181 protein-coding genes, 6 tRNA genes and 2 pseudogenes (2 of these 189 running past the window's edge) are annotated in these 230,686 nt (G+C 41.7%); 140 read left to right on the top strand and 49 right to left on the bottom strand.

Annotated features, from left to right (window positions below):
- Together fadJ and GUY17_RS14270 are read left to right on the top strand one after the other, a co-directional pair.
- Positions 1–1,930, top strand: partial view of a fatty acid oxidation complex subunit alpha FadJ gene (gene fadJ / locus GUY17_RS14275; RefSeq protein WP_101087200.1) — the 3' portion only. Its footprint begins 197 nt before the window's first position; the window shows 1,930 of its 2,127 coding nt (coding positions 198–2,127); its start codon lies off the left edge, out of view; it ends in the stop codon at positions 1,928–1,930.
- A 316-nt stretch (positions 1,931–2,246) separates the two neighbouring features.
- Positions 2,247–2,459 (top strand): hypothetical protein, encoded by a 213-nt coding sequence (locus GUY17_RS14270; protein ID WP_101086592.1) that lies wholly within the window; start codon positions 2,247–2,249, stop codon positions 2,457–2,459.
- Between the two features lie 236 nt (positions 2,460–2,695).
- Here the strand turns inward: GUY17_RS14270 and GUY17_RS14265 are convergent, their stop codons facing one another.
- From GUY17_RS14265 to GUY17_RS14255, 3 genes are all read right to left on the bottom strand, one after another.
- On the bottom strand, positions 2,696–3,256 hold the full coding sequence (locus tag GUY17_RS14265) for a hypothetical protein (RefSeq protein WP_162023533.1): 561 nt from the start codon (positions 3,254–3,256) through the stop codon (positions 2,696–2,698).
- A gap of 105 nt (positions 3,257–3,361) precedes the next feature.
- Positions 3,362–7,708: an EAL domain-containing protein gene (locus GUY17_RS14260; protein WP_162023532.1), complete on the bottom strand. Its 4,347-nt coding sequence runs from the start codon at positions 7,706–7,708 to the stop codon at positions 3,362–3,364.
- Between the two features lie 247 nt (positions 7,709–7,955).
- Positions 7,956–10,745 (bottom strand): insulinase family protein, encoded by a 2,790-nt coding sequence (locus GUY17_RS14255; protein WP_162023531.1) that lies wholly within the window; start codon positions 10,743–10,745, stop codon positions 7,956–7,958.
- Positions 10,746–10,933: 188 nt separating this feature from the next.
- Between GUY17_RS14255 and sixA the strand changes: the two genes are divergently transcribed.
- Positions 10,934–11,407 carry a phosphohistidine phosphatase SixA gene (sixA, locus tag GUY17_RS14250; RefSeq protein WP_162023530.1) on the top strand — a complete coding sequence of 158 codons (474 nt, stop codon included), beginning with the start codon at positions 10,934–10,936 and terminating at the stop codon, positions 11,405–11,407.
- An 84-nt stretch (positions 11,408–11,491) separates the two neighbouring features.
- Here sixA and smrB read toward each other — a convergent pair whose 3' ends face one another.
- Positions 11,492–12,019 carry an endonuclease SmrB gene (gene smrB / locus GUY17_RS14245; protein WP_162023529.1) on the bottom strand — a complete coding sequence of 176 codons (528 nt, stop codon included), beginning with the start codon at positions 12,017–12,019 and terminating at the stop codon, positions 11,492–11,494.
- Between the two features lie 79 nt (positions 12,020–12,098).
- On the opposite strand from smrB, the gene prmB reads away from it, so the two are divergent.
- The 7 genes from prmB (at position 12,099) to GUY17_RS14210 (ending at position 18,262) form a co-directional block, all read left to right on the top strand.
- Positions 12,099–13,043 (top strand): 50S ribosomal protein L3 N(5)-glutamine methyltransferase, encoded by a 945-nt coding sequence (prmB, locus tag GUY17_RS14240; RefSeq protein ID WP_101086598.1) that lies wholly within the window; start codon positions 12,099–12,101, stop codon positions 13,041–13,043.
- Positions 13,044–13,099: 56 nt separating this feature from the next.
- Positions 13,100–14,194: a chorismate synthase gene (gene aroC / locus GUY17_RS14235; RefSeq protein ID WP_162023528.1), complete on the top strand. Its 1,095-nt coding sequence runs from the start codon at positions 13,100–13,102 to the stop codon at positions 14,192–14,194.
- Positions 14,194–15,366, top strand: a complete 1,173-nt coding sequence (locus GUY17_RS14230; protein WP_162023527.1) for an MFS transporter — start codon at positions 14,194–14,196, stop codon at positions 15,364–15,366. Before aroC ends, GUY17_RS14230 begins: the two co-directional genes overlap by 1 nt.
- Before the next feature lie 71 nt (positions 15,367–15,437).
- Positions 15,438–16,592, top strand: a complete 1,155-nt coding sequence (locus GUY17_RS14225) for an ATP-NAD kinase family protein (RefSeq protein ID WP_162023526.1) — start codon at positions 15,438–15,440, stop codon at positions 16,590–16,592.
- 3 nt (positions 16,593–16,595) lie between these two features.
- Positions 16,596–16,874, top strand: coding sequence for a YfcL family protein (locus GUY17_RS14220; protein WP_059744468.1), 279 nt, complete (start codon positions 16,596–16,598; stop codon positions 16,872–16,874).
- Between the two features lie 23 nt (positions 16,875–16,897).
- Complete coding sequence (locus GUY17_RS14215; RefSeq protein WP_162023525.1) at positions 16,898–17,446, top strand: RNA methyltransferase; 549 nt, start codon at positions 16,898–16,900, stop codon at positions 17,444–17,446.
- A gap of 453 nt (positions 17,447–17,899) precedes the next feature.
- Positions 17,900–18,262 (top strand): rhodanese-like domain-containing protein, encoded by a 363-nt coding sequence (locus GUY17_RS14210; RefSeq protein ID WP_162023524.1) that lies wholly within the window; start codon positions 17,900–17,902, stop codon positions 18,260–18,262.
- Between the two features lie 258 nt (positions 18,263–18,520).
- On the opposite strand, the gene GUY17_RS14205 is transcribed toward GUY17_RS14210, so the two are convergent.
- The 5 genes from GUY17_RS14205 to GUY17_RS14185 form a co-directional block, all read right to left on the bottom strand.
- A tRNA-Met gene (locus GUY17_RS14205) sits at positions 18,521–18,596 on the bottom strand.
- A gap of 328 nt (positions 18,597–18,924) precedes the next feature.
- Positions 18,925–19,000, bottom strand: a tRNA-Met gene (locus GUY17_RS14200).
- A 45-nt stretch (positions 19,001–19,045) separates the two neighbouring features.
- Positions 19,046–19,121: transfer RNA gene (locus GUY17_RS14195), tRNA-Met, on the bottom strand.
- A 45-nt stretch (positions 19,122–19,166) separates the two neighbouring features.
- Positions 19,167–19,242: transfer RNA gene (locus GUY17_RS14190), tRNA-Met, on the bottom strand.
- Positions 19,243–19,287: 45 nt separating this feature from the next.
- Positions 19,288–19,363 (bottom strand) — tRNA-Met (locus tag GUY17_RS14185).
- A gap of 295 nt (positions 19,364–19,658) precedes the next feature.
- Between GUY17_RS14185 and rlmKL the strand changes: the two genes are divergently transcribed.
- From rlmKL to rmf, 5 genes are all read left to right on the top strand, one after another.
- Positions 19,659–21,797 carry a bifunctional 23S rRNA (guanine(2069)-N(7))-methyltransferase RlmK/23S rRNA (guanine(2445)-N(2))-methyltransferase RlmL gene (gene rlmKL / locus GUY17_RS14180; protein WP_162023523.1) on the top strand — a complete coding sequence of 713 codons (2,139 nt, stop codon included), beginning with the start codon at positions 19,659–19,661 and terminating at the stop codon, positions 21,795–21,797.
- Positions 21,784–22,020: a glutaredoxin family protein gene (locus GUY17_RS14175; protein ID WP_059744475.1), complete on the top strand. Its 237-nt coding sequence runs from the start codon at positions 21,784–21,786 to the stop codon at positions 22,018–22,020. The genes rlmKL and GUY17_RS14175 overlap by 14 nt, the downstream gene beginning before the upstream one ends.
- Before the next feature lies 1 nt (position 22,021).
- A complete protein-coding gene (locus GUY17_RS14170) occupies positions 22,022–23,938 on the top strand; it encodes an ABC transporter ATP-binding protein (RefSeq protein ID WP_101086605.1) in 1,917 nt (638 codons plus the stop codon).
- Positions 23,939–23,963: 25 nt separating this feature from the next.
- The gene (locus GUY17_RS14165) at positions 23,964–25,853 is read left to right on the top strand and encodes a DUF3466 family protein (RefSeq protein WP_101086606.1); all 1,890 of its coding nucleotides are present in this window, start codon (positions 23,964–23,966) and stop codon (positions 25,851–25,853) included.
- Positions 25,854–26,106: 253 nt separating this feature from the next.
- Positions 26,107–26,283 (top strand): ribosome modulation factor, encoded by a 177-nt coding sequence (gene rmf, locus GUY17_RS14160; RefSeq protein ID WP_011638106.1) that lies wholly within the window; start codon positions 26,107–26,109, stop codon positions 26,281–26,283.
- 96 nt (positions 26,284–26,379) lie between these two features.
- Here rmf and fabA read toward each other — a convergent pair whose 3' ends face one another.
- Positions 26,380–26,895, bottom strand: coding sequence for a bifunctional 3-hydroxydecanoyl-ACP dehydratase/trans-2-decenoyl-ACP isomerase (gene fabA, locus GUY17_RS14155; RefSeq protein WP_011638105.1), 516 nt, complete (start codon positions 26,893–26,895; stop codon positions 26,380–26,382).
- 75 nt (positions 26,896–26,970) lie between these two features.
- Entirely contained in the window at positions 26,971–28,710 is a 1,740-nt protein-coding gene (locus GUY17_RS14150) for an AAA family ATPase (RefSeq protein WP_162024375.1), read from the bottom strand.
- Positions 28,711–28,985: 275 nt separating this feature from the next.
- On the opposite strand from GUY17_RS14150, the gene GUY17_RS14145 reads away from it, so the two are divergent.
- Both GUY17_RS14145 and GUY17_RS14140 read left to right on the top strand, forming a co-directional pair.
- A tRNA-Ser gene (locus GUY17_RS14145) sits at positions 28,986–29,075 on the top strand.
- A gap of 711 nt (positions 29,076–29,786) precedes the next feature.
- On the top strand, positions 29,787–31,931 hold the full coding sequence (locus GUY17_RS14140; RefSeq protein WP_101086609.1) for a bifunctional diguanylate cyclase/phosphodiesterase: 2,145 nt from the start codon (positions 29,787–29,789) through the stop codon (positions 31,929–31,931).
- A 200-nt stretch (positions 31,932–32,131) separates the two neighbouring features.
- Here the strand turns inward: GUY17_RS14140 and yidZ are convergent, their stop codons facing one another.
- Together yidZ and GUY17_RS14130 are read right to left on the bottom strand one after the other, a co-directional pair.
- A complete protein-coding gene (yidZ, locus tag GUY17_RS14135) occupies positions 32,132–33,106 on the bottom strand; it encodes an HTH-type transcriptional regulator YidZ (protein ID WP_162023522.1) in 975 nt (324 codons plus the stop codon).
- The gene (locus tag GUY17_RS14130; protein WP_162023521.1) at positions 33,081–34,331 is read right to left on the bottom strand and encodes an MFS transporter; all 1,251 of its coding nucleotides are present in this window, start codon (positions 34,329–34,331) and stop codon (positions 33,081–33,083) included. Before GUY17_RS14130 ends, yidZ begins: the two co-directional genes overlap by 26 nt.
- 526 nt (positions 34,332–34,857) lie before the next feature.
- On the opposite strand from GUY17_RS14130, the gene GUY17_RS14125 reads away from it, so the two are divergent.
- Complete coding sequence (locus GUY17_RS14125; protein WP_162023520.1) at positions 34,858–36,489, top strand: methyl-accepting chemotaxis protein; 1,632 nt, start codon at positions 34,858–34,860, stop codon at positions 36,487–36,489.
- 148 nt (positions 36,490–36,637) lie between these two features.
- Here GUY17_RS14125 and GUY17_RS14120 read toward each other — a convergent pair whose 3' ends face one another.
- Entirely contained in the window at positions 36,638–38,104 is a 1,467-nt protein-coding gene (locus GUY17_RS14120) for a DASS family sodium-coupled anion symporter (protein WP_162023519.1), read from the bottom strand.
- Between the two features lie 400 nt (positions 38,105–38,504).
- On the opposite strand from GUY17_RS14120, the gene GUY17_RS14115 reads away from it, so the two are divergent.
- Positions 38,505–38,855 carry a hypothetical protein gene (locus GUY17_RS14115; protein ID WP_162023518.1) on the top strand — a complete coding sequence of 117 codons (351 nt, stop codon included), beginning with the start codon at positions 38,505–38,507 and terminating at the stop codon, positions 38,853–38,855.
- 186 nt (positions 38,856–39,041) lie between these two features.
- Here the strand turns inward: GUY17_RS14115 and GUY17_RS14110 are convergent, their stop codons facing one another.
- A complete protein-coding gene (locus tag GUY17_RS14110; protein ID WP_162023517.1) occupies positions 39,042–39,953 on the bottom strand; it encodes a LysR substrate-binding domain-containing protein in 912 nt (303 codons plus the stop codon).
- A 106-nt stretch (positions 39,954–40,059) separates the two neighbouring features.
- On the opposite strand from GUY17_RS14110, the gene GUY17_RS14105 reads away from it, so the two are divergent.
- The 7 genes from GUY17_RS14105 to GUY17_RS14075 all read left to right on the top strand — a co-directional run bounded on the left by GUY17_RS14105 (position 40,060) and on the right by GUY17_RS14075 (position 51,305).
- Positions 40,060–40,497, top strand: coding sequence for a CidA/LrgA family protein (locus GUY17_RS14105; protein ID WP_162023516.1), 438 nt, complete (start codon positions 40,060–40,062; stop codon positions 40,495–40,497).
- Positions 40,498–40,521: 24 nt separating this feature from the next.
- On the top strand, positions 40,522–41,211 hold the full coding sequence (locus GUY17_RS14100) for an LrgB family protein (protein ID WP_101086616.1): 690 nt from the start codon (positions 40,522–40,524) through the stop codon (positions 41,209–41,211).
- A 734-nt stretch (positions 41,212–41,945) separates the two neighbouring features.
- Positions 41,946–43,241: a carbohydrate porin gene (locus tag GUY17_RS14095; RefSeq protein ID WP_162023515.1), complete on the top strand. Its 1,296-nt coding sequence runs from the start codon at positions 41,946–41,948 to the stop codon at positions 43,239–43,241.
- A 497-nt stretch (positions 43,242–43,738) separates the two neighbouring features.
- A complete protein-coding gene (gene ptsP / locus GUY17_RS14090; RefSeq protein WP_217351054.1) occupies positions 43,739–46,330 on the top strand; it encodes a phosphoenolpyruvate--protein phosphotransferase in 2,592 nt (863 codons plus the stop codon).
- A gap of 37 nt (positions 46,331–46,367) precedes the next feature.
- Complete coding sequence (gene ptsG, locus GUY17_RS14085; RefSeq protein WP_162023514.1) at positions 46,368–48,119, top strand: PTS glucose transporter subunit IIBC; 1,752 nt, start codon at positions 46,368–46,370, stop codon at positions 48,117–48,119.
- 569 nt (positions 48,120–48,688) lie between these two features.
- Entirely contained in the window at positions 48,689–49,735 is a 1,047-nt protein-coding gene (locus GUY17_RS14080; protein ID WP_162023513.1) for an oxidoreductase, read from the top strand.
- An 862-nt stretch (positions 49,736–50,597) separates the two neighbouring features.
- Positions 50,598–51,305, top strand: coding sequence for a hypothetical protein (locus GUY17_RS14075; protein ID WP_101086620.1), 708 nt, complete (start codon positions 50,598–50,600; stop codon positions 51,303–51,305).
- A gap of 83 nt (positions 51,306–51,388) precedes the next feature.
- On the opposite strand, the gene GUY17_RS14070 is transcribed toward GUY17_RS14075, so the two are convergent.
- Together GUY17_RS14070 and GUY17_RS14065 are read right to left on the bottom strand one after the other, a co-directional pair.
- Positions 51,389–51,775 carry a DUF3301 domain-containing protein gene (locus tag GUY17_RS14070; RefSeq protein WP_101086621.1) on the bottom strand — a complete coding sequence of 129 codons (387 nt, stop codon included), beginning with the start codon at positions 51,773–51,775 and terminating at the stop codon, positions 51,389–51,391.
- Entirely contained in the window at positions 51,772–52,785 is a 1,014-nt protein-coding gene (locus tag GUY17_RS14065) for a DUF3549 family protein (RefSeq protein WP_162023512.1), read from the bottom strand. The genes GUY17_RS14070 and GUY17_RS14065 overlap by 4 nt, the downstream gene beginning before the upstream one ends.
- A 48-nt stretch (positions 52,786–52,833) precedes the next feature.
- Between GUY17_RS14065 and GUY17_RS14060 the strand changes: the two genes are divergently transcribed.
- The 6 genes from GUY17_RS14060 (at position 52,834) to GUY17_RS14035 (ending at position 59,524) form a co-directional block, all read left to right on the top strand.
- On the top strand, positions 52,834–53,196 hold the full coding sequence (locus GUY17_RS14060; RefSeq protein WP_101086623.1) for a YqcC family protein: 363 nt from the start codon (positions 52,834–52,836) through the stop codon (positions 53,194–53,196).
- A 160-nt stretch (positions 53,197–53,356) separates the two neighbouring features.
- The gene (gene truC / locus GUY17_RS14055) at positions 53,357–54,163 is read left to right on the top strand and encodes a tRNA pseudouridine(65) synthase TruC (protein WP_162024372.1); all 807 of its coding nucleotides are present in this window, start codon (positions 53,357–53,359) and stop codon (positions 54,161–54,163) included.
- Between the two features lie 326 nt (positions 54,164–54,489).
- On the top strand, positions 54,490–54,954 hold the full coding sequence (locus tag GUY17_RS14050; RefSeq protein ID WP_101086625.1) for a flavodoxin: 465 nt from the start codon (positions 54,490–54,492) through the stop codon (positions 54,952–54,954).
- Positions 54,906–56,384, top strand: coding sequence for a PTS transporter subunit EIIC (locus tag GUY17_RS14045; protein ID WP_162023511.1), 1,479 nt, complete (start codon positions 54,906–54,908; stop codon positions 56,382–56,384). Before GUY17_RS14050 ends, GUY17_RS14045 begins: the two co-directional genes overlap by 49 nt.
- Before the next feature lie 179 nt (positions 56,385–56,563).
- A complete protein-coding gene (gene purU, locus GUY17_RS14040; RefSeq protein WP_174839644.1) occupies positions 56,564–57,436 on the top strand; it encodes a formyltetrahydrofolate deformylase in 873 nt (290 codons plus the stop codon).
- Positions 57,437–57,610: 174 nt separating this feature from the next.
- Positions 57,611–59,524, top strand: a complete 1,914-nt coding sequence (locus GUY17_RS14035) for an HD domain-containing phosphohydrolase (RefSeq protein WP_162023510.1) — start codon at positions 57,611–57,613, stop codon at positions 59,522–59,524.
- Between the two features lie 123 nt (positions 59,525–59,647).
- On the opposite strand, the gene dapD is transcribed toward GUY17_RS14035, so the two are convergent.
- Genes dapD through map form a run of 3 tightly spaced genes read right to left on the bottom strand, consistent with a single transcriptional unit; the run spans position 59,648 to position 63,917 of the window.
- Positions 59,648–60,472 carry a 2,3,4,5-tetrahydropyridine-2,6-dicarboxylate N-succinyltransferase gene (dapD, locus tag GUY17_RS14030; protein WP_101086629.1) on the bottom strand — a complete coding sequence of 275 codons (825 nt, stop codon included), beginning with the start codon at positions 60,470–60,472 and terminating at the stop codon, positions 59,648–59,650.
- A 49-nt stretch (positions 60,473–60,521) separates the two neighbouring features.
- The gene (glnD, locus tag GUY17_RS14025; protein WP_162023509.1) at positions 60,522–63,095 is read right to left on the bottom strand and encodes a bifunctional uridylyltransferase/uridylyl-removing protein GlnD; all 2,574 of its coding nucleotides are present in this window, start codon (positions 63,093–63,095) and stop codon (positions 60,522–60,524) included.
- Between the two features lie 24 nt (positions 63,096–63,119).
- Positions 63,120–63,917: a type I methionyl aminopeptidase gene (gene map, locus GUY17_RS14020; protein WP_101086631.1), complete on the bottom strand. Its 798-nt coding sequence runs from the start codon at positions 63,915–63,917 to the stop codon at positions 63,120–63,122.
- 352 nt (positions 63,918–64,269) lie between these two features.
- Here map and rpsB point away from each other — a divergent pair, with 352 nt between their 5' ends.
- The 17 genes from rpsB (at position 64,270) to tilS (ending at position 84,061) form a co-directional block, all read left to right on the top strand.
- The gene (rpsB, locus tag GUY17_RS14015) at positions 64,270–64,998 is read left to right on the top strand and encodes a 30S ribosomal protein S2 (protein WP_011636744.1); all 729 of its coding nucleotides are present in this window, start codon (positions 64,270–64,272) and stop codon (positions 64,996–64,998) included.
- A 117-nt stretch (positions 64,999–65,115) separates the two neighbouring features.
- Positions 65,116–65,967 carry a translation elongation factor Ts gene (gene tsf, locus GUY17_RS14010; protein WP_162023508.1) on the top strand — a complete coding sequence of 284 codons (852 nt, stop codon included), beginning with the start codon at positions 65,116–65,118 and terminating at the stop codon, positions 65,965–65,967.
- Positions 65,968–66,035: 68 nt separating this feature from the next.
- Positions 66,036–66,773: a UMP kinase gene (pyrH, locus tag GUY17_RS14005; protein ID WP_011636746.1), complete on the top strand. Its 738-nt coding sequence runs from the start codon at positions 66,036–66,038 to the stop codon at positions 66,771–66,773.
- 119 nt (positions 66,774–66,892) lie between these two features.
- Positions 66,893–67,450 (top strand): ribosome recycling factor, encoded by a 558-nt coding sequence (frr, locus tag GUY17_RS14000; protein WP_162023507.1) that lies wholly within the window; start codon positions 66,893–66,895, stop codon positions 67,448–67,450.
- Positions 67,451–67,531: 81 nt separating this feature from the next.
- A complete protein-coding gene (uppS, locus tag GUY17_RS13995; RefSeq protein ID WP_011636748.1) occupies positions 67,532–68,356 on the top strand; it encodes a polyprenyl diphosphate synthase in 825 nt (274 codons plus the stop codon).
- Between the two features lie 19 nt (positions 68,357–68,375).
- Positions 68,376–69,233 carry a phosphatidate cytidylyltransferase gene (locus tag GUY17_RS13990; RefSeq protein WP_101086633.1) on the top strand — a complete coding sequence of 286 codons (858 nt, stop codon included), beginning with the start codon at positions 68,376–68,378 and terminating at the stop codon, positions 69,231–69,233.
- A 5-nt stretch (positions 69,234–69,238) separates the two neighbouring features.
- Positions 69,239–70,429: a 1-deoxy-D-xylulose-5-phosphate reductoisomerase gene (gene ispC, locus GUY17_RS13985; protein ID WP_162024370.1), complete on the top strand. Its 1,191-nt coding sequence runs from the start codon at positions 69,239–69,241 to the stop codon at positions 70,427–70,429.
- Positions 70,430–70,441: 12 nt separating this feature from the next.
- Positions 70,442–71,812 carry a sigma E protease regulator RseP gene (gene rseP, locus GUY17_RS13980; RefSeq protein ID WP_101086634.1) on the top strand — a complete coding sequence of 457 codons (1,371 nt, stop codon included), beginning with the start codon at positions 70,442–70,444 and terminating at the stop codon, positions 71,810–71,812.
- Positions 71,813–71,843: 31 nt separating this feature from the next.
- Positions 71,844–74,327, top strand: coding sequence for an outer membrane protein assembly factor BamA (gene bamA, locus GUY17_RS13975; RefSeq protein WP_101086635.1), 2,484 nt, complete (start codon positions 71,844–71,846; stop codon positions 74,325–74,327).
- A 65-nt stretch (positions 74,328–74,392) separates the two neighbouring features.
- On the top strand, positions 74,393–74,890 hold the full coding sequence (locus tag GUY17_RS13970; protein ID WP_011636753.1) for an OmpH family outer membrane protein: 498 nt from the start codon (positions 74,393–74,395) through the stop codon (positions 74,888–74,890).
- A 5-nt stretch (positions 74,891–74,895) separates the two neighbouring features.
- Complete coding sequence (gene lpxD / locus GUY17_RS13965; protein WP_162023506.1) at positions 74,896–75,921, top strand: UDP-3-O-(3-hydroxymyristoyl)glucosamine N-acyltransferase; 1,026 nt, start codon at positions 74,896–74,898, stop codon at positions 75,919–75,921.
- Between the two features lie 31 nt (positions 75,922–75,952).
- On the top strand, positions 75,953–76,414 hold the full coding sequence (gene fabZ, locus GUY17_RS13960) for a 3-hydroxyacyl-ACP dehydratase FabZ (protein ID WP_011636755.1): 462 nt from the start codon (positions 75,953–75,955) through the stop codon (positions 76,412–76,414).
- On the top strand, positions 76,411–77,181 hold the full coding sequence (gene lpxA / locus GUY17_RS13955) for an acyl-ACP--UDP-N-acetylglucosamine O-acyltransferase (protein ID WP_101086637.1): 771 nt from the start codon (positions 76,411–76,413) through the stop codon (positions 77,179–77,181). Before fabZ ends, lpxA begins: the two co-directional genes overlap by 4 nt.
- Before the next feature lie 9 nt (positions 77,182–77,190).
- Complete coding sequence (lpxB, locus tag GUY17_RS13950) at positions 77,191–78,339, top strand: lipid-A-disaccharide synthase (protein ID WP_101086638.1); 1,149 nt, start codon at positions 77,191–77,193, stop codon at positions 78,337–78,339.
- A 20-nt stretch (positions 78,340–78,359) separates the two neighbouring features.
- Positions 78,360–78,998, top strand: coding sequence for a ribonuclease HII (gene rnhB, locus GUY17_RS13945; RefSeq protein ID WP_162023505.1), 639 nt, complete (start codon positions 78,360–78,362; stop codon positions 78,996–78,998).
- Between the two features lie 110 nt (positions 78,999–79,108).
- On the top strand, positions 79,109–82,585 hold the full coding sequence (dnaE, locus tag GUY17_RS13940; RefSeq protein ID WP_162023504.1) for a DNA polymerase III subunit alpha: 3,477 nt from the start codon (positions 79,109–79,111) through the stop codon (positions 82,583–82,585).
- 9 nt (positions 82,586–82,594) lie between these two features.
- A complete protein-coding gene (tilS, locus tag GUY17_RS13935) occupies positions 82,595–84,061 on the top strand; it encodes a tRNA lysidine(34) synthetase TilS (RefSeq protein ID WP_162023503.1) in 1,467 nt (488 codons plus the stop codon).
- Positions 84,062–84,329: 268 nt separating this feature from the next.
- On the opposite strand, the gene GUY17_RS13930 is transcribed toward tilS, so the two are convergent.
- Complete coding sequence (locus GUY17_RS13930) at positions 84,330–84,668, bottom strand: hypothetical protein (RefSeq protein ID WP_162023502.1); 339 nt, start codon at positions 84,666–84,668, stop codon at positions 84,330–84,332.
- Positions 84,669–84,989: 321 nt separating this feature from the next.
- Here GUY17_RS13930 and GUY17_RS13925 point away from each other — a divergent pair, with 321 nt between their 5' ends.
- The 6 genes and pseudogenes from GUY17_RS13925 (at position 84,990) to GUY17_RS13900 (ending at position 90,854) form a co-directional block, all read left to right on the top strand.
- Positions 84,990–86,579, top strand: a complete 1,590-nt coding sequence (locus GUY17_RS13925; protein WP_162024369.1) for a M28 family metallopeptidase — start codon at positions 84,990–84,992, stop codon at positions 86,577–86,579.
- A gap of 789 nt (positions 86,580–87,368) precedes the next feature.
- Positions 87,369–87,581 (top strand): hypothetical protein, encoded by a 213-nt coding sequence (locus GUY17_RS13920; protein WP_162023501.1) that lies wholly within the window; start codon positions 87,369–87,371, stop codon positions 87,579–87,581.
- 168 nt (positions 87,582–87,749) lie between these two features.
- A pseudogene (locus GUY17_RS13915) lies at positions 87,750–88,025 on the top strand (transposase); the annotation flags it as partial.
- Between the two features lie 418 nt (positions 88,026–88,443).
- Positions 88,444–88,848 (top strand): hypothetical protein, encoded by a 405-nt coding sequence (locus GUY17_RS13910; RefSeq protein ID WP_162023500.1) that lies wholly within the window; start codon positions 88,444–88,446, stop codon positions 88,846–88,848.
- Positions 88,849–89,064: 216 nt separating this feature from the next.
- Positions 89,065–90,372 carry a P-loop NTPase fold protein gene (locus GUY17_RS13905; RefSeq protein WP_162023499.1) on the top strand — a complete coding sequence of 436 codons (1,308 nt, stop codon included), beginning with the start codon at positions 89,065–89,067 and terminating at the stop codon, positions 90,370–90,372.
- Between the two features lie 212 nt (positions 90,373–90,584).
- Positions 90,585–90,854, top strand: coding sequence for a hypothetical protein (locus GUY17_RS13900; protein ID WP_162023498.1), 270 nt, complete (start codon positions 90,585–90,587; stop codon positions 90,852–90,854).
- Between the two features lie 139 nt (positions 90,855–90,993).
- Here the strand turns inward: GUY17_RS13900 and GUY17_RS13895 are convergent, their stop codons facing one another.
- On the bottom strand, positions 90,994–92,088 hold the full coding sequence (locus tag GUY17_RS13895; protein ID WP_162023497.1) for a GNAT family N-acetyltransferase/peptidase C39 family protein: 1,095 nt from the start codon (positions 92,086–92,088) through the stop codon (positions 90,994–90,996).
- 75 nt (positions 92,089–92,163) lie between these two features.
- Between GUY17_RS13895 and GUY17_RS13890 the strand changes: the two genes are divergently transcribed.
- On the top strand, positions 92,164–93,615 hold the full coding sequence (locus GUY17_RS13890; RefSeq protein WP_162023496.1) for a RimK family protein: 1,452 nt from the start codon (positions 92,164–92,166) through the stop codon (positions 93,613–93,615).
- Between the two features lie 86 nt (positions 93,616–93,701).
- Here the strand turns inward: GUY17_RS13890 and GUY17_RS13885 are convergent, their stop codons facing one another.
- On the bottom strand, positions 93,702–94,583 hold the full coding sequence (locus GUY17_RS13885; RefSeq protein ID WP_101086648.1) for a GGDEF domain-containing protein: 882 nt from the start codon (positions 94,581–94,583) through the stop codon (positions 93,702–93,704).
- 162 nt (positions 94,584–94,745) lie between these two features.
- On the opposite strand from GUY17_RS13885, the gene GUY17_RS13880 reads away from it, so the two are divergent.
- From GUY17_RS13880 to mdoH, 11 genes are all read left to right on the top strand, one after another.
- Positions 94,746–96,695, top strand: a complete 1,950-nt coding sequence (locus GUY17_RS13880) for a monovalent cation:proton antiporter family protein (protein ID WP_162023495.1) — start codon at positions 94,746–94,748, stop codon at positions 96,693–96,695.
- Positions 96,696–96,902: 207 nt separating this feature from the next.
- Positions 96,903–97,439: a sigma-70 family RNA polymerase sigma factor gene (locus tag GUY17_RS13875; protein WP_011636768.1), complete on the top strand. Its 537-nt coding sequence runs from the start codon at positions 96,903–96,905 to the stop codon at positions 97,437–97,439.
- Complete coding sequence (locus GUY17_RS13870) at positions 97,436–98,149, top strand: anti-sigma factor (RefSeq protein WP_162023494.1); 714 nt, start codon at positions 97,436–97,438, stop codon at positions 98,147–98,149. The genes GUY17_RS13875 and GUY17_RS13870 overlap by 4 nt, the downstream gene beginning before the upstream one ends.
- Before the next feature lie 418 nt (positions 98,150–98,567).
- A complete protein-coding gene (locus tag GUY17_RS13865) occupies positions 98,568–100,154 on the top strand; it encodes a DUF4331 domain-containing protein (protein WP_162023493.1) in 1,587 nt (528 codons plus the stop codon).
- 10 nt (positions 100,155–100,164) lie between these two features.
- Positions 100,165–100,707, top strand: coding sequence for an Ig-like domain-containing protein (locus GUY17_RS13860; protein WP_162023492.1), 543 nt, complete (start codon positions 100,165–100,167; stop codon positions 100,705–100,707).
- Between the two features lie 144 nt (positions 100,708–100,851).
- Complete coding sequence (locus GUY17_RS13855) at positions 100,852–102,018, top strand: lipopolysaccharide assembly protein LapB (RefSeq protein ID WP_162023491.1); 1,167 nt, start codon at positions 100,852–100,854, stop codon at positions 102,016–102,018.
- Between the two features lie 10 nt (positions 102,019–102,028).
- Positions 102,029–103,153, top strand: coding sequence for a HupE/UreJ family protein (locus tag GUY17_RS13850; protein WP_162023490.1), 1,125 nt, complete (start codon positions 102,029–102,031; stop codon positions 103,151–103,153).
- A gap of 480 nt (positions 103,154–103,633) precedes the next feature.
- Entirely contained in the window at positions 103,634–106,846 is a 3,213-nt protein-coding gene (locus GUY17_RS13845) for a DEAD/DEAH box helicase (RefSeq protein WP_162023489.1), read from the top strand.
- Positions 106,847–107,156: 310 nt separating this feature from the next.
- Complete coding sequence (locus GUY17_RS13840) at positions 107,157–107,495, top strand: hypothetical protein (protein WP_242445150.1); 339 nt, start codon at positions 107,157–107,159, stop codon at positions 107,493–107,495.
- Positions 107,496–108,251: 756 nt separating this feature from the next.
- Complete coding sequence (locus GUY17_RS13835; RefSeq protein WP_254439826.1) at positions 108,252–109,826, top strand: glucan biosynthesis protein G; 1,575 nt, start codon at positions 108,252–108,254, stop codon at positions 109,824–109,826.
- Complete coding sequence (gene mdoH / locus GUY17_RS13830; protein WP_162023487.1) at positions 109,823–111,961, top strand: glucans biosynthesis glucosyltransferase MdoH; 2,139 nt, start codon at positions 109,823–109,825, stop codon at positions 111,959–111,961. Before GUY17_RS13835 ends, mdoH begins: the two co-directional genes overlap by 4 nt.
- Positions 111,962–112,111: 150 nt before the next feature.
- On the opposite strand, the gene GUY17_RS13825 is transcribed toward mdoH, so the two are convergent.
- Positions 112,112–113,116 carry an NADH:flavin oxidoreductase gene (locus GUY17_RS13825; protein WP_162023486.1) on the bottom strand — a complete coding sequence of 335 codons (1,005 nt, stop codon included), beginning with the start codon at positions 113,114–113,116 and terminating at the stop codon, positions 112,112–112,114.
- 9 nt (positions 113,117–113,125) lie between these two features.
- Positions 113,126–113,740 (bottom strand): LysE family translocator, encoded by a 615-nt coding sequence (locus GUY17_RS13820; RefSeq protein ID WP_162023485.1) that lies wholly within the window; start codon positions 113,738–113,740, stop codon positions 113,126–113,128.
- Between the two features lie 242 nt (positions 113,741–113,982).
- On the opposite strand from GUY17_RS13820, the gene GUY17_RS13815 reads away from it, so the two are divergent.
- A complete protein-coding gene (locus GUY17_RS13815; protein WP_162023484.1) occupies positions 113,983–114,453 on the top strand; it encodes a DTW domain-containing protein in 471 nt (156 codons plus the stop codon).
- A 75-nt stretch (positions 114,454–114,528) separates the two neighbouring features.
- On the opposite strand, the gene GUY17_RS13810 is transcribed toward GUY17_RS13815, so the two are convergent.
- The 10 genes from GUY17_RS13810 to GUY17_RS13765 form a co-directional block, all read right to left on the bottom strand.
- Positions 114,529–117,192, bottom strand: a complete 2,664-nt coding sequence (locus GUY17_RS13810; RefSeq protein ID WP_162023483.1) for a glycoside hydrolase family 3 C-terminal domain-containing protein — start codon at positions 117,190–117,192, stop codon at positions 114,529–114,531.
- Positions 117,193–117,207: 15 nt separating this feature from the next.
- Positions 117,208–117,969 carry a DUF6445 family protein gene (locus GUY17_RS13805; protein ID WP_162023482.1) on the bottom strand — a complete coding sequence of 254 codons (762 nt, stop codon included), beginning with the start codon at positions 117,967–117,969 and terminating at the stop codon, positions 117,208–117,210.
- Positions 117,970–117,978: 9 nt separating this feature from the next.
- On the bottom strand, positions 117,979–119,466 hold the full coding sequence (locus GUY17_RS13800; protein WP_101086661.1) for a tryptophan halogenase family protein: 1,488 nt from the start codon (positions 119,464–119,466) through the stop codon (positions 117,979–117,981).
- Positions 119,467–119,508: 42 nt separating this feature from the next.
- Positions 119,509–120,531, bottom strand: a complete 1,023-nt coding sequence (locus tag GUY17_RS13795; RefSeq protein ID WP_162023481.1) for a cupin-like domain-containing protein — start codon at positions 120,529–120,531, stop codon at positions 119,509–119,511.
- A 5-nt stretch (positions 120,532–120,536) separates the two neighbouring features.
- Positions 120,537–121,259, bottom strand: coding sequence for a SapC family protein (locus tag GUY17_RS13790; RefSeq protein ID WP_162023480.1), 723 nt, complete (start codon positions 121,257–121,259; stop codon positions 120,537–120,539).
- 110 nt (positions 121,260–121,369) lie between these two features.
- Positions 121,370–122,947 (bottom strand): tryptophan halogenase family protein, encoded by a 1,578-nt coding sequence (locus GUY17_RS13785; protein ID WP_162023479.1) that lies wholly within the window; start codon positions 122,945–122,947, stop codon positions 121,370–121,372.
- Positions 122,948–123,262: 315 nt separating this feature from the next.
- Positions 123,263–126,199 (bottom strand): TonB-dependent receptor, encoded by a 2,937-nt coding sequence (locus GUY17_RS13780; protein ID WP_162023478.1) that lies wholly within the window; start codon positions 126,197–126,199, stop codon positions 123,263–123,265.
- Positions 126,200–127,073: 874 nt separating this feature from the next.
- Positions 127,074–128,087, bottom strand: coding sequence for a LacI family DNA-binding transcriptional regulator (locus GUY17_RS13775; protein ID WP_162023477.1), 1,014 nt, complete (start codon positions 128,085–128,087; stop codon positions 127,074–127,076).
- 55 nt (positions 128,088–128,142) lie between these two features.
- Positions 128,143–129,471 (bottom strand): glycoside-pentoside-hexuronide (GPH):cation symporter, encoded by a 1,329-nt coding sequence (locus GUY17_RS13770; RefSeq protein ID WP_162023476.1) that lies wholly within the window; start codon positions 129,469–129,471, stop codon positions 128,143–128,145.
- A 91-nt stretch (positions 129,472–129,562) separates the two neighbouring features.
- Complete coding sequence (locus GUY17_RS13765) at positions 129,563–130,894, bottom strand: GH1 family beta-glucosidase (protein ID WP_101086668.1); 1,332 nt, start codon at positions 130,892–130,894, stop codon at positions 129,563–129,565.
- Between the two features lie 382 nt (positions 130,895–131,276).
- Between GUY17_RS13765 and fucP the strand changes: the two genes are divergently transcribed.
- The 8 genes and pseudogenes from fucP to GUY17_RS13725 all read left to right on the top strand — a co-directional run bounded on the left by fucP (position 131,277) and on the right by GUY17_RS13725 (position 140,712).
- Entirely contained in the window at positions 131,277–132,584 is a 1,308-nt protein-coding gene (gene fucP / locus GUY17_RS13760; protein WP_101086669.1) for an L-fucose:H+ symporter permease, read from the top strand.
- A 9-nt stretch (positions 132,585–132,593) separates the two neighbouring features.
- Positions 132,594–135,236, top strand: coding sequence for an exo 1,3/1,4-beta-D-glucan glucohydrolase (locus tag GUY17_RS13755; protein ID WP_162023475.1), 2,643 nt, complete (start codon positions 132,594–132,596; stop codon positions 135,234–135,236).
- 136 nt (positions 135,237–135,372) lie between these two features.
- Positions 135,373–136,464: a family 16 glycosylhydrolase gene (locus tag GUY17_RS13750; RefSeq protein WP_101086671.1), complete on the top strand. Its 1,092-nt coding sequence runs from the start codon at positions 135,373–135,375 to the stop codon at positions 136,462–136,464.
- A gap of 345 nt (positions 136,465–136,809) precedes the next feature.
- Positions 136,810–137,610 (top strand): 3'(2'),5'-bisphosphate nucleotidase CysQ, encoded by an 801-nt coding sequence (cysQ, locus tag GUY17_RS13745; protein WP_162023474.1) that lies wholly within the window; start codon positions 136,810–136,812, stop codon positions 137,608–137,610.
- Positions 137,611–137,683: 73 nt separating this feature from the next.
- Positions 137,684–138,589: a fructokinase gene (gene mak, locus GUY17_RS13740; protein WP_162023473.1), complete on the top strand. Its 906-nt coding sequence runs from the start codon at positions 137,684–137,686 to the stop codon at positions 138,587–138,589.
- Positions 138,590–138,731: 142 nt separating this feature from the next.
- Positions 138,732–139,490 (top strand): ElyC/SanA/YdcF family protein, encoded by a 759-nt coding sequence (locus GUY17_RS13735; RefSeq protein WP_162023472.1) that lies wholly within the window; start codon positions 138,732–138,734, stop codon positions 139,488–139,490.
- A 70-nt stretch (positions 139,491–139,560) separates the two neighbouring features.
- On the top strand, positions 139,561–140,268 hold the full coding sequence (locus tag GUY17_RS13730) for a DUF2982 domain-containing protein (protein ID WP_162023471.1): 708 nt from the start codon (positions 139,561–139,563) through the stop codon (positions 140,266–140,268).
- Positions 140,269–140,299: 31 nt separating this feature from the next.
- Positions 140,300–140,712, top strand: a pseudogene (locus GUY17_RS13725) (GFA family protein).
- Here GUY17_RS13725 and GUY17_RS13720 read toward each other — a convergent pair.
- From GUY17_RS13720 to galE, 3 genes are all read right to left on the bottom strand, one after another.
- Entirely contained in the window at positions 140,709–141,068 is a 360-nt protein-coding gene (locus GUY17_RS13720; protein WP_101086677.1) for a polymer-forming cytoskeletal protein, read from the bottom strand. The pseudogene GUY17_RS13725 and the gene GUY17_RS13720 sit on opposite strands and share 4 nt — an antisense overlap.
- 111 nt (positions 141,069–141,179) lie before the next feature.
- Complete coding sequence (gene napF / locus GUY17_RS13715; protein ID WP_162023470.1) at positions 141,180–141,665, bottom strand: ferredoxin-type protein NapF; 486 nt, start codon at positions 141,663–141,665, stop codon at positions 141,180–141,182.
- A gap of 460 nt (positions 141,666–142,125) precedes the next feature.
- On the bottom strand, positions 142,126–143,151 hold the full coding sequence (gene galE / locus GUY17_RS13710) for a UDP-glucose 4-epimerase GalE (RefSeq protein WP_162023469.1): 1,026 nt from the start codon (positions 143,149–143,151) through the stop codon (positions 142,126–142,128).
- Positions 143,152–143,504: 353 nt separating this feature from the next.
- Between galE and phhA the strand changes: the two genes are divergently transcribed.
- The 7 genes from phhA (at position 143,505) to ompW (ending at position 149,945) form a co-directional block, all read left to right on the top strand.
- Complete coding sequence (gene phhA / locus GUY17_RS13705) at positions 143,505–144,302, top strand: phenylalanine 4-monooxygenase (protein WP_101086680.1); 798 nt, start codon at positions 143,505–143,507, stop codon at positions 144,300–144,302.
- A gap of 82 nt (positions 144,303–144,384) precedes the next feature.
- Positions 144,385–144,723, top strand: coding sequence for a 4a-hydroxytetrahydrobiopterin dehydratase (locus GUY17_RS13700; protein ID WP_059747329.1), 339 nt, complete (start codon positions 144,385–144,387; stop codon positions 144,721–144,723).
- A 164-nt stretch (positions 144,724–144,887) separates the two neighbouring features.
- On the top strand, positions 144,888–146,426 hold the full coding sequence (gene tyrR, locus GUY17_RS13695; protein WP_101086681.1) for a transcriptional regulator TyrR: 1,539 nt from the start codon (positions 144,888–144,890) through the stop codon (positions 146,424–146,426).
- Positions 146,427–146,663: 237 nt separating this feature from the next.
- On the top strand, positions 146,664–147,650 hold the full coding sequence (locus GUY17_RS13690) for a fumarylacetoacetate hydrolase family protein (protein ID WP_162023468.1): 987 nt from the start codon (positions 146,664–146,666) through the stop codon (positions 147,648–147,650).
- Between the two features lie 98 nt (positions 147,651–147,748).
- Entirely contained in the window at positions 147,749–148,399 is a 651-nt protein-coding gene (gene maiA / locus GUY17_RS13685; protein ID WP_162023467.1) for a maleylacetoacetate isomerase, read from the top strand.
- Complete coding sequence (locus GUY17_RS13680) at positions 148,386–149,051, top strand: nucleotidyltransferase family protein (protein WP_162023466.1); 666 nt, start codon at positions 148,386–148,388, stop codon at positions 149,049–149,051. Before maiA ends, GUY17_RS13680 begins: the two co-directional genes overlap by 14 nt.
- 246 nt (positions 149,052–149,297) lie before the next feature.
- Complete coding sequence (ompW, locus tag GUY17_RS13675) at positions 149,298–149,945, top strand: outer membrane protein OmpW (protein ID WP_101086685.1); 648 nt, start codon at positions 149,298–149,300, stop codon at positions 149,943–149,945.
- 76 nt (positions 149,946–150,021) lie between these two features.
- On the opposite strand, the gene GUY17_RS13670 is transcribed toward ompW, so the two are convergent.
- Positions 150,022–150,765 carry an SDR family oxidoreductase gene (locus GUY17_RS13670; RefSeq protein WP_101086686.1) on the bottom strand — a complete coding sequence of 248 codons (744 nt, stop codon included), beginning with the start codon at positions 150,763–150,765 and terminating at the stop codon, positions 150,022–150,024.
- Between the two features lie 361 nt (positions 150,766–151,126).
- Here GUY17_RS13670 and metA point away from each other — a divergent pair, with 361 nt between their 5' ends.
- From metA to GUY17_RS13585, 17 genes are all read left to right on the top strand, one after another.
- A complete protein-coding gene (metA, locus tag GUY17_RS13665) occupies positions 151,127–152,071 on the top strand; it encodes a homoserine O-succinyltransferase (RefSeq protein ID WP_162023465.1) in 945 nt (314 codons plus the stop codon).
- 95 nt (positions 152,072–152,166) lie between these two features.
- Complete coding sequence (locus GUY17_RS13660) at positions 152,167–154,158, top strand: diguanylate cyclase (RefSeq protein ID WP_162023464.1); 1,992 nt, start codon at positions 152,167–152,169, stop codon at positions 154,156–154,158.
- Between the two features lie 311 nt (positions 154,159–154,469).
- On the top strand, positions 154,470–155,660 hold the full coding sequence (locus GUY17_RS13655) for an acetyl-CoA C-acyltransferase (RefSeq protein ID WP_162023463.1): 1,191 nt from the start codon (positions 154,470–154,472) through the stop codon (positions 155,658–155,660).
- 166 nt (positions 155,661–155,826) lie between these two features.
- Positions 155,827–157,320, top strand: coding sequence for a CoA-acylating methylmalonate-semialdehyde dehydrogenase (locus tag GUY17_RS13650; RefSeq protein WP_162023462.1), 1,494 nt, complete (start codon positions 155,827–155,829; stop codon positions 157,318–157,320).
- A 165-nt stretch (positions 157,321–157,485) separates the two neighbouring features.
- Positions 157,486–158,643: an acyl-CoA dehydrogenase family protein gene (locus GUY17_RS13645; RefSeq protein WP_162023461.1), complete on the top strand. Its 1,158-nt coding sequence runs from the start codon at positions 157,486–157,488 to the stop codon at positions 158,641–158,643.
- Between the two features lie 50 nt (positions 158,644–158,693).
- Positions 158,694–159,476, top strand: a complete 783-nt coding sequence (locus GUY17_RS13640; protein ID WP_162023460.1) for an enoyl-CoA hydratase — start codon at positions 158,694–158,696, stop codon at positions 159,474–159,476.
- Complete coding sequence (locus GUY17_RS13635; RefSeq protein ID WP_162023459.1) at positions 159,476–160,594, top strand: enoyl-CoA hydratase/isomerase family protein; 1,119 nt, start codon at positions 159,476–159,478, stop codon at positions 160,592–160,594. Before GUY17_RS13640 ends, GUY17_RS13635 begins: the two co-directional genes overlap by 1 nt.
- A 14-nt stretch (positions 160,595–160,608) precedes the next feature.
- The gene (gene mmsB / locus GUY17_RS13630) at positions 160,609–161,508 is read left to right on the top strand and encodes a 3-hydroxyisobutyrate dehydrogenase (RefSeq protein ID WP_162023458.1); all 900 of its coding nucleotides are present in this window, start codon (positions 160,609–160,611) and stop codon (positions 161,506–161,508) included.
- Between the two features lie 12 nt (positions 161,509–161,520).
- Positions 161,521–162,279 carry an SDR family oxidoreductase gene (locus tag GUY17_RS13625; protein WP_011636818.1) on the top strand — a complete coding sequence of 253 codons (759 nt, stop codon included), beginning with the start codon at positions 161,521–161,523 and terminating at the stop codon, positions 162,277–162,279.
- Positions 162,280–162,482: 203 nt separating this feature from the next.
- Positions 162,483–162,689 (top strand): hypothetical protein, encoded by a 207-nt coding sequence (locus GUY17_RS13620; RefSeq protein WP_162024368.1) that lies wholly within the window; start codon positions 162,483–162,485, stop codon positions 162,687–162,689.
- A 7-nt stretch (positions 162,690–162,696) separates the two neighbouring features.
- Positions 162,697–163,662 (top strand): DMT family transporter, encoded by a 966-nt coding sequence (locus GUY17_RS13615; RefSeq protein WP_162023457.1) that lies wholly within the window; start codon positions 162,697–162,699, stop codon positions 163,660–163,662.
- Positions 163,663–163,739: 77 nt separating this feature from the next.
- On the top strand, positions 163,740–164,660 hold the full coding sequence (locus tag GUY17_RS13610) for a M14 family metallocarboxypeptidase (RefSeq protein WP_162023456.1): 921 nt from the start codon (positions 163,740–163,742) through the stop codon (positions 164,658–164,660).
- Between the two features lie 185 nt (positions 164,661–164,845).
- Positions 164,846–165,796 carry a hypothetical protein gene (locus GUY17_RS13605; RefSeq protein WP_162023455.1) on the top strand — a complete coding sequence of 317 codons (951 nt, stop codon included), beginning with the start codon at positions 164,846–164,848 and terminating at the stop codon, positions 165,794–165,796.
- Positions 165,797–166,151: 355 nt separating this feature from the next.
- Positions 166,152–167,744, top strand: a complete 1,593-nt coding sequence (locus tag GUY17_RS13600; RefSeq protein WP_101086698.1) for an ABC-F family ATPase — start codon at positions 166,152–166,154, stop codon at positions 167,742–167,744.
- A 175-nt stretch (positions 167,745–167,919) separates the two neighbouring features.
- Positions 167,920–168,285: a hypothetical protein gene (locus GUY17_RS13595; RefSeq protein WP_162023454.1), complete on the top strand. Its 366-nt coding sequence runs from the start codon at positions 167,920–167,922 to the stop codon at positions 168,283–168,285.
- Between the two features lie 25 nt (positions 168,286–168,310).
- Positions 168,311–169,117, top strand: coding sequence for an alpha/beta fold hydrolase (locus GUY17_RS13590; RefSeq protein ID WP_162023453.1), 807 nt, complete (start codon positions 168,311–168,313; stop codon positions 169,115–169,117).
- A 296-nt stretch (positions 169,118–169,413) separates the two neighbouring features.
- A complete protein-coding gene (locus tag GUY17_RS13585) occupies positions 169,414–171,414 on the top strand; it encodes a methyl-accepting chemotaxis protein (RefSeq protein ID WP_162023452.1) in 2,001 nt (666 codons plus the stop codon).
- Between the two features lie 862 nt (positions 171,415–172,276).
- On the opposite strand, the gene GUY17_RS13580 is transcribed toward GUY17_RS13585, so the two are convergent.
- The 4 genes from GUY17_RS13580 to GUY17_RS13565 all read right to left on the bottom strand — a co-directional run bounded on the left by GUY17_RS13580 (position 172,277) and on the right by GUY17_RS13565 (position 175,178).
- Positions 172,277–172,819, bottom strand: a complete 543-nt coding sequence (locus GUY17_RS13580) for a DUF1415 domain-containing protein (protein WP_101086702.1) — start codon at positions 172,817–172,819, stop codon at positions 172,277–172,279.
- A 29-nt stretch (positions 172,820–172,848) separates the two neighbouring features.
- Positions 172,849–173,454: a LysE family translocator gene (locus GUY17_RS13575; protein ID WP_101086703.1), complete on the bottom strand. Its 606-nt coding sequence runs from the start codon at positions 173,452–173,454 to the stop codon at positions 172,849–172,851.
- A 304-nt stretch (positions 173,455–173,758) separates the two neighbouring features.
- The gene (locus GUY17_RS13570) at positions 173,759–174,577 is read right to left on the bottom strand and encodes a DUF2797 domain-containing protein (protein WP_101086704.1); all 819 of its coding nucleotides are present in this window, start codon (positions 174,575–174,577) and stop codon (positions 173,759–173,761) included.
- Between the two features lie 94 nt (positions 174,578–174,671).
- On the bottom strand, positions 174,672–175,178 hold the full coding sequence (locus GUY17_RS13565) for a glycine cleavage system protein R (protein WP_011636830.1): 507 nt from the start codon (positions 175,176–175,178) through the stop codon (positions 174,672–174,674).
- A 196-nt stretch (positions 175,179–175,374) separates the two neighbouring features.
- Here GUY17_RS13565 and GUY17_RS13560 point away from each other — a divergent pair, with 196 nt between their 5' ends.
- The 6 genes from GUY17_RS13560 to GUY17_RS13535 all read left to right on the top strand — a co-directional run bounded on the left by GUY17_RS13560 (position 175,375) and on the right by GUY17_RS13535 (position 182,849).
- Positions 175,375–177,630: an ABC transporter permease subunit gene (locus tag GUY17_RS13560; protein ID WP_101086705.1), complete on the top strand. Its 2,256-nt coding sequence runs from the start codon at positions 175,375–175,377 to the stop codon at positions 177,628–177,630.
- 58 nt (positions 177,631–177,688) lie between these two features.
- On the top strand, positions 177,689–179,350 hold the full coding sequence (gene pstA / locus GUY17_RS13555; RefSeq protein WP_162023451.1) for a phosphate ABC transporter permease PstA: 1,662 nt from the start codon (positions 177,689–177,691) through the stop codon (positions 179,348–179,350).
- Positions 179,351–179,376: 26 nt separating this feature from the next.
- Positions 179,377–180,195 carry a phosphate ABC transporter ATP-binding protein PstB gene (pstB, locus tag GUY17_RS13550; protein WP_101086707.1) on the top strand — a complete coding sequence of 273 codons (819 nt, stop codon included), beginning with the start codon at positions 179,377–179,379 and terminating at the stop codon, positions 180,193–180,195.
- Between the two features lie 48 nt (positions 180,196–180,243).
- A complete protein-coding gene (phoU, locus tag GUY17_RS13545; RefSeq protein ID WP_041412865.1) occupies positions 180,244–180,948 on the top strand; it encodes a phosphate signaling complex protein PhoU in 705 nt (234 codons plus the stop codon).
- Between the two features lie 139 nt (positions 180,949–181,087).
- The gene (locus GUY17_RS13540; RefSeq protein ID WP_162023450.1) at positions 181,088–181,669 is read left to right on the top strand and encodes a DUF502 domain-containing protein; all 582 of its coding nucleotides are present in this window, start codon (positions 181,088–181,090) and stop codon (positions 181,667–181,669) included.
- Positions 181,670–182,492: 823 nt separating this feature from the next.
- The gene (locus tag GUY17_RS13535; protein WP_041413485.1) at positions 182,493–182,849 is read left to right on the top strand and encodes a YajD family HNH nuclease; all 357 of its coding nucleotides are present in this window, start codon (positions 182,493–182,495) and stop codon (positions 182,847–182,849) included.
- A 507-nt stretch (positions 182,850–183,356) separates the two neighbouring features.
- Here the strand turns inward: GUY17_RS13535 and GUY17_RS13530 are convergent.
- Positions 183,357–183,584, bottom strand: coding sequence for a DUF1289 domain-containing protein (locus GUY17_RS13530; RefSeq protein WP_101086709.1), 228 nt, complete (start codon positions 183,582–183,584; stop codon positions 183,357–183,359).
- 79 nt (positions 183,585–183,663) lie between these two features.
- Between GUY17_RS13530 and GUY17_RS13525 the strand changes: the two genes are divergently transcribed.
- The 6 genes from GUY17_RS13525 to megL all read left to right on the top strand — a co-directional run bounded on the left by GUY17_RS13525 (position 183,664) and on the right by megL (position 191,618).
- Positions 183,664–184,980 (top strand): methyltransferase, encoded by a 1,317-nt coding sequence (locus GUY17_RS13525; protein ID WP_101086710.1) that lies wholly within the window; start codon positions 183,664–183,666, stop codon positions 184,978–184,980.
- Between the two features lie 255 nt (positions 184,981–185,235).
- Positions 185,236–186,285: a 3-oxoacyl-ACP synthase III gene (locus GUY17_RS13520; protein WP_101086711.1), complete on the top strand. Its 1,050-nt coding sequence runs from the start codon at positions 185,236–185,238 to the stop codon at positions 186,283–186,285.
- Between the two features lie 58 nt (positions 186,286–186,343).
- Complete coding sequence (locus GUY17_RS13515) at positions 186,344–187,219, top strand: alpha/beta fold hydrolase (RefSeq protein WP_162023449.1); 876 nt, start codon at positions 186,344–186,346, stop codon at positions 187,217–187,219.
- Between the two features lie 121 nt (positions 187,220–187,340).
- Positions 187,341–189,035, top strand: a complete 1,695-nt coding sequence (oleC, locus tag GUY17_RS13510; protein ID WP_162023448.1) for an olefin beta-lactone synthetase — start codon at positions 187,341–187,343, stop codon at positions 189,033–189,035.
- 125 nt (positions 189,036–189,160) lie between these two features.
- The gene (gene oleD / locus GUY17_RS13505) at positions 189,161–190,210 is read left to right on the top strand and encodes a 2-alkyl-3-oxoalkanoate reductase (RefSeq protein ID WP_162023447.1); all 1,050 of its coding nucleotides are present in this window, start codon (positions 189,161–189,163) and stop codon (positions 190,208–190,210) included.
- 223 nt (positions 190,211–190,433) lie between these two features.
- Positions 190,434–191,618 carry a methionine gamma-lyase gene (gene megL, locus GUY17_RS13500; RefSeq protein WP_101086715.1) on the top strand — a complete coding sequence of 395 codons (1,185 nt, stop codon included), beginning with the start codon at positions 190,434–190,436 and terminating at the stop codon, positions 191,616–191,618.
- A gap of 198 nt (positions 191,619–191,816) precedes the next feature.
- Here the strand turns inward: megL and mnmC are convergent, their stop codons facing one another.
- Positions 191,817–193,910: an FAD-dependent 5-carboxymethylaminomethyl-2-thiouridine(34) oxidoreductase MnmC gene (mnmC, locus tag GUY17_RS13495; protein ID WP_254439825.1), complete on the bottom strand. Its 2,094-nt coding sequence runs from the start codon at positions 193,908–193,910 to the stop codon at positions 191,817–191,819.
- 132 nt (positions 193,911–194,042) lie between these two features.
- Between mnmC and fabB the strand changes: the two genes are divergently transcribed.
- From fabB to purF, 9 genes are all read left to right on the top strand, one after another.
- Entirely contained in the window at positions 194,043–195,257 is a 1,215-nt protein-coding gene (gene fabB / locus GUY17_RS13490; RefSeq protein ID WP_162024366.1) for a beta-ketoacyl-ACP synthase I, read from the top strand.
- A 428-nt stretch (positions 195,258–195,685) separates the two neighbouring features.
- Entirely contained in the window at positions 195,686–196,822 is a 1,137-nt protein-coding gene (locus GUY17_RS13485) for a 4-phosphoerythronate dehydrogenase (RefSeq protein ID WP_162023446.1), read from the top strand.
- A 189-nt stretch (positions 196,823–197,011) separates the two neighbouring features.
- The gene (locus GUY17_RS13480; RefSeq protein ID WP_011636866.1) at positions 197,012–198,028 is read left to right on the top strand and encodes an aspartate-semialdehyde dehydrogenase; all 1,017 of its coding nucleotides are present in this window, start codon (positions 197,012–197,014) and stop codon (positions 198,026–198,028) included.
- A 290-nt stretch (positions 198,029–198,318) separates the two neighbouring features.
- Positions 198,319–202,344: a FimV/HubP family polar landmark protein gene (locus tag GUY17_RS13475; RefSeq protein WP_162023445.1), complete on the top strand. Its 4,026-nt coding sequence runs from the start codon at positions 198,319–198,321 to the stop codon at positions 202,342–202,344.
- A gap of 129 nt (positions 202,345–202,473) precedes the next feature.
- The gene (gene truA, locus GUY17_RS13470) at positions 202,474–203,259 is read left to right on the top strand and encodes a tRNA pseudouridine(38-40) synthase TruA (protein WP_162023444.1); all 786 of its coding nucleotides are present in this window, start codon (positions 202,474–202,476) and stop codon (positions 203,257–203,259) included.
- Between the two features lie 117 nt (positions 203,260–203,376).
- Positions 203,377–204,654: a bifunctional tetrahydrofolate synthase/dihydrofolate synthase gene (folC, locus tag GUY17_RS13465; protein WP_162023443.1), complete on the top strand. Its 1,278-nt coding sequence runs from the start codon at positions 203,377–203,379 to the stop codon at positions 204,652–204,654.
- Between the two features lie 71 nt (positions 204,655–204,725).
- On the top strand, positions 204,726–205,364 hold the full coding sequence (locus GUY17_RS13460; RefSeq protein WP_162023442.1) for an SPOR domain-containing protein: 639 nt from the start codon (positions 204,726–204,728) through the stop codon (positions 205,362–205,364).
- A 152-nt stretch (positions 205,365–205,516) separates the two neighbouring features.
- Positions 205,517–206,005, top strand: coding sequence for a CvpA family protein (locus GUY17_RS13455; protein WP_101086721.1), 489 nt, complete (start codon positions 205,517–205,519; stop codon positions 206,003–206,005).
- A gap of 33 nt (positions 206,006–206,038) precedes the next feature.
- Positions 206,039–207,553, top strand: a complete 1,515-nt coding sequence (purF, locus tag GUY17_RS13450; RefSeq protein ID WP_011636872.1) for an amidophosphoribosyltransferase — start codon at positions 206,039–206,041, stop codon at positions 207,551–207,553.
- Between the two features lie 270 nt (positions 207,554–207,823).
- Here the strand turns inward: purF and GUY17_RS13445 are convergent, their stop codons facing one another.
- Complete coding sequence (locus GUY17_RS13445; protein ID WP_162023441.1) at positions 207,824–208,321, bottom strand: LuxR C-terminal-related transcriptional regulator; 498 nt, start codon at positions 208,319–208,321, stop codon at positions 207,824–207,826.
- Between the two features lie 187 nt (positions 208,322–208,508).
- Here GUY17_RS13445 and GUY17_RS13440 point away from each other — a divergent pair, with 187 nt between their 5' ends.
- The 5 genes from GUY17_RS13440 to GUY17_RS13420 all read left to right on the top strand — a co-directional run bounded on the left by GUY17_RS13440 (position 208,509) and on the right by GUY17_RS13420 (position 214,652).
- Complete coding sequence (locus GUY17_RS13440) at positions 208,509–209,750, top strand: metal transporter (protein ID WP_162023440.1); 1,242 nt, start codon at positions 208,509–208,511, stop codon at positions 209,748–209,750.
- Positions 209,747–210,778, top strand: a complete 1,032-nt coding sequence (locus GUY17_RS13435; protein ID WP_162023439.1) for a membrane fusion-like protein — start codon at positions 209,747–209,749, stop codon at positions 210,776–210,778. Before GUY17_RS13440 ends, GUY17_RS13435 begins: the two co-directional genes overlap by 4 nt.
- Position 210,779: 1 nt before the next feature.
- Complete coding sequence (locus tag GUY17_RS13430) at positions 210,780–213,833, top strand: efflux RND transporter permease subunit (protein WP_162023438.1); 3,054 nt, start codon at positions 210,780–210,782, stop codon at positions 213,831–213,833.
- Positions 213,830–214,135, top strand: a complete 306-nt coding sequence (locus tag GUY17_RS13425; RefSeq protein ID WP_101086726.1) for a DUF3240 family protein — start codon at positions 213,830–213,832, stop codon at positions 214,133–214,135. Before GUY17_RS13430 ends, GUY17_RS13425 begins: the two co-directional genes overlap by 4 nt.
- Before the next feature lie 97 nt (positions 214,136–214,232).
- Positions 214,233–214,652 carry a copper resistance protein CopC gene (locus GUY17_RS13420; protein ID WP_162023437.1) on the top strand — a complete coding sequence of 140 codons (420 nt, stop codon included), beginning with the start codon at positions 214,233–214,235 and terminating at the stop codon, positions 214,650–214,652.
- 150 nt (positions 214,653–214,802) lie between these two features.
- Here the strand turns inward: GUY17_RS13420 and GUY17_RS13415 are convergent, their stop codons facing one another.
- Positions 214,803–215,510, bottom strand: coding sequence for a tRNA (adenine(22)-N(1))-methyltransferase TrmK (locus GUY17_RS13415; RefSeq protein ID WP_162023436.1), 708 nt, complete (start codon positions 215,508–215,510; stop codon positions 214,803–214,805).
- A 171-nt stretch (positions 215,511–215,681) separates the two neighbouring features.
- Here GUY17_RS13415 and GUY17_RS13410 point away from each other — a divergent pair, with 171 nt between their 5' ends.
- The 4 genes from GUY17_RS13410 to GUY17_RS13395 all read left to right on the top strand — a co-directional run bounded on the left by GUY17_RS13410 (position 215,682) and on the right by GUY17_RS13395 (position 219,890).
- Positions 215,682–217,646 carry a DNA topoisomerase III gene (locus GUY17_RS13410; protein WP_162023435.1) on the top strand — a complete coding sequence of 655 codons (1,965 nt, stop codon included), beginning with the start codon at positions 215,682–215,684 and terminating at the stop codon, positions 217,644–217,646.
- An 85-nt stretch (positions 217,647–217,731) separates the two neighbouring features.
- The gene (locus tag GUY17_RS13405; protein ID WP_162023434.1) at positions 217,732–218,880 is read left to right on the top strand and encodes a hypothetical protein; all 1,149 of its coding nucleotides are present in this window, start codon (positions 217,732–217,734) and stop codon (positions 218,878–218,880) included.
- Between the two features lie 167 nt (positions 218,881–219,047).
- On the top strand, positions 219,048–219,641 hold the full coding sequence (msrA, locus tag GUY17_RS13400) for a peptide-methionine (S)-S-oxide reductase MsrA (RefSeq protein WP_162023433.1): 594 nt from the start codon (positions 219,048–219,050) through the stop codon (positions 219,639–219,641).
- A 9-nt stretch (positions 219,642–219,650) separates the two neighbouring features.
- Positions 219,651–219,890, top strand: coding sequence for a hypothetical protein (locus GUY17_RS13395; RefSeq protein ID WP_162021953.1), 240 nt, complete (start codon positions 219,651–219,653; stop codon positions 219,888–219,890).
- Positions 219,891–220,002: 112 nt separating this feature from the next.
- On the opposite strand, the gene GUY17_RS13390 is transcribed toward GUY17_RS13395, so the two are convergent.
- A complete protein-coding gene (locus GUY17_RS13390; RefSeq protein WP_162023432.1) occupies positions 220,003–220,938 on the bottom strand; it encodes a LysR family transcriptional regulator in 936 nt (311 codons plus the stop codon).
- A gap of 122 nt (positions 220,939–221,060) precedes the next feature.
- Between GUY17_RS13390 and GUY17_RS13385 the strand changes: the two genes are divergently transcribed.
- The 5 genes from GUY17_RS13385 (at position 221,061) to GUY17_RS13365 (ending at position 225,802) form a co-directional block, all read left to right on the top strand.
- On the top strand, positions 221,061–222,086 hold the full coding sequence (locus tag GUY17_RS13385; RefSeq protein WP_162023431.1) for a zinc-binding alcohol dehydrogenase family protein: 1,026 nt from the start codon (positions 221,061–221,063) through the stop codon (positions 222,084–222,086).
- Positions 222,087–222,165: 79 nt separating this feature from the next.
- Positions 222,166–222,456: a putative quinol monooxygenase gene (locus tag GUY17_RS13380; RefSeq protein ID WP_162023430.1), complete on the top strand. Its 291-nt coding sequence runs from the start codon at positions 222,166–222,168 to the stop codon at positions 222,454–222,456.
- Positions 222,457–222,614: 158 nt separating this feature from the next.
- Positions 222,615–224,084: an ATP-binding cassette domain-containing protein gene (locus GUY17_RS13375; protein WP_162023429.1), complete on the top strand. Its 1,470-nt coding sequence runs from the start codon at positions 222,615–222,617 to the stop codon at positions 224,082–224,084.
- A gap of 222 nt (positions 224,085–224,306) precedes the next feature.
- Positions 224,307–224,852: a thioredoxin family protein gene (locus GUY17_RS13370; protein ID WP_162023428.1), complete on the top strand. Its 546-nt coding sequence runs from the start codon at positions 224,307–224,309 to the stop codon at positions 224,850–224,852.
- Positions 224,853–225,145: 293 nt separating this feature from the next.
- Positions 225,146–225,802: a nitroreductase family protein gene (locus GUY17_RS13365; RefSeq protein WP_162023427.1), complete on the top strand. Its 657-nt coding sequence runs from the start codon at positions 225,146–225,148 to the stop codon at positions 225,800–225,802.
- Positions 225,803–225,915: 113 nt separating this feature from the next.
- On the opposite strand, the gene GUY17_RS13360 is transcribed toward GUY17_RS13365, so the two are convergent.
- Positions 225,916–227,205, bottom strand: a complete 1,290-nt coding sequence (locus tag GUY17_RS13360; RefSeq protein ID WP_101086737.1) for an alpha/beta fold hydrolase — start codon at positions 227,203–227,205, stop codon at positions 225,916–225,918.
- A 276-nt stretch (positions 227,206–227,481) separates the two neighbouring features.
- Here GUY17_RS13360 and GUY17_RS13355 point away from each other — a divergent pair, with 276 nt between their 5' ends.
- The 5 genes from GUY17_RS13355 to GUY17_RS13335 all read left to right on the top strand — a co-directional run.
- Positions 227,482–228,126 carry an MBL fold metallo-hydrolase gene (locus GUY17_RS13355; protein ID WP_162023426.1) on the top strand — a complete coding sequence of 215 codons (645 nt, stop codon included), beginning with the start codon at positions 227,482–227,484 and terminating at the stop codon, positions 228,124–228,126.
- 123 nt (positions 228,127–228,249) lie between these two features.
- A complete protein-coding gene (locus GUY17_RS13350; RefSeq protein ID WP_162023425.1) occupies positions 228,250–229,272 on the top strand; it encodes an XdhC family protein in 1,023 nt (340 codons plus the stop codon).
- Between the two features lie 21 nt (positions 229,273–229,293).
- Positions 229,294–229,902, top strand: a complete 609-nt coding sequence (locus tag GUY17_RS13345) for a nucleotidyltransferase family protein (RefSeq protein WP_162023424.1) — start codon at positions 229,294–229,296, stop codon at positions 229,900–229,902.
- A 2-nt stretch (positions 229,903–229,904) separates the two neighbouring features.
- Entirely contained in the window at positions 229,905–230,357 is a 453-nt protein-coding gene (locus tag GUY17_RS13340) for a (2Fe-2S)-binding protein (RefSeq protein WP_101086741.1), read from the top strand.
- Between the two features lie 2 nt (positions 230,358–230,359).
- Positions 230,360–230,686, top strand: partial view of a molybdopterin cofactor-binding domain-containing protein gene (locus GUY17_RS13335; protein WP_162023423.1) — the start only. Its footprint extends 1,917 nt past the window's final position; the window shows 327 of its 2,244 coding nt (coding positions 1–327); it begins with the start codon at positions 230,360–230,362; the stop codon falls past the right edge of the window.

Raw genomic sequence — 230,686 nt, 5'->3', positions numbered from 1 at the left:
TGCCGATATCACCATGTTAGCAGCTTGCAAGAGTGAAGCTGATGCTAAGGCATTGTCACAACAAGGTCATGTGGTTTTTTCTGAGCTTGAAGGATTATCAATTCCTGTTGTTGCTGCTATCAATGGTGCTTGTTTAGGTGGTGGCTTAGAATTAGCGCTAGCGTGTCATTTACGCGTATGCAGTGACGATAAAAAAACCATGCTAGGGGTGCCTGAAGTGCAACTGGGTTTGTTGCCCGGCGGCGGCGGTACTCAGCGTTTACCTCGACTAGTCGGAATTGCAACTGCGTTAGATATGATGCTTACTGGCAAGCAAATTCGTCCTAAACAAGCATTAAAAATGGGGTTAGTGAATGATGTTGTGCCTAACTCTATTTTGCTTGAAACCGCGATAGAGCTAGCAAAAAAAAGTAAACAAGCTGCAAAACCTGTGGTGCAATCTAAAATTAATCAGTTTTTAGAATCATCTTCATTTACTCGCGATATTATGTTTGATCAAGCTCGCAAACAGGTAATGAAAAAAACTCAGGGGAATTATCCTGCGCCAGCTAAAATCATCGATTGTGTTCGTCAAGGTATGAATAAAGGCATGGTGAAAGGGCTTGAGGTTGAAGCAACTCATTTTGCTAATTTAGTGATGTCGAAAGAGTCGGCAGCATTACGTAGCTTGTTCTTTGCCACCACTGAAATGAAAAAAGAAACTGGTGCTGAAGGTGCTGTGCCACGCAAAGTTAAAAAAGTAATGGTATTAGGCGGTGGGTTAATGGGCGGTGGTATTGCGTCTGTAACAACCACTAAAGCTAAAATTCCAGCGCGTGTCAAAGACATTTCAGAGCAGGGATTAAGTAACGCACTATCATATGCTTACAAACTGCTAGATAAAGGCGTTAAGCGTCGTCATATGACACCTATAGCGCGTGACAATATCATGGCATTAATGACAACGACGACTGAATATACAGGTATTAAAGATGCCGATATCGTTGTTGAAGCGGTATTTGAAGATTTAGCACTTAAACATAAAATGGTTCAAGACGTTGAGCGTGAATGTGGTGAAAACACCATTTTTGCTTCTAATACGTCTTCATTACCGATTGGTCAGATTGCCGCAGCGGCAAGTCGTCCTGAAAATGTGATTGGCCTACATTACTTTTCTCCGGTAGAAAAAATGCCGTTAGTTGAGGTGATTGCCCATAAAACCACATCGCCAGAAACGATTGCAACTACAGTGGCGTTTGCACGCAAGCAAGGAAAGACACCTATTGTGGTTCAAGACGGCGCAGGTTTTTATGTAAACCGTATTCTAGCCCTGTATATGAACGAAGCTGCGCAGTTATTACTTGAAGGTCAACGTGTTGAACACCTAGATCGCGCATTAGTGAAGTTTGGTTTCCCTGTGGGACCGATGACTTTGCTTGATGAAGTGGGCATTGACGTAGGTGCTAAAATTTCGCCAATTTTAGAAAAAGAGCTCGGCGATCGCTTTAAAGCACCTGCAGCATTTGACAAGTTATTAGCCGATGACCGTAAGGGTCGTAAAAATGGTAAAGGTTTCTATCAATACGGACCTAAAGCTAAAAAAGCCAAATTGGTTGATGAATCCGTTTACAAAGTGCTCGATATCTTAATCGCTTCGGATAAAGAAGCAAAAGATGTGGCAGAGCGTTGTACTATTCAAATGCTCAATGAAGCTGTTCGTTGTCTTGAAGAAGGGATTATTGCCTCTGCAAGAGATGGTGACATCGGTGCTATATTCGGTATTGGCTTCCCGCCATTCTTGGGCGGCCCGTTCCGTTATATCGACACCTTAGGTGCAAGTAATTTAGTGGCAACTTTACAAGGTTATCAATCACTGTACGGTGACCGTTTCGCACCGTGTGATACGTTAGTAAAAATGGCTAGTGATGGCAGCCAATTTTATAAAAAGTAAACCGAGTGATTGTTATTGATAATATTTAGTTATCAAATTGTAAAAAAGCGGCAGTGAATTGCCGCTTTTTTATGTAACAAAGGCATACCTTTGCCTTATTTTTAATCAATCAGATACTTCTTTACGGTATAATGCCCGTTATTTAGTATGATAAGTCAAGGATGATAGCGTAAACGATCATACGAATGATATTTCGCCATTAAGCTGTAATCACCTCGATATAATGGCGTTAACATGATTGCTTGCGAGTCAAAGATGAATCGTAATGTTGTATAAGTAGGGATTAAGTTAACTGAGTTATTTGGAGTCAGCGATAATGCAGTTTAGTTGGTTATTCATGCTTATTTTAGTGAGTATTAGTAGTGGTTTTTTATTTGGTTTTGCAGCTTATCAGCATGGTTTAGCCGTAAAGCGATGGGGATGTGTAGGTTGTATATTAGGGCCACTCACTTACCCATTGTTTAGCACCCACAAACGCTTGGCTGATATGAAGGTTTGGCGACATGGCCGCTATAGAATAGAAGGTTAAACTCATTTTAGTTTGCTATATAAAAATTCAAATTCAAATTCAAAACAACAAAAAAGGAGCTTATGCTCCTTTTTTTATGGCTGATGGTTAATCATCAGTATCTCAATAATTACTTCCACCAAGCTCTAGCTTGGATGACTTCAAGGTGATTTAAACCTTCAGGCAATTTTACTTTTTTACGAGCTGGTTTTGCTAAACCAAGTGCTATTTTTAGAGAAGTAAACATAGGGTTCTCCTTAAGCTGTTTGGGTGTTAAGCAGTTTAACGCCCGGGATTTTAGCTGTTTGAGAGTTAAGCAGTTTAACACCTGGGATTTTAGCTGTTTGAGAGTTAAGCAGTTTAACGCCCGGGATTTTAGCTGTTTGAGAGTTAAGCAGTTTAACGCCCGGGATTTTAGCTGTTTGAGAGTTAAGCAGTTTAACGCCCGGGATTTTAGCTGTTTGGGTGTTAAGCAGTTTAACGCCCGGGATTTTAGCTGTTTGAGAGTTAAGCAGTTTAACGCCCGGGATTTTAGCTGTTTGGGTGTTAAGCAGTTTAACGCCCGGGATTTTAGCTGTTTGAGAGTTAAGCAGTTTAACGCCCGGGATTTTAACTGTTTGAGTGTTAAGCAGTTTAACGCCCGGGATTTTAGCTGTTTGGGAGTTAAGCAATTTAACACCCGGGATTTTAGCTGTTCGAGTGTCTAACATGCTAACATTGCAAGTATTTGCTGCTTCGGTCATAGGACTATTTACCATTGAATAGCCATTGAATGATAATGCCGATAAAACCGCAACTGTAATTATTCCTTTAATCATTTTAATCTCTCTTATATTTTGTAATTGAAGCTCAGGGTTAAATAACAATATTATTTTGACAACTGAACTTGCATTTGCATTTGTTATGCCAAATATAAGAGGTAGTTATTTATTTTTCTTTAATGTACCGTTTAATGCTTCAAATTTAAGTTTGTCTGCATTCAACATAAGCTCAAAGTCAGCTTCTTTAATAGGCTTACTATAGATATAGCCTTGAATCTCTTCGCAATTAAGTGCTTTTAATATATTGAGTTGTGCGGTTTGTTCAACCCCTTCACCTACCACGGTCAGTCCCATATTGTGGGCAATAGTAATAATTGAATCGACCATCTTGAGGTCTCGGTCAGATTTATCTATGTCATCAACAAAGGTTTTATCGATCTTTAAGCAATTAATAGGAAATCGCTTTAGATAAGACAAAGAGGAATAACCTGTCCCAAAGTCGTCAAGAGCAAGGCTGACACCCATTTTAGCCAATTGCTGCATCACTTTAATCGCTTGTTCGGGATCTTTAATGACAGTTCCTTCAGTGATTTCAAGCTCTAAGTGTTTAGCTGGTAACTTTGTGAGTCGTAAAATTGACTCTATTCGTTGCTGTAAATCGGGCAGAGCAAATTGTCTTGACGATAAATTGACAGCAACACGACCACTAAATAATCCTAGTTCGAGCCATTTCTGCGCAGCAAAACACGCTTTTCGCAAGACGACATCACCAATTTCAACGATTAAACCATTTTCTTCGGCAAGGGGGATAAATTCATTCGGTCCAATCAGGCCTAATTTAGGATGATTTAATCTCACTAATGCTTCCATTCCGTTAAGACGATCTTTCTTCACATCGATTTTGGGTTGGTAATATACTTCAAACAAATCGTCTTTGAGTGCTTCTCTGATTAAACTTTCGATTTCAAGCTGACGTAAAGCATTTTGATTTAATGACTCAGAATAGAATTGATAGCGGTTGCCACCACCAGACTTAGCGTGATACATGGCGATATCGGCTTTACGTAACAATGCTTGCTCGTTTTGCTCGTCTTCAGGATAAAGCACAATTCCGATACTAATGCCTAGTACCAGTGAGTCATTATTAAGAGTGAAAGCTGGCTTTAGACAATTTATCACTTGCGTTGCAATGGCGGCACATGATCCGATATCAGGGTGTTGATCGACGAGTAAGGCAAATTCATCGCCGCCTAGACGGTATAAGCTGGCATGTTTTGGGATGGCTAACTTTATACGCTCAGCAACACCAATTAATAAGTCATCACCAATTTGATGGCCTAATGAGTCATTAATACGTTTAAAATTATCTAAATCAAGCACCATTAGGGTGTGATGAACATCCTTTTTAACTAGGTTGCTGAGTGTCACTTGCAAACTAGACCGATTGGGTAAACCGGTAAGTAAGTCATTATTGGTTAGTTTTCTGAGTTCTTCTTCTTGTTGTTTACGGCGAGTTATATCGGAAAACACGCCAACATAATGACTTGTGTCACCTTGTTCATTGTATATAGCGTCAATAGTCAGTTCCATTAAGAAATAATTGTCTTTACCTTTACTCGCTTCAACTTCGCCGCTCCAACGACCTTGCTGTTTTAGTAAGTTTCTTATTTGTTCTGAATAACTGGCTGGATAACGAGTGAAATTGAGTATTTCATGAGTAAATTTTTCCTTTGTCGAAGCTGCCAGTTCACAACAGGCATTATTGACTTCAACAAATTGATATTTTTCATTGAGAATAAACATCCCTTCAGAAATATTTTCAATTGCTCTAGCGAATAAACGAAGTTGCTCTTCTGCTTGCTTAATATTATTGATGTCTTTAATGGTGCCAGTCATTCGAAGGGGTACATCTTTCTGATCACGTTCAACTATCTTGGCTCTGTCTAAAATCCAGATCCACTCTTGGTTGCGCGCTTTAACGCGATAAGCAATTTCGAAGTGATCGGTTAGGGCATTGAAATGATCATTTAGCGCCCTTGTCACACGATCTCTATCGAGAGGGTGGATATTACTTTCTTCATCAGGATTACCCGAGCGACGACCGTCTTGAGGGAAGTCTAAAGAGCCCCATATATTAGAACGGTAGATTTTGCCACTTTCAATATCCCAGTCCCACATTTCATCGCCACTGCCCCATAATGATAATTTTAAACGTTCTTCACTCTGGGCTATTTTCTTTTGGATTTTTCTACGATGTATTGCTGATTTAATAATTAAAGTAATGATAATTATAATGATGGCAACATAAATTCCTATCGCTAGATTTGATAACCACCATGGTGGAGTTACTAATATCTTAATATTTCTTTCATTAGTCTCTTTTCCGGAAGAACGATTTTTTGCATAAATTTTAAAATTATATTTTCCAGGAGATAAATTAGTATAAGTTACGGAATTATTACCTTCAGTTGATAACCATGTTTTTTCCAGATCTTCTAAATAATAAAAAAATTCAAAATCTTTATTGCTTTCCCCTAAGATATTAAATTTTATAGTGAATGGGTAGTCCGAATAGCGTAATGAGATTTTTTCAATATAATTAAGTGGTTCTTTCAATTTTTCCGAACCTACCTCTACCGGAGAATTAAATAGTAAAAGTTCTTCAAAGTTTATTTTGTTGCTTGGTTCTTTTTCTAGTGTTGATATGATCTCAATTGGATTAATTAGAAGCATACCATCAGGGCTTCCAAGTATTATTTCTTGACCCATACTAAGTGTTGCTTGTGTATTATAATCGTCAAAAGAACCATTTTCAGTATTCAAAATGTATTTTTTATTTTTATTAAGATCTAATAATATTACTTCTCTACTTGAAGCAATTGTAAGAGTATCTTCAATGCTTGTTATTGAATAAATTATCTTCTTTCTATCTATTATTTTTTTTATATTTTCATTTTTTAATACATAAACTGAATTTTTTGTTCCAAAAAATATACTATTTTTATTTTTTGTTAGGTTGAATACGAAATCTTGATTGAATATGTTTGTAAATACACCATTGTTATACTTTATCAAGCCGCTTTGTGATGCTATCCATAAAGTTTGTTTATCGAGTAAGGTGTCATATATAGGGAATCCCGTTTTTGTGTCTAAAAGGGTGATTATTTCTCCTTTAAAATTAAGCTTGTAAATTTTTCCATCAAAAGTAGAAGCAAAAAGGAAATTACCGTGTTTTTTAATATTGAAAATAATATCAGAAAGTAATTTTTTTTCTTCTTTTGTCGTATTATTTTTTAGTGTTAGACCGTCAGATGAGCCAATGAATAAGGTATCACCAATAGATATTATCGATTTAGGCCCATGATTAAGGTTGTTGACTTCAACAGTATTTGATATTGATTTGTTATATCGATAAATATTGCTTTTATTGTTAGCGATAAGTAATCCAGTATCAATGTTAGTCATAGACCAAATGTTTTTTTCTGGAGTATTTATCCTTTTTAGATAATTTTTATTTTGTGATATATCAAAATAACCATCAACATAGTTTGAAATGTAAATATGCTTTTTGTTTTGTGAAATAATAATGTTATTTAATCTTTCTTTTTTTAAATCTATAGTCCCGATCTTTTTTGTTTCTAATTTTTTGTTGATTAAATTTAGCTCGTATAGATGATTTTCAGACAATCCAAGTGTATGTTGTGAGTAAAAATTAGCCGATGAACTTAAGGCCTTAAATTTAAGCTTTGATAATAATAATACGCCGTGATTGATAATATAGATACCGTCATTAGTTACAGCTATTAAGCTATCTTCCATAGTTACTATATCATTAGTACCGCTTAATATTTTTGTAACACTTTGATTTTTAAATTCGAAAACATCACCATCAAAATTCCTAATAAATAATGATTCTTTGCTTTTTATTATTTTTTTGATCTCTTTAAATTTATTTTCATTAATGTCTAATATTATGTTTCTAGTCGCATTGGAATAAGTGATTATTCTATTTTCTAGACCAATGATCACACCTTCTTTCTGTTTCGAAAGTGACCAAATTGTTTGTTTACCAATTAAGTCTGATATTTCATTTTTAACAAATCTCTCTGTATTTTTGTTATACGATACAAGGCCTTTATCTGTCCCGACTAATAATGTGCCATTGTCATCGATAAGTAAATTACGAATAAAAGAACTGGGTAGAGAATTTTCATTTTCTTCTGCATAGAATTGCTTAAATTCATTGCCGTCGAAACGATTTAATCCATTGATAGTACCAACCCAAACGTAACCCTCTGGATCTTCTACGATGGCAGTTACTGTGTCCTGAGACAAACCATCCGCAACACCATAATTAGTGTAGTTTAGTAGTAGATCGAAATTTGATTCTGTGTCATCAGCTTCAATGGCTGCTGCGCCAAAGCTGAAAATAAAATAAACACAGATAAAGAGTAAAATTTTAGGCATAGATTTATACTTATTCTCTTTTGATGCCGCAAAGAAGTTCATGAATTGTCTACTTTTTCAGAAAGCAGGCCCTTTGTCAAAAGCATGTTAACAAAAAAGGTGTGATTGATAGAATATTACGCAATTATCGCTGTAAAATTTGTTTATAGTTATTTTTTAATCAATTAGTTATGTAATACTAAGGTTTTATTTGGTTGCTTGTACTGTTAACAATGATTGAGACATTTTGTTAACCTAATTTCGATTCATCTAGCTTTATATTTTTTAGACCTTTAAACGTCGATGCTGGTTAAAACTGAAATTTATCTGCTTGATGTTTGAATGTTTTTAAGTCGACAATCATATTATCTGAACGAAGGCTTGTTTGGCTGTGATGTTGTTCACCACTGTTAAACAAGACTAAACGGTCACAATCTCTACTGCGCATGTGAGCCACCATAAACTTGATCAAGTGAGCTCTGGTGAGCTTTTCGACTTCCGCGACGACCATTTCACGTTGATTAAATCCATAATCGCGGTTACCTAAGCTCACCCAATAGCGTTGGCTGCGTGTCTTTAGATTGGTATCATGTTCCATTATTTGACTTATCATACCTTGCTTTGTGCTTTCCCATTGTTCATTGGTTATTTGCATAACGGCATAATTAAAGTCGGCGATGAATTCGTCGATTGCTTCGAGAAGTTGTCTTGGACCTGTAGTAGGGGACTGCACATAAAAAATCATCCCTGGATGTCGGTTTAACGGTAAGTAACCTGTCCCAACCATGTAGCCTAATTGTTGTTTAGTGCGTAACTCATGAAAAAAGGTAGATGACATTGTATGGTTCAGTAGACTGAATAACGCCACACGTTCTGGTGTCGCCATCCGAGACTGATAGTAAACAATAATCGCACTATCTTGATGGGAAATGGTTTTTTCGCGAAGTAATGAACCTCTTTTATCTAGGTTGATAAGTTCGCGTGAAGACTCTGCGCTTGGTTTCGTGACTAAAGACAATAGATGTTGCAAACGCTTGCCGAGTTGCTGTGCTTCTTCAACCAGCCAATCCCCGTATACCAAACCTTCAAGATAAACTTTTTTGTAAAATTCGCTGACATGATTGTGTAAATCATCAAGTGTCAGTAGCGTGAGTTCTTCAGCCATTCTTGCGGGTTCAAAACTTCTTTTTTGTAGCGACACGGTTAAGCTGGTAAATAATTGAGATATTGGCTTAGCTTGAGCAACATTATTCCAGCTGCGTAATATCTGATTTTTAATCATACTAAAGCGTTGTTCGGTAAAGTTACGCTCGCGGGCTTTGTTGATGATTAGAGTGAGGAGCTTTTCTTGGTTACCCGTAAAACCGGTTAAATGCAGGGTAATGCCGCCTTGGTGAGGGTAAATATTGTAGTTAAGGCCAGCAACCTCTGCTTGGTATGTTGGTTCAGTCAGATAATCGATAAGCATTTCAACGTATAGTCTTGTTAATGCTGCTTGTCTAGGGGTTGAGCTCGCTTGATCTGAGTCTAACGATAAGTATAAATGCCCTTTAGGAACATTGAATTCATCATCTTTTTTATGCCAAATACGGTAACCTTCGCCTTCTGCAACAATAGTGGGTACTGGAGTATCGCTTTTGTCTGCCCTAGCTTGCGGGTTGGCGACAATAAACGGATTTCTTTCCGGAAGTTTAAGTGACTCTCTTACCGTAACGGAAGACCATTTTGCTATTTGTTGGGGTTGTAATGATCTCACTTGGTACGGAGTGTCGTACCATTTTGCTTGATTATCGACCTGTGATTCTTTTGCAACCGTGAGTAAGCGCATATTAGCTGCCGACATCATAGACAGCAGTTGTATTGTTTCATCCTCTAGCATTTCATCCATGCGATAGTCGCCATAAATAATGTCTTCAATATCATAATGGTGCATGTTGATACTGAGATGGCTTGCTAAATCCAAGGTTTTGATCTGTTCTTGGAATCGAAACGCAGTGTTAAGTAAATTGGCTCGCTCTTGGTAACGCCATGCTTGTACACCTTGCTGCTTAATCAGTTCAATGTATTCAAATACACAAGTTACCACTTCATCAAGCTCTGCAAATCCCTTGTCGGTTAATTGTATGCTGATTGAATAATCTTTGAAGTTGTAACCATTAACCCCACCGCCAGCAGATAAGTTATTGGCTAACCCCTGTACTTTTAAATAGGACAGTAAACTCCCTGGGCTTTCATTACCGAGTAAATGGCTGATAAAGGTGAGTGGTTTTCGCTTATAAAATTGGTCTATCTCTGGCAGTGAAAAACTAATACTGACTCGTTTTTGATCTTTCAACGGTACAATTTGTATATGTTTTTGACGTTGGTCCTTCGTTATCATTGCTTCAGATGGATAGTGTTTACTTACATTTCTATTGATAATGTTTGAGAAGTATTTTTTAACGATGGTGTCTAGCTCTGCAATAGGGCGTGGAGCGACAACGCACAATGTCATAATATTAGCACTGTAATGTTGTTGATAAAAAGCCAGCAGTTCATCCCGTATGTCTGCTTGTTTACCCGCTAAAGTTGTTTGGTTACCGACAGAGAATTTTGAAAATGGATGTTTTGGATTAACGGTTTCTTTTTGAACTTGGTAAACTCGGCGAATATCATCTTTTAATTTTAAGCTAAATTCAGATTCGATTGCCTGCCTTTCACGATCCACTAACTCTAAGTCAAACTTTGGGGCAATAAAAAATTGACTGAATCGGTCTAATGAACCTTCTAAGGCTTCGGCATTAATGCTATAGAAAAAGTTAGTTTGTTCTGTGCCTGTCCAAGCATTATTACTGCCACCATGTTGATTAATATAAGCGTGGTATTCTCCTGAATCTGGATATTTCTCGGTGCCTAAAAATAACATGTGCTCAAGGAAATGCGCCATACCTGGTCGGTCAACAGGATCGTCAAAATGACCAACACTAACCGCCATAGATGCGGCTGCTTGATTTGATTGCATGTCTTCAACCAATAACACTCGAAGTTGGTTGTTCAACACTCGATATTGGTATTGGCGATGATCATTTTGGCTTTTATAAACTGCTGGAAATTCAGGCAAGAGGAGACTCCAGAAAAGATAACTTGTTATATATTGATCTTGTTATTACTTTTTAGCAAATTACCTTGGTCAGTTTTATTCAATTATCGACTAAAGTTTATCTAAATATGCTCAATTCTAGGTTTGTTGTTGCGCTGATTAACGCTACAATTGGTTAAGAATGATAATAAAAACATCACGAGAGAAGTATGCAGCTATTTTTGATGCGCCATGGTGAAGCGAGTTTTGATGCTCTGTCCGATAGGGAACGAAAATTAACTGAAACAGGCCGTATTCAAACTGGCTATATGGCTAATTGGTTAGCAAAACAGGTCAGCCATTTTGATTTGGTGATTGTGAGCCCTTATTTACGTGCGCAGCAAACGTGGCAAGAAGTCAGTAAACACTTAGCTGAACCCCGTAAGTGGTTAGTAGTTGATGATGTGACTCCCTCTGGCGATGCTAAAGTGGCGATAGATGTTGTGTTGGCTTATGCCGAGCAATATAAAGCTGATAATGTATTGGTTATAGCACATATGCCAATTTTAGGATTTATGGTCAGCGAGCTTGTGGCGGGGGTTGAGCCACCTTTATTTGCTACCTCTGCGGTGGCTCACATAGACAAACATACGCATAACGCGAGTTTTGTCGCAATGACGGCACCACATCAAGTTGTTGTGTAATGACAATAACGTTTTGAATCACATCTGAATAAAAAAAGGTAAGTGATTACTTACCTTTTTTATGTTCGCGCTTATTTCTTCGTATTAACGTCGGTGAGGCTGTTCACCAATATCAATTAATACCAATAACGCGGCATCGCCACCCCATTCTTTGGGTGCTTGGTGAAACGCTTTTACGTTTGGGTGTTGTGCTAACCACATTGGTGTTTGCTGTTTTAAAATACCCATTCCATAGCCGTGCATTACGCAGCAACAAATCGTGTTTTGCTTAACACATGCTTGGATAAGTGCGGCTAATTCAAGTTTGGCTTCTGCTTGACGCATGCCATGCAAATCAAGCAACAGGTCCGGAGAATAGTCACCACGCCTTAAGCGTTTTAATTCATGCTTATCTGTGCTGGTATTAATCCAACGCATAGGGCCATCTACCGGCAGAAGCGGCTGATATGTATCCGAAAAATAGCTATCAGCATGAATCTGCTGTTCTTTTATTTCGAACTGTTGTTTGGCTTTGACAGGCTGTTTAAAGTGGTGAGTATCTTGCCTTAGCGGTTTGATACCCTCGATTAATGCACTAAACAGCGATAAGTCTGGATAATTATCGTCTTTCATGGGCGTATTGTATTGAATTCTAGGTCATCTTAATAGACATCAGTTACAATAGCGCAGAACAATTTTTAAGGAGTGTGTTTTGGATAAGATCTTTGTAGATGAAGCTGTCACTGAGTTACGTACTATCGCTGATATGTTACGTTGGGCTGTCAGCCGTTTTAATGATGCCAATATTTATTATGGTCACGGAACGGATAATGCTTGGGACGAAGCCATTGCATTGGTTTTTGATGCTCTACACTTACCAGAAGATATCGGCCAGCAGGTTATTTTAAGTAACCTGACCAGTAGTGAAAAACACAAAATCGTTGAATTAATTATTCGCCGTGTACGTGAACGTTTACCGGTACCGTATTTGACCAATAAAGCCAAATTTGCGGGTCTTGAATTTTATGTTGATGAACGCGTACTGGTTCCGCGTTCGCCGATTGCCGAAATGATCAATCATCATTTTAGCCCATGGTTATATAACAAACCGGTTAATCGCATTATGGATTTATGCACTGGCAGTGCTTGTATTGCCATTGCTTGTGCCTATGCGTTTGAAGATGCTGAAGTTGACGCATTAGATATTAGCGAAGACGCACTTGAAGTTGCCCAAATTAATATTGAATCTTTGGGCGTGTTGGATCGTGTTTTCCCGATGCAATCCGATTTATTCTCAGCGATTCCAAAAGGCCAGCATTACGACTTAATTGTGTCTAATCCTCCATATGTAGATGCACAAGATATTGGTGATATGCCTGAAGAGTATCATCACGAACCTGCTATTGGGTTAGCGTCTGGCAATGATGGCTTAGATTTAACCAAGCGTATCTTAGCTAATGCGGCAGATTATTTAACAGAAACGGGTTTGCTAGTCGTTGAAGTCGGTAATTCAATGGTGCATTTGATTGAGCAATATCCTGATATGCCATTTGCTTGGGTTGATTTTGAATTTGGCGGTGATGGCGTGTTTGTATTAACCCGTGATCAGCTAGTTGAAAATGAATCACTTTTCGCCATCTATAAAGATAGTGAATAATAGCGACAAGAATCGCACTCAATGAAGTGAATAATTAATAGAGGTAGTTAACGCGCATGTCAGGAAATAGTATTGGTCAAAACTTTGTTGTTACAACATTTGGTGAAAGCCATGGTGTTGCTTTAGGTTGTATCATTGATGGCTGCCCTCCAGGACTGGAGTTAACCGTTGAAGATATGCAACATGATTTAGACCGTCGTCGTCCTGGCACGTCACGTTATACAACGGCACGCCGTGAAGCTGATGAAGTAAGAATTTTGTCAGGAGTGTTTGAAGGTAAAACCACTGGCACCTCTATTGGTTTGTTGATTGAGAATACCGATCAACGTAGCCAAGACTATTCAGATATTAAAGACACGTTTCGTCCTGGTCATGCAGATTATACCTACCAACAAAAGTATGGCATGCGTGATTACCGTGGCGGCGGGCGCTCGTCTGCACGTGAAACGGCAATGCGAGTTGCCGCAGGTGCGATAGCAAAAAAATACCTCAAGCAAGTGCACGGCATTGAAATTCATGGCTATCTTGCTCAGCTAGGACCTATTAGTGCTGACACTATTGATTTGACTCAAATTGAGCAAAATGCATTTTTCTTCCCTGATGCCAGTAAATTAGAAGCATTAGATGAGTACATGCGTGGCTTACGTAAATCTGGTGATTCAATAGGCGCCAAAATTACTGTTGCAGCCACTGGTGTTCCTGTGGGATTAGGCGAACCCGTATTTGATCGCCTTGATGCTGATATCGCGCATGCGTTAATGGGCATTAATGCCGTTAAAGGTGTTGAAATTGGTGATGGTTTTGGCGTTGTTACTCAGAAAGGCTCTGAAGGTCGTGATTTAATGTCACCACAAGGTTTTGCATCTAACCATGCAGGTGGCGTATTGGGCGGCATTTCATCTGGCCAACCTGTTGTGGCTCATATTGCGCTAAAACCTACCTCGAGCATTAGCGTACCAGGTCAAAGCATGACAGTGCAGGGCGAAACAATCGATATGATCACCAAAGGTCGTCATGATCCTTGTGTGGGTATTCGCGCCGTGCCTATTGCTGAAGCGATGCTCGCGATTGTATTGATGGATCACTTGTTAAGACATCGTGCGCAAAACCAAGATGTTACTAGTCAAACACCCGTTATCGGAATGCGATAATGTCCTCATTGAAACCCGCTGAACCAGATTTACGCTGGCTCAGCGCTTGTTATTTCTTTTTCTTTTCTATTCTTGGCATCATGGTTCCCTATTTGGGGGTTTTCTTTGATAGCCGAGGTTTCAATGCCCAAGAGATAGGTTTTTTGTTGGCCATTTTAATGGCCACTCGAATTGTCGCGCCTAACGTATGGGCGGCTGTAGCCGATCGCACTGGTATGCGAGCAGAATTGATAAAGCTTGGCTCCTTTGCTGCAGCGATTACCTATACCAGTTTTTTCTTCGACGGCAGCTTCATGTATCTTGCGGTTAGTTTAGCCATATACACTTTCTTTTGGAATTCCATTCTTGCTCAGTTAGAAGTGATTACGTTAGAAACGCTTGGTGATAAAGCTGAACGTTATGGTGCCATTCGAAGTTGGGGCAGTGTTGGTTATATTATTTTGGTGATAAGTGGTGGATTAGCGATTGATCACTGGGGCCCCGAAGTGTTGCCTTATATGGGGATGATACTGTTTTTAGGTTTGTTTGCTTGCTCATTGCCTTTACCCGCTAACCGTAGTGTTGTAGTCAATAAATCTGAGCGTCCTAAACTTACATTTGATAAATCATTAGTGTGGTTTATGCTATCTGCAATGTTATTGCAGATGAGTGTCGGACCATTTTATGGTTTTTTTGTATTATATCTAAAGCAGGTTGGCTACTCTGAGACCATCGCTGGAATGCTAGTTGCCTTAGGCGTGCTAGCTGAAATTGTTATTTTCTTTTATTCATCCCGTCTTATTCGCCAATACGGTATTCGAGTATTGCTTGTGGTGAGCATTCTGTTAACTGCCATTCGTTGGTTATTGTTGGCATTTGGTGTTGAACACGTTTCATTATTGGTCATCAGCCAACTATTACATGCTTTCACTTTTGGTTTAGTCCATGCCGCTTCAATCCATTTCATTCACCGTCATTTTTCCATCAGTCATCGAAGTACTGGCCAAGCGTTATACGCCAGTGTCAGTTTTGGTGTGGGTGGCGCATTAGGCACGTGGATAAGTGGCATGATTTGGGGTGATGGTAGTAGCACTATGTGGGTTTGGGTATTTGCGGCAGCTTGTGCATTTTTATCAATGATAGCGGTATTGCTTATCCCCAATATTAATGGCCAACCAGCGACTAATACATAATTGGTTAACTAGGTCATTCATTTACTCTTCATTTTTAGACACAGAAGTTATGTAATCAGCAAGGAGTCAGTGTGAAACGTTTTCGCTTAGGGGTAATCATTAATCCATTAGCTGGCCTTGGAGGCAGTGTCGGTTTAAAAGGCTCTGACGGCGTTGCCGTAGAAGCTATTGCCAAAGGTGCTATTCCCAAAGCACAACAACGCATGCAACAAGCTCTGGATGTCATTTTACCTTTCGTTAAACAAATCGATATTATTACTGCATCTGGTGATATGGGCGGGAGCTTATGTCGTCAAATGGGTTTTTCGACTCAAGATGTATATACCGCGTTAGAAACAACCTCAATTGAAAAAACGTCTGCAATAGATACCCAACAAGCGGTTAAATGCTTACTCGATCATCAATTAGATTTGTTACTGTTTGCTGGTGGTGATGGTACTGCCCGCGATATTTATGCCGTGGTTGATGATTCATTTCCGGTGTTAGGTGTACCAGCTGGTGTTAAAATTCACTCGGGTGTATACGGTATTACCCCGCATGCTTCTGGGCTCGTTGTCAGCATGTTACTTAAAGGTGAACTCGTGAGCTTAATGTCTGCTGATGTAATGGACATTGATGAGATCGCGTTTAGGCAGGGGATTGTAAAAGCGAAACGATTTGGTGAAATGACGGTTCCAGCTGCGCCACGATATATACAAGCAGTCAAAATGGGCGGTAAAGAAGTTGATGAATTAGTGTTGGCCGATATTGCCGCCGATGTGATTGAATCAATGGACGATGAGCTTTATATCATGGGTTCAGGCAGCACCGTAGCGGCAGTCATGGAAGACCTTGGTTTAGAAAATACTTTGCTTGGTGTTGATGTTATTCAGCATAAAAGCGTGATTGCTAAGGATGTTACCGCGCAACAATTACTCGCGTTGATTGCCGATAAAAAAAGGTATTCTAGCGTCAAGCTAGTGATTACATTAATCGGTGGGCAAGGGCATATATTGGGTCGTGGCAATCAGCAGTTGTCACCGGAACTGATCCGGCAACTAGAAAAAGACAATATTTTAATCCTGGCCACAAAAACTAAGCTAAAAGCACTTGAAGGTAGGCCATTAATTGTGGATAGTGGCGACCCTGAATTAGATAAAGCACTCACTGGCTATTACAAAATAGTCACGGGTTACCATGATTACGTAATGTATCAAGTAGCCAACCCAGATTTAGTGGAGAACTAGAACATGTTAGAACAGTACGATGCAGCATTAGAGTCTTGGATTGAAGACAGTGTTAGCCACAGCGATGACGATGCGTTATTTGCTTGTGGTTATTTACAAGGCCACGTCGCCGTTGTATTAGCTGAATTAGAAGTCGAACCTGAACAAGATTTACCTGCACTTGATCTAAAGTTGGTTAAATGTCTTGCGTTGGCAAATGAAGAATTAGATGAACATGATTTTTCATTAGTGGAAGCTGCATGGCAGCAGTTACGTCAACGTATTGTCGCTCAAGCGGCATAACCCGGAATAGATAAACAGCTTTTATGGTAAATTCCTCATTGCAACAAGTCACTATAGGTTTAGTTAATCCCAAAACGCCGGTCAATGTTGGCGGCATTATGCGAGCAGCTGGTTGCTACGGTGTTGATAACGTTTGCTATACAGGAAAACGTTATGAATTGGCGGCTAAGTCGGGTGATGCTCAATACGATGTTGACACTAAAGATGCTGCCAAGCGTATTCCTTTAATTGGTGTTGAGTCATTACTCGATAGTGTGCCTGATGGCGCAACCATAGTCTGTGTCGATCTTGTCGTTGGGGCGACTCCGTTGCCTTTATTCTCTCATCCAGATAATGCCTTTTATATATTCGGTCCGGAAGACGGCACTATTCCACAGCAATTAATTGATGCTGCTGATGATGTTGTGTATGTACCGACTGTAGGGTGTATGAATTTAGCTGCATCTGTGAATGTTTTGCTCTATGACCGGTTGGCTAAAACGAGTCAAATTAAAGCTGATGATGAATTAATTAAGCAAAGTCGTGACAATAATAATCGCACCAAAGTGAAACACTGGTTGAAGTCACTTTGATGAAATAACCGTATTGCACTTTAGATAATGCCGAATGAGAAATCATTCGGCATTTTTGTTTACGCGTTGTTGCGCACAATCGCCGACAGCAATACTCGTCAATAGAAAAACCAGTGTTGTATGATTGAATGGTCAATATATTACTGTTGTATCATCTAACCCCAGAGCATAAACATTTCAAATAGAAGCTCGATATCATGGTTGTTGTTTAATGTTAGATATCAAATCAGTGATATAAATATTAAATATCAGTGGTTCAAAGCTTGATGAAGCGACTTATGTGGTAGACATTAGACATTAGACATTAGACATAGGAAAGGCAATCGCCATTCATGATGATGTTTTCCATAAAGTTAACTTGTCACTATTTAGCTTGATGGCTTGGTAATGAATGCCTCTGAATCCGGCTTTAGTTAAGCATACACATTAGAAATCAATATTAGGAATGCATAGATGTCGATATTAAAGAAACTGTGTCAGTGGCTACCGTTTGGAAAAGTACCCGAAATGAGCGCCCAAGAATTACATAAACGACTTCAGAAGAATGATATTCAGATTGTAGATGTTCGCTCAAAAATGGAATGGCACAAGTCGCATGTTGAAGGCTCTAAAAACCTACCTATCACGTCGCTTTCTATTGATACGATAAAGCAGCTTGAATTATCACCAGAGATAACAACTGTCGTGATATGTCTCTCTGCCCATCGCAGTATCCCTGGGGTTAGAAAACTTAAACAGTTTGGATTTACTGATGTATATCAACTTGAAGGTGGGATGCTGAGTTGGTGGAAATTATCGCTACCAACATCAAAATAACGCACTAGAAAGAGACTCAACTGATGACGTTAATATTTTTGGGGCTGGGGATATAAATGTCGTCTGGGCTCATAACAGCTTTTATTTTTTGAGTCCGGCGAGTGACATTAATCATTTCATACTCTGGACGAGCTATAAAAATTAATTAAGATGTGAGATTGAGATTAAAATATAAAAATAGGGGCACGATAAAGATATAGTTCTAGGTGCAGATAATTAAAGCAGGGGAATTAAAAGGAAAGGTATAACAATAGAAAATGGTTGCGGGAGTAGGACTTGAACCTACGACCTTCGGGTTATGAGCCCGACGAGCTACCAACTGCTCCATCCCGCGTCCGATAAAACGCTATCAATTATTTTAATTCTATTGACGAAAGAAATGGTTGCGAGAGTAGGACTTGATAAAAAAACTACGACCTTCGACTCTTTATTGATAAAAATCTAAGCCCGACAAACTACCAGTTACTATATCCTGCGTCCGAAAACACTATCAATTATTTTTATTCTATTGACTAAAGAAATGGTTGCGGGAGTAGGACTTGATAAAAAAACTACGACCTTCGACTCTTTATTGATAAAAATCTAAGCCCGACAAACTACCAGTTACTATATCCTGCGTCCGAAAACACTATCAATTATTTTTATTCTATTGACTAAAGAAATGGTTGCGGGAGTAGGACTTGAACCTACGACCTTCGGGTTATGAGCCCGACGAGCTACCAACTGCTCCATCCCGCGTCCGATAAACGCTATCAATTATTTTAATTCTATTGACTAAAGAAATGGTTGCGGGAGTAGGACTTGAACCTACGACCTTCGGGTTATGAGCCCGACGAGCTACCAACTGCTCCATCCCGCGTCCGATAAACGCTATCAATTATTTTTATTCTATTGATTAAAGAAATGGTTGCGGGAGTAGGACTTGAACCTACGACCTTCGGGTTATGAGCCCGACGAGCTACCAACTGCTCCATCCCGCGTCCGATAAACGCTATCAATTATTTTAATTCTATTGACTAAAGAAATGGTTGCGGGAGTAGGACTTGAACCTACGACCTTCGGGTTATGAGCCCGACGAGCTACCAACTGCTCCATCCCGCGTCCGATTGACGCTGCTTTAATTCATCTTATTAAACTGGCTAGTTAGCGTGTTTAACGGTCTGCTTCAAAGCGGGGCGAACTATAGCGATCCCCGTTTATATTTGCAAGTAAAATCTAGGCGATAGCTATTTGTTTGCTGGTAAAATAAGCGAGTCACTGCTTTATCGTACGATATTGCCAAATTAACCCAAAAATAAGGGATTTTAACCGTCCATTTCGATAAGTCGTTGGGGTTATGTGTTTGAGCAGGTATAATGCTGCACTGAATTTTGCGTAACCGATGACTGACTAATACATGTTTAATTTTTTTGCTGCAGCCCCAAAGGGTTTCGAATATAGCCTTGCTTCTGAACTTAAAGAGTTCGGAGCAACCGACGTTAAAGAAAGTGTTGCTGGAGTATATTTTTCTGCTTCATTAGAGCTGGCTTATCGCATTACATTATGGACTCGTTTAGCGAGCCGTATCGTATTAGTCATCTATAAAGGAGCTTGTGATTCTGCAGAGCAACTTTATAACGCAGCATACTGCATTGATTGGCCATCGCATTTTTCCCATAAAAAAACCTTCAGTATTGATTTTCACGGCACGGGTGGTTTCATTAATAACACTCAATTTGGTGCGCTGAAAATTAAAGATGCTGTAGTTGACCGTTTTCGTGATGATGGTACTCCTCGTCCCGATGTAGAACGTGTCAATCCAGATTTTAAAATTGATGCCCATTATCGTAATGGTCAACTGACTATTTCAATGAATTTCTCAGGCGCTTCTTTACACCAACGCGGATACCGTTCAACTACGGGTGAAGCACCATTAAAAGAAAACCTCGCTGCCAATATGTTGGTTCGCAGTGGTTGGCAAGCTAATCCTATTACTGTGCTTGACCCATTTTGTGGCAGCGGCACGGTATTAATAGAAGCGGCATTAATGGCTGCTGATATTGCGCCTGGACTAAAACGTGAGAAATTTGGTTTCGAAAATTGGCAAAGTCACAATAAAGCAATGTGGCAGGTTATTTTTGACGAAGCTCAAGCGCGTGCAACCTTGGGCAAAACTCGTTGTAAGCTTAAATTTTACGGTTCAGACATCGAACCTCACCTGATTTCTATCGCTAAGCGCAATGCTGATAATGCTGGTGTTGCTGAATTAATTGAATTTAGCGTGTCAGATGCGCTCGATGTAACACCTCCTGTAAGTGAAGGCTTTTTGATTTCTAACCCGCCTTACGGTGAGCGTTTGGGTAATGTTACTGAGCTTTTACAACTTTATTACCAACTCGGTGATAAGTTTAAAAAAGAGTTTGGTGGCTGGAAAATAGCTATGTTGTGCAGTGATGTTGAACTTATATCATCGCTTAAACTAAAAGCTGACAAGCAGATGAAAATGTTCAACGGCGCATTAGAATGTGCTTTTAACATTTATACCTTACACGCCAACAGTACCCGCCGCGACGTGCCTGAATTGCCTGAAGGTGTTGATATTATCGACATTGCGCCAGCATTTGCGAATCGTATTAAAAAGAATGTTAAACAGTTTGAAAAATGGGCTAAAAAAGAGCGCATAGACAGTTATCGTTTATATGATGCTGATTTACCTGAATACAACGTCGCCATTGATAGATACGTCGATTATGTTGTTATTCAAGAATATTCAGCTCCAGCAACTATTCCTGAAGCGGTGACTAAACGCCGTATTAGTGATGTGCTATTAGCCTTGCCTGGGGCGTTAGGGATTCATCCTGATCGTATCACCTTGAAAACTCGTGAACGTCAGAAGGGTGCTAACCAATATCAAAAAATTGACGAACGTAAAGTTGAAGTTATCACTGAAGAATATGGTGCTAAATTTAAACTTAACTTAACCGGTTATCTCGATACAGGTTTGTTCCTTGATCATCGAGTTACACGTAAACTGGTTGGCGATAAATCAAAAGGCAAAAATGTCCTTAATTTATTCGCTTACACTGGGTCTGCATCAGTACATGCTGCGATCGGCGGAGCTAAATCAGTTACTACCATCGACATGTCTAATACCTACATCAATTGGGCCAAAGAAAACTTTGCCTTAAATGGTTTGTCTGGCGCTAAATACGACTTTATTCAAGCAGACTGTTTGCAGTGGATAAAAGATAATAGCCATCAGAAATATGAACTCATTTTTATCGACCCACCGACGTTTTCAAATTCAAAACGTATGGAAGACAGTTGGGATGTGCAACGCGATCATGCAGAGATGTTAGGTGGCTTGATTAAGCTACTTTCTCCAAATGGCGAGCTTATCTTCTCAAACAACAAACGTAAATTTAAAATGGATATCGAGGCGTTGAACCAAGCAGGTATCGACGTGACTAATATCGACCATTTATGTTTACCGCTGGATTATAAACGTAATCCACATATCCATAATGTTTGGCTACTGACTCATGCTAAAAAATAGTTCAGTCGCCTATGTGCTATTTCACACCGAGGGTTGTCATCTGTGTGAAATAGCTCAAAAATTGGTTGATCAAACCGCAATACATTATCAGCACATCGATATTTGTGATAACGCATCACTTGCAGAGCGTTATGGCATGAGCATTCCTGTATTTGTACAGGGCGAACGTGAGTTATTCTGGCCTTTCGATGCCGCACAATTACAAGAATTTTTAGGAGTTTAGATTGAGTCTGGTACGCATTAATAATGGCTCGTTAGCCTACGGTTACATTCCTTTGCTGCTAAATGCAGATTTTACCATTGAACCTGGTGAGCGCGTGTGTATTGTTGGGCGTAATGGCGCCGGTAAATCAAGTTTAATGAAAGTATTATCAGGTGATGTATTACTTGATGATGGTGAGTTTAATATTGCAAATGACGTTAACGTCAGTCGTTTACAGCAAGACCCTCCTAAAGCAGAAACCGGATCGGTTTACTCTTATATAGCAGCGGGTTTGAAAGAAATTGGTGAAGCGTTAGAACAGTATCATCAATTATCACACGATGTTGCAGATGCTAATCCTGAGCAGATGGATCGTATGCTGAATCAAATGCAACGTCTTCAGGAAGTGTTAGATCACAATGACGGCTGGCAATTAGATTCACGCATTATCCAAAACTGTCAGTTGTTAGGTCTAGATCCGGATAAGCCATTAAATGAATTGTCTGGTGGTTGGCAGCGTAAAGTGGCGTTAGCTCGTGCCCTTGTTGTTAATCCTGATTTATTACTGCTTGACGAACCTACCAACCATTTAGATATCGATACCATTGAATGGTTAGAGCAATTTTTATTAAGCTTTAAAGGCGCTATCGTATTTGTAAGCCATGACCGTGGTTTTATTCAAAGAATGGCAACGCGTATCGTCGATTTAGATCGTGGTGTAGTGGTCTCATTTCCAGGTAACTATCAAGTTTATTTAGATGGTAAGCAAGAATGGTTACGAGTTGAAGCTGAGAAAAACGCTCATTTTGATAAAAAACTTGCCGACGAAGAAACCTGGATCCGCCAAGGTGTTAAAGCGCGACGTACTCGAAATGAAGGTCGTGTTCGAGCGTTAAAAGCACTACGTACCGAACGTAGTGAACGCTTAAACCGTCAAGGTAACGCCAAAATGTCGGTATCTGATAACGAACGCTCTGGTAAGTTAGTATTTGATATTAAAAATGTTAACTATAATTTGCCTGATAAAAATTTAGTTAAAGATTTCAGTACTACTGTCATACGTGGTGACCGTATCGCGTTAATTGGCCCAAATGGTTGCGGTAAATCAACGCTAATCAAACTGTTAATTGAAAAGCTGCAGCCTCAATCTGGCGAAATTAAAGTCGGTACTAAGCTAGACGTTGCCTATTTTGACCAGTATCGTGAAGCGCTTGACCCAGAAAAAACAGTAGAAGAAAACGTTGGTGAGGGTAAAAGTACCGTCACAATTAATGGCCAAGATCGCCATATTCTTAGTTATCTACAAGATTTCTTATTCTCGCCAATGCGTGCTCGTACTCCGGTAAAAGCACTTTCTGGTGGCGAGAAGAACCGTTTGTTATTGGCGAGATTATTATTACGCCCTGCCAATTTAATTATTCTCGATGAACCAACAAACGATCTTGATATTGAGACGTTAGAATTGTTAGAGTCACTGCTTGCTGATTTTGCTGGTACATTACTTATCGTGAGCCACGATAGAGCATTTATCGACAATACCGTTACCAGCAGTTGGTGGTTTGCGGGCAATGGACAATGGGCTGAGTATGTTGGTGGTTACCAAGATGCTGTTGCTCAAGGTGCAAAGTTTTATTCTGAGGAACCTGTTGCAACTAATGTTGTCCAACCTACCGCAGTGGTTGAAACAAAGCCTGTCAGTATCCCTGAGAAAGCAGTCAAAAAACTGTCTTACAAATTGCAAAAAGAATTAGATACGCTTCCGAGCCAAATGGAACAGCTCGAGCAAGATATTGCCCAATTGCAGCAAACCATAGCGGGTGCTGATTTTTATAATCAACCGCAGGATTTGGTCAATAAAACACTGCAGTTGTTGGCAGAAAAAGAACAGAATTTAGAAGTTTGCTTCGAGCGATGGGAAGAGCTTGAGTCACTGAAGTAAAGCATAATAAAACAGGAATAGTTACATGAAGTTAAAGTTTGATAAAGCCTTATCCCTTGTTGCGATAGGTGTATTAAGTGTGATTGGAACAGTTCAAGCTGCGCCAGTATATGAAATTGTTAATATTGAAGATTTCGACCTAAATGGCACTATTGACGGTACACGTAATGGCTATGCCATGGCGGTGAACAGTCAAGATGAAGTTGTCGGTATTTCAAAAGGTAAAAAGAAACTTAGTACCGAAGACATTGAAGGCGGCATCATTGATGTTGAAGATGGTATTTCTGATGCAGAAGAGATTACCTATTCAGTATTAAAGCCAATAGAGGCAAATAACTTCACTGTCACTACCAGTGCAAATGCCGCTGAAGGCGCTTGGAAGCCTTCATTTTATAGCCTAGCAGGTACGACTAATCCTACTGATGTAGACAGTGATGGTGAACTGGTTGTTAATTCAATTGATACCTTCTTCTATGGTCTTAACAGTAATGGCACCAAAGTGGGTGCTTATACCGGTGAACAAAAGACCTTGGCTTATGAAGGTACAAGCACAACACAAGAGCTTTGGTATTATCGTGATTTTGAACTTCGTGCCATTGCAGTAAAAGATGATGTTGAATTTTCATTGCTACCTCCTTACACAACCTATGTTCGTGAACAAGATGCTGACACTAGTGCAGCTACCGTTGAGTTAGGTGGTTCGTCTGTTGCAGCCGATGTAAATGAAAATAATCTTGTTGTTGGTTATGGAAGTACCGCATTGGCTTCATCAAGTGTTGACCGTGTAGATAGCTGTATTACAAGCGCAGAAGACACTGATGCAGATAATCCTACGCCGCTCGCTATTTGTGTTCAAGATTCTCAGTATCCAGACACTAACAGCCGTCGTTATATTATTTATCAAACACGCGCTTTAGTATGGGATTTAAATAACATAGACGATGCCGGTGTACCTGAGCGTACTGAATTACCGTTAGGCTTAACCCCTGCAACGGATTCAACGCTAATTTACACCGCCCAAGCATTAGGTGTTAACAGCGATGATGATGTGGCTGGCCGCTCACATGTTTATCGTAATGGCGACACCGATAAATTATATTTTGATGCTGCTTACTGGAAAAAGAATGCCAATGGTGAATATCAATATAATTGGGTAGATATGGAGAATGAAGTCACCAGTTCTATCGCATATGATATTAATGATAATGGTATTTTAGTCGGCAGTTATCGTAAATATATTGGTGGCTATTTGCGTGATAAATTCTTCACATTAGACACTAATAATCCTGAACAAGGAATTGTTACGCCGAATGACTTCCAAACCACATTGTCAGATTTAAGTAGCAAACCTAAAGATATCAACAATAAAGGACAAGTTGTCGGTTATGTTGAATCAACTTACGACAAAGAAAAGCCTCGTCCAAAAGTGGGTTTCTTATTTGAAAATAGTACTAGCGAATTTTCTAATTTAAACGATCTCCTTACCTGTGGTTCTAAAGGCTATGTACAGAATACTGATGGAGAGTGGGCTCGTCATCAAGTGAGTATTCAAGATGGTACTGGTGAAATATTAACTTATAACACCGATATTCAAGTTGTAGAAGCCAATAGCATCAATGAAGACGGCACTATTGTAGGGACTGCGTTTATTCGTAAGCCACAATATCAAACCGATGCAACTACTGGTAATGTGCTTGTCGGTGAAAATAATCTACCGCTATTTGAATTAGATGGGAACGGTGCTCCAGTAACAGCATATTTGCCGCGAATGGTTATTTTGAAACCAACCTCTGGTGAAGCATGTACGACTTCAGACACAGTTGAAGAAGTGGCTTATGTACGTCAAGGTGCAGCCAGTTTTGCTTGGTTATTCACTCTGCCATTATTATGGTTGCGTCGCAGAGTAAAAAAATAGGCTTAACTGTCATCATAGACTCAGTGTAGTCACCGTCATCTAGCACCTCAAACAGGGGGTAGTCTAGAACCATAAAAAAATCGAGGAAATATTCCTCGATTTTTTTTTAACCTAATTCTCAATACCTTAATAAAAGATCATTAAAATGATGGTTTTTTTTGGTTGATTTTGGTTAAAAAACGATCTATTTCTATATGCAAGGCTTCAGCTTTATCATGTCAAAAAGAAGCCTGTTACTGAAGAGGACTCATGCATGAAAAGACAGAAAAGAGATCGTTTAGACAGAGCATTTTCAAAAGGATTTCAAGCCGGAGTAGGAGGGCGCTCTAAGGAGGTTTGTCCCCATTCGAATCTGGATTCACGGTCTCAATGGTTAGGCGGATGGCGTGAAGGTATTGACGGTCGTCTTAATGGCCTATTTAACAAGTAGTACTTAATAAGTAACACTTAATAAAATGCCCTCACGATGTATATCGGAGGGCATTAAGCTACATTTTCAACGTATTTCGAAGTAAAGTGGCGTTAACTAGAACGTCGATGTATCGCTGAAAATACCTACTTTTAAATCAGTTGCTGAGTAGATTTGACGACCATCAACTTCCATCGTGGCATCAGCTATACCCATAACCAATTTTCGGTGAATTTTGCGTTTAATATTAAGCTTGTAAGTCACTTTCTTTGCATCAGGTAATACTTGGCCGGTAAATTTCACTTCACCCACGCCTAATGCTCGACCTTTACCTTCAGCGCCTTCCCAGCCTAGGAAGAAACCAACAAGTTGCCACATGGCATCCAAACCTAAACAACCAGGCATTACTGGGTCACTGATAAAGTGGCAATCAAAAAACCATAGATCGGGTGTGATATCGAGTTCGGCAATTATTTCACCTTTACCAAATGCACCACCATCTTCATTTATGGTAATGATACGGTCAATCATCAACATATTGTCGACAGGTAAGCGCGGTCTATTTGGGCCTAAAAGATTGCCATGACCACATGCGACAAGTTGCTCTTTAGTGAAACTATTAGCTTTTTCCATTTAAATCGATACCACTTAATTGACTGATAATACTAACAAGATAGCGAACACGTGTAAGCTAAACAACTCCGATCACTAAATAATGTGCAATCTAGCTAACAATTTAGCAAAAAAGTTCAGTTCCACGTCGTCATCATCTTGTCCGGCTAATTTATCTAAACGTTGTTGTACTAATCCGTAAAGCGTGTCTGGTGCAAAGTCGTTATCTTCATTCGCGACTCCAGCAGGCATTTGCATCAGCAGTTCAACTGCTTGATCCATATGCTCAATTGCATGGATATGAAATAATCCTTTATCAATGGCTTCAATCACAGCAGGTTCAAGATTTAGCTGTAATACATTGGCCTTAGGCATAATAACACCTTGTTCACCCGTTAAACCGCGGCGTTGACATAAATTAAAGAAACCTTCAATTTTCTCATTCACACCACCAATCGCTTGTACATTGCCAAACTGATCTAATGCGCCTGTAACCGCTAAACTTTGGATAATGGGTTGTTCAGCTATCGCAGACATTAAACAGCAATACTCAGCTAGTGAAGCGCTATCACCATCAATTTCTTGGTAAGACTGTTCAAACACAATATTTGCATTCAAATGAAGAGGCGCGTCACGACCAAAAATACGGTACAAGCAAGCAGATAGGATCATCATGCCTTTTGCATGAATATTGCCACCCAACTCTGATTTTCGTTCAATATCTGCCACTTCGCCATCACCATAATGCACTGATGAGGTAATACGGGCAGGCTCACCATAGGTATAATCGCCAGTATCAATAACCGTAAGGGCATTAATCTGACCTACCATAGCGCCTTTAGTTGGCAGGTTTATAAAATTATCATCAAAACTTTGAGCAGAATATATTTCAGAGCTATTGTGACGGAATTTTAATTTTTCCAGTGCTTTAGCTATAGCTGCAGCATTCAATGTAGCTTGACCTGAATATACCTTTGCTTGACCTAATAGTTGCCTAAACTCCAACATACTTAAACTTAAGCGTTGTTGATGTTCAACCAAACGAGAGCTATACCAAAATAACGGTAACAAACTTGATGGTTCTAATTCAACAGATTCTGCTTGGGCAAGCACGTTCAACCATTGCACATAAGACGATTCAGGATGCTGTGTTAGATCAACTTCATTACTCATTTCAGCCAGCAAAGGAAAATGGCGATTAAAATTTCGGTCTTCAACTCTAAGCTGGCTATACGATAAACCAGAGCCCACAAGTACAATTTTACAATTCAGTGGAATAGGAGTTAACTCATTATTAATACGATAAAAGCCATCGTGGATAATTTGCATCAACAAATCCCACAAACTCTCGCGCTGCCATAATGATGCTAAGCAAATAAACACGAAATGATTTTTGGCTAGTGCACCAGGTTTATAAACACTGGATTTATCCGTTTTAAGCATTCTACCGAGCAAATCAGCACGGCGAATAGTCCCTTGTAAATAGCAGGACAATGATTCTTGTTTAGCGATAATGCCGACATGTTCAGGAGGGAGTGTTTGTTGCCACTTAAACTGAATATCTGCATCTTCTTGCTGTTTTTTAGTCGCAACAAGGTAATGACTTGAAGGCGTGTTAGCTTGAGTTACCAACGCATCAATAAATAGTGATCTATCTACCCCTAAAAAATCAGCAAGAAATAAATGTTGCGAATTTGTTTTGCTCATTAATTTGAATGTTTCAACCACTCGTTCTTGACCAAGCAGTATATGACTTGGAAAAGAAACTGAAGTCGATGCATCAGGTAAATGATATTGAGGAGCGAGTTTGGCACTAGGCAGTAGCGTTGAATTCATATAGTGGTAATTTAGCTGCGACAACGAAAAATAATGAGATGATATTAGCATAAAGCACCACAAAAGCCTTAGCAGATTCAACTCTTCTAGCTTACCTGGATGTTGTTGAAGTGATTCAAGTCCATAAAAGAGTCGCCAACGAGTTTTGTGTTGATTAAAAAAGTCTCGATGATGACAGAAATATGAGCATGCTGATTAAATGCTATGCACTCAGGTGTTTTTTTTAACTTTATGGTTTACAAGCAAACGAGTTACTTATATTATTCAGCCCGTTCGGAGGGATGGCAGAGTGGTCGAATGCACCGGTCTTGAAAACCGGCAACGGTTTATCCCGTTCTAGGGTTCAAATCCCTATCCCTCCGCCACATTCAAATAAAAAGGCCTTATCGAAAGATAAGGCCTTTTTATTTGGGCGTAAGATAGGACTCTGAACCCCGGGTTTCTCTTTATGAAAAGTAAGCTATCCATCCTCAATAACAGTTTTGAGTTTTATCTGCATTAACTGAATACTGTGAGCATTGATACCGAAAACGGCGACAAGGCACCACAAATTGCCAGCGCAGGCTGTGCGTTTAAGTATCCCCTCCAAAAAACACAACACATCCTCATATTTGATTGCTATCAAGTTTCTCTGCTGTGCTGAATTCCGTAGGTGACCGATAGGTTACTAATTCAAAAATAGTTTTTTGATGTTTCGATTGAAGTTGATGAATTGAGTACATCGAGCAGAGCTGTCGCCAAAGCAATGGAAATGAGCTATGTTACTTGTTCAGAGGATGGGTGGCACAGTTTTTTTCTACCGTTTAGGTCTTGGATATAGTGTAAAAAATTGAAGCTCTAATCTCATTTTGTTTTTCGTTTTATTAATATTTTTTTCGCTCATTAACTAAGTGATTTGCTTTGATACTTAATCAAGCTTACCTTATATTAAAGAATATCTGTTCGTTAAAACTGTTTTAGTATTGAAGTTAAAAAACAGTAATAAGTAGACTTTTGTGATTGATTAAAAGGCAAAAAGTTCTTATTTACAAAAGCTGATTAATCCATAACTTTTTATCCCAAACAGTATAAAGGCCATGCACAAGAATACGATAAGCCAAGAGGTTAATGAGTTAGTTTTAGATGCGACTAATGTTGGCGTCTGGGATTGGCGTGTTGAAAATGATGGTCTTGTTTGTAATGAACGTTGGGCTGAGATTATAGGGTATACCTTATCGGAGTTAATGCCTGTTGATTACCAAACTTGGCTAGATGTATTGCACCCAGATGATTTGCCTAGGGCAATTAAAAATTATGATTACCATTGTCAAGGCCAAAGCGAACTTTGTGAGTTAGAAGTTCGTATGAAACACAAAAGCGGTCATTATGTTTGGGTATTGTCTACAGGCAAAGCTATTGCATGGGATGTTGAAGGCAAGCCGACACGAATGATTGGCATGCACCAAGAAATAACCTTTCGTAAGCGGCAGGAAGAACTACTTGCAACCACAACCGAGTTATTGAGAGAATCTCAAGAGATAGGCAAGCTAGGTGGCTGGCAACTCAACTTGCATAACGGTGACTTGATTTGGACAGATGAAACTTACAGAATTTATGAAACAACTCCGCAAGAATATATTCCTACCGTTGAAATGGGGGTAAGTTATTTATTACCCGATTCCAAAAAATTATTCCAAGAAGCGCTTGATGCTGCGATTCAACTTGGCGAAGAGTACGACTTAGAGCTTGAAACTTATACCACCAAAGGACGAAAGATTGACGTTAGAACGACTTGTCATATCACGTATGTCGATGGTGTTGCTGAAAAATTAAGTGGTATATTTCAAGACATTACCGACGAGAAAAATAATCAACGCAAACTTGAAAAAAGTAATCAGGTATTAAAAGAAGTAAATGAGAAGTTAAAGTTTGCAGCCAACTATGATCCACTAACACATTTGCCAAACAGAAATTTGTTAGCTGATCGAATGCAGCAAGCGCTTATCAAAGCGCAGCGTAATAGCAAACAAATAGCTATAGCCTTCCTAGACTTGGATGGCTTTAAAGAGGTAAATGATGCTTACGGTCATGATATAGGAGATGAGTTTCTTTGCCTTGTTGCAAATAGGTTTAAAACTGCAATACGAGAGGATGATACTCTTGCCAGGTTTGGTGGCGATGAGTTTGTTTTGATTCTTGATGATTTAGACTGTCATCATCAAGCAACAGAAATATTACAGCGAATACTTTCTTCAATTACAGAAATATTTATTATTGAAAATAAGCGCCTTTCTATAACTGTGAGTATTGGCGTGACATTTTTCCCACAGGATAATAGTTACCCAGACATACTTATTCGTCATGCTGATCAGGCTATGTATAGGGCTAAAGAGCAGGGAAAGAATTGCATTCATGAATTTGACTTTGAAAATGATGTAGCGATAAAACTCCAGTATCGAGAGTTAGAATACATAAGCAATGGATTTAATAACAATGAGTTTTTGTTATTCTACCAACCCAAAATTAATATGGAAACTAATGATATTATAGGTTTAGAGGCCCTTATTCGTTGGCAACATCCGACAGAAGGTCTTTTGTCACCCTTTCGCTTTTTGCCCTACATTGAAGAAGAGCCTCTAGCAATTGAGTTAGGTAAATGGGTAATTGACCAGGCAATAAAGCAGCATAATGAATGGCGACGCTTAGGAATAGTTATACCTATCAGTGTCAATGTCAGTCCATTACAACTTCAGCATGAAGATTTCATTAAACAATTAAATGAAATCTTATTTCTCAACACGAGTTTTCAAGCGGGTCAGCTTGAATTTGAAATTTTAGAATCCAGTATTATTAAAGATACTCAGCACATCGCTGAGGTTATTAGTCAATGTAAACAGTTAGGGATACGTTTTTCGTTAGATGATTTTGGTACGGGGTTTTCATCTTTAAGCTATTTGAGAAAGTTAAAGACTGATGTTATAAAAATAGATCAATCTTTTGTCATTGACATGTTAGATGATATGGATGATCAAGCCATTGTAAAAAGTGTCATTGAATTATCGAAGACCTTCGGTCGTTCTGTGATAGCAGAGGGGGTTGAAACCCAAGAGCATGGTCGGCAATTACTCAAAATGGGATGTCAATTAGCACAAGGTTTCGGTATAGCAAGGCCAATGCCAGCAAGCTCAATCCCTGAGTGGATTAATTTATGGAATACGTCTCCTCCTTGGATTTGTAAATGAGCTTTATGAGTTAGTCTTTAGTGTGTGTTGATCTTTGTGTGAAAATCATATGAAAGCTATTTTTCAACAACTGTAACCGTCATCTGCGCTTATAAAGTAGTAGGTTATCGATCTCATGTGTTCACCTAAAGTCATGTACGAGATAATAATATCACCTCTATTTAGGTGGCCAAAATAACTATGCCACTTGTATCTCTACACTAACGCAAGTGGGTATTATTAAGGTCTCGATATAAGGCTTTTATCGCATCTCTTAACCATTTTATTTTTGGATTTTGATTGTTTCGTTTATGCCAAATCATGGTGAAGGGAATCATCAATTTATCTTGTAATGCTTTATCTACCGGAATAGGTAAACACACTAAATCTGTGTGTATATTACGACAGTAGTGCTGACAATATTGTGGTGCAGTGGTAATCATGTTGTGACCAGACTGAGCTGTCATAAACAAAGATTGTTCGAACGTGGCCATGGTTAATTCAATATTACGGCTTAAGCCCATTTCTATTAATACTTCATCTAATGCCCAGGTTTCAGACTTTTCCCATGTGATGTTAATTTGTGGATATTTTACAAAAGTATCAATATTCCAATCTTCTTTTAAGGCTGGGTGATCTTTATGTAAATACACTAAGGGGAGGTCGGTAAATAATACTTCGTAATTGATAAAGTAAGGTAAAAGTTTAATCGATTCTTTTGATCTTGGGTGGCTCTCTCGGCCAGTAAAACCAATGTCAACTTCTCCTCGAATAATAGCTTCAATTGAATCATAGTCCCAGTTATGAACTTTGACTTTAGCGTCTGGATACTGCTGAAATATTTGCTGTGTAAGCTGATTAAACATCGTCAGCAGCAATGGCGATTCCATCGCAAGATTAAAGCGCACACCGTTAGGGATCTCATCGCCGCGTTTGGCGAGTATTTGACTGCTGACTTGTAACCAGTCAGCAAGCTCTTGTTCCATACTGATGGCAAGTGACGTTGGGCTAAATCCATGAGGTGTTTTTATAAACAAAGGGTCGTCAAACCATTCTCGTAATTTGCTGAGTGATTTGCTCACCGTTGACGGCGTCACGTTCAGTTTTTTTGCTGTTTTAGTGACGCTTAATTCTTGTAATAACAATTGCAGAGTGATCAGCAAGTTTAGATCAAGGCGTGCTAATGATTTCTTCATTGGAAATACTCGGCAGTGGTGAGGGAATGAATACTATTAAAACAGCGCTGATAACGCCACCCATTAACAATATTAATATCAGCATATTCAATGCACTTATACCAAGCAAGCCTAATAGCCAAATATACAAAGCTGAACTGCAAATTTGAGCCACTCCGAGCATAGAACTGGCGACACCCGCTCGATAACGATAGGGGCTAAGCGCTTGGCTCATTACCACACCAAACCCAATTGAAAATCCTGCACAGATAAGACTAAGACCAAATAGACTGATAAATTGGCTATCGGCACTGAGTTGAGTCTGCCCGAGGATGATTGCGGCAGACACAAATAATAATTGAGATACCAGCATCAAGCTACGTTGCTTGATATATGACAACGCCAATGGCATAGCAAATGAGGTGAGCATACTAACAAGTGCCGTTAATGCCATCGCAATTGAATACTCGCCGCGACTAAAGCCCATGATATTCATGATCAACATTGGCGATACATTTACAAACGTAAGAATTGCTGTAACGGCAATGGCACTAATGAGTAGTCGGCTTAAAAAGAATCGTTGGTAAAAGGATTCTGTCGCAGTTGTTGATTGAGTTGTTGATTGAGTGAAGGGGTGGGCTGTTAATGGATCAGTTGTTTCGACTGTTGTTACATTAGCTCGTGATGATTGGCGTGTAGTATTGGTTTCTTTTAAAACAAATACTGACATTAAACACACCATTCCGCCCATGGCTGCCATAGTAATAAACAGACTTGGCCATGGAAGGCTAAGCATGATCAAATGACCAATCACCGGGGCGATAACGGGCATGATGCAGGTAATTCCATTGACCATAGATAATACTTTTGCTCTGCGTTTATCGTCCAGCTTGTCACGTAAAATAGCAAACGCGACCACGTAACAACTGCCAGCGCCAATACCTTGAATAAAGCGGACGATTAAAAAAGATTGGCTGTTTTCTACTGTACTGCCCATGAACGAAGCTAATGTAAAAATAATAGCGCCAGTAATTGCTATGGGTCGTCTGCCGATAACGTCTGATAATTTACCGGCAAATACCATCGTTGTGGCCATACCCGCTAAATACACAGAAAAAGCGATATGGAGTTGTGACTCACTTGCACCTAAGTCTTTGGCGATTTGTGGTAAACCAACTAAATAAAGGTCAATTGCAGTGGGATAAAGCAGAACCAGCGCGAAGCTACACAGTATAAATCTAGTCATAAAACCCTCACTTAATGTTGCAAGGATAATAGATTGAAAGGTTTGTCGGTACGAGTTGCCATTTTGACAACAGGTATTTCTATTTACGACATCTTGTTGATTGATTTGAATCTGATGACTTTAAATACATTGATCGAAAAGCTTTAATAAAAAGTGAGCTACGGAGCATCGCTAAGCGTATTGAGTTTGCTGATTTCAGAGCTTTATTCATTCGAGCTCGCGGTTTTTATACGCTCACTCTTTAGATTAGGCCGTAAAAAAGGTTTGCTGAAATTATTGAAACGATGCTCCGGTCTTTATTCGTCATGGAGTCCGAAAACTGTTGAGCATCAACTATACTATTACCATTAATGATTGAAGTTGATTTTTAGTTATCACCTTAAAAATCAAAGTGTCAATTGTCAATTGTCGATAGCCGTTGTCTTTAGCGCTTGTTATTCATGTTTTTAATTTTACTGACTCAATTTTACGCTTCAAATTTTACCGAAAAGTACCAATACACTTAATTACACAAAAGGTCTTAACAATGAGAATAATAAGCCGTCTTTACTTTGGCTTTGCAAGTTTACTGGTCATTATGGTTGGTATAACCTTGTTTGGTTTACTCAAAATAAGTATCGCAGACAATAATTTAACCAAATTGTCAGAGCAGACAGCAGTTGAACAGCGCCAAGCGATTAATTTCAGAGGCAGTGTGCATGATCGAGCCATTTCAATTCGAGATGCCGTATTAGTCAATAATGCTTCACTGTCACAACAGCATCAAAATGATATTAATCGTCTTAAACAGTTTTATCTCACAGCTGCAAAAACACTTAATACTATGTATGCCAACGTGCAGCACAGTAATGAAGAGTTAAGCTTACTGCAAGCGATTAAAGACATTGAAGTGACCACGCTAGCGGCTACTGAAACCTTGTTACAGATGGTTAATTCGAGCCGTAATGATGCTGCGACAGAGCACCTATTAGTGGTCGTTTCACCTTTATATAGCGAATGGCTAAAAAGAATTAATAAGTTAATTGATTATCAAGAAGCGCAGATTCAACAACAAGTTTCAGCAGCGCGTGAGCAAACAACCAGTTTTCAGTCGGTGATGCTAGTTGTAACCGCCATTGCACTCTTTATTGGGTGTATGGTGGCGTTAACTTCTGTTAAGCGCTTAAAAAATATTATTGGCGGCGAGCCGGAATATGCAGCCAGTGTGATCCAACAAATCGCTTCAGGTGATCTCACGGTAAAATTAACCGTTAATTCTTCTCAGAGTATATTAAGTGCAGTGCAGGATTTAACCGTTAACCTGACCGACATAACCCAAAATTCCATGTTGGCCGCAAATAAGTTACTTGCGGCGTCTAAAGATTTATACCAAACGGCAAAGCAAAACGAACACCTCATTAATAATCAAAAATTAGCGACCGATAATGGTGCTGCAGCGATCACCCAGATGTCGAGTACCGTTTCAGAAGTCGCAAACCATACCAGCGAAGCTGCGCTACTATCACAAACGGCCACAAATGAGTTTAATGCAGGTCAAATTGAAGTGACTAAAACACAGACTGATATTGATGCGTTAGCCGTTAAAGTAAGTGAAGCGGCACAGATCATTGATTTACTATCACAAGACAGTAAAGAAATTGGATCTGTGTTAGATGTGATTCAAGGTATTGCAGAACAAACTAATTTGTTGGCGTTAAATGCGGCCATTGAAGCTGCACGTGCAGGTGAACAAGGCCGAGGTTTTGCCGTTGTTGCTGATGAAGTGCGTAATCTTGCTCAGCGTACACAAGAATCAACAAGACAAATCCAAGCTGTAATTGAAAGCATGCGCGCCAGTTCTGTTAAAGCAGTGACTGTTATGAACGAAGGTCAAGAGCAAGCCAATAGTAGTGTTCAGCAAGCTAAAAACGCTGGAGAATCATTACAGGCTATCAATATATCGGTAATTAAAATAAGTGATATGAATATTCAAATTGCCACAGCCGCAGAGCAACAGTCTGTGGTTGCTGCGGATATAAATCAAAACTTTATTCAAATTACTCATTCAGCATTATTGGCTCAGCAAGAAGCCGGTAAAATTACCGCGGCCAGTTATCAACTTGAAGAGCTTGCTAAAAGCTTAGAGTTAAATGTAAAGCAGTTTAAGACCGAAATATAGTTATTCGTTCTGTGAAAGGGTTACAGATTAACGCTGACAAATCACTCATGTTATTTGTCAGCGTTAATTTAATCAATTTTGAGTTTAGTTAACTTTTGGCTTTATCAATATGGCTTAAGCACAGGCTGATTTTATTTCTATCTCAACCTTACCAATAACCAAGTACTTTCCACCACAGTCCGCCGACAACACCCCAAATGGTTAAATTGACAACACTCATAATAATGCCCATTACCCACCAGTCTTCCATTGATACGTAACCGGAGCCAAAGATAATCGGTGAGGTGCCAGTGGCATAATGCGTGAGCGACATCATTAAAGATGATGCGCCTGCAAGGAGTAAACCTAGGTATAAAGGTGGGGCACCTAATGCGATGCCAGCGGCGAAGAATGCTGCAAACATGGCGGTAATGTGCGCAGTGGTGCTGGCAAAAAAGTAGTGTGCATAAAAGTAAACCACCACCAATATGATCACTGAAATCATCCAGCTGACACCAATTTGGGCGATATTGGTTTCAACCACACCAGAAAACCAATCGACTAATCCCAACTTATTTAAGAACGTTGCCATCATGACTAATGCTGAAAACCACACCACGGTATCCCAAGCGGCTTTTTCTTTAAGCACATCTTCCCAACTCAGTACCCCGCTAATTAACAAAATGGATAAGCCTAAAAATGCGACTGCAGTGGTATCAACCGCAAAATCCGCCCCTAATATCATGGCAGGTACTCCTGCCCATAAGATCAGTAATAGCGAGAACACACTCACCATGATTTTTTCAGCAAAAGTCATAGGGCCCATGTCAGCCAACTTTGACTTAGCATAAGCTGTTGCGTCTGGCGTGCGCTTTATTTCTGGGGGGTAAACCGCATAGATAACCAGTGGCATTAGCGCAATACAAAGCAAACCTGGCAATAATGCTGCCAGTGCCCATGTGCCCCAAGTAATACTGATATCTGCACCTGTGGCATCAGCAATCAATTTGACTATTAATGGGTTAGGTGCAGTCGCGGTAATGAACATTGCCGAGGTAATGGGGTTGGTATGATAATTCACTAAGGCAAGATAATGGCCTATTTTGCGTGATGTTCCTTCTTCTGGAGACGAACCCAAACTCGCTGCAATTGACTTCATTATAGGGTGAATAATTCCGCCGCCTCGTGCCGTATTACTGGGTGTGACAGGTGCAATGACCAGCTCTGATAACGCTAACGCATAGCCAATACCAATGGTTTTCCGTCCAAATAAAGCAATAAAGTAATAGCCAATACGGTTCCCTAAACCTGTTTTAGCTAATCCGCGTGAGATGATAATCGCAATACCAATTAACCAAATCAGTGAGTTTGAAAATCCACTTAAGGCATCCTTAATGGCATCAGCTGGCTTGTCATTGGTTACGCCAGTTAATGCAACGAGTGTAATGGCTAATATGGCAATAGCCCCAATAGGCATCGCTTTACCAATAATTGCGACAATAGTACCAATAAACAAAGCCAATAAGTGCCAGGCATTGGCCGACACACCTTCCGGTGAGGGGACGATGAACCAAAGAAATATAATTATCGCAATTGAAATCAGACCTGGAACAATTCGGATGTCGGTAGTTTTCATTGCAGTATCCTTAGGTTTGAGAATACACCTTTAGCAATGACAATAAATGTCGTTATCATTTGGTCAATTGTTAAAGCGGATCGGAGCAGTAACTCGATACTAAGTCTTTGTGATATTTAAATTTGTGAAGTTATTCTCATTGTTGATATGTGTCATATTTAGTTTTCTATTCAATTGTTTATTGACTCGCTGGCTGTGTTGATTGACGTGACTAATTGGCTAGAAAAACAATATATGATTACACCGATAATGCTATTGTTATCGAATTTGGCGATTGGAGGGCTTTTTAACCTCATTAACATTGGTATATACAAAACTGCTGGTTATTCATAATTTCTGCGTAGTTTCTACACATTTCATTGTTAAGCTTTATCTTATATTTACGCCTATGAGATATGACATGAGTTCTTCACCTTTAAGTTTGCTTACTCTTGCCATCACCTTAGCATTAACCTTGGGGTTAACCTTGGGGTTAACTGGCTGTGGCGGTTCTGAAGACAGCACCGATGTAGCAGATGCAACCAGTTCAACCGATACTTCAACTGATACTGACACTGATACGGGAACAGAAGATTTAGGCAGTGGCATTTTACATACTGCGTACTATGAGTTTGATGATAACAACGTCAATGTGTTGCTCAGTGGCACGAACATTGTTATTGAAACCAATGGTATGCCTAACCATACATCGCCTTATTGGTCTGCTAGTAATGAGCTGCATGTTGAACCTACTGTTACTTCTTACGCATAAATGCCCCCTGGCTACATTGATGACTTTGTGGGGACCTATACGTTAACGGTAGATAACAGCCCATCTAAAGCAACACCAACCTCTGCTACCGGCTTAGGTGCAATTGTATCTAAATTATTTTGACTCTTCGGTTGATAAAATCTTGGCTAGTTGCTTTCGATAAACATTATGCGTAACGCTGCTGCTTTACTCGTTTTTAGGTTTATTTTCTAGCTGACTTAAATGCTGCTTAATAAGCTTTATCATTGCTTGAGCCGCAAATGATAGATGTTTCTGTTTACGCCAAAACAATGATAACTCCCAGCGTAAATCTTCACTGGCTAAGGGGACATTCACAACCGCTTCGACCCGGTATCGTTCAGCAATAATTTTTGGCAGTATCATTACTCCAGAGCCTGCCGCGACTAGTGCAATGCCAAAATCAGCATGACTGACTCGAGTGATATTTTGGGGTTTAAATCCCGCTTTGGCACAAGCTTCAAGCACTAGCTCATATAAGGCGTATTCTGGCTCAAACATCACTTGGGCCAATTGATCAAGCTCACTTAACTGTAACGTTTCTTTACTCGCAAGTTTATGGCCTGCGGGTAATACAACCACCATTGACTCATTGCGAATACGAATACCACAAAACTCATCATCGAAATCAATAATCCCTGTCGCAAGTTCTATTTCATCTTTGTGTAAGGCTGCCGTTTGCTCTATACCGCCGCGCACCAATAATTGCAGCTCAATACTCGGATATTGTTGTCTAAATTGAGCTATCACAGGGGCAAATAACTCTGCACTGCCTAATGGAGCTAGCCCTAATTTTAGTGAACCACCACTTAAATTACGTAAACAATCCAGTTCAGCCATCATCAGTTGACGGGCTTCCATTAACTTTGAGGCATGGCGATAAACTACTTTCCCTGCTTCAGTTAGCCTGATTTGCGAGCCACGCTTTCCGCGTTCTAGCAATATCATATCAAGCTCTTCTTCCAGTAAGCGTATTGCTTTTGAGAGGGCAGGTTGAGTCACAAATGCTGTGTGACATGCTTTAGCGAAACCGCCAGCATTAACAACCTCTATGAAATAGTGCAGTGTTTTAAGATCCATTAACATAACCAGAAGTGATGTAGTCAATCATTAATATTCATTTTTTTTATCAATTAAGCAAGGGTAAACTCCGCATATCAACTAAATAACCATTGTGTGAAATCAAATGTTATCTCTACTGAATACTCATCGCACCTATTTAAAGTGTAAAACAACCTTAGTCATCCAAGTGGGTGGTCTATGTTTTTTTGCATGGTTATGCCAGTGGGCAGCTCTCTGTGTTCATTCGATTATTCCAGGAAGTGTTATAGGGTTAGGTGTTCTATTCATCTTATTGTCTTGCCATTGGGTGCCTGAAAAAATTGTCAACCAAGGTTCAGCATGGTTAATCGGTGACTTGCTATTATTTTTCATTCCTCCTGTTGTCGCTATTACCAAATATCAGTCAATACTCGAAAGCTATGGTGCAGAGTTGATTGTATGTATGTTATTGGCGAGTACGAGTGTGTTATTGGGTACGGCGTTTATTGTCGATAAGCTATTTAAATTTGAACGTCAGCAACGTTTAAACAGCATTACATCTCAGCGCTTACGTGCTGTTTAAAATTGAATATAATGGGGTGTAACAATGAATAGTTCGTTATTAGGTGTATTGTGTTTATTACTCACGTTGGTCGGTTATTATTTTAGTAAGCGCTTGTATTTACGCCAGCAACGCATTTGGTTTGCCCCCATTATTTTAGCCCCTACTATTATTTTGTTGACTGTAGTGATATTTCAAATTCCATTGGTCGATTATTTTCAATTTACCCATTGGCTACCCGCGTTATTAGCGCCTGCGACTATTGCCTTTGCAGTGCCAATTTATAGAGAAAGGGCTCTGATTAAACGTTATCCGTTAACCATAAGTGTAGGCGTATTAGTGGGGTTATGTTTAGGCGTTGGTTCATCATGGTTGATTCTCCATTTCACTCATATGCCGGCAGAACTATCTAAAAGCCTCATTGTAAGATCGGTTTCAACTCCCTTTGCTATTGAAGCAACAAGCGCATTTGGTGGCGTCCCTGAATTAACCGCAATGTTAGTGTTAGTGACAGGTATTATGGGAATGCTCATTTGCGATCCTCTTTTTAAAGCTGCCAACATAAAAAGCAGCTTGGCACGAGGTATATCATTAGGCGCGTCAGCCCATGGCGCAGGAGCCGCTAAAGCGAATCAAATTGGCCGAGAAGAAGGCGTCGTCGCAAGTTTAACCATGATTTTTACTGGCATAGCCATGGTGATAACCGCGCCTTTATTTGCGTTACTGTTTAATTAATCTCATATTTGTTTCGACAAATCGTTACGCGATAAAGACTTTCCCTTCGATGGAAATATAGAGTTCTTGCTCACTCGTCACCGCGCTGGAATGCAATTTTATGTACATTATGGCGCAATGTTGATGTTATTAGCATCTTCAAAATCGAATCAAATCGATAGATAAACCTACTCGGATTGATGCTTTCATCACCTATGTTGGTGAGTTAACTGCCCAGGTTAATCAGTCAATCAATATCGTCCGCAATAAGAGCAATAAAACCCACATATTTGGCATGATGATATGGCCTCAGATGTAAGGTTGCGCTTTATTCTTTGTAAGTGGTACTCATAACCGCAAACACTCCATCTCTCCATCACTCCATCTCACATCGGCCTGTATAGCCTCACTAGCACCTGTAACTCCTTCCAAGTGAGTTTTTCTGCCAACGTATCCGTTGGCAATCCTGTTCATCTATGCGCTCCCACTAGAATCTATATTGCGTTAGAAACATTGTTTGTTATGCAAACTAAAAGCCAACTAAATTCAAGCATGTCTGAAAGAACAGTGGCAATTTTCAACATGAGATCACGCGCTCATAATCAACACATTCAGATTGGTATGTAAATTAATTACTGTATTCTCGTTTTGTAATTACTATTTTTTTTAAACAAAATAACGATTTTGCTACATCAAATAGTGCATTTATTTTTGACGATGCAATGCGCTTTCCAATTGACTAAAAGAAGTATTCAATGAAAAGTATAAATTCTCTCATAACAGCCTCAGTACTGTTACTTATTTGCAGTAGTTCAGTACAAGCCGAAAATTTCTCCGCGGATAACTATTTGTTCGGTGATATTGGTGGTATCCGAAGCCAGATGCATAATGCCGGTATCGACGTTAGCTTAGGTTATACCTTCGAAACCGGAGGCAACTTAACAGGTGGCCAACATCATGCCACTAGTTATGCCGATCAAACCGTTCTTGGTGTTAACTTCGACCTCGAAAAATTATTAGACTTGTCCGATGCCAACTTCCATTTGTCACTGACCAATAGAGGTGGGCAGAGCCAGAATATTAATGATAAAGCTGAAATCGGCCAGTTAATGCAATCTATAGAAGTGTTTGGCCGCGGCAGAGTGACCCGTATTTCTGAGTTTTATTATGAGCAAAAACTACTTAGTGGCGACCTCAATATTAAGTTAGGCCGTATGAATGTTGGCGCTGAATTTGGTGCTTTCCAATGTGAATTTGCCTATCTTGGATTCTGTGGATCCCAATTCGGTAATGTTAATTCCACGGTTTACAACTGGCCTATAAGCCAATGGGCGGGTGTCGTCAAGTATAAGCTAGCGCCAGAATGGTATGTAAAGACCGGGGTTTACCAAATGAACCCAAGCTGGCTTAAAAACAGTCAAAATCTTAATTTAGGCAGTCCTCATGGCACTTTGGGAGTGACGATTCCTGTAGAACTTGCTTGGATGCCCAACCTCAATGACTTACCAGGTACTTATAAACTGGGTTATTGGCATGATACCGTTGGAGGTGAAGATCTTTACTACAATCAAGATGGTAATCCCTTGATTATTGATGGTGGCAAAGCACGTCAACATGACAGTAAAGATGGCGCTTATTTTGTCGCAGAGCAACAGGTTACTGCTGTAGATGGTGATTCTGCCCGCGGTCTTAGTGTGTTCCTTATGGGGACGTTGAACGATCAAGATATCACTACTGTGGATAAATCATTAGCATTGGGGGTGAATTATCAAGGTCCATTTGCTGCTCGTCCGATAGATAAATGGGGCTTAGCCGCTAAATACCTACATGTGAACGATAGCATAGCTGGTAGCGCTCAGCTTTATAATGACAATCACGCACTTTATATGCCTATCCAGGAAACAGAGACGGTCATTGCTAGCTATTACAAATTTCAAGTGACTAAGTATTCTGCTATTCGTCCTGAAATTCAGTACATACATAATCCAGGTGCTATCAGTGAGAATAATGATGCTTGGGTTGTCACTCTCAAAGGTGATATTGCATTTTAACTAAAGCTGAAATACAACATGCACTCTAAAACAGCTTAAATTAACGCTAATATAAGTAACCGTTATTGTAGATGTTTTAGATTCGATTATAGATGAATAAACGCAAGGCTAAATACAGAGGTAACGTTTTCAATCTGCGCTGGGGATTGCTAACGTTTTGGGATACTGGTAACAATTAAGTAATTTTGTTACCAATATCATATCTCGGAGATCTGGTTGGGACATCACATCTTACCTTTGGTAAATTAGTGCCAGATCACTAAGGTATTTACTGCGATTATCCGTGATATTTACCTAAAGAATATCGTCGTCCCTACACATTAAGGAGTGGCAATCGTTGGTCTCCTTAAAAATGTTCATTTAGTTGTGCTAATAGTCAGATTGATAAGGGAGTAGTGAGTAATCATGTAAGCAGCAGCTTTTCATTTTTACTATTTTCACTGCAAAAAATAAAAAACATTAATATTATGCAGTTAAGTGTTTAATTCGGAGTTCCAATGAATAAAAAAACTTCAACCACAATTCAGTTGCTGGCCCCTTTTACGGGGGTGTGCTGTCCACTGAGTCAGGTTCCTGATGCCGCATTTTCCCAAAAGATGGTGGGTGATGGATTAGCGATAGACCCTACAGAAAACATTCTTCACGCCCCATGTGACGCCACCGTTACTCAAATACATCCTTCTAAGCATGCCGTGACTTTATTAACGGCGACTGGCATCGAAATTCTGCTTCATATAGGTGTCGATACCGTTAAATTGAAAGGCGAAGGATTTAAGGCATTAGTGAAAGTGGGTGATGCTGTAAAAGCTAAAACGCCACTGATTGAGCTGGATTTAGATAAAGTGGGTTGCGGTGTAAAAAGTTTGCGTACCGTCATACTGCTCACGGATATGACCAGAATTATTACATTAACACCAACGACTGAACAATTTGTCAACGCGGGCGATCTGTTATTTAGTGCAGAGGTATCAGCGGAAGTTCGTGCTGTATCAAAGTCAGATGACATGGTCAGTTCTGCGCCAATAGTGGTTATTAATCCTACCGGTATTCATGCTCGGCCTGCTGCTGCCATTGTCACTGCGATTAAAGCATTTGACTGTGACGTGATGATTGATAAAGCAGGCAAGCAAGCAAATGCTCGAAGTGTGGTTGGTCTTATGGGGTTAGACATCGCTTTTGGTGAGCAGATTGTTATTCTCGCTAAAGGTAAAGATCAGCAAGCGGCAATAGCAGCATTATCTGAGGCGATAAGCACTGGTTTAGGTGAAGAGGGCGCCGATGCTTCACTTGTGACTAAGAACGTTAAAAGCGACTTCGATCCTTTTTCCGAACTATCACTACTACTACAAACGAGCCAAGATCCACGTCAGCTGATTGGTGTGGAGGCATCTCCCGGTCAAGTTAAAGGGCGTTTATACGTGATTAAAGCTGAAGTGCCTAAGTTTGACACTTTTGCCGACGATGCACAGGTTGAACAGCAAACTTTAGACGATGCAATGAAGGTGGCTAATCAAACCTTAGTCGAACTGGTTGAAGAGCTGCATAACAAGGATATGGGGCAAAAAGCCGATATTTTTGTGGCCCACCAAGAGCTAATGTCAGATCCTGATTTGTACGATGACTGTATTATTGAATTACAGCAAGGTAAGTCGGCCCCTTATGCCTGGAGTAAGAGTATTTGTCGCCAAGCGGACAAACTTGCTGGAATGGAAAACCCATTACTCGCAGGACGTGCCACAGACCTTATCGACGTTGGCAATCGGGTTTCACGCATTATGGCGGGATTGTCTCAGGATACTATTCCGGCTGAACTCCCCGAAAATACTATTTTAGTCGCTAAAGATTTAACCCCTTCAGATACTGCCAAACTAAACCCCGCATTCGTTAAAGGCATTTGCACCACTTTAGGAGGGGCATCGAGCCACAGTGCTATTTTAGCTAGAGCAATGGGTATTGCTGCTATGGCTGGTGTTGAAGCTAAGATCATGACCTTGCACGGTACTGAGGTGTTACTCGATACAGCAAAAGGTTATCTATTATTGTCGCCAACTGAAGCTGAAATGGCGCAACTTGATGTGATTAAAAATGCCGCTGAGCAGCAGAAAGCCTTGGCTTTAGCACACAAAGATGAGACAGCCGTTACCTTAGATGGAGTGCGATTTGAAATTGCCGGTAATATCGCTAAAGTCAGTGATGCCCAAAAATTAGTTGAAATGGGAGGCGAAGCGGTTGGTTTATTGCGTTCTGAATTCCTTTATCAAGACCAATCAGTTGCACCTTCAGAGGATGATCAGGAACAAGTCTATCGTGCGGTATTGCAAACGTTAGGACAGCGTCCTTTAGTTGTGCGTACGTTAGATGTAGGAGGAGATAAGCCGTTAGCCTATTTACCTTTGCCTAAAGAAGATAATCCATTCCTCGGTGAACGTGGTATCCGTGTCGGTTTAGATAAGCCTGCAGTATTACGACAACAAGTTCGCGCGCTATTAAAAGCGGCTGAGGCGGGCAACTTACGCATTATGTTCCCGATGGTAGCGTCTTTGTTTGAGCTTAAGTTAGCCAAACAAGTTGTAAAAGAAGAAGCCGAAAAATTGGCTATCGATATTAGTGGGATCCAAATTGGCATCATGATTGAAGTGCCATCGGCTGCCGTGATGGCAGATGTGTTGGCTGAACATGTCGACTTTTTCTCTATTGGTACTAATGATTTGACTCAATATACCTTAGCGATTGATCGTGGACACCCTAAGTTAGCCGCCATTGCTGATGGATTGCATCCTGCAGTATTACGCCTGATCGATATGACGGTTAAGGCCGCGCATGCCAAAGGTAAATGGGCTGGCATTTGTGGTGGATTGGCCGGCGAAAAAGATGCTGTGCCTATTTTGGTCGGCTTAGGTATTGATGAACTGTCTGTGAGTGTGCCTTCAATTCCAGAAGTGAAGCATCAAGTGCGTCATTTAAATCAGCAAGCGTGTCAGCTTATAGCTGCTAAAGCGATGAGCTGTGCAGATGCCAAAGATGTTCGAGCATTAATGCGAGATCCTAATACGTTACTTGCCGTTAAAGGCGATATTGAAAAACGTTGATCACTTGGTAATCTATTAAAATTTCTAAGGTTGTATTATGACATCTAAAACAATAACAGCAGCTAAACCGAAGAAGGCTATGATGAGTGGCGCATTTTCGGTTTTACAAAAAGTGGGCAAATCGGTCATGTTGCCGGTTTCCGTATTACCCGTGGCGGGTATCTTATTAGGCGTTGGGAGCGCAGGTTTTAGTGTGCTCCCCGATATCGTCAATGTGTTAATGGTACAAGCGGGCGAAGCCATTTTTAGCAATATGGGATTGCTATTCGCGATAGGTATCGCGTTAGGATTTGCTAAAAATGATGGTGTGGCTGCTATGGCGGCCTTAGTGGGATATGCCATCATGGTTAAAACCATCGGCGTACTTGAACCTGGTACTGATGTGGGCGTGTTTGGCGGTATGATTGCCGGTGCTATTGCTGCAGCGACCTTTAACCGTTTTTTTAAAATTCAATTACCTTCATATCTTGGATTCTTCTCAGGTAAACGAAGTGTGCCTATTATTACTGGTTTTGGAGCGATCTTTGCGGGAGTTATCTTATCGTTCATTTGGCCTCCGATAGGCAATGCTATTGCTGCATTTTCCCATTGGGCGGCATATCAAAATCCAACATTAGCTTTTGGTATTTATGGTGTGGTTGAGCGTTCGTTAATTCCAGCCGGTTTACACCATGTATGGAACGTACCTTTCTTCTTCGAAGCGGGCAATTGTGTTGACAGTTTAGGTAAACCTGCAACTGGCGTACTGACGTGTTATTTGCAAGCAGACGATGCGAGTCGAGCTGCTGGTAATGGCTTCGGTCAACTTGCGGGAGGCTATTTGTTTAAAATGTTTGGTTTACCTGCTGCTGCAATGGCGATTTGGCATACTGCCCGCCCAGAAAATCGTGTCATGGTCGGTAGTATCATGATTTCGGCAGCGTTAACCGCATTTTTAACCGGAATTACTGAACCCATTGAGTTTGCATTCTTATTTGCCGCACCATTACTTTATGTAGTACATGCGTTAATGGCTGGTCTTGCTTATGTGCTAGTAAATATGTTTGGTGTTGTTCATGGAACCTCTTTCTCACACGGTTTGATCGACTTTCTTGTTCTTTCAGGTCATTCGCAAAAAATCTGGTTGCTGGTGGTGTTAGGTCTCATTTATGCGGCGCTGTATTACGTGGTGTTTAGATTCTTAATTTTGAAGTTCGACTTGAAAACGCCAGGCCGAATGGATGTCGAATTAGAGCTAGTCTCATCAGAAGGGACAGAAAGAGCGCGTAACTTTATCGAAGCCTTCGGCGGACCAGAGAACCTAGTCAATGTGGATTCTTGTATTACCCGCTTACGGATGGATGTGCGCGATACAAGTAAAGTGGATCAAGCTAGATTGAAGCAGTTAGGCGCCAGTGGCGTGTTGATTTCGGGAAGTGCGGTACAAGCTATTGTGGGGACTATCGCCGAAGTGTCACGTACCGAAATTGATGAAATGCTCGCGTCAGGTGGCTATCTTGCTGCGACTCCCACGCCTGTAATAGCAACAGCAACGGTTAACATTTCAGCAAAGGATCGCGAGCAAGCTCAAGCCATCCTGCCACTATTGGGTGACGTGAGTTCATGTCGTGCTATTGCTGATAATCGTTTACGCTTAGAAGTGAAAGATGCCAGTCTATTAGACAGTACCGCCCTTCAAGCCCATGGCATTGAAGCTGTGTTGGTTTTAAATCCGAACTTGGTTCATTTAATTTTTAGTATGAATACAACAGGACTAGCCAGCGTGTTAAATGAGACTTTTGCCGACTGAAGCTGTTAAGGAGAGGTGATGCAGTCAGATGTATGAGTATTAAAATATGATGACAGTATTGACCACATGTTGAATAGCCAACAATTGAATTTGAAAAGGCTTTTTAGGAAAGTGTTCGATTAGCGTAGAGCAGAATAAGCCTCATCAGAAATGATGGGGCTTTTTAATAATTTTATACTCAAGGTTTATATGAGTAATATGTCGATGAACCCACCGAAGCGGGTGAGGGTAAGTTATTGAAAAATTGATTTAAATGGTTTGAAGACTTTGTAAGCTTGTTGGTAAGTTGCCGGGTGTCAGTAATAAAGACAACGTTCTAACATTAAATTATCGATACCTCACACCACTAGACCCCCCCAGTCTGAAGTTTTACAAACTACAATATTTATGCAGTGGTATTGTGACTCCGACAGGTTAAAAATGCATTTACATAAATAAGGCAGATTCATTTTTATAATATTAACACTTCGGTCAGCAAATTGTTATGTAACGGAATTTACAAAATAGAGCAATTTTTATAGGTAGTGACGATGATCAAATTTTTGGTTGCTCATGCTAGGAATTAATTTATGACAAAGATACTCAAAATAGGCATCGTTGGTTACGGCTATGCCGCAAAAACGTTTCATGCACCATTGATTAAGGCTGTATCGGGCCTACAACTCGCCGCAATATCCTCCAGCAATCCGGCAAAGGTGCATATAGACCAACCTGATTTGGCTGTGTTCTCATCCCCCGAAGAGTTATTTTCCTGCGCTGATATAGATTTGGTGGTTATTCCAACTCCCAATGATACGCATTTTCCTCTTGCGGCAGCGGCTCTAGCAGCCGGTAAGCACGTAGTTTTGGATAAGCCATTCACTCTCACTACTAGTGAAGGTAAGGAGCTTATTAAACTCGCTCATCAATATGATCGGCTGCTATCAGTATTTCATAATCGCCGTTGGGATTCCGATTTTTTGACGTTACAGAAGGTGTTGCGCGAAGGTTCACTAGGCCGTGTGACACATTTTGAATCACACTTTGACCGCTATAGGCCTGAAGTTCAAACGCGCTGGCGTGAGTCGGCTGCTCTAGGCGGAGGTTTGTGGTTTGACTTGGGATCGCATTTACTCGATCAGGCACTGCAGTTGTTTGGTACACCAAATACAATGTGGTTAGACCTGGCTCAACAACGTGATGGAGCAGTCGCAGATGACTGGTTTCATGCCGTGCTGGGATATGACGAAATGCGGGTAATTCTTCATGGTAGTGCATTGGTTGCTAACCCTGGCCCACGTATGACCGTGCATGGCACTAGTGGCAGCTTTACTAAGTTTGGTCTTGATACGCAGGAGAATGCGCTTAAGTCAGGTCAGCAGCCTGGAACTCAGGGGTGGGGAAACGATCCACTTTCTTGCAAATTATCGCTGAAACACAAAGACGCGATTATCGAGCAAGACATCATAACGACACCAGGCAATTACCAAGCATATTATGAAGGCATTCGCGATGCGATTTGTCTTCGCAGCCCAAATCCAGTAACGGCAGAGCAGGCCCTTTTGGTCATGAGACTTATTGGACTCGGCATTGCCAGTGCTGAAGAAGGTCGTAAGTTGAAAGTGTTTGATCTCTGAGTATACGCACTAAATTTTTATATTATTTTCGAGCAAGAATACTTGCTCGATTATAAATTAACTTATGTTGTGTAGTGGATATAAAAATCGTTAACTTGTTGTTTACCTTTTCTGCTACACACTCTGTGAGATATATCTCACAAAGTGTGTGAGCCGAATCACCTTATTACGGGTTAATATTTCTCCTGAATATTTAAGTTATTGATTGTAAAGTTTATTTAATTTTGTGTTATCTGTGAGGTATTTTAATCATTTAGAGGTACCTGTTTACGTAGAGGTAAATGAATTATTATTTATCTCGTTCCTAGGACGGGAACATTACAAGGTAGTAAAGAGGTCTTGGAAGACCATGAGTATATGGAAATAACGGACGGTATTGAGTTTCAGGATGAAACGTTAAACTTGCTCAATGGACGCAATAGCGGATTAAGCGAGTTTTATAACATTATCAGGATGATAGTGCGCAATGGATGCAAGATTCTACGCAAATGATTTGCGACAGGATACGTTAAGAATTTCATGGATGATATAAGGACACGCTCAGGATGGAGCAGGCTCGGTAAAAGGATAATCGAGTAAGATGGAAAGTACTTAATTGTACAAGGAACATCAAGGATTGAACAAGGATAGAGCAGGAAGCAAGTGATACGCATGGATGGTGCAGGGAGCACATTTATAGCTGGAAAGCTTAACAAGAGATCAAGAGGCCGCGACAGTTACTGTCGCGGCCTTTCTTTTGGTTTTTTCAGAGCTATGGAACTTTGTAGTGATATGTTGTCCAATTGTAAAGTGCCTATGTGTAGGGTTTGAGTACCTCATTTAAGTACACAACATCTAACTCACCATTGTATAAGGAGATAGCATGAAAGGGTTTAAAGTTGCACTATTGGTAGGTTTTTCATTCGTTTGCTATAACGCCAATGCAGCCGTGAGCGAAGAACAACAACAATGGGTTGAGCAAGCGTTCAGCGATCTTAATAGTAATAATGACGGTACCAAGGTGCTTTGGCAGTATTCACAGCAAACAGTGATGCCAGACATGACACGTATTGAACAATTCAATGCATCTTTAACTGAAACTGAACGTTGGAGTTTGGTGTCTGAAAATGGTGATACTCCTGGTAAAAAGCGCTTAACTGAATACCGAGAACGTCAACAAGATCTGCATGAAGATAAAGACGAAACTAGCTATGAATTAGCGTTTTCTGATTTAATTGATTTGTCGACATTGGTTTTTGTCGGTGAGGATGACAATAATATGTCATTTACGTTTACACCCAATATTGATGAGCTAGACAATAACGTATTAGCAGGCGTGCTTTATTTGGATAAAACATCCAAGCATTTACGTAAAATTCTCATCAAAAATACTGACGAGTTAAATCCTGCGTTTTCAGTTACGTTAACTAAATTTGAATTAGAGTTAAGTTTTGATGTGTTTGAGGGATTAGTGATGCCAGCTCATACATCAACCACTATAATGGGTACAGCGGCAATTTTTAAGTCACTCGACAGTGTTCAAACTGTTACCTACAGCGATTATAAAATCCTCAACAATCCACAAACTTAATTGCATTTTATGGCAATAAAAAACGCTATTTTTTTGAAAAATAGCGTTTTTTTTGATTCAACATCGACTAATAAATAATGATATTAGTGGCATTTACCAGAATCACAGCTTTTACTGCTGCCACAACTGCCAAATTTACCGCTCGCCATTGGTGCATCCATCCATTCTGGTTCAGGGAAAATTGGCCATTCAATTTTTTTGGCTCGATTACCATGCATTAAAATATGGCCGCGATATTGGTTAATACCATCGGTGCTAAACTCGAACATGAATGTTGCTTTCCAACAAATGCCAGTACTGCCACCAATACTTGGACGGGCTGATTCCATTGCAATAGCCAGTAGTTGTACGTTTTGCTTTTTACAGGCTTGCTCTGTAATCGTTCGGCTTAATTCTGCCATTTGTCGAAGTTGCCAAAAAAAAGCAGCAACGACAACTAAAGCAACAATTAATAAAAAATCAGTCATCATAGGCTGGTAGCTCTAAATAATCCGCCAATTGCGGTTGCTAATTGAACGCTTCTGTCTGGATGCCTTAAGTCGGCTAATAATCCAGAACGTAAGCTGGGTATTGCCACGATATCAGCAAATACTTGATTAAAGAAGTGCTGAGGCTGTTTTGCTAGCGCTTCTAAATAGTGTTTACGAGTGGCATCATCTTTTAACGCTAACCAGTTACGTGCTGCAATTGTTATTAGCGTGTTGTCGTCTAAATGTTGTTGTTCATTGAGCTGGTTAATGGCTGTCGTACTGTATTGAACATCAGATGCTAATGCCGCTAAATACATTACTTTTATATGGTCTTCAGCTTGTTCTAATTGATTAAATAAGTACTCTGCAAGGCGTTTATCAATATTAATGTGTTCTAAGCATTGGCAAAGGGCGGCTTGCACTTCAATAGGTGCATTATCAAGTGCATTTATAATGTCATCAAGATGGTTGAATTGATGTGCGCGAACGCAAATATCGGCTAAACCTTGTAAACCCAGTTGTGGCCATGTGTTTTGCGCTGCTTGGCCAGACAAATACTGTGCCGCAAATTCATATTGGCTCGATGCGGGTTGATCAAGCTGAAGTCTGACCAATGCATTAAATAACGCCAGTTTGTGCTGATTAGGCTTAAAGCTGAAAGGATGATTGGCTAATTGTTCTTGCTGTACATCGGTTAATGCTTGGGTTGGATTACGACCTAGGGCTTCTAAAATCATTTTAATAAACTGAGTTCGAGGCGCAGGTGATAATAAACCTTGCTCATCTAGAGGTAACTTTACAAACCAAATATAAGGTAATTGTTCTTGTTGCCAAAATACGATAGCAAACTGTGCATGGCCTTGAATAGGATAAGGATACGGTGCCAGTAAAGAATCAATTTGCTGAAAAGCTAACATATCGATATGTTGCACTCGGCGACCTAAATCGTATATTTGGAATTGTGTATTTGCGGTCGTCAGAAACTGGCTTAAGGTGGTTATCTCGGTCATGGGGTCGTCACTAAATCAAAGAAGTTGGATGGGTATTCAATGGGCTAAATGATATCATACTCCGACTTAGCCTTTATGTTGTCGTTCATTTTTATGCTTTATTTAGCCAGCCAAAATTATTTAGTTAAATTAGAACAATTGCTTAAGGAATTTCAGCTATGGTCTGATATCTCACCTCCTGCATCTGTTATGGCGAGTACTGCACCTTTTTGCTGTGATGTAATGGCATTCGAGCAATGGTTGCAGTTTATTTTTATTCCAAAGATGACCGAGCTTATTGCGCAACGACAACCTTTACCGACCAATATGGCATTAGCGCCTATGGCCGAGCATGTGTGGCAAGGTATGCACTATGGTGATGTTCTGATTGCTCAATTACAACAATTTGATACTTTGCTCAGTCAGCGTTAAGCGAATGACAAACACCACCACATTCCAACAAAAAAATTAAGCCAATACTGAGTTGGCCAATACAAAATAAGTAAAGTGATAACAAATGATCTTAAAAGATAACGATGCTGAATACTCATTAGATAACGATGACTTATGTGAACCAATAGGCTCAGAATACATGGATGAGACCTCTACTGCAGATACTGAATTAGACAGTGATTTACAACCTCCCCATATCGACATTCTATTTGAAGACGAGCACCTAGTTGCTATCCATAAGCCTGCTGGTTTGTTGGTTCATCGTAGTTATTTAGCCCGTAGAGAGCGTTTTTTTGCGATGCAGATGACTCGTGATTTAGTGGGCTGCCATGTTTTTCCGGTGCACCGCCTAGATAGACCAACATCCGGAGTATTGCTGTTTGCCAAGTCTAGTGAAGTGGCTCGGGCATTATGTGAGCAATTTGCTGATCACAGTATCAAAAAACACTACTTAGCGATTGTACGTGGCAATATACATGAGTCTGGCACGCTAGATTATGCCCTAAAACAGGAATTTGATGATTTAGGCGATAAGCATGTTGATCCCAACAAAGCCGCACAAGAAGCCGTGACGGATTATCAACCATTATTGAATACCGAAATACCGTTTAGTTCTGGTCGTTATCCTTCCAGCCGTTACGGTTTGGTAAGATTAAGCCCTCATACAGGCCGCAAGCATCAATTACGTCGTCATATGGCACATTTACGTCATCCAATTGTTGGTGATACAACCCATGGTGATGGTAAACAAAATAAGTTCTTTCGCGAACACTTCGGTATTAACCGTTTGTGGTTGATTGCAAAAAGCCTGCAGTTTGTGCATCCGGTAACCCAGCAATCAATGCATATTGAAACAGAGTTAGAAGCTGAATGGTTGAATGTTTTTAACGCATTTGGCTGGGATGATGATCAATTATCCTCAATGCCAAGTATATTATTAAGTTAATTCATTCGGTCTGCAAGCAAGGCTTTAAGCTTTTCAAATTCGGGGATATGCGGTATGGGTTCGTGCTGCTTTTGTTCGATGTGGAAATAATAGTTACGACGAATGTGGGCGAATTTATGTTGTAGTTTTAGTCTTCGCTTTCTGCTCACTTGTCGCATCGTCTTGATTCCGTTATTGCGCTATTTCATTTGGGGCAACTGATGTTGACCATATCGATTTAAATTACTTTATAAAGACACTTGCGAGAGACTCAAACAATACAGTAAGGTAAGTCACTAAGACTCAAGGTCTTTTATATCGTATTACATTTAAGGGGAAAGTATACCATGAAAAAGGTCAATGTTGTTTTTGGTACCGTTTATGGTAGCGCACAATTTACAGCCGAAACAGTGACTAAAGCGATTGCAACATTAGGGTTTACAACTAAGCTTTGGCAACCCAATGAATTGTCTGGTTTTATACCACCTCAAGATGAACTACTCATAGTAGTGTCATCAACCACAGGGCAAGGTGATATACCCGAGGATATGTCTCCTTGGTTTAATGAACTTAAATCCAGTGCACCGTATTTACCATTATTGCAATACAGCCTAATTGGGTTAGGCGATTCGAGCTATGACACTTTTTGTGGGGCGATAAAACAATTTGATGAGTTGTTAACCGAGTTGGGTGCCAAGCCGCTGACTGAACGATTAGAAATTGATGCCTGTGAAACAATGGAACCCGAAATAGAAGCTAAAACATGGATAGCCACTTGGCACAACGCCGTCATATCGGTAAACGTAGCGTAAGTTTTTTTACGCAACAATGGTTTAAATTCGCACAGCGCCTGAGTCAAGCACTGCTCATACCTATTGCTATTTTACCTGCTGCGGGGGTGATGTTAGGGTTGACGGTTAACCCGTTGCCATTTATCCCTGCAGAATTAAATACAGTATTTTCTGCTGTAGGCAATCTGGTTTTTACCATGATGCCTTTGCTGTTTAGTGTTGCTGTAGCGATTGGTTTTTGTCGAGATCAAGGCATTGCAGCATTTTCTGCTGTATTTGGTTTCGGGGTGTTTTTGTCCACGATGGGTGCCCTAACAAATATTTATGGCTTGGTATCGCGACCGCTCTGGGGCATGCAAACGATTGACACTGGTATCGCTGGCGGAATGTTAGTCGGTGCGATGACATGTTTAGCTGTCAATCTTAGTCAACATGTTAAATTGCCTGCTATTTTTTCATTTTTCGAAGGTCGTCGCAGTGCACCAATAATTACTATACCCCTGTCTATGGCACTGGCTTATTTACTTGTGCATGTTTGGCCACCCTTGTCGCATATTATTGAACTCCTTTCTGATTGGGCAGTATATCAAGACCCCGCTATTGCTTTTGGGGTTTACGGAACAGTTGAACGCTTATTAATTCCACTAGGGTTGCATCATATTTGGAATGCACCATTTTATCTTGAAGTAGGGCAGTACATTAATCAAGGTACAGTGGTTCGGGGTGAGGTGGCGCGTTATTTGGCCGGCGATCCATTGGCGGGAAATCTTGCTGGTGGCTATTTGATTAAAATGTGGGGCTTACCCGCGGCAGCATTAGCGATTTGGCGTTGTGCTGATAAATCCGAGCGTAACAGAGTTGCGGGGATTATGTTATCAGCGGCGACAGCTAGTTGGTTAACCGGGGTGACAGAGCCGATAGAATTTGCCTTTATGTTTGTCGCGCCAATTTTGTTTATTGTGCATGCATTACTCACGGGCATAGCTTACAGCGTGTGTATTTTACTAGAAGTTCATCACAGCATCGTGTTCTCTCATGGGCTGGTAGATTTCACCTTATTGTTTTCTCGCTCTGCTAATACTCATTGGATTTGGATATTGGGCCCGCTTACCACAGTAATCTATTATGCCATTTTTAGGGCCAGTATTTTAGCGTTCAATTTAAAAACACCTGGCCGAATCGAGCAAAGTGATTTACCTGCAGAGCCTAAAGAGAGCTTGCGGGCTATGATTTCTGCATTGGGCGGACGCGAGAATATTGTTGAGATTAATGCCTGTTTAACCCGCTTACGTATAAGTGTTAATCAAGCCAATTTAATCGATAAAGCTAGACTAATGCGTTTAGGAGCTAAAGGCGTGGTTGTTATGGGCAAAGGTGTACAAGTTGTTTATGGCACTAAGGCTGAAACATTACGTAAATTGCTGCAAAAATATTTAGATTCTCGGCGTTAGTTCGGACGGTTGTTTCATTAAGCCATAATAGTTGTTGCTTAACTTGTCATACATATTTGAGAGTTTTGTATTTAAAGCAAGATTATTTCTCTTTTATGAGAATTTATCATTAAAAACATCACCCAAAAATCTTTTTAAATGGCACACTGTAAAACAGTATTTTAAGAGGAGTTGTACGCGTGAGCCATCAAGATAAAACTATTTTTACCCCAGCTAATTTACAACGTAAAGTGCTAATAACCGATTGTGCTGATGCTCAGGGGTTGATAGCCAAAATCACCAACGTATGTTTTGCTCATCAATTAAACATTATTAAAAACACCGAATTTGTTGACCACACTCAAGGCCGCTTTTTTATGCGTGCGGAGCTTGAAGGGGTGTTTGATGATGAACGCCTACTGAATGAATTACGTGAAGTATTGCCAGCTAAAAATCACATGAAATTAGTGGATATGGGTAAAAAACGTATCGTGATCATGGTGACAAAAGAAGCCCATTGTTTAGGCGATATTTTGATGAAGTCTTATTATGGCGGTTTAGATGTTGAGATTGCCGCTGTGGTAGGCAATTATGATGTGTTGCAGCCATTAACTGAAAAGTTTGATATTCCATTTCATTATGTTAGTCATGAAGGTTTAAACCGTCAGGAGCATGAACAAGCCATGCTTAAAGTGATAAAACCCTATGATCCTGACTTTGTTGTACTCGCTAAATATATGCGAGTATTAACACCCGAGTTTGTAACAGCATTTGCAGATAAAATTATTAATATTCATCATTCTTTTTTACCCGCATTCATTGGCGCATCACCTTATAAACAAGCGTGGGATCGTGGTGTTAAAATTATTGGTGCAACAGCACACTTTGTGAACAACCACTTGGACGAAGGGCCGATTATTAAACAAGATGTCATTTCAGTTGATCACAGTTATAGCGCAGAAGAATTAGCCCATAATGGCCGTGACGTTGAAAAAAGCGTATTAAGTAAAGCACTGCAATTGGTATTAAATGAACAAGTTGTGGTGTACGGTAATAAAACGGTCGTGTTTTAAAGTTGGTAGATATACATCATTTGACGTTAAATCAAATGGTGTTATCTTTAAAGATAAATAAAGATGAGTGGTTCCTGTAAGTTACTGTATCAACTTATCTATTAGAAATTTGCTATGCTGTATTCCATTGGAATTGATATTTTTAGTCTGTATAAGTAAGAAACGGGAAACTGGATGTTACAAAAAGCTAATTTTTTCTTAAAACCTTCAGAATTACCTAAAACAGTTGGGCTCTGTTGGGGCATTCTTAATGATAGGCTTGAATTAATTAAGCTAAGTGAACCGCTATACAAATTAGTCAATAAACCCATCTCGGCTATTCTAAAACAACCATTATCGAATGCTTTTTCAATGCTTACTCATGAGCAAATAGATCTTACCAATCATCTTTCTTCACAACAGATCAATTTTGTTGATGATAAAGGGCATGCATTACAAGCGACTGTCACCCCGATAGAAGAAAGCAGTGAGCATTGGTGTATTACCTTCATAGAAATCGAACTCGATAAAGCTTGGTTATCTGATTTACATCCTGATTATCATCAAGCGATCCAGTCTAGTGATGATTGGCTAAATCAAATCGAAGAAGTGATTAATGCCAGCGGTGATATGGTGTTTGCTACGTCATTAAAACAGGCGCTTTCACTGACTCAATCTAATGTGGGTTATCTGCATATGTTTGATGAGAAAAACAATCAAATAGTGCGAACCACATGGAGTGAAAACGTCAGTGAATACTTTACGATTACAAAACAACAAACCTATAAAGCAGATTCTGGTATTTGGGCTGAAACCATCCAAACCCGTAAATCGATGGTGCATAATGAATTAGCCAGTATTTCTGAGAATCGTTCGCAACAACAAGGTTTTTTTGCCTTTAGTAATCATCTTTGTGTGCCGATTCATTATCGCAAAAAACTCGTTGGCATTATCGGCGTTGGCAATCGAGATAAACCTTATACCCAAGTAGATGCCAAATCGTTAAGTATTTTTGCGACTATTTTGTGGCACAGCGTCGAATTACCTCGCACCATGAAAGCGGTATCGAGACAATCTAGCATTATTAAAATGCAAAAAGAAAAGATGACCCTTATTTTGGTGCAGTTGATTGGTGCCATTTCAGAAGCGCTAGAGTTAAAAGATGCTTATACCGCGGGGCATCAAAAGTCGGTAGCGCAGTTAAGTTATCTTATTGGCGAGAAAATGGGCTTAACACCTGAAGTATTGGAAGGATTAAAACTGGGATCATTGATCCACGATATCGGTAAGTTGGCCATTCCAAGCCAGATTCTATCTAAACCCTCACGGTTAAGTGATGCTGAGTTTGGCTTGGTTAAACAACACCCTGAGCAAGGCGCTTTAATTGTTGATGAAGTGGAGTTTCCTTGGCCTATTAAGCAAATGATCCTTCAACATCATGAACGCTTAGACGGTTCAGGTTATCCAAAAGGGTTGAAAGCGGATGACATTATACTAGAAGCCAAGATCATTGCTGTAGCCGACGTTGCTGATTCGATTCTTAGCCATCGACCTTATCGGCCATCGCTCGGAATGGAGGTGTTAACCCAAGAGTTATTAAAAGGCAGAGGTATAATATTCGATGAAGTCGTTGTTGATACCTGTATTGATATTTTGGCTGTCGAAGACTTTAAACAAGAAGAATATGTTGGCACTTTGTCATTAGCCCCAGTTGTTTTTTTAGAGGAGTATCATACTCTTGAACATGCTGAGTCTATGATGAAAAAAGCTAAAATGGATGTGGCCGTGGTACTGTCAGAAAAAAATCGTAGCCCAATCGGCGTGGTTGATAATAACGTTTTAGCATTTTGGCACAGCCCATTTTTAAATACAGCAGCAGAACGTGCAGCGGATAGAAGCTTACTGAATAAACGTGTACATCAAGTGATGGAACATAAAATAAATATGATTAACGATCGTACCATTTTGAACGATGCTCAACGGACGATGGAAAAAAGTAATGTTAATTATTTGATTGTTCAAAATGACAAGCAGTTGGTGATTGGAATGTTAACCTGGCGAATATTAGCCAATGCATTATTGGTGAATGCACAAGCAAGATCTAATTAGTTATACTATTGATTTGATAAGTTAATGTTATTTTTTGAAACTTATATTTTTTTTAATGGATGATTTAACAGTAACAAAAAAGGCTCCTAGGAGCCTTTTGTAGATTATCGTTGGGTAATAAAATTAATCAACGATACGTAATAGTTCATTGATGCCCACTTTACCGCGGGTTTTAGCATCAACTTTTTTGACAATAATCGCTGCATACAAGCTGTATGTGCCACAAGCCGATGGTAGGTTACCTGATACGACAACCGATCCAGCAGGAACACGACCGTAATGTACTTCACCGGTTTCACGATCAAAAATTCGCGTGCTTTGGCCAATGTAAACGCCCATTGAAATGACGCTGCCTTCTTCAACCACAACACCTTCAACGATTTCGCTGCGAGCACCAATAAAACAGTTATCTTCAATAATGGTTGGACCTGCTTGTAATGGCTCTAAAACACCGCCAATACCAACACCGCCAGATAAGTGTACGTTTTTACCAATCTGCGCACACGAACCAACAGTAGCCCATGTATCAACCATAGTACCTTCATCAACATAGGCACCAAGGTTAACGTAAGATGGCATCAATACGGTATTTTTACCGATAAATGAGCCTTTGCGAACCGTTGCGGGTGGCACAACACGAATACCTTCTGCTTTAAAACGAGCTTCGTCATAATCGGCAAATTTTTGTGGGACTTTGTCGAAATACTTGGTGTCGCCACCTTCAATCACGCCGTTATCAAAAATGCGAAAAGACAGTAGTACCGCCTTTTTAAGCCATTGGTGAACATGCCATTCACCGTCAATTTTTTCAGCAACGCGTACTTGGCCTTTATCGAGCATATTGATCACGGTTTCAACATCAGCGCGAACACTCGGTTCTACGGTTGCAGGTGAGATGTCTTGACGTGTTTCGAATGCTGCTTCAATGCGTTGGCGTAAAGCCTCCATTGTTTTCTCCCGGTATTAAATGATTAGTTGCACAAATTTATGGTTTAAATTAGTTAGATGATTTTAGCGCCAGTGTTAGCGCATCAGATAATTGTTGCTGTTGTGGCTCATCTAGGGCCGTTCCACTTTGGTTTTTTAATATGAAAAAGTCTTCTGCACGTTCACCAATAGTGGTAATTTTAGCGGCTAATAATGTCACATTACAACGGTAGAAGGTATCACCGACTTTGGCTAATAAGCCTGGGGTGTCGAGAGTGATTAATTCCATCATACTTGTACCATGGCGAGCACTGGGTAAGAAACTCACATGAGTCGCAACATTAAAAGGTTTCATGATCCGGGCTAGTTTTCTAAACTTCGGCAGTTTTGGATTTTCACTTGCCAAGGCTTTTTCAAGTGCTTTGCGGATACTTTGAATACGTGATAATTGGATAATAGGCTCGCCATCTTGTTCTAAAATCACAAAGGTGTCGAGTGCATAGTTATCTCTTGATGTCATGATGTTAGCGTCATGCACATTGATATTTTTGTTATCTAAAACGGTCATAACGGTGGCGAACAGTTTTGGTTTATCTTTGCTATAGACAAAAAGCTCCGTACCACCACGTGTTGTATGCTTAGACATTAATACTAATGGTTCGTCGTGATGATGTTTTAGAATGGCCTCAGCATGCCAGGCCACTTGGGTTGGCTGATGACGTAAAAAATAGTCAGATTTGAACCGAGACCAGAGTTCATCCATGTCTTTTTCTTTCAGGCCACGACGAATAAGTTCTTTTTTAGCTTTGGCCTGGACCTCTTTAACACGCGCTTTAGCATCAATAGGTTTTTCTTTACCCCGAGCTAATACTCGTTGAGTTGAAAAATACAAATCACGTAATAACGAGCCTTTCCAGTTATTCCATGTTTTCTCATTGGTGGCACAAATATCTGCGACAGTGAGGCAATACAAATAACTTAAGTGTGCAGCATCGCGTACTTTTTCAGCAAATAGTGCAATCACTTCCGGGTCTGAAATATCTCTGCGCTGAGCGGTGATTGACATCACTAAGTGATTTTCAACTAACCAAGCCACTAAGCGACCGTCATGATCATTCATGCCATGCAATTTACAAAAGTCGATAGCGTCTTTTGAACCTAATTTGCTGTGATCGCCGCCACGGCCTTTAGCGATATCATGAAAAATAGCCCCGAGAACTAACAAACCTTTTTTCGGTAACTGATTAATTAAGATGGCACCGAGTGGAAATTCATCTTTTTGTTCAGCTTGTGAAAAACGATCAATATTGAGCAGTAATCTATGGGTGTGTTCGTCAACGGTATAAGCATGAAATAAATCAAACTGCATTTGGCCTTCAATCTTGCGCCAAGCCGGTAAATAAGACGACAAAATACCGTGCTGGTGCATTAATGAAAATGCGGTAATACCTCGTGGATGTTTTAAGATCTCCATAAACACTTTACGACATGCGGGGTTTTCTTGTAAGGGTGATGTTAATGCTCTACGAGCATTGCGCAGTAATCGTAACGTTGGCGCGTAAATTTCTTGAATGTTTGAGTTTTTAGCCACCAGTAGAAATAAGCGTAATATTTCTTCGTTTTGGCGGCTAAATAAATCGTCATCTAATACTTCAATGTAACGTCCACGCCGTTGATAAACATCGCTTATCGGCTGAATTTCCAGTGCTTGAGTGTGACCTAATGTCGCGCGCTTAAACAATTGCAACAGCATTTGATTAAGCTCCATCACTCGGCGTACCGTGCGATAATAGCGCTTCATCATTTGTTCGACGGCTAATTGGGTAGCATCCTCGTAACCTAATAAACTGGCAACTTGTCTCTGTAAATCAAACAACAAGCGGTTTTCGTTGCGATTCGCGGTGGTGTGAAGTGCAAAACGGATTTCCCACAGAAAATTTTGGCATTCAATTAATTCTGCTAATTCGGCTGGCGCTAGAAAATCGTGCTCGACTAAATCTTCTAATTTAGCGGCATCAAAGTGGCGCATTGCAACCCAAGCGATGGTTTGAATATCACGCAATCCGCCGGGGCAGGTTTTGATATTAGGTTCTAAATCAAAGGCACTGGCTTTACTATGACGAGTCGTTTGTTCATCTTTCTTGGCATTATAAAAGTCATAAGAGGGCCAAAAGTCTTGTTGACGAATAGCATCGTATAACACGTCAAATAGATATTCATTACCAGTGAGCAATCTGGCTTCAATGAGATTTGTGGCAATGGTTATGTCTGATTTACCTTGTTCAATGGTTTGCGCAACTGTACGTACACTGTGGCCTATTTCAAGCCCAGTATCCCAAAGGTAGGTAATGAATTGCCCTAACTCAATTTCAGTTTCGGGCGATAATTGTTCATCGTTAACCAAAAAAAGTAAGTCAATGTCTGAATAGGGATGCAGTTCACCACGACCGTAGCCGCCAACGGCAACTAGGGCAAGCTGGCTATTATGTAAGCCAAAATCCCGCCAAGTTTGTATTAGTAAAGCATCAACAAATTGACTACGGTGTTTAACAATATCAGCAATAGGGTGTTTTGCAGTGTACTGCTCAACTAAGCGCTGGTTTAAGTCAATTAATGCGTTTTTGGCGGCCAGCGCAGTATTCATTGATGTCCTTACTAATTTGAGTCTTTAGTGGTTAATGATACGGGGAAAGTCTTCTTCTTCACGCAAAGTTAACACTTCTACACCGGTTTGGGTCACTAAAAGTGTATGTTCCCATTGTGCTGAGTTTTTACTATCAGAAGTTGTCACTGTCCAATTATCACTTTTATCCAACACAGTGGTATGACGACCTGCATTGATCATTGGTTCAATCGTAAAGCACATACCGGGTCTTAACACGGTTTTATCATTATTTTTATAATGAACAACTTGTGGTTCTTCGTGGAAGCCAGTGCCAATACCATGACCACAATAATCTTGTACGATGGAGTACTTATCAAGCCCTGTTTTACTTGTTTTGATGAATTTTTCGATGGTTGTGCCAATTTCGCCTAATTTTAAACCAGGACGCACTTTACGAATGGCTAAATACAAGCTTTCTTGGGCAATGCGGCTTAAACGTTTGTCTTTTGCTGATACTTCGCCAATTAAAAACATTTTCGAGGTATCACCATGATAACCGTCTTTGATGACCGTAATATCAAGGTTAATCATATCGCCTTCTTTTAACACGTACTCTGAAGGAATACCGTGGCACACGACTTCATTTACCGACGTACAAATAGACTTCGGAAATCCGTGATAATTTAACGGAGCTGAAATAGCACCTTGCTCTTCGGTGTATTTAGCACAGATTTCATCTAATTCATTTGTGGTCACTCCAGCCTTAATGTGTGGAGCTACCATTTCTAATACTTGCGCCGCTAATTTACCCGCTGCACGCATTTTTTCTATCTCGTCTGCATTTTTGATCACAATACTCATGAAAAACTCTCTATCTTTTTGACGGTCAAAATAGGCTTGTTTTATCCAAGGATTTTACGGCAAAAATTTGTATTTACATGCCGTTTATGGTATAAAGCGCGCCGTTATGTGTAAGATCGTTGTTGTACGGTTCGAGTTAATACAATGTCAATCGCTGCTTTTTTTAGCAAGGTATACATTGTGTTCGGCAAATCGTAAAATATGGTGGTCATTATACATGGCAATTAACTTAAATACTAAATCACACACGTATCGACACATTTTTCGGGGTGCTTTCTCATTCTTAACGGAAGTTAGAAAGTCGAAACATGGGATGCGTGGAGGTCTAACCCCTTACATTAAGGTAAATACAATGACTACTGTTTCAATGCGCGACATGCTACAAGCTGGTGTTCACTTCGGTCACCAAACTCGTTACTGGAACCCTAAGATGAAGCCTTTCATCTTCGGCGCTCGTAATGGTGTACACATCATCAACCTTGAGCATACAGTACCAATGTTCAACGAAGCTTTAGCTTTCATTAGCAACATCGCTTCTAAGAAAGGTAAAGTATTATTCGTAGGTACTAAGCGCGCTGCTGGCGAAGCTATCAAAGCATCTGCACTTTCTTGTGATCAGTATTATGTTGATCATCGTTGGTTAGGCGGCATGTTAACTAACTGGAAAACTGTTCGTCAGTCAATCAAGCGTCTTAAAGAGCTAGAAAGCCAGTCTGTAGACGGTACTTTCGACAAGTTAACTAAGAAAGAAGCGTTAATGCGTTCACGCGAATTAGACAAGTTAGAAAAGTCTTTAGGCGGAATCAAGAACATGGGCGGTTTACCTGACGTATTATTCGTTATCGGTGCTGACCATGAGCATATCGCTATTAAAGAAGCAAACAACCTAGGTATTCCAGTTGTTGCAGTTGTTGATACCAACTCTGCACCAGACGGTGTTAACTACATCGTTCCTGGTAACGACGACGCGATGCGTGCTATCCGTTTGTACACTTCTTCTGTTGCTGCAGCTGCTAACGCTGGCCGTGGTCAAGATTTAGCTGTTCAAGCTGAGCAAGACGGTTTCGTAGAAGCTGTTTAATAAGGCGTGATGATTATCATCCCCCTTATTTGCCAATAAGATAATTGGTGAACAGGGGCCTTTTGGCCCCTGTTTTATAAATGCAATATTAGACGAATTAAATTAGAGGATTTAACAATGGCAATTACTGCTGCCCAAGTTAAAGAACTTCGTGACCGCACTGGCGCTGGCATGATGGACTGTAAGAATGCACTGACTGAAACTGACGGTGACATCGAACTAGCGATTGATAACATGCGTAAAAGCGGCGCCGCGAAGGCTGCTAAAAAAGCAGGTAACATCGCTGCTGACGGTACAATTCTAATCAAGAATGGCGAAGGTTTCGCTGCACTTTTAGAAGTTAACTGTCAAACTGATTTCGTTGCAAAAGACTCAAACTTCCTAGCATTTGCTAACGCAGTGCTTGATGTTGCTGCTGCATCTAAAGTGTCTATCGAAGACTTAAAAGCACAGTTTGAAGAAACTCGTGTTGCGCTTGTAACTAAAATCGGTGAAAACATCAACGTTCGTCGCGTTGAGTATATCGATGGTGCAAACCTTGCGTCTTACCGTCACGGTGATCGTATTGGTGTTGTGGTTGCGGGTGAAGCTGATGAAGAAACACTAAAGCATATCGCAATGCACGTAGCTGCTTCTAAGCCAGATTTCGTAAACCCTGAAGATGTGCCTGCTGAACTTGTAGAAAGAGAGCAAACGCTTCAAATCGAAATCGCGATGAATGAAGGCAAGCCTGCTGAAATCGCTGAGAAGATGGTTGTTGGTCGTATGAAGAAGTTCACTGGTGAGATCTCTCTTACTGGTCAAGCTTTCATCATGGAACCAAAGAAAACTGTTGGCGAAGTGCTTAAATCGAAAGGCGCTACAGTAACCAGCTTTATTCGTTTAGAAGTTGGTGAAGGTATCGAGAAGAAAGCAGAAGATTTCGCTGCTGAAGTAGCTGCGCAAATCGCTGCTACTAAAAAAGCGTAATCGCTTTAATCTAAATACCCTAAGACCGCAGCAACCGCTGCGGTTTTGTTATGATCAGGATGAAAATTATGAGCACCAATCCAAAACCAGCGTTTAGACGTATTCTGCTTAAATTAAGCGGTGAAGCATTAATGGGTGAAGAAGGCTTCGGCATTGACCCTAAAGTACTTGATCGTATGGCACAAGAAGTGAAAGAGCTTGTTGAACTTGGTATTCAAGTTGGCGTGGTTATTGGTGGTGGTAATCTATTTCGTGGTGAAGGCTTAGCAAAAGCTGGTATGAACCGCGTGGTGGGCGATCACATGGGTATGTTAGCAACCGTAATGAATGGCTTAGCCATGCGTGATGCCTTGCACCGTGCATATGTTAATGCCCGCCTTATGTCTGCTATCCCACTTAAAGGTGTGTGCGATGATTACACTTGGACAGAAGCAATTAGCCTATTAAAGTCTGGTCGTGTGGTTATTTTTGCTGCGGGTACGGGCAATCCTTTTTGTACAACAGACTCAGCAGCATGTTTACGTGGTATTGAGATTGAAGCTGAAGTGGTACTAAAAGGCACTAAAGTAGATGGTGTATACTCAGCAGACCCAATGAAAAACCCTGAAGCGGTTAAATATGACACGCTTAGTTTTGCCGAAGTCCTTGAATCAGAATTAAAAGTAATGGATCTCGCTGCATTTACTATGGCACGTGATCATAATATGCCGATTCTTGTATTCAATATGAACAAGCCAGGTGCACTTCGCCGCGTTATTATGGGTGAGAAAGAAGGTACGATTATTAGCAGTAAACAACCTGCTTAATCACCGACACAGAAAATATTTATATTATATAATTTAACTGTTTGAGCGGTTTTATTGCATGTGTCATTCTTAGGCTAATGCTCAAACACACATGAATTTGTGACAAAAAGGAAATTATTGTGATTGATACTATTATGTTAGATGCGCAAGAGCGCATGGGTAAATGCGTAGATGCAACTAAAAACCAAATGGCGAAAGTTCGTACTGGTCGTGCACACCCAAGTTTATTAGATTCTATTCAAGTGTCTTGCTACGGTTCTATGTCACCGCTTAATCAAGTGGCTAATGTCGGAGTTGAAGACTCTCGTACACTAACAGTGAACGTATTTGATAGATCGATAGTTCAAGCGGTAGAAAAGGCGATTATGAGTTCAGATTTAGGCTTAAACCCTATGTCTGCAGGTGCAACTTTGCGTATTCCGTTGCCTTCGTTAACTGAAGAACGTCGTAAAGACTTTATCAAAGTGGTACGTAACGAAGCGGAAAATGGCCGTATTGCCATTCGTAACGTTCGTCGCGACGCAATCAGTGAAGTCAAGAAGCTTGAAAAAGCAAAAGCATGTACTGAAGATGATGTTCGCCGTAGTGAAGATGAAGTGCAGAAGCACACTGATTCATCAATCAAAAACATTGATCAAATACTAGCAGCGAAAGAAAAAGAGTTGATGGAAGTATAATCTGTCAATTTAGACGCTAGAGTTAACACGCCGTGTAAGGGTATACTACACGGCGTTTGTTTTTATAAAGGATTGTCGTAGATGTCGTCTACAGTTGAGTTTGAATCAGACCCTAAAGCCGATTCGGAGCAAATGACTTCGCAATTGTTGCCGGGACAATTATCTGATGTAGTAAAACAATCTCTGCCCAAACATGTTGCGATTATTATGGATGGTAATGGCCGTTGGGCACAACTGCAGGGTAAAGCCCGGGTTTTCGGTCATAAAGCCGGTGTTAAAGCTGTGCGCCGTGCGGTAAGTACTGCAAGTCAACTTGGTATTGAATCATTAACCCTATTTGCATTTTCGAGCGAAAATTGGCGCCGACCAGATAAAGAAGTCAGTTTGTTGATGGAATTGTTTTTTACCGTGTTACAACGTGAATTGAAACTGCTCGATAAAAACCAAGTTAAGCTCAATATTATTGGTGATACCAGCAGGTTTTCTAATCGTTTACAGAAACAAATTGCCGGTGCTCAAGAGAAAACAGCAAGCAATACTGGTCTGATATTAAATGTGGCGGCGAACTATGGCGGACGTTGGGATATCTTACAGGCTGCACAAAAATTAGCCGAAAAAGTAGAAAGTGGCGAAATCACCAGCAGTCAGATGACCGAAGAAGCATTAAATGAACATTTGTGCATGCAAAACCAGAGCGAAGTTGATTTAATGATCCGTACTGGCGGTGACTACCGCATTAGTAATTTTGTTTTATGGCAGGCCGCTTATGCCGAGTTGGTGTTTACTGACACCCTATGGCCTGACTTTGATGAGCTAGCATTTCGTGATGCTATTGCCATTTTTGCCAGTCGGCAGCGCCGTTTTGGTTTGACGGGTAGTCAAATTGAAGAGATACGCGCAATATAAATATTAAGAGGATTAGTTTTTGCTAAAACAACGAATAATAACAGCATTGTGGTTAATCCCAATTGTACTCGGGGCAATATTTTTACTTCCAGCAAACTGGTTTGCTTGGGTGTTAGTGCCAGTGTTTTTAATTGCAGCAAAAGAGTGGGGCAGTTTCATTGACCCAAGCTGTAATGTCACCCAGTGGTCTTTTACTGCTACCCTGGGTCTGTTAATGATAGCGCTTAACTTATCAGTACCCTTAGATGTGTTGTGGTTTAAAGGCCAATTACACCCTATTTATTTGGCCATCATCACTATTGGTGTATTTTGGTGGATAGTCAGTAGCGCATTGGTGTTCAGTTTTCCTAAAAGTGCCAAAATATGGAAAGACAGCCCTATGCTGAAATCCATGTTTGGTCAGTTAACACTCATCCCGTGTTTTGCTTCTTTAATCGCTCTCAAATCGTTAAGCAGTAACGTTCATCCCTATTATGGTGGTGCATTAGTGTTTATCGTTATGTTAGTGGTTTGGGCGACTGACACCGGTGCTTATTTTGCTGGACGTAAGTTAGGCAAGCATAAATTGATGCCGAGTGTGAGTCCTGCTAAAACGCTTGAGGGTTTAGCCGGTGGTTTAATTACTACTATGGTCGTAGTTGCGGGCATTATGTATGTTGCGCCAGAACAAGAGTTAGGCTTACTCATTGTGGTGACACTCGTTACTGCTCTGGCTTCTGCTTTTGGTGACTTGTCTGAAAGTATGTTCAAACGTGCTGCAAATATTAAAGACTCTGGCACCATTTTACCTGGTCATGGTGGTATTTTAGACCGTATCGACAGTCTAACGGCTGCATTGCCAGTGTTTACCTTTATCTACATAGCCATGTGGATGTGATGCCAATGCAAAATATGGTGATTTTAGGGGCTACAGGCTCAATTGGCGCTAGCACCTTAAGTGTGATGGTAAATAACCCTGCCGATTTTCATGTCTATGGATTAGTGGCCAATGCCAGTGTTCAAAAAATGCTGACCTTGTGTATCACTCATCAGCCTGAGTATGCTCATATGGTGGATGAGAGCGCCGCCATGGAGCTTAAATCGTTATTGCCTAGTGGATGTATCACTCAAGTAACGACAGGTGCTGAGGCGTTAAATGCGTTAGTGACCGACAGTCGCACTGATACCGTTATGGCCGCTATTGTTGGTGCTGCGGGTTTAGTACCGACATTTGACGCTGTTAAAGCGGGTAAACGCGTGTTGTTAGCCAACAAAGAAGCATTGGTTATGTCGGGTGAGTTATTTATGCACACTGCTAGACAGTCGGGTGCGACAGTGCTACCTGTCGACAGCGAGCACAATGCCATATTTCAATGTTTACCAACCAATGTCCAAGCGCAACTCGGTTATTGTGACTTAAGTGCCAATGGCATATCACATATTTTATTAACCGGTTCAGGTGGACCGTTTTTAAACACTGATTTAGCCACTCTGAGTGCGATGACACCGGTTCAAGCTTGCAATCACCCTAATTGGTCCATGGGGCCTAAAATCTCTGTCGATTCAGCCACCATGATGAATAAAGGCTTAGAGTTTATCGAAGCTCGCTGGTTGTTTAATACGCAAGCTGAACAGCTCAAAGTAGTGATACATCCTCAAAGCGTGATTCATTCAATGGTGCAATACCGCGATGGTTCTGTTATTGCACAAATGGGCAACCCCGATATGCGTACACCGATTGCTCATTGTATGAGCTATCCGCAAAGAATTGGCGCTGGCGTTGAACCTTTAGATTTTTTCAAAGTCGGACAGTTAAGCTTTTGTGAACCTGACTTTGACCGTTTTCCATGTTTACGCTTAGCGATGCAAGCCTGTGAGCAAGGTCAGGAAGCGACCACAGTGTTGAATGCGGCCAATGAAATTGCTGTCGATTCATTTTTAAAAGGTCACATTCGTTTTACTGATATTGCTAACGTTAATTATCGCTGTTTAGACTCGGTGCAACAAACACGTTTAGACAGTATTGAAGATATAATACAGCTTGATGAGCAAGCACGTGCCACGGCAGTGTCCGTTATCAGCACACTAAATTAATTCAGGGAAATAATGATAGATTTTTTTTGGAGCTTAGGTTCTTTTATCGTCGCGTTGGGTATTTTAATTACCGCTCATGAGTATGGCCACTTTTGGGTTGCCCGTCGTTGCGGTGTTAAAGTCGAGCGTTTCTCTATCGGATTTGGCAAAGCGATTTGGCGTAAAGTGGGTAAAGATGGCACTGAATATGTCGTCGCTATGATCCCACTAGGTGGCTATGTCAAAATGCTTGATGAGCGCGTTGAAGATGTGCCGGAGCATTTACTTGACCAGGCCTTTAACCGTAAAACAGTATGGCAACGTATTGCGATTGTATCAGCCGGCCCGATAGCTAACTTTATTTTTGCAATTGTAGCGTTATATGTCATGTACCTTATTGGTACTCCGTCGATTAAGCCGGTAATAGACAGTACTAAGTTAAATAGCCCTGCCAGTGTTATTCAGTTGGTTGAACCACAACAGATTATAGCGGTATCAGGACAGCCAGTACGTACTTGGGAAGAAGTTAATTTAGCCTTAGTGGGTCATATTGGTGATGACAGTATTGAGTTATCCCTAGCACCATTACCAGCGTTGTCGGGCATGGATATGCCCGTTCGCACCGTCAAACTCGATACGCGAAATTGGGTTTTCGATCCAGAAAAAGAGTCGCCGATTACCGCGCTCGGTTTAGGGATATTTCGCCCAGGGATAGATCCAACGATTGCGGCAGTGAGTAAAGACAGTGCGGCAGAGCAAGCGGGCATTAAGATTGGCGATAAACTCGTCAATATCAATGGCACTCAATACAGCGATTGGAATGCGTTTGTTGATGTGGTACAAAGCTCTGCTAACAAAAATATTAATATGACATTGATACGTCAAGGCGAACAAATCAATGTTGATGTTGTGCCAAAAGCACAACAAAATTCTGATGGTAAAACTATCGGAATTGTCGGAATTAGCCCAACCCAAGCTCAGTGGCCTGATAATATGCGCTTTGAGCTTGAGTATGGCATAGTAGATTCTGTTATCGCTGCAGCTGATAAAACATGGCAACTCGTTGTCGTCAGCTTTAAGATGATTGGAAAATTATTTACCGGCGATGTGTCGGTGAAAAACCTTAGTGGTCCTATTTCGATTGCACAAGGCGCAGGCGCCAGTGCAAGTTACGGTTTAGTGTACTTTCTAGGGTTTATCGCGCTCATCAGCGTTAACTTAGGCATTATTAATTTAATGCCTCTGCCAGTGCTCGATGGGGGACACTTGCTGTATTACTTTATAGAAGTGATTACTGGTAAGCCTGTACCCGAAAAGGTACAGGAAATAGGATTCAGGTTTGGCGCAGCTTTGCTGCTAATGTTGATGGGCGTAGCCTTATTCAACGATTTTGCCCGACTCTGAGCAAGGACAGACTAATAATTAGAAGTGCTCTATGAGATTTAATAAAATTTTTGCCTCGATGTTATTCGTCGGCGCGTCTTTTTCAGGGAATGGTTGGGCAGAGTCTTTCCAACCTTTTGAAGTGACCGACATCCAAGTAGAAGGTTTGCAACGAGTTGCTCTCGGTGCAGCACTATTGAGTTTACCTGTGAAAGTAGGTGACACGGTAGATGAAGTTAAATTACAGCAAGCGATTAAGAGCCTTTACGGTTCAACCAATTTTGAAAACATCAGTGTCAGTCATGAAGACGGTATACTCTATGTAACGGTTAAAGAACGTCCAACTATCAGTATTATCTCGTTTGACGGTAATAAAGATATCAAAGACGAGCAGTTACAAGAAAGCCTTGACGGTTCTGGTGTTAAAGCTGGCGAATCACTTGATAGAACAATGTTGTCTGGTATTGAAAAAGGCCTGCAAGATTTCTATTACGGTGTGGGTAAATACGGTGCCAAAGTTGAAGCGCAAATCATCAACTTGCCGCGTAACCGTGTTGAGCTTAAATTTAAGTTTACCGAAGGTTTAGCGGCTGAAATCCGTCAAATCAACGTAGTAGGTAATACTGTGTTCTCAGACTCTGAGCTCATCAGTATGCTTGAGCTTAAAGACTATGTGGCATGGTGGGATTTATTTGGTGAACGTCGCTACCAAAAGCAAAAGCTACAAGCTGACTTAGAAACCATTAAAACTTATTATCATAATCAAGGCTATATTCGTTTTGAAGTGACTTCAACGCAAGTTGCGATGACACCAGACCGTAAAGGTTTGTACATCACTATTAACGTGAATGAAGGTGAAAAGTACAAGGTGAAAGAAGTTAACTTAATTGGTGACCTAATGGGTCGCGAAGAGTTAATGAGATCTATTTTACCAATTAAAGCGGGTAACATGTACAACGGTGCCGACGTGACATTCACCGAAGAAATGTACAGCAAATACCTTGGCCGCTTTGGTTATGCTTATCCTGAAGTTAAAACCTATCCTGAAATTGATGATGAAACCAAAGAAGTGGTACTCAACATCAATGTTAAGCCGGGTAAGCGCGTGTATGTTCGCTCAATTAACTTCACTGGTAACACGGTTACCAAAGATGAGGTAATGCGCCGCGAATTACGCCAAATGGAAGGTGCGTGGTTGAATTCTGCTCAAATTGAACAGTCTAAACTACGTCTTAACCGTTTAGGTTATTTCGAAACTGTTGATGCAGAAACCATTCAAGTACCGGGCAGTGACGATTTAGTTGATGTCGCAGTGACTGTGAAAGAGCAACCGTCAGGTTCGTTCAACGCAGGTGTCGGTTATGGTACTGAATCAGGTGTGAGTTTGCAGTTTGGCGTTGAGCAAAATAACTTCCTTGGTACTGGTAACCAAGCTGGTTTTAGCGTCAACACTAACAAATATTCTAAAAGTGCCAACTTGTCTTATACCGACCCATACTTTACTAAGGATGGTGTCAGTTTAGGTGGTAGCGTTTACTGGAACGAATTTGATGCCAACGAGGCTAACCTTGAGCGCTATAAGAATAAATCTTATGGTGTAGCATTAAATTCAGGATTCCCGATTAACGAATCTAACCGTTTGAACGGTGGTATTGGTTATCGTCATAATACTATTTCAGAAATCTCTGCTTATGAACAAGCGTTGCGTTTCTATAATGTGTATCGTGAAACTGATGATCCTAATTCAGACTTAAGTTTTGATAACTTTGAATTGAATGCCGGTTGGTACCGCAGCACACTTAACCGTGGTACGTTCCCGACAGATGGTTCATCGCAACGTTTAAGCGGTAAAATGACCGTGCCAGGTTCTGACTTACAGTACTTTAAAACGGATTTCGATACCAACTTCTACTTCCCTCTGACACCTCAGCATGGGTTTGTATTATTGGCTCGCGCCCGTTTAGGTTATTCAAACGGTTATGGTCAGTTTAACGACAACGATCAAATCTTACCGTTCTGGGAAAACTATTATTCTGGTGGTAGTAGTTCGTTACGTGGCTTTAAGTCTAACTCAGTAGGCCCACGTTCGTTCTATTTATACCGTGGTAGTGAGCAATGTGCGCCTGATGTTTCTGGTGATGGTTGTAGTTTACCTGGTGACCCAAATACCATTCAGGTGAGTTCTGGCCGTTCAATTGGTGGTAACGCCATTGCAACAGCAAGCTTTGAAATGATTGTTCCGACACCATTCCTTGATGAAGCTTACACTAACTCAGTGCGAACCAGTTTCTTCGTTGATGCGGGTAACGTATGGGATACTGAGTTTGATTATGACTCATATCGGACTTTACCAGCGGATCAGTTCTCTAAGTTAGAAGACTATAGCGATCCAGAACGCTTACGTGCCTCATGGGGTATGAGCGTGCAGTGGTTATCGCCAATGGGACCTATGGTATTCAGTTTAGCTTGGCCACTGAAAGAATATGAAGATGACGAGACAGAGATTTTCTCATTCAATATTGGCAAAACGTTCTAAAACAAATACACTCGGCAGGTTTTGCTGATAACAACAAGTTTAACAAGGAGTCTACTTTGAAAAAGATGGTAAATCGCGCATTAATTACATTGGCATTGTTTGCTACCCCTATGCTAGCCCAAGCGGAAAAACTCGCTGTGGTTGATATGGGTGAAGTGTTCGAGCAGTTGCCACAGCGCGAACAAATTTCTAAATCATTAAAAGCTGAGTTTGGTGACCGTGTTGCTGAAGTCCAAAAAATGCAAGAAGAAATGCGTTCTTTGGTTGAGAAACAACAACGTGACGGCGCCTTAATGAGCGATTCACAAAAGACTGAATTAGTACGTAAAATGGAATCATTAAAGTCTGAATTCCAGTTGAAAGGCAAAGCATTAGATGAAGACATGCGTCGTCGTCAAGGTGAAGAGCAAAACAAACTATTAGTTCAAGTTCAAAAAGCGATTAATACCATTGCTGGTAAAGAAAAATACGACATGGTGCTACAACGTGGCGCAGTTATTTTTGTTAAGCCAGAAGCTGATATCAGCAGCAAAGTGGTAGAAGCCTTAAGCAAAGGCAAATAATAAGTATGCAAAAAGTGACTTTAAAAGAGCTTAGCCAACTATTAGGGGCAACGATTAAAGGCGACGCCACGCTGGAAATAACCAGTGTCGCTACCCTTGAAAGTGCAACTAAAGGCCAACTCTCTTTTTTAGCCAATAGTAAGTACCGTGCTCAGCTTGAGGCAACTCAAGCTAGTGCGGTATTGCTGAGCGAAAAAGAAGCAAGTGGTTATCATGGTAACGCCCTGATTGTTAGCGATCCTTACGTAGGGTTTGCTCGAGTAGCGCAATTACTTGATACCACCCCAAAAGAAACGCCTGGTATTCATCCTTCGGCTCAAATAGATGCATCAGCCATTTTAGGTGACGGTGTGGCTATTGGTGCAAATGCAGTGATAGGTGCCAATGTTATTTTGGGTGAAAATGTTCAGATTGGTCCAGGTTGTGTGGTGGGTGAAACCAGTATTATTGGTTCAAACACGCGTCTTTGGGCGAACGTGAGCGTTTATCATAATGTCCATATTGGCCATCATTGCATCGTCCATTCAGGGACTGTTATTGGCTCTGATGGTTTTGGTTATGCCAATGAGCGCGGTAACTGGATTAAAATTCCACAAACCGGCGGCGTTCGGATTGGCAATCATGTCGAAATTGGCGCATGTACTTCCATTGACCGTGGTGCGTTGTCGCATACCGAGATCCACGATGGCGTGATTATCGACAACCAAGTTCAAATTGCTCATAATGTCATTATCGGCCAAAATACTGCAATGGCTGGCGGCTCTATTATTGCCGGCAGTTCTACCATTGGTAAATATTGTATCCTCGGTGGCGGTAGTGCTGTTGCTGGACACCTGAGTGTCGCTGATGGTGTACACATATCAGGCGGAACAAACGTGACCAGCATTATCCGTGAAAAAGGTGTGTATTCGTCTGCTACCATCGCAATGGAAAATAAATTATGGCGTCGAAACACTGTTCGTTTCCGTCAATTAGATGAATTATTTAGCCGAGTGAAAACCCTCGAGAAAAGTGCTAAGGGCACAGAATAATTGTAATTCTGCCTTATTTAAGGAATGTAGTGTGTCAAACCAATTAAACACCATGGATATTAAAGAGATACTTAAATATCTGCCTCATAGATATCCATTTTTGTTGATCGATCGTGTATTGGACTTTACTGTAGGTGAGCACTTACATGCGATTAAAAATGTCACCATAAATGAGCCTTTTTTTCAGGGACATTTTCCGATACAGCCTGTGATGCCTGGCGTGCTCATTTTAGAAGCCATGGCACAAGCAACGGGTTTACTTGCATTTAAAACCATGAGTACAGAGCCGTCTCCAGAGGTACTGTATTATTTTGCTGGTATTGATAAAGCACGTTTCAAACGTGTTGTTGAGCCAGGCGACCAAATACATTTTCACGTTAAAATGATTAAAGAGCGTCGCGGTATTGGTGTGTTTGTTGGTGAAGCCTTGGTTGATGGTGAACTGGTTTGTTCTGCTGAAATCATGTGTGCACGTAGAGAGATTAAGAAGTGATAGATAAATTAGCGTTTGTTCACCCAACAGCCAAAATTGGTAATAACGTCACTATTGGTCCTTGGACCTACATTGGTGAAAACGTTGAAATCGGCGACGACACATGGATAAGTTCTCATGTTGTGGTTAAAGGTCCAACGGTTATCGGTAAAGGTAATCGTATTTTTCAATTCTCTTCAGTTGGTGAAGAGTGTCAAGATAAAAAGTACGCAGGCGAACAAACTCGCTTAATTATCGGCGACAATAACATCATTCGTGAGTCGGTTACCATTCACCGTGGTACGACCCAAGATAAAGGTGAAACTCGCATCGGTTCTAACTGTCTGTTTATGGCGTATGTTCATATTGCCCACGACTGTTTTGTCGGTGATAACGTTATTATGGCCAATAATGCTTCAATTGCGGGTCATGTACATGTTGGCGATTGGGTTATTTTGGGCGGCATGACTGGTGTGCATCAGTTTGTACATATTGGCGCGCATGCCTTTACCGCGGGTGCTTCACTTATTTTGCAAGATGTTCCCCCATTTGTGATGGCTGCTGGTTCTCCTGCAGTACCGCGTGGATTAAACTTAGAAGGTTTAAAACGCCGTGGTTTTACCAAAGAAAACCAACGAGCAATCTTGAGTGCGTATAAAGCGGTTTTCCGTAAGAGTTTAACCATTGAAGAAGCTAACGCTGAATTAATCGAGGCCGCTGAAAAAGACATCAATGTGAAAGCATTTATGGAATTTATCAACCACTCTGCTCGTGGCATTATTCGATAGACGGAAACGATGACCAACTCTCCTTCAAAAGTATTCGCCATTGTCGCCGGAGAAATCTCCGGCGATATTTTAGGTGCCGGTTTAGTTAATTCACTCAAAAAACGCTACCCTGATGCGCGCTTTATTGGCATTGGTGGCCCTCGAATGCAAGCTCTAGGGTTTGAGAGTTTATTCCCAATGGAAGAACTGTCGATCATGGGCTTAGTCGAAGTGTTATCACATTTACCTCGACTGCTTCATATTCGTTCTAGTCTCGTGAAACAAATTACTGAATTAGCGCCAGACTGTTTTATTGGTATTGATGCGCCCGATTTTAATATTGGCGTAGAGCTTAAATTAAAAGCCAAAGGGATTAAAACAGTCCATTATGTCAGCCCGTCAGTATGGGCTTGGCGTCCAAAACGTATATTTAAAATTGCTAAAGCCACTAATATGGTGTTGTCGTTATTGCCGTTTGAGAAAGCGTTTTACGACCAACATCAAGTACCTTGTACCTTTGTGGGGCACACTCTTGCGGACGATATTCCGATGCACAGTGATAAGCTGGCTGCTCGGCAGTTATTAGGATTAGATCCTAATGCTGAATACTTGGCAGTATTGCCAGGGTCCAGAGGCGGAGAGCTAAAGCAATTAGCTGAACCATTTATAAAAGCTGCTCAGTTAGTTAAGCAAACCTTTCCAGACATCAAATTTGTCACCCCAGTGGTTAATGATGCTCGTCGACAACAGTTTCTTGCTGCACTGGAGGAGTTTGCTCCCGATCTAGAAGTCACTATTGTTGAAGGTCAATCTCGCGAAGTCATGGCTGCTGCAGATTGTATTTTATTAGCATCTGGCACCGCGACATTAGAGGCCATGCTGGTTAAACGTCCTATGGTTGTGTCGTATCGGGTTAGCCCAATTACATACGCCATCGCGATTAAAATGATGAAAATCAAAAATTATTCGTTGCCTAATTTACTCGCAAACGACACCATCGTGCCAGAACTGATGCAAGCTAATTGCCAACCACAGTTAATTGCCGATGCGATAATCAACCAGCTTAATCAAGATTTTGCACCGCTAAATACCCGCTTTGAAGAATTACATCAATTGCTAAAGTGTAATGCCAGCGAGCGAGCTGCAGATGCTGTAGTAGCATTATTACCAGCGCCGTAACCTGACTAGGATAAGCTAATATGTCGACATTATCGGTTGTGATAAAAGATATTACCCCTGAACAAGTAGCCATTATTTCACAAGGGCTTGTTGCTGGTGTTGACGAAGTCGGACGTGGTCCATTGGTTGGCGATGTGGTCACTGCCGCGGTGATATTAGACCCAAATAAACCGATTGTTGGCCTTAATGATTCTAAGAAGCTTAGCGAGAAACGTCGTAATTCCTTATATCAACAGATTATGGATAATGCGCTAAGTGTCAGTATTGGCCGTGCCAGCCCTGCTGAAATCGATGAGCTGAATATTTTGCATGCCACCATGTTGGCCATGCAACGCGCAGTAGCCGGGTTATCCATTTTACCTGAACGAGTGCTGGTTGATGGTAATCGGGTACCGGATTTTGGTATTGCCAGTCATGCGATAATTAAAGGCGACGGTTTAGTGGCTGCTATTAGTGCGGCATCCATTATTGCCAAAGTCACTCGTGATGCCGAGATGGACGCGTTAGACAATCTGCACCCGCAGTATGGCTTTGCTAAGCATAAAGGGTACCCAACCAAAGCGCACTTTGAAGCGTTAGCGTTGTATGGCGTATTACCTGAGCATCGTAGAAGTTTTAAACCTGTCGCTGAACGTATATTGCTTCAGGATACATTTTGATAATAGCCAAATTAAGCTAGTTTATCGTTGGATAACATCGCGTAGTTTGGTAGTCTAAATCCCGCATTTTCGTGTTGTTTCATTCATCTTTTTCGAAGAAAAAATATTCTATGTCCGATCCTCGTTTTGTTCATTTGCGCGTCCACAGTGATTATTCAATGTCAGATGGCGTTGCTAAAGTTAAACCTATTATTGCTGCTGCTGAGAATCAGGGGATGGCAGCAATAGCGTTAACTGATCAAAACAACTTTTGTGGTTTGGTTAAGTTTTATGGTGCTTGTAATGGTGCGGGGATAAAACCGATCATTGGCGCAGATTTTTGGGTGCAAACACCTGGTTTTGAAAAAGAATTTTGCGCCTTAACCATTATTGCGATGAACAATGAAGGTTACCAAAATCTGACCCAACTGATCAGTGAAGCTTATCTTCGTGGTCATGTCGATAACCGAGTGGTGATCGACCAAGATTGGTTAGTCAAATATAACAGTGGCTTGATCATTATCTCAGGTGCCAAAGATGGCGACGTCGGTAAGGCATTATTAAAAGGTAATCAAAACCAAGTAGAGTCGCTGATTGCCTTTTATCAACAACACTTTGAAGATCGCTATTACCTCGAGCTTATCCGCACTGGTCGTGCCCATGAAGAACGCTATTTACACATGGCGGTTGAGCTAGCATCAACCAAAGGTTTACCTGTAGTTGCCACTAACCAAGTGGTGTTTTTAAAACAAGATGACTTTGAAGCACATGAAATCCGGGTGGCTATTCATGATGGTTTTACCTTAGTCGATCCTCGTCGCCCTAAAACCTATAGCGATCAACAATATCTGCGCACCGAAGATGAAATGATTGCATTATTTGCCGATATTCCGTCAGCAATTCAAAACAGCGTTGAAATTGCGAAACGCTGTAATGTCACCATTCGCCTAAATGAATACTTTTTGCCTAATTTCCCTACTGGCGACTTATCCATTGAAGATTTCTTGGTTAACGTGTCCGTTAAAGGCTTAGAAGAACGTCTCGAATTTTTATTTCCAGATCCACAAGTTCGCGTTGAAAAACGTGTCGAATATGACGAACGCCTCGAGATTGAACTGAAAGTCATTAACCAGATGGGTTTCCCTGGTTACTTCCTTATCGTGATGGAGTTTATTCAGTGGGGCAAAGACAACGGCATTCCAGTTGGTCCCGGCCGTGGTTCTGGTGCTGGATCGTTAGTCGCATACGCGCTTAAAATTACCGACTTAGATCCACTAGAATACGATTTACTGTTCGAACGTTTCTTGAACCCTGAACGTGTATCCATGCCCGATTTCGACGTCGACTTTTGTATGGACCGACGCGACGAAGTCATTGATCACGTTGCCGAGTTATACGGCCGAGAAGCGGTATCACAGATTATTACCTTTGGTACTATGGCGGCCAAAGCCGTTGTGCGCGATGTTGGCCGCGTATTAGGTCATCCTTACGGCTTTGTTGAACGGTTAACTAAATTAATCCCCGCAGAACCAGGGATGACATTGGCGAAAGCCTTTGAAGTTGAACCCGCGCTTCCTGAAGCCTATGACGGCGATGAAGACGTTAAAGAGCTTATCGATATGTGTCGCCGCTTAGAAGGCGTAACACGTAACGCGGGTAAGCATGCCGGTGGTGTGGTTATCGCACCGACTCGAATTACCGATTTTGCACCGCTATATTGCGATGCCGAAGGCTTAAACCCAGTAACACAATTTGATAAAAATGACGTTGAAACTGCTGGTCTGGTTAAGTTCGATTTCTTGGGCTTACGTACCTTAACCATTATTGATTGGGCATTGCAGATGATTAATCCGCGCCTGATTAAAGAAGGTAAAGAACCCGTTAGTATCGAAGCCATTCCGCTTGCCGATCCTGCCTGTTTTAGATTACTGCAACGCTACGAAACAACCGCGGTATTCCAGCTGGAATCTCGCGGTATGAAAGACCTGATTAAACGTCTGCAGCCCGACTGTTTTGAAGACATGATTGCACTCGTGGCTCTTTTCCGCCCAGGTCCTTTGCAATCAGGCATGGTTGACAACTTTATTGAACGTAAGCACGGCCGTGAAGAAGTGTCATACCCAGATGCTGAATATCAGCATGAGTCACTAAGAGAGTTATTGTCACCGACCTACGGCATCATTTTGTACCAAGAGCAGGTGATGCAGATTGCTCAGGTATTGTCGGGTTACACCCTAGGCGGCGCGGATATGCTCCGTCGTGCAATGGGTAAGAAAAAACCTGAAGAAATGGCCAAGCAGCGCGGCACGTTTAAAGAAGGGGCGATTAATAACGGCGTCGACGGCGACTTGTCGATGAAGATCTTCGACTTAGTGGAAAAGTTCGCCGGTTACGGTTTTAACAAATCGCATTCTGCCGCTTATGCACTGGTGTCGTATCAAACCTTGTGGTTAAAAACCCATTTCCCATCGCAATTTATGGCCGCGGTAATGTCTGCCGACATGGACAACACCGACAAAATCGTCACTTTGGTTGACGAATGTGAACGCATGGGCTTGCCGCTAATTCCGCCCGATGTCAACAAAGGCTTATTCAAGTTTACTGTCGATGACGACCTTAATATTGTTTATGGTATCGGCGCGATTAAAGGCGTGGGTGAAGGCCCGGTAGATTCTATTTTAACAGCCCGTAAAAATGGACCGTTTACCGACCTGTTCGATTTTTGTGCTCGAATTGATTTGAAAAAACTCAATAAGCGAGTAATTGAAAAGCTTATCCTTGCAGGCGCCTTAGACACATTAGGCCCGCATCGAGCATCAATGATGGCGACCTTGCCTCAAGCGATTAGTGCCGCGGCGCAACATGCTAAAGCAGAAGCGACTGGCCAAAATGACATGTTTGGTTTACTCAATAGTGAACCTGAAGACAGTAAGCAAAACTTTGTCCATTGTACTCCGTGGCCAGACAAAATCTGGTTGGAAGGTGAGCGCGAAACATTAGGACTTTACCTTACTGGTCACCCTATTAATCAGTATTTAAAAGAACTGAAGCAATACACTAATGGCCGCTTAAAAGACATTCACCCAACCGAGCGCGGTAAAACCGTAAAAGCAGCTGGTCTAGTGGTGGCAACACGGGTGATGATCACTAAGCGTGGCTCTAAAATGGGCTTAGTCACATTAGATGATAAAAGTGCCCGTTTAGAAGTAATGCTATTTACCGAACCGTTTGAAAAGTTTGGCCACATGCTCGAAAAAGATCGCATTCTTATTTGTGAAGGTGATGTCAGCTTTGATGATTTCTCTGGCGGCAATCGCATGAACGCCCGTAATATCATTGAAATTGGCGAAGCGCGCAGTCACTTTGCCAAAGCGGTTGAAATCAATGTTCATGGCGATGATGTCACGCCAGAGTGGTTACAAACCTTTGAGCAAACATTAACACCGTGGCGTAAGGGCGCTGTGCCTGTGGTGATTAACTACACCAAACAACAAGCCAGCGGCAAAATCGTGTTAGGTGAAGAGTGGCGAGTTAATCCTAGTGATGAGTTAATGTTAGCCCTCGAAAGCATGCTTGGTTCAACTAACGTCAAAATCGTGTTTAATTAGGCGCGCATCATGATTGAAAAGTCTTCGTTAACAGAGCAAATAAGTGCACCACAACTGCTAAGTTTGATCGAACAAGCGATATTACCCCTTTATCAAATGAGTGTAGTTAAAGGTGAATCATCGCCTAAGTTAGTACTGGCTTACAGTGGTGGCGTTGACTCAGAAGTGCTCGCATGTGGATTAAGTGCCTTGGCACACAAGCATCCGCATATTGCTTGCCTGCTTATTCATGTTCATCATGGACTTAGTGTCAATGCTAACACTTGGGTACAGCACTGTATCACTCGAGCTAATCATTATCAGCTTCCAGTGCAGATTGAACGAGTTAAGGTTGAAAAGGGTCCTCGGCAGAGTTTAGAGGCGCAAGCCCGTGATGCTCGTTACCAAGCATTTGACCGTTATCTTAATCCCGGTGATATTTTACTTACTGCACATCATCAAGATGATCAACTTGAAACCTTATTACTCGCGTTAAAACGTGGCCAAGGCCCAAAAGGCTTAGCGGCAATGGGGGCGGTACAAGCTTACAAACAAGCTTGGTTAGTTAGACCATTATTAGATATCAGCCGCGATCAAATTGAGCAATTTGCGGCGCAAAAACAACTATCCCATATCGAAGATGAAAGTAACCAAGACGACAGCTTTGATAGAAATTTTTTACGCCTCGATATCATTCCAAGATTAAAACAGCGCTGGCCAAGTATTGCGATTACCGCAGGGCGTAGCGCCGCATTATGTGCCGAGCAACAACAGGTTATTGACGACGAAGTGAGTCATCGCTTACCCGAGTGGTTAATAGTGCCCGGCGATACAAATGCATTAATGACCGAATCAACCGGGTTTAAACTCACCGGGTTTGGTCAATTGAGTGCCGCTTGGCAAGCATTACTGTTTCGCGGTTATTTAATTCATTGTGGCGTTAGTTTACCTTCGCAAGCGCAATTACAGCAGATCCTGTCACAACTGTTAGCGGCTAAAGACGACGCGAATATGTCGATTCAGTGGGGCGATTATCAGGTTAAACGCTTTGCTGGTATCGCTTATGCTGTTAGCCATAAAGAGCTCGACCTTATTGATGCAAGTGCAGTGCAACAACAATTTGAGCAACTGCTTAAAGGCGAGCTGCAACAGATAGTGTGCCGCGTTGCTCACAAGCAATACCCGCTGGGTCTGCAAATTGCTGCGGACAATACGCCGCTACTTGCTTTACCCAATAATACCGCCGTGAGCATACGTTTTGGCGCGGCAGGTTCAATTAAATGCCAGCCACAATTTGCTACATCACAACGGCAAAAACCGCGCGAATTAAAGAAATTGTGGCAAGAATGCAATATCCCGCCATGGCGTCGACCACAAATTCCGTTAATTTTTTATGGTGACACCTTAGTCGCCGCCGTTGGTTTATGGGTCGACAAACGCTACCTTGCCCAAACCGGTGAGCAAGGGATTTGTATACCGCTTTTTGACGCACGATGAAAAGTGATTACGGCAGGTCAAGACGATAACAAGCGGTAACCGTCGGTCAAAATGGTAACAAGCGATAAAAACAGCTTAAAGCGATAACAAGCTACAGCCGATAATGCCCATGACTAAGTGCTAGAAAGCTTCACTGCTATATGCGATAAAAGCGTTAGGTTTAGGGTGATGAAGGCATAGCAGTAAAGCCTAACACTGCACTAAGTTACTATCTAAAATAGGTAGTAGTAAATTGTTTCAGTTAGGCCACAGATGTTTAGCTTTCCTGTTAATTGACGGCTTGACAGATCCTTTCTGGCTGGAGCAATTTCTCCGCCTGACTTTCAATATGTTCTCCAGATCCTGTTTGACCGTAATTAAATTCAGTTGCAAAAAATGAAGCATCCATTTCTGTTTTATTTTTTAATGCTATCGGCAATACAGAGCAAAGTTTTTTAACCGCTAAGTCTATTTTGTTTGACTCAATCAATTGTAATGTCGTTGTCGAAATTTGGATCTCTGCCGCGGCAACACTTTGCCCGCCATAAGCGAAAAACTTCAATGCAACAAAACCTGCACCTACAACACCAAGTGTAAAGCTGATTAAAGCCACTATAATAAATTTCATGTATTTTCCTTTTCACATTAATTAGCGTTAAGAGATAGAGTGAGTAGTGCGAAATAACAACGGTACACATATTCCATGTCAAACTTACCTACAGACATATTATCTTTGATATACAGCTTTTGACATAATATGTCTCACTATGTTTGCTAAGACATATTATGTCAACTGATTTTTGATATAGGCAAAATTAACTCAATATTATTATGTGAAACTGAGCAGAGTTTTATTTCCAACTTTTACGAATAATAATGTTTACTCTAATCCTTTTTTCAATGTGGCGATCTTGTTGCTACAATGGTTTTTCTTAATACTCAACAGAGGATGTTGTCTGTGAATACCTTTCGTTTATTAGCCGTGTTTGGTGTGCTGCTTCTGCCAAGCGTAAACGCTACCCCATTTCAATTTGATCAAAAAACCTATCGTCAAAATGTGCAAACCTTAGCAAGTGATGAATTTGAAGGCCGTGGGCCGTTATCTCACGGTGAAAAACTGACGGTTGAGTATTTAGAAAACGCCTACAAAGCAATGGGACTCGCTCCAGGTTTTGGTGACAGTTATCGTCAAGCTGTGCCAATGGCTAAAATTACTGCTGATCAAACAATGCAGCTGAGTATGGGCGACTTAGTGTTTAACAACGGCACTGACTTCACCGCACGTACTGAACAAGTTCAGCCTCAAGTGAATGTAGATAACAGCGATGTAGTGTTTGTTGGTTATGGTATTAATGCGCCAGAATATCAATGGAATGATTACGCCAACATTAACGTTAAAGGCAAAACCGTGATTATGCTGGTCAATGACCCAGGCTTTGCGACTCAAGATCCTGCCATCTTTAAAGGCAATGCCATGACCTATTATGGCCGTTGGACTTATAAGTATGAGGAGGCTGCAAGGCAGGGCGCCAAAGCGGTGTTTATTGTCCACGAAACTGCACCAGCAGCCTACGGCTGGAACGTCGTTGAAAACAGCAACACTAATACTAAATACACCTTAGTTGATGATCAAAATAATCAATCACACATTGGCGTCATGGGTTGGATCCAGCACCAAACCGCGCAAAAAGTGTTTCAAGCAGCAGGCTTAGACTTTGATAAAGTCAAACTCACCGCAGCAAAAGCGGGTTTTAAGTCTATACCACTTAAACTCAAAGCCAATTTAGCAGTAAAAAATACCATTGAATTAGCCACCTCATATAACGTAGCAGGGCTGATACCAGGTACCAGCCAAGCCGACGAATGGTTAGTCATGCATGCCCATTGGGATCATTTAGGTAAAACCTTGCAAGATGGTAAAACGGTTATTTTAAACGGCGCCGTCGACAATGCCTCTGGCGTTGCTGGTGTATTGCAATTAGCGCGTCATTTTAAAGCGCAAAACAAAGCACCTAAACGCTCTATTCTGTTTACTGCATTTACCGCAGAAGAAACAGGACTCATTGGCGCGCAATACTTTGCTGCCAATCCTCCGGTACCGACTAAACAACTGGTATCGTTTTTAAACATAGACGGCATGAATGTAGGCAATGGTGTTAATTACATCCTGCGTTATGGCCAAGGCGTATCAGAACTTGAAACCTATTTAGATGATGCCGCCAAAGCACAAGGCCGCACTGTAAAGGCTGATCCTCGTCCACAAAATGGCTTAATGTTCCGTTCAGACCACTTTGCCTTAGCCCAACAAGGCGTCCCCGGGTTAATGTTCATGAGCTTAGGCGACACCGACCCAGACTACATTGCCCATAAGTACCATCAAGGCGCAGACGATTATGATGCCAGCTGGAATTTAGGCGGGGTAGAGCAAGACTTAGCCTTAATCAGCGACATCATTGAAAAGCTAGCCAACAACAACGACTGGCCAAAATGGATTGAAGATTCAGACTTTAAAAAACGCAGAGCGGAAGACGGTAAGTAGTGTTAGCTAGTTGGATAAAGAGAGGAGGCGAAAGCCTCCTTTTTTATTAGATATGGCCTACGGCCACTATGGTATTTTCAAACTTCGTTTAAAATAAGATCGCAAGGTTCCACCCTGCACTGGCCAAGAGGGGATCAACAGCAATCCCCTCTTGGATCACCCCTGCCGTTCCGGCAACATTTTCAAACAGCGAAAAGGTCGCGACGGAAATTGATCCAGCTTTTAACTTCGTCTTAGTGTTCTTCGGCCTTATTCGAAAATGCTAACGCTTCCGATGGGGCGTCCCTTCCCCTCGAAAGCTAGCGGGCCATCCATGGCCAGCTCACGTCATTTTCTTCAACGGCCTCAATGTATTGAATGCTGGACGTTTTAGAATAAGTGTAGGATGATATAAATCAACAACTTGAACAGTTGGATTTATCGGTAGAACCGCTCAGTAAACTATTGAACTAAGCCACTGCGCGGAGCCAACAGAGGCTTCAATTGAGTGTATAACCCTCATCGAATCAGCCAAGCTTAAAGATGTATGATAGAAAGATACGATGAAAAGGAATTTCAATGAAAAACTTACCCACTACTCAATACCAATTAACTCAAAACTGCTCTGTAGCCCAGAGCCAGCATCAAAAAAAGCAAATTCCTATAGCATGAAGTATGCCAATTAATTTGTACTAGGCATCGGCCAAGTCCAACAAGCGATTTATGCCTTGCAAACAGCGCAACGCATAAATACTAAAACGTTATGTGTTTAAGATTATTCTCAGTAAATTCACTGATGAGGAGTCCAAAATGAAATTAAACAATAAACTAAATCGAGCGCCGCTTGGTGCTGTAACCTTATGCTTTGGAACTTCACTTGGTATGTCTATATTCGTTGGGAGTTCATCGCCTTTCATAGGATTAATGTTTGGTATAATTACAATTGGTGTTTATGTCATGATTATTTCTGGAAAGTGGGGTACAAAACACACATATAGAAAGTGGAGTGCAAAACACAAATAACTAATAAGGATAGGCAGTGAGAAGCCGCGTCCTAATTTAGTGGTGCCATCCATGGCCAGCTCACGTCATTTTCTTCAACGTCCTCAAGTTCAGAGTTGAATCACACTAATTGCATGCAAGATAAAAATATGAACATCTAACTATATTGGTTGTTAAAACACCCTAATTGGACTGATGTTCAGCGTTAAAGACTATATTGTGTTGGTGGAAGATACCGGGCGAATTATTCGAGAAGATAAACGCGGTGCAATTAGCTCAACTAGCCAAGATATTCTCAATAGACTCAATATTTCTGCTGACAACTGGCTAAAAATTACTACTGAGTTTGGTTCATTATTCAAGGGAGCTGTAGGGGCTTTACCAGCATTAACGGAATATTATGAACATTTAGAGCGAAAGCGACGACAAGGCGCATCAAACTGGCAGAGCAGGTTGTGTGGTTAAGGCTTAATCTCTAAAGCTAGAACTAACACTAAATCAATCACCTGATTGCCAGCTTGATATCAATCAAGCCACTAGTGCTGTGTTGAATTTGCCGCCTTGCTCACCATTTTCCATCTAGCGCTCAGTTTGTTAATAATTGCCATTCAATTTATATATTTGAATAGAGCAGAAGGTTATCGCAATTAAACTTAAAAGCAGTTATGTTAATTATCATAAAAATGGATGGCATGATTAATCATTATTCTCGGTTATCTAAATTCTCGGTTTTCTCCAAACGCTAATGAGTTGATTTAGCTAATATAAGCTGATAAATTACTAATAAATATCAATAAAAATTATATTCAAATTAAATTTTGGTGGGCTTCTCAGGATGTTTATCGGAATTCTCGCTAATACGTTATAGCCCAGAGAACGTGCAATGATTGATCAAAGAATTATCGATAAGTTTGTGAAAAATCTATTTCGTCGATATAAATCGACTTACGGGGATTCGATAGCGAGGCTCCCTGACTGGATAATCACTCCTACTTCTATTGCTGAAGATTACACACTCCTTAACATATTTTTTGAGTTTGGCGAGGGGCTAGAAGATCACCAAAGGCTTGAACTGATATTAGATGAACTGTCCCAAAGAGGCTATATCAGGAAAGTTGACAAGATTAGCTATTGTTTAACTGAAGCTGCAGTTAGGCACGCAAAACTTGGTAAAATTGATAAGTTTGTTGAGTTCTTTAATGTAAACCCTGGAATAAATACTTTAATAGCTGGGCTAGCTTTGTTGGTTTCTTGCGTAGCACTCTATATAACTGTCACTAAGCCATAACAAGGTGGTGTAGTCGCCTTCGGCAGGGACCTCCGTTTCGCTAGCGTTTCACTTCGGCCCCAAATCACGGCGTGTCATGTCTTAAGGAATATCGTGGCTAGTCAAAAGCATAAAAATGGGTGGCATGATTAATCACTGGATTTAAGAAGTTCGTTTTGTAATTGAATTTGGCTGTTAGAGTTATTCTACAGCCTCGTTATATTTTCTGAGGGACTCATGAAACTAGCAATAAATCAACATGCGACAAGAATTAATGATAATAGTCGCTATATTTTTGGACGCGAAGAGTTTGCGGTAAATCTTAAAAATATCTTTACTAATACTGATGGTGGATTTGTTCTAGCAATTGATGCCACTTGGGGAGAAGGAAAAACATCATTCATCCATCAGTTAATTCATGATTTAAAATGTTCAGATAAATTGATTCCAATTTATTATGATGCATTTTCGAATGATTTTTCAAGCGACACTTTTTTGTCAATAGGAGCCACAATATCCTATGAAGTAGAAAATCATTTCCAGAAAAATGGGCTAAAAACAAAAAATACAAAACAAATTGAACATTTAAAAAGTGTCACCAAAAAGACAGCGATGGAACTTGTTAAACTAGGAACAAATTTAGCTGTTAAGTCTTTGACTGCTGGAATGGTAGACAGTTCCGATCTTGAAAAATTCGCTGGTAATGCATTTAATTCTGCTGCATTTGGTACTCTTGAACTTGATATAAACAAAAAATTTGAGGCTTATGAGAATTCTAAAGATAGCATTCAATATTACGTGAAAGCACTTGAAGGTGTATGCGCTGAGAACGAAAAAGTTGTATTTTTCGTTGATGAACTTGACCGCTGTAGACCAGATTTTGCGGTTGAAGTTTTAGAAAAAATCAAACACCTTTTCCACGCTAAAAATGTAATTTTTGTTATTTCTTACAATAAGACACAACTATCCAGAATTATATCTAATGTTTATGGTGTTGATACTGAAGACTCCCTTAAATACTTAGAAAAATTTATTCATATTGAAGCAAATTTACCAACTTTAGATAATGAGTACCAAAAAAACTCATATGAACTTCTATTCAATAACTTTATTAGTGAATTTAATATCCCGCTATCTAGCGATGAACTTCAATTAAATATGTTACAGGAAATGTTTATCTCTTTGTGTTCTGATAAGCACCTAAAAATGAATGGACGTGAAATTGAGCGAGCTTTCAGTTATGTAAGTTTCTGTTTTGCATCTCTACCCCAAAGTAAGGGGAGAGAGTTATTCAAATTCTTCTTACCTGCCGCCATGATTAAGATAAAGAATCGTAAGCAATTCGAGATCATTAAAAAAGGTAGCTTCAATTCATTATCTGTTGATAGCAATAAATGGATGTACGATTTTTTTAAGCAATATTACAGCGACTCTCTTGTACAAAATGCATCTAATGTTTATTACGTTAAAGGTCTTGAGGAAGCATGCGCTATCGTTTCTATATTTAAACTACCAACGGAAGCCGAGTCGGTGGATAAAATATAAAATTTGATTGGGTCAGGGTAAATTTTTATAAAAAGATAATTTCTAACCCACTTTTGTTTAAAACGTGTTTTGTTTGCTTGAAAATGTCCAAATTCAACTCTGAACTTGAGGCCGTTGAAGAAAATAGCGTGAAGCTCACATGGATGTGAGCTTAGCTTTCGCGGTACAGGATGTACCATCGGAAGTGTTAGCATTTTCGAGTAAGGCCGAAGATGGCTAAATACGAGGTCAGAAGCTGGGTTAATTTCCGTCGCAATTTTTTCGCTGCTGTTGTTTGGTTAAAAAGCGAAAATGTTGCCGGAACGGCAAGGGTGATCCAAGAGGGGATTGCTGTTGATCCCCTTTTGGCCCGTGCAGGGTGGAACCTTGCGATGTTAATCTGGTGTGGGCGAAGCGCCACGACGTTAGTGGCCGCAGGCCATAAGCTCAAACAACAAAAAACAGCTGAATTCCGGCTCCACAGCATTACCGGAATGACGTGAAATAATGCTGGATTCCAGTTCAACAGCACTACCAGAACGACAGTAAATTTGACCTGATCAAGGTGCAACCTTGCGATCTCAATTCAAACGCAGTTTGAAAAGCCAGTTGTGGCTGCTGGCCATAAAAAGCTTAACCATCTTAAGCCAAAGATGATTTAACCACTAAACAAGAAACCTGTTTCTGCTTCCCATACTGCATCACTTGCGCCAGCTCTGACTGACTAATCGGCACATACGCCGCGTTAATCGCATCTTTTTGTGCTTCAACAAATGGGTCGTGAATAAACATGAACTGCTCGTTGTAACCGCTTAATACCACCCAATGTGGGCCTTTCTCGCCATTAAAGCGATAAGTACTTATCATCAGCAAAACGGCATAACCGCTGTCAATCCAATGTTTAATTTGAACCAGTGTAGGTGCCGCGTTGTGTATCTCAACACCTTGCGAAATCAGCTGTTGGCAAAAATCGTCATGCACAATGGTGATGACGGCTTTTTTATTGCTGTCACGGACGCTATCAATAAAAGGAACCGAGGTTGATTGGCTGTACATTTCAATTTGTAAGCCACGCTTAATCGCTGCTAAGGCTAAGCCATGAACACTGCAACCGCCGTGGCCGCTGGTCATAAAAATAGTGGTGGCTTCGCGCCAGATGCTCAGCTCATCAACTCGACTTGGATTATATTGCGGCTTTACCGCACTCATGGCCATCATTAAGCAGGCCGCGCCACAGGTAAATGGGGTGGTTTGTACATACAAAGGCATCTTGATGACTTTGCTTGGCCCTGGTGGGTCTAGGCGTTTGTGCATGCGCACGCCATCAGCCAAGTCGTCATAATAATGCACTAAGGTTTTTAGGACTTTATAACCCATTTTTAAATAAAGATTTTTGGCAGCGATATTGTCGTTTCGCACTTCTAGGCGTAATGTAATGAAACCACGTTCGACTACTGTGTGCTCACATTGTGTGACCAGTTCGAAGGCAATGTTGCGACCTCTAAATTCGCTTGCAACGGCAATAGAGTAAAGCCTAGCTAGCCGAGTGCCTCGATGAAATAGCACCAGAGCATAGCCTGCAAGTGTGCCGTCTATTTCGGCCACTAATAAGCTGTCCAGAGGTGAATTGAGAAAGCGTTTCATCTGCCGAGAACTGATTTTATCGCCACTAAATGCATTGTTTTCGATGTGGTTTAGTTGCGGTAAATCGCTGGGGGTCGCTTGACGAATAAGCATGAGTCGGCTCGAGTTGGCAAAACATGATAGTGGCTTAATTTACGCGCTAAACCGCACAAGAGGCAACAGATATTTATGGCTCATTTTTTAATTGTCACCGACGATGTTAATGATTGGCGTCCCTATTTGCCCAGTGACCATATGGTCACGGTTCATGATTATTTAGAAATGGGTGCATTTGCAGATCAAAGCGCCATGCAAGTGATTAACTTGTGTCGTAGTTATGACTATTTAAGCACAGGTTATTACTGCTCGTTAATGGCGGAAGCCCGTGGGCATCGCGTGATCCCTCGGGTAATGACCATTAATGATTTATCTCAGGACCGTTTTTTTAGTTTGCCGCAATCAGGCTTAGATAAGCTGCCAGAGACGGTGAATGAAATCAGCATGAAGCTGTATTTTGGCTATTGTGATAATCCGTTGCTAGACAAGCTTGCGCGTAAAATATTTGAACGCTTTACTGTGCCTGTATTGCAGGTGAATTTGTTAAAAATGTCAGGTAAATGGCAAGTTAACACCATTGAGCCTGCTGCGTTTCAAGATTTAACCGAGCCTGAACAAGATTTATTTGCCAAGTATCTTGAAGTGTTTTCACAAAAAGTATGGCGTTTACCGAAACCGTCGAAACGTTATCGTTACGAAATTGCCATGCTGGTGGATGAGCATGAGAAAATGCCGCCATCAGATAAAGCCGCGTTAAAGTTATTTACTAAGTCGGCTAATCGTATTGGCATGGATTTAGTCCAAATTGGTTCTCATGATCTGGCTCGGTTAAGTGAATTTGATGGTTTGTTTATTCGCTCAACCACTAATATCAGCAACTTTACTTATCGGTTTGCTAAAGCGGCTGAGCAACTTGGGCTAGTGGTAATGGATGATCCTGAATCCATTATGAAGTGCACTAATAAGGTGTTTTTAACCGAACTATTAAACAAGCATAAAGTGCCCGTACCCAAGAGTTTAATCTTTAAAGCCTCAGATAAAAACTGGGCCGATAATGTTATTAACACCATAGGGTTACCAATTGTACTTAAAGTACCCGACGGCGCATTTTCGCTCGGGGTGGTTAAAGTTAAAGACCGTGAAACTTTACTTGAACAAGCAGCGATAATCTTTGAGCACAGTGCGCTAATTTTAACGCAGGCGTTTATGCCAACCGATTATGACTGGCGTATCGGCGTGCTAAATCGCCAACCTATTTATGCCTGTCGTTACTTTATGAGTCGTGGTCATTGGCAGATTTACCAACATCATCAAAGTGGTCGTGTTAGCAGTGGTGATTTTGACTGTATCGATTTGAAGATGGTGCCACAAAATATTGTCGATGCAGCGGTTAAAGCGTCTAATTTAATTGGTGCTGGCTTGTATGGCGTCGACTTAAAAGAAATCGACGGTAAGGCTTATGTGATTGAAGTCAATGACAATCCGAGTATCGACCATGGCGTTGAGGATTTGTTTTTAGGTGATTTAGTCTATGACCGAGTGATGACTGAGTTTTTAAGGCGTATTCAGCTTCGCGGTATGTAATTACCATACAATAATCAACCAATAAAAAAAGACCTGTTAAGGTCTTTTTTATTAATTAGTTGTTACTACATAAGTATAAGGTTGTGCTAATTAGCGCAAATTCGGTAGCAGTTACGTCCGGCAGCTTTCGCGGAATACATGGCTTTATCGGCACGCTCATATATATTTTCTGCTTGTTGCTGCGGTTTGGACTCCGCAATACCTAAACTGCACTGAATGTTATATTCGGTGAGCTCAGAATGTTTTGGCATCATATCAATGATACGTTGGCATACTATTGCAGCGGCCTGGGCATCCCCTTGGGTAACGATCACAAACTCATCACCGCCAATTCTAAAGGCTTGGTCTGTATTACGAATGGCTTCATTAATTAATGCGGCAAAGCCTACTAATACAAAATCACCGACTTTATGGCCATGCGCATCGTTAAGTTGTTTAAATTTATCTAAATCTAATACAATTAAAGACACTTGGCCTTGCTGGCGATTAGCTCGTGCTAATGCGATGTCGATTGCCTGGCGGTAATAATAACGATTACCTAATTGGGTTAGTGCATCAAACATGGCTTGATTAGACATATTTTGATACTTCAACGCATTATTCAACGGTTGAATTAATATGCCTTCAAGTTGCTCTAAAGTGTGTTTTTGCGCCGAACTAAGTGCTACAGACAACTGATAGGTTATGATAAACGTATCTTGGTTATCGTTAATAGTACGTTGCAGTTCAATACCGTAGTGACGTCCCCAAACAAACTTTTGTTTGTCTAGGTTCAATTGTAGTCCTTTAATCGGCAAATGTTGTCCTAGGATCTTGCCGAAGCAGGCAAAAACTGTCCGAGGATCTAAACTTCCATGTAGTTGTTGAATCACTTGAATAAGGTCCAGTTCGGGTTCCATATTCAAGTAAGCGTCTGAACGGTACCAGTAATCTTCAGGATATAATTCTGTCGCTATTGAAAAATCCATAATATTGGTTCCAGTACGTTACAACTAATTACCATATTGTTAGCAATAATCGTGCCTATGAAAAATTTTCTATAGTTATTAATTGGTTGTTGTTTTACTGTAGTGCTAACAAAACGTTTTATTTCCCTTTCGACAGTTTTTTGACAAGGAGCCAAAGCCACAATGGAACACAGTATTTTTATCCATATTTTGTTGATGCTTGTGATTGCTATTGTGGCTATTGCATTGTTACGTCGACTCGGCTTACCGGCCATTTTAGCTTATTTACTCACCGGGGTTGTTAGCGGCCCCAGCGGTTTTCATTGGTTTACCCAATTACAAATGCAATCTGTGGCTGAGTTAGGCGTAGTGCTACTGATGTTTACCCTAGGACTTGAGTTTTCGGTACCGAGGTTGTGGGCAATGCGCCGAACTGTTTTTGGCCTGGGTAGCGCCCAAATGTTGGTAACAGCCTTTGTGGCTGGCGGCATTGCTATGTTGGTTGGGCAAAACTTAGTGGCTGCGGTGGTGATTGGTTCGGCTATTGCGCTGTCGTCAACGGCCATAGTGTTAAAGCTGCTTAATGAACAAAACTGGTTAAGGCGCAGACACGGCGAGCTGTCGGTCAGTGTATTGTTATTTCAAGATTTAGCGGTGGTGCCGCTATTGATTTTAATGCCGCTATTAGCCAAAGGCGGTGCTGAAATGAGCTTCAATAGTATCGCGTGGGGATTACTCACCGGTATTTTGGCCTTTTTAGGATTAATGTCATTTGGTAAATGGATATTGCCACGTATTTTTGACGAAGTAGCTCGCTCACGTTCAAATGAATTATTTGTATTATCTACCTTAGTTGTTGCTTTAGTGACGGGCGCGTTTACTCAATGGCTTGGATTATCGATGGCGTTAGGGGCATTTATTGCTGGGATGTTACTTGGCGAAAGCCAGTATCGACGCCAGTTAGAGGCTGACATAAGGCCATTTCGTGATTTATTAATGGGTTTGTTTTTTATTTCCATCGGCATGCTACTGAATTTCGATTTAGTGATGCAATATTGGTGGCAAGTATTATTGATTTTGGCAGGTGTAGTGCTCACCAAAATATTAATCGTGCACGGTTTGCTCAAACTTGTGGGTGAAAATACTAAGGTATCACTCAGTACCGCAATCAGTTTAGGTCAAGTCGGTGAGTTTAGTTTTGTGTTACTGGCATTAGCAGTAAATTATCAATTACTCGATACCGAAGTAAGCACTGTGTTAGTCGCCGTGGCGGTGATATCTATGTCAATGGCGCCTTGGCTGATCCGCCACAGTGTTGATATTGCCAAAAAGGTTAGCGGCAATAAGCTGCCACCTAAAAATGAACCGATAGAAATTGTATTGCCTCATTCTGACGAAAGTGATGTGGTACTGATTTTAGGTTACGGTCGCGTAGGGCAAACGATTGCACGCTTTTTGAAAACAGAAGCGGTGCCTTATATGGTGCTTGATTTAGATCCCACCAGAGTGACAGAAGCGAGAGCCGCAGGCGAAAATATTCATTTTGGTGATGCTTGCAGAATGGCGCTATTGAAGAAGATGGGCATTCGTCAAGCGAGCTTAGTGGTGGTGACATTTTGCGAACCAAGGCAATCTGAAGAGTGTTTAGCCGTGGCGCGTAAACTGGCTCCCGATGTAAAAATATTGGTGCGCACTCGCGATGATGCGAATCTACATGAGCTTAAAGAAGCGGGGGCGACCCAAGTTATCCCTGAATCACTTGAGGGCAGCTTAATGCTGGTGTCGCAAGTGTTGTTTAAATGTGGCGTCCCCTTAGCGCGGATTATTAAACGCTTGGAATCTGAACGGCGTAATCATTATCAATATCTACACGGTTTCTTTTCCGGTACAGAAACTGATTTTACCTTAGATTTACTCCATGCAGTGTCACTGGCTTCAGGTGCTAGTGCGGTGGGTAAAACCGTTGCCGATATTCCATGGCAAGCTTTGGATGTTGAGCTTAGAGCGGTGCGGCGTAAAGGCGAGGAGATCGATCCACCCCCTGAGTGGATATTAAGGCGTAACGATATTTTAATGCTGGTGGGTAAACCGCGCAGTATTGAGAAAGCTGAAGAGTATTTACTGCAAGGTTAAATATAGCTTCATATTATTGCTACCAAGCACCATGCTGAAAAGTGATGGTGCTTTTTTATTGTATTTTATTTATTTTATTTATTTTATTTATTTTGCATCCAATATTAACTTTGGTTCGTATACACGCTATTGAGGCTTTTTTATCAATATATGCGCAATTAGCCTGTATCAACTATATCGAACCATCATAGGGAAACGTGGCAGATTATGGATCAAGACACCTTACTTAACTTATTAAGTGCTAGTGCAGATGGAGATAAACAAGCATTTGCTGATTTATACCAATCTACCAGTGGCCAGTTATTCGCAGTTAGCTTAAAAATGCTCGGTCGACGTGAGTTAGCCGAAGAGGTATTACAAGAAGCCTACGTAAAAATTTGGCATAACGCGACAGAATATCAACACGGAAAAGGATCGGTTCTCACGTGGATGATCAGTATTGTTCGTTACCGAGCCTTAGACATGTTGCGTTATCAAAAGGTCAGAAAGGAAGATCCACTTGAAGATGGCCAAGAAGCCATTTTTGAAGAGCATATCAATGATGACGGGCCTCAAGTTCATAAAAATAAACTCGACCAGTGTATGGGAGAACTCGAGCCTCAGCAGAAACAAGCAATTCATCTCGCTTACTATAATGGTTTATCGCATCACGAAGTTGTGGGGCACTTAGATTTACCATTAGGCACTATTAAGAGTTGGATCCGTCGTGGTTTACAACAATTACAGAGGTGTTTATCGTTATGAATTATCGTGATCCTCAATTAAAAGACGCATTAGCAGCAGAATATGTGCTTGGTACATTGCGTGGCCAAGCTAGACGTCGGTTTCAAAAATTAATGATGCAAATTCCCAGTCTGCGTGAAAGCACTTGGTTATGGGAGCAACATTTACATGGCATGAATCAATTGTTAACGCCGATAACCCCAGATGAACGGGTTTGGCAACAAATCAGTATGTCGCTAGGGTTTGTTGATAATGTGGCCCAAGCACCATTGCCAAAAACCTCAAATGTGGTGCCTATGGCAACACGTAACCGTTTATGGAAGGGATTGGCTTCAATGGCAAGCGCAGCAGCCATTGTTATGGCTGTTTTAGTTGTGAATAATCAGCCTGTGCCAGTTGCTACATCGCAGCAAGTTGCGGTAGTGCAAAGTGCACAATCTAAAGCATTATGGCTGATTGAAGTCACCTCCAATACGATTGAAGTGCGCTCTACCAGTAACCTTAAGCCACTGGCGAATAAAGACTATGAGTTATGGATGGTGGCTAAAGGTGTCGAAAATCCAATTTCATTAGGCTTACTGCCTAAGTCAGGCAAGTTAACATTGGTGAAAAACAGTCAATTTGATGACATGGATATAGTGGCTCTGGCGGTAAGTTTAGAGCCTTTGAACGGCTCACCAAATGGCTTACCAACAGAGGTATTGTATACCGCAGAGCTAGCAATTTTATAAAGCCTTAATGATAGGGTGATGCTTCAAAGCATTGATGTGTTACCACGCTAACATTTAAGCGGCCAATAGTGAGACTATTGGCCGCTTTTTTATGGTTGCAACTATCTATTGGCGATCGATGAATCACCGGTTAACGGGAAATTGTTAACGACTCATTTCTGAGCGATCACATACTAAAGGATTGTATTGAAGAAATTGTATAGAGGGGGCTGTATTGAAAGGACCATATTGATAGTTCATCATGCGAAAATTAACATTTTCATTAGATTAGTAAAAATAGTTTATTTATAAATTCATTTAAATTCAGTGTATTAATTTTTTATTTAATTTATTTCAACAATAATTGCTAAAACCTGCATCCAAAATGGAACCTGAGCCGTTTACTAATATGACTCTACTACATAACAAGGAAATGGTCATGAAAGTACTAAAAATATCCCTAATCGCCAGTATCGTATGCAGCACTTTATTAGGCGCTAATGCATTTGCGTCAAGTCACCGAGAAGCACCCAATATCACTCGTTTTCCAACATTAGACTCTACCGACTTCTACGCTTTTAATAGCTACGAAGCTGGACGTGAAGATTACGTCACTCTTATCGCCAACTATATTCCACTGCAAGATGCCTACGGCGGACCTAACTATTATGCGATGGATCCTGCTGCGGTATACAGCATTCATATCGATAATGATGGTGATGCTATAGAAGATTTAACCTTCCAATTTAACTTTACCAATGAGCTTGCCAATAATAATCAAGGTATTGCGCTAACGGTTGGTCCTGCTGACAATCAACGTAGTGTGTCAGTACCGCTTAAAAATATTGGTGGCATTACTGCTGCGGATCAAAGTGCGGCAAACTTTAGCGAGTCGTATGAGTTAACACTTGTTAAAGGACCACAAAATAGTGGTAGCGCAACAGCGTTAACCAATACTTCAGGGGCGATGTTCCATAAGCCACTGGATTACATTGGTAATAAGAGTTTCGGTGATAGCAGCGCGTATGCAAGTTATGCGGGTCAATTCATCTACGAATTTAATCTCGATGGTTGTGCAAGTCCTGGTAAAGTGTTTGTTGGCCAACGTAAAGACCCTTTCGTGGTTAACTTAGGCAAAACCTTTGATTTGGTCAACTATGTGCCTGTAGAAGGTGATAGTGCACCGGGCGCTGGCGACCAAGGTGGATTTCCAGGTGGCATCACTCAATCTGTTGATAATGATGATTTGATGGATAAAAATGTCACAGCCATTTCAATTGAAGTGCCAAAGTCTTGTTTAACGACTCAAGGCAACGGCACCATTGGTGCATGGACTACCGCCAGTTTACCGCAAGCGCGTATTTTAAATCCAAATGCCAAAGTGGGTAAAACTGAAGTCAACGGCGGCGCATTAACTCAGGTATCTCGTCTGGGTAATCCACTGGTTAACGAGTTAGTGATTGGCTTAAAGGATAAAGACACCTTTTCGACTTCACATCCTAAAGATGACACTCAGTTTGCTGACTATGTGACGCACCCGAGCTTACCAGAGTTGCTTAACATTCTGTTCAAAGACGCGATTAATCAAACGTTGGGAACAAACATTGAAACGTTAGCGCCAACTAACTTCCCTCGTACCGATCTTGTTACTGCATTTCTCACTGGTTTTGCTGGTGTTAACCAACTTGAGATGGTGACGCCTTCAGAAATGTTGCGTCTTAATACCGGCATTCCGGCAAAATCACGTGATATGCAGTCAGCTTTTGGTGTGGCTGGTGATGATTTAGCCGGTTTCCCAAATGGTCGTCGTCCGGGTGATGATGTGGTTGATATTGCACTGCGCGTGGTAATGGGACGTTTATGTTACCCAATCCCAGTCAATGGTACTGACACGGATTTAGGCCTTTGTACTAGTGATGATGCCAGCGTTGGTAACGTGCCATTTACTGATGGTGCACCCGTTGACGCGACCATGATGATGGATCACTTCCCTTACTTAGCGACGCCGCTTTCGGGCTCAAAATAAGGAACATAAGATGAATATTTCTATTCGATATGCGACGCGTCAAGCGCTTAATAATCTCGCTAAACCAGTGGTATTAATCAGTGTGCTCAGTGGCGGTTTTTTAGCTGGTTGTAACTCAGATGATGATGCGATGACTATGGCTAAAAACAGTGCGCCAATGGTGAACAGTGTCATGATCTCCACCGTGACTGAAACACCGGTGACAGATCAAGTGATAGCCACCGATAAAGATGGTGATGCACTAACGTTTACTGTGATGAGTGAACCGACGCTTGGTACGGTTAGTTTAATGCCAAACGGCGAGTTTACTTATACTCCTACCAATGAAGTGACTGGCATGGACAGTTTTACTGTTGCTGTGAGTGATGGCGTAAACGACCCTGTAGCGGCAATGGTGAACATTACCATTGATGCTGAGCAAGTGATGTTTTCAAGCTTAAGTCGTCAGGCGTTTTTACAACCAAGCCAAGCTGCACCTTTACGTGTTAATGGCCGCGTGGTTGAGAACGATGTATCAACGGCTGATTTTTACGACGACTTATTACTGGATTAATAGTGAGAGTTCTATTCGCTAGCTTAAGTTTATAACACAGGACCAAATATCTATCTTATTCATCCAATGAATGATTATCTCAGCTGAGAAGTAATGATTAATTAGATCGATATTCATAGCCAAGGATGGCATTAAGGAGGCGTTATGCAAGTGATATCAGGGCGATTAACACCAATGATTAAGTACCCTCAATTTAGCCTCAACATTCAATTTTACATCAATATTGTAATGGTTGTCAGTGCATGTTTTTTGATGGTAGGCAACAGTACTGCGGCGCCATATACACCAAAAGATACCAGTGAAGTTATTGCGACCTGGAAAGTGTTTAATGATACCGACAAGCAGATGAGCTTAGACGACATCAGTGATTTTATTGAACAAGGACAATATCCCGGTGAAGCTGATTATCGCTACGGTCGTGCAAAAGCTTGGTTACAAGCCAAAATGGCCAATGCCAGCCCCGATGCGCAGACCTATTATTTATATGCTCGAGTATTACAGCATCAACACCAATTTGACCGGGCGATAAAGGCGTTAGAGCGCTCCATTGAATTAAAACCGACTGCGATAAATAGTTGGTTATTAAAAGCCAATATTCATCTGGTACAGGGGGATATTGTCGGTGCAAGGCAAGCGTGTTTAACCCTAATAGGAAAAGCCGATATTTTGTTGATTTCTACCTGTGCTTTAGAAGTGACCAGTCAAAATGGCAAACTGGCCGAAAGTTATCAAGAGTTAGCTCGGTTGTACCAGTTGTATCAACCTAATAATGAACCAGAAAAACGTTGGATAGTGCAAATTCTTGCTGACATGGCATTTAAGCAAGGTATGGCAGAAGAAGCATTGAGTTATTTAAATCAGTTAGATATGGACAATGCTCCGGTTAGTTTATTAGCGCTATGGTCTGATATTGAGTTGGCATTAAATCAACATCAACAGGTGTACGATATGCTCTCCAGTGTCGTCAATAATAACGCGGTTCAAGACGACGCACTATTATTGCGCTTAGCGATAGCGGAAAAATCCCTTGGCAATACTGTTAAATGGCAATGGACTTTTGCCCAAAGAGTTAAACTGCGCGAGCAAAGACAAGACAGCTTGCATGCATCCGATCTGGCAAAATATTATTTAACTATTGATATTCAGCCCCAAAAAGCACTTTACTGGGCCAAAATCAACTGGCAGGTAGCACGTCAAGACAATGATCGGATACTTTTAGAACAGGCTAAAGCATTGTTGAGGAAGACTAAAAATGATAAAAAGTCAGTACAAGTCAGTCAGAACCTCGTTGTCGATCATGTAGCAAGTTAAGGATAAACCAGTGAAGGCATTTACACGTTTTTTTTCGGTGATGAAAGGTGGATTATTACTGCTAATGTTACTGTTTAGTCATGGCAGTTTAGCCCATCAAATGAGCACCAGTTATTTGTCTGTTAACCTCGATAAGCACGGGCAAATTCAAGGTGATTGGCAAGTGCGTTTTTTTGACATAAACCAAGTTGTCCCTATTGATGATAACCAAGATGGTGAGCTTACTTGGGGAGAGTTACAAGCTCATCAAATTGCGATAGTAGATTATTTACGTTCATCTTTGGCAATAAGCCGAGAGCAAGATTGCCCACTGAGTTTTAATCCAACGCAGCAAGTTGACCAACACTTTAGTGAAGGTTATCTAGTCAGTTCATTTCAGGCTGAATGTGATAGCCCTGGAGTGTTGACCATTAATTATCAAGCTTTCTTCAATATAGACACTGATCATAAAGTGATTACCACCATTGCAACGCCCGATCATCAATACGCTCGAGTGATCAGTAACGATAACCCGATAATATTGATTAACTTAGCAGAAAGTCAGCTCAGCGATACATTTACAGAATATGTTTATCAAGGAATTATTCATATTTGGAAAGGCACTGATCATATCTTATTTTTATTGGCGTTGTTATTAACCTGTGTGTTGGTGCGTGAACAACAAAAATGGCACCCGATAGATAAGCCTAGGCAAATATTTAAAGACACAGCATGGATTATTACTGCATTTACATTAGCGCATTCGGTAACGTTAACTGCCACCGCATTGGGGCTGATTAATTTTAGTAGTCACTGGGTTGAACTGGGGATTGCATTGTCGGTGTTGTTTGCGGCGCTAAATAATGTCTGGCCGATTGTATTACGTTTAGGCTGGATAACGTTTGCGTTTGGCCTGTTACACGGCATGGGATTTGCTGGAGTATTAGGCGAGCTTGGCTTGCCTGAAAATCAAAAACTATTAGCGATTCTTGCGTTTAATGTTGGCGTTGAAATCGGCCAGTTGGCGATTTTAGCGCTAGTGCTGCCTGTATTGATGTTTCTACGCCATAGACTTTGGTATCGACATTGGGGCATGCAGCTCGGTTCAATTGCGATTGGGCTCATGGCGATTCAGTGGTCTGTAGAACGTTTTTAGTGTTTGCCAATGAATAACTAGTCAGCTTTGGATAGTGGCTAGTTATTCATTGAGATTGTATTGCTTAAGTAACCTTGTATTCGACCGTCGCTAACTTATGCTCGGTTTACATTTGCCATATGTTCGACTTATGTTTGAGACGGTGTACAAATAACCGATGTCAGTAGCCATTAGTCAGACATTCGCCTACCTTAAATTCCTCTTGGTAATATCTCCCAACGACTCAAGGTTAAAATTGGCTTTAGTGGTAAGCAAACTTTTGTGTATGTTAATTCGTATGATGATACAGATTATTGCTGTATCTGAGCTTTAGCGACCACCCAATATGTGTAATCGCAATAATATAGCGTGTTTGAACGAGTTTTTTGTTCGAAAGATCAGCAAAGCCTAGATATTGCCTGCTTTCTTCCATAGAATGGCAAGTTAACTTTTTTATCAGCAGCCATTGTTTATTTTGCTGCGGTTTTATTAGGTATATTGATGTCGGCGAAACTGTTTAATCTCCCCATTAAGCTTTCATTAGAGATGATTGCGAAACTGTTTTCGGCCACCCAAATTCAAAAAGCGCAAAACTATTTGATCCAAGGTCGAGTTCTAGAAGTTACTGCCAGCAGTAATAATCATGATATTGAGGCCTATGTTGAAGGATCTGCTGCTGAACCCTATCGTCAAGAAATCACCCTAGTTAATGTGAATCACAAAATTGTGATGCGTTCACATTGTACTTGCCCTGTGAGAACAAATTGTAAGCACGTTGCCGCAGCAATGCTGGCACTGGTCGATAAAAAGCCGGTTGAAGAGCAGCGTATCCACCAATGGTTACGCCAACTTGACGAGCAAAAAACGGTTGCCGAGTTTGAAGAAGAGGACGAAGAAAAAGACCGCATTATTTATGTGTTATCTAACGATCCTCATGGCATTTTTGTCGAATTTAAACGCAGTAAATTTAATAAAAAAGGTCAATACAATAAAGGCAGCAAGCTAGCATTAGCCGATATTCGCTATAGCATGCCATGGTGGATTGACCCTGAAGATAAACAGATTATCAGCTTGTTATTGTCATCAAATAATCATGGTTCTAAAATTTATATTGAAGGTGAGATTTCATTTTTAGCACTGACTAAAATGCTCACCGCCGAAGTGTGTTTTTGGGAAGAAAATCGTATCCCCCTAACATGGGCTAAAGCCGTTGTGCCTGAGTTTGTCTGGTGTGAGATTGATAAAAAACATACCCAAATGCAAATGCGCATGCCTGGGCTGGATAATTGGGAGTTTATTGCTACCGAGCCACCTTTGTATGTTGAATTAGACTATTTGCATTTAGGTAGAATAGACACTGACTTGCCCGTTAAAAAGTTAAGTTTATTGCAACACATGCCACCAGTGCCATTGGCTCAAGTGGATGCCATTAGTCATAAAATGCTCCAGCATTTTTCGCCTAAAACCGTGCCTGTGCCGAGTGAAATTGATTTTTGCGAGATAACAGACTCACTGTTAACACGCTTAACCTTTACGCGTGAGCTCATTGCCAACAACCTGATTCTGCAACCGGTTATTCGAGTTGATCATTGTTACGGTGAAATTACTTTTAATGCATCGACTAAACCCGAACGCATAAGCTTAGTCAAAAAAAATCAAGTTCAGTATCAAGTGCATAGACATGTCGAGCAAGAACTCGCGGCATTACAGTCATTAGCGGATATAGGCTTAGTGACGCTTGAGCCAGACGCTACGCTGGCCAGTTCACAACAACCCTACTATGTCAGTGTCGGCTTATTACCAGAGTCGATTTTTGAATGGTCTGAATTGACCGACAATGGTCTTGATGCGTTAACTGCGCTGGGTATGGATATTCATTTTGATGATGACTTCGACTTACAAATTACCGATGCACAGTTAGATGTCGACTTAGTTGACGATGATGAGTCTGGCTGGTTTTCGTTATCGCTCAGTGCCGACATCGATGGTCAAAGTGTACCGTTATTAGCCTTAGTTGCCCGTTGGTTACAACAAAATGGTGAACCAGCAGACGATGATGAATTGCTATTACCTGGCCCTAACGGTGGTTTTATTAAAATCAAAGCCAAAACCATTAAGCCGCTGATTAGTATTATCCAAGAATTATTTAATCGTCATTCTGGCGATGTCATTTCGATACCACGCAACCGTGCGCATATTTTGAATGATTTATCTGCCAGTGACGTGCGTTTACTCAATGGCGAACGTGTGCGCAATTTAGCCACCAAACTCGCAGAGTTTAAAGGGGTGGTTCCGGTTGAGTTACCCGATGGCTTAAATGCGACATTACGTGATTATCAAAAACAAGGTTTTGACTGGTTGTGTTTTCTTAAAGAATATCAACTAGGTGGTATTTTAGCCGATGACATGGGCCTGGGTAAAACCGTTCAAGCATTGGCATTTTTACTCAAAGCCAAGCAAGACGCTACCGAGCGTCGTACCAGTTTAATTGTTTGTCCCACTAGCTTAGTGGGTAACTGGTTAAAAGAAGCCAATAAGTTTGCTCCGTCGCTGAATGTAGTGGTGATCCACGGTAATAAACGCCAGCCGTTATTAGATCAAATTAACCAGTTTGATGTGGTCGTAACAACCTATCCATTAATGTTACGTGATGAAGCCATTTATTGTGAATATGTGTTTGAGCATATTATTTTGGATGAAGCACAACAGATTAAAAATGCCCAAGCAAAAGTCACCCAAGTGATTAAAACCCTTAGAGGTAGATTTCGCTTATGTTTATCGGGTACGCCGCTTGAAAACCATTTAGGCGAATTAAAATCATTGATGGATTTTTGCTTGCCAGGTTTATTAGGTCAGCATACTTACTTTAATAAACAGTTCCGTGGTCCGATTGAGAAGCAAGCCGATGTTGAAAAGTCGCAGTTACTGAGTCAGCGTATTGCTCCTTTTATGCTGCGCCGCACTAAAAAAGAAGTGGTATCAGAATTACCTGAAAAAACCGTGATTATTCAAACTCTGGAACTTGAAAGAGATCAACGTAATTTGTACGAGTCTATCCGTTTAGTGATGGAGAAAAAATTGCGTGAACTGTTTGCCAAGAAAGGAGTATCGAGTAGTCATATTGAGTTTTTAGATGCATTGTTGAAGTTGCGTCAAGCCTGTTGCGACCCGCGTTTAGTTAAGCTTGAACAAGCTCAACAGGTAAAAGACAACGCTAAAATGACTTGGTTAATCCAAAACCTGCCTGAAATGATTGAAGAAGGTCGTAAGATCCTTATCTTCAGCCAATTTACCGGCATGCTGGCACTCATTGAAGATGAACTGAAACGCTTAGCTATCAGTTATAGCAAGTTGACAGGCCAAACTCGTGACCGTCAGACCCAAATTGATTCGTTTCAAGAGGGTGATAACTCGGTGTTTTTGATCAGTTTAAAAGCCGGTGGAACCGGACTTAACCTTACTGCTGCGGACACGGTTATTCATTTTGACCCGTGGTGGAACCCTGCCGCGGAGCGCCAAGCGACCGATCGCGCTCATCGTATTGGCCAGTTAAATCCAGTGTTTGTTTATAAACTCATTGCCCAGGGCACCGTTGAAGAGAAAATTCAAGAAATGCAGCAGCACAAACAAGGTTTGGCAGACAGTATTTTATCCGATGGTACTCAAGGTCCATGGCAGGGCAGTGCGAACGATTTATTGGCATTATTGAGTTAATAGTTGAGTTAATCGTTGAGTTAATAACACCAAAATCACTTGAACTAGCGTGTAGATTCGCGAAGCTCAAGTGATTTAGCGGTTATCAATTACCCTAGATGAACTCGATAACATTGGCTCAAAAACGTTGACTCGATACATTTTGGCTCGATACACTTTGGCTCGATAAATATGGACTCGATACACGTTGGCTCGATACACTTTGGCTCGATACACTTTGACTCGATACACTTTGACTCGATACACTTTGACTCGATACACGTTGGCTCGATAAACATTAACTCGAAAATGGAGATGAACCTTGGTTGCAATGTACTTTAAACGTGGTTCATCAGCGCCAAGACAGCGGCGTTCGTCTCGTGCGACGCCTGCTGAGCACACAGCTTATTTTGAACAGGTGTTTACCGTTCTTCGGCTTCATCCTGAGAAAATTGCCATAGTTAGACGTAATATTGCTGAGTTCCAAGCTCAACCTTATTTGAAAAAAGGCCTGCACACGGCAATTGATCGGTTACTGTTGGTGTTTGAAGACGATAACGACATTGAACTGCTATATAGGCAAGTGATGAGTGATGATATTGGCCAACGGGTAAGACGCTACCCGCTGATATTTAAAGGCATAATTTCAATAGATTCAGATGCTGTGTAATTTCATTCAGCGAGTGCCTTATCAAATATAAGCACTCATCGTTATGGGCGTTCAATCACGCTAACCGTCATACGTTCCACAAGTGGATATGCCAAACCGTTTAGCGCTATTCCCATTCACTTGGCCATCATCAATATCGATGTTGTGTACTGCGCCAAATTAAACAACAATCATGTTGCTGCCACTCAATACTTAAACCGATTACCTATATTCGGCCATAACCTTATTGTCATTTATCTTTTAGCTTGAGTCCTTTGACCGCTTGTAGTGGTTCCCTCCAATACCGTGGTTATCTCAAATGGTCGTTAGATTAATTCACCAAATGGCACGCCTTGCTTATTCGCCCTTATTTATTTATTTGCCCTTATTTAGTCGTATTTATTACTAATAGTCATTATTGGGTTAGATATTGGCCATATATTTCAGCGAAATAGGATTGAGCGTTAAACAATATTCATATTGTGGATAAAATACTCAAAATGTTTACGTTTAATGGTAATACTAGTTAAGTCGTAATGCTCAAGATGATTGGGGTTCATTTTTTTAAATAATTGAAGCTATGCTGATAGTGATCAATATTATCTAAACGAGGTCGTTTAAATGATCTTTGACTAAAATTATCTTCGGTCAACACCAGCCTCGATTAATACCAACCTCGATTAACAGTACAGGGGCAGAACCGTTAGTGAGTACGATGTTGTGGAGCTATTTTGTGAATTTTCAATAAGGAGTTTCAATATGTTAAGGACTGTTAATATGTTTTACGATTCACCGCTAAAAAATATGCTTGATGAGCGCTTTTCTGTGCAAGCTTTGGTTCATCTCGTGGTATCACTCTTTTTAGTTTCATCGGTAAGTATTGCTTATGCAGAAACGCCAGTATCCAAAACTGATGGCAAGCCATTCTCCCATGACACAGTCGTAGAAGTTGCTCAAAAACTGTCCCAGACCCCCTTTGTTGAACCCAAACAAGCCCCCGAAGCGCTGACTAAAATAGATTACTCAACCTATCGTCAAATTAATTTCCAACAACATGCTGCTATTTGGGGCAATGCGCCCACGCCTTTCTCGATACAACTATTTGCTCCTGGGTATATCTATAAACAGTTGATTGATATCGACGTGGTTGAGAATGGTAAATCATTTCCGGTAGCAGTATCTGAATCATCCTTCAGAGTGCCAGATGAATCAATTGGCAAATTACTGGAGCAAGTCGGTAAATATGCAGGGTTTCGTTTGCATTACCCGATCAATCGCGATGATTATAAAGATGAATTTCTTGTGTTTCAGGGCGCCAGTTATTTTCGTGGGGTCTCTAAAGGGCAAGCGTATGGCTTATCTACCCGCGGACTTGCCATCAATGTTGCCGATCCTAAAGGTGAAGAATATCCTTTATTTAAAAAGTTTTGGATTGAACGTCCATCCAGTCATCAAGAGGCGATTGTGGTCCATGCGTTACTAGACAGTGTGAGTGTAACAGGAGCCTATCGTTTTGCTATTTACCCTGGCGATCCGACCCGAATGGGTGTCGATGTTAAGCTTTTCCCAAGGCAGGATGTTAAGAATGTGGGTCTGGCTCCGTTAACGTCAATGTTTATGCATGGCGGCATCGATCGCGCTGATACTGCTGATTACCGTCCTGCGGTGCATGACTCTGAAGGCCTGCTAATGGAAAAAGGTAATAATGAGAAAATCTGGCGTCCGCTGAATAATCCTCGTGGATTACAGGTGAGTTCTTTTATGGATGAGAATCCTAAAGGATTTGGTTTGATCCAGCCACATCGAAAATTAGATTATTATCAGGACCTTGAAGCAAATTATCATCTTCGTCCATCTGCGTGGGTTGAACCAACTGGTGATTGGGGTAAAGGTAGAGTTGAACTGGTTGAAATTCCATCTGATTCTGAAGCCAATGACAATATTGTTGCCTATTGGAAGCCAGAACAAGGTTTGAAAAAAGGCCAGCCATTCGCCTATTCATATCAATTGACCTGGGTGGATCAGATCCCTAAAACCGAAGGCAAAGTAAAAGTGGTTCGAACTGCTGGTGGTCGCAAGTTATCGACGGATAAAAATGAGATTGTTATCGATTACAGTCACATTAATGCCAACGATATCAGTCATATTCGCGTCGATGCCAGTATCAGCAGCGGCGCTATTTTAGAATCACGTATTGAGTCTAATCCCAGTGTTGATGGTGCCAGAGTTTTTATCACGTTCGATCCGCAAGATGCTGAGGTTGCAGAATTACGTGTACAGCTAAGCAACAAAGATAAACCGCTTGGTATGACATGGCTGTATCGCTTTACTGCAGAGGACTGGCCTTTATGATAGATAATAATAATCCTCTGTCTGCTCACGTTAACAATACCTATCATGATGCACGTGCATTGCCAGAGGAATCGCCACTGCTGATGTCTCGTCATGAGGTTTCTGAACCGGGTCATAGATTAACTCCGAGTCAACAAACCGTGTGGTTTACGCTGCGCACATTTGTTGCACAGTTATTTGTGTTCATGGTTACAGCAGGCTTATCGACTTATGGCATAAGAGAAATGTATTTGGTGCTTAACATCAATGCCATTACCAGTTTGCAAATGGTTTTTTTGGTGTTGTTTAGCATTAACTTTCTGTGGGTTACTTTTGCTTTTTCACAGGCACTATTGGGTTTTCTGTTGCATCTCAAACCACGCCTAATTAAAGAGAATGAGACAGAACCAGAGTTCAAAACGGCGGTATTGCTGCCTATTTACAATGAAGATCCGCTGCGTATTCGGGCCACAATAGAAGCGATGAGTGCAGATTTAATCGCTACCGCACCGGGTAAATATGCTTTCTTTATTCTCAGTGACACTAATCGAGCTGATGCATGGATTGCTGAGGAACAGACTTTTGTGGATCTTATCAATAACAGCCAACCACAGTGTCCGGTTTATTACCGTCGTCGTCACCAAAACAGTGAACGTAAAGCCGGTAATATCGGCGACTGGGTTCAGCGTTGGGGTGGTGATTATGAGGCAATGATAGTGCTTGATGCTGACAGTATCATGAGCGCAAAGTCGATGGTGACATTATCACGTCGTTTAGCTGGCGCACCTGGCGTCGGTCTTATTCAAACCTTACCGACACTGGTGTTTGCCAATACGCTTTACAGCCGTTTGCAACAGTTTGCCAATCAATGCTTCGGTCCTATTTATGCCGAGGGGTTGTCGGCTTGGCATGGTTTGTCCTCAAATTTTTGGGGCCACAATGCCATTATTCGCACTAAAGCATTTGCTGAGTCCTGTCATCTGCCTATTCTGTCCGGTAAAGCACCTTTTGGCGGCCATGTATTAAGTCATGACTTTATCGAAGCGGCGTTGCTGCGTCGTGCAGGTTGGGGAGTACGTTTTGATACCGATATTGAGGCTTCATTTGAAGAAGCTCCACCGTCGTTAATTGATGTGATGATCCGTGACCGACGCTGGTGTCAGGGTAATTTACAGCATTCAGCATTTATGTTTGCTCGCGGTTTCTCATTGCCGACGCGGTTGCATCTTTTGTCTGGGGTGATGTCTTACCTGAGCGCCATTTTTTGGTTAGCCCTGATTATGGTCGGGCTTGCGATTGCGGTTCAGGCGGCATTTATACGTCCAGAGTACTTTGCCAATCCATCGCTGTTTCCAACCTGGCCAGTGTTTGATTCTGAGCGCGCATTAAGCCTGTTTGTGGTGTCAATGGCCATTGTGCTGGCACCTAAAGCATTTGGCTGGTTTGCTGCCTTGATTAATATTCCGCGGTGTTTACGATTTGGCGGGCCAATACTGTTAACCTTGAGTACCTTGTTGGAAATGATCATGTCTGCTCTGTATGCCCCCATTCTGATGGTGTCGCAGTTTGGCGTGGTGTTGTCTATATTTCGAGGCAAAGACAGTGGCTGGATGCCGCAATCTCGAGACGATGGTGCATTGAGCTGGATGTCAGTGATGCGGGCTCATCTTGGTCATACCGTGTTTGGGGTTGCGCTTGCTTTGACCGCACTATCACTCAGTACAGAACTCTTTTACTGGTTATTACCGATTACAATAGGGTTGATGCTATCGATCCCTTTGTCTTGGTTAAGCGGCGGCGCGAGGCGAACTAAATGGATTAAAACAGTCGGATTATTGCGAGCGCCTGAAGAAAAAAAACCAGTTAACATTTTGGTTAAAGTGAAGGAGAACGAGGCTAATTTACCCCATCTACGACACATGCATCCGTTCAGTCGGTTGGTTAATAATCCTTTATTATTTAAATGGCACCTTGCGCAGTTACCTGATTTAGGTGAGCAAAAGCCGACGTTTTATGCCCCGAGAATTATTGCGGAATGGAAATTAAACCATGCTGAAAGCTTATCGCAATTGGAATCATGGTTGGACCCCGCAGAGGTAATAGCATTATTAAGCAATGCGGATTATCTACAGAAATTGAAAAAAATCGGTAACTAATTTCTATCACTCGTCTTTGTAACAAGTACTAAAAAAGCCGCTCAATAATGCGTTGTTGAGCGGCTTTTTTAGTACTTAATACTCAGTAATTAAGATTAGATTTAGGCTCTAGAGCATTATTTAGGCTGAGCCATTGCTGACGTTACAGCATTATTTATGTTGAGCCATCACTCGGGTTGCAAACTCACTTGGTCCGGCCAAAATAGCCCGGCCCACAGCCACTAAATCAACCTGTTCAGTGGCTAAAATGGTTTCGATGTAATCAATACTTTCAATGCCGCCGACACCAATCACTGCCGCTTTCGTTGTACCTGTCAGCGGCGCTGCATCTTCAACTAAAAAGCCCTCGCCGCGTTTGTCTTTAGGGCGATTCCAGCCCCCAATGCCTGATGAAACATTAAGTATTTCAACCCCAGCATCAACTAGCCATTGGCTAACGTGGCCCATATCGTCATGAGACAAACCACCAGGGTAACCGTCTTGCCCAGGAATGCGCGTCATTACTGCTAATCTTGGCGCCGCTTGTTTTATTTTACTGACTATTTCGATCAATATTCTGGCGCGATTTTCAAGGCTGCCACCGTATTGGTCTTGGCGTTGATTCGTCAGCGGAGATAACCATTGATTAATACCGTAACCGTGGGCACAGTGCAGCTCGACTAAATCAAATCCGGCTTTGTCAGCACGAATGGCAGCACTAACAAAATCCTGCTGCCATTGATTGATATCATCCAATGTCATGGCTCTAGGGGTTGGTAATATACGATCATATGCTGGCACGGTAATGCCTGACGGCCCCATAATATCAGCGCTAATACCTGCACTGTCTTTTCCGCCGCAATGGGTAATTTGTAAGCCTGTTTTTACCCCTGCATTATGTAACGTCGCGGCAATTTGGCTTAAGCCGGGTAAGCAAGCATCATCATGCGCCCCAAGCTGATTAGACTCACTTCGTCCTGCCAAATTTACATGGCTGTATTCTACCATCACCAACCCTGCACCCGACTGGGCTAAATGATGGTAATGATTGATGGTCGTTTCAGTTGCTAAGCCATTTAGGTCTGCGGTTTGTGACGCCATTGGCGGCACCACTAAACGGTTTTTAAAGGTCAGTCCGTTTGTGAGTGTCAGTGGGGTAAAGCGTAACGCGGTCATTGCAACATCCTATATATTTATGGCGATCAATATGCCAGCAATCAACATAATACTGCCTGCAGTACGATTCATTATCGTTGCCGCTTTAGGGGAGGTAAATACCTGTTTTGCACTTGATGCCAAATATGCATAAGTGAGGTTAACTGAACCAAAAGCCAAGGTTGCAGTGGCGAGTATAATCATCACATCGGTAAGGTCAACATGGACCATAGGCACAAAAGCAGGAAAAAAGCTGACGTAAAATATCAATGCTTTAGGGTTGCCAAGGGCAATAAGCAGGCCCGTGATTAAATTTTTAAATTGGCTCACTTTAGGTATGGTTGCTAATTGGACTCCTTTGGCCGTTGCACGCAACATACTGAAACCTAACCAGCATAAATAAAGCGCACTGGCGTACTTTATTAGTTCAAACGCTGGCCCCATCGCATTGGCAATGGCGGCCAAACCAAACAAGGCTAATAGGATATAAACAAAGTCGCCCATCAGTACGCCAAGGGTAATAAAAGCGCCATGCTTGAACCCATTTGAAAATGCTCTTGATACCACGGCAAACACTGCCGGTCCCGGTAGTATCGCCAAAATTAACATAGTGAAAAATAATGCAATAACTTGCTGTAGTATCATTAAATAACCTGAACTTGGGTTTATGGGTAGAATACGGTGGTTATAATCGATTAGGTCGCGACACTAAATCGATTTTTCGAGAGTATATCGTATTTTCATAGCGTTAATGTATCGGTCTATCGTAAGCAGTCGTTTCAGGTTATTGAATTGTGTTTATCGACGTTATGTTTTTATTACTTTGGTATTGCGGTATGTCATTACGGCGTTAAGCGGTTCATTTTATAGGTGTTATTTTTAAAATTATGTTGAAAATTATTTTACTAACGCATTCACGAGAAATGGATCGTGCTAATAATACCGGCCAATTAGTCAAACACGTTTTAGGCGATAGCGCGCGGGTGGTTGAGTGGCACCGCAAACAGCCCGATGCTGAATTATTGGCTGCGATTGAAGCGGGTAAAGTAGGCTTAGTGTTTCCAAGTGATAACACTACGCAAGAGGCTGGTTTGTCATTAGCGTCGCCTGAATATTTAGTGATTATCGATGCCACTTGGCAAGAAGCGCGCAAAATGTTTAATCAGAGCCCTTATCTAAAGGAATTGCCTAAAGTGTCTTTAGTGAATCCACCTAAATCGATATACCCACTTAGGCGCAATCAAATTGAAGGTGGTTTATGCACAGCAGAATGTGTGGCATTACTGCTTAATCATGCGGGTGAAAGCGCATTATCGACAAGGTTAACCGAGCAACTGATGACATTTATTGAGCGTTAACGTTTGGAGCTGCCTGCGCCAACAGAATAATGTGACGCAGGCAGTTGTTGGGTTATAAGAGACTAAGTTGAACCGCTAAGGTTTGGCTTTATGTTGATAGTCAAAGCGTTTACGCAAACGAATGTCGGCAACCGATGCACCAATCATCACTTCAAACTGGCCTGATTCGGCTAACCAATTATTAGTGTTAACGTCCCAAAACGATAAGTCGCGTTGGGTTAGCGTAAAGCTAGCTGTTTTGCTTTCACCTGCTTTTAACCATAACTTATCAAAGCCTTTTAGCTCTTTTGCGGGACGCGGTACGCTGGCTTTAACGTCGTGCAAATACAATTGCACTACCTCGGCACCATCGACTTTACTGGTGTTAGTGACATCGACAGTAACGGTGATAGTGTCATTGCCTGCAATGTCATCATTTGTCATGTCATTATTTGCAATGTCAGCGCTTGAAAGACGGATGTTGCTGTAATCAAATTGGCTGTAAGACAAGCCATGGCCAAAGGCAAATAACGGCGCAATATTTTGCTGTTCAAACCAGCGATAACCAATAAATACCCCTTCGCTATAAAGTGATTCAGTGGCGTTGTAATCGTTTAACGCTATTGGCGCAGTGTCGGTGAGCTTTTTCGGTAAGGTAATTGGCATTTTACCGCTAGGGTTTTGATTGCCCAATAACATATCCGCGTAAGCATTACCGGCTTCCATACCGCCATACCAGCCCCACACAACCGCTTTAGCGTTATCTGCCCACGGCATTTCTACCGCAGAACCGCCAATCATAAACACCACAGTATTTGGATTCACTTTGAGCAGTTTGGCGATGACCTCATCTTGTTGGCCAGGCAATACCATGTCAGGTCTGTCGATAGACTCGCGGTCATCAGCATGACTTAAGCCGCCAAAGTAGATCACCGCATCGGCTTTTTTAGCTGCGGCTAAATACTCTTGTTCGGTATTGTACAAACTGTTGGGTGTTTCCCAGCCTAAGGTTGCTTGCTTGTCGCCTTGGTAACGTAAGCTCACCGCGTAAGTTTCACCAGCAGTTAAGGTCATGGCTTTACTGATAACATGTCCTTGGTTTGCTTGGGTGCTGGCGATCAGCTGTTTATCGTTAATGTACAATGCCACTTGGCCGTCAGCTTTTATGTTAAAACTGTGGCTGCCAGTTTCGATAGGTTTGATGTTGGCTTTAATATCGACAAACTGTTTTTGGCCTTTGGCATTAAATTGCGGATCGGCTATCCATGATTCACTGGCGAGCTGGGTCATTTTGTTGTCATTGTAATAATTAATTTGCCACGATGGCGTGCCTGTCCAATGACGAGTGGTGAGATAGTCATTGGGTATCGGCATAAACTGGCTGCTGGCTGGACGCATTAGTTGAATGTCGACCTTGTCACCCAGTTTGGCTGTTAAACCGGCTAATGGGCTGATTTCGTAGAGTGCTTTAACTTCTGATGAGCCGCCACCAAATCCATGGCGTTTATCAGCATTGGGACCAAGTACCAAGACATGTTTAAGTTTGTCAGCGTGAAGCGGTAATACCTTGTTATCGTTTTTAAGTAATACAATGCCATTGGCGGCAAGTGTGCGAGCATCATCACGGTGAGCTTGAGTGTTACGCTCGCCGGATAAACGGTGTTTATCCATCATGCCGATGCTGAGTTGCACCCGTAAAATACGGCGGACTTTATCATCAAGTACCGATACTGGTACTTTGCCAGCGTTAATCATCTCGAGTAGCGGTTTTGCCATAAAGTAATCGTCAAAATCAGCGACATCTGTGCCCATTTCAATATCAAGGCCGTTCATGGCGGCATCATAAGTGTTGATGTCGACGTTCCAGTCGGTAAGTAGCACCCCTTGAAAGCCCCATTCGCCTTTTAAGATAGTATTGACTAAGTGCTCGCTCTGATTGGCGTTAGTGCCTCTAAACTCGTTATAGGCGCCCATAATGGCGTGCACATTGGCTTGTTTTACCGCCGCTTCAAACGCTGGTAAATACACTTCACGCAAGGTGCGATCATCAGGTTTGGCATTCACTTTAGTGCGGTTTAGCTCTTGGGTATTAAGGGCATAATGCTTTACGGTGGCACCGACATCATTGGCTTGAATCGCTTTGATTTCGGGCACTACTAAGCTAGCCGCTAAAAATGGGTCTTCACCCATGTATTCAAAGTTACGCCCGTATAACGGTAGGCGCGCGAGGTTTACACCAGGGCCCAAAATAAGATCTTTATTGCGATGACGTGCTTCGGCGCCAAGCACATTGCCGTGCAGCGTGGCCATGTTGAGATCCCAACTGGCGGCGATTGCGGTTAACGGCGGTAAATAGGTTGAGTAATCGTTAGTCCATCCTGCGGGTGCCCATGAGTTGCGATCGATCTCGTAGCGCACACCGTGTGGGCCGTCTGACATCCACATTTCATGTATGCCTAAGCGCTCAATAGCAGGTATGTGAAACTTGCCCGCAGCATGCACTAAAGACACTTTTTCCTCTAAGGTTAACTGAGGCAATAAGCGGTTAATGTCATCTTCGACTTGGCTGATACGCTCGCCAATACGCAGTTTTTCATTATCTGGTAACACCGTTAATGCATGTAAGGTTTGTGGGGTAATCGTTGGGTGTGCCGCCAGTGCAGCATGGCTGACACCTAAGCATATAAGTGATGAAACACATGCTGTAAGCGCTTTCTTTTTATTATTTGACGAGATGTTGCCGTGCTGTGGCTTAGCCATAACGAGGTCCCTGTGTTATTTGAAATTGATAAAGATATTCGCGGTCAGTCGTCCTGTTTTAGGACTGCTGTCGATGTCGGTTGCTGGGTTGACTAACGTCGAGTGGAGTAGGTTACCGGGATATATGACTAAACGATTTGGCCGATATTGAACCTGATGATAAAGGGTGTAGTGATCATTACTATCGACCACATAATCAGGCGTCAGTGCTTGTTGTGCATCGACAACCGGTTGTGCCTGATTAAAGTAATGGTCAATGTTGTGTGGTGTTATCTGTTCATATTGCGTGGCGTTATGGCGAAAAAATCCAGTATCCCCATGAGCACCATCATTGAGATAGTGCAAAATCGCAAAATAGTGCGGGTCTGGGGTGTCAAAGTGTGGCATGCATTGCAGCGGCAATAAACGTTTTGCAGGCTTGTCGATAACCGAAAACACGCATTGTTGGGGCTTTAAGCGTAACGAGTGTGACACCTTGTAGGTATCGTATATTAACTGGTATACCGCATTAATCACGTCGATTACATATTGCTTGGGCAGCGATGCGCGCTGCCCTGGATAGTATGAACCTTGGTCTTGATTAAATTGACTATCATCTATCGCAATATCGATTAGCGGCGAAAGATCAGCTCCAAAGTCATCAATGATAATCACCGGCGTTTGCTGTAGGCCAATAAACTCAATGTGGGGCGTAAATGGCCCCACCTTGATAATACTCTTGCTTGATAGAGTATTCTTGCTTGATATCGTTTGGTTGTTCGATGAGTCGGTTGTCATGTTACAACCTTACATGCTGGCTGATTTACAGTAATGCTGCACAAAATCATGGTGCGCTGGCAAGGTATCAACTTTACGTTTTACCGTTGCTTTAATGCTGTTTAAAAAGCTGGTTAATTCCGCTTCGTCCATCATGTCGACAATAGGATGATATTCTTTTGGCATTAAGCCTTGGCCCATCATCACTTGTATCCACGAGCTTTCACCAAACAATTCATTGCCGTATTTATAGACTTTGCCTGATTGGCTGAACATGTCGATACGATGTTGTAATGAAGCTGGAATTGGCATGTTTTTACAGTAACGCCAAAAGCGACTGTCTTCGCGATCAGTGACCTTGTAATGCAAAATAATAAAGTCGCGAATGTTATCCATTTCAACTTTAGTTTGTTGATTGAATTCAGCAATATCGGTATCTATAATGCCTTGCGACGGGAACAGCTGTAATAGGCGCACTATGCTGCGTTGGATCATATGAATGCTGGTTGACTCTAATGGCTCTAAAAAGCCGGCAGCTAACCCTATTGCTATACAGTTTTTGTTCCAATGTTGACGACGAGTACCCGTTTTAAACTTAATCACCCGAGGTTGATTGATCGGCGCGCCTTCAATGTTATTGAGCAATAATTCAGTCGCATCAGCATCAGAAATGTATTTACTGCAAAACACTAAACCATTGCCGGTGCGGGTTTGCAACGGAATACGCCATTGCCAACCAGACTCTCGGGCAATCGAGCGAGTATATGGAATTGGTTTTTGAACCGCTTCAGTTTGTACTGCTATCGCACTGTCGCACGGTAACCAGTGGCTCCAATCTTCAAAGCCAGTGTTTAAGGTTTGCTCAATAAGCAACGCTTTAAATCCGGTGCAGTCGATAAATAAATCGCCTTCAATTAACTCACCATTTTCAAGCTTTAACGCGCGGATATTACCCGTGTCGTCGTGTTGTAATACGTCGGCGATTTTACCTTCGATGCGGGTCATGCCATGGTGTTCGGCAAATTTACGTAAAAATTTAGCGTAAAGGCTCGCATCCATATGGTAAGCATGGTTGTAGTCTTGATTGGGTAATACGGCAAATCGGCCTTGGCGAGCAGCTAAATGCTCGGTGCAATAGTCGCCAATGTCACTGACTAGGCCTTGTTGCTTGCCTTTAAGCCAAAAGTGCTGAAAGCCACAAGCCCAGCAGTCTTTACCTAAAAAGCCAAATGAATGCAGGTAGTCTTTGTTGACGTCATGCCAGTTTTCAAACTGGATACCGAGTTTGAAGGTGGCATTAGTGGCTGCCATAACGTCTTGCTCTTTTAACCCAAGTAAACGATGGAAAATATGCAAGGTTGGAATAGTGGCTTCACCGACACCAACAGTACCAATTTCGTCAGATTCTACTAATACAATTTCAAGATTTTTGCCCAACAGTTTGCTAAAGGCGGCTGCGGCCATCCAACCTGCGGTTCCACCACCGGCAATGACAACTTTTTTGATTGATTTATTCATCTTGGGCATCCTGTTTGGCTTGATATCTTGCTGTGTTCAGCATTATCGTTTTAATTTATTGATTAAGTCTGCACGTATTTTGCGGGCCGTTAATTCGTCTAATGGCTTAGTTTGCATGCCTTTCACATTGTCGGGAATATGACTGTCATCAACATCGTCATGATCGAAAATGTAGTGTTCGAATATCGATTTCCATGCTTGGCGCTGAGCTTTAGGCAGAGAGCGTAAGCTTAATATACTGTGCAATAAGGCATTGTTAGGGCGGCCTAAAAAGCCAGGAGTATCGCGCCACCAGTGGGTAATGAGTACGTTAAAGTCATCGACGCCACGAACATGGTGCCACCACATGCTGGGAATAAATAACACATCACCAGGGCTTAGCTCTGCTGTTAGGCTGGCGTCTAATGCCTGCTGAAAACGCGGGAAACGTTCAAAGTCGGGATTCGCCATATCAACGAGACTGATGTCTTGGCCACCGGGTGCCAGTTCCATGGGGCCAACATACAAATTACTAATTTGCTCGGGTGGGAATAGGGTAAAGGTACGCTTACCAACCACGTTACACGCCAGATTTAGCGGAAAGTCATAATGAGCAGCCACCTTGGTTTGATTGCCCAGCCAGATGCTGGTTAACGGTTGCATGGGCGCTAAATCTAAACTGTTTTGTGCCCCTAAACCGGGTAAACATTGGTGGATATCGGTCGAGCCCATGTACATTCCCGCAGGCATGTCTTTAATCATTTCTTGGCTTAATCGGTCTAGCAACTGATTAAAGTCCAATCGGCCGGCTTGATAATTAAAACCATCAAGTTTTTCATTGTAAAACACTCTACCTTGTTGCTCTGGCGGTAAATAATACGCTGTTACTGGCATGCCTTGATAAAACTGGCGCAGGTAAGTCATCGCACTTTGTGCCGACTCTAATCCTGCCTGGACCAACGGCCAATGGCGACACAGCCCTTTAAATACCATGGGTTTGTCGGCATCACGGATTAAGTCGATGACGCTCTCTAATGTACATTCATTGATACGTTCGACTTGCTGCAGTGTTTTGACCGTTGTCATCACTATTAACCTTGCGCATTCTTGAGGTTAAGTAAGTCTCGTACATTGCTTTGCGAGGCTAATGTCATGTAAATGGCTTGCAAGTAACCTTGCTGGTGCAGCTTTGCTAATGCGTCGGCAGACAAACCGGCTAAGGTTTCTTCATTGATGGTATAAAAACCGATCATCTGATTTTTTTGACCGTTGTCTAACTCAATATCTAAAGTGAATGATTCCAGCAATTGATGTTCAATCAAGGCATCGACAAAGCGTTGACCATCTTGTAAACCATGATGTATGACCTCAAGAATTTCGCCGACTTCATCGAGTAATGGCGTGTTACCGCCGTAAGGTAAAAATAAAGCTTCACCTTCGGTCTCGCTGACTCTAGGGTGGTCTAAGTCCACATGAATAATGCGTTGCTGACGTTCTACACCGTCTTCAAGTACGGTTTGTTGACCGATTAAAAAAGGTTGGCGACGCACAGTAAGCGGCACGTATGATGCGCTCCAGCCTTGTTCACTTAAAAACACGTTATCATTTTGCTGAAAACCAAATAGTGCCACCGCGTAAAACTGGCCTGTGGCAGTATCTTTATGAAAAAAGATCGGGTAGTGGGCTTGCACGCTGCGAAACTCTTGCGGAAATGTCACGCTATACCAAAGGTTATCGCCTAGTGCAGCAGAGCGATGAGTCATCACTTTTACGTCTTTATGTTCAATGCTGTTTAGTAATACATGTTGGCTCATTTTGATGTCCTATCTTGTTCGTTCAAATACGTCGTATTTTTATGATTATTGTACGTGAATTTTGTCTGTAATCTTATTTGCGTTGTTATCGTGATTATTTATGTCATGTCTTAAAGCTTAGGGAAACCATATTGCGCAACTTTATCGAGTAACTCGCGATTACTCGGCAGGTTTTTAGCAAGCGCTTGGGTGCGCTGTTGATTGTCATTAAACAGTCGCTGTGCCAATTGTTGCATTGACGGTTTCACATGATTGGGCAATTGGGTGTTATAGCCCATGCCATAAAGTACATATTGAAAACTGGCTGCCGGAAATAAGGCTTCTTTATAACTAATATCTTGTTGGCTCGGTGTTTGATAACGCCATAATTCGAGCATGGCTTGTAAGCTGTCGGGGATTGAGTTTGACTCACGATGGTCACGCCAATAACCATCAGCTTCACGTCGGCTTATCACATAATGCAGCTTTAAAAAGTCGATAATTTGTTGCCAGTGTAGTTGATAGCGCTCGTTAACTCGCGTAGCAATCGTGTCCATCACCATACGATTGGGTGGTAATTGTTGGGCTAAGGTAGATGCCGTCCATTCTATTAATGCCAAAGCCGACGCTTCTAATGGTTCGATAAAGCCTGCTGCCATCCCGATAGCAATACAGTTATTTTGCCAGCATTTAGCACGATACCCAGGGTTAATCGTCAGTTGTCTCGGTTCCAATTTGTCAGCTGCAGCGCCATCAACACCGAGGTAATTAAACAGCGTTTGCTGGGCATCAGCATCATTGGTATGGCTTGATGAATATACATAGCCGACACCTTTACGCGTTGGTAGGCCTATATCCCAAATCCAACCGTTTGACTGTGCAGTTGAGTGTGTGCAAGAAGCAATAGGGCTATTTGCATCAGTGTAGGGGACTTGTATCGCTAGTGCGCGATCATTAAAAAGCACCGATTTTTGACATAAAAAAGGCACTTGCAAGTGTTCACCTAACAGTAGAGATTTTGCGCCGGTGCAGTCGATAAATAACTGGCCACTGATTTCGCCATGTTGTTTAGTGATCAGCTTGTCGATGTCGCCATGATCGTTATTAATAATTTGACTGACATGGTCGCGAATATGGGTGACGCCGAGTTTTTGAGTGCAATGCTCTGTGAGTAACTGACTAAACTTAGCGGCATTAAGGTGGTAGCCGTAGTTATTTTGAAAATGATACTGAGCAGTGGCAATGCTTTTGGGGGCCAAACCAAGCTGAGTTAATACTTGCTGGCTACAAACGGCTTCGGCAAAGCTGACTTGTTCGGCATGAGGCAGCCAATATTGGCATAAGTCGAGTTCTTGGTGACCGTGGGGCAAACTAAATGGATGTAAATAGCTGTCAGTGACCTTGCTTTGTGGGTCAGCACACCAATTGATAAACCGAGAGCCCTGTTTAAAGCTAGCATCACATTGGCGAATAAAGTCGTTCTCATCGATACCAATTTTGCTCAGGGTTGAGCGCATTGAAGGCCAAGTGCCTTCACCTACGCCAATAGTGGCCACATCCGGTGATTCGATTAAAGTAATATTGAGTTTGGGAGAGTGAGCTAAAACACCGTTATCAACATTATGTTCAGCGGCCAACAAACCGGCAGTTATCCAACCAGCGGTACCGCCTCCAACGATGACTATTTCGGTTATTGGTTTTTGCATCATCTTTACCTACGCTTTTGGCGTGATTATTATTTTTATTCTGATGAATCTAAAAATCTGATTGCTTAAAGAACACATTAACTAGCATTCAATAAAATGTCAGCACATTCAAGTAATAGTTTTTTTATGTTTTGCGTGTATGGTTTCAAACAACTTGGCGTAAAAAATAGTAACGTCCTTGTTACTCAATATGTTGCAATAAAAGGAGGTGACAAAGGCTGGCACCTCAACGACCTGAAAGGGAACTTGAGTGAATTCCGTCTAACACTGGGGTATTAGCCAAAATATCACTCAATGACTATTGCATTACGCTATAGGCTAGAAAGTGTAGCGAGCACCTAAACTATAACGAGCGCCGGTTTCGGTTAGGTTTAACACTTGCTCTTCTGCACGACCGTGAACACGGATGTACTCTTCAGTAATGTTAAGTCCTTCGAAAAATACGGTTAAGCCTTCAACAGATTCGACATCATAACTAACAGACAAATCGATTTGCGAGTAAGCTTCTGTGTACTGTGGGTTAGCGCCAGTACCTTGACCTGTAGAGTTTAAGAACTCATCACGCCAGTTGTATGCGATACGAGCTTGGAAACCATAATTCTCGTACACCAATACCGCATTAGCAGTGTCACTGATACCTATTAATGCTGACTGTGCATCAAATGAGAAGTTGTCGTAAGCCTGATCACTATCAACCAAGGTGTAGTTGGCTATTACACCAAATCCGCTTTCGCCGAAGAAGTGTTGAGCCGCAAACTCCCAACCATCAATGACTGAGTTATTAGAGCTATTTGATGGCGTTGAAATATTAAAGTTCAACAATTCATCATTATTAGCTGCACTGCCGCTAATAATTTGATTGGTGGCATCTACAGCAGCATTATCAGCATAATTTGCGAAAATATAATCACGAACTGCGCCAGCTTCAGTTGTCCCCGTTGCGGCCACAGCAGCTTTATATAAATCACCAGATGCAGGGTTATAAATGCCGTTAGTGGTTTTAACTGTTTCAGAACTGATAAAGTTCTTAGTGTCTTTACGGAAGTATCCTACCGACACGTAGCTCGATGGCGCGTAATACCACTCTGCCGAGAAGTCGATATTTTCAGACTCGAGCGGCAATAATGTAGGGTTACCAGCAGAACCACCACCATTACTACGATTGGCAAGGGTCGCTAATACCGTACCGCCTTGAATATCTGTGTAGCTAGGACGACCAATAGTTTCGCTGTATGCTGCACGAAGCATGACATCTTCTACCACTTCAATATTGAAGTTAAAGCTTGGAAGTAAATAGTCGTAATCACCGGTTTTGGTTTCAAAAACTTGCTCACCAGTACCCACTAATGCAATTTCAGTTTCAGCAATCCAATTTGCGCCATCATAACCAGCAACGGCTGCGGTCGAGGTGACATCAGTTTGCTCATAACGAAGTCCAAAATGCACGTCATATGGCATGCCGGCAATTTCATTATCGTAGTTGTACTGTACATAAACGGCTTGTGATTCTTCTTCAGTGTAACGGTCTGTTTCAGCTGCATAGTTTGTTGAAGGGCAGAAGCCATTACCACAATCACCGCTAACAGCAGAGGCATAGTTTGCTGCTGCAAAGTCACGTACTGACGCAAAATCCCACATAAAAATGGTATCTAAAACATCGAAGTTACCGTCTGATAGAGAGAAATCGCCGCCATTAGCATCAAATTTGTCATGAATGGTGTCGGCTGGGAACCATGCGTCTTCAAAGTCACCTGCAGAGCCTACTCCACCCCAATCGTTACGCTGAACGTTGACGCTTTGTGAGTGATTGTTTACGTTCGTTAACGCAACACCAAAGTCAATGCTGCCAGCATCTTCAAATAAGTATTCACCGTCAAATTGGTATTGATCAATTTCAGACTTATTACGTGCGTTACCAAAAACAGAACCGGTAAGCATCATGTCTGCAGGTGTCACTGCATTACCACCACCAACAGCAAGCACTGGTAAGTCACCGCTAAAGTCAGTTGCCGCGCTGGTACGCACAAACGCTGCAGTACTTAAGTTGTTGTTTGAACCATAAAGGTTGTTTGGTTTGTTTTCCGCAACCGAGTTGTGCGCATCAAATGTCAGCTTTAAGTTATCTGTTGCTTGCCACTCAAGGTTAAAACCTAAAGAACCACTTTCGTTACGTACGCCATAATCACCAGCCGCCATAGATAAATCAGCAGGTGAACCATAAGTTTCAGAATAAATAAGTGGTGAGGCGATAGGGCCATCAGACCATACGTTTTCAGACGGAACGAAGTTAAACCATGCTGATACGTCATTCGATTGAGTGTCGATGTCGTTACGCATGTAGGTATAATCTAAGCTTGCGACTACGCTATCAACAGGGCTGTACTGCAATACTAACTGGCCGTTAGTACGGGTACGTTGTTGTTCTTCAAAACGATAAACAGTGGTTTGCGGAACTGAATAAATATCGCTATCACCAGGACGATTAACTTGGGTGCTGTCTTTAGCAACGCCGCCCCAATCACTGTTGTCAGCAGAACCTGGGAAGCTACGCCAGCCGGTGCCGACCTGTGCTTGTTGGTTGCCACTTTCACGCTCTTGATAACTGGCCGAGAGTGAAATACCAAATTTATCATCAGCAAACGTGTTTGAGTATAAACCTGATAACTCAGGGGTAACTGAGCCATTATCGGTTGATTGATCATCAACTGCTTTTACACCAAATGTGGCTTTTAAGCCCGGAGAGCTGAATGGCTTATGCGTTAAAATATCAATAGTAGAACCAATACCACCGGTTGAATCTGAAGCTTGGCTAGTTTTGTGTACTTCAACACCACTGATACTTTCAGAAGCGATGTTAGCAAAATCAAATGAGCGCGAACCTGTAGTCACAGGCATTTGACGACCATTGAGGGTGATCAAGTTGTAGTCTGGACCAAAACCACGCACGGATACTTTACTGCCTTCACCATTAGAACGGTCAATCGATACACCAGTAATACGCTGTAACGATTCCGCTAGGTTGGTGTCAGGAAACTTACCAATGTCTTCAGCTGAAATAGAGTCAACGACTCCACTTGATGAACGTTTCACATCCATTGATTTAATTAAACTGCCACGAATACCAGTAACCGATATTACTTCGATATTTTCTTCACTTGCTTCATCAGCAGCATAGGCTGGTAACATACTGCTCACACCAAGCACTAGCGATAAACTGGTCGCAAGCTTAGTTTTTGTAAATTTTGTTGTTTTCATCTAGGAAATCCCCATTGACTAGATTTTACTTCTCTCAATATTGCGGGTTAGGCGCAAATCGTTTTTTTAATTCTCTATCCACGCAGTAATCATTATTTATAATTGTAGGGTTATAAAACATCTAATGTAAGCGCTTACATAAAACTAGTGTAAAATGTGACCGCAGTCAACAAAAACAAGTTCGAATTATTACATTTCATTAACTCAGATGTAGATTTTTTTATACTAAATATTGTTATCCATTGTTTTTAAACATTTTTAATTTAATGTTTATTTCCGCACTAAAATGTAAGCGCTTTCTTTTGTGGGTTAGATTGTTACCAATTATATTTATGACTTATCTTATTATTGGGCTCGAATAAGGTGTGCTCAGAGGCATAAGCTAAGATGTAGTCATGTATTTGGGTGGCATGGTTGTCAATCAATAGGGTTAACACTCACGCCTTTGACTTCATCCTATTACTATCATCTGCGCTGGCTCGTTCAATATAGATACCTTGTTAAAGCAACAATGGTGGTGAAGGTGTTACATTGAATGTTAGATACGTTGAACTATTATATTGTCTGGTGAAAAGGGGAGCTGATAAGTGACTTGAACATGCCAGTAATCACCTAGCTCAGGTAATCGTAATAATGTCAGTCGTGAGCAGGTATTGGAGTTTCACTTGAATACTAAGTGTTATGTTAGCGGTGAATATGTGAGAGGCTTGCTTTTTATTAGTGGGTCGTATCAAAAATCAAATGTTAATAGTTATTACACTCGTTAATAGTTGCTGTATTAACTAATAGCGACTGCATTATGAGCCAATACCGTTGCTAAATAACATGAACAATTAATGATATATGCTCATGTTATCTGCCTTGTAAATTCAGGTTATTGACTTTTTATGTTAACCGCTTTGGCTGAATCACGAATAAATAATTCTGGCTGAAATGAGCGTTCAATTACCACGTCTTTATTGTTGTAAACTTGTCGAAGTACCCAGCGAGCGGCCATTTTACCCATCTCGTTAATGGGGTTACTGACGGTAGATAATTTAGGTGAAATATATTGCGGGAAAGGGATATTATCGTAACCGATAAATGAAATATCTTCCGGAACACGCAATCCATGCTCCAAACACACAGCAATAGCGCCTGAGGCCATCTGATCATTAGCACACACTACAGCTGTGATCGGTTTGTTCATCGACAATAAACGTTCCATCGCTTCACAACCGCCAGCTTCTTTAAAGTCACTTTCAACGCAAAGGGTGTCATCAAAATCGATATTGTATTGTTGCAATGCTCGTTTATGTCCTTTTAGGCGATCTCTCACATCGAGCTTAAACAATGGCCCTGAAATGTATGCGATATCTTTATGGCCAAGTGATAAAATGTGCTCGGTAGCCATGAAGCCACCTTGTTCATTTTCAAGATAAACACAGCGTTCTTTGATAGCGTCTATATAGCGGTTAATAAATACCACCGGCGTTGAACCTTTACTGAGCTCGATTAGGTAATCGTCTGATACAGCCTCAATATCCAAAATTAATGCATCACAGCCGCGACTCATTAAAAACTCAACCCCTTCTTTTTCTTGTTTCTCGTCACTATGACCAGCAGCAATAATCACGTGCTTGTTAGCTGTTCTAAGGGCTGTTTCAATTTCGGTCATCATGGGACCGTAAAAAGGACCGTCAAGCTGAGACACCAAAACCCCGACACTGTTTGAACAGTTCGAGGCGAGTGACTGTGCAATGGTATTAGGTCGGTAACCTAACGCTTTCATTGCATCGAGTACTTTTTGTTTGGTTTTATCGCTTACTTTGGTGTTGTTGTTCATGACTCGGGACACAGTCGCCAGAGACACACCAGCCATCACTGATACATCGTAAATAGTTGCCATATAATGAGTATTAAAAAGCCGTCTTGGAGCACATGGCTCCAAGATTAACATGCTTTTATTTTGCTTCTCTATTTAATTCTAAGTGAATTTGGTCCACTTTTTGATTATCTAAAGTGTACCAGCGCATTACAAAAGCCACGACTAAAGATCCAATCGCAGGGTAAATAGTGAATGATAATAATATACCTTGCTGAGTATGCTCCGTTTGCATGGTATCAGGCTGATAACCATAACCTGCTAATAACCACCCCGCAGAAGCACCACCAATGGCAACACCCAGTTTGATAAAGAAAATCACTGAGGAATAAATCATCCCGGTAATGCGTACGCCATTTTTATATTGGCCATAATCGACAACATCAGCCATTTTTGCCCAAAGTAATGGGGTGGCCATGTTGAACGTAAAGCCCCAGATAATAAACATTCCAAAGGCGAGTACGACTTGATCGCTAGGTACAAAGTAGCTCACTACACACATCGCTGCCGCAAGCAGTTGCAAAGTGATATAAGCTTTGACCTTACAAAAGCGTTTAGCCAAAGGCTCAGCTAAAATACAGCCAAATATATTACCAACCATACCCAGAGTGATAAATAGGGTGATGGAGTCTGGCATGTTAAGGAAATATTTAACGTAGTAAATCGCTAAGCTAGTGCGTAACACCATGCCTGATAATAAACACACTGCCGCAATAGCTAACACACGCCATTGGTCATTTTTGAGCATATCGGTAAAGTCTTTCTTAAAGCTAGACTGTTGATCCGCTGGCGGGTGTAAACGCTCTTTAGTACCCCAAAAACAGGCAAGAAACATCGCAACACCCAAAACGCTCATGGCGGCAATAGTCAGTTGGTAACCTTTGGCTTGATCGCCTTCACCTAAAAATTCGACTAGGGGTAAGGTTAAACCTGACACCAATAAACCACCGAGCATTGCAAATACAAAACGGTAAGATTGTACTGACACTCGCTCTTTTGGGTCGGCTGTTAACACGCCGCCTAATGCACAATATGGGATATTAATGGCGGTGTAGACCATCATGAGTGCGGTATAAGTAACGAAGGCATAAATCATTTTGCCGTCTTCAGTTAAATCAGGAGTAGTAAAGGCTAAAACACTGATAAAACCAAAGGGTAGGGCAAACCATAATAGGTAGGGTCTAAACTTACCCCAACGGGTATTGGTTCTATCTGCCAACGCGCCCATCAATGGGTCTGTGACCGCATCAATTAAGCGTACAGCTAGAAACATGGTGCCGACAAATGCTGGCGAAATACCGAAAATGTCGGTATAGAAAAAGGTTAAAAACAGCATAACAGTTTGGAAAACAATATTACTGGCAGTGTCCCCGAGCCCGTAAGCTATTTTTTCTCTGGTGCTTATCATACATGCCTCAATTGTTGTTATTTGTTAAAATGATGCAACTGTTTGAATAGAACAAAGCCGTTTTATACAACGGCTTTATCTGGTTAACATATTATTTTCTTAAGTTTATAAATTCTCGATACGCATAGGCGCTGGCTTTCAGGGTGCGTTGTTGAGTTGTATAATCAACATAAACAATCCCAAAACGTTTTAAATAGCCTTCAGCCCATTCAAAATTATCCATTAAACTCCACGCAAAATATCCTACAACATTAACGCCTTGTTCAATGGCATTATTTACTGCATTTAAGTGAGCGTTATAGTATTCGAGTCTGTCTTGATCATCCACTTTACCGTCTTGCAATTTATCATCCATTGCCGCACCGTTTTCAGTAATGTAGATCGGCGGTAAAGGATAAAGTGCATGCAAAGAGGTTAATAAGTCGGTGAAGGATTGTGGGTATATTTCCCAGCCAATATCTGTTTTAGGTTTGTCGACCATATCGATTTGGCTAAAGCCATTTACTGGGTCTGCTTTATAGACCGCACGGGTGTAAAAGTTAATGCCTAAGAAGTCGATAGGTTGAGCAATAATATCAAAGTCGCCTTGTTCAATAACGGGCATATCTTCAGCGGCGAAGTCATTAATAATGTCAGGGTAGCAACGGTCAAACAGTGGTTTGATGTACCATTGATTAAAGTACTGATCGGCTTTACTTGCGGCGTTAACATCTGCTGCAGAGTCTGTCGCGCTATAGCAAGGCGTGAAGTTAAGTACGATACCATTTTGGCTATTAGGACTGTTTTTTTGCAATACTTTCATGGCTAAACCATGAGCCAATAATAAATGGTGTGCAGATTGACGACCGAACGCTTTGGTTGCTAATCCAGGCGCATGAACGCCAATTTCGTAACCTAAGTAAGAACTGCAAAATGGTTCGTTAAAGGTTGCATATGAATAGACTCTGTCACCGAATGCCTGAGTGATTTTGTCGGCGTAGTCTGCAAATAAATAGGCCGTTTCGCGATTTAACCAACCACCATTGTCTTCAATATGTTGTGGTAAATCCCAATGGTATAAGGTCACAAAGGTTTTAATACCACGACGATTTAATTCATCGAGTAAGTCGGTATAAAACGTCACACCTTGCGGATTGAGGCTGCCATCTTTGTGCATTACGCGTGGCCATGAAATCGATAAACGGTAGGCGTCAACGCCTAGCGATTCAATTAGATCGACATCTTCACGCCATAACTTTACATGCTCGCATGCTTGCGAACCGTCAGAACCATCACGAATTTTGCCTGGAGTCGCACAAAAGGTATCCCATATACAAGGAAGACGAGAATCCACTGCGCCTTCAATTTGAAAAGAAGCAGTCGCCACACCAAAGGTGAACGCTTTTGAATGCATTTTAGAATCGGCTGGTAACATAATTTTCATATTTAAATTCACTTAGTATTATTTAATTGTGTCTATTTTTATGACTAACTTATTACGTTGAAATACCCTGATAAAAGGCCTTGCGCCGTGATAGATACGCAGTAAAAAATAAGCTCTCGCGTTTAAAAATCGTTGACATCAGTTATCGATATGTTAAAAATGAAAGCGCTTACATTGAGATTAGTGATTAATTATCCAAAGGTCAATAATTGATTTGGTTAATTATTGAATGCTTATCTGCTTGCTCAAGTGTGGAAATGATCACCAGTCAAATGTCTAGGGTTTACGGGGAATTAACTCTTGGCGTGAGATTATTGGTATCCATTCAATGGCGTTATGTACTGCAACTCAAGATAACTATTAACAACAATAAGGGAATGTCATGGCGACTTCACCGCTTCAACCTGAGTTGGCAAATGCCGATTCGACTCACCAGCAAGGCAACTTTCGTTTTGCTTTGATAGCGTTAACCTCGTTATTTTTTATGTGGGGCTTTTTAACCTGTTTAAATGATATTTTAATCCCTTATTTAAAAAACATGTTCGACCTTAATTACACCCAAGCAATGCTGGTACAGTTCTGCTTTTTCGGAGCCTATTTTATTGTGTCTATTCCGGCAGGAGCCCTAGTCGGTAAAATTGGTTATCAAAAAGGTATTATTACCGGATTGGTTATTGCATGTGTAGGGTGTTTACTGTTCTATCCATCGGCCAGTTATGGCTCTTACAATATGTTTTTATTTGCTTTTTTTGTACTGGCTTCGGGCATTACCATCTTGCAAGTATCAGCAAATCCATATGTGAGCGTATTAGGCCCAGCCGAAACCGCATCGTCTCGTTTAACCTTAACCCAAGCATTTAATTCATTAGGCACCACGGTGGCGCCATTTTTTGGTAGTTGGTTAATTTTATCGACCGTTGAACATGACAGCAAAGTCACTGAGGTTGGCGAAGTGATTGGCCAGCTATCGATTCAGCAACAAGCCTCTGCAGTACAAACGCCTTACCTTATTTTAGCGGGTGCGTTGTTTGTATTAGCATTCATTTTTATGTTGTTAAAACTGCCTTTACTGGGCAAACGAGACACTCAGTCTAATGCCGCTGTAAAAGGTAGCGCATGGCAATACCCGCATTTGGTGCTGGGTGCCGTGGGTATTTTTGTTTATGTGGGCGCTGAAGTAGGGATTGGCAGCTTTTTAATTAGTTTTTTAACTCAAGATGATATTGGCGGCGTGTCTGAATCGGAGGCTGCGCATTACATTGCTTACTACTTTGGTGGCGCGATGGTTGGGCGCTTCATTGGTGCTGCAGTCATGCAAAAAATTAACGCAGGCAAAGTACTCGCGTTTAATGCGCTATGTGCGTGTGTTTTAGTGGCAGCAGCCATGTTGAGTGCCGGTACCGTTGCCATGTGGGCATTGTTGCTAGTCGGCTTGTGTAATTCAATCATGTTCCCAACCATTTTCAGTTTAGCGCTACAAGATTTAAAACAGCACACCAGTCAAGGTTCGGGTATTTTATGCTTGGCCATTGTTGGAGGTGCTGTTTTACCATTATTACAAGGCATGTTAGCTGACAGTTTAGGCATTCAATTAGCCTTTATTCTACCTCTGTTATGTTACGTATTTATTGGTTATTACGGTTTGATTGGATGTGCTGCAAAACGTCCAGTATTCGCAGATAAGGTATAAGGGAAGACCATGAGATTAACTCAATTACAGTGCATGCATAAAGTCAGCACACCGACAAAAACAAGCTTGATAGCCTTAGGCGTATTGCTCGGCTTAAGTGGGTGCGGCGAGAACAATAACGCCACTCAACAAGATAAAAAAACAGCAGTTACCCCTGCCATGGTTGGTGATACAGCAGCTAAGTCGTCATTAGCCATTTGGCCGGATCTTAAGCCTGCTATCGCCAAAGATGATGCTTTAGAAGCCAAAATTGATGCGTTAGTGGCTAAAATGACTATAGAGCAAAAAGTCGCGCAAATGATCCAACCTGAAATTCGCGATATTACCGTTGAAGATATGCGTAAATATGGTTTTGGCTCGTATCTCAATGGTGGTGGTGCATACCCTAACAATGACAAACATGCTACGCCTGCAGATTGGATTGCACTGGCGGAATCTTTGTATCAAGCATCGGTCGATGACAGTGTTGATGGGATTAATATTCCAACCATGTGGGGCACCGATGCCGTACACGGTCATAACAATGTTATCGGCGCGACTTTATTCCCGCATAACATTGGTTTAGGGGCGGCTAATAACCCTAAGTTAATTGAAAAGATTGCCGCTATCACGGCAAAAGAAGTGATGGTGACCGGTATCGATTGGGTATTTGCTCCAACAGTCGCCGTAGTGAGAGACGATCGCTGGGGCCGGACTTACGAAGGTTATTCTGAAGATCCACAAATCGTCAAAGCCTATTCTTATGCCATCGTTGAGGGCCTGCAAGGTTCTGTTAATGGTGACTTTTTATCTGATCAACATGTGATTTCAACGGTTAAGCACTTTTTAGGCGATGGCGGCACTGAAAATGGCATCGATCAAGGCGATAATATTGCCAGCGAACAAGACTTATATGACATACATGCACAAGGCTATGTGGGGGGACTCAATGCTGGGGCACAAAGTGTTATGGCATCATTTAATAGCTGGCATGGGGTTAAAAATCATGGCAATAAATATCTATTAACAGATGTACTCAAAGATAAATTAAATTTCGATGGTTTTGTGGTAGGTGATTGGAACGGTCACGGACAAATCGAAAATTGTACTAATGAGTCGTGTGCGCAAGCCGTCAATGCCGGTTTAGATATCTTTATGGTGCCAACTGCCGCTTGGAAACCGTTATATGAAAACACCATTGCACAGGTGAATAATGGCGAAATAAGCCAAGCGCGTATTGATGATGCGGTTAAACGTATTTTACGGGTTAAGTTCCGTGCCGGTTTGTTTGACAAACCTAGCCCTGCCAATCGGCCGTTATCGGGTAAAACTGAATTAATTGGCCAAGCAAGTCACCGTGATGTGGCACGTCAAGCGGTACGTGAATCTTTAGTACTGCTTAAAAACAATCAAGGTTTATTGCCTTTAGCGCCTAATGCAAAGGTGTTGGTTGCAGGTGATGCTGCGGATAATATCGGTAAACAATCGGGTGGCTGGACCATTACGTGGCAGGGTACTGATAACCAAAATAGTGACTTTCCTGGTGCTACGTCAATTTACGCTGGTATTGATAAATTGGTCACTCAAGCTGGTGGTACAACAACATTAAGTGTTGCGGGTGAATTTGAACCACAGCAAAAGCCAGATGTTGCGATTGTGGTGTTTGGTGAAGAGCCGTATGCAGAAGGTAACGGCGACATTGATAACTTAGAATATCAACGTGGAGACAAGCGTGATCTTGCTTTATTGCAGAAGTTAACAGCGCAAGGTATTCCAGTGGTATCTGTGTTTATTAGTGGCCGTCCTATGTGGGTTAATGCTGAGTTCAACAACTCTGATGCATTTGTCGCAGCCTGGTTACCGGGTTCTGAAGGGCAAGGCGTTGCAGATGTGTTATTTACTCAGGCTGATGGCAAAGTTGCTCATGATTTTGTCGGTAAATTGTCATTCTCATGGCCTGCGACACCTCAGCAAACTCAGATTAATGTGCCATTAGCCCAATACAACACTAAACAAGCACAAGCTGATTATCAGCCGCTTATACCTTATAGCTATGGCTTAACTTACCAATCTACTGCCAGTGATGCGGTTGTGTTAGACAATTTGTCGGAAGACAATTTAGCTGCAACTCAAACACTAGAAGATTTACCTTTATTTGAGCGCGCAGTGAAATCGCCTTGGTCAATGTTCATCGCTAATGCTTCTGAGCGCCAAGGGTTAACCAGTAGCGTAGCGCAAAATAGCGCATTAACCATTCGTACTATGGATCGTGTGGTTCAAGAAGATGCGCGCTTGGTATCTTTTAATGGTAATGAGCTGGGCACTGTAGGGTTAATTAGTAATTTCCCTCGTGATTTAAGGGCTTACAGTAATAGTGATGCCACGTTATCAGTGAGTATTAATGCAACACAAGCACTGCAAAAGCCGTTATGGCTAGGGTTGGCATGTGAAGGTGATTGTCGTAAGCAAATCGATATTGCCAAGCAGGTGAATACTCAATTAGGTGAATGGCAACGTTTAAGCTTTTCATTGGCATGTTTTGCTGATGAGCCAATGGATTTTGCTAAAATTGTGATGCCATTTTACCTTGCCACCGACGCGGCAGTTGAAATTCGTTTCAGTGATGTGGTCATTCAAGCTGCTTCAGCAGAAAACACCATACAATGTAACTAATTAAAAGCGAATTAGCCCTATCTGAGTCATTAGATAGGGCTAGTTAAACTCAATTTTAAATAGTAATGGTTGGCGACGCTTGTTGTTTTACTACTGCGTGCGGCAAACAGAGAACGATAAATGGATAAGGCCAAAAATGAACAAGCTCAATAAGCATCATTCATTTGTATCCTGCTTAACTGCGTTAACTTTGTCGGTCATATTTCTGTCTGGCTGTAATGCTGATGATGTAACAGAACAAGCAACAGATACAGTGATACCCAATACCGCAGGATCAGGTTGGCAACTGGTTTGGCAAGATGAGTTTGAGGGTAACCAAATAGACACTGCTAGGTGGAGCTTTGCCGTTGATTGTTATGGTGGTGGCAATGATGAGGCTCAGTGTTATACCGCACGGCCTGAAAATACTGCAGTTAGTGATGGTTTGTTAGCGATTACGGCATTAAGAGAAACTTTTTCTGGGCCTGCAGTAAATGATTCTGATCCAAGCTATGACGTAAACGATACATCGAAAACATTAGATTACACCTCTGCTCGTTTAGTATCGAAAAACAAAGGTGATTGGAAATACGGCCGTTTTGAAATTCGCGCCAAATTACCGCAAGGTCAGGGGACTTGGCCGGCGATATGGATGTTACCGACAGATTGGGTATACGGTCCTTGGGCTGGATCAGGTGAAATAGACATTATGGAGGCCGTAAACCTTAAGGTTGTTACCGACGATAAGGCGCCAGAGTCTGCAGTACATGGCACATTACATTACGGTAAACAATGGCCCAACAATGTTTATACGGGCACAGAATATCGTTTACCTCATGACCTCAATCCTGCAGACGACTTCCATGTTTATGCTGTTGAATGGCAACAAGGTGAAATCCGTTGGTATGTCGATGATGTTCATTTTGCCACTCAACGAGCATCGGGTTGGTTTAGCCAGTATGTCGATGATAATGGTGATGTGGTCAACGCACCTGATGATGCACCGTTTAATCAGCCATTTCACATGTTACTTAATCTTGCTGTGGGTGGCGCATGGGCCGCGAATGTGAATAAAACCGGTATCGATGAGTCGATTTTTCCGCAGTCGATGTTAGTGGATTACGTGCGTGTATATGAATGTGCTAAATCACCTAAAACAGGTGCCGGATGCGAAACAATTGATGGCAGTGTTGACGTTACCTTAGGCAAAATAGCACCAGAAATTATGTCACTAGACTCAGCGCTTTAACAGTGGATTTTGTTTTATGTAGTCAATAATCATCAGCTAGCACTGTGAGTGACGATGGTTTTTTACTGTGATATCCCAGCTAAATAGTGTCATTTTATGATGTTGATTTTTAACTGAATACGAATGCAAAGATGCACTGTTTGCTTTGAGTGGTGAGTGGTTTAGCTTAGTATCGAGCAAGTTTAGAGGTGTTGTCAGTATGTTGTAAGCATGTAATGGCATGATCAGAGTGTTTTGGTTTAAGTGCGATCAAATGATTATATAAATTTATGATGTCAACAATGGCATAATGGAGCAAATGCACCTTAATGGTATTGAAGCCGTTATAGATTTTAAGGAATTGATTTGTCGAACATTACATTTTCTCTAGCTGAGCTAGAACAGGTAGTCGCCATTGCTAAAGATGCAGGTACTGCGATTATGCAGGTTTATGCTCAAACTGATTTGCAGATTGAGGTTAAACAAGACGATAGCCCTGTTACTGCAGCCGATATTGCCAGCCATAATGTGATTGTCGCTGGCCTTAAACAGCATTTTGCTGATATTGCTGTAATGAGTGAAGAAGCGGCTGATATCAGCTGGGCAGAGCGACAAACGTGGCAAACGTATTGGTTGATCGATCCGCTAGATGGCACCAAAGAATTTATTAAACGCAATGGCGAATTTACCGTCAACATCGCCCTTATTCACCAAGGTAAAGCCATTGCCGGTGTGGTATATGCACCAGTATTAGACAAATGTTATAGCGGCATTGTTGATCAAGGGGCATGGCTTGAATATAACGGACAAATATCGTTATTAGATATTCGTGACAGAGCATTGCAATCGCCACCTATTGTAGTCGGAAGCCGCTCTCACGTAAGCCCTGATGTTGCCGCTTATTTACAGACTATTGGCGAACACCAAATGCTAAGTGTCGGCAGTTCATTAAAATTTTGTATGGTGGCCGAAGGGCAAGCAGATGTGTATCCAAGATTAGGCCTAACCAGTGAATGGGATACCGCCGCAGCGCAAGCAGTATTAGAAAGTGCTGGTGGTCAGGTTGTTGAATATCCAGCGCTTACATCGCTGCAATACAACCAAAAAGAAAATATTTTAAATCCGTATTTTATTGCTGCTTCATCGGCATGGTTTGCACGCAAATAGCGCTAATCGTTATCAGCTCTTGCAAGCCCAATATGGAACCCCAATTAATAATAAGCAAATGGAGTGACAAGTTATGATGCGCATGGGTGTCGATCTCGGTGGTACAAAAATTGAAATAGTGGCTTTAGCCGATGATGGATCTGAAATTTTCAGAAAGCGCATTCCAACGCCAAAAAACTATCCTGGTACCATTGAAGCCATTGTCAGCTTAGTGGCTGATGCAGAATCAGCAACGGGCCAAACCGGCTTTGTTGGGGTTGGCATTCCAGGTGTTGTGTCACCGTTTACTGGCTTGGTAAAAAACTCTAATTCAACCTGGATTAACGGTCATCCGCTGGATAAAGATTTAAGTGAAGTATTAAGCCGTGAAGTACGTGTAGCTAATGATGCGAACTGTTTTGCAGTATCAGAAGCCGTTGATGGCGCAGCTGCTGGTAAAGGGGTTGTATTTGGCGGCATTATTGGTACCGGTTGTGGTGCGGGTGTTGCGATTAACGGTCGTGTCCATGGCGGCGGTAATGGCATTGGCGGAGAGTGGGGACATAACCCATTACCGTGGATGACAGCAGATGAGTTTAATACCACTACTTGTTTTTGTGGTAATCGTGACTGTATTGAAACCTTTATTTCTGGCACAGGCTTTGTTCGTGATTTTCGTGAAGCGGGTGGTGATGCCACTAGCGGTATTCAAATTTCTGAGATGATGCAACAAGGCGATCCGTTAGCCACAGCCGCATTTGAACGTTATATCGATCGCTTAGCGCGTTCACTCGCACACGTGATTAATATGATGGACCCAGACATGATTGTACTTGGCGGCGGCGTCTCTAATATTGAAGCTATTTATACTGAATTACCTAAAGTGTTACCGAAATATGTTGTTGGCCGTGAATGTGGTACCCAAGTGGTTAAAAATAAGTTTGGTGCATCATCTGGTGTTCGCGGTGCAGCATGGTTGTGGGGCAAAGACGAGAAGTAATCACTTCTTACGCGATATGCAAATACATTAAGTATTACAGTAGATTAAACGGCACTTAAAGGTGCCGTTTTTGTTTTGAGTTTGTTTTAGTGCTCGATAACGATAAACTAGCCGCAATAATGATAAACGAAGTGAATAATTAATGTTTTGGCTTAAAAAACTGTTGTCACAATTGGTGATGCCAATTCCTTTTAGCATAATGTTGTTCGTTCTGGCTGCCATTTTATGGCGAACGAATCGTGTAACGTTACTGCAATTTGGCCGAGTGCTCTTGGTTACCGCTATCGTGGTGCTAACATTAACAAGCCAATCGCAAGTGAGCTATTTTTTAGCAGATTCATTAGAATCACAGCATAACGTTAATCATCAACCGATTACTGGTTCTTGTGTTGTGATGGTATTAGGTTCAGGCAATCGTGAGCAACAAGGCCATACTGCAGTGCAGCAACTATCATCAACAGCACTGGCTCGTTTAACCGAAGGCGTTCGTCAGTTTAGGTTGGGACAGCAATGCACTTTAATTGTGAGTGGTTGGAGTGGCGGATATCTGAAGACAGCTCATGCGACCATTATGGCTCAAGCTGCAGAAGAGTTAGGGATCCCCAAAGCCAGTATTGTGGCTTTTAATGAACCCAAAGATACCATTGAAGAGGCCTATGCTTTACAACAGCGAATTGGTCAGCAGCCATTTCGATTAGTCACTTCAGCAACTCATATGCCGCGGGCGATGATGATATTCACCTCATTAGGGATGCAACCCCAGCCTGCACCGAGTGATTTTATTGCACATCAAGGTTTCTGGTGGCGTTTAGATGCAGATCAACTGCTAGCTTCGCAAAAATCTATCCATGAATATGTTGGCATGCTGTGGCTTAATATTAAAGGTATGACTGCTGATTAAATGTATTAGCTAAAAGACGTAAAGCGATATTAAAAACCTTATTTATTATATTTAGTTTAAAGGACAAACCGTGGTCAATGATGAGTTACTAATTAGCCCTTTTGCCAAACGAAATGGCATAACCTTAACGGTGGTTGGTGCCATCAGTTTAACGGCTAGCTTGATTATTTTTATCGGCCTTAACGGTTTTTTTGCCGTAGGAATGTTGTGCTTTGCATTAGGCTCAGTGGCACTCATTTTAGGTGTCGCTAAAGTGCATCAGCCGGCGGTTAGTTTTAAGCTAACTGCTGCAGGTGTGGCATTTTTTCATCGCCGCGGCCAAGTGTTTATTGAATGGCATAATATTCAACGAGTCGATTGTGCCCGAGTAAATCAAAACTTGCAGTTGATTGAGCTACCTTATATTGGCGTTAAGCTTAAACAGATTAATCCCATTTTAGACTGTATTTCACCCCGTCTTGCCACTGGTTTACTGACCGAACAGCGGCCATTACTCATGACTGCGGCCACCCAAGATGAAGATTTACAAAGTTTAGAAGGTTATTTGGGGGCTGAGTTTACGCCGCTAGTGGTCAATGGTGAACGTTACCGTGGGGTATTGGCAATGTTTGGTCATCGCTGTCAAACGTTAAACGAACAGTTGGGTTACCATGTGTATTTATCGATTGATAATTTAGATCGAGAACCGAAAGAGTTTGTGACTCTGTTACGTCAATGGCAACAGCAAGCCCAACTACAAACTCAGCAGCACACAACATCTGCGACAGATATTGAATGACACGACTAACAATCATGTAGCAGGTGTTCAAATGGCATTACAAGGCGGTTGTTTATGTGGGGCGATACGTTATCAAGTTATCGGTATGCCATTTGAAGCCGATCATTGCCATTGTAATCAATGTCGTAAAAGCGTTGGTGCGGTAGTCATGAGCTGGATGGATTTTCATACAGACAAAGTGCAGTGGTTACAAGGACCGGTGACTGAATTTGCCTCTTCAGATAACATTCGACGTGGTTTTTGTCAGCGCTGTGGCTGTTCATTGACTTACCGACATTTAGTCTATCCACAATACACTTCATTGTCGATAGCCTCTTTAGACCAACCAAATCTAGTACGACCGACTTATCATATACACACTGACAGCAGGTTAGTTGGTTAAAGATAGATGATTCTTGCCCGCGCTATAAGGCAGGTAAAACAGCAGCTAAAAAACCAGATTAACTTTCTGAGGAAGTACTCGTAAGAGGCTCTCTGTGACGATAACCTAAAAACTGGCCACCATCTAAAATTTCAATATTTTCACAATAAGCATCGCCTTCAAAAATCCCTTGCTCATGGAGGGTGATTTTTTTACAACGCGCTTTACCTGCTAATTGGCCAGCAATCATTAACTCGCGACATAAAATATCACCATCGACAGTGCCACTAGTTTCAATGGTTACATTGCCCTGCGCTTTGATGTCACCACTCACATGACCTGCAATTAGGACATCACCACTAAAAATGAGCTTACCGGTTAAATGGCATTCTTGGGCGATAAAACTGAGTGGATTAGCCGGTTGCTTTTGACGAAACATCTTAGTGCTCTTAAGTTGGTATTATGTCGGTAATATAACGTGATAGGTTGATAAACAACACTAAAATCGCTAACTGTATTTATAACATCTTTCTACATTTTGGAGGATAAATCAGTTTGAATTGCCAATGAGTATCGCATCGGCGGGGCAAGGAGACACACAAGCACCACAACCAGTACAGGCCTCAGTATCTATCATGGGTTTAGGCACTTGTCCTATTGCCATAATAAAGCTAATTGCGCGAGGGTCGCAGGCATCTTTGCAGCTCTGACACCAAACACCTTCATGGGTTAAACAGTTGTCTTTTATCGCTGCTGTAATTGACCAAGGTAATAATTGATCGCGATCAAATACAGGCTCTGGGCACACATCAACGCATTGCTTACAGAAGGTACATTCATCTTTAGTGAAATCTATTTCAGGAAAACCACCTTCACCGCGTTTAATTATTTGGGTTTCGCAGGCGGTAATGCACTTGTCACAGCGTGTGCAATTGCCAGTAAATTCCTGATCCGTTTTGCTCCACGGCGGGCGGGTAACATTGGATTTTCTGCGACTAAATAGATTACGGCGACTTTGATTAATACCTTGGTTCATTTCGGTTCCAATTGAGCTTAAATATATTTGCTGCAATCAATATTAGCATTAACTGCAGCACAAAATTGTTAAGCGCTTGGCAATTCATACCAATTCCAATAATTATCTGGTCATTCAGCGAGAATCGGCATCTTCTAGGCAAGTAATTCTTCTAGGCAAGCAATTCTTCTAGGCAAGCAATAGGATTGTAGGCATAGTTGCTCTCGGCAACAGCTCCTACGTTGCTCTATCTCGTGCATCTTGCCGCCATGGATGGTGGCAATGTCTTATTTTTTATAGAAAAAAATAGACCATGCAGTCGTACGTCAAAATACTATTAAGCAGCATAGTAGGTGCATAAACTCGTCCTGCGGGAGCCACTCAGGCTTTCCATTTTTTGTTACATTGTTTCATAAGGGAATAACCATTCTTTCAACAATGCGCCTCAAACTGAAAAACCTGAGTGACTCTGATAGATCACCTAATTAATGGCGTTGGTATTGTAACCATCAGGATTATTTGATTGCCATTTCCAACTGCTATTTGCCATATCTTCAACGGTATGGGTTGCACGCCAATCCAATTCTGTAGCGGCAAAGCTTGGGTCGGCATAACAGGCTGCAATATCACCAGGGCGGCGAGGACTAATTTGATAAGCAATGGTTTTGCCACAAGCTTTTTCAAATGCCTTGACCATGTCTAACACGCTGTAGCCTATGCCCGTACCGAGGTTATAAGTCACCAGCCCAGGTTTAGTTTGCAGCTTTTTAAGTGCTTGCAAGTGACCCATAGCTAAATCAACAACATGAATATAATCACGTACGCCTGTGCCATCTGGTGTGTTGTAATCATCACCAAAAACGCTTAATTGTTGGCGTTTACCAACAGCAACTTGTGCAATAAATGGCATCAAGTTATTAGGAATATCGTTAGGGTCTTCGCCAATCAAGCCACTTTCGTGAGCGCCGACTGGATTAAAGTAACGTAAACGAGCTATATTCCAGCTGTTATCCGAGTTATGCAAGTCAGCTAAAATATTCTCAACCATCAATTTTGACTGGCCATAAGGGTTGGTTGCGCCAGTAGGAAAATCTTCTTTAATGGGTAAGCTAGCGGGATCGCCGTAAACCGTGGCAGATGAGCTAAAAACTAAGTTTTTGACGTTATTTTCAGCCATGACTTGGCATAAAATGATGGAACCGGTGACGTTGTTTTCGTAATATTTCAATGGTTTTTCGACCGATTCACCGACAGCTTTTAATCCTGCAAAATGAATAACGGATTCGATGCTGTGATCTGCAAAAACTTTTTGCAGTAAGGCTTTGTTTAGAATGTCGCCTTGATAAAACGTGACATCTTTACCGGTAATGGTTCTAACTCGAGCCAACGCTTCAACACTTGAGTTTGATAGATTGTCTACGATGACCACTTTCTGTCCGGCCTTTAATAGCTCTACTACGGTATGTGTACCAATATAGCCTGCGCCGCCGGTTACCAAAATTGTCATAGTTTAATCGTCCTGTGAATTAATGAGTCAAGTTATAGGGCTGGTTGATTTTTGGCGATCAACTTTTATCCGATCAGTTAGATAAATAGCCTCTCATGTATTGTAAATTATCACAGTTCAATTGCCATTTAAATTATTGATGGCACGTTCAAATTAATACCGGTCAGCTTTCCTATAAAGTGAGTCAAAAGTAGTTATAAAAATGGGCGCTGAGTGAAAGCTAAATCAGTAGTTGTATTTATTTGTTTACGATTAGCACTACATTATGGCAAGACAATAAACTGTGAAGGAGTTAACAAAACATCACCCTTAGCACACTATGTAGGGAGTGAAGTTGACGTAAAGTGGAACCTATGAGTACAGCAACAAAGTATATTGCACACCAACCTGATGCCCAAGGTTACATTGATTACTCAGAGCATGAGAATCAATTATGGCAACAATTGTATCAGCGCCAAGTGACGAATATGCCGGGCCGCGCATGCCAAGCCTATTTACAAGGGTTAGATGCATTAGGCATGTCAGTTGATCGCATTCCACAATTGCCTGAAATCGATAAAGTGTTACTTGATGCAACGGGTTGGAAAACTGCTGCAGTGCCTGCACTAATTTCATTTGGGCGTTTCTTTGAGTTACTGGCCAATAAAGAGTTTCCAGTCGCGACGTTTATTCGTAGTAAAGAAGAGTTTGATTACCTGCAAGAACCTGACATTTTTCATGAGATATTTGGCCATTGTCCGTTATTAACCAATCCATCATTTGGGCATTTTTCACATATGTATGGCCAGTTAGGGCTGGCGGCATCAAAAGAAGAGCGCGTGTTTCTGGCGCGATTATATTGGTTTACTATTGAGTTCGGTTTGGTTCAGGCGAAAAATGAATCACTGCAAATATACGGCGGCGGCATTTTAAGTTCACCGGGTGAAACCATGTATGCATTAAGTGACAGCCCTGAACGTAAGCCGTTTGATTTACTCGACGTACTGCGCACACCGTATCGTATTGATATCATGCAACCTATTTATTATGTTATCGATCATATTGACTATTTAGATGAAATTGCTCGTATGGACATTATGAGCATGGTGACAAAAGCACGTCATTTAGGCATGTTTGAGCCTAAATTTGCTCTAAAAGTCAAAGCCAGTTAACGATTTATTGCAGCAGAGCAACTAATAAGATAGCTCAACAATCTGCAAGTGAGACACTATTTAATTAAGCCAAGGAGTACAAATGAACGCATTAACCGAGATGAAATGTGAAGCATGCCAAGCAGATGCACCAAAAGTAACGGATGCAGAGTTAGCAGAGCTTGTCGGTATGATCCCTGATTGGGGCGTTGAAGTTCGTGACGGCATTATGCAGTTAGAGCGGGTATATAAATTTAAAAACTTTAAGTTAGCGATGGCCTTTACCAATAAGTTGGCCGATTTAGCTGAAGCTGAGTTCCATCACCCAGGTATCTTAACCGAATGGGGCAAAGTCACAGTGACGTGGTGGTCACACTCAATTAAAGGCTTACACAAAAACGATTTCATTATGGCTGCCAAGACAGACCAGTTGTTAGACTAGTTACTATCGTCATCCATTTCAGCATGTTACGTTAACGTAATGTGCTGAAATAGTTTCTCTGTTACAATTCTGCTGTAAACTTCACTTGCCACTGAAGCCATATCCCTCTAACGTTATGCCAAATTTCCGCAATAAAACATTAATAAATAGGGAATCGTTACATTATGCGTTTGGAAGTCAGTTGTATCGATCGCGTGGGTTTAGCGAAAGACATCCTCGTCGTGCTTGAAAAACATGGTATTAACTTAATTGCCATTGATGCCAGTAATAAAGGTTTCCTGTTTTTGCAGTTTGCAGAAATCAGTTTCGAAACCCTGCGTGAGCTAATGCCACAAATTCGTAAAGTCGAAAGTGTGCATGATGTCCGTACCGTATCTTTTATGCCGTCAGAGCAAGAACATTACGCCCTAAAAACCTTACTTAAAACCTTACCCGATTCGGTGTTTTCAACAGACGCGAAAGGGCGGATCCGCATAGCCAATGAGTCGGCATTATTGACGCTTGGTATGGCTGAACATGAAGTGGTGGGCGAGTCACTTAATCATTGGGTACAAGGGTTTAACTTTGCTCGTTGGATGAGTGAAATACCGGTGTTGGCGCAAGCCACACGAGTTCAAATTAACTCGAGCGAGTATTTGGCTGAAATGCTGCCAATTTACTTACCCGATGACGATGAAAAAACTATTTTAGCGGGTGCGGTTATCTCGCTGAAATCACCCGCTAGAGTGGGTAAACAGTTTAATGCTCTGCAAAATCAAACCACTGGTTTTGATAATGTATTGGCTATCAGCGACAAAATGAAAGACATACTCAAGCAAGCCAAGCGTATGGCACAACTTGATGCACCGTTACTTATCACCGGTGAAACGGGAACGGGTAAAGAGTTGATGGCCCGTGCGAGTCATGATGCCAGCATGCGCCGCGAACATCCTTTTATCGCGATAAACTGTGCGGCTTTGCCCGATAGTGTCGCAGAGGAAGAGTTGTTTGGCTTTGTCAGTAATGGCACCGTCGTTAAACGCGGTCTATTTGAAGAAGCAAAAGGCGGTACGGTGTTTCTTGATGAAATTGCCGAGATGTCTAAAACCGCACAAGTTAAATTATTGCGTTTATTACAAGACGGAACTTTTAGACGGATTGGTGGCGATGAAGAAGTACGCGCCGATGTGCGGATTATTTGTTCAACCCAAAAACATTTGGCTGAACTTTGCCAATCCGGTGAGTTTAGAGAAGATTTGTACTATCGAATTCATGTCTTAAGCTATCACATGCCATCACTGCGTGAGCGTCGTGTAGATGTGATTCCATTAACTGAGATGTTTTTAGAGCATTATAGTCAGCAGTTATCGAGTCCCTTAAGACGTATATCGGCAAGTTGTCGCGATTACCTATTTACCTATGCATGGCCGGGTAATGTGCGCCAATTGAAAAATGCGATTTTTAGAGCGGTATCAATGTGGGATGGCTCAACAGAATTGACCGTTGAGCAACTTAAATTACCTTCATATGCTGAAGGCTTTGGCTACTTCGATGAAGAGTTCGAAGGCACGTTAGACGAGGCGATGAAAGAATATGAAGCCAGTTTATTACGTCGGTTATATCCCGCGTACCCAAGTACACGCCAATTAGCCAAAAAGTTAGGTGTGTCTCATACCGCTATTGCTAACAAGTTGCGTGATTACAGTATTAGTAAGAAAAAGTAATGTAACGATTTAATGCCAGCCAAGTGCTGGCATTTTGGTCATTTTAACGCTAACAATCAGTGTTGACGTGGCCTTTTATGTTTTGTAACGAATAATTTACAAATCACGATTAGCACCGCAAAAATGTGATTTAGTACCTACTATAGGATTTTCCGTCACGATCGGTTATTCCTATGGTTAGATTGAGAGTCTTGTATCGAATAGGACGCAGATCTCACCCAGAATTTAGGAGCAGTAATGAAACTTGCAAGTTATCACAACGGACGTCGCGACGGCCAATTGATGTTAGTCAGTAAAGATTTGACCAAAACAGTCGCGGTACCCGCTATTGCCCATACTATGCAGCAATTATTAGATGCTTGGGATTTGCTATATCCACAACTTAATGAGTTGTATGAAGCACTAAACGCCGGTCAGATGGACAATGCAGTAGATTTTGATGAAGCACGTTGTTTATCTCCTTTACCAAGAGCCTACCAATGGGCCGATGGCAGTGCGTATGTTAACCATGTTGAGTTAGTACGCAAAGCTCGTGGCGCTGAAATGCCTGCATCGTTTTGGACTGATCCTTTAGTGTATCAAGGTGGTTCTGACTGTTTTATCGCCCCTAAAGCGGATATTCAAATGGCCAGTGAAGAATACGGTATCGATTTCGAATCAGAAATCGCTATTGTTACTGATGATGTTGCCATGGGTGTTAACAGCGAAGATGCAACTAAGCACATCAAATTATTGATGTTAGTTAACGACGTATCACTGCGTAACTTAATCCCAGGTGAATTAGGTAAAGGCTTTGGCTTTTTCCAATCTAAGCCATCGAGTGCCTTTTCACCCATTGCGATTACCCCAGACGAGTTAGGTGACAAATGGCAAGACAGCAAAGTACATTTGCCGTTAGTGACTCATTTAAACAGTGAGTTGTTTGGCCGCCCTAATGCCGGCGTCGACATGACGTTTAACTTTAGCCAGTTAGTAGAGCACGTGGCTAAAACACGTCCATTAGGCGCAGGTGCAATTATTGGTTCTGGTACTATTTCTAACTACGATCGCAGTGCTGGTTCAAGTTGTTTAGCTGAAAAACGCATGCTTGAAATCATTGCCGACGGTAAAGCATCAACACCCTTTATGCATTTTGGCGACACCGTTCGCATTGAAATGTTTGATGATAACGGTGTGAGTATCTTTGGTTCTATCGATCAAAAAGTGGTTGAATACAAAGCTTAAGATTATGAAAGCGATATAAATCGAAATATAAAGGCAATAGCGATTAATCGTTATTGCCTTTTTGTTAGGCAGATTAAAATAAAAATAAGGGAATTTGCATGAAACTCTATGGCTACTGGCGTTCAAGTGCGGCATATCGCGTGCGTATTGCGTTAAATTTAAAGCAGTTAACGGCTGAACATATTTCAGTTCATTTGGTTAATAATGGTGGTGAGCAACATTCTGAGGCTTACCATCAACTCAACCCCTCGGATCTTGTGCCGACGTTTATCGACAATAATGAGTCAGGCGAGATTAACTTATCGCAATCGTTAGCCATTATAGAATACCTCGACGAAAAACACCCTCAGCAACCGTTACTTCCCAGCAATATTGAGCAGCGAGCTATTGTTCGCAGCATGGCTCAAGCCATAGCATGTGAAATTCATCCTTTAGATAATCTTCGAGTATTACAATATTTAGTTAACGAAATGGGTGTATCAGAAGCTGATAAAATGCGTTGGTATCACCATTGGATACACCTTGGTTTTGCTGCTTTAGAACAGCAGTTAAGCCGATATTCTGGACGTTTCTGCTTTGGTGATACGCCTTCGCTGGCCGATATTTGTCTGATCCCGCAAGTGTATAATGCCAAACGCTTTAATTTAGAGCTTGCTGCGTATCCTAATATTGTCAGAATTTGGGATGAGTGCCATAAGTTACCTGCATTTGCTGATGCCGCGCCAGAACAACAGCATGACGCGACGTAATCAAACCTTGTTTAATCAGCACCAGTTAAATCCGCCCCTGTTAAACCAAGTGGCCATTGATCAGTTGCAACATGGGCAGGCTAAGCCATTGTTCTTGTTGTGGCAGTGGTTACAACAAGATGAACTTAGAATGGCAGCCTTAATGACGTGTCAGAAAGTGATGCAACAACAAGGGATCACAGATTGGTTAATTAGTGCGGGTTTTATACGCAATTTGATCTGGGATAATTTGCACAGCATGACCTCACAGCCCTTAAACGACATTGATGTCATTTACTGGTGTGATAACACCCCATCTTCTGCAGAAGACCAGGCGATTGAAGCTTTACTCGTTGAGCAGATAGCTCTGCCATGGTCGGCGAAAAACCAAGCCAGAATGCACCTTAGAAATGGTGATATGCCCTATAGTTCTTGTGTTGATGCCATGTCATTTTGGCCAGAAAAACAAACGGCTATTGGGGTTAAATTAGTCCCCTCTGATGACCATACAATAGCTGAGTTTCAATTACACGTGACGAGTGTGTTTGGTTTAGGCTGTTTGTTTGACTTGTCATTAAGTCGAAATCCAAAGCGTGACAAAGCTATTTTTAACCATCGCGTGTCCCAAAAGGGATGGTTAATGCATTACTGCAAACTATCTGTAACAGATTAATCATCAATAATAATTCACCTGTTCAACCTCACAAAACCTAACTGTTAAATACATCTTTCATCTCTTTACCGCCTCACTTTGTGATCTAAATCATGTGTCTGAGATCTAATTAGGTACCTCTATAGGGGTACTGCTGTTTTGTTGATCTGAATCAATGATGTTAACGATTAACTTCAGTAGGTTAACCGCAAATGTTAAGGATGCACAGAATTGCATCTAGTTGTCATTGCCAAGGAGTGTTAAAAAATGAATAAGAAAATTACCCTAAGTTTAGTTGCTGCTTCTTTATTAACTGCTGGTTTTTCATTTGGTGCTGCGGCCCATCAAGCAGGAGATATTATTGTTCGTGCTGGTGTGGCAATGGTTGCTCCAAATGAGTCAAGCCCTGTAGTCGCAAATATTGCTGAATTTAGCGTAGATAACGATGTCCAATTAGGGCTAAATTTTGGTTATATGCTAACTGATAATATCGGCATTGAATTATTAGCGGCATCGCCTTTTAGTCACGATGTGTCACTGGGTGAACTCGGTAAAATTGCTGACTCAAAGCAATTACCTCCAACACTGGTCGCACAATATTACTTTGGCGATTCACAGTCTGCTTTACGTCCCTATATTGGTTTAGGGATTAACTTTACCAACTTTTATGACAGTGAATTTACTCAAGAGGCGAAAGATCTTGGCTTAGATAATTTGAGCCTATCGAACTCTTGGGGCGTGGCGGCTCAAGTTGGGCTTGATTATCAAATTGACAAGAAATGGTTGGTTAATGCGTCTGTTTGGTATGCTCAAATTGCAACGGATGTGAGCTTTGATATGGGGGCAGATCATGTTGTGGTTGATACAGACATTGATCCTTGGGTTTACATGATCAGCGTCGGTTATACTTATTAAGCTAGGGTAGAATACGTTAGCGAAAAACGAACATATGAAACAGGAACCTACGGGTTCCTGTTTTTGTTGATGGCACTTATGGAGACTTTTTACGCGGTTTCCAATGGCGAGTATTGTAAATGTACTCTGGTAATAAACGATTTATCCACGCGACAATGCGCCAGCGTTTAGTGACATATACTCGGCGTTTACCTTTTTGCAAGGCTGAGATGATTTGTGTAGCCACTTTATCGAGAGGCGACAACAGCAATTGTGTATTCAAATGAACGGCTTTATCAAATAACCCTAATTGAATATCACTAATGGTAATAGGCAGCTTTAATCGTTGTGCATGCATACTCAAGCCTTGCAGGTAATTTTCAGCAAAGGCTTTGGAGGCATGATAAGCCACATTAGGCCCTCCACGTTGACCGGCTATTGAGTTAATGGCGGCTAGTTGGCCGTAACCTTGCTCGCACATTAATTTAAAAATACAGTTATTTGCCGCAGCAAAGCCCATTACGTTAATATCGATAGTGTGCTTATCAATTGCCCAAGGCAGGGTAGAATCGTAGTCATTAACACCGGTATTAACAATCACCAAATGGGCGCCATTATGTTTGCTCCAAGCGGCATTCAGCTGTGCTATTAGTGTGTCAGGTTGATTAATTACTAACGGATATACACTGACATCGCCAGGCAGACTTTGACTAAACTCGTTAAGTGATTCAGGGTCGTTAACAAAAAGCACCAGCGAAACTTGCTGTGCAGATAACTGTCTGGCTAAGGCTTGGCTCAGTTGAGAGCTGGCGCCAATAATCATCGCTGTTGCTGTAGACATGATTCATCTCATCAAAAATAATGACTCATAATAGAAATAACATCAGTTGATAACAAGTAAGAAAAAAATTCAACTTGAGACGTGTAGACTTCTAGCCATCCAAGTGTATGATGGTTATCTAACAGATTGACCGATATTAACGTTAGCAATAAGCCATTCTGTCGCGGTTTAGGCTGGGTGAGTAGGTTAGTTATGTTTGCAAACGACATTTGACAATCGATGATGACCGCTGTTTTTAGCGCTAAACTGAATGTTGAAACTGTGACATAACAGACATTAACGTTATTGTGAAAAGGCTGGTTGGTTAATCGAGCGCTGGTTAATCAAGTACATGTGTTTAATTAATCTAAAGGTGAGACGTATGCCGGTTCGAATTCCAGATAACCTGCCTGCAGCAGGTATTTTAGAGTCAGAAAATATCTTTGTGATGTCTGAAACCCGAGCTGCTAATCAGGACATTCGTCCAATGCGGGTATTAATCTTGAATCTAATGCCTAATAAAATCGAAACTGAAACCCAGTTATTGCGATTACTGGGCAATACGCCCTTGCAAGTTGGGGTCGATTTATTACGCATTCATGATAAGGAATCTAAGCATACATCAGTGGATCACATGAATACTTTTTATCGTGATTTTGAAGACATTAGAAATAACAATTACGATGGTTTGATTATTACAGGTGCACCGTTAGGAAAAATTGATTTTAAAGATGTGGTGTATTGGGACCACATTCGCGAAATTATTGACTGGTCACAACAACATGTCACTTCAGTACTGTTTTTGTGTTGGGCAGCTCATGCTGGTTTGTATCATCTTTATGATTTACATCGTCAGTTATTAGCGAATAAACGTTCAGGTGTATTTAATCATCGAAGAACCAGCGACCCACATCCACTATTGCGCGGTTTTGATGATGAGTTTTTTGCACCGCACTCACGATTTGCTGAAATGGATATTGAACAAATTCGTCAACATCCAGATTTAGAAGTGTTGGCTGAATCAGACGAGGCTGGCGCGTATATTGTGCTCAGTCGTGATAATCATAATGTGTTTGTTATGGGTCACCCTGAGTATCAAAAAGACACCTTGAATGAAGAATATGTGCGCGATGTTGGCGAAGGCCTCAAGCCAGATATTCCGCAAAACTATTACCGACAAGATGACCCAACACAAGATACTATTGTTCGTTGGCATAGTCATGGCAGCTTGTTAGTCAGTAATTGGCTTAATTATTATGTTTACCAGTTAACGCCATATGACTTGTCTGACATGAATGCGAAAACACCATGGGAAAGTAAAACGTAAACTTGAATATAGTTATACCGGCGTTTTAACGTTGACTTCGTTTCGATAAAAGCTATTGTTAAACTTAGATGTTTTTATTGTAAGGTCGAGGTTAAATGGTTAAAACCAAGTTGATGATATTATTGGTGTGTGCAGTAAGCTGGCCGCTAACTACTTGGGGGGCCGGTGACATTTTTAGTGACGCTAATGGCACTATTATGAATGGCGCCAATGTTAGCGACAATACCGTTAGCAACAATACTGTTAGCAACAATACTGTTAGCAACAATACCGTTAGCGATAATACTGAAAGCACAGAAATTACTGAGATCAAACAACAGTTAGTCACATTAAGCTCACCACAACAACGCATTGACTTTTTACAACAACAGCGACCACAAAGTGCTCAATGGCCGATTGAACAGCAAGGCCAGTTATTGCATTTACTGGCAATAGAGCAAGAAGTTAACAGTGATCTTGTTGCTGCAATTAACAGCTATAGCCATGCCATTAAATTACTTACACCACATCCTCTTAGCAAAGAATTGGTCAAAAGCTATCTCGAGCGTTCATTCATACTTTACCTTCAAACTAACGACACCCAAATTTATTGCCCAGATCGTGAAGTGGCGGTTACATTAGCTCGTCAACTTGGACAAGTAGATATCTTGGCCGAAGTGTTAGCGCAAAGTGCGTATTGCCATAATAAACCAAGTGATTTTGGCGAAGGTCTCAAAAGGTTAAATGAAGCTTTAGCGTTAGCACAACAGCATCAATTAGGACTGAGTCGTCAAGCGATGATATTCAATGCCACGGCTGCTATCTATCGTGACAATGGTTTAAACCGTAAAGCCTACGAATACTTTAACAAAGCCTATGACTTTTGGGAGCAAGCCCAAGATAAGCAAGACATGTTTAATATGTTACATAACATGGTGGGCGAATCGATTAAATTGGCCTTGTGGGGGGAAAATAAAGCTCATTTAGCCCAAATGCAGCAACTGGTAGAGCAATCGCCAGAGTTTGCTGATTTTGATTTTTTCTATCAATTTAATACGGGTATTAGCTGTTGGGCTCAAGGTTTATTTCAAGAAGGTATAGATCATTTTTTACGCGCACTTGAAGTGCAAGATACAACCCAAGAAAAATACTTTGTCGACGCTACGCATGCATGGTTGGCATTGAGTTATTTTCGCCAACAACAACCAGATAAAGCTTTTAAGTATGCTGAAATATTTTCTGGTTCGGCGACTTATGACGGCCATTCCAATGAACTGAAATTGATGATTGCGGCCATTATTGATTACGCCAATGGGTCGAGTAATCTGGGCATGAATAAGCTTTTGGATACCATCGATTTACAAAAAAAGAACTTTGCTAACATCATAAATAACGATGTGGTTAATTCATCATTAGACCATAATCTTACCGTGGCTGAGTTTAATAACCGCCTGCTCGAAAAGCAATTGGCCATCAATAAGCTGAATTTGGAAGCCGAAATCGATACTCAAAAAATCACTAACTTATCAATGGCAATCGCGGTGCTAATTGCTTTGGTGTTATTAGTGCTGGTCATTTTCTTGTGGCAATCTCGCCGACAATTTAAACGTCGCTCTCAAACGGATTATCTGACTGGCATTGCTAATCGACGTCATACTTTTGAGCAGGGCAAAAAGCGCTTTAATCAGGCTAAAAAACATCATCGACCACTCGCCGTTATTATGTTCGATATAGATAACTTTAAAGTCATTAATGATCATTATGGCCATGACGTTGGTGATTTAGCCATAAAAGCGTGTGGTAGACGTGCACGTAATTGGCTCAAGAAAAACGATATTTTAGGCCGCATAGGTGGCGAAGAGTTTTTAATTATTTTACCCGATACCGAGCAAGCACAAGCCGTTGACATAGCCGAGCGATTGCGAACCAGTATTGAGTCAAACCAGTTTGTGTTTAACGAGGTTAAAATGAATTTCACCATTAGTGTGGCTGTCGCTATGTTAACCCCGCAAACTCATGAACTTGTCGACATTATTAAGCAAGCCGATTTAGGCTTATATCAAGCAAAAGACAACGGCCGCAATCAAGTAGTGATAGTGGACCAATAACCTTCTCTAAGTGCCGATTTAGTTTATTGAGTCACTACGGCTACTTTGTGCTTAGACTAAAGTTTTACGCTGAATAATTCACTCAACAGTAATCATGTTACTGATAAATAGATATTGATATGTATTATAAAAAACAACATCTTACATCAAATTCAAATGTGACATTCTTAAACTGTAAATCTTCACTGACAATTCCAATCAATTAACATCAACATTTAGACCATTTTTTACTTGCTTTACGTTCGCGTCAACGTCAAAGTGATATCCATATTATTGATGTTATTTTTTAAGCGCAGTAAATTGGAGTGGTTATGAGTACAGAGCAAACAGGTCAAGATATCGTTATTGTTGCCGCGAAACGCACACCAATGGGTGGGTTTCAAGGGGCATTGTCTGAGGTAGCTTCTCCAGTATTAGCAGCAACCGCTATCAAAGGTCTTATCGCCCAAACGGGGATCTGTGTTGATGCTGTTGACGAAGTATTGATGGGTTGTGTATTGCCAGCCGGTCTGGGCCAAGCGCCTGCTCGCCAAGCGACTCTAGGTGCAGGTTTACCGTTAAGTGTTGGTGCAACAACAGTCAATAAAGTTTGTGGTTCAGGCATGAAAACCGTCATGTTAGCGCACGATTTAATTAAAGCGGGTAGCAGTCAAGTTGTGGTTGCGGGTGGCATGGAAAGCATGAGCCAAGCACCATATTTACTCGACAAAGCGCGCAGCGGTATGCGCATGGGCCACGGCAAAGTAATGGACCACATGTTTTTAGACGGCCTTGAAGACGCTTATACCGGTGGTGCAATGGGCACATTTGCCCAAAAAACGGCAGATGACTTTGGCTTAACTCGTGAGCAAATGGATGCTTTTGCATTAAGTTCGCTGGAAAAAGCCAATGCAGCGATTAACTCTGGCGCATTTAAAGATGAAGTAGTGCCTGTAACCATCAGCACGCGTCGTGGCGACGTGACGGTTGAGATAGACGAGCAGCCTGGTAACGCCCGCCCTGAAAAAATCCCGACATTACGTCCTGCATTTACCAAAGACGGCACAATTACAGCTGCCAACTCAAGTTCAATATCAGACGGCGCAGCAGCGTTAATGCTAATGAGCCGCGACAAAGCTGCTGAATTAGGATTAACCGTAATGGCAACAATTAAAGGTCATACTACCCATTCACAAGAACCGTCAATGTTCACCACCGCACCGGTTGGCGCGATGCAAAAACTGTTCGATAAAGTGCAGTGGAACAAAGATGACGTCGATTTATACGAAATCAACGAAGCGTTTGCCATGGTCACTATGTTAGCGATTTCTGAGTTGAACTTAGATGTCAGCAAGGTCAACGTTAATGGCGGCGCATGTGCAATGGGACACCCAATTGGTTGTTCTGGAGCGCGTTTGCTAGTCACATTGATTTATGCCCTAAAAGCACGCGGCCTTAAGCGCGGCGTGGCATCGTTATGTATTGGTGGCGGCGAAGCCACAGCAATGGCGATAGAAGTGTAAATAGACAATACAAGTTAAGTTCGACAAGACCACCGCACAGGTAAATATATACGCAGCCACTTAATATGTGCGACTGACAAACATAATAAATCGCATTACCTGCGCAGTAACTCAATACGAGTGATGTTATTCACTCATAAGATGTTCAAGGATCGAGGAAAACAACATGATCACACAAGTTAAGCATTATATTGATGGCGAATTCACTTATGGCAGCGGCGATCGCAATATTGATGTGACCAATCCAGCCAATAATAGCGTTATTGCTAAAATTAACTGCGCTACTACTGCCGAAGTAGAGCAGGCCATTCACAGTGCCAAAGAAGCGTTTAAAACCTGGAAAGAAGTCCCCGTGTCTGAACGTGCGCGCGTCATGTTGCGTTATCAACATTTGCTCAAAGAGCATCACGATGAACTAGCAACTATTTTAGCTCACGAGACCGGTAAAACTTTTGAAGATGCTAAAGGTGATGTATGGCGCGGCATTGAAGTTGCTGAACATGCTTGTGGTGTTGCCTCGTTAATGATGGGCGAAACCGTTGAAAACGTCGCTCGTAATATCGATACCTATAGCTACACTCAACCATTAGGTGTGTGTGCCGGTATTACTCCGTTTAATTTCCCTGCGATGATCCCATTATGGATGTTCCCGTTATCTATCGCTTGTGGTAATACGTTTATTTTAAAACCGTCAGAACAAGATCCAATGACGCCACAGCGTTTAGTGGAGTTATTTGTTGAAGCGGGCGCGCCAAAAGGCGTGTTACAACTTATTCATGGCGACAAAACAGCAGTCGACATCTTGCTAAGAGACCCAGCCATTAAAGCGATTTCGTTTGTAGGCTCTGTGGGTGTTGGCCAATACATTTATAAAACCGGTACCGACAACCTAAAACGTGTGCAAGCGTTTGCAGGTGCTAAAAACCATTGTGTGATCATGCCTGATGCGAACAAGCAGCAAGTGATCAATAACATGGTGGGAGCCTCTGTGGGTGCTGCTGGTCAGCGTTGTATGGCCATTTCAGTCGCGATTTTTGTCGGTAAAGCCAAAGAGTGGATCCCTGAACTAAAAGACGCGTTAGCTAAGGTTCGTCCTGGTTTATGGGATGACAAAGATGCTGCTTACGGCCCTGTTATCAGTCCAGCAGCAAAAGAGCGCGTACTCAAATTGATTGCTCAGGGTAAAGCTGAAGGTGCTGATTGCTTACTCGATGGAACCGATTTCACCGTTGCAGGTTACGAGTCGGGTAACTGGGTTGGCCCAACCATGTTTACCAATGTCACCACCGACATGAGCATTTACAAAGAAGAGATTTTTGGTCCGGTACTGTGTTGTATGGAAGCGGATAACTTAGACGATGCTATCGAACTGGTTAACAACAGCCCTTACGGTAACGGTACCTCAATCTTTACTGCATCAGGCGGAGCTGCACGTAAATATCAACATGAAATTGAAGTAGGCCAAGTGGGTATTAACGTGCCAATTCCTGTGCCATTACCTTTCTTCTCATTCACAGGTTGGAAAGGCAGTTTCTATGGTGACCAACACGCCTACGGCAAGCAAGCGGTACGTTTCTGCACCGAAACCAAAACCATCACCACCCGTTGGTTTGACTCAGAAGCCGTTAGCGGTCCTAACATGAGTATTGATCTTAAATAGAAATGATGTTTATTGCCGTGACGCTGTCACGGTAATATTTTTCGCTAAACAACAAGACCACCTTACCTCCCATTGCAGCTAGTAATGAGTTAGCCGCTTAAAGCGGTATGCGGCTAAGGCAATAAATGACCCAAGAGTCATTCAAGACAATATTAGGAGTCCAGCATGGATTTTAATTTAAACGAAGATCAGCGTCAGTTTGCTGATTTAGCCCGTCAATTCGCTGCCGAAGAACTCGCGCCATTCGCCGCCAAGTGGGACGAAGAGCATCATTTTCCTAAAGATGTTATTCAAAAAGCCGGTGAACTGGGCTTTTGTTCTTTGTACTCGCCAGAATCAGAAGGCGGCATGGGCTTGTCTCGTTTAGACGCTTCAATTATTTTTGAAGAATTAGCCCATGGTTGTACAGCCACCACAGCAATGTTAACTATTCATAATATGGCAACCTGGATGGTGACTACGTGGGGGACCGAAACCTTGCGTAAGCAGTGGTCAGAAGGCTTAACCACAGGACAGTTATTAGCATCTTACTGTTTAACAGAACCTGGTGCCGGCAGCGATGCCGCTTCATTGCAAACTAAAGCTGTGCGTGATGGTGATGATTACTTGATCACCGGTTCAAAAATGTTTATCTCTGGTGCCGGTGAAACCGAGTTACTCGTAGTGATGTGCCGTACTGGTGAATCTGGCCCTAAAGGGATTTCAGCGATTGCCGTACCAGCTGATGCAGTAGGCGTCACTTACGGAAAAGCAGAAGATAAAATGGGCTGGAACGCACAGCCAACAAGAATGATCAGTTTTGAAAACGTGCGTGTACCGGCTGCCAATTTACTTGGTGAAGAAGGCCAAGGTTTTACCTTTGCCATGAAAGGCCTAGACGGCGGACGTATTAACATTGCCACCTGTTCAATTGGCACCGCGCAAGCTGCACTGACTCGCGCAACTCAATACATGATTGAGCGTAAGCAATTTGGTAAACCGCTGGCGGCATTCCAAGCATTGCAGTTTAAACTGGCTGACATGGCAACCGAATTAGTGGCTGCCCGTCAAATGGTACGTTTAGCAGCTTTTAAATTAGACACTCAAGACCCTGAAGCCAGCGCTTATTGTGCTATGGCGAAACGTTTTGCGACCGATGTAGGTTTCCAAGTGTGTGACGGTGCGCTGCAAATTCACGGCGGTTACGGTTATATCCGTGAATACCCTTTAGAACGTCATTTCAGAGATGTGCGCGTGCACCAGATTTTAGAAGGCACTAATGAAATTATGCGCCTGATTATTGCTCGCCGTTTGCTCGCTAGCGATGCTCATCCGATCCTGTAATTAGCGGTTCCACTCGTGACTCACTAGCTTTAGCATAAGGACATAGCATTATGACTACACACCCTGCAATTCTAAAACATATAGTCGGCCACACGGCCATTTTGACTCTGAATAATCCGCCAGCTAATACTTGGACCGCTGACAGTTTGCAAGCGCTGAAACATATCGTGCTCGAACTGAATCAAAACAAAGATGTTTATGCGCTTGTGATCACCGGTCAAGGTGACAAGTTTTTCTCAGCAGGTGCTGATTTGAATTTGTTTGCCGACGGCGATAAAGACAATGCAGCTTCCATGGCAACACATTTCGGCGAAGCGTTTGAAGCCTTAAGTGCGTTTAGAGGTGTATCTATTGCAGCCATTAATGGTTATGCCATGGGCGGAGGGTTAGAAGTGGCATTAGCTTGTGATTTACGAATTGCAGAAGCGCAAGCCCAATTGGCATTGCCTGAGGCCTCAGTGGGTTTACTGCCTTGTGCTGGTGGCACCCAAAACTTAACCGCATTAGTGGGTGAAGGTTGGGCAAAACGGATGATTTTATGTGGCGAGCGTATTGATGCTGCGAAGGCTGAAAAAATTGGCTTAGTGGAAGAAGTCGTTGAACAAGGCCATGTCTTAGATGCCGCAGTGGCGTTAGCAGCGAAAGTGGCTAAGCAATCACCTAGCAGTGTCAGCGTATGTAAAACCCTTATTCAAGCTGGACGAACTATGCCGCGAACTCAAGCATTACCGCTTGAGCGTGAACTGTTTGTTGGCTTATTTAATACCGAAGATCAGGCTGAAGGTGTGAAGGCCTTTTTACAAAAACGCGCCCCAAACTGGAAGAATTGCTAATGACTCAAGATGTAATATTTCAAACCTTAGGCACGTTATCAGGTCAATCTATTGGCGTGGTAACTCTGAATATTGAAAAAGCACTTAATGCATTAACCCTCGACATGGTTGCAGCAATGCAAGCACAACTCACTAAATGGCAACAAGACGACAGTATTGCGTGTGTTGTGCTTGATGGCGCCGGCGAAAAAGCCTTTTGCGCTGGTGGAGATGTACGTGCCATTTACCATGCATCCATCGCCAATCCGAACAACATGACCACAGAGGCGTGTGAGTTCTTTACCCAAGAATACCAACTTGATTATTTACTGCATCAATTCGGCAAACCCGTTTTAGTGTGGGGTGACGGCATTGTTATGGGCGGTGGACTCGGGCTAATGGCGGGAGGGAGCCATCGTGTTGTTACCGAGCGTAGCCGTATTGCAATGCCTGAAGTGACCATTGGTTTATACCCAGACGTTGGCGGCAGTTACTTTTTAAACCGTATGCCGGGAAAAACAGGGTTGTTTTTAGGCTTAACCGCTTACAACATGAACTGTGCAGATGCGCTGTATGTCGGCTTAGGAAATCATCTTCTTAATAGCGATGAAAAAGAGCCGTTATTCGATGCCATGGCTGAACTGGCTTGGAGTCAAGATAGTGAGATAAATCATCAACTGCTAAGCGGATTGTTGACCAATATGAGTCAGCCACACTTAGCGGCATTATCCGTTAGCCCACTGCAACAATTCCAAGCACAAATTGATTTGTTGATGACGGGTGACATCCTTGATGTGCATCATCAATTATCGACATTAAACACTGAGCTTGATTGGCTAAAACGAGCCCAAAAAACCGCCTTAGCTGGCAGTCCTATTAGCTGGCACTTGATTTTTGCTCAGGCAGAACTTGGCACAGAACTTAGCTTAGCTGATTGCTTTAAGTGGGAGTTGGGTGTGAGTGTCAATTGTTGCTCTATGGGTGATTTTTGCGAAGGTGTTCGCGCCTTACTGATTGATAAAGATCGCCAACCTAAATGGTTATTTGCAGATGTAGACTCAGTGGATGCGAATAAAGTGACCCAATTGGTTACCTCGCCTTGGGCTGAAGATAGACACCCATTAGCAGACTTTACTTAAAAAGGATTAACGAAATGGCAACAGTAGCATTTATTGGTTTAGGTAACATGGGTGGCCCAATGGCTGCCAATTTAGTTAACGCGGGTATGACAGTCACTGTGTTTGACTTAAACCCTGTCGCAGTAGAAGCGTTAACGGCGCAAGGCGCACTCAGTGCTAAAACCGCGTGCGGCGCAGCGGCAGCCGCTGATTTTGTCATTACCATGCTGCCAGCAGGCAAGCATGTTCGCAGCTTGTACCTAGGCGATGACAATAATAAAGGTTTGTTAGATGTAGTGTCTAAACAGGCATTACTGATAGATTGCTCAACCATAGATGCCGACAGTGCCCGTTTAGTGGGAGCAAAAGCCGCTGAGAAGGGCATCGAATTTATGGATGCGCCAGTATCAGGCGGCACAGCAGGCGCGGCAGCCGGTACCTTAACCTTTATTTGTGGTGGTAGTGAAGCAGCCTATCAACAAGCGCAAACGGTATTAACGGTTATGGGCGGCAATATTTTTCACGCTGGTGCAGTAGGTGCAGGTCAAATTGCTAAAATTTGTAATAACATGCTGTTGTCTGTGTTAATGGTGGGTACTAGCGAGTCATTACAACTTGGTTTGGATAATGGTTTAGATCCTAAAGTGTTGTCTGATATCATGAAAGTCAGCAGCGGCGGTAACTGGACGTTAGAAAAGTACAATCCATGCCCAGATGTGATGGAAAATGTGCCGTCGTCAAAAGATTACCAAGGTGGCTTTATGGTTGACTTGATGGTTAAAGATTTAGGGTTGTCGCAAGAAGCGGCGGTCGCCTCTAATTCAAGCACACCAATGGGTTCTCTGGCTCGCAGTTTATATGTTAATCATGCTCGCCAAGGCCATGGTCGTCGCGATTTTTCGAGTATTTTTGAACAATTTTCAAAGAAAAAATAAAGGATTCAGTTGATGGAATTAAAAGATAAGGTTGTCGTCATTACTGGCGGAGCTGGTGGGTTAGGTCTCGCTATGGCGCATGATTTAGCTGCCCAAGGTGCTAAATTGGCGCTTATCGATGTTGATCAGGCTAAACTTGAACAAGCTTGTGCTGATTTAGGTTCTGTAACTGAAGTTCAAGGTTACGCCCTAGACATTACTGATGAAGAAGATGTGGTCTCTGGCTTTAAATTTATCGTTGAAGACTTTGGCAAAGTGAATGTGTTAATTAACAATGCCGGTATTTTACGTGATGGGCTAATGATTAAAGCCAAAGATGGCGTTGTCACCGATCGCATGTCGTATCAGCAGTTTCAGTCTGTCATCAATGTTAACTTAACCGGCACTTTTTTATGTGGCCGTGAAGCCGCAGCAGCGATGATTGAAACCAAGCAAGCAGGGGTAATTATTAATATCTCTAGCGTTGCTAAAGCCGGTAACATGGGACAATCTAACTACTCAGCGTCTAAAGCAGGCGTTGCTGCAATGTCGGTTGGGTGGGCAAAAGAGTTAGCCCGTCATAATATTCGCAGTGCCGCTGTGGCTCCTGGTGTTATTGCTACCGAAATGACCGCAGCGATGAAACCTGAAGCATTAGAGCGTTTAGAAAAAATGGTCCCAGTAGGGCGCTTAGGTCAGCCTGAAGAAGTGGCTGCAACCGTACGTTTTATTATTGAAAACGATTACGTTAACGGCCGTGTATTTGAAATTGACGGCGGTATTCGCTTATAAGCGATAGAGTATATTCATTGTGCTCATTATCTGTTCGCCCAATGCAATATAACGCGTTGCGCACTTTCATATAATGAATGTGATTGGTATTCCCTGCATTCAGTTTGTTATGATGTTGTCACGCCGAGCTTATGCTCGGCGTGGCTTTTTTACTTTTAAGGATTAATGACGTGGCGAAGTTAGAATACCTGCTTAAAAAAATCATGCTAATCGTAGGCATTCTGGGCGTGATTATTATCTATGGCGGTTTTTTGTATTTATTGTTTTCAGGTCGCTCGACTGCGGCGCTCCCGTGGTTTTTACTCATTTCACCGTGGATTTGTGTTTACTTTGGCTTAACCCATGTACAGCAAGTAGCTGTAATACAGTGGTTTACTCATAAACTCAGTTTCAAAAAATCGACTAAGTAGCTCTGTTATGTCTAGCTTATCCGCATTTTTATCAAGGTTTTCTATCGCTTTGTATACCTTAATTGCCTTGGTCGCCTTTGCTGCAAATTCAGTGTTGTGTCGTATGGCATTATCGACCCAACAAACTCCTGCACTTATAGATCCCAGTAGTTTTACTGCTATTCGTTTAGTTGCTGGTGCGTTGGTATTGTGGTTATTAATGCTGTTGCGAGGTACTAAAACCACAGTGAGTAACTCTGCTAGTCGTGGCAGCATGTTTGCGGGTGGATTACTGTTTATCTACGCGGTGACTTTTTCATACGCCTATGTGCTACTCGATACCGCCACTGGTGCGTTGATTTTGTTTGCCGCGGTGCAAATTAGCATGATGTTAATCAGCTATGTTCAAGGCCAACGCTTAACCCTACTTGAATGGATTGGCGCATTATTGGCTTTTAGTGGTTTTGCTTATTTAGTGCTGCCCGGCGTGAGTGCGCCTTCGATGACCGGCTTAGTACTAATGGCGATCAGCGGCTGTGCTTGGGGTGGATATACTTTGCTTGGCAAAAAGTCAGTTAACCCATTATTTGATACAGGTTATAACTTTATTCGCAGTTTACCTCTGGTCGCGGTGATGATATTGGTGGTGTGGCTCTTACCTCAATTAACCTCAGCGTTGCAATTAGTCTCAATACCACAAGCAACGGTATTGTCTGCCAAAGGAGTGTTGTTAGCCGTCTTATCAGGTGCAATTGCTTCGGGTATTGGTTATGCGTTGTGGTATCAAGCATTGCGTGGACTCACATCAACCCATGCCGCGGTTTTACAACTAACCGTGCCTGTTATTGCCGCTGTGGGTGGCATTCTCTTTTTAGATGAAGTAATCAGTTTTCATCTAGGTGTATCGGCTGGCATTATTTTTGTTGGGATTGCATTGGTTATCTTTGCCAAAACCCATCCTGTTAATAAGCCGGCCCTCTCAATAAGCAGATAATTGAGCAATAAACATCAGATAAAACCAAGTGACTTACACATACATAACTCAATAAAATAAATGATTAACGAGGTAATATGAGCAATTCAACACCGTATCCAATTGGTACTCCAGGTCAAAAATGGACCGATGCAGATAAAGCACAATGGTTAGCACAAGTTGCCATAAAACGCTCATATCAAGATGAAGTGGTGAGTAAACTGGCTCAGATTACTGGTCCGTTTGAACAAGTACAATACGGCGCATTATCTTATGACGCTGATAAGTATCCACTGTTTGCATTTAAATCTCAGCAGTGGGATAGCAATAAAAAAACCATTTTGGTGACCGGTGGCGTACACGGTTATGAAACCAGCGGTGTTCATGGCGCGATTCAGTTTTTAGCCACTAAAGCACAGGATTATACTCAGTATTTTAATGTGGCCATCGCGCCGTGTGTTAGCCCGTGGGGTTATGAAACCGTTAACCGCTGGAACCCGAAAGCCATCGATCCTAATCGATCTTTTTATGCCGATAGCCCAGCAGAAGAGTCTGCTGCATTGATAGCTTTTGTCGCGAGTTTAGGTGAGGTGTATGCCCACATTGATTTGCATGAAACCACCGACACCGATGAGTTAGAGTTTAGACCTTTGTTGTCTGCTCGAGATGGCGTTGAATACGATAAAGGCATTATTCCTGACGGTTTCTACCTAGTCGGCGACAGTGATAACCCAACTCCAGCGTTCCAAAAAGCAGTGATTGATTCAGTGGCTAAAGTGACTCATATCGCGCCTGACGATAATGGACAATTAATTGAAGTACCGATTGAGCAATTTGGGGTGATTAACTATCCGGTCAAAAAACTCAGTTTATGTGCTGGTATTACTGACAATCACTTCAATACCACCACAGAGGTTTATCCAGACAGTCCAAACGTGACAGCGCAAGAATGTAACGATGCTCAAGTCGCCGCTATCACTGGTGGATTGGATTATCTTATTGGTTATTTGAAGCTCTAAAAAACGTTAAGTGATATAGACGATTACAAGCGATGCCGTTGTCGTCTAGACATATTTTAGTATAATGGCGGTGAGTCGCTGTTTGAATGGAATCTAAAAGACTCATCGCTGTTAAAACCTGTGGTTCCTCGGTTATTGATTAGCCTCCTCGCTAGTCGCCTATTTTTTATTAATAAAGGATTAAAATGAAAAATACTCTGTTGCTATGTCTATTCTGTTTATTAATGACGCCCCTTCTTGCACACGCCAAAGCGGGTTTAATCTCTTTTGGTGGTGAAAACATTGTACCTGTTGTGGCACTTCCTGATGATCCACGTTTTCAAACACAAGATGGTGAATTCATTGATGTAGGTTATATCTATAAATCTGTTGATATATTGTTTCTACCACTGTGGAATTATGATGGCCGTTTTGCTGGAATGTTGTCACAACAAGACTTGTATATAGACTTAACCCCCTTGGAAGTCACTGGACTCGTTTTAGAGGCTGGCGTGGTATTACCTAAAGCTCCATACCTCGATTTCTGGCATCGTATCGGTGGGAAAATAGTTTTTTTACTGCTTTGTGGCTCATTAGCACTTTACGTTAGACAGCGCATGCAAAAAAAGGCGGCTTATTTTAGCTCGTTAGCGACTGGGCGTGAGCGATTGAAAGATATCTTAATCAATAGCAATGACTTTACTGAGTTAGACCTATCTGTTATCGAGACAGAAGGTAAACCCAAAGTTGAAGGAATAGCATTTATTGCGGCGAAAAAGTATTTTAACAATATTATTTCAATATCTGTAATTGATATGGGTAAGGTGTCAATTGAGCAAGTTCAAGCTCAGCATGAGCAGTTATTTACTGCGTTACTTGGGTTGAAGAAAACCCTAGGGATGACGTCTCAAAGTACGATCCATTATCTGTATTTTACTTTCGACAGCACTCCTTCAAAAGTAGACATCAATATATTGAAAGCATTGAGAAAACGTCAAATCACCAAAGCAACTAATTTAATTCCAATTATTATCGATTTTGATGCGCAGATGATTGATAGCACTGTGGGCGTATATCCGTCTAAAAAAATTCTACAAAACTGCTTTACCCAAGCTGAAACTCTCTCAGATGATGTGGCTGAACCTGCAAAGGTATAATGTAATTAAGATTTTTACTAAACGGTTCACAAGGTTATGGTTGATGCCGAAAGCGGCTCTAGGTTTTCGGCATTAAATCAACACTGACGCATTATCGCTATTTAGACATTTATAATGACGCGCAAATACTCCTTTCATCACCGTCACATCTCAAAACGGGCAGTATTTGTATCATTGCTAGGTTGATAATTAGGCCAAAAATCCTTACACTATCGCGCTTCGTATTTACCTCGGCTCTGCCGTATGCCAGTTTCAATATCATTTTTGTTTGCTTGAGTCATATAGATGTCAACTCGAGCAAGTAGACTACAATTTGATATGGGCTTTAACACACAACACGATTTGGAATTTCATTTTGATTACAACAGCTAACATCACGATGCAGTTTGGCGCTAAGCCACTGTTTGAAAATCTCTCAGTAAAATTTGGTGGCGGTAATCGCTACGGTTTAATTGGCGCGAATGGTTGTGGTAAATCCACCTTTATGAAAATCCTTGCCGGTGATTTAGAGCCATCAAGCGGTAACGTCTCTATAGATGTTAACGAACGCATGGGTAAATTAAACCAGGACCAGTTTGCCTACGAAAACTTTTCAGTAGTCGATACTGTGATCATGGGCCACAGAGAACTGTGGAAAGTAAAGCAAGAACGTGACCGTATTTATTCTTTACCTGAAATGAGCGAAGAAGACGGCATCAAAGTGTCTGAGCTTGAGATGGAATTTGCTGAAATGGACGGTTACACTGCTGAATCCCGCGCAGGTGACTTACTACTAGGTGTAGGTATTTCCATTGAGCAACACTTTGGTTTAATGAGTGAAATTGCTCCAGGTTTTAAATTGCGTGTGTTATTGGCGCAAGCACTATTCTCAAATCCAGATTTACTGCTACTTGATGAACCTACCAACAACTTGGACATCGATACTATTCGTTGGTTACAAGACATGTTGAATCAACGTAACAGCACCATGATTATTATTTCGCATGACCGTTATTTCTTAAACTCAGTGTGTACTCACATGGCTGACTTAGATTACGGTGAGCTACGAGTGTTCCCTGGCAACTACGACGAATACATGATGGCTGCACAGCAATCACGTGAACGTTTAATGAGTGACAACGCCAAGAAGAAAGCGCAAATTGCTGAATTACAAACCTTCGTCGCCCGTTTCTCTGCTAACGCATCTAAAGCGAAACAAGCTACATCACGCGCTAAGCAAATTGATAAAATTAAGCTAGATGACATCAAAGCATCAAGCCGCGTCAATCCGTTTATTCGTTTTGAACAAGAAAAGAAATTGTTCCGTAATGCATTAGTGGTTGAAAACTTAGCCAAAGGTTACGACACACCATTGTTCAGCAAACTTAACCTAATGGTTGAAGTGGGTGAACGTATTGCTATCTTGGGTCAAAACGGTGTGGGTAAAACCACCTTGTTACGTACTTTAGTACATGATATCCCGCAAGACGATGGCACCATTAATTGGTCTGAAAATGCCAATATTGGTTACTACGCCCAGGACCATGAAGCAGATTTTGCTAATGAAATGACCTTGTTCGAGTGGATGAGCCAATGGCGCAAAGAAAATGACGATGATCAATCTGTACGCGGTATTTTAGGCCGTATGCTGTTTGGTGCAGATGACATTAAAAAGTCAGTTAAAGTATTATCTGGTGGTGAGAAAGGCCGTATGTATTTCGGTAAACTTATCATGCAAAAGCCGAACATTTTATTACTCGATGAGCCAACCAACCACATGGACATGGAATCTATTGAGTCATTAAACAACGCGCTTGAAAAATACGAAGGGACGTTAATGTTCGTGTCTCATGACCGTGCATTTGTATCGTCACTAGCCACTCGTATTCTTGAAGTGACTCCTAACGGAATTAATGACTTTAAAGGCACTTACGACGAATTCTTAGTGAGTAAAGGTATTGACGCGTAATTCTGGTTTTATAACCAGTACTGTCAGTAACCAGCATTGTTTGTAACCAATGCCCACTGATTAACACCATTAGCCCTGAACAATTGTTCGGGGCTTTTTGTTTTTATTTATTCGGCTAGGCCATATACTCTAGTGATATAAATCAATGACATTCTCCAGCACAGGCATCTACTTTATGAGCATCACCCTTGAACAAGTCGCATCAACCTTGAATGAACTGCAATGTCGTACTAATTTTAATATTAAGAATGTCACCGAATACATGCTACCTGAGTTAAAAGAGCCAGTTTATTTGCATGTAGAAGGAAAAACGCCATTACTGATCATTCGTCCGGCATTTGAAGTTTTTTCCACTGAGCTGGCTACGATTGACGGGGTACACGCGAAATATGATTACTATCACAATGCTCAAATGACCCGATTTCCAACTCGTCGTAACAAAGGCTTAAGTGAAATTCATTACGGTTTAGCATTTCGGTTTGATACCACAGATGCAATCAAATTATTTATTAATAGGTTGATTGAAATAGTAAGAGGATAAATAACCTCATTAGGAGTGCCGCATCATGACAGAGCAATTTAATATCAATCAATTTAATTGTTCCATTAATGGTAAAGGACAAACTTTGATTTGGGCTCATGGGTCAACCGGCAGTATCCAAAGTGAAGATGCGATTGGTTTATATGCCTGGCATCGGTTTCCTAAAAAATTACAGCTTATTCGCTATGATGCCGTTGGCCATGGCTTATCTTCTGCCGGTAAGTGCGTAGAAGACTATGTATGGCCAGAACTGGCCAATGACATGATAAGTATCGCGACGCACTTTAACGCAACGCCATCGCTTATTTTAGGTGGCCAATCAATGGGCAGTGCTACGTGTTTGTTCGCAGCATTAAAACATCCGCATAAGGTAAAAGGGTTAATCTTGATGAACCCGCCCACAGCATGGCATGCTCGTGCAGTACAAGTAGGCGAATATCATAAAATGGCCAAAGCAGCGCGCATTTTTGGTGGTAAAGGTTTAGCTAAAATAAACGCTAAACATTGGGATAAATTACTTCCAAGTTGGCTGATTAATGGTCATGAACATAGTGTATTAGGCATGCTCGACGGATTAAAACTAATGACACGTCAAACGCTAGATCATTTGTTTCGCGCTGCCGCCCTTAACGATCTGCCCAGTAAGCAGCAACTTGCCGAACTGACCATGCCAACCCTGATTTTAGCGTGGCACGGCGACAAGACCCATCCCATAGAAACTGCCATTCAATTACATGCCACAATACCTAATTCGACCTTACACATTGCAGCCTCGATAGATGAGGTTAATGAATGGCCTGAATTGATCAGTGAGTTTTGCCTCAGTTTATAAGTTGTTATTGATGGTCTAAAAATAGTGTTTAGTTTGTTTATCGCTGCAACCATTCACGATAAAAACATTCATTGATTTTATTGTCCGACAATGTCGTAAGTATGGCGTTAACGCAGGTGGAATAACTTTCACTATTCAATTATATGTATTTAAAGCATTATTAAATTAAAAGAAACTAAATTAGCTGTGAGCAAGATCTGAGTTTGTTGTAAATAACTTACCAAAATCTATTAATCTAGTTTATGGTTCAGTGAAGAAAAATTTACTTATCGCAAGTGTTTTAAGAAGGATGATGTATGAATTGGCAATGGATTAGCAACCTCAATATTTCGCGTAAACTGGCCTTACTTGTCATTCCCCCTTTATTAACCAGTATTTTATTCGGTGGTATGTACCTTAATAATGAGTACAAAACTCAGCATCAGTTAGCACTGGTTATTGATTTAACCCAGGTTGCCATTATCAATAGCTCCTTAGTACATGAACTGCAAAAAGAGCGAGGTATGAGTGCCGGTTTCCTCGGCTCTAAAGGACAAGCATTTAAAGACAATTTAGTGACTCAACGTGCTCAAACAGACATACAAATTCAACGTTTTAATCTTGTTGCTCAGCAAGACGATTTTCCGCAACAATTACAATCCACATATAATGAAGTTGCTTCAGCATTTAATCAGCTAAGCCAAATGCGTAATAATGTCACGGCCCTTAACATCAGTGTCGCAGAGCAAGTTAGTTATTATACCCGCATCAACACCCTATTATTATCAATGGTCGATAATGCAGCTAGTCAGAGTGTAGATAGCCAAATAGGTATAACACTCAAAGCGTTCGCAGCATTTTTACAATTAAAAGAACGCGCAGGAATAGAGCGAGCAGTACTCAGCACAACTTTTGGTCGCAGTGAATTCCCCCCTGGGTTATATCGAAAGTTTGTCACTCTGGTGGCGGAACAACAAACTTATGCCGAACGGTTTATTGCCGCAGCTAGCCCAGAAAACATTCGCATTTTTAAACAAGCCCAACAAGACAGTGCTATGGCAAATGTTAGTCAACTTCGTGAAATTGCTTTTGCACAAGACAGCGCTGCAATGGCGCAGCAAAGCCCTGAAGATTGGTTTAAAATCGCAACGGTACGTATTGAGCTGTTAACTCAGCTTGAAAAACAATTCAGCCAAGATTTGTCGCAATTAAGCCAAGACAAATTGTCACAAGCAACTGAGCATATGTATCTCACAGGCGCGGTGTTATTGCTGGCGCTGATTTTTGCTATTGTGATGAGCATGGTTGTTTCTCGCTATTTGCATCGTAGTTTAAGTCAGCTACACAAGCAGATATTGCATGCTGGTACTCAGTTTGATTTAACCACTCGCTTAAGCCATCAATCTGATGATGAGTTTGGCCAAATCTCGATAGCATTTAATCAAATGATGGCAGAATTTGAACACGTTATTACCCACGTACGTCGAAATGCATTGAGTTTGGTTCATGCCGTTGAACAAATGAATGGCTTTACTCGTTCAATGCAAGCCGATGTTGAACAAGGTTCGTCAGAAGCCGAACAAGTTGCATCTGCTATGACAGAAATGAGCGCAACCGTCCATGAAATTGCTGCCAATGCGGTACAGGTTTCAGAAGCTTCAGCCAATGCCAATATCGAAGTGCAGAGTGGCAACAATGATGTCAGTAAAACTAGCGATGCGATTCAATTGTTGGCTAAAGAGATAGCTAATGCCGCACAAAGTATTGAACGTTTAGATAAAGATGTACAAGATATTGTGACCATTTTAGCGGTCATCAGCTCTATTGCTGACCAAACTAATTTACTCGCATTAAATGCGGCAATTGAAGCTGCTAGAGCGGGCGAACAAGGAAGAGGTTTTGCCGTTGTTGCCGATGAGGTTCGTACTTTAGCTCAGCGATCACAACGTTCAACAGAAGACATTAAAGCGATGACCGAGCGCCTTAAAGCGGGTGCAGCCACTGCCGTAAGTGCTATGCAGCGAGGCCAAGTACAAGCACAACAAAGCGTTACCGAGTCACAACATGCAGGCAATGAGCTTAAATTGATTGCTCAACACGTTAGCGTGATTGACAGCATGAACCAACAAATTGCCGCTTCAACACATGAACAATCGGCCGTAGCAGAAGAAGTAAATCGTAATGCGATGAAAATCACCGATATCTATCACCATACACAGGAGATATCACAACAGATTGCTTTGCTCAATGACAATCTATTAAGTGATGCCAGTGACATGTCACAACAAGTCAGCAAATTTATCCTTTCTAAAAGCTAAGGCGATAAATCGATAACAAGCGGTAACAAGCGGTAACGAGCGATAACAAGCGATAACAAGCGGTAAGGGCGATAACAAGCGAACGAGCCTAGATGCTAGAACGCTTCGCTGCTAGAGGCTATAAAAGCTTGAGCGACTAAGTCTGAAGGTTTTTTGCTACACCACGGATCCAACTGTTATCCGCTCTTATAGCCGCGCAGCGTCTAGCAGGACGAAGTCCGCCCTAGTCTCTAGGCTATAGGGCGATGACAAGCGAGAGAACAGCGAACGAGCCTAGATGCTAGAACGCTTCGCTGCTAGAGGCTATAAAAGCTTGAGCGACTAAGTCTGAAGGTTTTTTGCTACACCACGGAGCCAACTATTGTCCGCTCTTATAGCCGCGCAGCGTCTAGCAGGACGAAGTCCGCCCTAGTCTCTAGGCTATAAATTGATAACAAGCGGTAAGGGCGATGACAAGCGAGAGAACAGCGAACGAGCCTAGATGCTAGAACGCTTCGCGGCTAGAGGCTATAAAAGCTTGAGCGACTAAGTCTGAAGGTTTTTTGCTACACCACGGATCCAACTGTTATCCGCTCTTATAGCCGCGCAGCGTCTAGCAGGACGAAGTCCGCCCTAGTCTCTAGGCTATAAATTGATAACAAGCGGTAAGGGCGATGACAAGCGAGAGAACAGCGAACGAGCCTAGATGCTAGAACGCTTGTCATCGCTTGTTATCGTTTTCATCACTTGCTCGCTTAATCTGCTCTTATAGCCGCGCAGCGTCTAGCAGGACGAAGTCCGTCCTAGTCTCTAGGCTGTTAATCGCTTGTCATCGCTTGTCATCGCTTGATACCGCTCTTTACCGCCGGTTACCTTTCTCAACTCATTTGGTGCAATGCTGCAGTAATTGGACAAAGAAATCGCTGCCTTTACGTTCCGCAAAAGCTATATTTCGCTCAGGAATGGATTCAGGATCAGTATAGTTGGCTAATGCCATTTCCATGCTGGCTTCACGGATAATATGCAAACAAGGGTAGGGGGAGCGATTGGTAAAATTAGCCGCACTGTCTTGTGGTTCACCTTCAAAACAATAGTCCGGATGAAAGGTCGCTAATTGATAAACACCTTCATAGCCTTGCTCAATTAACTCATCGGTAGCGTAATCGACTAAATCTAAATAAGGGTAAAAACCTTCAAAACCTCGCGGCAAAATAAACAGCGTGGTTTCAGTTTCAGGATGATTATCTAAGTATTGGCACTCTTCAATTAGCGCCTTTAACACAGACTTTGTTTTAGTTTCTTCAATGGCAACATAACGAATGCTAGCGCGTTCGACTTCTCGACGGGCAAACGGACAAATGTTGTATTTCATAATGACATCTTTTACCCAATTTTCAGTATGAGTAAGACATTCATGTTGTTCCATTAGTTAACCTTTTAACGCTAAAAAATTGATTAGTGGGTTGCTGGCGGTAACATCATTGGAATGATCGATGCCACTAATAATAAAGCCATTGTGATATTAAAAATACGTTGCTGACGCTCATTTTTAAGTAAACGTTTAAGTGCCACGCCAAACCCTAACCAAACAATCGCACACGGAAATGCCACGCATAAAAATACGCTGGCAATGGTCACGACTTGGCTATTGATCTCTTGTTGTACTGAGGTAAATGTAGCAATGGCACCTACCGCCATAATCCATCCCTTTGGATTTACCCATTGAAATGCTGCCGCTTGTAAAAAGCTAAACGGTTTGCTTACTTTTTTACCTTCCATTTTACTGCTGCTATTGGCAATTAACCATGACAGATAAAGTAGGTAACTAATACCAATCACTTTAATCACAATATGAATAAAAGGATAAGCTTGAAATATTGCACTTAACCCAAGCCCGACCGCTAATATCATGGTCGGAAAACCCAAGCTAATACCCATTAAGTGCGGAATACTGCGCTTAATACCAAAATTAACCCCAGAGGTCATTAGCATAATGTTGTTAGGGCCAGGAGTAATACCGGCAGAAAAAGCAAATAAAGCAATGGCGAATACTAACTCCATGAAAGGGTCTCTGTAGTGAATTAATAAGATATTTTTATAAATCGAATTCTAGGGGAAATGAGTGATTCACCATAATGATTTTTTTAACGCTTGGTTAAATTTGTCATTTCAAGACTAAAAAAACACTCGTTTTACTGTTAACGGTTTGATATTTATCAAATAAATTATTAGTTACTAAGTGTAATTCTGGTTGGTCATTTTTACTTAACAAGTTCAAATTTTACCTTTGAAGTCGTTATTTCGGCATGTAGACGGTTTTTAGCGATTAAGTTACAAGTCATTAGCAAGTTAATCGCTAGATAGTTTAATAACTAACGTCTACTTCATAAGATGAAAACTTACGAATATTAATTACCCCAGTATCAAAAATAAGGTATTGACCTTTTATGCCTTGCAAAATACCAGTGACTTCAGCAATTTTATCAAAGTTGTGTGATTTAACTTTCACCGGAAACTGCGTAATTGGGTAGCTAATCGCTTGAATGTTGGCATCAAGGCGTTCAATAACAATGTCTTGGTATTCGACTGCGAGCGCTTGCAGTTTATCTTCAATTAGCGGAATAAGTTGGGCTGCTTGTTCAACCAAATCGACATCATCATTATGACCTTTTAGCATAGCTTGCCAATGAGTTTTGTCGTTAATGAATTTGGCTAATTCAATTTCGATTAAGCCCGACATTTTACGGGTCGACACTTTAAAAATCGGTAAGCCCTGAGTCGCCCCTTGGTCTATCCAACGGGTTGGGATTTGAGTATGGCGAGTAATGCCGACTTTAATCCCTGATGTATTCGATAAATACACGTAGTGGGGCACAAAGCAATTTGATATGCCCCATTCAGGTTCGCGGCAAGTGCCTTGATCAAAATGGCATGTTTCTGGTTTCATTATACACAAGTCGCAACTGGCCAGTTTTGTCATGCATACGTAGCAGTGACCTTGAGAATAACTTTTCTTAGTCTTTTTACCGCAGTTGCTGCAAAAAATATTACCTGTATGAGTCATGGTTAATGACTTACCAATAAGCGGGTTAAGCGCCAAACGCGCTTCACCAACAGGTAAATGATATTCCACCTCATGGTTATCATTGAGGTGGGTTTTCAGTTTTGATAGCGTTCCAAACATGGTTAATCCATTTTTATCATCATTATTTCGTGGCAGTTTAACAGAGGATCAAAACGGATTTTAGACTTAATTGGTTTTCAATGTCTAAATTAACTTATGCTGATTTACTCAGTTTATCTAATACAACATCATCACCCATTTCATACAGTGATGCTGTAATTTGCTCTTCTTGGCTCGGATCGGTTAATCCTAATGCCATAGTAGCTCTAAATAATGCAATGCCCGTGTGACTGGCGGTTTCATATTGGCTACTAAATTGTTCTATATTTACGCCTAGGGCATTCATTTTATTAGATATATGCAACACAATCCCTGGGCGATCATATGCGACTAAGTTATAGTGCAAATGTTTAATAGGTTTAGCACTTAAGGTTGTTTTAGCGAAGGTTAAGGTTAAGCCGTCAATGCATTCCAAGGCGTCAATTAACTCATCCCATTTTAGCGCAGGCACTTCTAATTGTAATATTGCTGCAAAAATACCGTCTATATGGCGCATTTCAGAGTCTAGCCAGTTGCCACCATGGCGGCTTACTACATTGGCAATCTGTTCTACTAAGCCTTTTCTATCAGGTGCTTGAAGAGTAATAAGATAACGCATCATTCGATATTTCTCCTATAAATAATGTCTGTAACACAAATGTCATATTTACGTCATATAATCGCAGCCACTTAAGATTGTGTTATTGTTTTACTGCTGTTTACTTTCATATATTTAGTCATAAATATTTATTGTTAGCATAGTAGACTACACATTCAAAGCGCTAATTATGGCATCGATTAATTATTAGAGGTTCTTAATGGAAAGTCAGGTCAATAAACCTGGTTCTGCGGAAAAAAGTCTACTCGTTGATAGACATGCAACCCGCAGAGCATTTAAGGATAAAGCAGCAGAGATTGGGGTAACCGTTGGCGGCACATTAGTGTTTGTCACCCTGTTATTAATATTTTTCTATTTGCTGTATGTCATCAAGCCCATTTTTGATGGGGCACATATAGAACCTGTTACGAGTGTGAGCTATCAACACGCTGATGTTAAAACCTTAACTGTTGGCAGCGATGAACAAAACGAAGTGCTCTATCGCGTGACCGAATCGGGTGTAGTTGACTTTTATTCAGCCGCGAGCGGTGAATTGATTTCATCTTTTAAGCCAAAAATCCCTGAAGGCACAACGGTCACCAGCAGTGCTAAATCGAGCCCAAGTGAGCAACGTTTTGCATTAGGGCTGAGCAACGGCCAAGTGATTGTTGTCGGCATTGAGTTTGGATTAACCTACCCAGACAATAAACGCTTGATTACGCCGACTTTACGTTATCCGATGGGAGAAACGCCATTAACGATTAATAGTGAGGGCGCTGTTTATAATCTGGTGTTTGATTTTAGCGACAGCCGCATGAGCTTTGCTTACCAAAATGCCAATGGTGCTTGGAAGCTTAATCGTCAAGAAGGCGAAGAAAACATGATGACTGAGGAAGTTGAATGGTCATCTGTTGAAGTGTTTATTGATGATGCACCTAATCATGTTATATCAGCGATAATGACTCCAGATCATCGTCAGCTTATTTTGAGTACCAATAATAAACTATTTATTTATAACACTCGCGATGCCGACTCTATTGAGTTACTACAAGTTGTCGATGTTAAAAAAGTGAATGCTGAAGTTAAGCAAGTCAATTTACTTGCCGGAGCAAGCTCTATATTGGTGAGTTATGACAGCGGTATTGTGAGTCAGTACTTCCAAGTTAATAGCGAAAAAGGTCGTTTATATCAGCAGATTCGTGAGTTTGATGACCTTGCTCCAGTCAGTGTAATGGCGACAGAGTTTTATCGTAAAAGCTTTGCAGTGTTGAGTGCAGATGGCGAATTAACCCTGCTTTATACAACCAGTGAACGTCAGTTATTCGACGAGAAATTTCAGTTAACTAACCCAGGTAAAATGGGCTTTAGCCCGCGTTCAAACGCCTTGGTGATTGAAGCCGATAACAAACTTAACCTTTTCTCTGTTGAAAATGATCATCCAGAAATATCGTGGAGCGCACTGTGGGAAAAAGTATGGTACGAAGGTTACCCTGAACCACAATATGTGTGGCAGTCCACTTCTGGTTCTGACGACTTTGAAGCCAAGTTGAGCTTAATGCCACTGGCATTTGGTACCATGAAAGCGGCATTTTACGCCATGCTATTCGCTGCGCCATTGGCGATTGCGGGGGCGATTTATACCGCTTACTTCATGACACCTAAAGTGCGTAATGTAGTAAAGCCTACCATTGAAATCATGGAAGCATTACCGACGGTTATTTTAGGTTTCTTGGCTGGTTTATGGTTAGCGCCACTGATTGAAGATCATTTGCCCGGCATTGTGGTGTTGTTGATGTTATTGCCCACATCAATACTTGCCACTGCATTTGCTTGGAGTAAATTGCCAGAAAAATGGAAGCAGCGCTTACCTGAAACCTATCAAGAGTTAATGCTATTGCCAGTGATTCTATTTATTGGTTGGTTCTCCTTTGAAATCAGCCCAATAATTGAAGTGGCGTTATTTGACGGCAATACTCGTCAATTTATTACCAATGATTTAGGCATCACATTCGACCAACGTAATGCGCTGGTTGTGGGTATTGCCATGGGATTTGCGGTCATTCCAACCATATTCTCGATTGCTGAAGATGCGATTTTCTCTGTACCACGTCATTTATCAAACGGCAGTTTGGCACTGGGTGCAACAAACTGGCAAACCCTGACCAAGGTGGTATTGCTTACCGCCAGTCCGGGTATTTTCTCGGCTATCATGATGGGCTTAGGCCGTGCAGTGGGTGAAACCATGATTGTGTTAATGGCTACCGGTAATACTGCAATCCTTGAGTGGAGTGTATTTGAAGGTATGCGTACCTTAGCGGCAAACATTGCCGTAGAAATGCCTGAGTCGGCCATTGGCAGTACGCATTATCGCGTATTGTTCTTAGCTGCCTTTGTATTGTTCGTGTTCACCTTCTTCTTTAATACCATTGCTGAAGTTGTTCGCCAACGTTTACGCGAACGTTATAGCTCACTGTAAGGAAAGATGATGACTCAATTAATGATTAATTCGCCAATCGCCTTGAGAGGTTTGTGCAATGGGTAAGTGGTTTAAATCAGGTTCACCGTGGATTTGGATGACCGGTGGTGCCGTTAGTATCAGTTTGATTGCCGTTTTAGGCTTATTACTGTTAATCGCTTGGCGTGGCTTGAGTTACTTTTGGCCTGCTGATGTTTATGAATGGCAACTCGAAGACAACAATGGTGTTAAAAGTACCTTAATTGGTGAGATTTACGACCGTGAAGAGGTGCCTACAGAGCGCTTAATTTCAGCTGGTCATAAATTTGCCAAACACCCTGGTGAGTTTGTTACTCGTTACTTGGTAAAAACCGGTAACCGTGAGTTTGTTGGTTTAGATTTTCGTTGGATTTTAGGAACCGATATCGTTAGCCGCTCTATGCCTGCTGATGTCGCTAAACTTGAACGAACTAAAAACGGTAATTTTTACGGTTATCCTGTTGCGGTAATCGAAGACGGTAAACGTTTAGAGTTAACTAATGAAGCAGACATAGAAGCGTCTTTGTTTGACCATATCGACCGCGCAGTGGCAATTTCTGACGAAGCCTTGGCGTTGCAAAAAAGCGATATTGGCTCGATAAATTATCAAATGGAACGTCTACGTTTGAAAGAGCGTGGTTATGAGCTTGATGGTGAATTAACGGCTGAGCGTAAAGCGGATATCAAGGCGCAAATCGAACAGCTTAACCAAGACTACTTAGTGCTTGAAAAAGACTTGTTTGCCCTGCGTGATAAAGCGGCGCGTGATTCTGTGGTGATTAAAGACATGCGCGGTGTTGAAGTCACCTTGCAACTGGACTCAATTTTAGACGTAAGTTATGTCAATCACATGAGTTTGCTAGGTAAAGTGGGTCACTGGTTTGTGGGAATAGGTCGCTTTGTGAGTGATGACCCGCGTGAAGCCAATACTGAAGGTGGTGTTTTCCCCGCTATTTTTGGCACGGTATTTATGGTGATGCTCATGGCCGTTATTGTGACGCCATTTGGAGTTGTCGCTGCTATTTACTTGCACGAATACGCCAAGAAAGGCCCTATTACTAAGCTTATCCGTATTGCGGTGATTAACTTAGCCGGTGTACCGTCAATTGTTTATGGTGTGTTTGGTTTAGGTTTCTTTGTGTACATGATGGGCGGCTCAATTGACCAATTGTTCTTCCCTGAAGCGTTACCAGCACCGACATTTGGCTCTCCTGGGGTGATTTGGTCTGCATTAACTTTAGCCATTTTAACCTTGCCGGTGGTGATTGTATCAACCGAAGAGGGTTTAAGCCGAATTCCGAGTGCGGTACGTCAAGGCAGCTTGGCATTAGGCGCGACTAAAGCCGAGACCTTATGGCGCATTGTGATTCCAATGGCAAGCCCAGCAATTATGACTGGTTTGATTTTAGCCGTGGCACGTGCTGCCGGTGAAGTGGCGCCGTTGATGTTAGTGGGTGTAGTAAAATTAGCCCCAACATTACCGATTGATATGAACTTCCCGTTTGTGCATTTAGAACGTAAGTTCATGCACTTAGGTTTCCATATTTACGATGTAGGCTTCCAAAGCCCAAACGTAGAAGCTGCACGCCCATTGGTGTACGCAACTTCGTTCTTATTAGTATCTGTAATTGTTGCTCTTAATTTAACCGCTATCAGCGTGCGCAACCATTTACGTGAAAAATTCCGTTCGCTAGAACATTAATTAGCGATATCCTGAGGAAAGATAAAATGATTTCTATTGATAGTTCAGCAATGCAAACAGAAGCCGTTGATTTAGCTAATTTACCGGCACAGGATACCGCACTTGAAATCCGTAATCTTGATTTACGTTACGGTGACAAACAAGCGCTATTTGATGTGTCGATGAAGATCCCTAAAAAACAAGTTACGGCATTTATCGGCCCAAGTGGTTGCGGTAAATCAACGCTGTTACGTTGTATTAACCGCATGAATGATTTGGTTGATAGTTGTAAAATTGAAGGTGAAATCTTACTTCATGGGCAGAACATTTATGACAAGAAAGTCGATGTAGCAGCACTACGTCGTAACGTCGGTATGGTGTTTCAGCGTCCTAACCCGTTCCCTAAGTCAATTTACGAAAACGTGGTGTATGGTTTACGTTTGCAAGGGTTAAGTAATCGTCGTGATTTAGACGAAGCGGCAGAGCGTTCATTGCGTGGCGCAGCGATTTGGGACGAAGTGAAAGACCGTCTACATGACAATGCATTTGGCTTATCCGGTGGTCAGCAACAACGTTTGGTGATTGCCCGTGCCATTGCCATTGAGCCAGAAGTATTATTACTCGATGAGCCAACGTCAGCACTTGACCCAATCTCAACGTTAACTATTGAAGAATTGATTACTGAGTTAAAGCAAAAATATACCGTGGTGATTGTGACGCATAACATGCAACAAGCGGCACGAGTGTCAGATCAAACGGCCTTTATGTACATGGGTGAATTGGTTGAGTACGCTAATACCAACACCATTTTCACGACCCCTAAAAAGCGTAAAACAGAAGATTATATTACTGGTCGTTACGGTTAATCTTGCTTAAAACGCTTTTAATTAACATACAGAATTTAGGTGGGTATCATGGAAAAAATGAATTTAAGTAAACACATATCAGGTCAGTTTAATGCCGAGCTTGATGATATTCGTAATCGCGTATTAGCCATGGGCGGGCTTGTTGAGCGCCAGCTTGAGCAAGCATTGGATGCGCTAGCAACACTTGACTCAGAATTAGCGCAACAAGTGATTGAAGGCGACCACAAAGTCAATGGTATGGAAGTGGCTATTGATGAAGAGTGCACCCGTATTATTGCTAAGCGTCAACCTGCTGCCAGTGATTTACGCTTAATTTTGGCTATTTCTAAAACCATTACCGATCTTGAACGCATTGGTGATGCTTGTGTTCGTATCGCCAAAGCCGCGGTAGAAAAGCGCGCTAACAGTCAACAGCCTTTATTGGTGAGTATTGAAAACATGGGGCGTCACGCCACACGTATGTTGCACTCAACGTTAGATGCACTAGCACGTATGGATGCTGATCAAGCATTTGAGTTACACAAAGAAGATGCGAAATTAGACAAAGAGTATGAAGGTATTATTCGTCAATTAATGACTCATATGATGGAAGATCCTCGTTCAATCCCTGGTGTGTTAGACGTATTATGGGCTGCGCGTGCAGTTGAGCGTGTCGGCGACCGTTGTAAAAATATCTGTGAATACGTTATTTACTATGTGAAAGGTAAAGACGTTCGCCATATTTCTTACGAAGAAATGGAAAAAGAGCTGTAATAGGTCTTAGCGACTTTAGAAACGCCCTATGTTGCACTGTTTATCGAATAAACAGCCCAACATAGGGCGTTTTTGTTTAGCGGTTTTGATGGATATTTGTTATCTTTGGCGCCTAAATCTGATGTAGAAGAAATCGTTCATGAAAAATACCCTTGCTCGTGGTTTAACCAATTTATTACCTATGGTGTTGTCTATTTGGCTATTTTGGTCATTGTTTATCTCACTCGATGGCTTAGGTAAATTATTGCTTGATATTGTGGGGGTAAAAGCGGCTTTTGTTGGCGCAGGATTTTGTTTGGTGGCGAGTTTGGTGTTTGTAGCGGGATTATTATTTTCCGTTAGTCCAATTGCTTGGGTGTACGGTTGGATAGAAAACCAACTAATGAAGTTTCCTTTGTTTAAATCCGTCTATGGCAGTATTCGTGATATCGCCAGTTTAATGAACCGCGACGGCCAACCTAAAACCCAAAAAACGGTATTAGTCAAACAAGCCAATGGTAGTTTTGTCGTTGGCTTTATTATGAGTGACTTTGCACCACAACCCCTTGCCGATGCATTGCCAGAAGGTGATTGGGTGCCAGTATTATTCCAACTCAGTTACCAAATAGCTGGGGTGACAAGTTTGGTCAAACGCGACGACCTTATTTTTGTCGATTGGTCATTTGAAGATGCAATGCGCTTTAATTTAACCGCTGGAATATCGAACAGTAAAGCAGCTTAAATAGGCTGGAAGACGGTTTGAGCGATAACGCTGATAAAAGCGGTATCAAGCGGTAGCGGCGATAGCGGCGATAAAAGCGATAACAAACCTAGAGACTAGAGCGGACTGCGTCCTGCTAGTTCGCTTCGCTGCTATAAGAGCCTGTTTAAGCGGTAACGGCGATAACAAGCGATAACATGCCTAGATACTAGAGCGGACTGCGTCCTGCTAGTTCGCTTCGCTGCTATAAGAGCCAGTTGACGGTAACAATCGGTATCAAGCGATAGCGGCGATAACAAGCGATAACAAACATAGAGACTAGAGCGGACTGCGTCCTGCTAGTTCGCTTCGCTGCTATAAGAGCCAGTTGAAGGGAAACAATCGGTATCAAGCGATAGCTGCGCTAACAAGCGATAACAAACCTAGAGACTAGAGCGGACTGCGTCCTACTAGTTCGCTTCGCTGCTATAATAGCCTCTTTAAGCGGTAACAAGCGGTAACGGCGCTAATAAACGATAATGGCGATAACATGCCTAGATACTAGAGCGGACTGCGTCTTGCTAGTTTGCTTCGCTGCTATAAGAGCCCGTTTGCGGTAACAAGCGATAGCGGCGAGCGATGCGCTTGTCATCTCATTTTATTGCTTATCATCGTTTGTTACTTTGCTTGTATAGTATCTAGGCTTTAGGTGATTAGAATAAGCTAAGTGATGTTTTATCATTGCTTTGTCATTGTTAATCAGTGCTAATCACACAATAATCTTAAAATAAGATCTAGCAAACAATTGCCCCAAGCGATAACAGTGATTATCCTTGGGGTAATTTTTTTTACGAGTGATAAATTAATGTCAGCCAACGAAAGTAAATTAGATAAAGTATTAGCTGAAGCCAGAGACTACAAAGCCTCTCGTGAAAAAGGATATCGTGAGCAAGCGCTTAAGCTCTATCCTTGGGTATGTGGGCGTTGCACTAGAGAATTTACTCATAAAAATTTATCTGAATTAACTGTGCATCACCGTGATCATAATCATGACAATAACCCGTCAGATGGTACGAATTGGGAGTTGTTGTGCCTGTACTGTCACGACAATGAACATTCACGCTTTGAAGAGTTGATTCGTTACGGTAGCACTAAAGAAGCCAAACAAGATGCTGCCACTTTCAATCCGTTCGCAGACTTAAAAGCGATGATGAAGAAGTAGAGCTGAGACGGTGAAAGTCGGTAAGAACGATGACAATCGATGAAAATCGAGAACAAGCGATGGCGAGCGATAAAAAGCCTAGGAACTAGGTCGCTTCGCGGCGAGATGCTATACAGGCAATGTCAAAGCTGGTAAGAACGATAAAAATCGATAACAAGCGATGGCGAGCGGGAAACAGCCTCGGAGCTAGGTCGCTTCGCGGCGAGATGCTATACAGGCAAAGTCAAAAGCTGGTAAGAACGATAAAAATCGATAACAGGCGATGACAAGCTGGAAACCGCCTCGGAGCTAGGTCGCTTCGCGGCGAGATGCTATAAAATCAAATTCAAAAGATACAAGCTTAGGGCTAGGTCCCATCATGGAAATACTTCTGAGCTGGATCTGCTTGATGCTTTACCGTTGTTATAGAAGCGAAGCGCACTAGCTGGACGAAGTCCGCCCTAGCATCTAGGCTTGTTACCACTTGTAATCGCTTGTAATCGCTCGTTATCACATTTTATCTCAACGTTACCGCTTGATTCGCTTTTCAGCTTCCAACCATTTTGCCCGTGACAACGTTTGGTTGTTGTTGTCGCCTAAATACAGCTGTTTTCTGCCTTCTAAACTATCAAAAATTTGTTTCTTACGTTCTTCACTGGCTTGTGACCACGTTACAATTTCATCAATGTGACGAAAACAGCCCATACAATAATCGTCAGCATTTAAGCCACAACGGGCGACACAAGGTGAGTGCATAGTTTACAATTCCAGTTCGGTGATTTAATGACTCGCATCCTATCATTTCAATCGGCTAAGGTTAACTACAAGTCTCAATATGTCCGTAATCAAATATCAACAGACCTTTAATGCCATAGACTCACTTCTTGAGGCTCTAAAACCCTTATGGCAGCTGGTCGCGTTTGAGTGTGACCACTTACCTTGGCAGCACGATTTCCCACAATTAGCCCAAAAGGTGTGGCAACTTGATGATGTAGAAATTGATACTATTGATATGGATCAGCAACAGCTTGTAGAGTCGTTGTTGCCAAGTCTGATTCGCGATATCAAGCAAAGCAAACTGCCGCAGGTTGATCAGTTAATTAGCCAATTAAGCTTGTTAGTCATCACTTTGCCTACAAGTACGATTAACAGTGACGATGCTCAAGCTGTTTCTGACACTGAAACACTCGTGAATGATCACCTAAATAGCGATTCAGCGCATTTTAGTGCCCATATTAAAGGTCGAAAGTGGCAACAGATTACCGCGTTCTCGGAGCAAGTTGATCCACAATCTCAACCCCAACTACCTCGGTTACCTATTTTAGAGTGGTGTGCTGGTAAAGGGCATTTGGGCCGCTTGGTGGCTAAGCAGCAAAATGTTGAGGTAACAAGTATTGAGTGGCAAGCGAGTTTATGCTCACAAGGCCAGGTTTTTGCAAAACAATGGCAATTACCGCAAACTTTTATTTGTGCCGATGCTTTTGCGCCAATCGACCCAGGTAAACCGCTTTTGTTAATTGATCAACATGCAATCGCATTGCACGCCTGTGGTGATTTACACATTCGTTTACTCCAACTCGCAGTATCGGCAGGCACTCGGGTGATGTCTATTTCACCCTGCTGTTATCATTTGATTGAACATACACATTATCAACCGCTATCGGCCTTAGCCAAAGTCAGTGCGGTCAAACTGTCAAAGCATGACTTACAGCTGCCATTGCAACAAAGCGTTATTGCAGGCACCAAAAAACAAACATTACGCAATCAAGAGATATCATGGCGCTTAGGTTTTGACAGTTTGCAACGAGAAATTCGCGGCATCGATGCTTATTTATCGGTGCCGACCATTAAAAAAAGCCAGCTTAGTGGCAGTTTTAGCGACTTTTGCCAATGGGCTGCAAATCAAAAGCATTTAGTTATATCCAGTGAGATTAATTTGAGCCATTATTTGCACCGCGGAATTGAGCGACAACGGCTTACTAAGCGAATAGATTTAGTGGCCCATCTATTTCGCCGAGCTTTGGAGCATTGGCTGTTGCTCGATCGAGTGTGTTTTTTACAAGAGCAGGGATATCAAGTGGCGTTGACTGAATTTTGTGCAAACAGTGTTACACCACGAAATGCGATGATCCAAGCAATTAAAACAAACTAATAGCAGCCTTTGTCACAAAACTGTAAATTAAACCTTTGTTTATACTAGTCTATTTGCCCTAAAACTGTGAAAATCAACAAACTAGTTAATCAAATAATAAAATCTAACCACAATATATTATCCAAATTACCGCATTAGCTTGCTGTTTTTGATTGAATAATTAAGCCATTCTTGTTCAAATGGCGGGTTAATAACGAATAACAACTATTCTAGTGGCTTTTGTGCTTGCTAGAGCGAAGCGAATTATACGGTTTAATGAAATATTCACGCGTCTTTATCAATAGTCTGGCTTATGAGCTAGCACCCCAAGTAGTGTCGAGTAGCGATTTAGAATCTCGCTTGGCCCCGCTTTATCAAAAGTTTCGTATTCCTATGGGGCAACTTGCCGCATTAACCGGAATTACCGAGCGTCGTTGGTGGCCTAAAGGTCATCGTTTATCAGACGGCGCTATTGCTGCTGCACGTAAAGCCGTGAATGAAACCGGTATTAATGTCAGCGACTTAGGTGCTGTGGTTTACACGGGTGTGTGCCGTGACCAACACGAACCAGCAACCGCTTGCCGTATTGCTGCCGAACTTGGCGTGTCTAAAGACACAGCCATTTACGACATCAGCAATGCTTGTTTAGGGGTGTTGTCGGGTATTTTAGATATTGCCAATCGTATTGAACTTGGGCAAATCAAAGCCGGCATGGTTGTGTCGTGCGAATCTGCACGAGATATCGTTGATGCCACCATCGATCACATGCTAGCCGAACCGACAATGCAGAATTTTGCTCAGTCATTGGCTACGTTAACCGGTGGTTCAGGTGCGGTAGCAGTCATTTTAACCGATGGCACTTTGCCACTCACCACCACGCGTCAGCATCAGTTATTAGGCGCCAGTCATTTGTCTGCACCAGAGCACCACCAATTGTGTCAGTGGGGCCTACAAGAAGCAGGGCACTTATTGTATCGCGAGTTTATGCGTACCGATGCAGTTACCTTGCTCAAAGAAGGCGTAGAGCTTGCTAAGCACACTTGGGAGCATTTCCTAGAGCAGCGTGATTGGGTTGTTGAGCAAGTTGATAAAGTGATTTGTCACCAAGTGGGCGCATCAAACCGCCGACAAGTGCTAAATGCATTAAACATCCCCCACGAAAAAGAATATCCCACCTATCAAACCTTAGGCAACATGGGCACGGTTTCATTACCGGTTACTGCTGCAATTGCCCACGATGAAGGTTTTTTACGTGTTGGCGACCAAGTCAGCTTTTTAGGGATAGGCAGTGGTTTGAACTGCATGATGTTAGGAATTAAGTGGTAAGCCTTGGGCTGCACTGAATTTTTGCATATCATTATAAAAATAGTTAACAGGATGCATCATGCTAGACAACTTACTGCCATTTAAAAGTCATTATTTAGACCGTAACGGCAATAAACTACATTACATAAACGAAGGCCAAGGCGAGCCAGTCGTTATGGTGCACGGTAATCCTAGTTGGAGTTACTACTACCGTAATTTAGTTAGCGCGTTGAGCGATCAGCATCAGTGTATTGTGCCAGACCATATTGGTTGCGGCTTATCAGACAAACCCGATGATCCACAATACGATTACACCCTAAAAAACCGTATTGATGATTTAGAAGCCTTGCTAGACAGCCTTGATGTAAAACAACACATCACCCTCGTGGTACACGACTGGGGCGGTATGATTGGAATGGGCTTTGCGGCTCGTCATCCTGAGCGTATTAAACGCATTGTGTGTTTAAACACTGCCGCGTTTCATCTTCCTAAAACCAAACCGTTTCCTTGGGCATTATGGATTTGCCGCGAAACCTTACTCGGCACCTTGTTAGTCCGTGGTTTAAATGCATTTTCATCAGCAGCCTCGTATGTGGGTGTTAAACGTAAACCCATGTCTAAAGAAGTGCGTGAAGCTTATGTAGCGCCATTTGATTCTTGGAAAAACCGTATTTCGACACTACGCTTTGTCCAAGACATTCCACTCAAACCTGGCGACAGAAACTACGACTTAGTGACTAGCATTGGCGATAGCTTAAGCGAGTTTGCTGACGTACCGACGTTGATTTGTTTTGGTTTACAAGATTTTGTGTTTGATAAGTATTTTTTAGAAGAATGGCGACAGCGAATGCCTCACGCCACGGTGCACGAGTTTGCTGACTGCGGTCATTACATTCTTGAAGATGCCAGCGACGAAGTGATTGGCTTAATTAAAGACTTTATCGCAAAAAATTAATTACACCCTAAAAGGCTCATTTGAGCCTTTTAGCTATTTAACCGTTTAAAATTATCTATATATTGGCGTTATTGTTAGCCAGCATATATGCGTTATTCACATTAGCCCAAAATGAAGCCACATGACCAAAACCTCTACACTTGCTAATGCCAATATCTGTCAGCACCTTAAAACGGCTGCGCAAACTATGCCTGCCGGTCTTGCAGTTGCTGTGCAGCACGCTAAGCAAGGTAAATTCAGTTATCAAGAAATCGACTTTGTGACCTTACACCAACAATCGGACATGATTGCTAAAGGGCTCATTCAGTACGGTATCAAGCGCGGCATGAAAGCCGTGTTAATGGTCACCCCAAGCATTGAGTTTTTCTCGTTAACATTTGCCTTGTTCAAAGCAGGTATTATCCCCATTTTAGTTGACCCAGGTATGGGCATCAAAAATCTTAAACAGTGTTTTGCAGAGTCGCAACCAGATGCCTTTATCGGCATACCTAAAGCGCATATTGCTAGGCGGGTGCTTGGGTGGGGCAAAAGCAGTGTTAAACAGGTAATTAATGTCGGTGGTTCAGGCATTGAACGTTGGTTAACAAATGCCACAAGTTTAGAAACTATTACCGAAATAGGCCGAAATGAGGCTTATCCTTTTGAAATGGCCCTGCTAAAGCCAGATGATATGGCCGCTATTTTGTTTACCAGTGGTAGCACCGGTACTCCCAAAGGCGTGGTGTACAGCCATGCCATGTTTGAAGCGCAAATAAGCGCACTTAAACACGATTACGGTATTGCACCTGGCGAGCGAGACTTAGCGACTTTTCCGCTGTTTTCATTATTTGGCCCTGCATTAGGCATGGCATCCATTGTGCCAGACATGGATGCGAGTAAACCAATCACCGCCAACCCTGCGCATTTGTTTGCCGCAATCGATCAATATCAATGCAGCAACATGTTTGTTAATCCTGCCTTGTTAGAGCGATTAGGTCTAGCTGGTGAGCAGAGCCAACATAAACTCACTAGCGTTAAGCGAGTGATATCAGCGGGTGCTCCGGCAACGATTAGCTCAATCAAGCGCTTTAGCAACATGCTTAACCCACAAGTTGAAGTGCTTAACTCTTATGGTGCGACAGAGTCGTTACCCATCAGTATGATTGGTAGCCACGCGTTATTTAATACCAGTCAACAGACCGATCAAGGTAAAGGCATTTGTGTCGGTAAACCGATATCGTCGGTGAGCGTTGATATTATTGCGATTACAGATAAGCCTCAACCTCTTTGGGTCGATGTTAAAAAACTTGTCGCTAACGAAATTGGCGAAATTGTCGTGAGCGGCCCAATGGTTAGCCAAGCCTATTATCAACGTCAACATGCCACTGAATTAGCTAAAATACACGACGGTGAACACGTTAAGCACCGCATGGGAGATGTGGGTTATCTTGATGATAATGGCTTATTGTGGATGTGTGGTCGTAAAGGCCATATTGTTGATGCCACGCGCGGTAAGCAAAAATTAAAGCGCTTTTATACACTGCCCTGTGAGCGAGTGTTTAATACTCATACTCAAGTCAAACGTTCTGCCATTGTTGGCGTTAATGTGGGTGGGGACGTTGTGCCAGTTATGTGTATCGAATTGCAAAAAGATATTGTTTGCTCAACGGCTAAAGCCCTTTATCAAGAGTTAATAGAATTAGCCGAGCAGTATCCACATACGCAAGGTATTGGTCGTTTTTTAATTCATCCCGACTTCCCTGTAGATGTACGCCATAATGCTAAAATCTTCAGAGAAAAGCTCGCTGTTTGGGCACAAAAGCAGTGGAAAGAATAAGGCCGTACTTAGACTGTAGTAAGGCCGCTGTACTTAGACCGTAGTAAGGCAGTCATTCAGCAATGATAAGTCTCACCATAACGTAATAATACGGCCGGCCCTAAAGTAACAACAAGGTATTAATAATGAAGCTGACAGACTTACATCCCCTAGAGCAAGCCGCACTTAAACAATTAGCGCTATCGGTCAACAAAGTGTTTGTGACCGGTGCAGGCGGCTTTTTAGGGTTTGCTATTTGTCAGCGTTTATTGGCCGTAGGTATTGAGGTGGTGGGTTTTGCTAGAGGATATTATCCTAAGCTTGTTGAGCTTGGTGTTGATATGCGTCAAGGTGATATCAGCGACTTTGACACGGTAAAACAGGCAATGCAAGATTGTGATTTAGTGTTTCATGTAGCATCAAAGGCAGGCGTGTGGGGTAGTAAGCAAAGTTATTACTCGCCTAATGTTGATGGCGCAAATAATATTATTAATGCCTGTAAAGCGCTTAATATACAACGTTTAGTGTACACCAGTACTCCAAGCGTAACCTTTGCAGGACGAGACGAAAACGGCATTAATGAGTCAGCACCTTACGCTGCTGAGTACCTCAATTATTATGGTGAGTCTAAAGCTATTGCCGAACAAAACGTGCTTGCCGCTAATTCTGCTCAACTTCGAACTACCGCCTTACGGCCACATTTAATTTGGGGGCCAAACGATCCTCACCTGGTACCTCGAGTGATTGAACGTGCTAAAGCAGGGCGATTAAAGCTAGTGGGAAATGAAGATAAACTGGTCGATACCATTTATGTTGATAACGCCGCCTACGCCCATATTTTGGCTGCAGTAGACTTAATAGCAGACGCTAAATGCGCCGGTAAAGCGTATTTTTTAAGTAATGATCAACCTATTACCATGGCAGACATGCTTAATCGCATTTTAGCGTGTGTCGACTTACCGCCCGTGACCAAACGTGTACCAACGCGTGTCGCTTACACCGCAGGTGTTGTACTTGAATTTGTTTATGGTTTGTTTAATAAACAGCAAGAGCCCATTATGACTCGCTTTGTAGCAAGGCAACTGTCGACCAGCCATTACTTTGACATTGGCGCAGCAAAACAAGACTTAGGCTACCAGCCGCTGGTGAGTATCGACCAAGGAATGCTTAAACTGAAGCAATCTTTGTCGAACTAATTGCCTTGCTGTCACACATCTTCCGTGTGCATTTACTGGACTCACATATGTGATTTAAACGATGTAAACAGCTGTTTGTAAAATTGTTTTTACATCACTTCGTGGGTTATTTTTCAACAATCACTTGGTTATATTTTATTCCACTGTATCTTAAATTCCGACCACCACAACAATAACCCCAAAGAGGGTAACAACTCATAACAAGGTGGCGCAGGGAGAAGCAATGCAAGATAACAATCAGGGTAAATGGAACTTAGCCACATTAGCCATTCATGGCGGACATCAACGCGAAGCCTTTGGCTCACTCACCACACCTTTGTATCAAACTGCCACCTTTGTATTTGATACAGCCGAGCAGGGCGGAGCACGTTTTGCCGGAGAAGAACCGGGTTATATTTATACTCGTCTCGGTAACCCAACCACCGGAGAGCTTGAGCGTAAAATGGCGCTGCTAGAAGGCGCAGAAGACGCAGCTGCAACCGCATCTGGCATGGCGGCAGTATCAAGTGCATTATTAACTCATTTGCATGCAGGCGATCACTTAATCGCATCAAAAGCTGTTTATGGTTGTACCTTCGCGCTGATGACCACTCAGCTAACCCGCTTAGGCATTACATCAACATTGGTCGATTTTTCCGACATAGCTGCAATCGAAGCCGCCATCAAACCAAACACCAAAGTGTTGTTTTGCGAAACACCAGTAAATCCACATTTACAAGTATTCGATCTTGCTGCTATGGCCAAAGTAGCTAAAGCACATAATCTAGTTTCAATCGTCGACAACACCTTTATGACACCACTATTGCAGCAACCACTAGCGTTAGGCATTGACATGGTGATCCACAGTGCCACCAAGTATTTAAATGGCCACGGTGATGTTATCGCAGGTATTGTGTGCGGCAATGCAGAGCACATGCACAGATTGAAATACGAAATCCTAAAAGACTTCGGTGGCGTGATTTCACCTCACGATGCATGGTTAATTTTACGCGGTTTAAAAACCCTAGACGTACGGTTAACTCGTCACTGCGACAATGCAGAAGTGTTAGCTGAATTTTTAGATAAACACCCTAAATTCAGCCAGGTCTTTTACCCAGGCTTAGAACACCACCAAGGTCATCGTTTCATCGGCAACCAAATGAAGCGCGCTGGCGGTGTCATCGCATTCGAATTGGCGGGTGATAAGCAAGACGCAATCAACTTTGTTAATCGTTTAAAGTTATTCACTATCGCCGTAAGCTTAGGTGACGCAGAATCGCTGATCCAACACCCTGCATCAATGACCCATTCCCCTTACACCCCAGAAGCCCGACTAGCTGCAGGCATTACCGACAACTTACTGCGTATCTCAGTCGGATTAGAGAATGTAGAAGATCTTATCGCGGATATAGAACAAGCGTTAGCTTAAAACTAAGGATTAAAATAATATGCTGCGCTTAAGTTAAGTTTGTAGCATTTTTTTGAAAAAATCTTATATAGGTCTCTAATACTTCGCTGTTAGTACCTATCAATCGTTAAAGATGAATATCGCTTTGGCTTTGAAGCTCTGAACTAATTTACCTTTTCCACTAAATGACATCAGCTTGAAGTTTTCCGTTATCGATACTCACATCAACGCTTTTCCTTTAAGCAGTTTACGCAGCCACATTCTGTTGGGGCTAAGCAGTGCTTGTAGCTCTATGCTTAATGGTGACAGTTCACCGCATAGGTTTGCTGCTAAGCATTCGGCAACTAGCGGACCTGAGCTTAGGCCGCGTGAGCCTAGTCCTCCTAACACATATAATCCGTCATAAATTGGTGCTGGTGTTATTTGCCAATAACGCTGCCATAGACTGGGTTTGTCTTTCGATTGCTGCTGAACAGCATAGCGTGTAAATAACGCTTCAACATCAGGTGCGCAACCCATTACTGGGAAGTGATCGCGACTGACCATCCTTACGCCGACTCTGGCGTCATTGTTTGAAACATCAATATCGTTAGGCCAGTTTGAATTTGGAAAGCTTTGTTGCATTTTTTGGCTGTTTTCATGCTGCTCTATCGGGCAAAAATCAAGATGCTGTGGGTCTTTTACATAACTTGCTCCAACGCAATGCAGTTGGTTATGTTGTGGCGTTAAATAACCATTGGCGCAGATAACAGTATTAAGTTGTGCCAGTTCACCTTGTGGCGGTACATGGCTAACTTGACCTCTAAAACCAGTGATTTGCAGGTTTTTTGTCTGTTTATACTGGGTAAGTTGAGCTCCAGAGGCGATGACGACCTGTTCGTGGGTTGCTATAGGGGTATTATTCCCGGCACTAAACAGTTGCCAGCCTGATGAGTGTGATTCAAGTGAGCTAATATCGCTATTATAAATAACGCGAACCTTGGTTAATGTTTGTGCTTTGGCAATGCTAGCTTGTGCGAATTCAAACGGACAAGCCCAGCCTCCTAATGGGTAGTAAAAGCCAGATTTATCAATCTCGACGTTAGCAAGTCGTGTGGCTTGGTTTGGACTTACTGCAAAAGCAATTTCAGTTGGCCATGCTTGGCCATCAATAATTTTATCCAATCTTGTTTGGCTACGTTGATCGAAACCTGTATGTAATACACCGCAACACTCATGTCCTATTTCATATCCATTATCAACTAATGCCTGAATTCTGCGTCGACTGTATAGGAAGGCTTGTTGGAAAAATTGGCTTAGCGATCCATTTTCTGGCGTAAGTAAGGGATAAATGGCACCTTGTTTGTTACCAGATGCGCCTTGTCCTAATGTGTCATCTTTGCAATAAATAATCACATCTTTGCCGCGCTCAGCCAGAGATAAAGCAAGACTTGCAGAAGCGATACCGCCCCCTATAATAGCTATAGGGCTGTTGTTATTAGAATGTAACGGTGGCAATGGGTTATAAGCAAACTGTTGCTGTAGTTGTTGTCTTAGTGCGTTACGTTCTGCTATAGCAATGTCATCATTGGATTTTGATGATGTGGTTGATAAAAAACCGCATAGTGCTAGTTGCTTTTTGATAGCCGGAGCGACATCGGTATCATTTGTGCTGGCTGCTAAAAATGTTGCATTATCAACACTGAGCCGACCATATTGCCAAAGTGAACTTTGATTAAAATAATGATCTGAATAAGCCTCTTGGTTCGTATGGGGTAGGGCAAACCAATGTGTTATCCTTTGTTTACTAGGCGTGGCAACGACTTTGGCTTGCGCTAGTGGCGAGCCTTGATACAGGTCTATGATAAGTTGGTTTTGAAGTAGGCCTAGCCGCTGACAACCTTCGATGGCTGCAATTTCACCATTGAGTAGTGCTTGGGTAAAATCGAATAAATGATGGTCTGAATTAAGTAGCCCTTGTTGTTGCCATTTGTATTCTAGTTGCTTACGATTTACTGGGCTTTGTTCAAATACACTGATGTGAATTCGAGTTTTTTGCTGTTTCAAAGGGTTTTGCAGGTTAGCCTCTTGCAAGGCTGCCAGTAATAGTATTATTTCGTGGCCATCGCCAAAACCGAGTTGGCCTAGCGTTAATAAATGTGGTTGAGTATTTGTGGCTGCTATTTTATCGTCACCGCTTTGCAATACTTCGGCGATATACTGCTTAAAAATATGGAGATATCGGCTATTTTGATTGACGTTGTTGCCCAGTAATTCACAAATATGCAACTCGTGTAAATTCGGGGATACAGATAATAAAGGTGTTTTATTCAAAATATTTTACTCAGGGCCGATAACTTGGCATTATTTTACCTGCGTTTATGGAAAGCTGACCACTTAATTGCTTCAAAGCAGCTATGATTGCCGCAATTAAGTACCGACATGTACCAAATGGATAGCATAAAAATGAAAAGAGTCGTGATCACCGGAATGGGTGTTGTTTCAAGTATCGGTAATAACAAGCTAGAAGTGACTGATTCACTTAAAGCGGGTCGTAGCGGTATTACTCACTCGGCACAGTTTGAAGAAATGCAATTACGTAGCAAAGTTTGGGGTGACATTAAAATGAACCCAGCTGATCATATCGATCGTAAAGCACTACGCTTTATGGGCGATGCTGCTGCATATGCTTACATTGCTATGCAGGAAGCGATTGCTGACGCTAACTTAACAGAAGAGCAATATTCTAATTTCCGTGTCGGCTTGATTGCTGGAACGGGTGGCGCATCTTCAAAAAACCAAGTTCAGGCTGCTGATACACTTCGTGAAAAAGGTGTTAAGCGTGTAGGCCCTTATATAGTGCCTCGTATTATGTCGAGTACTGCAAGTGCTTGCTTGGCGACACCATTTAAAATTAAAGGCACGAGCTATTCAATCAGTTCAGCTTGTGCCACTTCAGCTCATTGTATTGGCCATGCCGTTGAACTTATCCAAATGGGTAAGCAAGATATGGTTTTTGCTGGCGGTGCTGAAGAAGTCGATTGGACACTCACTATGGGCTTTGATGCTATGGGAGCACTATCGACTAAGTACAATGACACGCCTGAAAAAGCGTCTCGTACTTATGATGCCGATCGTGATGGTTTTGTTATTTCTGGCGGCGGCGGTATCGTTGTTGTTGAAGAATTAGAACATGCCTTAGCACGTGGTGCGAAGATTTATGCTGAGATTGTTGGTTATGGTGCCACATCTGATGGCTACGACATGGTTGCTCCGTCTGGAGAAGGTGCCGTACGTTGTATGCAGATGGCATTAGCTGATGTCGATACACCAGTTGATTACATCAACACTCATGGTACTTCTACTCCTGTAGGTGACATGCGTGAACTTGAAGCATTGCGCGAAGTGTTTGGCGATAACATGCCTCCTATCGCATCAACTAAATCAATGACAGGCCATGCTTTAGGTGCTGCGGGTGTTCATGAAGCGATTTACAGCTTAATCATGATGGAAGACAGTTTTATTGCTCCAAGCATTAACATTGACAACCTAGATGAAAAAGCAACTGGCATGCCAGTAGTTCGTGAAATGCGCAAAGCAGAATTGAACACCATCATGAGCAATAGCTTTGGTTTTGGTGGCACTAACGCAACGTTAGTCATGCGTAAATATAAAGCATAAAACCTCATTAGTGGGGCAACCCGCGAATGATTTGAAAGCCAGCATCGGAAACGATACTGGCTTTTTTATTGCCTTTTGCATAGAGAAAAAGCGATAACAGGCGGTAACAAGCGATTACAAGCGAACGCTGCGCTTATGGAAAGACTAAATGCCTAGATGCTAGTTCGCTTTGCGGCTAGAAGCTATAAAAGCGAAAGCGATGTAAGCGTATATCGGAGTTATTTGTCGGTTGTTTCTGATGTTAACCGCTTGGCTTTTATAACCGCGAAGCGAACTAGCAGGACGAAGTCCGCTCTAGCATCCAGGTTTAGTCAGCGAGAACATTCAGCGCTATTTGCCATGACGGAGTGGGTGAGTTTGGTATAAGATACTGGTTATAAAAAAACGCGATGTGATGTCGTTAAACTCGCAGTGAATAAGATACCCAAATGAAAATAATTGCCGATGAAAACATGCCTTATGTTGATGCCTTGTTTGGCTATTTAGGTAAGATTGAATATGTAAATGGCCGAACCTTGACGGCTAAACAAGTTGAAGATGCTGATGTGTTACTGGTGCGTTCGGTGACCAAAGTGAATGCTGCGTTAATTAAGAATGCGCATAAACTTAAATTTGTGGGTAGTGCGACAATTGGTACCGATCATATTGATGTTGATTATCTTTCGTTGCGCAATATTTATTTTACTAATGCCCCTGGGTGTAACGCGACTGCAGTAGGTGAGTATGCATTTATTGCCATGCTGGAGTTAGCGCAACGTTTCGGTGAGTCTCTAGCCGGTAAAGTGGTTGGGATTGTCGGCGCGGGTAATACCGGCACCGCAGCCGCGAAGTGTATGCAAGCTTATGGGCTAAAAGTATTGTTATGCGATCCCATTAAAGCATCGCAAGGTGATACCCGAGAGTTTGTGTCGCTAGACACTATTATTGAGCAAGCCGATATAATCAGTCTGCATGTGCCTATCACTAAAGACGGTGAGCACAAAACCTGGTACTTGTTTGATGAAACTCGACTGAATAAGCTAAAGCCCAATACTTGGTTACTAAATTGCTGTCGAGGCGAGGTTATTGACAACCGAGCGCTGATCAAGTTTAAACAACAACGTGATGATGTAAAGCTGGTACTTGACGTGTGGGAAGGTGAACCTAACCCAATGACCGAATTAGTCGCCTTGGCAGAGTTTGCTACGCCGCATATTGCAGGTTATAGCCTTGAAGGCAAAGCCCGTGGTACGTTTATGTTGTATCAAAAGTGGTGTGAGTTACTTGATTTTCCGGTGAAAAAATCATTAGAAAGTTTATTACCAGCATTTCAATTTAACCAAATTGTAAATCAAGGTGATTTAACTGAAAGCCAATTGCTGAAATTGTCGCGTTTGGTCTATGATTTGCGTGATGATGACTTTAGTTTTAGAGGTTGTTTTTCAACAGCGACAGGTTTTGATTTAATGCGTAAAAACCACACTTATCGTCGTGAATATAGTGCTATCTCGTTAGCTCAATCTGTGGACTATTTATCTGATGGTACGATTAACCCACCGATGTTGAGTGCTTTAGGCTTTAATTAATTAGTGAAAGTATATAAGGCCGATATTGCCAATAGAACGACAGATTGAAGCTAAAAAACAGTAATTTTAACCAGTTGAGAAAAAATCACTTCAAAGTCGGCTTTTTTAGTACATTAACCCTAGTAAAGCACAACTAAACTAGGGTAGATTGATTGTTCAAACTGGATAATATGGAGTCGAGCGTTAATTATGTCTCAGGAATTTAATGTAGTCGTTTTAGGTGCATCGGGCGCAGTGGGTCAAACAATGATTGAGATCCTCGAGCAGCGTAATTTTCCGGTTGCTAAGTTGTTTCCATTAGCGAGCAGTCGCAGTGCTGGCGAAACAGTCAGTTTTCACGGTAAACAAGTTGAAATTCTTGACGTAGAAACGTTTGATTGGACCCAAGCACAAATTGGCTTCTTTTCTGCTGGTGGCGATGTGTCTGCTAAATGGGCGCCGATTGCGGGTGATGCGGGTTGTGTTGTTATCGATAACACCTCACATTTTCGTTACGACGTAGATGTGCCACTGGTGATACCTGAAGTTAACCCAGAAGCCATTGCTGATTTCCGCAATCGCAATATCATCGCTAATCCTAATTGTTCAACGATTCAGATGTTAGTGGCTCTTAAACCTATTTATGATGCTTTTGGTATTTCACGTATTAACGTAGCGACCTACCAGTCTGTGTCGGGAACCGGTAAAAAGGCGATTGATGAGCTAGCGGGTCAAAGTGCTAAATTATTGCAAGGATTACCGTCTGAGCCGACAGTTTATCCAAAGCAAATTGCCTTTAACGTATTGCCTCAAATTGATGTGTTTATGGAAAATGGCTACACCAAAGAAGAAATGAAAATGGTGTGGGAAACGCAGAAAATTTTTGGTGATGACGAAATTGTGGTTAATCCAACAGCTGTGCGTGTGCCTGTTTTTTATGGTCATTCTGAAGCTATCCACATTGAAACTCGTCAACCTGTTGATGCAGAAGATGTTAAAGCCGTTTTACGTGATGCACCAGGCGTAGAATTGTTTGATGATGATAGCGAATATCCAACCGCGGTAACTGAAGCTGCAGGTAATGATCCTGTTTATGTTGGTCGTGTTCGTAAAGATATTTCACACTCTCACGGTATAAATTTATGGGTTACTGCCGATAACATTCGTAAGGGCGCAGCATTAAACAGCGTACAAATTGCCGAGATTTTGATTAGAGATTACTATTAATTACGCTTTAACAATGTGTAATGACTTAATCAACAACGCGATTTAGTTTAAAAAGCCTGCAATGCGCAGGCTTTTTCCGTTTTACTGAGCCCAATAGTAGCAGGTGTGGTGAATCTAGTTTATAGTCGTAAACATATCATTTTTAACATCAATAACATCGAAATTGCCTGTAAAATTGGCTCACGATTGATGTGACTCGATACAGTTAACGACCATAATACTAACGATAAAAATTGCCTAAAGCCTGTTGCCAAATCGGTAACTCAATAGCGCTAAAAGGGAAGGATGGGATGACTTTGCGTACTTCATATATTGTGGGTTTGATTGCCTGCACAGCGGTTGGTTTAACCAGTGTACAAATTATTGAGTCTGCACAAGCAGAAACGCTCAAAATTACTGGGCCCAATGGCGAGGTTAAACAACAAGCGAAACGGCAATATGGTCCGACGACATCAAGAGATACGTTTTGGAGTATTGCGCAAAAAGTCAGACCCAGTGATAAGGTCAGTATTTATCAAGTGATGGCGGCGTTATTTGACGCGAATCCACATGCTTTTAGTGGTAATAATTACAATACATTAGAGCGAGGGATGATATTACTTGTTCCTTCTGTAGATGTGATAGCAGCTATACCCAATGATGTTGCTAAACGCCGTGCTGAACAAGATGACCGCCGCGCTAGCAGACAAACCCAGCCTCGTCCCGTTATTAATAAACCTATTCAATCCCCTATAGTCGAAACGCCTAAAAAGCCTACTGCTGCAAAACCACTGCAAATAGTTCAGCAAACACCTGCTGTAGCGGTTCAAACCAAAGCGATTAATGAGGCTAATGCGGTTGTCGTAAATGATCTCAATAGCACCTTAGATAAAGCTAATGCAAAAACGTTGATGGTCACGGATGAGCTAGCGCGCGCGCAAGATGAATTAATGGTCAGTAATAATGACAATCAAGCGTTGAAAAACAAAATTGAACAAATGTCATTAAACATTTCCTCGCTTGAAGAAGATCTACAACTATTACGCGAGAAATATGAAGCTTTAAACTTAGAAAATAAAAAACTCGAAGATCAAACCGAAAATGCGGAACCCGTAGTAGAAGAACCCACTGACTTTTGGCGTAGCCTAATGGATAACACCATTTTGTTGATCCTTGCCGCCTCTATCCCTCTGTTAATTATCTTCGGGCTTATTTTCTGGTTGCTCAGTCGCCGAAATAAAAAGTCTCAACAATCTGAAGTGAAAACAGCAACCCAGTCTGAACAAGAGTCTGCAGTTGCAACAGGCAGTGATGGCTTAGATGACTCTGATGATATTGTGGTCCATTTAGATTCAAGTGATGAAGATTCAATTGATGATTTATTGGATTTAGACAGCGTAGATTTACAGCCTGAAATCCAAATGGAAGATGATGCCGAGATGGATATGGCGTCAGATATGTTTGTTAGTGAAACAGAAATAGAAGACGAAGAAGGGACCTCATTAGACGATTTATGGGCAGAGGCTATGGAAGATCAAGATTCTGATCTTGAACCTCTTGAAGATGATGATGATCTCGATAGTCTACTTGCTGGATTAGATGATAAGCCTGCTGCAACCCTAAATTCTTCTGCACCAGAAGATGATTTAGACAGTTTGTTGGCGGGTTTAGATGAAGATACTGGAAAAGATGAAACTGATGATCTAGATGCTTCAGCAGAAAATGATATTGATTCGCTATTAGCTGAGTTTGATATGCCTGCAGAGCCAGATGATGTGGCTGCGGCAGCAGTAAAATCAGCAGACACAAGCGCGGATGACGATATCGATGCATTGTTAGCTGAGTTTGATATGCCTGCAGAGTCGGATGATGTTGCCGCTGCCGCAGCAGTAAAATCAGCAGACACAAGCGCGGAAGATGATATCGATGCATTGTTAGCTGAGTTTGATATGCCAGCGGAGTCGGATGATGTTGCCGCTGCCGCAGCAGTAAAATCAGCAGACACAAGCGCGGAAGATGATATCGATGCATTGTTAGCTGAGTTTGATATGCCAGCAGAGCCAGATGATGTGGCCGCCGAAACACCGGTAAAATCAGCTGAAGCAAACGCGGAAGACGATATCGATGCATTGTTAGCAGAGTTTGATATGCCTGCAGAACCGGATGATGTGGCCGCCGAAACACCGGTAAAATCAGCTGAAGCAAAAGCGGATGACGATATCGATGCATTGTTAGCAGAGTTTGATATGCCTGCAGAACCGGATGATGTGGCCGCCGAAACGCCGGTAAAATCAGCAGACACAAGCGCGGATGACGATATCGATGCATTGTTAGCTGAGTTTGATATGCCTGCAGAGCCAGATGATGTGGCCGCCGAAACACAGATAAAATCAGCTGAAGCAAAAGCGGATGACGATATCGATGCATTGTTAGCTGAGTTTGATATGCCTGCAGAGCCAGATGATGTGGCCGCCGAAACACCGGTAAAATCAGCTGAAGCAAAAGCGGATGACGATATCGATGCATTGTTAGCAGAGTTTGATATGCCTGCAGAACCGGATGATGTGGCTGCCGAAACACCGGTAAAATCAGCTGAAACAAACGCGGAAGAGGACCTTGATTTATTACTATCAGAGCCTGATTCGGAACAAACTGATGTTGATGCTCCTACTGCAACGGACGAAGATATAGATCAACTCCTAGCCGGCTTATCTGCAACCAAGGATGAGAACGAAGAAGATAGCTCAACAGATAGTTCAACAGATGATGGGGATACAGACCTTCAGCCGTTAAACCGTGATTCAATTGACAACGATGATGATATTGCCGCGTTAATTGCAGCTGAGTTGCAAGATGATACTAACGAAGATATCCAAGATGTAGAGTCGAGTGATGATGACATTGACGCATTGCTGTCTAGCTTGAATGAGCCTGTTATTGAATCAGTGTTTGATGAAAAAAGTGATGAACTATCAACCGGTGAACAGCAAACTTCCGATAGTGATGATTTAGCGGCGCAAATTGCTGCAGAGTTAAGTGATGAGGATGTCGTAGATTCCATTGATGATAATGAAACCAGTGATGATGACATCGATGCATTATTAGCGAGTCTTAACGAGCCTGTGATTGAGTCAGATGCCGACGTTCAGGAAAAGGCTGCCGTCCAAGCACAGATTGCTGCTGAATTAGATGATGATATTTCCGATGAAGAATCAATATCTGATGATGAGTCCCTCGATGATGATATTAATACTTTATTGGCAAGCTTTAAAGAAGATATAAAAGACGATACTCCATCAGAAAATGACACTGAAAACCCACAGTATGGCAGTGCTCCGCAGGTTGACAGCACTCAGCCTGACAATGAAAGCATCGACGATAACGCATTATTCGATGAGTTTGATGAATATCTTAATGATACCGATTTAACTAACACAGTTGATACCGCTGATATTGAAACGAACAAGTATATTGAGCCAGAAGCGGATGCTGATAAAGCAGCAGACAGCGATGACGAAGATAACCGCTGGCTAGATGCTGAACTTGAAGCTGCGTTAGCGTCAACGAGCAATAATGATGTTGAGTCTGATCAAGAAACTGCAGCTGCACAAGCTCCTACATCAGAAACGGATGATGGTCTTGATGCCTTGTTAGCACAAATGGATGATGAAGAGGCTGCTTCGTCTAGTGCGAAAAGTAAAATCAATAAAGATTCAGGCTTCTTTAATGACCTAAAATCAAGTAAACCAAAACCTGAACTTTTAGATTGGGAAAGCGATTTACTTAAAGCTGCCGAGTCAGCCGCTGACGAGAGAGAAGTCGATGAAGCAGATGTGAGTGACGATGATCTACTGGCTGCATTTTCACAATCACTCAATGATGATGACAACGATGATGACTTTACCTCAGAAGATGAGTATATCCTTAGCGATGACAACTTAACTGTTGATGAAGCATTGGCTGCACTCGATCAAAAAGAACGAAGCCAATCAACAGAATATAAAGCCAGTGACGATGACTTAATGCGTTTTGAGCGTGAAAACGGTTATATCGATATTGATAAACTGTTGAACGATGCTGATGAAGATGACGATAAAACCGATCAGTATAAAGACGTTAATGTTGATATGGGCTCTGCAAGTTCATTAATGGGCAATCCGAATATGGTTGATGTTGATGATGAAGAAAACTCCGTTAATGCAAAACTTGATTTAGCCAGGGCGTATATTGAAATTGAAGATCAAGACAGTGCCCGAGCGTTATTAAAAGAAGTGCAAATGGACGGTAATGAACGTCAGCAATTAGAAGCCAAAAATTTACTAAAAAGTGTCAGTTAAGCCGATAATTTTTTGCCTGCATAGGTAAAGAAATAGGCTTATGTTAACCACATAAAAGCAAACGGCGCAGATACATGCGCCGTTTTTTTGTGATAAACTGCGCGCCATTATTGAGTAGAGGATATAGGCATGCGGGTCGCGTTAGGTGTTGAATATGATGGTAGTGGTTTTTGTGGGTGGCAGCGCCAACTCGAGGTCGATTCAGTGCAAGCCCAGATTGAAAAAGCGTTAAGTTATGTGGCTAATGAACCTATAACCGTTTTGTGTGCCGGCAGAACAGATACTGGTGTACACGGTACCGGGCAGGTGGTTCATTTTGACACCGATGTTCAACGTCCAATGACGGCGTGGACACAGGGCGTTAATGCTAATTTACCCGACAGTGTGGCGATACGCTGGGCAAAAGAAGTCGATGACAGTTTTCATGCTCGTTACAGTGCGACAGCCAGACGTTACCGCTATGTGATTTATAATCATAAACTGCGCCCGGGTATTTTAAGTGCCGGAGTGAGCCATTATCACGGTGATATTGATGAAACCTTGATGCATAAAGCGGCACAGCTTTTTGTTGGCGAACACGATTTTACCAGTTTTAGAGCATTGCATTGTCAATCTAAAACGCCGTTTCGAAACGTGCATCAAGTCAATGTGACTCGCCAGGGTATGTATGTGATGGTCGATATTCAAGCTAATGCATTTTTACATCATATGGTGCGTAATATTGTTGGTTCATTACTGCAAATCGGCTTAGGTAATCAACCTATAGAGTGGATAACAGAATTGTTTGCTCTGAAAAATCGTAAGCTAGCGGCACCTACCGCTAAACCGAACGGATTGTATTTGGTCGACGTAAGTTATCCTGAACATTATCAATTACCTAAGCTAGCTTTGGGTCCATTGTTTATGCTCGATTAAGCCCTTTAAGCTATCTATGTTATTTAAGTTAGCTAAGTTATCTTTATTGAAATGTAAAACGAATGTTCTGTATTCGCAGGCCGAGTAAGGTTTGAATAAGTTAAATGGTATTGAATTATGTCAATCGTGTCTGAAATAACTGTGCCCAATCAACAGTCAAGTTTAGCTCAATGGCTGGATTATTTGTTGGCAATTCATCCTAGCGAAATTGACATGGGTTTAACTCGAGTCAGCGCAGTTGCCGAGCGATTGAGTGTGCTTGATTTGGCGCCAGCTAAAGTGATTACCGTAGCCGGCACCAATGGCAAAGGCACAACCTGCGCCATGTTGGCTTCGATTTTACGTCAGGCTGGTTTGTCTGTCGGCGTGTATAGCTCGCCTCATTTGCTGCATTACAATGAACGGGTGCAAATAAATCAACAAGACGCTAGTGATGACGCTCTTATCGAAGCTTTTTGTGCCATAGAGGCGGCGCGAGGTGATATTTCATTAACCTTTTTTGAATATGCTACCTTAGCTGGTTTATATTTGTTTAAAGCTGCTAAAGTCGATGTGATCATCCTTGAAGTGGGTTTAGGTGGACGGTTGGATGCAACCAATATTATTGATTCCATAGCCACTATTTTGACCTCAATCGATCTTGATCATCAAGAATATTTAGGCGATACCCGCGAACTGGTTGGCAGAGAGAAAGCTGGTGTGTTTCGCCCCGATTGTGTCGCTATTATCGGTGAGCCAGACTTACCGTTGAGCATCACTGAATATGCGAATCAACTCCATACAACCCTTTATCGTGTTGGGCATGAGTTTAATTACCATAAAGATCAGACTCAACCAGCATTGTGGCACTTTGAATCTGCACGGCAGTCATATACAGGTTTAACTGTGCCAAGGTTACCGCTAGCTAACGCTGCTAGTGTTGTTGCGCTGCTAAGCCATATTTGGCCGCAAATAAGCCAACAGCACATAAACCAAGGATTACAACAAGCTCAACTCGCTGGGCGACTAGAGCAGGTGAGTCAGCAACCATTAGTATTATTAGATGTTGCGCATAATCCACATGCCGCCAGATATTTAGCGCAACAGTTACAGGCTTACCAAGGCCGTCGTATTGTAGCCTTGTGTGGCATGCTTAAAGATAAAGACATTAAGTCAGTATTGGCGACATTAGCCGAGCAAATTAGCCATTGGAACTTGGTGAGTTTAGATAATCCACGTGGCGCATCAGCACAAGCATTGCGTCAAGCATTGCCCAATGACGGTAGCTGTGAGCATGTAAGTGAGTTTGCTGACATCGCTAGCGCATGGCAAGCTATACAAGCTACAGTCAATGCAGATGATGTGGTTATTGTCTTCGGTTCTTTTTATACTGTAGCTGGCTTTAAATCTTTATAAACACTATTTATGTCAGACGTCGGTCGTGCAAGCCATCATTAACGTCATTTGGTTAAAAAAGGGAATTAGCTTTGAATCGTCAATTTCAAAATCGTTTGGTGGGTACCATCGTATTAGTGGCCTTAGGCGTGATTTTTTTACCCGACTTATTAGACGGTAAAAAAACGCAAGTGGTTGAGGAATTCACTGAAATTCCTTTACGTCAAACTCAGCCAAGTGCTTCCAATAAAGTTAATTCTGACAATACCGCTGAACCAGTAGAAGAATTTCAAGTGTTAACGATTGCTGAACCACAAGATCTCAGTAACGATATCGTTGCATTAGGGGGAGCTGAACCGAACAAAGAGCCGACCAAAGAAGTCAGCCAAGCTGTTAAGCCGCCAGCTCCAGCTCCAGTTACAGTAGCAGTGGCAGTTAAAAAGCCTGAAACCCAGGTTGCAAATAAAGTGAAATCACCTATTACTGCTGGTTTTACATTGCAGTTAGGCGGGTTTAATAATATTACCAATGTAAAAGCGTTGATTGCTCAACTGCGAAAAGCGGGGTTTAACGCTTATACACTGCCTAAAGTACCCGTTGAAGGGAAACTAACCCGAGTGTTTGTTGGCCCTGAAGTTTCAGAAGAAAAACTTAAAGCTCGTCAGCAACCTATATTCAAATTAACCGGATTAAAAGGCAAAATCGTAGCCTATAATCCACAGGAACAATAACCTCTTCAGACGGTATTTTGCATGCGTGATTAATATTTACAATTTGATTGTTCTTAATCACGCAAGAATAATTTGTGCAATCAGAGGTGAGAAACATCTCTGTCTCTGTTAGAATCCCGCCGTCTTGAACCCTATACCGGATCCCCATCTCCATGGTTTGGATTGATTACGCAATAATTATTGTCATCGGGTTATCAACTATTATTAGTTTGATCCGCGGATTTGCCAAAGAAGCCATGTCTCTTGTGGTTTGGTTTGCCGCTTTCTTTATCGCTAGCCAGTTTTATCTTGATCTTGCAGCTCATTTAACCCAAATGCAGGACGAGTTAGTTAGAAACGGTGTGGCGATTGCTATTCTTTTTATCATTACCCTGATCATAGGGGCTCTCGTTAATTATTTATTAGGCCAGTTAGTGGCTAAAACCGGATTATCGGGCACAGACCGTGTTTTAGGCCTGTGTTTTGGTGCCATTCGTGGCGCGTTAATCGTTAGTGCATTACTGTTTTTTATGGATGCTTTTACGGCATTCCCTGACACTAAATGGTGGCAGGACTCTGTTCTTGTACCTGAATTTGGCGTGGTTATTCAGTGGTTTTTTAACTACCTTGAAAATACCTCTAGCTTTGTACCCAAAATATAAACATAAAACACTTTACAGTGAGGAACCTTACCCATGTGTGGTATCGTCGGAATAGTAGGAAAATCAACAGTTAATCAGACCATTTATGATGCGCTGACTGTGCTCCAACATCGTGGTCAAGACGCAGCAGGTATTGTGACGGTTGACATGAATGCGTTTCGTTTACGTAAAGCAAACGGCTTAGTCAAAGATGTGTTTGAACCTAAACATATGCAGCGTTTACAAGGCAATGCCGGTATTGGACATGTTCGTTATCCTACCGCTGGCAGCTCGAGTGCATCAGAGGCACAACCGTTTTATGTTAACTCGCCATTTGGTATTTCGTTAGCACATAACGGTAACTTGACTAATACGATTGAACTGGCTGCAAGCTTGGTCACAAAGCGTCGTCATGTTAACACCACCTCAGACTCAGAAATCTTGTTAAATCTGTTAGCCGATGAGTTACAAGAAACGCGCAGTTTAACCTTAAGTGCCGATGAAGTGTTTGATGCAGTTGCTAAAGTGCATGCGCAAACTCGTGGTGCTTACGCGGTAGTTGCGATGATTATTGGCCAAGGTTTAGTGGCATTTCGCGACCCATTTGGTATTCGTCCTTTGGTATTGGGTAAACACGAAACTGCAACGGGTACTGAGTACATGGTTGCTTCTGAAAGTGTTGCTTTAGACGCTGTTGGTTTTGAAGTGATGCGTGACGTAGCACCTGGTGAGGCTGTTTATATTTCACTTGATGGACAATTGTTTACCCGTCAATGTGCAGCAGACCCAAGCTATGCGCCATGTATTTTCGAATTCGTGTATTTTGCACGTCCAGATTCGAGCATTGATAAAGTGTCTGTTTATGCAAGCCGTGTAAACATGGGCGCTAAGTTAGGCGAAAAAATTAAGAAAGAATGGGAAGATCACGACATTGATGTTGTTATTCCTATTCCTGAAACTTCGTGCGATATCGCATTAGAAATTGCACGTTGCATGGATTTACCGTACCGCCAAGGTTTTGTGAAAAATCGTTATATTGGTCGTACGTTTATTATGCCTGGTCAGTTAGAGCGTAAAAAATCTGTACGTCGTAAACTGAATGCGATTAATACCGAGTTTAAAGGTAAAAACGTATTATTGGTTGATGATTCGATTGTACGTGGTACTACGTCTGAACAGATCATTGAAATGGCGCGAGAAGCCGGTGCAAAGAAAGTGTACTTTGCTTCAGCGGCACCTGAAATTCGTTTCCCGAATGTGTATGGTATTGATATGCCGACGTCTAATGAGCTTATCGCTCATGGTCGTGATGCTGACGAAATTGCCAAAATCATTGGTGCCGATGGCATTATTTTCCAAGACTTAAGCGACTTAATTGAAGCGGTAAGAATGGAAAATCCAGAGATTAAGCGTTTCGAAACATCAGTATTCGACGGTCATTATATTACCAACGACGTTGACCAAGCTTACTTGGATCATTTAACGCAATTACGTAATGATGATGCTAAAGCCAATCGCTCAAAAGACATTGGTACTAACTTAGAAATGCACAACGAGTGTCATCCATAAGTTAACCGGCCTTGTTAGCAATATTTGTTAACAACAAAAAAACCAGCATGAAAATGCTGGTTTTTTTATGGGTTTAAATCATTAAATCATTAAGTCAAAAGTCAAAAGTCAAAAATGGATCTCTCCCAATAAGGCATTTAAGCCGGGATCTAAGCTTGCGCGGATAATGAAGACGAAGGGCAAAAGCTAAAATAATAATCCTGACTACTACGTTATTCACCCTGTAATATTTTTAAGCAGGGACCTATATTTTTTTGGGCTTAGTGAGTATTACTCTTGAATAAAATCTTCCATAAACCAGGCGCATAGAGTGTGGCGGCCGTCAACTTGTGCTTTGCTGTAAATTGTTGATGCTTGTTGGCGGACCGTTTTTTCTTTGGTGAGTCGTACCTCGGCAATTTCTTTAAAGCTGAGGCCTTTCAACAGTAATAAAGCGACTTGTTGTTCACTTTTTGTAAACTGCCATGCATCGAATTGTGTTGCGATTGTTACGCTATATTCTTGTCTTGCTGATCGCATTTGTGCTGACATGTGATCGATTTCTTTATCCGCTTTTTTAAGTTTCGATTTGAGTGCTTTGACTTGGCGAGAACTGCGGATCAGGTCATAACCTAAAAAAATACTCGCTGCAATCGTTAACAATACCAGCATGGCTTCTTGGGCAATGTGCCAAGCGGGAATGTCCAGTTGAAAATCGGCAAATATGTCGAACAACTTAAACAAGGTGATTAGCAGTAGCAGTATAATAATGAATACATCTTTTCTCATGACAGCGGTCCAAAAATGAGTGTGTTACGTAAATAAAACTAAAAAGGGTAAGTGATTACGCATTAAAATCATGAGTTTACATTATGGTACATATGTACCATAGCGACATTTATGATACATACTCCCCATGTGTTCTCTACCTAAAGATAATAGTCTAACTATATCTTTTGGGTTAGTGAAATCACATATGTCTGCCGTGAAGTTTAGTATCAAAATATGTCTTATTATTGCGTTAGCGATTAGCTCTTATAGCTATGGCGCTACAAGCAATGACCTGTCACCACTGTTGCAGTTAAGTCAAACGCGATTAAACAAGACCACCTTTAATGCCATGCCACTCAACGATAACCGCTCAGTACAATTGAGCAGTTCGACTTGGTTGACGGGCTTACCGAGCATTAGTTTAAGTTACCTAGGCGATCTTGATAATAGTAACATTTATGAACAAGAAGTATCACTTAACTTACCCATTAAATCTTTTAGTTTGCACCAAAGCGATAACAAATTAAAACGGTTAACAAGCTCTCTGCTTGAGCAGCAGGTGGCACTTCAAAAATTATATTTATCTGGTTTGCTTAGGCAAAGTATGTGGGATTTCCGCATCGCTTTAGTTAAGTCTAATCAACTGCAACGTAAAGCATCGCTATTAGAACAGTTACATGTGCAGCAAAAACAACTGTCTGCAGCGGGTGAGTTTCCTAAAGTCAATTTATTGCTATTAGATCGTGAACGCGTGGATATTGATTTAGCGCAGATTGAACTAAAACAGCAACAAGATGAAGCAATGGCATTATTTCAATCACTCACTGGTTTGAGTGAGATCCCCGAAAATATAGAAGAAAGTGGCCATAATATGGCTGAATTAGACGTGCAATCTATTCATGGTGCTGATGTGGTATTGATGCAGCATCCTTTGTGGCAATTACAGTCGCTGCAACAACAGTTTCAAGACGTCATGATGACAAGCCAGCAAGCGGGTGAACAAGATCCGTGGACTGTGTCATTAACCGCAAAGGAAACGGCTGGTGATCTCTCTAACGACCAGCATTTAGGTGTTGGGATCAGTATTCCACTCGGTTTTGGCTCTACTTTATCTCAACGTGAGCTGTCGGTTTGGCAGAAAGATTATCAAGATCAACGCATCAATAGCGAAAGACTGTATCTGGAACTCAAAAATCAATCACAAAAGCTGTTATTACAGCAGCATAATCTCAGAAAACAGCAGGCCTTGTTACAACGAGGGGTATCACTGAGTCGCACCATCACTGAAGATTTGGCCAAGGTAAAAGACCAAAACCAAATGGGTTATGAAATTTGGTTACGCCGTTACATGGATGCATTAGATACCGAATCGCGTTTAGCACTTAACCAAGTGGCCCAGCAACAACTTCATTCTCAGCAACTGCAAGCTTTAGGGATTTCATTATGATGGCCAAATTTGGCACCAGCCTTTTATGTATCACAATTGGTTTATCATCGGCGTTTGTTCGTGCTGAAACCATATCTCTTAGCGAGTTAGGTCACTTAGACGTGAGTTATATGTCGCCTAAAAAAGTGGCCAGTTATGAAGGTAGTCCTCTTCCTGCACAAATAGCCCGTTTACCCGGTAACGATTATTGGGTTATGACGCCTGAAAATATTCAGCAAGTCACGTTTTTAGTGGGACAGGGGCAAGTTGTCACCAAAGACCAAGCCATTGTCAGATTAACTGGACCGGAAGTGTTTCATTTTTTAGCTCAAATAGAGGCGGCCAAAAGCCTATACGATCTTGCTAAACAGCGTTATGACCGTAATTTGCCTTTATTAAAAAATGGCAGCATTGGCTCTGATAAGTGGCGCGAGATCAGCCAAGATTACTTTAGTGCTCACCTTGAATACGAACACATGCAGCACTTTATGGAGATGGTGCAAAGCATTGATGCAGATACTGAATCGCTGGTGGTCATGGCTCCTGTGGCGGGCATTGTTAATCTTAATTATCTAAATAGCCCCTACAGTGCTGGGGTGCAATTATTCTCGCTTATTCCTACCGATAGTATTCGGGTGAAAGTCAGTGTGCCTATGAGTCAGTCAACCTCGTTATCTGCGGTGAACATTAATCAATGTCATATTGCCATTGATGAAGTGTCTGCAATTGCTGATGGGGTATTTTTAACAGCTTGGTCTACCCCTGTACCACAAACGTGCAATTTACTCTTAGGGCAACAAATTACTGTGATACCTGAATATCAAAAAGCCGTGTATTTGGTGCCTAAAATTAGTGTGTTCACTTGGCAACAAGATAGCCAGATTTTTACCCAAAAAGACCAAACATTGTCTTCATTGAGTATCGATGTATTAGGCTCTACTGCAGATGATTATATTGTCGCGAGTGATCAAGATTTGAGTCAAATTAAAGTCTTGTCTCAATCTGTCGCGGCAGTGAAAGGTATACTGCTTGGTTTAGGAGGCGAATAATATGCTCGCTTCTGTGATTCGTTTTTCGCTAACTCAGCGCTTGTTTGTGCTGATCGTAGCGTTGATTTTAATGTTAGCGGGTACTCGTGCCTGGTTTAATATTCCTCTTGATGCCTTTCCTGATATTTCGCCTACGCAAGTGAAGATTATTTTAAAAGCGCCGGGCATGACGCCTGAAGAAATTGAAGCGCAAATTACTGTACCGGTTGAAACAGAGCTTTTAGGGATCCCAAATCAAGCCATTTTACGCTCCACTACTAAGTATGCCATTAGTGATATTACCTTAGATTTTACTGAAGGAACTGATATCTATTGGGCTAGGCAGCAGGTCAGCGAGCGACTAGCGGCGGTATGGGACAGTTTTCCTGAAGGTGTCTCTGGTGGTGTGGCACCGATGAGTACGCCGTTAAGTGAAATCTTTATGTTTACACTTGAAAACCCTAACTTATCGTTAATGGAACGTCGGCAATTGCTGGAATGGGAAGTCAGACCCTTGCTGCGTACCGTTGCTGGTGTGGCTGATGTGAATATTTTAGGCGGCTATGCCAAAAGTTTTAGCATTAGTCCTAATCCTTCAGCCATGGCTGCCGCTGGCGTCAGTTTTGCAGATTTGCAACAGGCGATTACTGACAATAATCATAATGAAGGTGCCGGTAAATTAACCATTGGTACTGATACCATTATTGTGCGTTCAGAAGGGCGAGTTGATGATATTGATGAACTAAAACAGTTAGTGATTAAGGCGGATGATGCGCAAGTTTATCGCTTGATAGATTTAGCTGACGTACAGATTGGCCATTTAGCACGCTATGGCGCGGTATCAAAAGACGGTGAAGAGGCGGCTGAAGCCTTAATTATTGCACTTAAAGATGCCAATACTGCCCAAGTAGTCACCAATATTAAAGCAAAGTTAGCGCAAATTAATACTTCGTTGCCCGAAGGCAGCGAGCTTAACGTTTTTTATGATCGTGCTAATTTAATTAATACCGCGATTGATACCATTTCAAGTGCGTTATTTGAAGCCGTGTTGTTAGTGATTGTATTACTAGCGCTGTTTTTAGGTAATGTCAGGGCCGCTTTAGTTGTGTCATTGTCTTTGCCTCTTGCGGCATTAATGACGTTTTTGATGATGGATTTATTTAATCTGTCAGCAAATTTAATGAGTCTAGGTGGCTTAGTCATCGCGATTGGTATGTTGGTTGATTCATCTGTGGTAGTGGTTGAGAACATGGTCAATCTTATTGCGACTAAGCAACGTTTGCCGCGTTTACACCTTATTTATCGTGCGACTAAAGAGGTGGCTATTCCAGTTGTATCTGGCACTGTCATTGTGATGATTGTATTTTCTCCCTTACTGACATTAACCGGCTTAGAGGGCAAATTATTTACGCCCGTGGCTGTCACGATTGTCTTTGCCATGTTATCGGCATTGGTGTTGTCGCTTACGGTTATTCCAGTCATTGCATCTTATCTGGTTAACGAAAAGTCTGCACAAGAGCCTAAAGCGATAGAGAAACTAAAAGCGGCTTATTTGAGCAGTTTAAAAAAGACGTTTACCTATAAAAAGCCGTTTATCATCGTGTCGTTTACGCTGTTAGTGGTGAGTTTAGGGCTATTTAGTCTTGTGGGTAAAACCTTTATGCCGACATTGGATGAAGGCGATATTATTTTACAGCTAGAAAAATCACCTTCTATTTCGCTTGAAGCGTCGATTGCTATCGACAAGCAAATTCAAATTACCTTGCTTGATAAGGTGCCAGAAATTAAACAAATGGTTGCGCGGACCGGTTCTGATGAAATTGGTTTAGATCCTATGGGGCTAAATGAAACCGATGTATTTTTGGAACTCGCACCGCGAGACGAGTGGCGCTTTGCTGACAAGACGCAACTGATTGATGCTATTCGCACTGAACTGCTTAATTTTCCTGGAGTAAATTTTAATTTTACTCAACCTATTCAGATGCGCGTCTCTGAAATGCTTACTGGCAGTATTGGTGATGTGGCCATCAAAGTCTTTGGTACCGATATTGATACACTTGGGCAATTAACGGCCCAAATTGAGCAGCTTGTCAGTGACACCAGTGGCAGTATCGATGTAAAAATGGCCATGATTGAGGGCAGTCCATTTATTAACTTAACCCTAGATAATGAGCTGGCACGTGGCTTTGGCATGAGCACCATGGAGTTTTCGCGGTATTTAAAAAGCCAACTTGAAGGTGTTGTTGTGACCGAAGTGCTGCAAGGTAAAAAGCGTACCCCAGTATTGATCGCCAATAATCAAGGCGGGTTGAGTAGTATTAATGAGCTGCAGAATCAATTGTTGGTGATGCCTGATCATTCATTAAAACGTCTTACCGATATCGCTAAATTAACCTACAAAGAAGGCCCTATTTTAATTGAACGCGAACAAGGTGATCGTTTTTCGGTGATTACGACTAACGTGCAAGGCCGAGACATAGTCAGTTTTGTTGAAGAACTCAACGCGAAAATTGACGCTGAGGTTAAGTTACCTAGCGGTTACAGTGTCAGTTTTGGTGGCGAGTTTGAAAATCAACAACGTGCCACTAATAACTTATTACTGGTTATTCCCGTCGCCATTGCGCTTATTACTCTCATTTTGTTTACCACTTTTGGTTCGCTTGCTAAAGCGGGCTTGATTTTGGCTAACGTCCCCTTTGCTATGATGGGCGGGATCGTGAGCTTGTATGTTTCGGGCGAGTATTTATCTGTGCCTGCTTCGGTTGGTTTTATTGCATTACTCGGCGTCGCGGTACTTAACGGTGTGGTGATGGTGAGTTATTACGAGCAGACCAAACATGTCTTTAGCAGTTTATTGGCGCGAGTCGAACAAGGTGCAGCAAGACGTTTACGGCCTATTTTGATGACCGCCACGACAGCCATGTTTGGCTTGATGCCATTGGTGTTTGCATCGGGCCCTGGTGCTGAAATCCAAAAGCCATTGGCCATTGTTGTTATTGGCGGTTTGCTGACATCAACCATTACAACCCTTTATTTGTTACCAATCCTTTATTACTGGCTGGAGAAACGTCAATGATCACGGAGCAATTGTTAGTGCTGATCGCCCAAAATGATATTAAGGACGACATCGTTGATACCTTGATTGAGCTTGAGTTTTTATCTGGTTTTAGCCTAGGTAATATTTGCGGTTTTAGCCGCGAACACAGCCATTTTAATATCAAAGAGCAAGTTGAAGGCTACAGGGAATTTTGTAAGTTTGAAATTATGCATCCTGTGGATCATCAAGATGCGTTATTAGGTGCCTTGTCTGCGGTTTGTAAACATAATCCGTGTCGATATTGGATTACACCCATTATTCATACAGGCACTTTGTGCTAGCCGCAAAAGAAAAGTACTAAGTCGATAAAGGAAATAGTTGCTGTGTTTGGACCATGCGGTCAACTCATTAAATTTAGTTATAAGAAAGGATATTGAAATGAGAGTTTATCGTTGCCTAACCATGATCTTTTTCGCTTTGCTGGTACCAAATAATATATATGCTAGTGAGCTTTCTGCGAAGAATAGCGATGTGACGATTGAGTTTACTATCGAGCCTACGCGATCTTTGAAGGTAACGTTTGAAAGTAGTGTGACTTTGCATTCAATAGTCATTAGAAATAATGATGGTTATTTACTTAACTTAGATGTTCAAGTGCCAAAAGATCCTGGGACTATTTTTTATTTTAATCTTCCTAAGTTACCTCCAGCTAAGTATCTTGTTAGATGGAAAAGTCAGCTTAATGGTGGCCCAATAAGCCTTGGTGAAGCAACGTTAACCTTAAATGATGACACCTATCCACGGCCTTCTACTAAAAAACCAAAGTACGATATTTTACATAGAAAACTACATGGGTAGTCATACTGCAATTACGTCATTCCTGAGATGCAGCTGATCGGGAATCCAGCTCTTTATTGCAGGACGAAGTCCGTCCTTGTCATTTGCGGCATAGCGTCCTTGATACTTTATATACCAAGAAATGGACTGCCAATTGAAGCGTTTTAGGCATTATTTTAAAGCGATGTTTACCTGTTGATACTCTTTTAGTGCTTGAGAGGTGTTTCCTGAACGAGATTGATTGATGCGACTGTAGTGCGCAATCGTTTTAGCTAAATAACGCATAGCAATGTCTTGCTGTACAGCATCACTCGCTTGCCAAATTACACTGCCTATAGGGTCCATGTCTGTAAGCGAATCATTAGCAACATTCGTGGGGAGTTTGGGATCACGTCTGATATAAAGGATTTCGTAGAAACGACGGTTTTCTTCAATCAGTTTTTCGTCAATTAATTCACAATTAAGCTTGATAAGTTGTTGGCGTAACTCATATTGATGATGAACTGGACACAAGATAAAATCGATTTTTCGGTTCGAATATTGCTGGCAAAGTGACCTAACAAACTCGATCATCAAATCTCCACCCACTCCGGCAACAATCACTAAGGGTGTATGCTCATCTTGATCCAAAGGGATCGCTGACACATCAACACAATGTACTTGCCATTTTGGTGGGTTTTGCTGTGGGTAAAAACGTTCGAGCTTGGCGGTTAACTGCTGCATCAATGCTGGCACAATGTCGACAAAATGGATTATAGCAGCATGTCTGTCTAGCAACGCGGCGCCGAGTAATCCATGGTCGCAACAGCAATCCCAAATATGAGTGTAACCATTGGGGATCATCATGTTGATATGTGCTAAGCGGTGGCCGAGTTTCATCTATTTATCAAGTTTGGAAGTGAACTTGCGCATTGTAATGATTTAAGTGACTAAGTGGTTAATTATTTCATATTTGCAGCTTGGCGTATTTAACGCTAATCTATACTGTAAATTTATACAGTTAAGTGGCGCGGTTCATTTCATTGAATATTAGCGACCCACCAGTGGATTATGATTTTATATATTGCTGAAAAACCCAGTCTAGGTCGTGCTATTGCCGATGTTCTGCCAAAACCACATAAAAAAGGTGATGGCTTTATCACTGCTGCTAATGGTGATTGCGTCTCATGGTGTATTGGCCATTTATTAGAGCAAGCCGAACCCGATGCCTATGACGATGCATTTAAGTCGTGGAAACTCGAACACCTTCCCATCGTGCCGCAAACGTGGAAGCTACAACCTAAACCTAAAACGCGCAGCCAACTTACGGTGTTACGAAAATTGGTCAAGCAAGCATCATCGATCATTAATGCTGGCGATCCAGACCGTGAAGGGCAGTTGCTGGTCGATGAAGTGATTTCTTATCTGGGTGTAAAAGGAGACAAGCTGAGTCAAGTTCAGCGCTTGTTAATCAGTGACTTAAACCCACAAGCGGTAAAACGTGCTTTAGGGCAATTACGCAGTAACCGAGAGTTTATTCCATTATCGACCTCTGCATTGGCCCGCAGCCGTGCTGATTGGCTATATGGCATGAACATGACCCGAGCCTACACGATTCAAGGCCGTAAAGTCGGCTATCAAGGCGTGTTGTCGGTTGGTCGAGTACAAACACCTTTGCTGGGGCTCGTCGTTCGTCGTGATGATGAGATTGCCGATTTCAAACCTAAAGCTTTTTATGAAGTCTTAGCGCATTTACTCACTGACCAACAACAAGCATTTACTGCCAAATGGCAACCTAGCGAAGCATGTCAGCCATATATGGATGAAGACGGCCGAGTATTAGCTAAAGGCTTAGCCGAAAATGTCGTTGCCCGTATCAATGGAAAACCAGCGGAAGTCACTAAAATTGAAGCTAAAGATAAGCGCCAAAACCCACCATTACCTTACAGCTTATCGGCACTGCAAATAGATGCAGCTAAACGTTTTGGTCTGTCAGCGAAAGAGGTACTGGATACTTGCCAAAGTTTGTATGAGCGCCACAAATTGATTACTTATCCGCGCTCAGACAGTCGCTATTTACCTAAAGAACAGCATGCTTTGGCAACAAAAGTATTGGACGCCGTGCTCAAAGGCGCTTCAGGCTTAATTGAGGGTTGTGAGTCTCCTAATAGCAAACTTAAATCTAAAGCGTGGGATGACACTAAAGTAGATGCTCACCATGCGATTGTGCCAACTGAAAAGGTCGCTAATTTATCGGCATTATCAAGTAACGAAGCTAAGTTATATCAACACGTGGCAAGGCAATATTTAGCCCAGTTCTATCCCGCTTATATCTATGCAGAAACCGCAGTTGAAGTGACCATTGCTGGTGGCTTATTTACCACTAAAGCACGTCAAGATAAAACCTTAGGCTGGAAACAACTGTTTAAACGTTCTGCCACTGCAAATCAAGCTAGTTCTAATTCAACTAGCAGTGACGACGACAATGAAGACGCGGTACAGTCTTTGCCTCCACTGGTTAAAGGTCAAATTTTGCATTGTCAGCGTGGTGAATTACTACAGAAAATGACCCAAGCGCCGAAGCATTTTACCGATGCCACTTTATTAGGTGCAATGACCGGCATTAGCCGTTATGTGACAAACAGCGAGATTAAAAAAATCCTTAAAGAAACCGATGGCTTAGGCACAGAGGCCACCCGGGCCGGCATTATTGAATTATTGTTTAAACGCGGATATTTGGTTCGCCAGGGTAAAGCCATTAAAGCGACGCCTGTGGGAGTTGGCTTAATACGCAGTTTACCCGATTCGGCCACCACACCCGACATGACTGCTTTATGGGAAAACAGCCTCGATGCTATCAGCCAAAAACGTTTAAAGTATGATGCTTTTATGCAGCCATTGTTGAGCCAATTAGATGGTCTTATCACTCAAGCATCGAGTCAATTACCCTCAGCATTACAAGGTGTTGCCAGTAGCGCGCCAAAGCGCAGTTTTAAAAAAACGTATAAAAAGAAGACTAAAGCAAAAGTGAAATAGTGGTAAGGTAATGTAGAGCTTGGAGGTTTTCCTCAGTTAAAGGGGTTACACCTGATTTACCCATATATTTGATGGAAATAATAAAATGGATCTTTTAACAAGAATAAAAAACTTGCTTAAGAAGCATAATATTAACGTTGAAACTGAATTATGTGATCTTGAGTCGAGCAATGACTTATTTCAAATTTTCGAAAGTATCACGCCAGAACGTTTTCTTCATTATGATCCAGAGTGTATTGATGGAATCGAATCATATAAATACGTATTTATGCAACATGTCGATGTGACACTTGGCGAATTTAAGCCAACTAATATTTCTGTCAGTGGGAGTATGGACACAACCGTCACGTTACAGTTTGAATATAAAGATAAAAAGAAGAAGTTTAGCATTCTCCAAGATGGGTCTAGCTGGGTTACAGATAGTTTTTATGACAAGCTAAATAATTTTATTCAAAAAGAATTGCAAAGTAAGTACCTGACTCTTCCTACCAGTGATCAAATGACGGCTGTGGTTTATTTACCTAAAAAAGTCGCTAATACAATTAATAAGCATTATATGGGAATGAGTAGTGCCGATGATATTGTCGCGTTTTTGGTTAAAGGCGGGCTTATTGAGCATATTAATTGGGATCATACCGCACCAGATGCATACAATAGTTATACTTCTGAAGGCGAAACCATTGCGACTGCAATACTAAAAGCGAAATTACCCGCAGGGACTCCTTACCCGCCCAATCCACGTATAGACGGGATGTTTGAAATGTTCACAGAGTCAACACCTGTTAATGTTCATCTACAGAATAAAAAGGGAGAAACACCTTATCGCTTGGCACTTACTGGTGACTCCGTGTTTTTGAAACAATCTTTAGGTAAAACAAGTCAAGATTGCATCAGTTTTTCTAAGGCACTCAGTAGGGAATTGCTTTCTATTAATCCGGAAATTTTGAAAATTATTGAGCCAATGAAAGACAGTTTGCAGCGCGCTAAATTCCATTCTCACTCTAGTTTTTATAGTGTGCTATTTTCCCTAGAAGACAATTTCATCATTAGTGAAAATTCATTTTCTATCGAGGGTAGAAAAAATACTGAGGGTGTTTTTTATTATGAAGTGTTCATTCAGAAAGCTGGCAATGGTAACAACACGATATTAAAAAACTTCTCTGAAACAGAAGTTGAAGATATCCAAGCTCTCATCAAGCAGTATTGCGATAATACCCTTTGGCACGACAGTTAAGCGGATAACACATATGGGTCTAGTGTCGGTTAATGGGCTAGCTGATGTTATTTGATGGCTTTGGCTGTCAATTTTTAATCAATGTCATAGTGAACCTTTACCCCATTAAGTTCATATTGTAGCGTTATGATAGATAACCTTATCAATAAAAAATTCAGGAGGGTGTTATGAAAAGCACACTAGTGTTAACGATATTTGCAGCAAGTTTATTGTCTTATGCATCTAATGCCACAGCAGATAAAACCATTTTAGCTGGTGGATGTTTTTGGTGTATGGAATCAGATTTTGAAAAGCTTGATGGCGTAACCGATGTGGTCTCAGGATTTACTGGCGGAAACATCAAAGACCCTACCTATAATGGTAACCACCGTGGTCATTATGAAGCGGTTGAAATAACATACGATCCTAGCAAAGTGAGCTACACAGAGCTGTTAGAACATTACTGGGTCAACATTGATCCTTTTGATGCAAGCGGACAGTTTTGCGATAAAGGTTCTAGCTATTTAAGTGCTATTTTTGTGGCAAACGACACCGAGCGACAAATTGCCCAACAGTCTAAATACAAAGTAGAAAAGCAGTTTCCGAATAATAAAGTGGTCACGCCAATTTTAAATGCGTCTACATTTTATCCTATAAAAGGTGATGAAAGTTATCATCAGGATTACTATAAAAACAACCCTATTAGATACAATGCTTACCGCTGGAACTGCGGCAGAGACAAAAGATTAAATGAAATTTGGGGCGATAAAGCAACACATTAGGCTTAATTTATGGCCGCAGCTACTTGTATTATCACTATTCAATTGAATTATGATTTTATACTGAATCAAATAAAACAAGGAATAGAATTAATGAAAGATTCAAGGAATGAAATAGCGAAATACGGCATAACCTTTGGAACAGCGTTATCTATCGCTATTTCATGGAGTGTAAACAAGTCTGTTTTATGGGCGATTTTTCATGGTTTTTTATCTTGGTTTTATGTCATCTGGCACGTTGTTACGCGATAGTCTTTTGCTTTTCCAACGCTGGAGTTAGCGAACGTTAAAACGTTAATGCCGTAGGCCAGAATTGAATAAGGTTATCGGAATAATAATGAATAAGATGTCATAGTTAGTCTTATCAATCCAACACGCTTTTATCGAGTATTCCTTTCTCTATTAGTTGCAACAAAATACTGCGAGTTTTGTCTTTAAGCATGTCACGCAGTAATCGCGCTGCGGGTGTAATAGATTGTCTGCTAGGAAATACCAACCAGAGTTCAGTGGATTTAACGGGATAGTCCGCCATTATCCTCACTAGGTTATTGGTCAGTAAGTCATGTGACATGTCTAAGCATGACTTAGCTGATATTCCTTTGCCATTAACGCACCAACGTCTAACTAAGTCTGCATCATTGGCAACCCGGTCACCGGATACTTTTACTTTAATACTGTTGTCAGCTTTGGTGAACTCCCAGATGTCGTGAGTTAAGTTTTGTAATTGATATAGCAGGGCATTATGTTCTGCCAATTCTTGTGGATGTGTTGGGGTGCCAAATTTATCAAGGTAAGTTTGTGATGCACAAATTAGCCTTGGCACATTACAAATTTTAAAGCCGTATAAATTAGCATCATTAGGTGAACCATAACGTAAAGCTAAATCGACAGCGTCGCGATAAAAGTCAACGTTGGCATCACTAATGCTGACTCTCAAACTCACTTTTGAATGAGTATCCATAAATTCATCAAGCCAAGGGATTACAATATTACGCCCCAGATCCGATGATATGGCTAAGCGTAAGTCACCATCAATAATGTCCAGCTCACCTTTCATGTTTTGCTTTGCTTGCTCCAGCATTAACATGGCTTGCTCACACTGCGGTATATACTTTTCGCCAGCGCTCGATAAACGAAGTTGCCGGGTGGTGCGAATAAATAACTCTACGCCTAAGTTAGCTTCTACTCGCTTTAGTGCTGCACTGGCGGTGGCGGTGCGCATGTCTAGATTGGTTGCCGCTGCAGTGATGCTGCGAAACTCTGCGACTTTAAGCACCACATAAAGGTCTTCTAATAACATGATTATCCATTTTTAATTGATAATGTTTCAATTATTATGCTGTTTATGGGAGATAAAACAAGCGCTAATATGGCTTCATCAAGTTTGAGCAACCTTATTTTATATATCACAGGAACAATCTTATGAAAGCTATTGGATATAAACAGTCTCTTGAAATTTCGAACCCAGAATCATTAATCGATGTGACATTGGATCAACCCATTGCAACAGGCCGTGATTTATTGATTAAAGTTAATGCCATCGCCGTTAACCCTGCCGATTATAAAGTGCGCTTAAACATGCCACCGGCAGACGGTGAAGTAAAAGTGATTGGTTGGGACGCGGTTGGCGAAGTCATTGCAACGGGTGATAAGGCAAGTCAATTTAAACCGGGTGATGTGGTGTACTATGCTGGTGATATTACTCGCACAGGAAGTAACGCTGAATATCAGTTAGTAGATGAACGCTTAGTGGGCATGAAGCCTAAGAGTTTATCGAATGCAGAAGCTGCTGCACTACCTTTAACGGCGATAACAGCATGGGAATTGTTGTTTGAACATTTATCGATTAAGCAGCAAAGCCCTGGCGCTGTAGAGAAATCAAACGAAGTGATTTTGGTTGTTGGCGCAGCGGGTGGTGTGGGTTCTATATTTGTACAATTGGCTAAAGCCATTACGGGTGCAACCATTATTGGTACCGCATCACGTGCCAGCTCAAGTGAGTGGGTTAAGAAATTGGGTGCGGACTATGTTGTCGACCACACTAAACCGCTTGTTGCGCAAATAGCGGCATTAAACATTGGCCCTGTTACTCATGTTGCGAGCCTAAACAGCACCGATACTTATTTTGACAGTTACACAGAGTTATTAGCACCGTTTGGTAAGATTGCGATGATTGACGATCCAGTTGCGCTTGATGTGACTAAATTAAAGCTAAAGAGTTTGTCATTACATTGGGAGTTTATGTTTGCTCGTTCGATGTTTAACGCAGTCGATATGGATGAGCAGGGACGTTTACTTAACCGAGTAGCGGATCTTGTCGACCAAGGTTTTATTCAAACTACGTTAGGCCAGCACATGGGCGCAATAAATGCTGCAAATCTTCGTGCTGCACATGAGGCGTTAGAAGCTGGCCGTGCGATTGGTAAAATTGTGTTAGAAGGGTTTTAATTAAGACCTTAAATTATATTATTGAGTAATGTTAAATACTTATATTATCGAACACTTATATTATCGAACAGGAATCAACATGTCACATTTAACGATTGTAGCCAATATTAAAGCCAAAGCGGACAAAATTGAATTGGTGAAAACTGAGTTACTGAAGCTGATTGACGTTACACGCGCTGAACAAGGGTGTATTAGCTATGAATTACACCGAGACAATGATAACTCTGCTCACTTTATGTTTTATGAGACTTGGCAGACCCGTGAATTATGGCGTGTGCATATGGAAAATCAGCATTTAGCCGATTTTGTGGCTGCAACTCAAGGCGCTGTTGATGAATTTACGTTGAATGAAATGACCGTTATCGACTAGTTTTATTCAAGTTGGCGATTCAATTGAATGACATCCAAAAGCAGAACATAAAATGTTCTGCTTTTTTGTCGATTTTTTTTAGTCTCTTATGAGACACTCAAGTGATAAATCGACTTGATTAAACCTAGTTCAGGTTAAATATTAGGATAAGTGGCAAGATGGAAATCAGATTTACGCAGTTGCAGTGTTGTTCATCGAGTGTCACAGTCGATATTGATGATTGGGTGATTGAATCACAACAATCTTGGGGGGTATTTAGCACCGAAGGTGATGTCGGTGCATTACTTGGTCAGTTATTAACCCAGCAAGTTGATGCACAAACCTTAACGTATAGTGGCGATATTACCGGTGTCACGCCAGCTTGTGTGGCATTAGTGTCATTGCTTGAGCAACAATCACTGCTTGAAGCTATTTTAGAGCAAGATGACAGTGAGTCACTGGGATATACCGATCCTAAAACGACCGTGTTTGGGGTTGTTTTTAATCAATGCAATGACAATGACTTAACCCATCAATTGCTGCAGCAATTAGATTTAACGCATTTAAGCTTAAGTCCTTTTGCTCAATTGTCTACCGGTGAAGGGCGCAGAGTAATGCTTGCCCGTGCAGTAGCAACCCAAGTGCCTTTTTTAGTGCTCGACGAGCCTTATGCAGGCCTTGATGTTGCGCACAGACAGACCCTGACAGAATATTTACAACAATTATCTCAAACCAAACAAATACTGGTCGTGGTGTCGCGTGAAGAAGATATGCCAGATTGGATTGAACATGTTGCTATGTTTAGTCATGGTAAATTAGACACTATGATGACCAAATCACAGTGGGACAACCATCCTGTAATTGCCCAGTTAACGGCGCAAGCGGGTCAACAAAGCGATGATATGTTAGCGCTTATTCGTCGACACAGACACAAGCCATTATTTGCTAACCCGGTTTTTCAGTTAAACAATGGACGAGTGGCTTACAGCGATAAAGTGATTTTCTCGGGTGTGAACTGGCGTATTGATAATGGCGTGCATTGGCAGGTCAAAGGGCCTAATGGCTGTGGTAAGAGTACTTTGCTTGGGCTTATTTTTGGTGACCATCCACAATGTTACAGTAATGACATTGATATTTTTGGTAACAAAAGAGGTTCTGGCGAAAGTATTTGGGAAATTAAAAAACACATCGGTATGGTGTCTTCGGCATTACATCTTCAATACCGGGTTAATTGCAGTGCACTGGATGTGATTGTTTCTGGCTTTTATGATTCTATTGGTTTGTACCAAAAACCGACGGCACAACAAATATCTGTCGCTACAGAATGGTTGGCCATTTTACACATGGGCCATTTAAGTAAAACCGCTTTTCGACAATTAGAATATGGTCAACAACGCTTATTACTCATTGCTCGCGCCATAGTGAAACAACCCACCTTATTGATCCTCGATGAGCCTTATCAAGGTTTGGATTATTTGGGACGCCGACTGATTAAAAATGCCCTTGAACTCATTGCCAAAGAACACTTAAGTCAATTGTTGTATGTCTCGCATTATCAAGAAGATAGCCTAGACAGTATTCAGCATTATATTGAGTTTGTGCAAGATGAAAACCAAGATGGTTATCGGGCGGTGGTTTCTCAGGGGTAATTCCATCGTGTTTAAAGAGTCTCTAAATAGCTAACTTAGGTTGGCTATTTTTGTTTGTGAGTTTATTTTCTAATAATAATTGATAATGTTTCAATTATTATGCTGTATATGGCGATTAAACTTTTGTATATCATAACCACATTAACGCCGATAGCCTTGAATATTGAGTGAATTGAGCTGTAATAGGGCTATAGACATACAGCGACACGCTTAAGGAAACTGATGCTACTTGATACACCCATTTGCGATTATGGCTGGAAAGCCCCAGATTTCACCTTGAAAGATGCCAATGGTAATGCTTTTACCATGAGTGAGCACTTAGGAGAAAAGGGCTTATTAATTATGTTTATTTGTAATCATTGTCCTTATGTTAAAGCCGTTGCGACGCGTTTAGCTGCGGATACAAAGCAATTAATGGCTGAAGGCATCAATGTGTTAGCGGTTATGTCTAATGATTATCATGATGTTGAGGCCGACTCGCCACAAAATATGCTGTGTTTTGCCAAGCAACATGGTTTTGAATTTGCTTATTTAGTGGACGAAGATCAGCAAGTGGCTAAGCAATATGGTGCAGTGTGCACTCCTGACTTTTTTGGTTTTAATCATTTCGGTGAATTGCAATATCGTGGCAGGTTAGATGATGCGCGTTTGCAAGATGCGCCGAACAGAGAACCTGAACTATTACAAGCCATGCAAATGATTGCTGCAATAGGCAAAGGGCCTAAACAACAAACAGCCAGCATGGGTTGCTCTATTAAATGGCGATAAGCCATTTTAGTTAGCTATAAATTTAATGAGCTATAAACCTTGAAAAATTGTTTTTAAGCACAATAATAATGCAAAGAAATTTTTAAGTTAACTGTGTTGTTAACTAATTGTATTTATTGTTAATTTGTATTTTTTTTTTTGAGTTTAGTTTGAGTTTAGTTTGAGTTTTAGATGTTATTTACGACCAATGGTTGTGACTAACAAGGTTAGTTACTCGATGATATTAATCAACAGCATTAATCAATGTCGTTAACTGCCAGTCCTTTTAATGATTGTTAAAATCGAGATATCACATGACCAATGCCATTATTGCTGATTTAGAAAAACGTTACACTGCCAAACGCTATGATGCGACTCAACGCGTGCCTAAAGAAGATTTAGCCGTGATTTATGATGCTATGGTGTTATCGCCGTCATCAATTAACTCTCAACCATGGAAGTTTATCGTGATTGAAAGTGACGAGGCCAAGCAACGTTTACATGACTCTTATGCTAATAAGTTTCAGTTTAATCAACCGCATGCTAAAACGGCCTCACATACTATATTGTTTGCATATAACCCTAAGTATACCCGTGAAGATTATGCCAAAGTGGTAGATCAAGGCATTATTGATGGCCGTACTAAGCCTGAAGATCGCGAAGCTGCATTTGGTGGATACGCATTTGTTGACTTAAACACTGATGAAGCGGGTAACAATGCGGCTTGGACTATGTCACAAACCTATTTAGCATTAGGTAACACTATGCATACGCTAGCGCGTCTTGGTATCGACTCTACGCCAATGGAAGGTGTTGATAGTGAAATGCTAGGCCAAATATTTGCTAAAGAGTTGGACGGTTATGTGTGTGAAGTTGCATTAGCATTTGGTTATCATCATTCAGATGAAGACTACAACGCCAAGTTACCAAAATCTCGTTTAAACATTGAGCAAGTATTACAGGTTTTATAATTGATCCGTCGCTATTTACGCGACTGATATTAATGAAAAAGGGGGCATAAGAGTAATCTCATGCCCCCTTTTTTAAGTTACTGAAGCTGAACACGTTGACCAGTATTGAGTCACTAGCGCAAACAGTGGCCACGATTGAGGCTGATCAATTTATCGAGTACGCGTTCGCCGTCCATACGAATACCATTGTGCTCATATTCTGATGTGAGCCAATACTTAAGGTTCGCCACTTTTTTTGTGGTTTCTAAACTGTATTGCATTTCGACAAACATATCTTCGCTGTATATCGCGGCTGCAACCGGGACTTTATTATTAGCCAGTTTCTCTAGGTCATATAACGCAGGCCAGTCTTTTTTCGCTGCGATAAGTTCAGCTGCTTGTTGCAGTGGAATGAGTTGTTCAAATTGGGCAAACATCCACGGATAGACCATTTCGCCAGTGAACAATAATGGTTTGTCAGGACGATAGTTAAATTGGCTGTATTGTGCTCGTACTCTGTGTGCGGCCCAAGTTGATGCTTGTTGCTGACAATAAATAGACTCATGCATTAATGCAAAAATAGGGTTGGTGTTATAGTCGAGAAATTGACTGAACTGATGTAAAAACAGTGGATTAATGTCGATACCATGCGGCGTTTCAATTAAGGCTTGTTCAAGCAGATAGTAAACCGCTTCAGGGCCTTGTTCCATACCGATATTAATGCCTAACAACTGCAACATTTCGACCGTGAGTTGCTCGCCAGTGGCTAAGTAGACTTTGTTTTCGTAAAGGTATTTTGCTAAGTCATCGACTAAGGTGCGTGCATCACTAAAGCGCTTGAAGAAGTCATTGTTTTTAGCGATGACACGTTGATAAGTGGCTTGATAAACCTCTTCGGCAGGGCGGTCTAGTGAAGGAATACCACCAGTAATGTATGCCTCTTTTAGGCCTTCTGGCGCAGCAGACAAATAATGCAATACACAAAACCCACCAAAACTTTGGCCTAAAATACTCCAAGGTTGGTCTGGCGATAATTTTGCGCGAATATACTCCGCATCTCGAACAATATTGTCTGCACGGAAAAAGCTTAGGTAGTCCGCTTGGTCTGTTGAACTCATGTAGCTTAAGCTGGTGGCATTAACCGGGCTTGATAGTCCGGTGCCTCGTTGATCGAGTAATAATACTCTATATTCAGTTAACGCACGTTTTATCCAACCGTTATTGCTGATCGGTCTGACGGCACCAAATCCTGGCCCACCTTGAAAAAATACTAAATAAGGCAACTTTTTATGTTGGTTCTCAACGCTGACAATTTCCCGAGCGAAAACTGTAATCTGTTTACTTGGACTTTGTTGATAGTCTAACGGCACAGAGAAAAAGTGCTTACGAGCAACAATGTCTGCTAAGGTGAGTTCTGTGTGCATATAATGCCTATTCAGTGTTGATTAATGGGGCAGCAATTTTTTTCAAACTCTGATGTACCGGTGCTATTTTTTGGTGTTAGAGGCGCATCTATATGGTTTGATTCATACGGTGTTTGGGCGCTTATTTAGGCGCGAATGGTACTATTTTATTAGCCTTCTTAACGATTAACAATCGGTAACTCGATGGAAATCACATTAAATAGGTATCTAGATCAAATCTGCCTAGGTAAAATTAACTGATAATTAACCGAATGATCATAAAGAACGAGGTTGTCGATGAAGTATCAAATCATCCCCGTAACGCCTTTTCAGCAAAATTGTAGTGTTATATGGTGCGAAAAGACCTTAAAGGCTGCGGTTGTTGATCCTGGTGGCAATATTGACCGAATTTTAGCTGAGGTGGCTAAGTTAGGGTTAAGTGTTGAAAAAATATTATTAACCCATGGTCATATTGATCATGTCGGTGGTGCAGCTGAATTAGCCAAAAAATTAGCGGTGCCGATTATTGGTCCGCACATAGCGGATAAATTTTGGTTAGAAAACTTAGTTAAACAAAGTCAAAACTTTGGTTTTCCACGCGCTGAAGCTTTTGAGCCGAATCAGTACCTTAATGAAGGTGATGAAGTGAGTGTAGGAGAACAACATTTACAGGTGTTGCATTGTCCAGGGCATACACCCGGACACATTGTTTTTTATGATAAAATGGCTGATTTAGCTTGGGTTGGCGATGTGCTTTTTAGAGGCTCAATTGGTCGAACTGATTTTCCGCAATCTAATCATCAAGATTTACTTCACTCCATTACCACCAAATTATGGCCATTAGGGCTCAATGTCAGTTTTATTCCCGGTCATGGGCCTATGTCGACGTTCGCTGATGAGCGACAACATAACCCTTTTGTTGCCGATCAGTTATTTGATTAACAATTTGTTATGTGATCAGGTCATTGAGGTTATTTATTAATAAGTTGAAACCATTGATTCTTTGCATTGTAAACGCAGTCTGTTAGCTTAAGATAATGCGTTTACAAATGATGGACAGCCAACATGGTTCAACACCTCGTTGATTTACTCGATACCTGGTTACCTTCTTATCAAGAAGACTGGGTACTCGCCGTTCTTACCCAAGTACAAGGGTCTTCTTACCGCAAACCTGGCGCCATAATGCTATTTCATCCAATGGGTAAAAGCCTGGGGATGTTAAGTGGTGGTTGTCTTGAGGCGGATTTACGTCGTCACGCCCAACGTGCGATTCAAACTCAGCAAGTTATTCAGTTAACCTATGACGCAACCGATGAGTCTGATACCAGTTATCAGCTGGGCTGTGGTGGTATTGTTAATATCATGATGGTGTCGTTAAATAAATCGAACAATTATCTTGGTTTGGTGAGTGTCCATGACGCCTTAATGCGTGGTCATGCAGGTGTGTATCAAATTGATGTTGTTGCAGATGGCACGCCGGTCAATAAACTAAGTGGTCACTTTGTCGAACAAGGCGCCGAGCTATCAACATCTGTCACTCTCAATAGTAAAACTCGCGCAGTAGTCGATCAAGATAATACTGTGTTGCATATTCCAGTTAGACCACCAGTACACATTGGTATTTTTGGTGGTGGCTTAGATGCACAACCTATTGCACAAATGGCGCAAACACTTGGTTGGAAAGTCAGTGTGTTTGATGAACGTACTGCTTATGCGCGTACTTATGATTTTCCTGGATGTCAGATCATCAAGAAACCAACAGCAGAAGTGTCTACAACACTTTTGGCTAGTTTAGATGCCGCCTTTGTGATGAGCCATAATTTACAAATTGATGCTAAAACATTACAGGTACTCCAAACCATACCTTTGGCTTATATTTCGTTATTGGGTCCTACCCATCGTCGTGACAAGGTGTTGAGCATGGCTGAACTCAGTGTCGATGATTTTAGTGGCTATTTTTCGGCACCTGCAGGGTTAGCATTAGGCGGCGAGCTGCCTGGTTCGGTTGGGCTCAGTATATTATCTCAATGCCATGGAGTGCTGTATCAAAGTCAGTTAACCAGCCTTGATACGGTGATGTTGTCATAAACTCTCAGAGTACATGCATTCATGAAGCCTAAAATTGTTACTGTAATCTTAGCCGCTGGCGCTAGCAGCCGTTTTAACGGTGCTAAAATTGTCGCCAAAGTGCAAGGCGAACTAAGCTTACTTGAGCATTGCCTGCAGACTCTCGATCGCGTCACCACCGCAGTGGGTATCGCCCCAGCGGTGGTAATGTTAGGTGCACATCAAACGGATGAAGTATTGGCGATCATTGCGGATCATCATCGGCTCATCAATGATAATTGGCAGTTAGGCTTATCAAGCTCGGTAAAACTTGCAGGGCGTTATGCTCAAAGCCAACAAGCAGATGCAATGTTAATCGTATTAGCCGACCAAGTGGCTTTGCAAGAAACAGAGTATTTGCAATTGATAGAAGCCTATATTCGTAATAACTTAACTACTTGCGCTTTTTACCTGCAAAATGTGGGTGTTCCAGCTATTTTTTTAGCTGAAGATATTAATGTTTTGATGTCGATTGATGGCGATAAAGGTGCTAAAAGCATTTTAAAACAACATGATAAAAATAATAGCTTGAACGTTGTTCAGATGGAACAAGCGCAATTTGATATTGATACACCAGCTGACTTAGCTCGTTGGTTAGATAATAAGGATTAATTATGACAACCCCAACACAAAAACTGATGGTAAATGGAAAGGATTTCACCCTCGATGCTGACCCTAATATGCCCGTTCTTTGGGCATTGCGTGACATATTAGGCCTAACTGGCACCAAATTTGGTTGTGGCGCAGGGCTTTGTGGGGCATGCACTATTCATGTTGATGGTAGTCCTATGCGCGGGTGTTTAACCAGTTTAAAACAAGTACAAGGCAAGCAAGTTACCACTATTGAAGGTCTTGAGGCTGAAAAGTTAAAGCAAGCTTGGTTAGAACATAATGTACCGCAATGTGGTTATTGTCAGGCGGGGCAGTTAATGTCTGCTGCTGCGTTATTAACCTCGACGCCCAAACCTACTGAAACACAAATAGCCGATGCCATGTCGGGTAATATTTGTCGTTGTGGGACTTATCCACGGATAAAAGCCGCTATTCAATCGGCTTCGGAGGCGTGATCATGACCACATTTACAGCAGTTGAAAATATTAGTCGTCGTAACGTATTAAAGATATTTGGTGCAGTCGGTGGTGGATTAGCGTTAGGCGCAACAGGCTTAAGTTGGAGCCCAATGGCGTTAGCTCAAGACAAGCAAGCAATGATGAACTTGTTTGTGGCCATTGGGGAAGATAATAAGGTGTATTTGACTTGTCATCGATCTGAGATGGGACAAGGGATCCGAACGGGCATACCACAAATTTTAGCTGATGAATTGGAAGCTGATTGGGATAAGGTTGTCGTGGTTCAAGGTTTAGCAGATAAACGTTACGGCAGCCAAAATACCGAT

Origin of the sequence: Shewanella sp. Arc9-LZ, from assembly GCF_010092445.1 — a bacterium.
GTDB lineage: Bacteria > Pseudomonadota > Gammaproteobacteria > Enterobacterales > Shewanellaceae > Shewanella.
This window is presented reverse-complemented; position numbering and strand designations above follow the sequence as displayed.

Coding starts and splice junctions, on each gene's coding strand:
- GUY17_RS14270 (WP_101086592.1), top strand. CDS start 2,247: ATGCAGTTTAGTTGGTTATTCATGCTTATTTTAGTGAGTATTAGTAGT.
- GUY17_RS14265 (WP_162023533.1), bottom strand. CDS start 3,256: ATGATTAAAGGAATAATTACAGTTGCGGTTTTATCGGCATTATCATTC.
- GUY17_RS14260 (WP_162023532.1), bottom strand. CDS start 7,708: ATGAACTTCTTTGCGGCATCAAAAGAGAATAAGTATAAATCTATGCCT.
- sixA (WP_162023530.1), top strand. CDS start 10,934: ATGCAGCTATTTTTGATGCGCCATGGTGAAGCGAGTTTTGATGCTCTG.
- smrB (WP_162023529.1), bottom strand. CDS start 12,019: ATGAAAGACGATAATTATCCAGACTTATCGCTGTTTAGTGCATTAATC.
- aroC (WP_162023528.1), top strand. CDS start 13,100: ATGTCAGGAAATAGTATTGGTCAAAACTTTGTTGTTACAACATTTGGT.
- GUY17_RS14230 (WP_162023527.1), top strand. CDS start 14,194: ATGTCCTCATTGAAACCCGCTGAACCAGATTTACGCTGGCTCAGCGCT.
- GUY17_RS14220 (WP_059744468.1), top strand. CDS start 16,596: ATGTTAGAACAGTACGATGCAGCATTAGAGTCTTGGATTGAAGACAGT.
- GUY17_RS14215 (WP_162023525.1), top strand. CDS start 16,898: ATGGTAAATTCCTCATTGCAACAAGTCACTATAGGTTTAGTTAATCCC.
- GUY17_RS14210 (WP_162023524.1), top strand. CDS start 17,900: ATGTCGATATTAAAGAAACTGTGTCAGTGGCTACCGTTTGGAAAAGTA.
- rlmKL (WP_162023523.1), top strand. CDS start 19,659: ATGTTTAATTTTTTTGCTGCAGCCCCAAAGGGTTTCGAATATAGCCTT.
- GUY17_RS14175 (WP_059744475.1), top strand. CDS start 21,784: ATGCTAAAAAATAGTTCAGTCGCCTATGTGCTATTTCACACCGAGGGT.
- GUY17_RS14165 (WP_101086606.1), top strand. CDS start 23,964: ATGAAGTTAAAGTTTGATAAAGCCTTATCCCTTGTTGCGATAGGTGTA.
- rmf (WP_011638106.1), top strand. CDS start 26,107: ATGAAAAGACAGAAAAGAGATCGTTTAGACAGAGCATTTTCAAAAGGA.
- fabA (WP_011638105.1), bottom strand. CDS start 26,895: ATGGAAAAAGCTAATAGTTTCACTAAAGAGCAACTTGTCGCATGTGGT.
- GUY17_RS14150 (WP_162024375.1), bottom strand. CDS start 28,710: ATGAATTCAACGCTACTGCCTAGTGCCAAACTCGCTCCTCAATATCAT.
- GUY17_RS14140 (WP_101086609.1), top strand. CDS start 29,787: ATGCACAAGAATACGATAAGCCAAGAGGTTAATGAGTTAGTTTTAGAT.
- yidZ (WP_162023522.1), bottom strand. CDS start 33,106: ATGAAGAAATCATTAGCACGCCTTGATCTAAACTTGCTGATCACTCTG.
- GUY17_RS14130 (WP_162023521.1), bottom strand. CDS start 34,331: ATGACTAGATTTATACTGTGTAGCTTCGCGCTGGTTCTGCTTTATCCC.
- GUY17_RS14125 (WP_162023520.1), top strand. CDS start 34,858: ATGAGAATAATAAGCCGTCTTTACTTTGGCTTTGCAAGTTTACTGGTC.
- GUY17_RS14120 (WP_162023519.1), bottom strand. CDS start 38,104: ATGAAAACTACCGACATCCGAATTGTTCCAGGTCTGATTTCAATTGCG.
- GUY17_RS14115 (WP_162023518.1), top strand. CDS start 38,505: ATGAGTTCTTCACCTTTAAGTTTGCTTACTCTTGCCATCACCTTAGCA.
- GUY17_RS14110 (WP_162023517.1), bottom strand. CDS start 39,953: ATGGATCTTAAAACACTGCACTATTTCATAGAGGTTGTTAATGCTGGC.
- GUY17_RS14105 (WP_162023516.1), top strand. CDS start 40,060: ATGTTATCTCTACTGAATACTCATCGCACCTATTTAAAGTGTAAAACA.
- GUY17_RS14100 (WP_101086616.1), top strand. CDS start 40,522: ATGAATAGTTCGTTATTAGGTGTATTGTGTTTATTACTCACGTTGGTC.
- GUY17_RS14095 (WP_162023515.1), top strand. CDS start 41,946: ATGAAAAGTATAAATTCTCTCATAACAGCCTCAGTACTGTTACTTATT.
- ptsP (WP_217351054.1), top strand. CDS start 43,739: ATGAATAAAAAAACTTCAACCACAATTCAGTTGCTGGCCCCTTTTACG.
- ptsG (WP_162023514.1), top strand. CDS start 46,368: ATGACATCTAAAACAATAACAGCAGCTAAACCGAAGAAGGCTATGATG.
- GUY17_RS14080 (WP_162023513.1), top strand. CDS start 48,689: ATGACAAAGATACTCAAAATAGGCATCGTTGGTTACGGCTATGCCGCA.
- GUY17_RS14075 (WP_101086620.1), top strand. CDS start 50,598: ATGAAAGGGTTTAAAGTTGCACTATTGGTAGGTTTTTCATTCGTTTGC.
- GUY17_RS14070 (WP_101086621.1), bottom strand. CDS start 51,775: ATGATGACTGATTTTTTATTAATTGTTGCTTTAGTTGTCGTTGCTGCT.
- GUY17_RS14065 (WP_162023512.1), bottom strand. CDS start 52,785: ATGACCGAGATAACCACCTTAAGCCAGTTTCTGACGACCGCAAATACA.
- GUY17_RS14060 (WP_101086623.1), top strand. CDS start 52,834: ATGATATCATACTCCGACTTAGCCTTTATGTTGTCGTTCATTTTTATG.
- truC (WP_162024372.1), top strand. CDS start 53,357: ATGGATGAGACCTCTACTGCAGATACTGAATTAGACAGTGATTTACAA.
- GUY17_RS14050 (WP_101086625.1), top strand. CDS start 54,490: ATGAAAAAGGTCAATGTTGTTTTTGGTACCGTTTATGGTAGCGCACAA.
- GUY17_RS14045 (WP_162023511.1), top strand. CDS start 54,906: ATGGATAGCCACTTGGCACAACGCCGTCATATCGGTAAACGTAGCGTA.
- GUY17_RS14035 (WP_162023510.1), top strand. CDS start 57,611: ATGTTACAAAAAGCTAATTTTTTCTTAAAACCTTCAGAATTACCTAAA.
- dapD (WP_101086629.1), bottom strand. CDS start 60,472: ATGGAGGCTTTACGCCAACGCATTGAAGCAGCATTCGAAACACGTCAA.
- glnD (WP_162023509.1), bottom strand. CDS start 63,095: ATGAATACTGCGCTGGCCGCCAAAAACGCATTAATTGACTTAAACCAG.
- map (WP_101086631.1), bottom strand. CDS start 63,917: ATGAGTATTGTGATCAAAAATGCAGACGAGATAGAAAAAATGCGTGCA.
- rpsB (WP_011636744.1), top strand. CDS start 64,270: ATGACTACTGTTTCAATGCGCGACATGCTACAAGCTGGTGTTCACTTC.
- tsf (WP_162023508.1), top strand. CDS start 65,116: ATGGCAATTACTGCTGCCCAAGTTAAAGAACTTCGTGACCGCACTGGC.
- pyrH (WP_011636746.1), top strand. CDS start 66,036: ATGAGCACCAATCCAAAACCAGCGTTTAGACGTATTCTGCTTAAATTA.
- uppS (WP_011636748.1), top strand. CDS start 67,532: ATGTCGTCTACAGTTGAGTTTGAATCAGACCCTAAAGCCGATTCGGAG.
- ispC (WP_162024370.1), top strand. CDS start 69,239: ATGCAAAATATGGTGATTTTAGGGGCTACAGGCTCAATTGGCGCTAGC.
- rseP (WP_101086634.1), top strand. CDS start 70,442: ATGATAGATTTTTTTTGGAGCTTAGGTTCTTTTATCGTCGCGTTGGGT.
- bamA (WP_101086635.1), top strand. CDS start 71,844: ATGAGATTTAATAAAATTTTTGCCTCGATGTTATTCGTCGGCGCGTCT.
- GUY17_RS13970 (WP_011636753.1), top strand. CDS start 74,393: ATGGTAAATCGCGCATTAATTACATTGGCATTGTTTGCTACCCCTATG.
- lpxD (WP_162023506.1), top strand. CDS start 74,896: ATGCAAAAAGTGACTTTAAAAGAGCTTAGCCAACTATTAGGGGCAACG.
- lpxB (WP_101086638.1), top strand. CDS start 77,191: ATGACCAACTCTCCTTCAAAAGTATTCGCCATTGTCGCCGGAGAAATC.
- rnhB (WP_162023505.1), top strand. CDS start 78,360: ATGTCGACATTATCGGTTGTGATAAAAGATATTACCCCTGAACAAGTA.
- dnaE (WP_162023504.1), top strand. CDS start 79,109: ATGTCCGATCCTCGTTTTGTTCATTTGCGCGTCCACAGTGATTATTCA.
- tilS (WP_162023503.1), top strand. CDS start 82,595: ATGATTGAAAAGTCTTCGTTAACAGAGCAAATAAGTGCACCACAACTG.
- GUY17_RS13930 (WP_162023502.1), bottom strand. CDS start 84,668: ATGAAATTTATTATAGTGGCTTTAATCAGCTTTACACTTGGTGTTGTA.
- GUY17_RS13925 (WP_162024369.1), top strand. CDS start 84,990: ATGTTGTCTGTGAATACCTTTCGTTTATTAGCCGTGTTTGGTGTGCTG.
- GUY17_RS13920 (WP_162023501.1), top strand. CDS start 87,369: ATGAAATTAAACAATAAACTAAATCGAGCGCCGCTTGGTGCTGTAACC.
- GUY17_RS13910 (WP_162023500.1), top strand. CDS start 88,444: ATGATTGATCAAAGAATTATCGATAAGTTTGTGAAAAATCTATTTCGT.
- GUY17_RS13905 (WP_162023499.1), top strand. CDS start 89,065: ATGAAACTAGCAATAAATCAACATGCGACAAGAATTAATGATAATAGT.
- GUY17_RS13900 (WP_162023498.1), top strand. CDS start 90,585: ATGGCTAAATACGAGGTCAGAAGCTGGGTTAATTTCCGTCGCAATTTT.
- GUY17_RS13895 (WP_162023497.1), bottom strand. CDS start 92,088: ATGCTTATTCGTCAAGCGACCCCCAGCGATTTACCGCAACTAAACCAC.
- GUY17_RS13890 (WP_162023496.1), top strand. CDS start 92,164: ATGGCTCATTTTTTAATTGTCACCGACGATGTTAATGATTGGCGTCCC.
- GUY17_RS13885 (WP_101086648.1), bottom strand. CDS start 94,583: ATGGATTTTTCAATAGCGACAGAATTATATCCTGAAGATTACTGGTAC.
- GUY17_RS13880 (WP_162023495.1), top strand. CDS start 94,746: ATGGAACACAGTATTTTTATCCATATTTTGTTGATGCTTGTGATTGCT.
- GUY17_RS13875 (WP_011636768.1), top strand. CDS start 96,903: ATGGATCAAGACACCTTACTTAACTTATTAAGTGCTAGTGCAGATGGA.
- GUY17_RS13870 (WP_162023494.1), top strand. CDS start 97,436: ATGAATTATCGTGATCCTCAATTAAAAGACGCATTAGCAGCAGAATAT.
- GUY17_RS13865 (WP_162023493.1), top strand. CDS start 98,568: ATGAAAGTACTAAAAATATCCCTAATCGCCAGTATCGTATGCAGCACT.
- GUY17_RS13860 (WP_162023492.1), top strand. CDS start 100,165: ATGAATATTTCTATTCGATATGCGACGCGTCAAGCGCTTAATAATCTC.
- GUY17_RS13855 (WP_162023491.1), top strand. CDS start 100,852: ATGCAAGTGATATCAGGGCGATTAACACCAATGATTAAGTACCCTCAA.
- GUY17_RS13845 (WP_162023489.1), top strand. CDS start 103,634: ATGTCGGCGAAACTGTTTAATCTCCCCATTAAGCTTTCATTAGAGATG.
- GUY17_RS13840 (WP_242445150.1), top strand. CDS start 107,157: ATGTACTTTAAACGTGGTTCATCAGCGCCAAGACAGCGGCGTTCGTCT.
- GUY17_RS13835 (WP_254439826.1), top strand. CDS start 108,252: ATGTTTTACGATTCACCGCTAAAAAATATGCTTGATGAGCGCTTTTCT.
- mdoH (WP_162023487.1), top strand. CDS start 109,823: ATGATAGATAATAATAATCCTCTGTCTGCTCACGTTAACAATACCTAT.
- GUY17_RS13825 (WP_162023486.1), bottom strand. CDS start 113,116: ATGACCGCGTTACGCTTTACCCCACTGACACTCACAAACGGACTGACC.
- GUY17_RS13820 (WP_162023485.1), bottom strand. CDS start 113,740: ATGATACTACAGCAAGTTATTGCATTATTTTTCACTATGTTAATTTTG.
- GUY17_RS13815 (WP_162023484.1), top strand. CDS start 113,983: ATGTTGAAAATTATTTTACTAACGCATTCACGAGAAATGGATCGTGCT.
- GUY17_RS13810 (WP_162023483.1), bottom strand. CDS start 117,192: ATGGCTAAGCCACAGCACGGCAACATCTCGTCAAATAATAAAAAGAAA.
- GUY17_RS13805 (WP_162023482.1), bottom strand. CDS start 117,969: ATGACAACCGACTCATCGAACAACCAAACGATATCAAGCAAGAATACT.
- GUY17_RS13800 (WP_101086661.1), bottom strand. CDS start 119,466: ATGAATAAATCAATCAAAAAAGTTGTCATTGCCGGTGGTGGAACCGCA.
- GUY17_RS13795 (WP_162023481.1), bottom strand. CDS start 120,531: ATGACAACGGTCAAAACACTGCAGCAAGTCGAACGTATCAATGAATGT.
- GUY17_RS13790 (WP_162023480.1), bottom strand. CDS start 121,259: ATGAGCCAACATGTATTACTAAACAGCATTGAACATAAAGACGTAAAA.
- GUY17_RS13785 (WP_162023479.1), bottom strand. CDS start 122,947: ATGATGCAAAAACCAATAACCGAAATAGTCATCGTTGGAGGCGGTACC.
- GUY17_RS13780 (WP_162023478.1), bottom strand. CDS start 126,199: ATGAAAACAACAAAATTTACAAAAACTAAGCTTGCGACCAGTTTATCG.
- GUY17_RS13775 (WP_162023477.1), bottom strand. CDS start 128,087: ATGGCAACTATTTACGATGTATCAGTGATGGCTGGTGTGTCTCTGGCG.
- GUY17_RS13770 (WP_162023476.1), bottom strand. CDS start 129,471: ATGATAAGCACCAGAGAAAAAATAGCTTACGGGCTCGGGGACACTGCC.
- GUY17_RS13765 (WP_101086668.1), bottom strand. CDS start 130,894: ATGAAAATTATGTTACCAGCCGATTCTAAAATGCATTCAAAAGCGTTC.
- fucP (WP_101086669.1), top strand. CDS start 131,277: ATGGCGACTTCACCGCTTCAACCTGAGTTGGCAAATGCCGATTCGACT.
- GUY17_RS13755 (WP_162023475.1), top strand. CDS start 132,594: ATGAGATTAACTCAATTACAGTGCATGCATAAAGTCAGCACACCGACA.
- GUY17_RS13750 (WP_101086671.1), top strand. CDS start 135,373: ATGAACAAGCTCAATAAGCATCATTCATTTGTATCCTGCTTAACTGCG.
- mak (WP_162023473.1), top strand. CDS start 137,684: ATGATGCGCATGGGTGTCGATCTCGGTGGTACAAAAATTGAAATAGTG.
- GUY17_RS13735 (WP_162023472.1), top strand. CDS start 138,732: ATGTTTTGGCTTAAAAAACTGTTGTCACAATTGGTGATGCCAATTCCT.
- GUY17_RS13720 (WP_101086677.1), bottom strand. CDS start 141,068: ATGTTTCGTCAAAAGCAACCGGCTAATCCACTCAGTTTTATCGCCCAA.
- napF (WP_162023470.1), bottom strand. CDS start 141,665: ATGAACCAAGGTATTAATCAAAGTCGCCGTAATCTATTTAGTCGCAGA.
- galE (WP_162023469.1), bottom strand. CDS start 143,151: ATGACAATTTTGGTAACCGGCGGCGCAGGCTATATTGGTACACATACC.
- phhA (WP_101086680.1), top strand. CDS start 143,505: ATGAGTACAGCAACAAAGTATATTGCACACCAACCTGATGCCCAAGGT.
- GUY17_RS13700 (WP_059747329.1), top strand. CDS start 144,385: ATGAACGCATTAACCGAGATGAAATGTGAAGCATGCCAAGCAGATGCA.
- tyrR (WP_101086681.1), top strand. CDS start 144,888: ATGCGTTTGGAAGTCAGTTGTATCGATCGCGTGGGTTTAGCGAAAGAC.
- GUY17_RS13690 (WP_162023468.1), top strand. CDS start 146,664: ATGAAACTTGCAAGTTATCACAACGGACGTCGCGACGGCCAATTGATG.
- maiA (WP_162023467.1), top strand. CDS start 147,749: ATGAAACTCTATGGCTACTGGCGTTCAAGTGCGGCATATCGCGTGCGT.
- GUY17_RS13680 (WP_162023466.1), top strand. CDS start 148,386: ATGACGCGACGTAATCAAACCTTGTTTAATCAGCACCAGTTAAATCCG.
- ompW (WP_101086685.1), top strand. CDS start 149,298: ATGAATAAGAAAATTACCCTAAGTTTAGTTGCTGCTTCTTTATTAACT.
- GUY17_RS13670 (WP_101086686.1), bottom strand. CDS start 150,765: ATGTCTACAGCAACAGCGATGATTATTGGCGCCAGCTCTCAACTGAGC.
- metA (WP_162023465.1), top strand. CDS start 151,127: ATGCCGGTTCGAATTCCAGATAACCTGCCTGCAGCAGGTATTTTAGAG.
- GUY17_RS13660 (WP_162023464.1), top strand. CDS start 152,167: ATGGTTAAAACCAAGTTGATGATATTATTGGTGTGTGCAGTAAGCTGG.
- GUY17_RS13655 (WP_162023463.1), top strand. CDS start 154,470: ATGAGTACAGAGCAAACAGGTCAAGATATCGTTATTGTTGCCGCGAAA.
- GUY17_RS13650 (WP_162023462.1), top strand. CDS start 155,827: ATGATCACACAAGTTAAGCATTATATTGATGGCGAATTCACTTATGGC.
- GUY17_RS13645 (WP_162023461.1), top strand. CDS start 157,486: ATGGATTTTAATTTAAACGAAGATCAGCGTCAGTTTGCTGATTTAGCC.
- GUY17_RS13640 (WP_162023460.1), top strand. CDS start 158,694: ATGACTACACACCCTGCAATTCTAAAACATATAGTCGGCCACACGGCC.
- GUY17_RS13635 (WP_162023459.1), top strand. CDS start 159,476: ATGACTCAAGATGTAATATTTCAAACCTTAGGCACGTTATCAGGTCAA.
- mmsB (WP_162023458.1), top strand. CDS start 160,609: ATGGCAACAGTAGCATTTATTGGTTTAGGTAACATGGGTGGCCCAATG.
- GUY17_RS13625 (WP_011636818.1), top strand. CDS start 161,521: ATGGAATTAAAAGATAAGGTTGTCGTCATTACTGGCGGAGCTGGTGGG.
- GUY17_RS13620 (WP_162024368.1), top strand. CDS start 162,483: ATGCTAATCGTAGGCATTCTGGGCGTGATTATTATCTATGGCGGTTTT.
- GUY17_RS13615 (WP_162023457.1), top strand. CDS start 162,697: ATGTCTAGCTTATCCGCATTTTTATCAAGGTTTTCTATCGCTTTGTAT.
- GUY17_RS13610 (WP_162023456.1), top strand. CDS start 163,740: ATGAGCAATTCAACACCGTATCCAATTGGTACTCCAGGTCAAAAATGG.
- GUY17_RS13605 (WP_162023455.1), top strand. CDS start 164,846: ATGAAAAATACTCTGTTGCTATGTCTATTCTGTTTATTAATGACGCCC.
- GUY17_RS13595 (WP_162023454.1), top strand. CDS start 167,920: ATGAGCATCACCCTTGAACAAGTCGCATCAACCTTGAATGAACTGCAA.
- GUY17_RS13590 (WP_162023453.1), top strand. CDS start 168,311: ATGACAGAGCAATTTAATATCAATCAATTTAATTGTTCCATTAATGGT.
- GUY17_RS13585 (WP_162023452.1), top strand. CDS start 169,414: ATGAATTGGCAATGGATTAGCAACCTCAATATTTCGCGTAAACTGGCC.
- GUY17_RS13580 (WP_101086702.1), bottom strand. CDS start 172,819: ATGGAACAACATGAATGTCTTACTCATACTGAAAATTGGGTAAAAGAT.
- GUY17_RS13575 (WP_101086703.1), bottom strand. CDS start 173,454: ATGGAGTTAGTATTCGCCATTGCTTTATTTGCTTTTTCTGCCGGTATT.
- GUY17_RS13570 (WP_101086704.1), bottom strand. CDS start 174,577: ATGTTTGGAACGCTATCAAAACTGAAAACCCACCTCAATGATAACCAT.
- GUY17_RS13565 (WP_011636830.1), bottom strand. CDS start 175,178: ATGATGCGTTATCTTATTACTCTTCAAGCACCTGATAGAAAAGGCTTA.
- GUY17_RS13560 (WP_101086705.1), top strand. CDS start 175,375: ATGGAAAGTCAGGTCAATAAACCTGGTTCTGCGGAAAAAAGTCTACTC.
- pstA (WP_162023451.1), top strand. CDS start 177,689: ATGGGTAAGTGGTTTAAATCAGGTTCACCGTGGATTTGGATGACCGGT.
- pstB (WP_101086707.1), top strand. CDS start 179,377: ATGATTTCTATTGATAGTTCAGCAATGCAAACAGAAGCCGTTGATTTA.
- phoU (WP_041412865.1), top strand. CDS start 180,244: ATGGAAAAAATGAATTTAAGTAAACACATATCAGGTCAGTTTAATGCC.
- GUY17_RS13540 (WP_162023450.1), top strand. CDS start 181,088: ATGAAAAATACCCTTGCTCGTGGTTTAACCAATTTATTACCTATGGTG.
- GUY17_RS13535 (WP_041413485.1), top strand. CDS start 182,493: ATGTCAGCCAACGAAAGTAAATTAGATAAAGTATTAGCTGAAGCCAGA.
- GUY17_RS13530 (WP_101086709.1), bottom strand. CDS start 183,584: ATGCACTCACCTTGTGTCGCCCGTTGTGGCTTAAATGCTGACGATTAT.
- GUY17_RS13525 (WP_101086710.1), top strand. CDS start 183,664: ATGTCCGTAATCAAATATCAACAGACCTTTAATGCCATAGACTCACTT.
- GUY17_RS13520 (WP_101086711.1), top strand. CDS start 185,236: ATGAAATATTCACGCGTCTTTATCAATAGTCTGGCTTATGAGCTAGCA.
- GUY17_RS13515 (WP_162023449.1), top strand. CDS start 186,344: ATGCTAGACAACTTACTGCCATTTAAAAGTCATTATTTAGACCGTAAC.
- oleC (WP_162023448.1), top strand. CDS start 187,341: ATGACCAAAACCTCTACACTTGCTAATGCCAATATCTGTCAGCACCTT.
- oleD (WP_162023447.1), top strand. CDS start 189,161: ATGAAGCTGACAGACTTACATCCCCTAGAGCAAGCCGCACTTAAACAA.
- megL (WP_101086715.1), top strand. CDS start 190,434: ATGCAAGATAACAATCAGGGTAAATGGAACTTAGCCACATTAGCCATT.
- fabB (WP_162024366.1), top strand. CDS start 194,043: ATGAAAAGAGTCGTGATCACCGGAATGGGTGTTGTTTCAAGTATCGGT.
- GUY17_RS13485 (WP_162023446.1), top strand. CDS start 195,686: ATGAAAATAATTGCCGATGAAAACATGCCTTATGTTGATGCCTTGTTT.
- GUY17_RS13480 (WP_011636866.1), top strand. CDS start 197,012: ATGTCTCAGGAATTTAATGTAGTCGTTTTAGGTGCATCGGGCGCAGTG.
- GUY17_RS13475 (WP_162023445.1), top strand. CDS start 198,319: ATGACTTTGCGTACTTCATATATTGTGGGTTTGATTGCCTGCACAGCG.
- truA (WP_162023444.1), top strand. CDS start 202,474: ATGCGGGTCGCGTTAGGTGTTGAATATGATGGTAGTGGTTTTTGTGGG.
- folC (WP_162023443.1), top strand. CDS start 203,377: ATGTCAATCGTGTCTGAAATAACTGTGCCCAATCAACAGTCAAGTTTA.
- GUY17_RS13455 (WP_101086721.1), top strand. CDS start 205,517: ATGGTTTGGATTGATTACGCAATAATTATTGTCATCGGGTTATCAACT.
- purF (WP_011636872.1), top strand. CDS start 206,039: ATGTGTGGTATCGTCGGAATAGTAGGAAAATCAACAGTTAATCAGACC.
- GUY17_RS13445 (WP_162023441.1), bottom strand. CDS start 208,321: ATGAGAAAAGATGTATTCATTATTATACTGCTACTGCTAATCACCTTG.
- GUY17_RS13440 (WP_162023440.1), top strand. CDS start 208,509: ATGTCTGCCGTGAAGTTTAGTATCAAAATATGTCTTATTATTGCGTTA.
- GUY17_RS13435 (WP_162023439.1), top strand. CDS start 209,747: ATGATGGCCAAATTTGGCACCAGCCTTTTATGTATCACAATTGGTTTA.
- GUY17_RS13430 (WP_162023438.1), top strand. CDS start 210,780: ATGCTCGCTTCTGTGATTCGTTTTTCGCTAACTCAGCGCTTGTTTGTG.
- GUY17_RS13425 (WP_101086726.1), top strand. CDS start 213,830: ATGATCACGGAGCAATTGTTAGTGCTGATCGCCCAAAATGATATTAAG.
- GUY17_RS13420 (WP_162023437.1), top strand. CDS start 214,233: ATGAGAGTTTATCGTTGCCTAACCATGATCTTTTTCGCTTTGCTGGTA.
- GUY17_RS13415 (WP_162023436.1), bottom strand. CDS start 215,510: ATGAAACTCGGCCACCGCTTAGCACATATCAACATGATGATCCCCAAT.
- GUY17_RS13410 (WP_162023435.1), top strand. CDS start 215,682: ATGATTTTATATATTGCTGAAAAACCCAGTCTAGGTCGTGCTATTGCC.
- GUY17_RS13405 (WP_162023434.1), top strand. CDS start 217,732: ATGGATCTTTTAACAAGAATAAAAAACTTGCTTAAGAAGCATAATATT.
- msrA (WP_162023433.1), top strand. CDS start 219,048: ATGAAAAGCACACTAGTGTTAACGATATTTGCAGCAAGTTTATTGTCT.
- GUY17_RS13395 (WP_162021953.1), top strand. CDS start 219,651: ATGGCCGCAGCTACTTGTATTATCACTATTCAATTGAATTATGATTTT.
- GUY17_RS13390 (WP_162023432.1), bottom strand. CDS start 220,938: ATGTTATTAGAAGACCTTTATGTGGTGCTTAAAGTCGCAGAGTTTCGC.
- GUY17_RS13385 (WP_162023431.1), top strand. CDS start 221,061: ATGAAAGCTATTGGATATAAACAGTCTCTTGAAATTTCGAACCCAGAA.
- GUY17_RS13380 (WP_162023430.1), top strand. CDS start 222,166: ATGTCACATTTAACGATTGTAGCCAATATTAAAGCCAAAGCGGACAAA.
- GUY17_RS13375 (WP_162023429.1), top strand. CDS start 222,615: ATGGAAATCAGATTTACGCAGTTGCAGTGTTGTTCATCGAGTGTCACA.
- GUY17_RS13370 (WP_162023428.1), top strand. CDS start 224,307: ATGCTACTTGATACACCCATTTGCGATTATGGCTGGAAAGCCCCAGAT.
- GUY17_RS13365 (WP_162023427.1), top strand. CDS start 225,146: ATGACCAATGCCATTATTGCTGATTTAGAAAAACGTTACACTGCCAAA.
- GUY17_RS13360 (WP_101086737.1), bottom strand. CDS start 227,205: ATGCACACAGAACTCACCTTAGCAGACATTGTTGCTCGTAAGCACTTT.
- GUY17_RS13355 (WP_162023426.1), top strand. CDS start 227,482: ATGAAGTATCAAATCATCCCCGTAACGCCTTTTCAGCAAAATTGTAGT.
- GUY17_RS13350 (WP_162023425.1), top strand. CDS start 228,250: ATGGTTCAACACCTCGTTGATTTACTCGATACCTGGTTACCTTCTTAT.
- GUY17_RS13345 (WP_162023424.1), top strand. CDS start 229,294: ATGAAGCCTAAAATTGTTACTGTAATCTTAGCCGCTGGCGCTAGCAGC.
- GUY17_RS13340 (WP_101086741.1), top strand. CDS start 229,905: ATGACAACCCCAACACAAAAACTGATGGTAAATGGAAAGGATTTCACC.